The following is a 224,462-nucleotide window of genomic DNA, read 5'->3' as shown; positions in this document are numbered from 1 at the left end:
GGACCGCCAGGGCGCTCAACAACTTCAGGCTGCTCTACGTCAGCCGCCTGAAAGACGAGTTCGACTGGTCGCCCAACCTGCCCGTCGACCCGCGATATCCGGAGACCTACGCGCCGCTGGCGTGGCCGGGCATCAACGTCATGATGCTCGCCCTGGTGAACTCCGCCTACCTGACGGTCGGCGTCACCGGGCTGAGCAAGGCCGAGCCCAACCTGCCGCTGCTGCTGCTCAGCATCCTGCTGGTGGCGCTCGTGCACTACTCGGTCTACTACGTGCGCTGCAATGTGACCAGGCGGCGGCGCCTTCCCCACAATCCGTACAACTTCCCGAACGTGGAGACCTGATGGCACAGCCCACGAGGTGGGCGTCTTGTGGGGAGGCGTGGATATGGCTCATGCGGCACGTGCAGGCGTCCGGCGCGCCCGCGGACGACGACCGCGGCCCGGTGATCGAGGGCGAGGCGGCCCTGTTCGAGATCACCGACGTGCGGTGGGACGACGACCCGATACTCCTGCGGTACGGCGACGCCGCCAAGCACGCCCTCTACACGCGTAAGTTCACCGAGGCCGACATCATCCCGCCCTTCAAGTACAGCTACGGGCAGCGCCTGACGCCGCAGCTCGAGTGGGCGACCACGCTGCTGCGGGCCAAGCCGTACAGCAAGAGCGCGTGGGTGTCGCTGACCAGGCCGGGCGAGCCGTACGACGCGGTGCCGTGCCTGGCCGCGGTGGCGGTCAGGATCAGGGAGGGCGCGCTGATGATGACGGCCTCCTTCCGCTCGCAGAACGCCTATACCTGCTACCTGAACTACGTGCCGCTCAGGGACGTCCAGGCCGGGATCGCGCGGGATCTCGGCCTGGACTGCGGCCCGCTGCGGGTGTTCGTGGACGTGCCGCACCTCTACCTGGCCGACCTCACACAGGTCGAGCGGATCGCACGGCACTGAGCGGCGTCGCGACGAGGTTGGCGAAGATCAGCGGTCCCGCGATGCCACCGGCCGCGGTGCCGACGGCGAAGAAGAACGCGATGGCCATGGCCCTGGTCTCCATCGGGAAGATCTCGCTCACCGTCAGGTAGGCCGACGACGCGCCGGCCGAGGCGACGAACAGCACCGCGCACCGGCAGGCGGTCAGCGTGACCGCGGTCAGCGCCCCCGCGCGAACAGCCACGCGGTGACGAACAGCAGCCCGCCGGAGCCGATGCAGGTGGCCGAGATCATCGGCACCCTGCCCACGGTGTCGAACAGCGGGCCGAGCAGCAGCGGGCCGAAGAAGTTGCCGAGAGCGATCACCGCGAAGTAGTAGCCGGTGTGGGTGTCACGAGATGCCTGTTTCGACGTGGCTCGTACCCGTCCCTGCCCCGACAACTGTTCTGCAAGCTCGGGTGGCTAGCGTGCTCTGGGTGAAGGCGCGCATCGTGGACATAGCGACGTATCTCCCCGGCCTGATACGGACCAGTGGTGACGTCGAGGAGCGGATCGAGGGGTTCAGGGCACCCAAAGGGCTCATCGAACGTCTGACGGGCATCAGGCGCAGGCATGTGGCGGCCGACGGCCAGCAGGCCTCCGACCTGGCGGTCGAGGCTGCCAGGCAGCTCGACCACGACGTGGACCTGCTCATCTTCGCCTCGGCGTCGCAGGACATGGTCGAGCCGGCGACCGCGCACATCGTGGCGGCCAAGCTGGGCCTGTCGTGCCCCGTCTTCGACGTGAAGAACGCCTGCAACAGCCTGCTCAACGGGATCCAGGTCGCCGAGGCGCTGATCCTGTCCGGCGCCCACCGCAGGGTGCTGGTGTGCACCGGCGAGACACCGAGCAGGGCGATCAGGTGGCAGGTGAAGGACCGCGAGCAGTTCGTCGACTCCTTCGCCGGCTACACGCTGTCCGACGCGGGGGCCGCGGTGCTGCTCGCGGCCGACCCGCGGCGCGGCATCTTCTACCGCGATTTCTCCGCCGACAGCACCGCCTGGGACATCGGCACGCTGCCCGGGGGCGGCTCCGCTCACCCGCGCGACCACGAGTACTCCTACTTCAGGGGCGACGGCCGCCGCCTGAAGGAGGCGTTCGAGAAGGCAGGGCCCGACATCTTCGTCACCGCGCTGAAGCGGACGGGCCTGTCCTGGGACGACTTCGCCATCGTGGCCGTGCACCAGGTGGCGCTGCCGTACCTGCGCTTCCTGGCCGACACGCTTGGCATCCCCGAGGACAGGCTGGTCGTCAGCCTGCCCGAGCACGGCAACTGCGCGTCGGCGACGCTGCCGCTGCAACTCCAGCTCGGCGGCTGGGCGCCGGGTGACAGGGTGGCGTTGCTCGGCCTCGGCGGAGGCATCAGCATGGGCGTGATGCTGGCGGAGATGTGATGAGGCTCTGGGTCGTCGTGCCCGCCTACAACGAGGCGGCGAGTATCGGGGCGACGCTGCGCGCCCTGCGGGAGCAGCGCGACCGCGACTTCACGGTGCTGGTCGTGGACAACGCCAGCACCGACGGCACCGCCGAGGTGGCCCGCGCGTTCGGCGCCGAGGTCGTGCACGAGGCCCGCAAGGGCACGGGCGCCGCCTCCGACACCGGCATGCGCCACGCGATCGCCAACGGCGCCACCCACCTGGCCAGGACCGACGCCGACTGCCTTCCGCGCGCCGACTGGACCGCGAACATCCGCCGCGCCTTCGACGACGGCCTGGAACTCGTCGGCGGCAAGCTCAGGGCGCGCACCGACGAGTTCCCGCTGAAGCTCTGGGAGCGCCGTCTCATCCCCGCCGTGGTCGAGACCGCCGCCTTCTTCGGCAAGGTACGGCCGAGCAACCGCTCCCCCGACTACCGCGGGCCGTACGTCATGATGCCCGGCGCCACCATCGCGATCACCGCGGACCTCTACGAGCGCTCCGGCGGCTTCCCCCGCACGGCGATCGAGGAGCAGCACGAGGACCGCGAGCTGGTCAACCGCGTACGCAGGCTCACCGGCGCGTACGGCTCCCGCCGCGACGTCGTGGTGTTCGGCTCGGTCCGCCGCCTGCGCGCCTACGGCCTGATCCGCACCCTCGCCTGGTACATCGACCACCACTACAAGCCAGAGACGATCGACATCAGATGAGCCACGAGACCAGGCTCTACCTGGCCGCGCACCCCTTCGCCTATCCCCTGGTCCGCCTGCTGGCGCGCATGGGTCCTGTGGTGCGCGTCCCCGGGCTGGGCGTGGTGGTCAACGACGCCGCCACGGCCCGCCGCGTGCTCATGGACCCGCGTTTCCGCAAGGACGGCCCCGGCTCGCCGGGCGAGCTGTGGACGCCGGTGCTCGGCCCTTCGGTGCTGCTCAACATGGAGGGCGCCGCGCACGCGGCGTTGCGCGCCAAGCTGGCCCCGCTCTTCACCCCCTCCCAGGTCTCGGCGCTGGTCGCCGACGTGCTCGACCGGCCGTTGAGGGAGCTCTCCGCCCGGCTGGACGGCGGCGAGCGCGTGGACCTGGTCGACGCGATGCGGCTGATGGCGGGCTCGGTGATCTGCCGGGTGATCGGACTCGGCGAGGTGCCCGCCGAGCGGGCGCGGGCACTGTTCGCCGAAGGGGAGCGCGTGGCGGCCATGGTGTCGCTGCGGACGCGCCGGCTGTCGGCCCGCCAGGTGGTGGCCGCCCGCGAGGTCCTCGACCGGATCGGCGACATCGCCTCCGCCGCCTACCTCGCCGAGGACCCCTCCACGGTCATGGGCAGGATGCGCTCGCTCGGGCTCTCGGAGGCCGAGGCCAGGGGCGCGGCGGGGGCGTTCTTCCTCACCGGCACGGAGACCGTGGCCACGTTCGTCCCGCGCCTCGTCGCGCTGCTGCACGACCACGGGCACCTCGGCAGGGACCGTCCCGTCGCCGGCGGCGACCTCGACCGCGCCATCGAGGAGGCCATGCGGGTGACCACCCCCACCCCCGTGATGCTGCGCTCGGTCGCCGAGCCCGCCACGGTCGGCAGGGTCGCGGTACGGCCGGGCGACCGCGTGCTCGTCGCCACCCACAACTGCGCCCGCGCCCACGGCCCCTTCGACCCTTCCCGCCCGCATCCGCCCGAGCTGCGCAGGCTGTGGTTCGGCGCCGGGCCGCACTTCTGCATCGGCTACCCCCTCGCGCTGGCCGAGATCCGCGCCGTCGCCGCCACCCTGCTCCAGCACGACCTGCGGGTCGTCGGCAGGAGGGCGGCCCGCGGCGTGCTGATCCCGACCTACGCCCACCTCTGGGTCAGGAAGGCATGATCGACATCATCTCCGGCGTGCTCGCCACCGCGGGCGGCGCCCCGGACAGGACCGCCCTGATCGCGCCCGACGGGACCCCCGTCTCCTACGGTGAGCTCAAGGCGCGCCTGCTCACGATCGCGCACGCCCTGCGCGGCGACGACGACTTCGGCGTGCTGTTCGCCGTCCGGCCAGGTCCCGACGCCGTCGCGCTGGCGCTCGGCGCGGTCGCGGCAGGAGGGACGCTGGTGCTGGCCGACCCCGGGCTCGCGCCCGAGGTGTTCGCCGGGCGGATGACGCTCGCCCGGCCCAGGTGGGTGATCGCAGAGTCGGCGCTCTACCTGCTCAGCGGCCCGTTGAAGCGGGTGGCCAGGCGCCGGGGGCTGCTCCTGCCGAACCTGCGCGAGCCGTTTCCCGGAGCGCGCCACCTCTACACGGGACCGTGGCTGCCGGGCGTCCCGCCGGGGGCGCTGCGGGCCGGGCGGCTGCCTGCCGTACAGGCGGCGCCGGTCACGCGGGACCACGCGGCCGTCGTCGCCTTCACCTCGGGGACGACCGAGCAGCCCAAGGGGGTCGTCCACACCAGGCGGTCGCTGGCCGAGGGTCTGCGCATGTTCGTCGAAGCGGTGCCGATGGAGCCGGGCGACGTGGTCCACACCGACCAGTTCATCCTGGGGCTTCCTGCGCTCATCGCCGGTGCCACCTGGTCGATGCCGGGGCGCGGTGACCAGGCCGAGGAGCTGGCCCGGCGCGGTGCCACCCACGCCTTCTCCGTTCCTGTGAAGCTGCACGGGCTGCTGGAGCGCACCCCCCGGCTGCCGGGCGGCCTGCGCTGTCTCCTGCTCGGGGCCGCTCCCGCGCCGCCTGCCGTCCTCAGAAGGGCGAGGGAGGCGGCGCCCAAGGCGGACATCCTGTCGGTGTACGCGCTGACCGAGGCGTTGCCGATCGCGATCGCCTCCGCCGAGGACAAGCTCGCCGCCACGGGCGGCGACCTGCTCGGCGCCCCGCTGCCGGGCGTGCGCGTCCGCGTCGCGGACGACGGCGAGTTGTTCGTGGGCGGGCCGCATCTCGCCCGCGGCTACCTCGGCGACGCGCCGCTCACCGAACTGGCCACCGGCGACCTCGTCAGGCTCGACGCCGAGGGCAGGCTGGTGCTGCTCGGCAGGAAGAAGGACATGATCCTGAGGGACGGCGTGAACATCTATCCCGGCGTCTACGAACCCGCCATCGCCGCGCTGCCCGGCGTCGGCGAGGCGGCCGTCGTCGGCCTGCCCGACCCTGACACGGGCGACGAGGAGGTCGTCCTCGCCCTGACCACGACGGCAGGCTACGACGAGAGGCTGCTGCGGAAGGCGCTGCCCGATCTCATGGACGCGTCCGCGTTCCCCGACCGGATCGTCACGCTCGCCGCGCTACCCCGCAAGGGCCGCAGCGACAAGCTCGACAGGGACGCGATCAGGCGGCTGGTCGGCTCATGAGGGTCGCGGTCACCGGCGCGTCGGGCTTCGTGGGCGGCGCCGTGTGCAGGGCCGCCGCCGCGCGGGGGTGGGAGGTGCTGGCGTACGGTCGGCGCCCGCACGCCGATCTGGGCGCCCTGCCGTACACCTCGTGGGACCTGGTCCACGGCGAGCCGCCGGCCGAGCGGGTCGACGCGGTGATCCACTGCGCGGGCAGCGTCACCGACTGGGGCCCGCCGCGGGAGATCTGGCGGGCCAACGTCACCGGCACCCGCAACGCCATGGCCGCCTTCCCCGGCGCCAGGTTCGTCCACGTCAGCACGGCCAGCGTCTACGACCCCTTCCGCCCGACCGTCATGGCGACCGAGGACGAGGCCCCCGTCAGGCGCTACGTCAACGCCTACGGCGCGTCCAAGGCCGCCGCGGAGAACGCCGTCATGGGCGCGGCCGTCGTCCTGCGCCCGCACGCGATCTACGGCAAGGGCGACACCACGCTGCTGCCCCGCCTGCTCCGCTCGATCAGGGCGGGCAGGCTGCTCGCCGTCGGCAGCGGCGCGACCAGGCTCAGCCTCACCTCGGTGGACAACCTCGCGCAGGCCTGCCTGCTCGGCGTCACGGCCCCGCCCGGCGCCTACAACGTGACCGACAGCCATCCCGTCACGCTGGACGCCGCGCTGCGTGAGCTCCTGCGCGAGCGCCGCCTCGCCGTACGGCCGCTCTACATCGGCGAGAGCGCCGCCATGCGGATGGCCGCGCTCGCCGAGATCATCTCCGCCTTCACCCGCCGCCCGCCTCGGCTGACCAGGTACGCCGTGGGCCACCTCGCCGTCGAACGCACGCTCGATATCACGAAGGCGGGTGAGCTGCTGGGCTACGTTCCCGCGCCCACCTCGTTCGCCGGAGCGGCCCTTTGGTGAAAGCTTGGACCGACGCGGTCCTCAGCATCGCCTATTCAACCGCAAACCGTTACTAACCTGTGATGGATCTGCTGATAACGAGGTTGGGGCGGGATGACTGGCAAAGGTCGCGAATTCGGCCCGGGCTTGGCCGTGTGTCTGACGATCGGCTCGGCACTGCTGTGGGGAGTGGCCCACGTGGCCACCGGACGGTACCGCACCGGCTTCGGCCTCATGACGGTCTACCTGGTGCTCGTCGGGCTGATCGTCACGATGGCCACCGCCTTCAGAGGCGCGCTGCTGTCGCTCGCCGTCCAGCCCTCGTGGCTCGAGGCGCTCACCGTCTCCATCGCGACGGTCGCCCTCATCTGGTCCATCGTGATCCTCTGGTCCTTCTGGCTCGTACGGCCCAGCGGCGCCGGCCACAACCTGAACCTCGCCGTCGCCGGCGCCCTCTGCGTCCTGGTCATCGCGCCGAGCGCCTACGCCGCCCGCGTCGCCTACCTCTCCCACGACGTCGTGACCAGCGTGTTCTCCGCCACGAGCACCACACCCGTGATCGCCCAGGACCCGTGGAAAGGCGCGAGCCGCGTCAACATCCTGCTCGCCGGAGCCGACGCCGCCCCCAACAGGGTCGGCGTCCGCACCGACAGCGTGACCGTCGCCAGCATCGACACCGCCACCGGCGCGACCACGCTCTTCGGCCTGCCGCGCAACCTGCAGCGGATCATGCTGCCCGAAGGGCCGGCCCGCGACCGCTTCCCCTACGGCTTCACCGGCGAGCCGCCCGCGACGCCCGGCCTCCTCAACGAGATCTACCAGTACGCCGAGGACTATCCCGAGATGGTGCCGGGCGTGAAGGCAGGCGAGCGCGGCGCCACCCTGCTCAAGCAGACGATCAGTGACATCCTCGGCATCCGCGTCAGCTACTACGCCATGGTCGACATGGCGGGCTTCGCCGAGATCATCGACGCCATGGGCGGCGTCAGGATCACCATCAAGGAGCCGATCACCTACGGCAGGTACGGCGAGGGCCTCCTGCCCGCCGGCACGCGCAAGCTGTCCGGCGAGGACGCTTTGTGGTTCGGGCGTTCCCGCACCAACAGCGACGACTACGTGCGCATGAGCCGCCAGAAGTGCCTGCTCAACGCCGTCGCCCAGCAGGCCGACCCGGTGACGCTGCTGAACAGCTTCGAGAACCTCGCCACCGCCACCAAGCGCGCCATCTCCACCGACATCCCCGCCGACCTGCTGCCCGCGCTGGTCGACCTCGGGCAGAAGGTGAAGGGCACCCACATCAAGAGCCTGCAGTTCGTGCCGCCGCTGATCAACACGGCCTATCCCGACTGGCACCTGATCAAGAGGAAGGTATCGGAAGCGCTCGAGGCCAAGCCCGCCGTCACCAGGCGCACGGCCAGCCGTCCGCTGACGACCCCCTCCCCTTCGCCCTCGGACAACGCGATCTCCCTGGACGAGGTCTGCTAGCACCCGGTGCCTTCGGACGATCCCATGGCCGCCACGCGGGCCTCCCCACGGTGAGGCCGAGTCGGCGACAAGGGCGACGTCGAGCGGAGTGAAGGGCGGTCGCGTGCCCGCGCGCTGCGGCGGGCGGCGGACACGCGACCTCGGAGACGCCGCGAGAGCGGCATGCTCCGCCACACCTCACACGCTGCGCGTGCGGATGCCGGTCCGCGCGGCTTACAGATCACGCTGACAGACGGTCTTGCAATTCCGACTTGACGAGAAGGAAATAAGGGGATTTCATGTACACATAGCCGACTGATTAAGTAGGAAATAGGGAGTTGCGATGAAGAGGCTCGCCGCCGCCGTCGCCGTACTGGCCATGACCTCGCTCGCGGCCGCCTGTGGGTCCTCCTCGCCGAGCGCTCCCGCGGCCGCGGCCAAGGAGGTGCGCCTCGGCTACTTCCCGAACATCACGCACTCCACCGCCCTCTACGGCATCGAGAAGGGCATCTACGCCAAGTCGCTGGGCGTCCCGCTGAAGACCAGCACGTTCAACGCGGGACCCGCCGCCATCGAGGCCGTCTTCTCCGGCGCCATCGACGCGACCTACATCGGCCCGAACCCGGCCATCAACGCCTGGGAGAAGTCCAAGGGCAAGGCCATCAACATCGTCGCCGGCGCGGCCTCGGGCGGCGTCTACCTCGTCGTCAAGCCCGAGATCAACTCGGTCGAGGACCTCAAGGGCAAGAAGATCGCCACCCCGCAGCTCGGCAACACGCAGGACGTCGCCCTGCGCTACTGGCTGCAGGAGAAGGGCCTCAAGACCGACACCAAGGGCGGTGGCGACGTCAGCATCGTGCCGCAGGAGAACTCGCAGACCCTGCAGACGTTCGCCACGGGCGACATCGACGGCGCGTGGGTGCCCGAGCCGTTCGCCAGCAGGCTCGTCATCGAGAGCAAGGGCAAGATCCTTCAGGACGAGCGCGAGCTCTGGCCGAACAAGCAGTTCGTGATCACCCACCTGATCGTCAGGCAGGAGTGGGCCAAGGCCAACCCCGACCTGCTCAAGAAGCTGATCGAGGCGCACGTCCAGTCGACGGAGGGGATCAACGCCGACCCTGACGCCGCGGCGCAGGTGGTCAACGCCTCGGTCGAGAAGCTGACGGGCAAGCCGCTCAAGCCCGAGGTGCTGGCCAGCGCGTTCAAGAACATCACGTTCACGAACGACCCGATCGCGGCGTCGCTGACGGGCAGCGCCGACCACGCCGTCAAGGTCGGCCTGCTCAAGCCGGTGGACCTCAACGGCATCTACGACCTGAAGATCCTCAACGAGGTCCTCGCAGCCAAGGGCCAGCAGTCGATCAAGGACAAGTGACATGACCGTCCAGGTGGACCGCCAGGAATCGGTCCGGCTCGAAGGGGTCTCCAAGCTCTACGGCGACCTGCTGGCGCTCGACAAGGTCTCGCTCAGCGTGGCACCGGGCGAGTTCGTCTGCCTCCTCGGCGCCTCGGGATGCGGGAAGAGCACGCTGCTGTCGCTGGTGGCGGGGCTCGACCAGCCCTCCGGCGGAGCGATCTCCACGGCCGGGCGCAGGGTCGCGATGATGTTCCAGGAGCCTGCGCTGTTCCCCTGGCTCACCGTCCGCGCCAACGTCGAGATGGCCATGCGCGCGCTGCCCAGGCGGGAACGGCGCGCGAAGGCCGAGGAGTTCCTCGAGATGGTCCACCTGGGCGGCTTCGGCCCCAAGCGGCCGCACCAGCTGTCGGGCGGCATGCGTCAGCGTGTGGCGCTGGCCCGCTCACTGGCCCAGGACGCCGACGTCCTGCTCATGGACGAGCCGTTCGGCGCGCTCGACGCCATGACCCGCGACCTGCTCCACGACGAGCTGGAGCGGATCTGGCGGGAGCGGAAGCTGTCGGTCCTGTTCGTCACCCACAACGTCCGCGAAGCCGTACGGCTCGGCGACCGGGTCGTGCTGCTGAGCAGCAGGCCCGGCAAGGTCGTCGAGGAGTTCCCCGTGGAGCTGGCGCGGCCGCGCCGTACGGACTCCGCCGAGGTGGCGACGCTGGCGGCGCGCATCACCGACCAGCTCAAGCGTGAGGTCGCCCGCCACGGGGACGTCGCGCACAAGACCGCTGCCGCACAGGAGGTGCGCTCGTGAGCACCGACACCCACGCCGCGCAGATCGCCGGCCTCGACGCCCTCGAGATCGCCGAGAAGCGGCGCGGCGCGCTGGCCGGCCGCCTCTGGGCCCGCGTCTGGCCGATCACGCTGGCCGTCGGCATCGTGCTGGCCATCTGGCAGGGCGTGGTCTGGGCGGGATTCTGGGAGCCGTGGGTCTTCGCCGGCCCTTCCGAGGTGTTCCCCGTCCTGTTCGAGCGGCTGGGCACCGGCGAGTTCTGGCAGGCCGTCGGCGTGACGATGCGCCGCGCGGTGACCGGCTTCGCCGCCGCCATGCTGATCGGCCTGATCGTCGGCGCGCTCGTCTCCAGGGTCAAGGTGCTGAGGGCCGCCTTCGGCTCGCTGATCACCGGCCTGCAGACCATGCCCTCGATCGCCTGGTTCCCGCTGGCGATCCTGCTGTTCAAGCTGAGTGAGAGCGCCATCACCTTCGTGGTGATCCTCGGTGCGGCGCCGTCCATCGCCAACGGTCTGATCACCGGTGTCGACTACACGCCGCCGCTGCTGCTGCGGGCGGGGCACGTGCTCGGTTTCCGCAGGGTCCAGCTGTACTGGCACGTGATCCTGCCCGCCTCGCTCCCCTCGTTCCTCGCGGGGCTCAAGCAGGGGTGGGCCTTCGCATGGCGGTCGCTGATGGCGGGCGAGATCGTGGTCATCATCGCCAACCAGCCCTCGCTCGGCGAGCAGCTCCACTACGCCCGCGAGCTGGCCGACTCGGCGGGCCTGCTCGCCACCATGATCGTGGTCCTGATGATCGGCATCGTCATCGACCTGCTCTTCGAGGCCGGTGACAACGCCCTTCGCCGCCGCTGGGGCCTCCGTGCGGATCTCCGCTAGGACGCAGTACGCGTTGCGGGCGGTCACCGAGCTGGCCGCGGCGCCGGAGGGCCCGGTGTCGGCCGAGCGGATCGCGGCGGCGCAGGGCATTCCCCGCAGGTTCCTGGACAACATCCTGCTGCAGCTGCGCAGGGCCGGGCTGATCCGCAGCCAGCGCGGCCCCGACGGCGGCTACTGGCTGGCCCGTGACGCGTCGGCGATCACGCTCGCCGACGTGATCGCGGTCGTGGAGGGCTGGCCCTCGCCCGACGAGTATCCGGGGGTGGCCCAGCCGCTGGCCGACGTGTGGGCCACCATCCGCAGGCACGAGGAGAGGTTGCTCACCGAGATCACCTTCGCCCAGATCGTGTCGGCTTAGCCGCGGCTCTCCAGGGTTTCGGCGAAATCCCGCTCTCCGGCGTCCCGCTGTGTCATGCTGAATCGGAAACGGTTTTCATACTCAGATGGGGTCGTCAGCGTGAGAGTGGCGTTCGTTGGCAAGGGCGGCAGCGGCAAGACCACCGTGTCCGCACTGTTCTCGAGATTCGTGGCGAGTCAGGGCGACCCTGTGGTGGCCGTCGACGCGGACATCAACCAGCACCTGGCGCTGGTCCTCGGCCTGGAGGAGACGCCCGAGCCGCTCGGCGCGCGCCTCACCGAGATCAAGGAGCTCCTGCGCGGCTCCAACCCCCTCATCCCCTCCGCCGCGGCGATGGTCAAGACCACCCCGCCGGGGCGCGGCTCGCGGATCCTGCGCTTCGACGACCTGCCGTACACGATGCGGACGCCCGAAGGGCCGCGGCTCATGGTCACGGGGCCCTTCAGCGAGGACGACCTCGGCGTCGCCTGCTACCACTCCAAGGTCGGCGCGGTCGAGCTGCTGCTCAACCACCTGGTCGACCGCCACGGCGAGTACGTCGTGGTGGACATGACGGCGGGCGCCGACTCCTTCGCCTCGGGCCTGTTCACCAGGTTCGACATGACGTTCCTGGTGGCCGAGCCGACCCGGCAGGGCGTGAGCGTCTACAAGCAGTACAAGGACTACGCCGCCGACTACGACGTATCCGTCGCGGTGGTGGGCAACAAGGTCCACGGCCCCGGCGACGTGGAGTTCCTGCGCGAGCACGTCGGCGACGACCTGCTGACCTGGCTGGAGCACTCCGCCGCGGTCCGCGCCATGGAGCAGGGCCGCCCCTTCACCCTCGACGACCTGGAACCGGCCAACGCCGAGGCCCTGTCGGTGCTGGTCAAGCACGCCGACGCGCAGGAGAAGGACTGGGCGAGGTTCGGCCGTCAGGCGGTGGAGTTCCACCTGCGCAACGCCCGCGCGTGGGCCAACGAGCGCACCGGGCTCGACCTCGCCGATCAGATCGATCCCGGCTTCGTGTACGGCCCCGCGTCACTCGACTGTCGCCTTCAGGCCATCTAGAGCACGTCCACGACCCCACCTAGCGTCAAGTAGTTCCCTTGGAGAGGAGACAGCATGTCGCTGACCGTTCCGAATGATCTTCTCGAGCGGGCCAGACAGGGAGAGATCGACGACGCGGCGTTCGTCGCCTGCGTCCGCGACTCCCTGCCCTACGCCTGGTCGATGATCAGCGAGCTGGTCAAGCAGCGTGAGCACTCAGGAGCCGAGTTCGCCGACAACCAGACCCCGCCGCCCGACGAGGAGGCCCGCGGACAGCTCCTGCGCTGCCTGGCGAGCGACTCGATGCGCGGCGCCCTCGAGCGTCACTTCGGGGTGCGGCTGGCCTTCCAGAACTGCCACAGGGTCGCGGTGTTCGACCCGGCCGCGACCGACGCGCTGCGCGACTTCGTGACCCCGCGGGCGCAGATCCTCAACCAGAAGCCCGAGCTCGTCGACTGCTGAGCCTGGGCAGCACTTCGGCGCCGAGGCGCCTGATGTTCTCGAGGGTGCGGGAGCTTTCGCCCGCGCCCTCGACCATCAGGATCAGGTGCTCGATCCCCGTCGCCGCCCGCGTGCGCTCGATGGTCGCCACACAGTGGTCGGCGTCGCCCACCGGGTGCGTGCCGGTCAGGAAGTCCACGTAGCGCCCGATGTCGCGCGAGGGGCGAGCCCGCCCGTCCACGGGCACGTAGCCCGCCAGACCTGGCTCCAGCCAGCGCGGCATGGCCTTCGTGAGCGTCTGGACGGCCTCGCCTGTCGTGTCGGCCACCTGGCCGACCGCGGCCGCCACGTGCCGCGCCCTCGGGCCTCCCGCCGCCTCGTAGGCCGCGACGGCAGCCGCCTTCTCCTCGTCTCCGACGTGCATCCCCAGCAGCATCGGCAGGCCCCTGTCCGCCGCCAGGCGCGTGGTCTCCGCCGAGGTGCAGGCGACGACGGGCGTCATCCGCGCCGGCGGCACCATCGCCACCTCGCGGAAGGAGAAGAACTCTCCCTCGGCGCCGATCCTGTCGCGCGACAGCGCCGAGCACAGCACGTCGAGCGACTCGGCGAACCCCCTCTCGAACCGGGGCAGGCCCGTCCCGAACACCTCCAGGTCCACCCAAGGCCCTCCCCTGCCCACCCCCAGCGTGAAGCGCCCGCCCGACAGGTGGTGGAGCATCGCCGCCTCCTCGGCAAGCGCCACGGGGTGGCGCGTGGACAGCACGCTCACCGCGGTGCCGACGCCGATCCGCCTGGTCCTGCCCAGTGCCATCGCCGCGAACGCGACGGCGGAGGGGCACACGCCGTACGACATGAAATGGTGCTCGGCGATCCACACGTCGTCGAAGCCCGCCTCCTCCGCGGCCTCGACGGCCTGAAGCGCCTCGCCCAGCACCCGGGCGGGCTCCTGCCCCTCGAAGGCCGCCGCGATGAGGAACACACCCATCCGCATCCCCCGATTGTGGGCCGATGGGGCTCAGCCGAACAGGGAGATCTGTCCCTCGCCTGCCGCCGCGTCCCTGTGCTTCCTGAGGTGCCGCCATCGTGGCAGGTCGTCCAGATAGGACCAGGACAGGCGGTGGTGCGGGGTGGGGCCGAGCTCGGCCAGCGCCGCCTGGTGGACGGGTGAGGGATAGCCCGCGTTCTCCGCGAAGCCGTACTCGTCGCAGCCGAGGGTGGCCATGTGGGCGTCGCGCCTGACCTTGGCCAGCACGGACGCGGCCGCCACCGAGATGCTCGCCTGGTCGCCCTTGACCTCCAGGCGGACGGGCCATGGCGAGCCGATGTAGTCGTGGGAGCCGTCGAGGATCACCACGTCGGGCCGCCGCGGAAGGGCGTCGAGGGCCTGCCGTGCCGCCCTGCGCAGCGCCTCCGTCATGCCGAGCGCGTCGATCTCCTCGTGGGAGGCCTCGCCGTAGGCGATCCCCTTCGCCCACCGCTCCAGCTCGGGCACGAGCGCGGTCCTGCGGGCGGCGGACAGCTGTTTGGAGTCGGTCAGCCCGCCGGGCGGCTCGGACAGGTCGGTGACGACCGCGCACACCAGGACGGGGCCGGCCCACGCGCCGCGGCCGACCTCGTCGATGCCCGCGACGATCTTTCCGCGCGCGCCCGCGAGCAGGGTCTCGATCTCGTACGTCGGAGCCACGGCACCGAAGGCTACCGGTGCGCCAGCCTGACGGGTTCCAGATCCGCCGCGAGATAGCGGGAGGCGACGTGGATCGCCCGCAGCGTCACCGACACCGAGGGCCGGTGGACGCTGGAGCCCCTGGCGACGGCGAGCACGTCCCTGCCCACGGGAGAGCCGGGGAACTCGCGCACCGCGATGCCCCGCACCCCCGCGGCCAGCGCGAGCGCCGGCACGGCGGCGATGCCGATGCCCTTGGCCACGAGGGAGAGGATCGTGCCGAGGCCCTCGAACTCCCACGGCGTGCGCCGCGCGCCCCCGACGTCGGCGAAGAGCCGGTCCACCGCCAGGCGGGACGGCTCGCCGTCCGGCGTGGCCATCCACGGCTCGTCGCGCAGTTCCCGCAGGTCGATCGGCACGTCGGTGTCGGCCAGGCGGTGCTTGCGCGGCACGACGAGCACCAGCGGGTCCTGGAGCAGGGGGAAGACCCGCAGGGACTCGCTGTCGCGCGCTCTGCCGTACCAGTCGTCGATGAGCGCGATGTCGACCTCGCCGGACTGCACCTCGCGCATGCCCCGGCCCGAGCGTGACTGCCCGAGCCTGATGGTCAGCCCGGTGTGGCGCCGCAGCGTCCGCGCCAGCACGGGCGCGAAGGCGACCGCGGCCGTGGGGAAGGCCGTGAGCACCACGCGGCCCGCCGGCGTGCCCGCCTGGGCGGACAGGTCGGACTCCGCCTCCTCGACCATCGTCAGGATGCGCTCGGCGTGCGCCACCAGCCGGCGGCCCGCGTCGGTCAGCTCGGCGCTGCGCGCGGTGCGGTCGAGGAGCGCGGTGCCCGCCTCACGTTCCAGCGCGGCCAGTTGCTGCGACACCGCCGAAGGGCTGTAACCGAGCGACTCGGCCGTCGCGGCGATGCTGCCCCTGCGCGCGAACTCGCAGATCAAAGTAAGACGTCGCAAATCGAGCATCGGACTTCCTTACGCCTACCCATGAAAAGCCTCGCTTGTGCTGATGCCTTCATACAACCAGGCTGGGAACGTGACAAACATGAACGTGACACTGTCCGCCACCCTGGCGGCCAACGAAGACATCGAGCGAAGACGGCGCGCCGGGGAACGCGTGCTGCACCTGGCCTTCGGTGAGGCAGGTCTGCCCGTGCACCCGGCGCTGCGGCACAAGCTGGTCGCCGCCTCGGACCGCAACGGCTACGGGCCGGTCGCGGGGGCTGCGGAGCTACGCGAAGCGGCGGCGGGTTACTGGACTCGACGGGGGCTCATCACCGAACCCGACCGCGTCGTCTGCGGTCCCGGCAGCAAGCCCCTGCTGTACGGCCTGCTGCTCGCCATCGGCGGCGACATCGTGCTGCCGATGCCGAGCTGGGTCAGCTACGCCGCGCAGGCCGACCTTGTCGGCTCGCGGCCGATCCTGGTCCCGTCGCCCCCCGGCGAGGGAGGGGCGCCCGACCCCGATCGCGTCGTCTCCGCCGTTCTGCACGCCAGGGCGCAGGGCAGGACGGTCCGCTCCGTGCTTGTCACGCTTCCCGACAACCCCACGGGAAGGCTCGCCTCGCCGCGGACCATCGGCCGCCTGGTAGAGGTCGCGCGCGAACTCGACCTCGTGATCATCTCCGACGAGATCTACCGCGACCTCGTCCACGACGTCACGACCCCGTTCCTGTCGCCGGCCGACCTGGCGCCCGAACGCACCGTCATCACCACCGGGCTGAGCAAGAGCCTGGCGCTCGGCGGCTGGCGCATCGGCGTCGCGAGGCTCCCCGAGGGCGCACGCGGCCTGCTCGACAAGGTGCTCGCGATCGCCAGCGAGATCTGGTCGGCGCCCGCCGCCCCCGTTCAGCAGGCGGCCACCTACGCCTTCAGCGAGCCGGCCGAACTGGTCGAGCGCGTGGCGCAGAGCAGGCGGCTGCACGGCGTGGTCGTGAACGCGGTCCACGCCGTGTTCGTCGAGGCCGGAGCCAGCGTCCCCGCCCCGCAGGGCGGTTTTTACCTCTACCCCGACTTCGGCTATCTGGGGGTCGGCGGCTCGGCAGAAGTCGCCAAGCTGCTGATCGAGGATCACGGCATCGGCGTCCTGCCGGGGCACGCCTTCGGCGACGATCTGTCGGCCGCCAGGGTGCGCGTGGCCACCAGCCTCATGTACGGCGAGAGCCAGGAGGAGCGCATGGCCGCGCTGACCTCCCCCGACCCTCTTTCACTGCCGTGGATCGCGGCCAACATGGAGCATCTTTCGAGGGGTTTGCACGACCTGTCGGCCCAGCGCAAAACGGCAGGGAGAACCCCACGCCGCGCCCTGGTCGCAACGCCCGCGCACAGCTAGGCATCGGTTTGGCAAACTTTGCCCCTCAGGGCCCGCACAGAGCCCCACGATCACCCCTCTGAGCTGGGAAAACGCGGTCATTGCAGAAACCTGCAAAAGATAGCGCGTGAGTCCTGGTATCTCCGGCGGCGCGCAAGCCCCATCATGTGCTCATGCCCGCTTTTGTCACCCTGTCCGGGCGCGTCGTGCGCCTGGAACCTCTCAGCCTCGCGGCGGTCGATGACCTCGTCGCCGCGGCGAGTGAAGACCGCTCCACGTATGCCTTCACTCGTGTTCCCGATGGGCGGGAAGAGATGGTCTCCTATGTGGAGGCCGCTATGGCTGAGCAGGCGGAAGGCCGGACGATGCCTTTCGCCATCCGGTGGCTTCACACCGACCGCGTGGTCGGTGCCACCCGTCTCATGCACCTGGAGTATTGGCAGGGCCCCATGCCCTGGCCTCCGGGCACGCGTGGCGCGGTGGGCGAGATCCCTTCCGTGGCCGACATCGGCTACACCTGGCTCTCCGCTTCGGCGCAGGGCACAGGTGTGAACAGGGAGAGCAAGTTCCTGATGCTCTCCCTGGCCTTCGACACCTGGGGCGTCCACCGCATCACCCTCAAAGCAGACGTACGTAATACGCGATCCCGGGCCGCCATCGAGGCTCTCGGCGCGCACCTGGACGGTGTGCGACGGGCAGACAGCCGAGGCGCCGACGATACGGTCCGAGATACCGCGTACTACTCGATCCTGGGCTCGGAATGGCCGATGGTTCGAGAACGGATGGCTCAGAGACTCGGTCTCGTCGAAGCCGCCTAAGCACGTTCCTACGAAAAATCCGGACACGAAGGCCCTGCCCGCAATGTCGGGCAGGGCCTGGTGTTCTTATCGACCGGAAAGGCATGGCCGCCCCCGTTGAACTGGGCCATGCCCTTGTGAGGTTCAGCATCCCGCGACACGCTTAACGCCGGATCAAAGCGCAATCAATGAAACAGCCACCTCTGGGCAACTAGTATTTGGTAGCAAAATGTCCCATTGCGTTGGAGACTGAGAGCATGGCTGGTGAGGGGCTGCGGTTCGCCGTGCTCGGTCCCGTCCGCGCGTGGCGCGATGGTGACGAACTCGATCTGGGAACACCGCTTCAGCGTTCGATCCTCGCGATGCTCCTCCTCAGGGAAGGCCGCGCGATCACGCCCACCGAGATGATCGACGCGGTGTGGGGCGAGGAGGCCCCGCCGAGAGCGCTCGGCGCGCTGCGCACCTACGTCTCCCGCCTGCGCACGGTGCTGGAGCCCGACCGCTCGCCCCGCTCGCGCCCCGAACTGCTCACCTCGGTCGGCAAGGGCTACGCCCTTCGCACCGCCTCCCTCGACCTGAGCCTCTTCGAGCGAGGCGCGCAGGAGGCCGAGACGCTGCGCAAGAAGGGCGACATCGGCCAGGCCGCCGAGAGTCTGCGCGCCGCGCTGGCGCTGTGGGAGGGCGAGCCCCTGGCCGGAGCCGTCGGCCCCTACGCCGAGCACCAGCGCGACCGGCTGGTCGAGCGGCGCATCACCGCCCTCGAACTGCTCATGGATCTCGACCTGGAGCTCGGCAGGCACGCCACGATCGTCTCCGAGCTGATCGCGCTCACCGCCGACCACCCGCTGCGCGAACGGCTACGCGCCCAGCTCATGCTGGCCTACTACCGATGCGGACGGCAGGGCGACGCGCTGGCCGTCTTCACCGACACCCGCGAGGCGCTCATCGAGGAGCTCGGCATCGAGCCGGGGCCCGAGCTGTCCGCGCTGCACCACAAGATCCTCGCCGCCGACCCCAGCCTGATGGCGCCGCCCAGCCCGGCCCCCGACCCCGTAGCCGACGGATCGCCGAGCGCGGCCGACGCGGCCGACGGCGCCGACGAGCACGAACTCCCCCGCCCCGCGCAGCTGCCCGCCGCCGTCAACGACTTCACCGGCCGCCGCCCGCTCGTCGCCAGGCTGCGCACGCTGCTGTCCGCGCAGACCGCGGCCGAGGGCGTGCCCGTCGCCGCCATCTGCGGCATAGGCGGTGTCGGCAAGACCGCGCTCGCCGTCCACGTCGCGCACACCTGCGACGACCTGTTCCCCGACGGGCAGCTCTACGCCGACCTGCGCGGCTTCACCGACGAGGCCATCGCTCCCGAGTCCGCGTTAGGAGCGTTCCTACGCGCGCTCGGCATCCCCCCTGACGTCATTCCCGAGGGGCTGCCCGAGCGGGCCGCGCTCTACCGGTCGTTGCTGGCCGAGCGGCGCATCCTGGTGCTGCTGGACAACGCGCGCGACACCCGCCAGGTCAGCGAGCTGCTGCCGGGCGCGCCCGGCTGCGCCGCGATCGTCACCAGCAGGGTGAAGCTGGCCGACCTGCCGTCGGCCAAGCTCATCGACCTCGACGTGATGGAGCCCGACGAGGCCCTGTCGCTGTTCACCGCCGTCGCGGGGGTCGAGCGGGTGGCCGCCGAGCGCGGCGCGGCGATGGACGTGGTGGCGGCGTGCGGGTTCCTGCCGCTGGCCGTACGGATCGTGGCGGCACGGCTGGCGGCGCGGCCCTCGTGGACCGTCGCCTCACTGGTGCCGCGGCTCGCCGACGAGCAGCGCCGGCTCGACGAGCTGCGGGTCGGGGACCTGGCCGTGGAGGCCACCTTCGCCCTCGGGTACGGCCAGCTCGACGCCGCCCAGGCGAGGGCGTTCAGGCTGCTGAGCCTGCCGAACGGCCCCGACATCTCCGTCGGGGCGGCGGCCGCCGTCCTGTCGTCGCCGACGCTGGAGACGGAGGACCTGCTGGAGTCGCTCGTGGACGCCAGCCTCCTGGAGGCGCCCGCGCCCGGGCGCTACCGCTTCCACGACCTGCTCAAGCTCTTCGCGCGGCGCATCCTCGACAAGACCGAGCGCCCGCAGGCCAGGACGCTGGCGCTGCGCAGGCTCCTCGGCTTCTACCTGGCCTCCGCGCAGTCGGCGCACCGGCTCGCCTACGAGGGCAGCATGATCCCCGACAACCTCGTCGTGGTGGGCAGCGGGCGCACGTTCGCCTCGGCCGACGACGCCGTCGCCTGGCTCATCTCCGAGGGGGACTCGCTGTTCGCGGTGATCGGCCAGGCGGCCGAATCGTGCCGCACGGCCGAGCAGCTGCTGCCCGCGGGTGACCTCCTCGTCGCCATGGAGCCGCTGCTGGAGTCGGGGACGCACGCCCGCGAGTTCGACCTGGCGACCAGGGCCGTGCTGGCCACCGCGCTGAAGATCGACGACGCGGCGAGCGAGCTGCGCGCCCGCTACGTCCTCGGCCGGGTGCTGTTCGGCGCCAACCGGCTGCCCGAGTCGGAGGAGCAGTTCAGGATCGTTCTCGAGCTGTCGACCGGCCGCAACGAGCGCGTCGTCATGGGCGAGGTGCTCAACGCCCTCGCCGTCGTCTCAGGACGCCTGCGCCGCCACCACGAGGCGCTCGGCTGGTTCGACTCGGCCACCACGTTCTACAGGGAGAACGGCGTGCCTGCCGGGGAGGCGCTGGTGCTCAGCTACTCCGCCCGCGATCATCTCGGCCTCGGCAACCCCGACGACGCCATCGTCGCGGCCGAGAAGGGTCTGGCCATCTTCACCGAGATCGGCAGCGGCGCGGGCACCGCCCGCGCGCGCTACCACCTCGGCATCGTGCTGTCCCGCGTCGGACGCCTCAACGAGGCCGTCCATCACCACGCCGAGTGCCTGGCCTACTTCAGGGCGAGCAAGCAGCGGGTGTGGGAACAGCGGGTGTGCGCCAGGCTGGCGGAGACGTTCATCGCCGCAGGGCGCTTCTCCGACGCGGTGCGTCACGCGGAGCAGGCCCTGGCGGTCAGCCGCGAGATCGGCCACCCGTACGGTGAGGGGCTCTCGCTCGCGGTCCTGGGCAAGGCGCTGCACGGCTTGGGCAACGTCCCCAGGAGCCTGGACTGTCTACGCGAGGCCTTCGACATCTTCACCAGGCTCGGTGCCCCCGAGGCCGGTGACCTCAAGACCATCCTCGCCGGTGCCGGCGTCGCCTCCGCCTCCGTCTCCGTCTCCGTCGTCGAGTCCTAAGTACAGCTCGTCGTCCAGACGTGTCATCCACACATGGTTGATCAAGGCTGGTCTCTTTTCGGGTGCGGTGTGTGTGGGCCCGACCGGCCGTCTGACCGTCACGCTTCGCTAGGGGGCCCGGTTATCCGGATGCTCCACGTGACAGCTAGCCGCCTCACGATGACGGCCGGTCGGGCGACACGCCCCGTTTCTTTCGAACCCCCCGGGGCGTGTCCACGCTCCGAGGGTGCGGGGTCACGCATGCAAACCAATCAACGCCGGATCAACCGGCCTGCCACCAGCGGCGAGCCTCGCCCCCTGCGGGATCCGCTCCAGGGGCATCGCGCGGGGCCCCTGCGGGGGCACGTGATCGGCTGTGGCCTGCCGGATGCCGGGCTCGCCCGGCCTCGTGCTGCGCTCGGTGAGCATGGCGGGCCTTCTCAGCGACCGCGGGCGGCTGGACAGGCTCGGCCTCGGGTGACCTGCGGCTGACCCTGCCGCCTACAGGTGGAAGTAGCCCTCGGCGATCAGGGGGCGGAGGGCGTCGGCGAGCAGCTGCTCGCCGTCGCCCACCAGCTCGGCGATCACGTTGAGCAGCGGGCCGAGAGCCAGCTCGCCGTCGCACACGCCGGCCAGCGCCGCCTCCACCGTGCCGACGTCGGTGCTGCGGAGCAGGCCGCGGGTCTGGCGCAGCACGATCCGCGAAGGATCCTCGGCGCCCGGAGCGCCGATGCGCTCGTCGAGGAGGCCCTCGGCCACCCGCAGCCTCGCCGTGTCCAGGTCGTGGGTCCTGTGGGCGGCGGCGATCGAGTCGAGGACCTCCTCGACGTAGTCGCCGACGGGCAGGGAGACCTGGTGGGTCAGCCGCTCCACTCTGACGACGGGGTCGAGGGCGCCCGAGTTGCGCAGGGTGATCCAGCCGAAGCCGACTCCCTCCACCTTGTTGGCCTCGAACCACGACAGCCACTCGTCGTAGCGGCCGGCGTAGGCGGGGCTGCCCTGCACGGCCGCGTCGCGCAGCCACAGCTCGACGTACTCGGCCGGATCCTGCACGTCGCGTTCGACCACCCAGCCGTCGCAGCCGGTCTCGCCGACCCACCCGCCGACGCGGTCGCGCCAGTCCTCCCCCTCGACGTGCAACCAGTTGGCCAGGAACTGGGCGTGGCCGTCATGGGCGAGATGGCGGGGTGCCCGCATGACGAGGTCGCGGCAGAAGTCGTCGCCCTCGGCGCCGGTCTCCCTGTAGGTCAGCCTGCCGCCAGGAGAGATGACGAAGGGCGGGTTGGAGACCACGAGGTCGAACAGCTCGCCCTCCACGGGCTCGAACATCGAGCCGACGCGGGCGTCGACGTCGCCGACGCCGGACAGCCGCCAGCTCAGGCGGGCCAGCTCGACCGCGCGTGGGTTGAGGTCCGTGGCGACGATCTGGGAGGCGCGCTCGGCCAGATGCAGCACCTGGACGCCGCAGCCGGTGCCGAGGTCGAGCGCCCGCTCGACGGGCCTGCGGGTGACGAGCTGGGCGAGGTTGGCCGACGCGCCTCCGGCGCCGACGACGTGGTCTGGACGCAACGCGGGATCGCCAGGGCGCACCTTGCGGTCGGAGACGACGTAACCGTGCTCGTGCCACGGCTGAAGGTGGACGGTGGCGCGGGCGCTGTCGCCGTCGAACTCGACCAGGCCCGACTCCATCACCTCGAAGGGCAGCGCGGCCGCCTCGACGGGAACGCCGAGCCACCACAGGCGGATCATCGTGTCCAGCGGGTCGCCGCTCCTGGTCGCCCGCAGGGCCGGGACCAGCTCCTCCCTGGCGAGCGCCGAGGCCGCCATGTCGCCGAGCCGCTCGCGAACGCCGTCGATCGTGTAGCCGGTCTTCAGGAGATGGTCGCGCAGTCGTTCCACTCGCCCATCCTAGATCCGAAACTCACGGTAATCGTACAGTTACGTCTGCCATACTCCTTCTGCCCACCACTGCGCCAAGAGGAACGGAACCGATGCTGCTTCCCTGCCTCGCCTGTGAGTCCCGGTTCAAGCCAGAGGAGTACTTCAGCGCCTGCTCCGACTACGACCGCGGTCTCGACCGCGTCACTTGGACATGTCCGATCTGCGGGAACCGCGATGACCTGCGCGTCTTCACGGGGGAGCTCTGTTTCGGCGCGGCAGGGAAGGGCCGCTTCGACGTCCACGACCGGGTCCGCGTGCCAGGGTTACGTCGTCACCGGCACGAGGTGGCGCTCGACATCTCCCTCGACAGGCGCCACTGGCACGTTCCTATGCGATGATCCGCGCCCCGGCCGGCGTGCGGGCATGCGCGGGCTGCTCCCCGCGCACGAGCCTGACGATGTCCTCCACGATCGACTCCGCGCGTTCCTCGGCCGTCTCCCCCGTGGCCTGGCCGAGACGCGGCGTGAGCACCACGTTGGGCAGCCTGGTCAGCGGGTGCGAGCGGTCGATCCACTCGCCCTCGAAATGGTCTAGCCCCGCCCCGCCGAGCCGCCCCCAGCGCAACGCCTCGACCAGGGAGGTCAGGTCGTGGAGGGCGCCGCGCGAGGTGTTGAGGTAGATCGCGTCCTCCTTCATGCATCCCAGCTCGGCGTCGCCGATGAACCCCCGCGTCTCGGAGGTCAGCGGCACGTGCAGCGAGACCACGTCCGCCTCGGCGAGAAGGAGGGGCAGGGTGTGGGTGGCCTCGGGGACGTAGGGGTCGCAGGCGATCACCCGCATGCCGAGCCCCTGCGCCCGCCACTGCACGGCCTTGCCCACCCGGCCCAGCCCGACGATGCCGAACGTGCGGCCCGACAGCCTCGAGCCCCTGTACCGCTCGGCGGCGGGCACGCGCTTGCGGCTGCCCCGCCGTACCTCGCGGTCGGCGGCGACGATGTTCCTGCTGACCGCGAACAGCAGCGCCAGCGTGAGCTCGGCGACCGCGTCGGCGTCCTGGGCGCCGTCGTGGAGCACGGTGACCCCGCGCTCGGCGGCCAGGTCCAGGTCGATGGTGGTGAGGGCGCCGGTGCAGGCGACGACGTCCAGGGGAAGGTCGAGGACCGACGTGCGGACCTGGTCGTGGTCGGTGACGAGCACGCCGGCACCCGTCTCGATGAGCAGGTCGGCCAGCTGATCGTCGGAGAACCCGAGAGGCGGCCGGTCGGCCACCTCGACGACGTCGGCCACCTCACGGAGCCGCGCGAGGGCGTGCTCCGGCAAGCCGGTCAGTAGGAGCGCGCGCGGTCGTCTCACATTCGCGACAATAACACCACAGAGGGTGCCTGGATCATCGCTCCCCGTCGCTCTGCCGCAGGCTCTGCCAGGCGGCCTGCCCCAGCCCCTTGATCTCGTCGTCGGTGGGGGTGTGGGCGCCGGCGAACCACAGGCGGCACATCTCCTGGGCCGGCCCGAGCCACAGCACGTAGCACATGGTCGGAGCGACCGGCTGGAGCAGGCCGTTCTTCATGTGGGGCCGCCACCACTCGGCGACCTGGCGGAAGAAGGCGCGGCGCGACTCGGCGGCCTCGGGGCCGCCGGGCTCGTTCTTGCGTGGCGGGCGCTCGCTGACGAGGATCCTGGCCCGCTCGGGGTGCTCACCCGCCCAGCGCATGTGGAAGGCGACGACCGCCTCGATGCCCGCGCGGGCGTCGTCGTGGCTGACGAGTTCGGCGACGAACGCCTGCTGGTAGGCGTTGAGGATCTCCGCGTAGAGCACGCCGAAGACGTGTTCCTTGCTGGCGAAGTGGTGGTAGAAACTGCCGACGCTGACGCCGCTCTCCTCGCGCAGGCTGGCCAGCGTGGTGGCTGAGACCCCGTCCTGACTGAAGCGGCGAAGGGCGCCTTCGATGATGCGGGTACGGCCGTCGCGTCCGTTCTTGGCACCACTCGCGTGCGTCTTCATGACGTCAATGGTGGTCCAACAGAACCTTGTTCCGCAAATACCCCTGCCGACTGGATCATAGCGGTCACTTCGACGGAGCCGGAAGAGACCTTCATCGTGGCGTCCGGCCACATCCTCCTGATGATGCGCAGAACCCGCCTGTTGTCGCCCAGAACGTCCATGCCGACCGTGGTGGCGCCCCTGCTGAGCGCCCTGGCGAGCAACGCGCCGATCAGCCTCCTGCCCAGGCCGCGGCCCTGCCAAGCGTCGGTGACCACGATCGCGATCTCCACGTCGGCGACGCCGCCCCTGTAGCTCATCGCGTGGCCGATGATCTCGCCTTCGTGCTCGGCGACGATCGCGTCGCGCCGGCCGTCGACCGCCAGGAGCGTCCTGATCAGACCGGCCTTGGGCGAAGGGATCCCGCTGAAGAACCGCAGGGTCTGCGTGTGGAGCGACAGACCTGCCAGGAAACGCCTGATCCGCTCTTCGTCGTACGGCCCTGCGGGGCGGATCTGAGTTCCAATCATAGACTCAGCATTCCGTTCCCCGCTGAGTCTGTCAATTGGACTCAGGCATCTCTGGAAGTACTCTTCAGCTATGAACGTGCCTTTCCGGGTGGAGAACTGCTCGATCGAGCGGACCCTGGACGTCGTCGGGGAGAAGTGGACCTTCCTGGTGCTACGCGAGGCGTTCAGCGGTGTGCGGCGCTTCGCCGACATGCAGGCGATCACCGGCGCGCCGCGACAGGTGCTGAGCGCGCGACTGAACCGGCTGGTGGACGAGGGCCTGATGCGCAAGGAGCCCTACCGCGAGCCAGGTCAGCGCCAGCGCGACGAGTACCGCCTCACACAGAAGGGCCTGGACCTCTATCCGATCCTCGTCGCGCTGATGCACTGGGGCGACAGGTACATGGCCGACGAGGAGGGCCCGCCCGTCATGCTCACCCACCGCGGCTGCGGAGCCGCGCTCGAACAGCACTTCAGGTGCGCGGACGGGCACGAGGTGGCCGGTCCCCGCGAGGTCACGGCCGTGGAGGGGTCAGGCGCGAAGCTGAAGAGCGCCTAGGGTCCTGCGGAAGTCGAGCACCGAGGCGAGCGCCGTGCCGCCCAGCAGGACGGCGACCCCCGCGGTGCGGACCACCAGGAAGGTCGCCAGCGCCTCGTGGAGGAGCATCCACAGGGTGAAGGCGCCGTTGGCCAGCTGCGCGCACCCCCAGGCGAGCGACTGCCGGACGAAGAACCGCCGCATCAGCGGATGCAGCTCCACCTGCTCCGGCATCGGGACCAGGTCGACGGTCACCCGCTGCGCCATGGGCCTGCGCGCCCCGACGGTGCACAGGAAGGCCGCGCTCGCGCAGAAGACGCCCATCGTGGGGATGAGGAAGAACCACCTCGGATCGTCGAACGCCACCGCGAGCACGACCCGCACAGTGATCATCACCGCGGCCAGGAGCACCGACCCCGGCACCTCTGTCCGCCGCCACAACCGCCACGCGGCGCCGCCGTAGACCCACGCGACCGCCGCCGTGAGCCCTCCAGGGATCCCTGCGACGATCATGCCCAGGTAGAAGGTGGCCACCGGCATGATCATGGCTTCGAGGACGCGTGGAGCTGCGTGGCGGAGGATCGCCGACATGCGCGGCATGACGACCGCGGGGGGCACGGCGAGGAGGGTCATGGAGAGGTGCAGCTCCTGGAGGGGGAAAGGCGACAAATCACGACCGTAGACGATGACCAGGCGACCTGTCCCGGGTTCGGTGCGGGACCGGTGCGGGCAGTGCCTAACCTAAAGACGTGTACCGGTTCCTCCTCACGCCCAGGTGGCTGGCGCTCCACGTCGTGGTGCTGCTGGTCATTCCCGCCTTCGTCTTCCTGGGCCAATGGCAGTTCGGACGGTACGAGGAGCGCTCCTCCAACAGCGACGTCGTCACCAGGAACCTGGAGGCCAGGCCCGTCCCCATCGCCGAGCTCGTGCGCCCTGGCGAGTCCGTCGACGAGAGCACCCGCTACAGGACCGTCACCGTTCAGGGCTCCTACGACCCCGCCCACGCGCTCCTGGTCCGCAGGCGGACGCAGAACAGCAGCCTCGGCTTCTACGTCCTGACCCCGCTCGTCACGGGTCAGGGACAGGCGGTCCTCGTCAACAGGGGCTGGGTCAAGGCCGGCGCGACCGCCGACGCGCTGCCCGAGGTGCCGCCCGCCCCTTCGGGTCAGGTAACTGTCACCGGGAGGCTACGTCCCAGCGAGACCGAGGAGTCGAGCGGCATCAGGAACCGCGGCGCCCTCCCCTCCGGGCAGGTGCTGCTCATCGACAGCGACGCCATCGGGAAGGGCGTGCCGTACCGGCTGGTGGGCGGGTACGTGTCGCTGACCGAGCAGCGGCCGCAGACCTCGCCCGCGCCCGAGCCGGTGCCGCCGCCCGACGTCGGCGCGGGCGGCGGCCTCAACTTCGCGTACGGCGTGCAGTGGTGGCTGTTCATCGGCGTGGCCGTCGGCGGGTGGCTCCTGATGATCAGGCGCGAGGTGAAGGACAGGTCAGCCGAACAGCGCCATGACACCGAAGACGGCGAGGCCGCTGACGATGGCCAGCGCGATGGACGCCAGACATCCGCTGAGGCCGTCGAGCCGTGAGTCCAGGGGCGCCAACGGCTCGTCCAGCGCCATCCAGATCGGCTGCGGCTCCATGAGCAGGTACAGCGGCGCGCCGACGCCGCCGACGGCGAACAGCCAGAACCAGCCGAGGCGGGAGGCGTAGCGCGGCCTGGACCTCCCCAGCATCGCCAGAAGGGTGATGAACCAGGCAGCGGGCACCAGCAGGCCGTAGCGGGAGGGAACCTCCTCGAACCAGTGGGGCGGCCAGCGGTCCCCGTCCTCGCGGACGACCGTGACCCCGCGCACCTCGGCCGCGTCGAGCTCGGCGGCCCATTCGTCTGGATCCGCCGTGGCCAGCCGCCGCCATCCGGTGGGCGCCCGCGACCAGCTCAGCTCGTCCGAGTCCTTGACCAGCACCACGGTGTCACTCCGGCGCAGCGCGGCCCTCAACTCCTCCTCCGTGCCGTCGGTGGCGCGGCCGCTCAGCGCCACCAGGATGCCGCCCCACAGCAGCGTGACCAGGAGCAGCACCCTGGCGACGAGGGCGGCGACCCGCCATGGCGTCCTGACCTCTAAGTGGTCCCCCATGTCTCCCAACGTAAGGTAAGGGCGTGACGCGTCACCTGGACTTCCTGCGGCTCCACAACTTTCGCGACATCGGTGGATATGTCGCTCGTGATGGACAGGTCGTGCGATGGAAACGCTTCTACCGCGCGGACTCGCTCGGTTGGCTAACGGGTGACGATCTCGACCGGTTCCACGCGCTCGCCGTACGCACGGTGATCGACCTGCGCCACCCCGACGAGGTCGAGCGCTCGGGCCGCGTCCCCGACTCCGACGGGCTCGTCTACCACAACCTGCCCATCGAGGGCCGGCGGTGGGACGTCACCGCCTTCGACCCGGCCACGGGCGTCGGCAGGTTCCTCGCCGACCGCTACCTCGAGGTCAGCGAGGACGGCGTCGACCGGCTCAAGCTCGCCGTCGAGACCATCGCCGACGCCGGCAACTCCCCCGTCGTCGTGCACTGCGCGGCGGGCAAGGACCGCACCGGCGTCCTCACCGCGCTCGTCCTTTCCCTGGTCGGCGTCGCTCAGGACGACATCGTCGCCGACTACGCGCTGACCGGCCTGGCCACCGAGCGCTTCGTCGCCGACTGGAGGACCAGGCACCCCGACGCCCCGATGTGGCCCGGTTTCGGCCAGGCACCCGCCGAGGCCATGCGGCTGTTCCTCCACGACCTCGCCGCGCGGCACGGCTCCGTCGAGGACTACTGCGCCGACGTGCTCGATGTCGATCAATCCATGATCGGACGACTGCGTGCCGTCCTGCTGGGTAGTGCGGCGGAGGGTTCGCCCACGGCACCCTCATCGGGTGAGCCCGCGCCCGGGATCACCGGCCCCTCCCAGTGATCCCGGGTGAGGGCCCGATACCAACCGGTGACCGGCCAGCTTGTTCGACGTGATGCGCACGTCGTACCGTTGCCTGCGTGACTACGCCGCTCCTTCCCGACCCCGAGCCGAGGCGGCGCGACTATGTGGTCATCTCCGCCGATGATCACCTGATCGAGCCTCCAGACCTGTTCGAGGACCGAGTCGCGGCGAAATATGCCGACTTGGCGCCCAAGGTGGTCGAAACCGAGGCTGGTCACCAGGTCTGGCGGTACGGCGGGGCCACCTACCCGTGCGCCGGGCTCGACGTCGGCGCCGGCCTGCCCCGCGAGCAGTGGACGCTCGACCCCGTCAGGTTCGAGGACATGCGGCCCGGCTGCTACGACATCGAGGCCCGCATCCAGGACATGGACGTCGCCGGCATCTGGGCGGCCCTCTGCTTCCCCGGCATGCTCGCCGGGCAGTCCGGCATGCCGTTCGCCAGGACCCGCGACCAGGAGCTCGGCCTCGCCCTGGTCAAGGCGTGGAACGACTGGCACATCGACGTCTGGGCGGGCACCTACCCCGAACGCGTCATCGGCCTGCAGCTGCCGTGGCTGCCCGACCCCGAGACGGCCGCCAAGGAGATCCGCGCCAACGCCGCCCGCGGCTTCAAGGCCGTCGTCTTCCCCGAGTTCCCGACCAGGCTGCGGCTGCCCTCGATCCACACCCGCCACTGGGACCCGTTCTTCGCCGCCTGCGAGGAGACCGGCACCGTCGTGTGCCTGCACACCGGCGCCTCCTCCTGGTCGCCCGTGCCCTCACCCGACACGCCCATCGAGGCGATCACCACGCTCATGCCCGCCAGCGCCATGTTCGCCTGCGCCGACTGGCTGTGGTCGGGCATCCCGCTGCGCTTCCCCAACCTGCGCATCCTCATCGTCGAAGGCGCCGTCGGCTGGCTGCCCATGCTCGCCGAACGCGCCGACTACGCCCTCGACCACCCGGTCGGCACCGAGGCGCTGTGGGAAGGCGGGCTGAAGCCCAGCGAGGTCCTGCGGCGCAACTTCTACTTCGGCACGCTCGACGACCACGCCCTCTCGGGAGTACGGCTGGCCGTCGGCCTCGACCACGTCCTGCTGGAGAGCGGGTACCCGCACTCCGACTCGACCTGGCCCGACACACAGAAGGCGGTCGCCCGCAACCTGGGCACGCTGCCGCCGGCCGACATCGCCAGAGTCGCCTACGGCAACGCCGCCCGCCTCTTCGGCCACCCTCTGCCCTCGCGTGCCTGGCTGAGAATGGAACAGCTCTGACGGCAGGCGCTCCCACGCGCGAGCCGGCGCGGCCGCCCGTCGGGGACATCGCACTTGCGGGTCATCTCACTTGCGGGTCATCGCCTCGCGGGTCGGGGTCACGGCCCTGGGCGACAGGGGGTCAGCCCTACCCCGCAGGGGGTGCTCGCATGACTGTGCCGCGGCGATGATCGCGAGAGGGTTCTCGCATGAAGAAGATCTCCCTCGCCACGAGGTTGCTCGCCGCGGCCACCGCTGCCGCCGTCATCGCGGGCACGCTCGCGCTGCCCGCGGCGGCGGCCACCGCCAAGCCCTCCGTTCAAGCGAGCCTCGACCGGCTGACCAGGGCGGACGGGTTCGTCGGCGCGGTGCTGCAGGTGCGGGACGCGAGGGGAAGGTCGCGGACGTACACCTCGGGCGCGGCGGCGCGGGGGACGGGCAGGCCGATGGTGGGCGGCGACGCCCGGATGCGCGCGGCCAGCATGACCAAGCCGGTGGTCGCCGCGGCGGTGCTCGACCAGGTGGCGCGGGGAAGGCTCGACCTCGACGAGAAGGTGGAGACCTACCTGCCGGGCCTGCTCGGCGGGCGCGAGGTGACCGTACGGCAGCTTCTGCAGCACACCAGCGGCCTGCCCGAGTACCTCGACACGATCGACTGGGCGAAGCCCGGCACGCCGCGCGAGCAGTTGCGGCCGGTCCTCGCCAAGGAGCCGCTCGGGAAGCCAGGCGAGAAGTGGGCCTACTCCAACACCAACTACCTCGTCGCGGGGATGCTCCTCGGCGACGATTTCAGGAAGGTCGTCGAGTCGCGGATCCTCCGCCCGTACGGCATGCGGCGGACCTACTGGCCGGCCGAGGGTGAGATGACGATCCGCGGCGAGCACGCCCGCAACTACGGCGTGAGCCCCGTCGACCCCGAGGGCGGCGTCGCCGACGTCACCGACCTGCCGGGCCACGCCTTCGGAGCCGCGGGCGGCCTGGTCTCGACTCCCGCGGATCTCAACACGTTCTGGCAGCGGCTGCCGGCCTCGACGTTGAAGACGATGGCCGGCGGGACGGTTCCCGCCGGCGCGCCGTACGGACGGTACGGCCTGGGGGTCGCGAGGGTGAGCACGAGCTGCGGCGGGACGGTCTGGATGCACGATGGCGGGCTGACAGGGGTGAGCGTGCTCAGCGGGCGTGACGGCGCAGGACGGGCGGCCACCGTCTACGTCACGGGGGCCGCCGACACCCCTGCCGAGAACGCTCACCTGCTCGCGGCGTTCGACAGCGCGTTCTGCCGGCACTCCGGGGGCTGATGGAGCCGGCGGGCCCTGGGCGCTCGACGGCCGGCGTTTCCCGCTGACCGGCGAGATCCCACGCTCCGGACCTGAACACCGCCGAAGGAGTCCCGCAGGCCCGGAGCCTCATCCGTGGGAGTGGGACATCGGCAGCACGCCGGGCCTTTGGCCGGGGCCGAGCACGACGAACTGACCCATCATGCCGTGGTCCTCGTGCCAGAGAACGTGGCAGTGATACATGTACGGCATGTCTGGATCGGTGTAGTCGGCGAAGCGCAGCGCGATCCGCGCCCTCGTTCCCGGCTTCACGTAGAAGGTGTCCTTCCAGCCGGTCGACTCCGGCCGTGGCGGACCGCCGTCGATCGACAGGATCAGGAACTGGACGTCGTGCACGTGGAAGTTGTGCGGCATCTGGTCGAGATTGGCGACCTCCCAGATCTCGGTGGTGTCCTTGGCGACCCCGACGTCGATGCGACCAGGATTCATGGCCAAGCCGTTGATCTTGAAGTCGGCCAGCTCGAACGTCCGCCGCGCGGCAGGCGAGGACACGTCGAGCCGCGGGCGTTCGGCCAGCGTGGCGGGCAGCGGCGGCGAGGGGTCGAGCTCCGAGGCGGCGCGCAGCTCAAGGATGTCCAGAATGTCGCCGCCACCGGCGAAGCGCTGGTCCCCGATGTTGATCCCCAGGTCGCTGCGGTAGCTGCGGAGCACCACCCGCTCGCCTGGACGCAGGCACACCACGATCTCGGCGCGCTCCCCCGGCGACAGCTGGACGCGGTGCGTGTCGATCGGCGCGGCCAGCAGCCCGCCGTCCGTGCCCACGAGCGCGAACGACCGGTCGTCGGCCATCCCGAAGTTGTAGAACCGGGAGTTGGAGGCGTTGAGCAGGCGCAGCCGTACCCGTTTGGACCGCACGTCGAGGTAGGGCGCGACCGTTCCGTTGACAGTGATGAGGTCGCCCAGGACGCCGATCCCGCCGATCGTGGGGATCTCCTCGTTGAGCTGGTTGTCGTCGTTGAGTCGCTTGTCCTGGACGATGACGGGGATGTCGTCGACGCCGTAGCGGCGCGGCAGGGCGAGCGCTTCGAGTTCGTCGATGATGAACATCCCGGCGAGCCCATGGTGGACGTGGCGGGAGGTCCTGCCGTGCGGGTGCGGGTGGTACCAGAGCGTGGCGGCCTGCTGCCTGATCGTCCAGGTCGGCGACCACGTCGTCCCTGGGGCGATGATCTGGTGCGGGCCGCCGTCCATCACTGCGGGCACGTGCATGCCGTGCCAGTGAAGGGTCGTCTCCTCTGGCAGGTCGTTGCGCACGTTGACGAGCACGGTCTCGTCCCGCCGCGCGCGCAGCGTCGGCCCGAGGTAGGGGCCGTTGATCCCCCACGTCTCGGTCGGCGCCCCGGGCCTGAACTGCATGGTGCCCGCCGCCGCGCGCAGGTCGAAGACGCGGCGGCCCTGCCTGTCCCGGCGCGAGCGGGCGAGCGGCGGGATGGCCAGCCTGTTGGTGAACGCCGCCTGTTCCGCCGTGTGGCGCGTGGCCCACATGCCGCCCACAGCTCCGGCTGCAGCGATCGCAGGCACCCCGGCGAATCCGTACATGAGCACTGATCTGCGTGAAACCATGGCCACCACTCTGGGCCCGACCTGGCGTTATGCCGGAGAATCACCCCCAATGACCCGGCCATGAGATGTTCATGATGCGATCACGAACGCCACACTGGTCGACTGCGCAGGCAGATGAGGAGGGCCCCGCTCTCCGTCCGGTCGGCGACCTCGTGTGAACCGGCGGGGGCGGGCACGCGCGCCCCCGCCCTTGGCCGATCAGCTCCCTGCCGGAGGCCGGGCTTCGGGGCCGCCGAGGTCGTTCCATGCCGGGTCGTCGACGATGACGCACGGCTTGACCGCGCCGGTGACGACTACTCCCTTGAACTGCCACAGCGGCCGGGGATTCTCGGGCCCTGAGGTCTGGTCCTCGTTCTCGGTGAACTCCATCACCAGGGTGGTGCCCTTGGCGACGTACCTGGGGTCGATGTCCACGCCTGCCTCACGTGGGCGGACGGCCTTGCCCGAGACCGACTTCGCGAAGTCCTTGAACGTGGGCCACTCGTCACCTCCGACGATCTCGCCCCTGCCCTCGGCGCACCGCTTGCCGGGCTTGACGTAGTCGACCTCGGCGTCGACGCCCATCGCCTGGAGATCCTTCTCCAGCTTGTCGGCCTCCCTGAACTCGTTGATCTTGACCCTGATCGTGCCGTCGGCGTTCCTCGTCACCGCGTACGCCCGGGTCTCCGATCCCGTCAGCAGGGGCAGGGCGATCGCCGCCGCCGCCGCGAGCCCGGCCACCGCCGCCCCCGCGACCAGGCGGCGCCCGTTCCTGCGACGTCGTTCCCCACGCGCGACGATCTCGGCTTTCAGTTCCATCAGCAGGTGCTCCTCGAACGTCATCCCGGTGTTCCTTCCATGACGAAGGGCGTCCCCCGCAGCGTTCGGCGAGCTCGGTGCAAGCGCACCTTGGCGGTCCCCGGGCGGATGCCGAGCGCGGCGGCCGCCTCCGTGACCGTCAGCTGGTCGATGACGACCAGTTCGAGTACGGCTCGCTCGCCTTCTGGCAGCACGGCCATGGCGGCGAAGGCCCGTCTGGCCGGGCCTTCCGCGTCGATCCGCTCTTCGAGCCTGGCGACGTCGTCGGTGTCCAGCGGCCTGCGCCCGCTCACGCGCTCCGTGAGCCGCGACTGCCTGAACAGCCGCCGCCGCTCCGCGGAGAGCGTGTTGCGCGCCACGCCGTACAGCCACGCGATCTCGCTGCCCAGCCCTGGCCGGTAGGTGTGGGCGGAGTCGAGAACCCCCATGAACACCTCGGCCACCAGGTCGGCGACCGTGTGCGGGTCGTCGACGCGGCGGGCGAGGAAGCGGGTGACCGCATCGACGTGCCGCCGGTAGAAGGCTTCGAAGGCCACGGGATCCGTGGCGATCTCCGCCTGTTTGCGACGCACCGGCCATGCTCCCTTCGTCGATCTACACCCCTGCTTGGTCAGATCCATCCAAAGGGTTACAAGGCGGCGTGACCTGCCGTCGCGGGTCAGGGCCTGCGCAGGGACAGCAGGCGGTCGACCAGGGCCTTGGCCTGCTCCGGTCCCAAGGGCGCGTTGAACACCAGCGCGTGGAAGTAGATCGGCGCCTGGACGATCTCCATCAACTCGATCAGCGTGGGCGCGTTCTCGTGGCGGTCGAGCATCCCCTGGATCTGGACCCCGCGCTCCAGCAGGTAGATCTGGTCGTCCGCGTTCTCCGAACCCACGAGCGCGGCCCGCAGGAACAGCTTCCCGAACGGCCCCGCGAGGTCTCGCGCCATCTGGACCGCGTAGGCGTCGAGGTCACCGCGCAGCGTGCCGGTGTCGGGCACAGGCGACTGCTGCAGCACCTCGATGACCACGTCGTTGACCAGCCCGGCGATCGTGCCCCATCGGCGGTAGATCGTCGCCTGGTGGACGCCCGAGCGCTCGGCGACCTCCGCGACGCTCACGTCGACGCCTTCCCGCAACAGCTCGACCACCGCCTGGTGGACGGCTGAGCGGACCCGTGCGGAACGACCTCCTGGACGCTGCATGCGTTCCATCCTAACGCGAAGACTCTTGCGTTAAGGGCGAACCCAGGCCTATCTTAATCGCGAGAGATTTCGCGTTAAGGGGGCAGCATGGAACCGTTCGTCTTCGAGAACGACGCGGCGTTCTGGTACGAGACGCTGCGGGCGTTCGGCCACATCGCCTACGGAGGCGCCGACTTCGGCGAGGTGCTCGCGACCGCGCGGCGCATCACCGAGGGCGACTACGACAGCTGGCACGACGAGTGGCGGGCCACCGCCGACCGGGTGGCCGCGGAGGCCGAGCGCAGCACGCGGCCCATCAGCAGGAGAGACGGCTTCCTGCGCGCGTCGAACTACTACAGGACCGCCGAGTTCTTCCTGCACGGCACCCCCTCCGACCCGCGCGTCGCCGGTGCCCGCCGCCTGGCCGTGGAGTGCTTCAGAAGGGCACTGCCGCACGTCGAGCCGGTGGAGATCCCCTACGAGGGCACCACGCTCCCCGGCTACTTCTACGACGCGGGCGCCGACCGTACCGTCGTGATGCACAACGGGTTCGACGGCAGCGCGGAGGAGATGCACTTCTTCGGCGCGGCGGCCATGCACGAGCGCGGCTTCAACGTCCTGACCTTCGACGGGCCCGGGCAGCCAGGGCCGATGCACCGCGAAGGGCTGGTGTTCAGACCCGACTGGGAGAACGTCGTCGGCCCCGTGCTCGACTTCCTGGCCACGCGCGTCGACTCGGACCGGGTGGCGCTGCTCGGCACCAGCATGGGCGGCGTGCTCGCGCCCAGAGCGGCCGCCTTCGAGCCGAGGATCAAGGCCCTGGTGGCGTTCGACGGCGTCTACGACATGGGCGAGAAGAGCGTCGCGGGCTTCGACGGCGACAGGGAGCAGGCCGTCAAGCTGCTCAACGCGCCCGAATCACCCGAGGTCGACCTGGTCTTCAAGCACCTCATGGCCACCGACCCGATCATGCGCTGGGCCTGCACCCACGGCATGTGGGTGACGGGCACCGCAAGCCCCCGCGAGTACGCCGCCGCACTCCTCGACTACACCGTGCGCGACGGGATCGCCGAACGGATCACCTGCCCCACGCTCGTCTGCTCCGCCCAGGGCGACTTCGCCCTCCAGGGTCAGCCCGAGCAGCTCTACGACCACCTGACCTGCGAGAAGACCTTCCTCGAATTCACCGAGGAGGAAGGCGGCGACGCGCACTGCCAGTCCGGAGCGCAGCGCCTGGCGATGGCCCGCATCGGTGACTGGCTGGAGGAGACGCTCTGATGAAGGACCTGCTGCTCTGGGACGTGCTGCCGTCCGTCGCCACCTACTACCTCTGCAGGGCGTTCGGCGTGCCCGAGTACGCCGCGCTCATCGCCGCCGTCAGCGTCGGCTTCCTGCGGGTCGTGTACGTCGCGGTCAAGAAGCGCACCTTCGATGGCTTCGCCGCGTTCACCGCGTTCGTGTTCGCGATGGGCCTGCTGCTCTCGCTGCTGTCGGGCGACGAGAAGTTCCTCCTGGCCATCAAGTCCCTGACCACCGCCGCCGCCGGGCTGATCCTGCTCGGCACGTGCGTGACGGGCCGTCCCGCCGCCTTCGCCATGGCCAAGCGGTTCGGCGCCGAGGACGAGGCGACCGTCCAGCGGTGGGACGCCCTCTACACCGCCGAGCCCGCCTTCCGCAGGATCTACGTGGTCATGACCATCGTGTGGGGCATGGCGCTCCTGCTGGAGTCCGCCGTGCGCCTGCCACTGGTCTACCTGCTGCCCACCGACGTCATGGCGGGCCTGTCGTGGGTACTGCTCATCGGCACCATCGCGCTGCTCGGGGCGTGGAGCGCCTGGTACGGCAAGCGGGGCGAGGCTAGGGCTGCTCGACTCGCCCGATAAGGCGCTTGCGCTCCCACTCGACGTAACGCCCGCTCTCGCCGAGCATCGAGGCCATCAGCCAGAGGAACACGCCGAAGTCGTCGGCGACACCGATGAGCACCAGGAAGTCGGGGACGATGTCGACCGGCGAGACGATGTAGACCAGGCCGAGCGCCATCATGGCGAGCTTGCCCTTGCCCATGCCTGCGTACTCGCCGCGCATCACGCCGCCGATAAGGCGGGGAATCGCCCTGACCCTGGTCATCAGGCCAGGGGTGCCGGGCTTGCTGACCTCGCGATACGTCTTCCAGGCCGCTGCGGCCCTCGATGCCTTCGCCATACGAGCACCTCCTCTTCGCGATATAACGCAATACCCGCCGCCGTGGTTCCCTAACGTAGCGCCGAGTGCACGAACGGGTGCGCCCGCTCGACCTGGGCGGCCAGCCGTACCAGGAGATCCTCCCTGCCGGCGGCGGCCACCAGTTGGACGCCGACGGGCAGCCCCTCGGCCGTCCTGTACAGCGGCAGCGAGATGGCAGGCTGCCCCGTCGCGTTGAACGGCGAGGTGAAGGCGACGGCGGGCCCCGTCCGCCCGAACGAGGTGCTCAGGTCGTCAGGAGGGAACCAGCCGAGCGGGTACGGCGGGATGCCGAGCGTGGGGGCCAGCAGCACGTCGTGGCCGCTCCACCAGGAGGCCATCCTGCGGCGGTAGCCGTCGATCCACTGCAGCGCGAGGATGTGGTCGACCGCGGTGCGCCTGCGCCCTGCCTCGGCCATCGCCTGGTTGCGCGGCTCCAGCTCCGACAGCTCCACCGGCTTGCCGCGCCACCTGCCGATGCTCTCCAGCTCGGCGGCCACGTTGGCGGACACGATCGCACCGAAGAACGTCGCGAAGTCCGATTCGCCGAGCGCCGCCGGCCAGCTCTCCTCGACCTCGTGCCCCAGCCTTTCGAGCAGCGCCGCCGCGCCCGTGACGGCGGCGGCGGGCTCCGGCTCGAAGGGCACGTCCTCTCGGGGATGCTCGCGCACGAACCCGATCCGCAGCCTGCCCGGCTCGGCCCGCACCTCGCGCGCGAGCGGCCCCGGCAACGCGGGCGCGGCGTAGGGGTCGCCGTGCACGTAGCCCGTGATCAGGTCGAGCACCGCGGCGGTGTCCCTGACGGTACGGCTGACCAGGCCGAGCGTGGACATGCCGCTCCACCCCTCACCTTGGGCGGGACCGTGGCTGGAACGGCCCCTCGTCGGCTTGAGGCCCACGAGCCCGCACGCGCCGGCGGGGATCCTGATCGAGCCGCCGCCGTCGCTGGCCGTCGCCACCGCCACCATGCCCGCCGCGACGGCCGCCGCCGACCCGCCGCTGGAGCCGCCCGCCGAGTAGGCGAGATCGTACGGGTTGCGGGTGGGCCCGTGCACCGCCGGCTCGGTCGTGATCGTGGTGCCGAACTCGGGCGTGTTCGTCCGGCCCAGGATCACGAAACCCGCCTCCCGCAGCCGGGTCACCGCGTGCGCGTCATCGGACACCTCCACGCCGTCGAGCGTGCTCGATCCCGCGCCGTACGGCTCGCCCGCCTGCGCCCAGCCGAGGTCCTTCACCAGGATCGGCACCCCGCGGAACGGCGTGCCGTCCTGAAGGTCGTCCAGCTCGGCAAGCGCCCGCTCGAACCTCGGGTGCACGACCGTGTTGAGCTCGACGTCGTGCGCCCTGATCTTCGCGATGGCGGCCTCGACCAGCTCCCGGGGACTGACCCGGCCCTCCCGCACGGCCTGCGCCTGCCCGACCGCGTCCAGCCTCAGGACCTCGTCCACACGCGTCTCCTTCCTGCCGCGAACCTCGCCGACCCCACCCTCTCCCGGCCGCCGCCCGCGCGGAACCCCGCGTTCCCGTGGAGATCGCGACCGGTGCGCGGGTCAGGGCGCACTCAGCCGCCCGCCTGGGACGGCCCTCCCCCGGCTGTGACGAACTCATGCCCGCACCGGCCCACCCCGCCGTCCCGGGCAGACCCTCCGCCGCGACCCGCCCGACCGGGCTCTTGGAAGACCCTCTGATGCGACCCGCACGCGCGGCCCGTGGAAGACCTTCCTGCGCGGCCCGCACCCGCGGTCCGTGGAAGACCTTCCTGCGTGCCCCATACCCGCGGCCCGTGGAAGACCTTCCGGCGTGCCCCACACCCACGGCCCGTGGAAGACCTACCTGCGCGGCCCACACCCACGGCCCGTGGAAGACGCCCCTGTGTGGAACGGCCGGCAGGCCCGGCCTGCGCGTGTGGCGGACCTTCCGGCGTGCCGGATCAAGGTGCCAGGGCGCGAACGGCCTCGGGGACGGGCAGCTCGCCGGGGATGGGGGCCAGGATCGGCGTGTCGAGCCCCTTGTCCACGTACTCCCGCACGCGCGCCTTGCACGTCGCCGCGTCACCGTGGACGATCAGCGCGTCCACGACCTCATCGGGGATGGCCTTCAACGCCGCCTGCCGATCTCCGGCCGCCCACGCCTCGTGCATCGGCCGCAGCACCTCCGCCCTGCCCAGCCAGTCGTGGAAGGCCGCATACGCGGGGACGGTCAGGTAGCTGGCCAGCATCCACCTGCCCATCTCGCGAACCTTGTCGGCGTCCTCGCTCACGCACACGAAGATCCGGGCGATCAGCTCGGTCGAGGAGCCGATCTCGGCCCGCACCCGCCGTACGTCCTCGGGGGACAGCCAGTTGGTGATCGCGCCGTCCGCCTCGGCGGCGGCCAGGTGGAGCATCCTCGGCCGCAGCGCCGCCAGCACGATCTTCGGCGCCTCCTTGGGCGCCCGCTCCAGTTTGAAGCCCTTCACCTCGAAGGTCTCGTACCGTTCCGACACCTTCTCGCCCGCCAGAGCCTTCCTCAGGAAGCGCAGGGTGTCGCGTGTCCTCGCGTACGGCTTGCCGAACTCGACGGCGTTCCACCGCTCCACGATCGCCGGAGACGAGGACCCGATGCCGAGCACGAACCGGCCGGGCGCCAGGTCGGCCAGCGTCGCCGCCGACTGGGCCAGCAGACCCGGCCCGCGGGTGAACACCGGCACGATGGCGGTGCCCAGCCTGGCCCCCCGCGCCCACTCGGCCGCGAGCGCCAGCGGCACGAACGCGTCGGTGCCGTTGACCTCGGCCGACCAGATGTCGGTGTATCCGAGATCCGGCAGGCCGGCGATCACATCCTTGGACTCGGCGAGGGAGCGGTCGAAGAAGGGGATCGTCATGCCCCAGTTCTGGGTCATCGCTGGTCTCCCTGCGGGGATCGGGGTCACTACACAGGACCATACCAACCAGACGGTATGCCGCCACGCGGATCTTCAGGTTCCCGACATTGAGGCTTTGACGTGCTAGAACAGGCACGGTGAGACGACGAGGGCTTTTGGCTTTCGCAGTGGTGGCGGGGCTCAGCATGCCCCTGGTCACCGTGGGCACGTGGGCCGCCGCGGCCCCTCCGCCGCTTCCTGAGCGGGTGTGCCCCACTGCCGCCATCTTGATCGGCATGGGCGCGCACGAATGTGACGCCGACATCTCCATCGACCTGACGCAGCTCGGCATCTCGCTGCCCAGGATCGAGACGAGCGCATGGCCGTACTCCTGCGAGGACGGCGAGTGCACCATCGCGGGCGGGGTCGTCTGCGACGTCCTGTCCACGCTCGGCCTGGCCACGTGCGAGACGCCGCCACCGGCACGGCCGGCGGTGAACACCAGAGCCAGGCCGCCGTTCCCTCCCGGGCTCACCTCCGTACCGCCGCCCAGGCCCGCGTTCGCCCGCCCGGCCGAGCAGGTCCCGGCTCTCGCTCCCGTCGCGGCTCCTGTTCCGGCTTCCTTCGCGGCTCTCGCACCAGCGGCCCTGGTCTCTGCCGTCGCGCCCCCACCGGCCCAGGCTCCCGCCCCGGCGGTCCAGTCGGCGACCCAGGCTCCCACCCCGGCCGCCCCACCGGCAGCCCCGGCTTCCGATCCGGCGGCCCCAGCTCCCGCTCCGGCCGTTCGACCCGTAGCCCCGGCTCCCGCCCCGGCCGTTCGACCAGCGGATCCGGCACCCGCTCCAGCGGTCCAACCGGCGGCCCAGGCACCCGCCGCACCGGTCCAACCCGCTCCCGCCCCGGCCGTCCAGCCAGCGCCCCCGGCACCCGCCCCGGCCGCCCAACCAGCGGCCCCGGCACCCGCCCCGGCGGTCCAACCGGCGGCCCAGGCGCCCGCTCCTGCTCCGGCTCCTGCCGCGGCGCTCCCACCGGCTGTTCCCACACCCTCCGGGATGCTCCAGCCGACGGCCCCGAACCGGCCCACCGTCGCGCTCCAGCCGGCGATCCCGCCGCGTCCTGTCGGCACCAACCCGCTGACGCTCTTCCCACCGTTCGCTCCGCCTCGCCCAATGGTCGTGATGCCCCTCGCCGTCCATCCGAGCACACCGGCCTCCATGCCCGCGGGAGCGGAGGCCCCGGCACCTGACCAGCCCCGCGCCACCGGACCCGTCACAGCCCTCGTCACCGCATTCGTCACCGGCGGCCCGAACACGCCGGCCACGACAACATCGACGGGCACGGCACCCATGGGCACGACGTCCACCGACACGACAGCCACCGGCACGGGTGTGGCAGCCACCGGCACGAGCACGACAACCACCGGCACGGGCGCGGCATCCACAGGCACGGCCCCCTCCGCAGGCGCGGTCGCCTCCACGGGGACAGTCCCATCCACAGGCACGGCCCCATCCACAGGGACAGCACCTTCCACGGGGACGACTCTTTCCATGGGGACAGCACCTTCCACGGGGACGACTCTTTCCATGGGGACAGCCCCATCCATAGGCACGGCCGCGGCCGCGGGAACGGTCATACCCGCCCAAGCCTCGGCCCTGGCGCCGACCGGTGCGACCGCACCCGCCGCCGCGCCGATGTCCCCACCCGCCCCGACGCGGGCGGCCGACCCGGTATGGCTCCAGCAAGCGGCACCTCAGCAGGCGGCACCTCAACAAGCAGCATGGCCACAGCAGGCGGCACCTCAACAAGCAGCATGGCCACAGCAGGCGGCACCTCAACAAGCAGCATGGCCACAGCAGGCGCTACCTCAGCAAGCAGCGTGGCCACAGCAGCCGGCCCCGGAGGCGCGGTCAGCCATCGTCCAGCCGCCCGTGCAGGACGTCGACAGCCAAGCGCCGGTTCCACAAGCCAGGCCACAGCAGTCCCCAGAACCGGCCCCAGCCGTCCGGACCGTGGTGCAAGCCGATGCCTCGACACCGGACGAGCCGGCGGAGGGCAGGAGAGAGCATTCCTCGGTCACCGGTTGGTTCGCGGCCCGGAGTGAGGGCCTCGACCAGACCCCGATGGTCGTGGTGGTCCTCGTCGGAGCGGCGGTGGTGGGCGTGGTCTCGTTCCTGAGCGGCCGCCGCAGCGTGGGCGCCCGCGGCCGCGCACGCAGGCGCGACGCACGTCAGACCAACCTGTGACCTCTCCGCAAGCAGACGCCACGCAGGTCACGCTCACCCTGGGAAGCGCTTCGCAGGCTGACACCACGCACGTGAGGTCGGCCTCCGAGGCGTTCCACAGGCACGCTCGACGCGGATCAGGTCATTCTCTGACCCGCTCCGCAGGCAGACACCACGCGGGTCAGCCCAGCCTCTGACCCGCTCGGTGGACCGGCGCGACGCCAATCAGCTCGACATGTGACGCGCTCAGCACGCAGAGGCGACGGCATGCGACACGCTTCAGCACGCAGAGGCGACGGCATGCGACACGCTCAGCGCTCAGGGGCGCGACGCGCGTCACGCTGGCATATCGCGCGCTCAGCAGGCAAGGGCGACGCGCGTCAGGCTGGCATATGGCGCGCGCTCAGCAGGCAGAGGCGACGCGCGTCAGATCGGCATGTGACGCGCTCCATGGACAGGCGCGACACGGATCGAGTCGGCATGCGGGGCGCTTCGTTGAACCCTGCCCGGGGGTCAGTCGGCCCCTGGGCTCCGGGTGGCCTCAGCACCCCTCCGTCATGCCGTCGGCGCGCAGCCGACGTCCGCACCAGGCATGGCGCGTGACAGAGACGACCGCCGCCATCCTGTGGTCCCCTTCCGCTTGGACGACCCGCGAACGGACCGGCCGCCAACCCATGGCTCCTCAGACGCCCTCCAGAACCGGACCCAGCCGCCGCATGGCCTCGTGAACGACCCAAGCCGGCCAGTGGCTCCTCAGACGCCCCCAGACAGGACCAGCCACAGCCGATACGTCGCTTCTCAGACGACCCCAAAACGGCCCCAGCCGCCGCGCGGCCTCGTGAACGACCCAGACCGGCCCCAGCCGCCGTGCGGCCTCGTGGACGGCCCCAAGACCGGCTGCCATCGACCCGCGGCTCCTCAGACGGCCTCAGGGGGCCGGCTACGCCATCTGCGGCTCCTCAAGACGCCTCAGGACCGGCTCCGCCACCCCGTGCCACGGGCGGGGCCGCTTCACCGACGTGGCGACACCTGACGGGCATCTCGGCCGGGGTACCGGTCGGCAGGTGCGAGGCACGGCCCGCTGCTCCAACGACGTGTCCTGGGCACCGCGGCACGACCGGCACGAGGCCGCCACCAGCGCCATCCACTCCGCGCTCGCCACAGCCCCAGCGGCTACGTGGAGTAGTCCGTCCGATCAGGCCCTGAGCTCGTGGACCGCCGCGATGAAGTCCTTGGTGATGCCGCGCAGGCCGGGCAGGTGGGACAGGCCGACGAGCCGGTCGACGAGCGGCACGCTCACCTCGATGAGCCGGTAGGTGCGCTCGCACCCGGGAGAGGTGTCGTGCACCCAGTACAGGACGATCCCCATGGACATCAGCCACAGCAGCTCGGGCAGTTCCTCGCGCAGTTCGGCGTCCATGCGGTCACGCGAGCCTTCGACCACCTGCCGGTAGATGGCGATGGACGCCTCGCGGGCGGGCGTCGACTGGGCGCTGAACGGGCTGAGCGGGTTGGTGGGCTCGGCGGCGTGCTTGAAGAACTTCACCGCGAACTCGTGGTACGGCTCCGACACCCGTACCCACTCCCTGAGCACGCCCGTCAGCCTGGCCGCGAACGAGCGCTCGGTGGCCAGCAGCTCGCGGCAGGCCTCCTCGTGCGCGATCTGGGCACGGTCGTAGTACGCCTGCACCAGCTCGTCCTTGGAGGCGAAGTAGTAGTAGGCGTTACCTACGGAGACCCCCGCCTCCGTCGCGATGGCCCGCATCGTGGTGGCATCGAAGCCGCGTTCCCTGAACAGGCGCAGGGCCGTCTCGACGATGAGCTCTCGGGTGCTCTCCGATCCTCGGGTTCGGGGTTCGGACACGCTCGTCACTTTACGTTAGTCAGCGGCGTGAGGTCATGGAGCCGCACGGTGATCACCGCCACACGGTAAAGATCGCTTCGGAGGAGGGATCATCCGGGCTGAAGTGTGGCATTGATGATTCGGGCGGAAGGGCAACTCCGCGAAAAAGGCCATCACATGTGGATACGTTGGTTGGTGCGGCTCTCAATCGCCGCGCTCATCGCCATACAGACCTGCATCATCGCGCTGTCGGCTGCGGCTTCGGCGGCTCCAGTGCGGCCTGCCTCGACCGTTGAGGAGGACGTCGTCGAGGCGCGACCGCCGATCGTCAGAACATATGAGCTACAAGGCGTCATCCGGGTCGCCCGCTGGTACACAGGGGCGGCCGAGCAACCGAAGGTCGACCTGTCGCGCGCCATGCCACGTGGGGCGGCGCGCGTCTCGCACACGTTCGCCATGGACAGACTGTCCTCGGCGGGCCTGCGCTGGAAGTCCAGCGGCGGCTGCATCGACAAGGGCAACCGCGTGTGCACATCGCTGCAGGCGGTCAGATCCTCCACGGTCACGGGGGCGATCGACCTGAAGCTGAACAGCGGCTGCAAGATCACGGTCACTGGGGGCACGGAGGCGGGGCACGCGCCCGGCCGCTACAGCCACGGGGCGGGCTACAAGCTGGACATCCGCCACAACCGGTGCATCGACGACTACATCACCAGCACCTATGACCGGGCGGGCGTGCGCTCCGACGGGTCGGCGCTGTACCGCTCGGACACGGGCACCGTCTTCGCCAGTGAGTCCGATCACTGGGACATCCTGTTCCGCTGACGTGCCGCTCTGACCAGCGGCGCTCTCCGCGCGGCCCTCTCATCCGGCAGGCCCTCTCATTCGAGGAGCCTCTCCGCCGGTCCTCTCAGCCGAGGGTCCACACGTCCGGACCTCCCTGCGGGCCGTCTCGTCGGGCGAGCCTCTGTCCGGCAGACCTCCATTACGGCAAGCCGGTCTCGCGCCTCCGCAGGCGCGTGGTCCCGTCCGTCGAAGGCGCGCCGCCCAGCAGGACTCCGGTTCCCGCCGCGACGGCGCCCGTCACCAGGAATCCCGCAACAGGGGTCCCTGGGCAGAGGGCCCTGGGCAGAGATCCTCGGCGAGGCCCCTCGGCAGCGACCCACGACGGGGTCCCTCAACGGGGTCCGTCGCGGCGGGTGGGGCGGCGCACGGGAAGCGTCCCCTGGACGGGCACCGGCCGGTGACCACGTAGGCGCGTGGCACGGCTTGCCGTACAGGAGAGAAAGCCCCGGGCCGCCGTATAGGAGAGAAAGCCGCGGGCCGGAGAGGCACGGGCGCGGCGGGCTGCGGGAGGGGACGCGCCCGTGAGCCCGGCAGGACGCCCAGGAACCGCAGGACATATACGAACCGGAAGGACGTGGAGGAAAGTGAAGGACCCCCGGCCGGGCGGCCGGGGGTCCTTCAGAGAGCCGATCGTGCGCCGGACGGGGTCAGAGCTCCGTGGCCACCAGTTCGGCGATCTCCGCCGCGTTCAGGGCCGCGCCCTTGCGCAGGTTGTCGCCGCACACGAACATGTCGAGCGTGTTCGGGAAGTCGACCGCCTGGCGGATCCGCCCGATGTAGGTCGGGTCGGTACCCACCACGTCCACCGGCGTGGGCCACACGCCGTTGGCCGGGTCGTCCATGAGGACCACGGTCGGCGCCGCCTCCAGGATGCGGTGCGCGTCGGCCACGGTGATCTCGCGCTCGAACCTGGCGTGGACGGCCAGCGAGTGCGTGGTGATGACGGGCACCCGCACGCAGGTCGCCGACACCTTCAGGTCGGGGATGCCGAGGATCTTGCGCGACTCGTTGCGCAGCTTCAGCTCTTCGGAGGCCCAGCCGCCGTCCTTGTAGGAACCCGCCCACGGCACCACGTTGAACGCGATCGGCGCGGGGAACGGCGAGTCGGCGTCGAGCTTGTTGGCCAGCGCCTTGCGCACGTCACCGGCCGCCTGGCCGACGGAGCGGTCGCCCGCCAGCGCCTCGATCTCGTCGTACAGGCGCGCGGGACCGGCCACGCCTGCGCCTGACACCGCCTGGTAGGAGGCGACGACGAGCTCCTTGAGCGTGTACTCGGCGTGCAGGGCGCCGATGGCGGCCATCATCGACAGCGTGGTGCAGTTGGGCGTCGAGATGATGTTGCGCGGCCTGTCGCGGGCGTCGAGCGGGTTCACCTCGGGGACGACCAGCGGGACGTCGGGCTCCATCCGGAACGTGCCGGACTTGTCGATGGCGATCGCGCCCCGCTCGGCGGCGATCGGCACCCACTCGGCCGACACCTCGTCGGGGACGTCGAAGATGGCGATGTCGACGCCGTCGAACACCTCGGGCGCGAGCGCCTGGACGACGACGTCCTCGCCGCGGACCTGGAGGACCTTGCCCGCGCTGCGGGCGGAGGCGACGAGGCGGATCTCGCCCCAGATGTCCTCCCTGGTCGACACCAGCTCTCGCATCACGGTGCCCACGGCACCTGTCGCCCCGATCAGGGCAAGGGTGGGCCTGCTCATCGTCCGCTACCTCCGTACACCACTGCTTCAACCTGGTCCGAGTCGAGGTCGAAGGCGCGGTGCGCCGCGGCGACCGCCGCGTCGACGCCGTCCTGACCCACGATCACCGAGATGCGGATCTCCGAGGTGGAGATCATCTCGATGTTGACCCCCGCGTCCGCGATGGCGGCGAAGAAGGTCGCGGTGACACCCGGGTGCGAGCGCATGCCCGCGCCGACCAGCGACACCTTGCCGATCTGGTCGTCGTACTGCAGCGATTCGAAACCGACCTGGTCCTGGATGCGCTTGAGCGAGGCCAGCGCCGTCTGGCTGTCCGTCGCGGGAAGCGTGAAGGAGATGTCGGTACGGCCGGTCGCGGCAGCCGAGACGTTCTGCACGATCATGTCGATGTTGATCTCGGCTTCGGACAGCGTTTTGAAGATGGCGGCAGCCTCTCCGACCTTGTCGGGGACACCGACAACGGTGATCTTGGCCTCGCTCCGGTCGTGCGCGACGCCGGAGATGATCGGCTGCTCCATCTCGGTTCCTTCGGTGTAAGGGTCGGCCACGACCCACGTGCCTTCCTTGGTGCTGAAAGAGCTGCGCACGTGGATCGGCAGGTTGAACCTGCGAGCGTACTCGACACAGCGCAGGTGCAGGATTTTCGCCCCGCAGGCCGCCATCTCCATCATCTCCTCGTAGGAGATCCTGGGGATCTGCTGCGCCTGCGGCACGATGCGCGGGTCGGCGGTGTAGATGCCGTCGACGTCGGTGTAGATCTCGCAGACGTCGGCCGACAGGGCCGCCGCCAGCGCCACCGCGGTGGTGTCGGAACCACCGCGGCCGAGCGTCGTGATGTCCTTGGTGTCCTGCGAGACGCCCTGGAATCCGGCCACGATCGCGATCTGGCCTTCGTCGAGCGCCTCACGGATACGGCTCGGCGTCACGTCGATGATGCGCGCCTTGCCGTGCGTGGAGTCGGTGATCACGCCCGCCTGGGAGCCGGTGAACGAGCGCGCTTCGTGGCCCAGGTTGGCGATCGCCATCGCCAGCAGGGCCATCGAGATGCGCTCTCCCGCGGTCAGCAGCATGTCGAGTTCGCGGCCCGGAGGCAGCGGCGACACCTGCTCTGCCAGATCGAGCAGTTCGTCCGTCGTGTCACCCATCGCGGAGACGATGACGACGACCTCGTTGCCGGCTTTTTTCGTCGCGACGATCCGCTGCGCGACCCGCTTGATGCAGGACGCGTCGGCGACGGATGAACCACCGTACTTTTGCACAACGAGCGCCACGAGAGTCTCCCAGTCTGGACTGTGAGCTGCCAGTCTACTGGCGGCCTCTCATGGACCCGGAGGTTCAGCCCACTATGTGGACATTCAGGTGGAGAGCGCCTCTTCCGCCACATCCAGGCGGGTGTGCGCGGCGAGCGCCTGAAGTGCGCGCATGGCGGCGCCCGCGTGATTGCCCCACGTGTTGAAGTAGGAGTACTGCCACCACCACAACGCCTCGTGCGGCCGTCCCGCGTGATAGTGACGCAGACCGTGGATGAGGTCGGCGGCCACGGCCGTCAGGTCGTCGGACAGCCGGTACGGCGTGACCGCGGTGTCCTTGTAAGGGTCGAAGACCTCGGCGTAGTCGTCCACCGCCTCCAGGCGTTCGGCCAGTGCCGTACGGACCCCGTCGACGTCGGGATCCTCGCTCAGCGGCGGCTCCCAGTTGCCGGAGAGGATGACGTCCTGGCTGGCACCGAGCTGGGCGCCGGCCAGGCTCACCTGCGCGACCTCGACAAGCAGCAACGACCAGATGGCGTCGCCGCCCTCACCGCCCGCCACCCTGCTCAGGCCGTCAAGATAGTTCTGCGCGTGCCCTGCGATCTCGTCGGCGAGAACGCTCCACTGATCAGACATCCAGCAGCCTCCGTCCTTCGAACGCGCGGCCAAGGGTGACCTCGTCGGCGTATTCGAGATCACCACCAACAGGCAGGCCGCTGGCCAGTCGTGTCACTTTCACGCCCATCGGCTTCACCAGGCGGGCGAGATAGGTCGCCGTCGCCTCCCCCTCGAGATTGGGGTCGGTGGCGAGGATGAGCTCGGTCACCCGGCCGTCGGCCAGCCGGGTCATCAGCTCACGAATACGCAGGTCGTCGGGGCCGACGCCGTCGATCGGGCTGATCGCCCCGCCGAGCACGTGGTAGGTGCCGCGGAACTCGCGCGTCTTCTCGATCGCGACGACGTCCTTCGACTCCTCCACCACGCAGATCACGTGGGGGTCGCGCCGCGCGTCGCGGCAGATCCGGCACTCCTCCTCCGAGGCGACGTTGCCGCAGACGCGGCAGAACCGGACCTTCTCCTTGACCTCGAGCAGAGCGTGGGCCAGCCGCTTGACGTCGACGGGATCGGCCGCGAGCAGGTGGAAGGCGATCCGCTGCGCGCTCTTGGGACCGACGCCCGGCAGCATGCCCAGCTCGTCGATCAGGTTCTGTACGACCCCTTCGTACATGGCCTAGAACCCTGGAAGCTGGCCGAGACCGCCGCCGCCGAGCCCCTGGGCCAGCGGGCCGAGCTTCTCCTGCTGCAGGTCGGCCGCCGCGCGCACGGCGTCGCGAACGGCCGCGATGACCAGGTCGGCGATCGTGTCGGCGGTGTCCTGCGGGTCGTCGGCGTCGACGACACTCGGATTGATCTTCAGCTCGAGCAGCTCGCCGGATCCGTTGACGACGGCCGTGACAAGGCCGCCCCCGGCCGAGCCCTCGATCTGCGCGTCGTTGAGCTCCTGCTGGGCGCTCACGAGCTGCTGCTGCATGAGCTGAGCCTGCTCCAGCAGCTGCTGCAGGTTGACATCCCCTGGGTTCACCTTCGTGCGCTCCTCGTCGGCTCCGCGTCCGTAACTGTCACGAGCCTACGGTGTCTGAGCGCCGACATGTACTGGCAGGCACATGCGTTTCGACTTTGTGGACGGACGAGGCGTCATGGCCGGGTCCCAGCCCCCCTCCAGCGTCCGGGACCCGGCCATCACACCGACAGGAGCGGCCGCACCACGCCGGCGTGATGGGGGAACGCTAGTGAGAGCAACGTTGCACACACGTTGCGAGCGATCAATCACCCTGAGCAATCCCCCGAACGGCTTGCGGAGAGAGGTGATAACACGGATGCTTCGCCGTACAGCATGACTACCTGGAGTGGCCAATGAGTTACGGTCGGCGGCTTCGCCGGATCCTGGAGACAGGGGTCGGAACGCCGCGCCAGCTGATCAACGCCTCCTGGCAGCGGTCGATGGAGGCTGGCGTCGATCCGGAGCGTCAGACGGCACCGCTGGTCTATGACAGCGCTCTCATCAAGGACGTCCGCCGGGCGCACCCCCTGCAGCCTCTGCTTCCCATGCTCGCCCACACCCTGAAGCAGATGGCGGACGAGTCCGAGCACATCATGATCGTGACGGACGCCGAAGGCAGCGTCCTGTGGCGCGACGGCGACCACGGCACCATGCGCCGCGCCGACCTCGTGGGCCTCGCCGACGGACACCACTGGTCGGAGAACTCGGTCGGCACGAACGGCATCGGCACGGCGCTCGCCACCCGCAAACCCGTCCACGTCTACTCGGAGGAGCACCTGCTGCGCGTGCTCCACTGCTGGTCGTGCAGTTCGGCGCCGATCATCGACCCGGACACCGACACCGTCCTCGGCTGCGTCGACGTCAGCGGCACCACCCGGAGCCTCCACCCCGCCACCGTCGCGCTGGTCGCCACCACGGCCAGGCTCGCCGAAGCCCAGCTCGCGCTCAGGATGCACGAACGCGACGAACGCCTGCGCCGGCGGTTCGAGTCCCTGCTCCACCGGTCGGGCGTCCTGGTCACCTCCACAGGGCGGGTCCTGTCCGGCGATCCCGCGGGCCTGCTCGGTGCGCGTATCCAGCTGCCCGAGCCCAGCTCCGCCATCTGTCCCGCGGGGATCCTCGAACCGTTCTTCGACGGGTTCCTGCTGCGTCCCGCCGAGCCGTCGGAGGCGCTGCCGCTGCGGCTCACGTTCCTCGGCGAAGGCCAGCCCACGGTCCGGTACGGCGACCGCCTCCTGGCCCTCTCGCTGCGTCACGCCGAGATCCTGACCCTGCTCGCCCTGCACCCTCGCGGCCTCACCGCGGAGCAACTGTCCTATTACCTCTACGGCGACGACGGGAACCCGGCGACCATCCGCGCCGAGATCTACCGCCTGCGCACCCAGCTCGGCGGGGCCGTTGCGGCCAAGCCGTACCGGCTGGTGGCGCCCGTCGCCGCCGACTTCCTCGAACTGAGACGGCTCCTCGCGGGCAACGACGCCACCGCCGTCGCCCGCGCCTACACAGGGCCGCTGCTGCCCCGCTCGGAGTCTCCCGAGATCAGGTGCGCGCGGGACGAGCTCGAGGTGCAGGTCCGCACCAGCCTGCTCACCTGCGGCTCCGCCGACGACCTCTGGGCGTACGCGCAGACCGTCAACGGCCGCGACGACTTCCAGGTCCTCGAACGCGTGGCCGCCACCCTGCCCTTCACCGACCACCGCGCCGCCGCCGCCCGCGCCCGCCTCTCCCCCTGACCATCACGGGACCCCTGCTCAACCCACCACGGAAACCCCTGCGCGAACCGCCACACGGGCTCCACCGCACGGCCCCTCACCGCGCGAATCCTCCGTCGGCCGTCCGCGCCGCCCTATTGCAGGCCATCCCGCGCCACCACGCGACAGAGCGGGGCCACACACCCCGGCGCCGTTTCCCACCAGATCTTCTTCGCTCCAACGGCCGGCGAGGCCCTGCGAGCCGCCGCCCCCAGTGGAAGCCCCGGAACCGCACGTCCCACCAGATCCATGGGGCCCGCAGCCGCGACGCGGGCCCGTCGAACCCCGTGGTACCGGTCCAGGGCGCTCGATGCGACGCCGAGGTTCCGGCCGGACGAGAACGGCCCTTCCGGGTGGCCGGTCAGGTGTGGTCGATCTCGCCGATCATCTGGGCACCGAGCTCGCGCTGGAGCAGAGCCATGCCGCTGAGCTCGTCCACGTCCGCGTTGGCGTCGTTGAGCGGGTCGACCTCATCGGACTCGGGCCCGCGGTTGCGTCCTGGGATCGCGTCGGGCCACGCGCCCGCGTTGCCGCCGCCACCCTGCCGGGCGGTGGGCGTGCGAGGGCCGGCCTGCGCGGCCGCCTTGGCCGCCGACCTCGCCGCGGCCAGCCCTGGACTGGGTGTACGGCTCGTCGCCTGCGCGGGGCTCGGCATCGGCGGCGTGCCGAAGTCATGGTCGTCGGGCGCCTGGGGCCACGACTCGTCGGTCGTCAGCCGTTCCCGGTCCTGACCGTCCGCACCGTCTCCGGCCGCCGGCGCCGCGCCGCCCGGTCCGGTGTTCCCCGCTCCGGTCGCCGCGGTGTGCGCGGATCCGGCCGACTGGGCCGCCGCGGCCGGCGAGCCGTTCGCCTGTCCCGAAGCCCACGACGCGTCACCCTGCCCGCTCTGCGCGGCAGAGCCGTCCTGCGATGTCACGCCGGCCGGAGAACCCGGGCCGCCCTGTCCTGCGCCGAGCCCACCCGCGGAGGCAGGACCACCGGGAACGCCCGAGGTGCCGGGTCCGCCAGGGGAAGGGTCGTCAGAAGCGGCGGGCCCGTCGGAAGAGGACGGCCCGCCGGCGGAGCGGCCCTGCTGGGACTGCCCGCCCTGGTGGGAGGGGCCGGCCGGCGAGGAGGTGCCGCTGCTCTGAGGAGGCGGGGCGCCCTGGGCCGAAGGGCCGGTCTGGGCGCGGGCCGGCTGGGGACCGCGTCCTGCCTGAGGAAGGGGAGAGCCGCCGACGACGGCCTCGACCCGCCAGTTTCCGCCCATCACGTCGCCGAGCGCACCGGCCACGACCGCGTCCTTGCCGCCGCCGGTGAAGTTCTTCATCGCGCCGACCTGGCTGAACCCGAGGGTGACCACGTTGCCCTCGACGCCGACGACCTGGGCGTTGGTGTTGACGTTCGCCCAGACGACGATGCTGCGCTGCTTCAGCGCGGCCAGGACGGCGGGCCACTGCTGCTGGAGTGGGCCCGCACCGCCCATCGCCGCAGGAGCCTGGGCCTGGGCCTGGGCCGGAGCGTGGTGGACCGGCTCCGGTTGCGGCGCGGGAGCACCCGGCCGGACGGGCTCGGGCCAGTCGACATCCGGACCAGCGACCGAACCAGGCGAAACGCCGCCCGCTGGGGCGCCGCCTGCGGGGACGCCGGACGGGGAAGCACTGGACGCGGGGGCACCGGACACGGGCTCGCCGTGCGCGTCGGCACCGCGAGCGCCACCGCCGTGGCCGCCCGGAGCCGTTCCGTCGAAAGAGGGGCCGGACGCGGCCGTCCCGGCCCGCGTGCCGGAGCTGTCGCCTGCGACGCCACCGGCCGGCATGCTCACCGAGCCGCCTGCCGTACCCGACGAGGGGACCGAACGGGCGGCCATCTGGGCGACGACCCCGCCGCGCTCGAGCCGTTCGAGACGGGTGAGAAGGGCCGCCTCGCCCTGCGCGGCCCCCGGGAGCAGGACCCGCGAGCACATCAGCTCCAGCAGCAGCCGCGGCGACGTGGCGCCGCGCATCTCGGTGAGGCCCGCGTTGAAGACCTCGGCGGCGCGCGTCAGCTCGGCGGGCCCCATGGAGGCCGCCTGGGCGACCAGCCGGTCGAGCTCGTCGGCGGGACGGTCGAGCAGGCCGCTGGTGGCCGCCTCGGGGACGTTGGCGAGGATGACGAGGTCGCGGAAACGTTCGAGGAGGTCGGCGGCGAACCTCCTGGGGTCGTGGCCGCCCTCGATCACCCTGTTGACCGTCTGGAAGACCGCCGCGCCGTCGCGCCTGGCGAAGGCGTCGACCACCTCGTCGAGCAGGTCGCCGTCGGTGTAGCCGAGCAGCGAGACGGCCTTGGCGTAGGTGATGCCGTCGTCCTCTGCGCCCGCGAGGAGCTGGTCGAGGATGGACAGCGAGTCACGCGCGGAGCCCGCGCCCGCGCGCACGACCATCGGCAGCGCCGCAGGCTCGAAAGGGACGCTCTCGGCGGTGAGGATCTCCTCCATCAGCGCCTTGAGCGTCGCGGGCGGCATCAGCCTGAACGGGTAGTGGTGGGTCCGCGACTTGATCGTGCCGATGACCTTTTCCGGCTCGGTCGTCGCGAAGATGAACTTCAGGTGCGGTGGGGGCTCCTCGACGAGCTTGAGCAGCGCGTTGAAACCCTCGCGGGTCACCATGTGCGCCTCGTCGATGATGTAGATCTTGAAGCGGGCGGAGACCGGGGCGAAGAACGCCCGCTCACGCAGGTCGCGCGCGTCGTCGACGCCGCCGTGGGAGGCCGCGTCGATCTCGATGACGTCGAGGTGACCAGGGCCCGTGGGGGCGAGCGCCACGCAGGACTCGCACTCGCCACAGGGGTCGGGCGTGGGGCCTTTCTCGCAGTTGAGTGAGCGGGCCAGGATGCGCGCGCTGGAGGTCTTGCCACACCCTCGGGGGCCGCTGAAGAGGTACGCGTGGTTGATCCGGCCGGTGCGAAGCGCCTGCCGCAAGGGATCGGTGACGTGCTCCTGACCCTTGACCTCAGCGAAGGTTCCGGGCCGGTACTTGCGGTAAAGCGCAAGACTCATGCGACCATCCCGCCTGCGAGGGGGCTTTCAATGAAGAGACCCCTCGCACACCCGCCAGAGCCCGCTTATCCTTGCTGCCTTCCGGCCCTGGGGAGGTTCACAGGATGACGCCGCGCGAGGGGTCCCTGGACAGTCTAGCCCCGTACGGCAGTGCTCGCTCCCGCTAAATCGTGGTCTCTTCACCATGAAGAGTCCGGTAAGCTTCTCGACGGAGGATTCGCCTAGTGGCCGAGGGCGCACGCTTGGAAAGCGTGTATAGGGCAACCTATCGGGGGTTCAAATCCCCCATCCTCCGCCAGCTCAGAGGGGTTGTGCCGTGATCAGCGGCACAACCCCTCTTGCTTTGGGTCTCGGTTGGCGCACCGGCAGGAAGCGCCGTCGAGGGGGAAGCGACCTCGTTCGCGCCTCTGCCTGCTTCTGTCGACTCCCCAAGCCGGACGCTCCGCTGAGCCGGCGTCCACCTTTCTCCCCTGATGCGTCGCGCTTCTGAGAGATCGAGCTGATCGCTCGTACCGCGGACCGCGACCGCGATGCCGTCCAGAAGCATCTTCAGCCCGAACTCGAATTCCTCATCGCTTCCCACCCCGGCGATGTCGGTGGCATGCTGCACCATCCGGGGATGGCTCTGCGGCCCCCAGGCCTCAACGGTCGCAAGGCCAGGTGGACACGCTCACGGAGTAGTCGCCTCCCGCGTCCGGCGGGAACCAGACCGACATCTGGACTTGAGAGCCCTCGACGCCCTTCACCACACATTCCTCACCGTCAGGCGAGCCTTCGCCGGAGACGACCTGCCAGCCATGTCGAAGGGCGATGGCGCGGTAGTAGGACACCACGTCTTCCTGCGAGGTCTGCTGCCGTGCCGGTCGATAGGACCGGTCCACGGATGCGAAATAGTCGTCGGTGTCACAGCCGGAACCGCGCTCCCCATGCGGGACGGCACCGGGCGGACGTGCGTCCAGAATGTCGAACGGCACCAGGGCCTCGTCTATGCGGTCGTACTCCTGACCGCACCTGCCCTCCGTAACAAAGGTCAACACGGGGCTCGCGACGATGCCGATCACGGCGAGGAACGCGACGACCACCATCAGCACAGCCGCGCGCGCCTTTTTCATGATCCGACCATAGAGGGCCCTGACCGCACAGACGGGTCACCAGCGGCCCCGAACGGCACGGGATCGGTGGCTGTGGGCCGTCGCGGGTGCTGGACCACGTCATACGCACCGTCACAGGCTCTCGCGCGGCGCCGTATGGGCGCATCAACTACTCTTGATCACCCCCAGTCAAGATATTTCAGGAGGCATCCCCCCATGGGCGGTATCAGGCGAAGTGCGATCGTCGCGCTCGGCACGGCGGCCGCGCTGGCGGTCTCGGTCGTTGCGAGCAGTCCTGCCATGGCGGCGTCGTCGCCGATCGAGGCCTGCGGCGGCGGGAGCTACCACGTCATCGACAGCAAGGCGTTCGGTACGTCCGCCACCGTCTATCTGCTCTACAACGGGTCGACCAACTGCGTGGTCACCTGGAAGCAGGGTTCCGCCGTGGGCAACAGCGTCTGGGTGCGCGCGGTGGTGCAGGCGTACGGCTCGCCGGGTGTGGTGGACGCGAACTACTACCGCTATTACGCCGGCCCGGTCAAGGTCAAGGCGCCGGGCAAGTGCATCATGTGGGGCGGCTCGTACGGCGACCAGTGGTACGAGAGCCCCTTCGAGCACTGCGGCTGACACCCTCCGCGGAAGGACCAGAAGGGGCATCTCGTGCGTACGGGGTGCCCCTTCCCGCGGGCCCCTGGACCTAGGAAGCCGGCGGCGGTGCGACCGAGGACCGGACGATGAGGCGGGAGCGCAGCGTGTGCATCTCGCCGCGCGGTGCGGCGCCCGCGATCGTGTCGAGCAGTACCTCGGCCGCCTTCGCCCCCAGCTCGTGCACCGGCTGCTCGATCATCGTCAGCGGCGGCTCCATCACCGCCGCCCACGAGCTGTCGTCGAACCCGATCAGCGCCACGTCCCGCGGGTAGGCCAGGCCGGCCGCCCGCAACGCCCGCAGCGCTCCCGTCACCGCGTCCGTCTCGGTGCAGAACACCGCGGTGATCCGGTCGGGAAGGGCGAGCATGCGGGCGACGTCCTGCGTCACCCTCTCCTCCGTCTTCCGTCCGACCATCACCAGCTCGGGGTCGAAGGGGATGCGCGCGTCGTCGAGCGCGTCGAGGTAGCCGCGCAGCCGTTCCCCGTCCGTCCACAGGTTGCGGGACGCCTCCGCGAGCAGTTCGCGCCTGGTCGCCGGCGCCTCGGGCGCGGGTGGCCCCCACACGAACCCGATGCGCCGGTGTCCTGCCTCGATGAGCGTCTCGACCGCCTGTCTGGCGGCTTCGCGGTTGTCGATGACGACGGCGTCGAGGTCGAGGGAGGCGACGGCGCGGTCGACGAGCACGACGGGGATGCCGCGCTCCGTCGCCGCCTTGATGTGGGCGATCTCGCCCTTGTCGACCGCGGCGGAGGCGACGATGAAGCCGTCGACCCGCTTGTCGATGAGCACGTTCGTGGCCGCGACCTCCTCGTCGAGGTCCTCGTAGGTGCTCAGCACGATCGTGTCGAAGCCCCTGGCCCTGGAGGTGTCGGAGATCCCGCGCACCACCCCGGCGAAGAACGGGTTGCCGATGTCGGCGACGATCACGCCGAGGGTGTGGCTCACGCCGGTCGACATGCTGCGCGCCAGCGCGTTGGCGCGGTAGCCGAGCTTCTCCGCAGCGGCGAGCACGCGCTCCCTCAGCTCGGGGCTGACGTATCCGTACCCGCCGAGGGTCCGGGCCGCGGTGGCGCGGCCGACACCGGCCTCTCGGGCGACCTCGGAGATCGTCGGAGGTCCCGCCGCTCGGCCCCGGTCAGCTGGCATGGATGGCGTCCCTCATTTCTCGCGTTCGGAGCCTGGGCACATGCTAGCCACGGCGGGCCGGTCGGCGGGCCTGCCGTGTCCGAAGGCGCCTTCGACGAAGCACTGCTCGTAGGCGCTGTCGGCGCCGTCGTGGAGGGCCCGCTCGATCTGGCCCTGGGACGGCCGCACGCCCGCCTTCCACCCGCCGCGCAGCAGGGAGACGGCGAACCCGGACAGGAAGGCGTCGCCGCAGCCCATCGTGTCGACGACCTTCTCCTGCTCGACGGGGCGCGCGGGGGCCGCGACGGTGACCCGGCCGTCGTGGGCCATCGCGCCTTCCACTCCACGGGTGGCGAGAGCCAGTCCCGCGCCCCGCCGTACGGCGTGGGCGAGCAGGGCGCGGGTGGCGGCCTCGTCGAGGTGGGAGCAGGAGAGCAGCACCAGGTCGGCGTGCGGGCAGACCCGGTCGAGGTAGGAGGGGCGGCGGTACTCCTCCTCGCTCGACAGGTCGAAGCTCACGAGCGTGCGGAGCTTCGGCAGCTCGCTCTCGCTGCGGGAGTACACGCTCGAATGGACCAGGTCGAAGGAGGAGGCGTAGTCGAGCAGCTCGCCGTCGAGAACGAGCGGCTCCCTGACGGTGACGCCGCCGCCGTTCCAGCCGAGGAAGACCCTGTCGCCGTCGTCGACGCGCAGGGTGGACACGCCCGTCTCGCCCCGCCGTACGGCGCAGCGGTCGACGGAGACGCCGCGCGCGGCGATCGACGCGCGGAGGAAGGCGCCGAGGTCGTCGTCGCCGAACACCCCGAGGTAGGCGGCTTCGACGCCCAGACGGCCGGCGTAGACGGCGACGTTCACGCTGTTGCCGCCCGGGTAGTCGATGCCGCGGTCGACGAACCGGTCGACGATGTTGTCGCCGAAGCCGAGGACTCTCATGGAGCCTCAGTAGTCCATGACGCGGTAGTAGCGGCGCAGGTCGAGTGAGTGGTCCCGCACACGCTCCAGGTGCTTGCTGACCCTGCCCATCACGGTGTCGAGGACGAGCGGCGCGAGCAGGCCGCGGAACTCGGGGCTGATGCCGTCGAGCGCGTGGTCGCGGGTGTCGAAGACGGTCACGTCCTTCGAGACGCGCCTGGCAAAGGACGCGGCCCTGTCGGTGAGGGCGCGGGTCTCGTCCTCGCCCTGGAAGACGATCACGCTCGTGTCCTCTTCGAGCAGTTCGAGCGAGCCGTGGAAGAACTCGGCGCTGTGCACCCGGGTGGTGCGCAGCCACTGCATCTCCTCGAGGATGCACATGGAGTAGAGGTAGGTGAAGCCCCAGAGGTTCCCGCCGCCGACGAGGAAGTGGTAGTCGGTGTCCTGGTGGGCCTCGGCGAAGTCCGAGGCCGCGGGCTCGGCCTGCCTGGCCACCTCGACCAGGATGCCGGGGATGCCGGCGAGCTCGTCGGCGAACTTCTCGTAGCCGTCGAACTCACCCCTGCGCGACAGCAGGCGGCCCATGAACAGCAGGAGCTGAGGGTCGAAGGGCCAGGTCTTCGGTTCGGTGACGAGCGCGGCGTCGACCTTGGTGGCGACGGGCGACTCGGGGTAGCCGGTGAATCCGATCGTGTAGGCGCCCTGGGCCTTGCAGTACTCGATGGCGCGGACGCTGTCGTCGGTCGTGCCCGACACCGAGGTGAAGATCGCCACGGTGCGCTCGCCGAGCGTCGCGTCGCCCGAGACGATCAGCTCGGCCGCGATCACGGCGCGTACGGGAAGGCCCGACGAGCGCCTGGCCAGGTGCTCGTACGGCCACATCTGGGCGTAGGTGCCGCCGGCGCCGACGAGGAGGAGGTTGTCGAAGCCCTCGTCGACGAGGCGGTCGACGAGTTCCTCGATCCGGGGGCGCAGTGCCACGGCGCTCGCCAGCTGCGAGCGGAATTCGGGCTCGTTGAATCCGAGCATGTTCGCGTCCTTTCGGGAAATCGCACGACCGGCGGTGCCTCGCGACCTGATACCGGTATCACGCGGCATCACGCTGGCACAGCGAAACCGTCATCGTCAACTCATCCACCTAGCTTGTGCCGTTGCGCAAAGAAAATAAGATCTTGGCCAGCCCTCTGGTACCGGTATCAGAACCGCTGTACAGTCGGCGCTCACTCCTCTCCCCGAAAGACCGAGAGATTCGAGAGATCCGAGAGAAAGGAAGCCCATGCGTCCTCGCGCCCTGACGACGTTGGCCGCACTGGCCGGAACCTCGGTGCTCGCCCTCACCGGCTGCTCAGGCGGTACGGCGGCGGCCCCCACGGTGGACGTCACCGCGAAACCGGAGTTCTCCGGCACGCTCAGCGTCCTGACCAAGTTCGCCGGCGACCCGCTGAGCCCGTACTTCGAGCAACTCGCCGCCGCCTACGAGAAGCGGCACCCGGGCGTGAAGGTCGAGCTCATCCAGGAGACCGACCAGAGCGTCAAGGACAAGACCAAGACCCTGACCGCCTCGGACGCGCTGCCCGACATCTACTTCACGTGGAGCGGCAACTGGGCGGAGAACTTCGTACGCGGAGGCAGGGCGGCCGACCTCACCACGGTGATCGGCCCCGACACCGCGTGGGGGCGGACCTTCAGCAAGGCCTCGCTGTCCGCCTTCGCCTACGACGGCAAGTACTACGGGATCCCGCTCTACAACAACGGCAAGTTCATGGGCTACAACAAGGCGGCCTTCGCCAAGGCGGGCGTCGCCGTGCCCAGGACGTTCGAGGAGCTCGTCGGCAGCTGCCAGGCGCTGCGCAAGGCCGGGTACGAGCCGATCGCGTTCGGCAACAAGGACGGCTGGCCCGCGCTGCACTACCTGCAGCAGCTCTTCGCCTACAACGTGCCGGACGCCCAGCTCAAGGCCGATGTGCGCCCTGCGACGGCCACGCTCGACCACGCCGGCTACCTCGCCGCGCTCAAGCAGTTCAAGACCCTGGTCACCGACTGCACCGACTCCGGCAGCGGCACCAACGGCGTGCTCTACACCTCGGCGCAGGAGGCGTTCGCCAACCGCAAGGCCGCCATGTACTACCAGGAGATCCTGGAGTTCGACAGCACGACCGCCGGGCGCGGGCTCGCCGCAGAGGACTTCGGCATCTTCCCCCTGCCCGTCCCCTCGGGCGCGGCGGGCAACCCCAAGGTCATCGAGGGGGCGCCCGAGGGATACCTCGTCAACGCCAGGTCGCCGCGCGCCGCGCTCGCCGTCGACTTCATGAAGTTCGTGACGGCCCTCGACAACGCCAAGACCCTCTCCTCTCCCCCGTACGGCCAGCCGAGCACGGTCATCGGCGCCGTCACGCCCGAGACGTCGAGCAAGGCCGTGCACGAGGGCATCGAGCTCGTCAACGGCGCTCCGCAGCTGGCCGGCTGGCTCGACATGGTCACGGTGCCCGAGGTCGCCGACGCGTGGCTGGCCGGCGGCGAGGCACTCATCAGCGGCGGCAAAGGTCCCGAGCAGGTGCTCCAGAGCGTGCGCCAGGCCTCGGAGTCGGCCAAGTAGGCCGCGGGGCCGAAGGGAAGCATGCCGTGCGCACCATCGCTCAACGGGCATTCGGGCTCGCGTGGGTCGTCCCCGCCCTCGTGCTGGTCGGCGTGTTCGTCTACCTGCCGCTCGTGCAGAACGTCGGGTTCAGCACGCTCAAGTGGGACATCTACAGCGGGAGTCAGGAGTACGTCGGCCTCGACAACTACCGCAAGCTGCTCGACGATCCCGTCTTCTGGTCGTCGTTCGGCAACAACCTCCTGTACGCGGTGATCTCGATCGTCTTCCAGGTGTTCGGAGCGCTCCTGCTGGCCGCGCTCATCGAGAGCATCCCTGCCGACCGGTGGCGGCGTCTCCTGCGAGCGGTCTACTTCATCCCCTCCGCCATCTCGCTGACCGTCGCCGGGCTGCTGTTCTACTTCCTCTACGAGCCGAACCTCGGCCCGCTCAACCACGCCCTCGAGGCGGTGGGACTGGGCGCGTTCGATCACTCGTGGCTCGGCCAGGAGAGCACCGCGATGATGGCGATCATCGCGATGAGCCAGTGGCAGGGCTTCGGCTACTCCACGCTGCTGTTCGCCGTCGCGATCCAGCGCATCCCCTCCGAGCTGTACGGCGCGGCCGCCATCGACGGCACGGGACCGGTCCGCCGCTTCACGCACGTGACGGTCCCCCTGGTCCGCGAGATGACGGGGCTCATGACGATGGTCACGATCTCCGGGGCGTTCCAGGTGTTCAACGAGGTCATGGTGATGACCGGCGGAGGTCCGAACAACTCGACCCAGGTCATGGGCACGTGGCTGTATCGCAACGGCTTCGTGCGCAACAACTTCGGCTACGCCGCCGCGATCGCCACGCTGATCTTCGTGATCACGCTCGGCATCGCCATGGCGCAGCTGTGGGTCACGCGGAAGAGAAGGGTGGAGTGGTGAGGCGTCTGAGTCTTCTCGGCGTGATCGCGCGCGTGTTCATGTGGGCCTTCCTGCTCGGCCTCGCGGTGGTCGTGCTGTATCCCCTGCTGTGGATGGTGCTCAACGGGTTCAAGACCAACGCCGAGTTGTTCGGGGACCCGTTCGCCCTGCCCGTCGACTGGAGCTTCTCCAACTACCAGAAGGCGTGGAACAGAGGGGTGGACGGCTACCTCGCCACCAGCGTGCTGGTCACGGTCACCTCGACGGTCGCCACCGTGTTCGTCAGCGCGTGGGCCGCGTACGGTCTCACGCGCGTCAGCATCCCCTTCGACAGGGCGATCACCGGGGTGATCCTCGGCGGGCTCATGCTCGCTCCGACGGTGGCGCTCGTGCCGCTGGTGAAGATGTTCCAGGCGATGGGGCTCTACAACAGCTTCTGGGCGCTGCTCATCCTGTACACCGCCTTCCGGGTACCGTTCACCACCTTCCTCATCCGGGCGTACATGATCGACCTTCCGCGCGAGGTGGACGAGGCGGCGAAGATGGACGGCGCGGGACGCTGGACCGCCTTCTGGCGGGTCATCCTTCCGATGAGCAAGCCGATCATCACGTCGACGGTCATGCTGCATGTGCTGTTCGCATGGAACGAGTACCTCTTCGCGATGGTGTTCACCAGCGGCAGCGGGGTGCAGACCCTGCCGGTCGGGCTGACCAGCCTGATGAGCAAGCACGGCACCGACTACCCGGTCGTGTTCGCGGGCATGGTGATCGCGGCCGTCCCCGTGGTGCTGCTGTTCTTCCTCGGCCAGCGGTACATCGTGAAGGGCCTCGCCGACGGCATCGGCAAGTGACCCGGGATTGGACAGCCGATCGGGCGGGCCTCGATGCTGAGGCCATGGAACAGCGGATATTCGGCAGGACAGGTCAGCGGGCGTCCGTCGTCGGGCTGGGGACGTGGCAGCTCGGCGCGGACTGGGGCGAGGTCGAGGAGAAGGACGCGCTGGCCGTGCTCGACGCGGCCGTGGAGGAGGGCGTGACCTTCTTCGACACCGCCGACGTGTACGGCGACGGCCGCAGCGAGCAGCTGATCGGCTCCTACCTGCGTGACCGGCCCGACGCGGACATCCTGGTGGCGACCAAGATGGGCCGCAGGGTCGCGCTTGACCCCTCGCTCTACACCCTCGGCAACTTCCGCGCCTGGACCGACAGGTCCCGTGCCAACCTCGGCGTGGACCGGCTCGACCTGGTGCAGCTGCACTGCCCGCCGACGCCCGTGTACTCGTCGGAGGCCGTCTTCGACGCCCTGGACACGCTGGTCGAGGAGGGCAGGATCGCCGCCTACGGGGTGAGCGTCGAGACCTGCGACGAGGCTCTCACCGCGATCGCGAGGCCCGGCACCGCCAGTGTGCAGATCATCTTCAACGCGTTCAGGCTCAAGCCGCTGGAGCGCGTCCTGCCCGCCGCCGCCGAGGCGGGGGTGGGGATCATCGCCAGGGTGCCGCTGGCCTCGGGGCTCCTGTCGGGCAAGTACACCAGGGACACCGTCTTCGCCGCCGACGACCACAGGACCTACAACAGGCACGGCGAGTCGTTCGACCAGGGCGAGACGTTCTCCGGGGTCGATTTCGCCACCGGCGTCGAGGCGGCGCTGGAGTTCGCCGCGCTGGCGCCCGACGACGCGACGCCTGCGCAGGCGGCGCTGCGCTGGATCGTCCAGCAGCCGGGCGTGACGACGGTCATCCCCGGCGCTCGCTCGCCCGAGCAGGCGCGGGCCAACGCGGACGCCGCCGCGCTGCCGCCGCTGCCCGAGGCGACGTTGCTGGCCGTACGGGACCTCTACGACAGGAGGATCCGCGCCCAGGTGCACGACCGCTGGTGACCTTCGCGGGGTACGGCCGGTCGTACCCATGCGAAGGGTTCTCAGGAGGCCACGAGCGCGCGGGAGCGGTCGGTGGCCAGGTGGATCGCCATGCCGCCGAGCACGGTGCCCATGAAGTACCGCTGGATCCGCACCCACAGCGGCCGGGTGGCCAGGAATGCGGCCAGGGTGCCCGCCGAGATCGCGATCAGCCCGTTGACGGTGGTCGCGATGACGATCTGGACCGAGCCGAGCGCGAGGCTCTGCATCAACACGCTGCCCGCGTGAGGGTCGATGAACTGCGGCAGCAGCGACATGTAGAGAATCGCGATCTTCGGGTTGAGCAGGCACGTCAGCAGACCCATCGAGAACAGCCTGCGCGGCGAGGCATGCTCCAGCTCGCGGGTCTCGAACACCGACCCGCCACCGGGCTTGAGCGCCTTCCACGCCAGCCAGCCGAGATAGGCGGCGCCGGCCAGCTTCAGCGCGGTGTACGCGGCCGGCACCAACGCGAAGATCGCGGTGAGGCCGAGGCACGTGGCGGTCAGGTAGACCGTGAAGCCGAGCACCACACCCGTCAGCGAGACGAGCCCCGCGCCCCGGCCCTGGGTGATCGAGCGAGAGATCAGATAGATCATGTTCGGTCCCGGCGTGAGCACCATGCCGAGAGAAACCAGCCCAATCCCGATTAGTCCACCCATCATGTGCCCCATTTTGCATGATTACGGAGCGTATTTGACCAATGACCAGGGAAGGGCATCTTCATGCAGTTCGACGACGACGCCCGACTCGACCCCTCGCAGATCGAGGACGTGCGAGCTTCGGGCCCCGGCCCACGTCGGGGCGGCGGGGGCGGCGGCCTGCCCGGGGGCTGCGCCCTGCCCATCGGCGGCAAGGGGGGCGGCTGCCTGCTCCTGCTGATAGGCGTCGCCGCGCTGTTCCTCTTCCAGATCATCCCCACCAACCTCTCCGGCGACGAACCCCAGCGCACCCCCCAGCAGTCGCTGCCCGCCCCCCAGGGCGCGCCGACCGGCAACCTGGCCGCCCGCTGCCAGACCGGCGCGGACGCCGACCAGTCGGAGGACTGCCGCATCGTCGGCACCGTCAACAGCATCCAGGCCTACTGGAAGCAGGCCTTCGCCGAGCGGGGACGCACCTACACCCCCGCCAAGACCGTGCTGTTCTCCTACGCCGTCAACACCGCCTGTGGCATGGCCAACCAGGCGGTGGGGCCGTTCTACTGCCCCGGCGACAAGAAGGTGTACCTCGACCTGTCGTTCTTCGACACCCTCCAGCGCGACTTCGGCGCGAAGGGCGGGCCCTTCGCCCAGGCGTACGTGATCGCCCACGAGTACGGTCACCACGTCCAGGACCTGCTGGGCACCATGAACAGGGTCGGCGACGACAGGCAGGGCGCCACCAGCGGCGCCGTACGCCTGGAACTGCAGGCCGACTGCTACGCGGGCGTGTGGGCCAACAACGCGGTGCGCACCGGCTTCTACACCCAGCCCTTCAGCCAGAGTGAGATCGACGAGGCGCTCAGCGCCGCCGCGGCCGTCGGCGACGACAGCATCCAGCGCCGCACCACCGGCATGGTCCGCCCCGACGCCTTCACCCACGGCACCTCCGAGCAGCGCGAGAAGTGGTTCAGCATCGGATACGAGAGCGGCAACCCCGGTCGCTGCGACACCTTCACTCGCGGGATCTGACTGATCCCGCTCCTCCAGGGCAGTTGCGGTGCATGGATTTCCGTGACCAGGCCGACCTCGACGCCTCACAGGTCGAGGAGCGCAGTGGCGGTGGCCGCTTCCCCGGCGGCGGGCTCGCCGTGGGAGGCGGGATCACCGGCATCATCGCGCTGATCGCGGCCCTCATCTTCGGGGTGAACCCCGGCAACATCACCGGCAGTGATCCTGAAGGATTACAGCCCACCACGAACCTGTCCGAGCAGTGCAGGACGGGCGCCGACGCCGACCAGTCGGACAAGTGCAGAGTCGTCGGCGTCGTCAACAGCATCCAGGAGTACTGGGGCGGGATCGACGGCTACCGGCCCGCCAAGACGGTTCTCTACACCCAGGCGACGAACACCGGCTGCGGAGCGGCCGACTCCTCCGTCGGCCCGTTCTACTGCCCACGCGACCAGCGCGTCTATCTCGACCTGAGCTTCTTCGACCTGCTGCAGTCGAGGTTCGGCACGGAAGGCGGGCCGTTCGCGCAGGCTTACGTGATCGCCCACGAGTACGGTCACCACGTGCAGAACCTGACAGGCCAGATGGAGCGCGTCGGCCAGGACCGGCAGGGCGCCGACAGCGGCTCGGTGAAGCTGGAACTGCAGGCCGACTGCTACGCGGGCGTCTGGGCCAAGCACGCCGTGGACACCGGGTTCTACGAGAAGCCGTTCACGGCGTCCGACATCAGGCAGGCTCTGGACGCGGCCGCCGCGGTCGGCGACGACAGGATCCAGGAGCGGACCCAGGGCAGGGTCGACCCCGAGGCGTTCACGCACGGCACGTCGCAGCAGCGTGTCACCTGGTTCACCACCGGCTACGAGACGGGCTCGCCGGACCAGTGCGATACCTTCCAAAAGGGCATCTGACCTGCGAAGAAGGCGAACTCCGCGAATCTCTTCTAAAATCGATGGGGTGATCTTTAAGTTGGTCGGGGACGGACGCCCCTATCCCGAACATGGTCTGAGCAACCGCGAGTGGGCTCAGATTCCGCCCAGGCAGGTCCGGCTCGACTCGCTGGTCACCACCAAGGCCATGCTCGATCTGCACTCGCTGCTCGCCGCTGACTCGACCTTCTACGGCGACCTGTTCCCGCACGTGGTGCAGTGGCAGGGCGAGCTCTACCTCGAGGACGGCCTGCACCGTGCCCTCCGCGCGGCGCTCCACCAGCGGTCGATCCTCCACGCCCGCGTCCTCGAACTGCCCTCCTGAGTCTTCGGGACGGCAGCGGCCTCGGGGCGGAACGGCAACGAAAAAGGGCCGCCGATCGATCACGATCGGCGGCCCTTTCACGAGCGGTGGTGGTGGGATTTGAACCCACGGATGAGTTGCCCCATCACACGCTTTCGAGGCGTGCGCCCTCGGCCACTAGGCGACACCACCGCGCACGAGCTTACCGGATCCGCCGAGTGCCGAAGAACTCCTTAAGCGCCGACGAACATTCGTCCTCCAGCACTCCCATGATCACTTCGGGCCGGTGGTTGAGGCGGCGATCGCGCACCACGTCCCACAGCGACCCGACGGCCCCGCCCTTGGCGTCGACCGCGCCGTAGACGATCCTTTCCACTCTGGCCAGCACCGCCGCGCCCGCGCACATCGTGCAGGGCTCCAGCGTGACCACGAGCGTGCACCCGCCGAGCCGCCACGTGCCCAGCGAGGCGGCGGCGGCGCGCAGCGCCAGCACCTCGGCGTGCGCGGTCGGGTCGGCACCCGCCTCCCGGTCGTTGCCCGCCCGCGAAAGCACCTCGCCGGAAGGAGCCAGGACCACGGCCCCGACCGGGACCTCACCCCTGGCCGCGGCCGCCGACGCCTCGGCGAGCGCCAGCCGCATGGCCCCTTCCCAAGGGCTCACCGCAACCTGTCGAGCTCGTCGGCGAAGGCCAGCCGCTCGGCGATGACGGAGAGGATGTCGGCGGGCAGCACGCCCTCCTCCATGCTCAGCTCGAGCAGCTCCTCCTTGGTCACCCCGAAGTCGCTCAGCAGCTCGAAGTCGCCCGCGGGCCGCACACCGAGATCGGCGCTGTCCTTGTCGGGCGCGACGCCGGCGAACTCGGCGAACAGCTCGCCCAGCGTGTCGGACAGGCCGGCCTGCGCGTCGGACAGGAACACCCGCGGCTCCTCGTCGCCCCTGTAGCGGGCGATGGCGAACCACTCGTCCTCGACCTCGACGCACAGCAGCGCCAGCTCGTCACCGCTCAGCCCCAGTGTCTCCTGTACGGCGTCGCCGAGATCATCCACGATCTCCGCGTCGCTCAGATCGATCTCGGCTCCGCTCCACCCTTCGGGTGTCCTGACGAACGCGGCCGAGAAGATGGCGCTGGAGGGCATGCCATTGCTCCCGAGATTCAGCCGAAGACCGAGTCGATGGCCCGCTCGAACGGTTCGGAGAAGCCGAGCCGCGCGGCGATGCTGGACAGCACGTCCTCGGGGTGAAGGTCGATGTCACCGGAGAGGATGCCCAGCTCCATCTCGTCCAACCCGAGGTCCACGAAGATCGACAGATCGCCGGCGGGCAGCACGGTGTCCTCGTCCTGGAGGATCTCGTCGAGCTCGTCCTCGTCCGGGACGGGGACGTCGAGGTATTCGAGGACCTGCTGCGCCAGCGGGTAGTCCCACGAGGCCGCGATGTCGGACAGGAAGACGTCGACCCTGTCACGCAGCACCCGCAACGCCACGAAGAACTCGTCGGCCACGGCCACGAGACCGATGGTGCCGCTCTCGCTCGGCTGCTGCTTCAGCGCGTGGATCAGCCCGTGGAGATCGGAGGTCAGCGCGACAGGAAGCAGCTCGGCATCCCAGCACTCGTCCTCGCGATAGACCACGATGGCGAAGTCGAGCGCATCTTCGTCTGTCATCGTCGTGCTCCCCACCCGACCTGCCAGCACAACCTCTACGAGCCTCAATGGTTTCAGAACCGTCCACCGAGCGTAGGGCCGTCCGACCAAATTGTGATCAAATCCAAGTACGCGACGTGCCGGTACCTTCCACACAAGATAGCGTTGTCCGTTATGGAGACCCTCGTCGTCGATCACCCCCTCGTCGCGCACAAGCTCACGACGCTGCGAGACGTCCGTACCGACTCGCCCACCTTCCGGCGGCTCGCGGACGAGCTGGTGACTCTCCTGGCCTACGAGGCCACGCGCGACGTCCGGGTCACGGACGTGACCGTCCAGACCCCCGTGGCGGCCGCCAACGGGGTACGGCTGGCCAAGCCGTACCCGCTGGTCGTGCCCATCCTCAGGGCGGGGCTCGGCATGCTCGACGGCATGACGAGGCTGCTGCCCACCGCGGAGGTCGGCTTCCTCGGCATGATCCGCAACGAGTCGACCCTGCAGGCCGAGACGTACGCCACCCGCCTGCCCGACGACCTGTCGGGCCGCCAGTGCTACGTGGTGGACCCGATGCTGGCCACGGGCGGCACGCTGGCGGCGGCGATCCAGTTCCTGTTCGACAGGGGCGCGGAGGACGTGACCGCGCTGTGCCTGCTGGCCGCCCCGGAGGGCCTGGCCTACATGGACAAGGTCTTCGCCGACTCGGGCCGGCCAATCAGGGTCGTGACCGCCGCGCTCGACGAGCGGCTGAACGAGCACGGCTACATCGTTCCAGGTCTCGGCGACGCGGGCGACCGCCTCTACGGCGTGGTCTGATCCACTCTTTCCCGCTTCAACGCTCCCCTCTTCGTTACATACTGTGGTTGTGTGGGTACGAAGAGTAATGAAGGCATCTCTTAAGCGCCTCCTTCCGAGAGGCGCACGTCGGGGAGCACCATGAGCGAGCCAACCACGAGTCCCTACGCGGAGGTCGAATCAGCCCTCCGCGACGAGTTCGCGGGGGTCCACTCCGCGAGCACGGTCACGCGCTGCGTCGAGGCGGCACACTACGGCGCACTCGAGGTCACCGGCTATGCCCACCCGGGCCTGGTCGAGCGGATCGCTCGCAAGCACCTTCACGTCCTGGCGCTCGTGGCGAGCGAGCGGGGCTAGTCAAGATCGATAATCCCGCGACGCGTAAGACTTGTCGTGGTCTGTTGCGCTTTACCCAGCCACCCGGCTGGGTAATGTATACGGCGGGTGTAGTGGGAACGTGGTAGTGGAGGCGACAGTGCAGGTCAAAAAGGTCCTCACCTATGGTGGTATCGCATTCGTTGCGTACTACCTCTTCGCGCGACCAGCCGACGCAGCGGACGCGGTGCGGGGCGCGTTCGACACAGTGTTCAACGCGGCCGACTCGCTAGCTCAATTCTTCAACAGCCTCGCATGAGACTTGTGACCCACGGGGACTCTGCTCCGTCGTCGGTCAACCGCTACCTACTCCCCCACGAACACCAGGTCATCATGGTGCGGCGTCACCCGGCCGTGCTGCTCCGTCCGGTCGCCGAGGTCTTCGGCGGCCTGATCATCGCTGGACTGCTCAGCAAGTTCTTCGGCGACCAGGGCGGCGGCACGGCCTTGGTCGTCGTGTGGTGGCTGTGGCTCCTGTTGCTCATCCGTTTCGTATGGAAAGTCGCGGAGTGGTCGGTCGACTACTTCGTGGTGACCTCGAAACGGATGCTGCTCACCACGGGCCTCATCACGCGCAAAGTCGCGATGATGCCACTACAGAAGGTCACCGACATGAGCTTCCAGCGCTCCTTGCTCGGACGCATGCTCGGTTATGGGGAGTTCATCCTCGAGTCGGCAGGTCAGGACCAGGCCCTGTCCACCGTCGAGTACATCCCGTATCCGGAGACCCTTTATCTCGAGGTCTGCCAGATGCTATTCCCGAGCAAGGACGAAGGGGACGATTAACCCTCTGTGAAGAGATTTCTCGGGTGGGGATACCCGATTCGGTCGCTTCATGCAATCATTGCGACACATTGACCCTTCCCCGCCCTGAGAGATGAGATGCCGAGTCAGGGAACCATCGGTGACCGCGTCCGAGGACTGCGGCTAAACAGGCGGATGTCTCAGGCCCAGCTGGCCGGGCCCGACCTGTCGGACAGTTATGTCTCACTCATCGAGTCGGGCAAGCGAACGCCGACTCCAGTAGTGGCCAGACTCCTGGCCGAGCGACTGGGATGCACCACCGAGTTCCTCCTGCACGGGATCGAACCTCGACAGCGCATCGACACGGAGCTCGGCCTTCGTCACGCCGAGCTCGAGCTGCGGCACGGTGACCCGAACGTGGCCGCCGAGCGCTTCACCGAGATCGTCAAGGCAGCCGGCGAGGAGAACGCGATGCTCGCCGCGCACGCCAGGCTCGGCAGAGCGCGCGCGCTCGAGGCGCAAGGCAGGATCGGACCGGCTGTCGAGGCTTATGAGCGGCTGCGTAGGGAGGCAGCCGCTCATCCCGAACGCCTTGCCGACCTGCCGCTGACCGTCGCGCTCGCGCGCTGCTACCACCTCGCCGGTGACCGCCTGAGGGCCCGTGACCTGGGCACCACGGCGTTCGAGCAGGCCTCGCGGCTCGCCGTCACCCAGGGCGAGCTGGCGGTGGAGCTGGCCGCGGCGCTCGTGGAGACGCGCTCCGAGCCTTCTCCTGAGCTCACCTACGTGCGCCAGGTGCTCGTCACGACAGGGACGCCTGAGGTTGTGGACCGTTCCGCTGAGATCCACGCGCTGTGGAAGGCGAGCATCGTGGCCGCGGCCGGCGAGGACTCCGCGCTGGCCGTACGGCTGGCCGACGACGCCATCGCCGCAGGTCGTTCCGCTCGCCTGGCGGTGCGGCTCGGGCAGGTGTCCATGGCGTGGGCCCGGCTCGGGCTCGCCTCGGCCGTGGAGGCGGAGGAGTTCGCCACGAGCGCGAGCAGGATCCTGTCCGCCTTCGCCGACACCGTCGCCGACCATGCCGAGAGCATGATCGTGCACGGCCGGGTCAAGCTCGGCACCGGTGACGTCACCGGCGCGAGCGAGTTGGGCGCCAGCGCGCTCGGCCTGCTTCGTAACGTTCCGGGAACGGTCCCAGCGGTGGCCCATCTGCTGCTGGCCGACGCCGCCCTCGCGGGTGGCGGCGACCCGACCGAGCACCTCCGCTCGGCGAGGCTGCTCCTGGACGCGCTCCACGCGCCGCCGTACGGCATCGACCGGAGGGCGGCCAGGTGCTGGCGCGAGCTGGGTGACCTGTACGGCAGGGCCGGACTCAGGGAGGAACAGACCGCGGCGTATCGTAGAGCCCTCGAAGCCGCCGGAGTTCGCTCCGCCATGGCAGGAGTGCGGGTCGACGCGCCACTTTCCCGCTGAAAAGAACTCCGGGAGCTCCAGATTTGTGTTTTCACGTCTGGAATAATTAGGGTCGACCAGTCATTGACTCATAGGATGATTGGTTTCCCCGGAGGAGGCGGACTGTGAGTCTGCGTACGGCGCAGCGGGCCTCGCTCGTCGACCAGGTGATCGACCAGCTCAAAGAGCAGATCACCTCAGGGTCGTGGCAGATGAACGGCAAGATCCCGACGGAGACCGTGCTCGCAGAGCAGCTCGGGGTGGGCCGCAACACGGTGCGTGAGGCCGTGCGCGCGCTCACCCACGCCGGGCTGCTCGAATGCAGGCAAGGCGACGGCACCTACGTCAGGGCGACGAGCGAACTGTCAGGAGCGATGCTGCGCAGGCTGAGGCAGGCCGAGCAGCTCGAGATCCTCGAGGTCAGGCGCGCGCTCGAAGTCGAATCGGCCCGCCTGGCGGCCACCAGGCGCAACGACGACGACATCAAGCTCATCGAGGCGCGCCTGGCCGACCGCGACAGGGCGTGGGAAGCCGGCGACCCCGAAGGGTTCGTCGAGGCCGACCTGTCCTTTCACATGGCCGTCGTCCACGCCACCCACAACCTGGTGCTGATCGACCTGTACGAGGACTTCTCGGCGGCGCTGCGAGCGAGCATCACGGCCGCGGGCACATCGATGGACGCGCTCAACAGCAGCTACATCCCGCACGACGCCATCGCCCGCGCCATCGCGGCCGGCGACGCGGCGGCAGCCGAGCGCGCGGGCCACGCGTGCATGGAACACATCCTCATCGCCCTCACCGACGTCTGACCCGGTCCGGGACGCGGCCTGGACGAACCTCCGGCCGCCGTCGAGGGGGGTTGGGAGCCGCCCCCGACCGATCCGTACGGCAAGCCGCACCACGGCCACCGGGGTCACTCGGTGGCCGTCCGATCAGCCGGTCAGCCGGCGCGGCGGGAACGGGTCAGAACCAGCCCGCCGAGGACCATCGCGATCAGCCCCGCCGCCAGGGCCACGAAGCCCCCGACGATGCCGTAGCCGGTTCCTGGACCACCCTTGGCGGCGGCCACGACCAGCCCGCCGATGACCGCGCCCGCCGGCCCCGCCACCAGGGCCACGATGGCCCCCCTTCTCCCGGTGCCGGTGCCGATGCGACCGGTGGAGCGGGCCAGGGCCAGCCCGCCGATGACCACGCCGATCAGCCCCAGCAGTATGGCCACCAAGGACCAGGCTCGCCCGGTGGTCAAGGCGTAGGAACTGACGGGATCCGGCTGGACCAAGACGTGCGCGGCCGCCGGTGTGTCAGGCCCGAAATCTCCGAGCAGGGCGGCGGCAAGCGCGAATCGGACTGGCATGAGGTGCTCCTTCTCCTCCTACGATGGGGCGTCGTTTGAGCATGTCCGCAGGACCCGCCGCCGGTCGTCCAGCGGACGTGGGCAATTCGCGTTGCCGCCGATGCCGCAGCCGGGTACCGCGGACGCCGCAGGAGCCGCGAAAGTACCGCGGGTGCGGTAGCCGGCCGATCGTCCGCGCGCAGGAGTCGGCCGCGCGGACATCGGGCTAAGGTGCGCGCATGAGTACAGGTCGGTCAGGTGTCCGGGACGGTGTCAGAGACTGGGCGATCGCCGTCTGCGTGACGGCGACGCTGCTGGTCACCGGGCTGTCCGGGCAGAGCTCCGCCACGAACCTCGACCTCTTCGGTTACGCGCTGCTGGCGGCCGGCGGCCTGGTGCTGGCCGCGCGCCGCCGCGCTCCGATTCCCGTCCTGGCCGTGACCGGACTGTGCGCGGTGGGTTACCAGGCGGCCGGTTTCGACGTGCCTGCCGTCGCGTACCTGTTCGCTGTCTACACCGCCGTACGGGCCGGACACCGCACCCTCACGGTGGCGGCGAGCGTGACCCTGCTGGCCGCTCTCCCCGTCGCGGCCTTCGTCTCGGGCCTGCACGACGTGAGCGAGGCTCTCGCGCAGGCCCGAGGCGCCCTCGAGCTGGCCTGGCTGATCGCGGCCGGCGCCGCCGGTGAAGCACTGCGGCAGGCCGAGCGGCGGGCGGACGAAGCCGAGCGCACCCGGGAGGAGACCGCGCGGCGCCGCGCCGACGAGGAGCGGCTGCACATCGCGCGGGAGCTGCACGACTCGCTCACCCACCAGATCTCGATCATCAAGGTGCAGGCGGAAGTCGCCGTCCACGTGGCGCGCAGGCGGGGCGAACAGGTACCGGAGGCCCTGCTGGCGATCCAGGAGGCCGGACGTGAGGCGACCCGGGAACTGCGCGCGACCCTGCAGGCGCTGCGCGACGACGACACGACCCCGCCGCGTGGGCTCGAGCATGTCCCGGAACTGGTGGAACGGGCCCGAACCATCGGCTTGGACGCGACGTTGACGATCGAAGGGCAACGGCACGACGTACCGGCCGCGGTGAGCCGGACCGTCTACCGGATCGTTCAGGAGTCGCTCACCAACATCTCCCGGCATGCCGCCGCCGCTACCGCGTCGGTCCGGATCGACTGCCGTCCTGACGCCCTCGCGGTACGCATCGATGACGACGGCAAGGCCACGCCGGACAACGCCCCGGTGCCCGGCGTCGGGCTGCTCGGGATGCGCGAACGCGTCATCGCCCTCGGCGGTCGCCTGCGCGCGGAGCCGCGCGGCGAGGGTGGCTTCACCGTCCAGGCCGAACTCCCTGTAGACCAGACGTCGTGATCCGTGTCCTGCTGGTCGACGACCAGCCGCTCCTGCGCAGCGGATTCCGCGCGCTTCTCGACCTCGAAGACGACATCGAGGTGGTGGCCGAGGCCGGCGACGGGCTGGAGGGCCTGGCCCTGGCCAAGGAACATCTGCCCGACGTCGCTCTCATCGACATCCGGATGCCGGTCGTCGACGGCATCGAGGCGACCCGGCGCATCGCCGCTGATCCGGCCCTGGCCGGGGTGCACGTCGTCATCCTGACCAACTACGGCTTCGACGAATACGTCTTCAACGCGCTGCGCGCCGGCGCGGCCGGATTCCTCGTCAAGGACATCCTGCCCGAAGACCTCCTTCACGCCGTACGCGTCGCCGCGCGCGGCGACGCGCTGCTCGCCCCGTCGATCACCCGCAAACTCATCGACAGGTACGTCACCCAGCCGCTCAACGCCGGAAGTGACGCGAGGCTGAAGGAATTGACCAACCGCGAGTGCGAGGCCGTCGTCCTGGTCGCGCAGGGCCTGTCCAACGACCAGATCGCGGACCGCATGGTGATCAGCCCGCTGACCGCGAAAACCCACATCAACCGAGCTATGGCCAAGCTCCACGCCCGCGACCGCGCTCAGCTCGTCGTCCTCGCCTACGAATCCGGCCTGGTAGCCCCGCGCGGCTCCTGACCCGCGCGGCGGGCGGTCAGGCCAGTCGCAGGGACATGACGAGGTAGCGGAAGGCCGGGTCGGCGTCACCGGGAACATCGGTGATCATCGCGGGCCTGGTCGGCGACTCCATGTTGATGCGCGCCAGCTCCGTCTCGATCCCCGTCAGCCCGTCGAGCAGGAACTGCGACTGGAAGGCGATCTGGATGTCCTCGCCTCGCAGGTCGCACTCGACCACCTCGGCCCCGCGCCCGACGTCGCCGCCGCCCGCCTGGATGAGCACCTGCCCCTGCGTGAACGTCAGCTTGACGCGGGTGTTGCGTTCGGCGACGAGCGCCACCCGCTTGATCGCCTCCACGAACGGGACCACGCGCACGTCGGCCCGCAGCGGCCAGTCGGCCGTCAGGCGGGTGCGGTAGTCGATGAACTGTTCGTCGAGCAGACGCACGGTGGTGCTGCGGCCGACGCTTTCGAAGCCCGCCACCCCGTCGCCCATCGCGATCGACACCTCGCCGCCGCGCAACGACTTGGCCACCTCGACCAGCACCCTGGCCGGGACCATGGCCGAGATGTTGACGTCGGGCTCGACGGGACGCCAGGTGAAGTCGCGGGCGCCGATGCGGTAGCGGTCGGTGGCCGCCATGGCCACGGTGTCGCCGGCGATGTCGACCCGGATGCCGGTCAGCATGGGCAGCGTGTCGTCGCGGCTGGCCGCGGGCGCCACCTGGCCGACCGCGGCGGCGAACACGCCTCCGCCGACCGCGCCGATGGCAGGGGGCATCTGGGGCAGTGTGGGGAAGTCCTCGACCGGCATGGTCACCAGCCCGAACTCGGCGCTGCCACAGGTCAGCACGGCCTCCGCGCCGTCGGTGACGATCTGGACCGGCTCGTGCGGCAGGCTGCGGCTGAGCTCGGCGAGCAGCCTGCCGGGGATCAGCACCTGGCCAGGCTCGTCGATCTCGGCCTCGATGCGGGCCTGCGCGGAGACGTCGTAGTCGAAGGCGGACAGGCTCAGCTCGTCGCCCGCTTCGAGCAGAAGACCGGACAGCACGGGGGCGGAGGGGCGGGTGGGGAGGACTCGGGCCGCCCACGCCACCGCGTCAGCCAGCACATCGCGGTTAACCCGGAACTTCACCTGAGCCATCCCTTCGTCGCCGGTTTCTCCCCAAACGTTAGCCGGTGGCACTGACAAACCTGACCGCCCCAGATGATCCCGCCGCAGCTCGAACGCGGGACACCCCGCACGACGACGGCCGGTGAGGACGGAGCCGGCCGACGAAGACACCACACCGCGAGCGCCTCCGCGCACGCGGCTAGCGCCTGGCCGCGTTGAGGTAGGCCAGGACGGCCAGCACCCTCCTGTTGTCGTCATCGGAGGGGGCCAGGTCGAGTTTGGCGAAGATGGACGCCGTGTGTTTGCCCACGGCGCTCTCGCTCAGGTAGAGCCGCTGGGCGATGGCCGCGTTCGACCTGCCTTCGGCCATCGCCCCCAGCACCTCCCGCTCGCGCGGGGTGAGCCTGGCGAGCGGCTCGTGCCTGGCGGTGCTCGCCAGCAGTTTGGCGATCACTTCGGGGTCCATCGCGGTGCCGCCCTCGGCGACCCTGCGCACGGCGTCGACGAACTGCTCGGCGTTGAACACCCTGTCCTTCAGCAGGTAGCCGATGCCGCCCGACCCGTCGGCCAGCAGTTCTCTCGCGTAGAGCTGCTCCACGTGCTGCGACAGCACCAGGACGGGCAGACCGGGGATCCGCGTGCGGGCCTCGAGCGCGGCCTGCAGGCCTTCGTCGGTGAAGGTGGGCGGCAGCCGTACGTCGACCACGGAGACGTCGGGCCGCAGCTCGACCAGCGCCCGCTGCAGCGAGGGGCCGTCGTCGACGGCCGCGACGACCGTGAAGCCGTGAGCCTGGAGCAGGTGGACCAGGCCGTCCCTGAGCAGATAGAGGTCCTCGGCGACCAGCACGCGGTTCAGCATGTGCCGAACCAGGGGCGGCGCGGGGAGGCCTCGGCCATCCAGCGTTCTCTGTTGTGGCGCATCGGCAGGTAGAGGGCAAGGCCGTACATGAGCGAGCCCAGCGCGATCATGCCGACGATCACCGGCCACTGCCACGGCTCGTCCAGATACAGCGCCAGGAACCACGACCGCACGTCGATGTCGAAGATCTTGAAGATGGCGGTGACGATGCCCTGGGGGAACAGCGGGCACCAGGCCAGGCTCCAGCAGACCACCACGATCGCGGTCTGCCATTTCGGCATCCGCGTCTTCGGCCTGCCGTACTCCTCGGGAAGGGCCAGCGGCACCGACATCGCCACGGTGGTGGGCCCGCCGAGCGGGCTGGACAGCGCGAGCACGCCGTCGAAGGCCGCCAGGCGGCGTTCGATGCCGTTCAGGCCGCTGCCGCGCGAGGGATCGGCGCCGCCGCCACCGTCGTCCCACACCATGACGGTCACGTCGCGTTCGGAGTGGGCGATCTCGACGGTGACGCGTTCGGCGTCGGAGTGCCTGGCCGCGTTCGACAGCAGCTCGCTGATCGCGAAGTACAGGGCGGTCTCGACCGGGGTCTCGAGCCGCACGGGAAGGTCCACCTGCACGTCCACCCGCAGGGGACTGTCCAGGGCCAGCGCCTTCACCGCGTCGCCGAGCCCGCGTTCCGCCAGGACGGGCGGGTGGATGCCGCGCACCACCCCGCGCAGCTCGGCCAGCGCCTCAGCGGAGGCGTCGCGCGCCTTGGCCAGCAACGCCACGGCCGCCGTGGGGTCGGTCCTGACCAGCTCCTCGACCGCGCCGAGCGTCATGCCGAGCGCGACGAGCCTGGCCTGGGCTCCGTCGTGCAGGTCGCGCTCGATCCTGCGCATCTCGGCGGCCTGCGAGTCGACCGTCGTCGAGCGGGACTCCGACAGCCGCCGCACCTGGCCCACCAGCCTGCTCTTGGCCGTCGGCGCGAGCAACAGCACCGCCCACTGCCCGTAGACCCGCTGCGCCGCCGCGGGGACCACCAGCAGCGGTACGGCGAGCACCATCTTCACCAGCGGGTCGATGAGCAGCCACAGGAAGTCCCGCCACGTGGCGGGGTCGCCGAACACCCACTTCCACCGGTCGTTCCACCTCGGCACCCGCGGCGTCTTGTAGAGCGTGCGGTCCGAGCGGTACCAGCCGTCGGCCTGCGGCACGGGCGGCGGCGGCTCGGGGTGGTACGGCACGTCGATGCCCGTCATCCGCCTGGTGAGCTGCGTCACGCGCCTGACCATCATCACCGTGGGCGGAAAGAACGGGACGAGCCCCAGGGCGAAGGCGCCGAGCATCATGAGAAGCGACAACAGCACCAGTGGCACCTCGACGACCACCAGCGCGAGCAACCCCAGGTTTCTGCGCAGCATGCCTTCCAGTGTGCGCGAATCCAGCGAGATGCACATTGCACCTAGCCACACCCTTACCGTGCGTCCAGCCGTCTTACCGGCTGATCCCCGGATTTCTAGCGTTGTGGCCATGAAGGTCATCGAGGTCACGAACCTCCACAAACGCTACCGAGAGCACGTGGCGGTGGACGACGTGTCGTTCGCCGTCGACGAGGGTGAGATCTTCGGCGTGCTCGGCCCCAACGGCGCGGGCAAGACCACCACCGTCGAATGCGTCGCCGGCCTGCGCGTACCCTCCAGCGGCACGATCAGGGTGGGCGGGCACGACCCCGTGCACGAGCGTGACGCGGTCCGCCGCCTGCTCGGCGCCCAGCTGCAGAGCGCCGCCCTGCCCGAGAAGATCAAGGTGTGGGAGGCGCTCGACCTCTTCGCCTCCTTCTACCCCGATCCGGCCGACTGGCAGGCGCTGCTCGACACGGTGGGCCTGTCCGACAAGCGGAACACGACCTTCGCCAAGCTCTCCGGCGGCCAGCGGCAGCGGCTCTCCGTCGCCCTCGCCCTGGTCGGCAGGCCGAGGGTGGCCGTGCTCGACGAGCTGACCACAGGACTCGACCCGCAGGCCCGCAGGGACACCTGGAACCTGATCGAGCAGGTCAGGGCCGACGGCGTCACGATCGTGCTGGTCACCCACTTCATGGAGGAGGCGGAGCGGCTGTGCGACAGGGTCGCGCTCATCTCCGCCGGACGGGTCGCCGCGCTCGACTCACCGAGCGCGCTCATCGGCCAGGTCGAGGCCGCGCAGCGCGTCAGGTTCAGGCCGTCGGCTCCGGTGGACGACGGGCTGCTGCTCGCCGTACCCGAGGTCGTGGAGGTGCTGAGGAACGGCGAGCAGGTCACCGTCACGGGCTCGGGCGACCTGGCGCCCGCGGTCACGCTGGCGCTGGCCGAGAAGCACATCATCCCCACCGACCTGCGCATCGAGCAGGCCACGCTCGAGGACGTCTTCCTCGCACTCACGGGAAGGAGCCTCACGTGAGCAAGATCCTGCTCGTCGAGACGAAGCTGCACCTGCGGGACGGCTGGTCGTTGCTGTTCACGATCGCGCTGCCGCTGTTGCTGCTGCTGTTCCTCGGCGGGGTCGCGGGTCCCGCGTTCCCCGCGATGATGGTCATGCTGTCGATGCTGACGCTGTCGTTCAGCGTGCTGCCCGCCGTGCTGGCCACCTACAGGGAGCAGGGTGTGCTGCGCAGGATGTCGACGACGCCCGTCTCGCCCCTGCGGATGCTGGCCGTCCAGCTGCTGATCAACCTGGTGGTCGCCGTGGTGTCCACCACGCTGCTGATCGTGGCCGGGCCCGGCCTGCCGCGCAACCCTGCGGGCTTCGTGCTGGTGTTCCTGCTCGGCGGGGCGGCGCTGATGGCGATGGGCCTGGTGATCGCGGCCCTGGCGCCCAACGGGAAGATCGCGCCGATCATCGGGTCGGCGGTGATGTTCCCTCTGATGTTCGTGGCGGGCCTGTGGGTGCCGCGCGAGTACCTGCCCGAGGTCGCGCGAGTGGTCGGCGACTACTCGGTGGCCGGGCCGTTCGCCAGGGCGCTGGCCGCCACGTGGGCGGGACAGGCGCCCCACCTGCCCCACCTGCTCGTCCTGGCGGCGGGGCTGGTGGTGTTCGGGACGCTCGCCGTCAGGCTGTTCCGCTGGGAATGAGGCCCCGCACGTTGGTCATCAGCGCGTAGAGCGAGGTGGAGGCGGTGATGAACAGCCAGTTGCGCTTCAGCCCTCCGAAGGTCAGGTTGGAGACCTTCTCGGGGATCGCCAGCCTGCCGATCAGCGTGCCGTCCGGGTCGAAGCAGAGCACGCCGCCGTCTCCGGCCGCCCAGATCCTGCCCGCGTCGTCCAGCCTGATGCCGTCGGAGGTGCCCTCGGCCAGCACCTTGCCGCCCGACAGCGTGCCGTCGCCGTGGACGTCGAAGACGCGCAGGTGCCTGCGCCTGGTGTCGACGACGTACAGCAGGCTCTCGTCGGCGTTGAACGCCAGCCCGTTCGGCCGCTCGAACCCCTCGGCCACGCGGGTCACCTCGCCGCTGCCGGGGTCGACACGGTAGACGTGGCAGCCGTCGATCTCCTGCTCGGCCCGATGACCCTCGTAGTCGCTGGTGATGCCGTACGGCGGGTCGGTGAACCAGATCGACCCGTCCGACTTCTCCACCACGTCGTTCGGGCTGTTGAGCCGCTTGCCCTCCCACCGGTCGGCGATGACGGTGATCGAACCGTCGTGCTCGGTGCGGGTGACCCTGCGGTTGCCCTGCTCGCAGGACAGGAGCCGGCCGCCGGCGTCACGGGTGTTGCCGTTGACGTAGCCGGAGGGCAGGCGGAAGGGGCCGACGTGGCCCGACTGCTCGTCCCACCGCAGCATCCTGTCGTTGGGGATGTCGCTCCAGACGAGATAGCGGCCTGCGGGGAAGTAGCAGGGGCCCTCCGCCCACCGCGTACCCGTATGGAGGATCTCTATCCGCTCGTCGCCACCGACGCCGGCGAACCGCTCGTCGAAAACCTCGAACTCAGCCTGAATCGTGTTCACTGTCCAGATGGTAGACGCCTGTCCGTTTAGTCTTGAGCAATGCAGGTATTCGCGCATATCAGCGACATCCACATCGGCGGATCCGAACAGAGCGTCGACCGTGCCGCACTCGTCATGCGGCGCCTTCTGTCCTTCCCTGGGCGGCTCGACGCGATCCTGGTCACCGGCGACATCGCCGACCACGCTCTGGTCGAGGAGTACGAGACGGCACGCGACCTGCTGCGCTCGCCGGTCCCCCTGATCGTCTGCCCCGGCAACCACGACACCGTCCCCGAGTTCGAGAAGGTCATCGGCCCGGCCAACCAGGTGCTGCGGCTCGACGGCGTCACGATCGCGCTGGCCGACTCCAGCATTCCCGGCAGGGACGACGGCCGGCTGGCCGACGAGACCATCGCGTGGCTGGACGAGGTCCTGTCGGAGCGGCCCGACGTTCCCGCCTTCGTCGGCATGCACCATCCGGCCGTGGCGCTGGGCGTGCCGTACGTGGACGAGATCCGCCTCCAGGAGCCCGAACGGCTCGCCGCGCTCCTCGACCGGCACCCGCACGTCGTCGCCGTGCTCGCGGGACACGCCCACACAGGGGTCGCGACCACCTTCGCGGGCCGTCCGCTGATCGTGGCGCCCGGCGTGGTCTCCACGCTGCTGACGCCCACGGAGAGCGAGGCCCTCGTCGACCACGACCTGCCGCCCGCCTTCGCCCTGCACGTCTTCGACCAGGGGCGGCTGGTGACACACTTCCGGCCGGTGACGCGATGACCGCGCCGTGGAACGCGAAGGAGCTGTCCGTCGGCCAGCTGTCCGAGCGCAGCGGCGTGGCCGTCTCCGCCCTTCACTTCTACGAGGCCAAAGGCCTGATCTCCAGCCGCCGCACCACGGGCAACCAGCGCCGCTACTCCCGCGACACCCTCCGCAGGGTCGCCTTCGTACGGCTGGCCCAGCGCATCGGCATCCCCCTGAAGACCATCAAGGACGCGCTGGCCGAGCTGCCCGAGGGCCGCACGCCGAACCGTGACGACTGGGCCCGCCTGTCGGCCATCTGGCGGACGGAGCTGGACGACCGCATCGAGCAGCTGCTGAGGCTGCGCGACGACCTCACCGACTGCATCGGCTGCGGGTGTCTGTCCCTCGACAGGTGCGTGCTGGCCAACCCGCGCGACCTGCTCGGCGAGGAGGGGCCTGGGGCCAGGCGCATCGACACCCACCTGCGGCCCCCCGCATGCGCCAAGGTCAGCGAGTCTCCGGGGCCGGAGGCACGATCAGCGTCGGTCGCCGCGCGTGGTGCAGCACGTGGTTGCTGACGCTGCCGAGCAGCACCGACCGCACGCCGCTGAGGCCGCGCGATCCCGTGACGACGAGGGAGGCGTCGATCTCGTCGGCGAGGTCGACGATCGCCTGCCAGATGGCGGTCCTGTCGGCCACCGCGCGGTAGGTGACGTCGGACAGACCGGAGGCGATGGCCAGCTCGGCGCCCTCCTTGGCGTGCGCCTCGGCCTGGATCCGCAGCTCCTCGGGGTCCTCGCCTGGAACGATGGCGGCCGCGGCCGCGCCGTGCCTGGCGAGCTGGACGAGCAGCGGCTCCCATACCGTGACGATCACGGTGCGCTCGGCGCTGAGATGCTTGGCGGCGAACTCGATCGCGTGCCGCGAGTCGGCCGAGCCGTCGTAGGCGATGAGGTAGGCCATGATTCCACTTCCCTTTCGCTTTGCCTATCTCGTGTAGCGCTGGGATGATCAGGCCGGATTCCGAGGCCCGATGTCTCATACGTCACATTCATCGGGATATCTGATGATTTTTCGGGATGTGACGGCCCTCGCTTGACGGCCGGGCCGCCGGGCCCGGCAGCTCCCTCGACCGCGCCGAACCGCGCGTCCGCAGGCCACGCACCTCACCTTCCGCCTGCGATAGATTCGACCAACGGTCAGCGAGTGTTCGGGAGGGCCCATGGCGCAGGAACGCGCCGACCGGATCCTCGACGCGGCCGCCGAGCTCCTGATCCAGCACGGCTACCGCAAGGTGACGATCGACGACATCGCCCGGCGGGCCGCCATCGGCAAAGGCACCGTCTACCTCCACTGGCGCACCAAGCGGCAGCTGTTCGAGGCCCTCCTCCTGCGCGAAGCCGTCGCCTACCTCGAAACGCTCCTCGAGGAGCTGCGCCGCGACCCGGCCACCGTGCTCCCCCACCGGCTGCTGCCGTTCTCGTTCATCGACATCCAGAACAGGCCCGTCCTGCAGGTGCTCATCACCGGCGACACCAGGCCGCTGCAGGGCATGCTGGCCGACCGGCCGCTGCAGAGCCAGGAACTGCTGGCCGCCACCCGCATGTTCGACCTGATGGTCGGCCACGGCCTGCTCCGCGCCGACGTGCCCAACCTGAGCTACGCGATGAGCGCGCTCAACGGCGGCTTCTACCTCATCGACGAGCTCGACCCGCAAGTCGCCGAGCTCGACCGCCAGGCCAAGGCCGAGACGATGGCTTTCGTCGTCCGCCACGCGCTCGAACCCGCCACACCGCCGCCGGCCGAGGAACTCGCCGAGGCGGCCGCCGAGTTCATCGCCGTCTTCGAGAATCTCATCCAGCCCTACCGTGACCTGATCTACGCCGGCTGACCGCGTCCAGTTCCGCCACCAGCTCCTCCAGCGAGCCGATGACCGTCACCCCCTCGTCCACCGGCGCGCCCGCTCCCTGCCCGGCGGCGCCGCCCGACCTGTCCAGCCAGAACGGGCGCAGCCCCGCGTCACGCGCCCCGAGGGCGTCGACGTCGTACTTGTCGCCCACGAACGCGACCTGCTCAGGAGGCAGGCCGAGCCGCGCGCAACCCTCCAGGAAGATCCCCGGGTACGGCTTCGCCTGGCCGTACTCGCTGGAACACACGATCGCCGCCTCGCCGAAGTGCGCGAGCAGTCCCAGCGCGGTCAGCTTGTCCAGCTGATGCGCCAGCGTCGAGTTGGACACCACGCCCAGCCGGTAACGCGGCGCGAGCGCCTCCAGCACGGGAGCCGCGTCAGGGAAGGCCGACCACGCGGCGTTGACGAGCGCCGAGTAGCCCGCGAACCAGGCCGTCGCCTCCTCCTCGCCGACCGTCCTTCCGAGGAACCTGCTGACCCGCACGAGCCTTTGCTCCTCGAAGGTCAGCTCACCGACGAGGAACCTGGCGTACTCCTCCTCCATGATCCCCCGCCAGAGCGCCACCGCCTCCTCAGGCGAAGGGAACACCGCCACCAGCCCCTCGGCCGCCAGGGTCCCGAGCAGACCGGCCCGTTCGGCGCTGGTGTAGTCGAAGAGGGTGTCGTCGATGTCGAACAACACACCACGGATAACGTCAGACACTTCCCCGCCTCGTCGCCGCAACGAAATCGCACCCAGCCCGCACGCTACCCCGGCGGCTCCCCCACGCCGCCCCCGGGTCCCCCGAGCTCGGCGGCAGGGAACGGTACCCGCTTGCCGCCCGTCAGCAGGCGGCGGTGGAAGTCGTCCAGGACGAGGGACGCCCGCGCGTGCCGATCGATGATCGCGGCGATCTCCGCGGGGATCCCGGCCGGCCGTTCGCGATCGAGCCACTCCCGCAGGAAAGCCCCGTGCTCGGTGCCGCCGCGCAGGCCGGCGAGCAGATGATGGCGGAGCAGATGGGCCGCCGTGTAGTGGCGGTCGTACGCCAGATGGTCGGAGAGGAAAGCGGCCTCCCCCGCCGAGAGGTCGAAACCCGCGCTCAGGGCCAGCCCGAAATCGGCGAAGTAGAGCCGCCGCCCGTCCGTCAGCACGTTGTGGAAATGAGCGTCGAAGTGCACGAGCTCACGAGAGCTCATGTACGCGGCCCCTCGTGCCAGAGCCTCCTCCGCCCACAGGAACGTCGCGGCGGTCGGGTGGTCGGCCAGCCAGGCGCCCAGAGTCCACGGCACGTGTTCCAGGAAGAGCACCAGACTGAACGTGGACCGCCCGATCGCTTCCAGACGTCCCCGCACGGCCGCCGAGCCGTCCCAGTGCGCCACCGCCCCTTCGAGGCCCCCGAACTCGTCGGCGAACCCGCGAGGAGGCGAGTCAGGCAGGATCCGCCAGTGGTACATCAGCGGGAACCCCTCATACTCGTCGCCCAGGACCCAGTTGGTCGTCATGGTGTGGACGGCCAGTTCACGCCACGCACCGAACCCGGCCGAGCCGATGCCGTACTGGTAGAACATCGGCAGCCCGAACACGTTCGCCGTCGAGCGCGCGTGCTCCGGCCGCAGCTCGACGTCCGTCAGGGGCACCCGCTTGACGAACACCCGAGTCCCGTCGAGCTCCACCTCCGCCGACCTGCCGCCGATTCCGGCCCCGCGCTCGCCGGCCGCCGCGACGACCTCGCCCAACCGCCGGTCGCTCATCAACGACAACCGGGTGGAGACGGCCCCGTACGCCGCCAGGCGGGCCGCGTACCGCGCATCAGAACGGTCCTCCGACGGCTCTCCCGCGATCTCCTCCATCGATCAACCCTATCCAGCCTGGGCCGGCCCAGCCGACGAGACCCCGCCGCGGCCCGTCGTGGGCCAGCTAGTGCTGGGCCATGTCCACGAACCGGCTGTAGTGACCCTGGAAGGCGACGGTGACGGTCGCGGTGGGGCCGTTACGGTGCTTGGCCACGATCAGGTCAGCCTCACCCGCCCTGGGCGACTCCCGCTCATACGCGTCCTCACGATGCAGCAGGATCACCATGTCCGCATCCTGCTCGATCGAGTTGTGGACGCTGATCCCGTTGGCCACGAAGTTGTGCGTGCCGAGCACCGTGGCGTCGTACACAGGCTGTTCGCCCAGGCTCTCGATCGAGGCGATCTCGTCCCAGAAGACGTCGTTGGTGGCCAGCATGTCCATCTGGGCATCGTCGAGAATGGCGGCCACCCGTCCCAGCCGCTCACGACTCGGCGCGGGCTTCGACAGCGCACTGCCACAGAACTGCGTGCCCAGGTCGTCGGCGAACCGCCGGTGGGTCATTCCCTTCTCCGTCAGGACCTCGCGCACTCGCCCCCACACCTCAGCGGGCACGGTGTCGAGGTTGGTGTCGCTCTTGACGTGGCTCAGCCCGGCGAGGCAACGCTCCGCCTGCGCTGCACGCTCTCCGTGGACCCCGATGTCGTCCAGGAAACGGCGCTGGTTCTCGGCACCGTAGATGACGAGTTGGTAGCCGGGACGGTGGTCGCCCTTCCTGGTCGTCTTCACCCTCGTCATCACGTTGAAGCGCAGAAGCAGTTGCGCCACGTCGTCGATCAGCCGCCTGCTCGTGGAGGAGTAGGAGATGCGGGCCTGGCCCTGCTTGTCATCCCACCACACGCATCCGTCCGTCGCCCACAGGTGCCGCAGGAAGTCGGCGATCTGCCGCTTGGGCAGCGCGAAGACCCCTTCGGGGACGAACTTCTCGTTGCTCCTGAGACCGAACAACCCCAGGGAGTCGAGCCACGCCGCAACAGGGTTCCGCTTGCCGTGCGTCAGCCGATACGGCGCGGGCAGCCGCACGGTGGTCACCCTGGCCGCCTCATCGTCGTCACGCACCGCGGTGACACCGAAGTGGCGAGCCGCCTCGGTCACCGCGACCGTGCATGGCTCGTCCGTACTCGCGTAGCGGATCGGCTGGCGCCCGACGAACGAGCCGTCGCCGATCATGTGGGCCAGCAGCGCGACCTCACTGTCCGACCACGACTGCAACTGCCGCGGGGCAGGCACATGGCGGGGGACGGCCAGCCGGACGCCTGGGCCGAGATCCCCGAGAGCCTGCCAGCCGCCGTAGGTCAGGAACGGGTGGTTGGCGGTCGCGGTGATCTCTCTTCCGGAGGTCAGCCGCAGGCGGAAGACCTCTTTGGTGCCGCTGGGGAACACATGGGTCATCGTCCGGGGAACGAGCCGGAGGTTGTCGTCCATCGACCAGACAGGAACGTCGCGCGCGCCCGACTCCAGCAGAGCGCCGAGAGTCGTCTCAGCGCCGGTGTCGGCTCTGAGGATGCGGGTGTCGGCCGTGAGACATCCCGATTCGCGAAGGTCGCTGACGGCGGGGCGCTTGTCGGTGCGCTGCTCGGGGCCTCGGTTGAGCTGGGAGATCGCGATGACGGGCACCTCGAGCTCCTTGGCCAGCAGCTTGATCGATCGGGAGATCTCCGAGACCTCGTTCTGCCTGGACTCGGTCTTCTTCGGCGAGCTCATCAGCTGGAGATAGTCGATGACGACGAACCGCAGGTCGTTGCGTTGTTTCAGGCGGCGGCACTTGGCCCTGATCTCCATCATCGACATGTTGGGCGAGTCGTCGATGAACAGCGGCGCCTCGGCCACCTCGCTCATCCTGCGGGCGAGCCTGGTCCAGTCGTCGTCGTTCATCATGCCCGAGCGCATCGAGTGGAGCGCCACGCGAGCCTCGGCCGACAGCAGGCGCATGGTGATCTCGTTGCGCGACATCTCCAGGGAGAAGATGACGGTGGTCATGCCGTGCTTGATCGCCGCCGATCGGGCGAAGTCCAGGCCGAGCGTGCTGTTGTGCGTCGGGACGCAGGCTCTGCCCGCGAGGTACATGTGATCGTCGTTGTCGACTTCCACGCACCGGACGGGCACCGACGCGATGGGTCTGACGTCGACGATGTGCCGGACGCGGGTCGCCGGGTGGACGGCGCCGACGAGCCTTGCCGCCTTGCTGGACAGCCGGAAGACCCGGTCGGCCGTCGTGAAGCCGATCGTGTGGCAGGTGGCGGAGCCCGGGGTTCGCCCCTCGGCGGGCTCCGTCCCCGCGGTGGCCTGGTATCCGAGGCTGAGGACGAGCTCCAACACGTCCTCGGCCAGCCGCCGGCTCGTGTGGGCGAACTGGATCAGTCCCCGCTCGTCGACCGTGCCGCCGGAGTCGAGCAGACCCGCGAGGAGGTCGCGGCGTTGGCGCTCCGAGGCCCTGAGATAGCGCGCGGGGACGTGCGCGCCGTCCAGGAGGCCCAGTGACCGCAGGACGTCCCGCATGCTCCCGCGCTCGTCGTGGAGGAGGTCCTGCCCTTGGCCGATGCGCAGCCCCTCGCTCGCGAGGTGGGCCGCGATCTCGTGGTCCGCCGTGGCGAGCCGGCTCGCGCCGCCGTGGCCGTCGCCCAGCCAGATGCCCAGCGCGTACGGCGGCAGCGGCAGGTCCTGCTCGTCGAGCTGGAAGGCGCTCGCGACCTCGACCGCGTGGCGGGGCCGCCGGCCTGCGGGGGCGGAGCGGAGGGAGGCGGCGATCTCCTCCGTGGTGCGCACGCGTCGGTGCGCCTCGGTCGTGGCGTCGTGCTCCGGCCTGGTCACAGGGGCAGGTCTGGTCAGCGCGGACCTGGTGACCGAGGCGAGCCTGGTCACAGCGAACCCGTTCGCAGCGGACCTGGTAACTGGGGCGAGCCTGGCGAACCCGTTCGCAGCGGACCTGGTAACCGAGGCGGGCCTGGCCGGCCGGGCGTGCTGAAGCGCGCCGGGCACCGGGGGGGACAGGTGGGCGGGGACGAGCCCTGCGGCCCCCCGCGTCCATACCGGTGTCCGCTCGTGCGCGGTGAGCCGTCCGGGTCGCTCCGCGGTGGCGGCGTAGGCGCCGCGCACCCGCCGCGCCGTGTCCTCGTGCCGGGAGAAGGCTCGCTCGGGCGCGGCACGGCGGCCTGTCGAGGTGCTGGTTCGCCACTGGTGCCGGCCGTCGGCGACGATGACGGTGCCGTCGCTGAACTCGACCTCGTAGCAGGGCCTGCCGGTCATGACGCCGGTGGCGGCGACGACCCTGGTGGGCCTGCCGTCCGCGCCGATGAGGTGGTCGCCCACGCGGACTTCCCCCATGGTGGTCCAGCCGGTGGGCGTGGGCAGCGGGGTGTCGAGCGCCAGCGCCTTGCCGATCGCGGGGCGGGCGGCGACGACGATCATCTGGCCGGGGTGGAGACCGTTGGTGAGGCTGTCGAGGTCCTGGAAGCCGGTGGGGACGCCGACCATCTGGCCGCCTCGGGAGCCGATCGCCTCCAGCTCGTCGAGGGCGCCGGGCATGATGTCGGACAGCGGCGCGTAGTCTTCGGACGTGCGGCGCTCGGTGACCTTGTAGATCTCGGCCTGGGCGCGGTCGACCAGGTCGTCGACCTCTTCGTTCTGCCCGCCGTAGCCGAAGGAGACGATGCGGGTGCCGGCCTCGATGAGGCGGCGGAGGATGGCCTGCTCTCGGACGATCTTGGCGTAGTAGCCGGCGTTGGCGGCGGTGGGGACGACCGCGGTCAGGGTGTGGAGGTAGGCCGCGCCGCCCACCCTGGCCATCTCGCCGCGCTTCTGGAGCTCGTCGAAGACGGTGACGGCGTCGGCGGGCTCGCCCCTGCCGTACAGGTCGGTGACGACCTCGTAGATCATCTGGTGTGCGGGGCGGTAGAAGTCGTCGGACCTGATGATCTCGACGACGTCGGCGATGGCGTCCTTGGACAGCAGCATGCCGCCGAGAACGGACTGCTCCGCCTCGATGTTGCTCGGTGGGGTGCGCTCGAATCCTGGGCCGCCGCCGCTCGGCTCTTCGTCTTCCATGGTCTCCGCGCCCCCTTGAACACACCTAGCAGGCGGTCGCACCACCCCCACTTGTAGTCGACCGGGCTGACAGTTTCGCCCGTCGTTAGACGGTACGGCAACGCAGCCTGTGGACAACCCTGTGGTCAAGCTGTGCAGGAACCGGTGGAAGGTGTGGGAGCGCTGTGGACGAGCCTGGGGATAACTCTGAGCCGCCCTGCGGAAAACCACTCTGACCTGGGAAAACACTATCCACTAGCTGTGGAGGAAAGAAAGTTGACTCGACACGCCAAAGGATCATTACGTAAGGGGCATAATGGCTAAATGCCCATTACTACCCAGGACAGGGAGATTCTGCGCCTGGCGCTCCCCGCGTTCGGAGCGCTGGTCGCCGAGCCGCTGTTCCTGATCGCCGACTACGCGATCGTGGGCCACGGGCTCGGCACCACCGCGGTCGGCGCGCTCAGCGTGGCGGGAACGGTGCTGTCGACGCTCGTCTACCTCTGCGTGTTCCTCGCCTACGGCACCACCGCCTCCGTCGCCAGACAGATCGGCGCGGGTAACCACACGCGCGCGATGCGCAGCGGGGTGGACGGGATGTGGCTGGCCTTCGCCATCGGCGTGGCGCTGATCGTGATCTGCTGGCCGCTGGCGCCCGCCATGGTCGCCCTGTTCGGCGCCGCCGCGGAGCAGTCCGCCGAAGCCGTCACCTACCTGCGGATCAGCCTGCTCGGCACCCCCGGCATGCTCGTCGTGCTCGCGGGCACCGGCGTCCTCCGCGGGATGCAGGACACCAGGACGCCGCTCGCCGTTGCGATCGGCTCCTTCGCGCTGAACGCCGTGCTCAACGCCTGGTTCGTGCTCGGCCTGCACTGGGGCATCGCGGGCTCGGCATGGGGCACCGTACTGGCGCAGACCATCGGCGCGGCCGTCTACCTGCGGGTCGTCGTCAGGGGCGCGCGCCGCGCCGGGGTGTCGCTCGCGCCCGGCCTCTCGGGCATCATGCAGGCGGGTACGGCCGGCCTCGCCCTCCTCATCAGGACCGTCTGCCTGCGCATCGTGCTGCTGGTGGCCACGGCCATGGCGACCAGGCTGGGCACCGCGGAGCTGGCCGCGCACGCCATCGCCACCCAGCTGTGGACACTGCTCGCCCTCGCCCTCGACGCCATCGCGATCGCGGGGCAGGCCATCACGGGGCGTTCCCTCGGCGCGGGCGACACCGAGGGCACCAGGGCGGCCACCAGGCGCATGGTGTGGTGGGGCCTGTGGTCGGGCGTCGTGCTCGCGTTGGTCGTCGTCGCGGGCCGGCCGTTCTTCCCCGGCATCTTCGACGCCGATCCACAGGTGACCGCCGAACTGCTCGACGTGCTGTGGGTGGTGGCGCTGTTCCAGCCGGTCTCGGGCATCGTCTTCGTGCTCGACGGCGTCCTCATCGGCGCAGGCGACCAGCGTTACCTGGCGTGGGCCGGGGTGTGGACGACGCTGGCCTACCTGCCGGTGGCCCTCGTGGCGGGCGACCTCGTCGTGCTGTGGCTGGCGCTCGGCGTGTGGATGATCGCACGGCTGATCACGCTGGGTGGCAGGGCGTACGGCACGCGGTGGCTAGTTACCGGAGGTTGACCACTCGTCAACCGGACCGTGCTTGCCTGGCACGGTCCAAGGCTTGCAAGGTGGGAGCCTTCACCTAGGCGATTGGTACAAAGACGTGCGCCGCCTCCCCCTCTCCGAAGCCCTCGGCCTGCGCACCGGTGCCCGGCACAGCCTGCACCGGCTCTACCGGCCTGCCGACCTGGTGGTGCTCGGCCTGGGTGTGATGATCGGCGCGGGCATCTTCAGCGTCGCCGGCCGCCAGGCGGCCACCACGGCGGGCCCCGGCGTGATCCTCTCCTTCATGATCGCCGGGATCGCCTCGCTGCTGGCCGCGCTCTGCTACGCCGAGCTGGCCTCCGCGATCCCCGCGTCGGGCAGCGCCTACACCTTCACCTACGTCCTGTTCGGCGAGGTGTGGGCCTGGGTCGTCGGCTGGGCGCTGCTCCTGGAGATGCAGCTCGCGGCGGCCGTGGTGGCGCGCGTGTGGGCGCTGTACGCGGCCCAGACGCTCGCCGACCTCGGGCTGAGCCTCTCGCTCCCTCCTGGCGTGCTGACCGCGTTCATCCTTGGCGTGCTGACGCTCACCGCCGCGGTGAGCGCCAGGATCGGGCTGCGCGCGCTGTGGGTGATCGTGGTGGCGAAGCTGCTGGCCATCGGCGCGGTGATCGTCGTGGGGGCGCTCCACTTCGACGCGGCCAACCTGGGCGGGTTCATCGCGCCGCACCAGCCGGCGTCGAACCCTCCCGACACGCTGCTCGGACTGGTCGTGGGGCCGACGGGCACCTTCGGATGGTTCGGGGTGTTCGCGGCGGCGCCCGCGATCGCGTTCGCCTACATCGGGTTCGACATCGTGGCCACGGCGTCCGAGGAGACGCTGGACGCGCCGCGTGCCGTACCGAAGGGGATGATCCGGAGCCTGGTGATCGCCACTGTCCTCTACATCGCGGTGGCGATCGTCATGGTCGGCATGGTGCCCTACACCCGGATCTCCGAGTCCGCGCCGCTGGCGGCGGCCTTCGCGGCGGTGGGCGAGAACGCGATGGTGCACGTGATCAACATCGGCGCCGTCCTGGGGCTGACGACCGTGATCCTGGTGCTGATCGCGGGGCAGACGCGGATCATGTTCGCGATGGCCCGTGACGGGCTGCTGCCGCGCGGGCTCGGGACGCTCAGCCGCCGCTACCACAGCCCCTCCAGGGTGACGCTGGTGATCGGCGTGACCGCGATCCTGCTGGCCGAGCTGGCGCCGGTGCTGATGCTGGAGCAGCTGGTCGTGATCGGCACGCTGTTCGCGTTCCTCGCGGTGTCGGCCGGGGTGGTGGTGCTGCGCCGACGGATGCCGGGCGCTCCCCGCGAGTTCAGCGTGCCGCTGTCACCGCTCCTGCCCGCGGTGTCGGTGCTGGCGACGCTGTGGCTGATGGTCAACCTGAGCGTGCAGACGTGGCTGTCGTTCGCGGCGTGGATGGCGCTCGGCGTCCTGGTCTACCTGGCGTACGGCAGGCGGCGCAGCCTCCTGGCCGCCCCCGTCGCCTCCGGCCGCGGACGCCACCGCCGCTGAGACGTCAGAAGCGCCCCGACTCGATCACGCTGCGCAGGAAGTCGCGCGTGCGAGGGTGCTGCGGGTCGCCGAAGATCTGCTCGGGGCTGCCCTTCTCAAGCAGCACCCCGTCGTCCAGGAAGCAGATGGTGTCGGCGATGTCCCTGCAGAAGCTCATCTCATGGGTGGTCATGACCATCGTCATCCCCGCGCCCTTGAGCTCCCTGATGATGCCGAGCACCTCGGTGACCAGCTCGGGGTCGAGCGCGGAGGTGACCTCGTCGAGGAGCATCAGTCTGGGTTGCGTGGCCAGCGCGCGGATGATGGCCACCCGCTGCTGCTGCCCGCCTGACAGCTGATCGGGGTAGGCGTCCGCCTTCTGCGCCAGGCCGAATCTGGCCAGCAGCTCACGAGCCTGCTCCTCCGCCTGCTTCCTGGCCACCCTGTGGACCTGGCGCGGAGCGAGCGTGATGTTGTCGAGCACGCTCATGTGGGGGAACAGGTTGAACGCCTGGAAGACGATGCCCACGCGCTTGCGCACGTCGTCGACGTCCACGCGGGGATCGGTGATCTCCTGGCCGTCGAGCGTGATGACCCCGTCGTCGACGGTCTCGAGCAGGTTGACCGTACGCAGCAGGGTCGACTTGCCCGACCCCGAGGCGCCGATGAGGCAGACCACCTCGTGCGGGGCCACCTCCAGGTCGATCCCACGCAGGACGGGGTGGTCGCCGTAGCTCTTCCACACCCCTTCGAGGGCGAGCACGGTCATCGGCCCCTCCGCCTCTGCGACCGGGCGGCCAGGTAGTCGGTGAACCGGGCCATCGGGATGGTGAGCAGGACGAACAGCAACGCGGCCACCAGGTAGGGCGTGTAGTTGAAGGTGGTGGAGGCGTGGATCTGCGCCTGCCGCAGCGCCTCGATCGCGCCGATGGTCGCCACCAGCGCCGTGTCCTTCTGCAACGACACGAAGTCGTTCAGCAGCGGCGGGATGACCCTGCGCACCGCCTGGGGCAGCACCACGAACCGCATCGTCTTGGCGTGGGTGAGGCCGAGCGAGCGGGCCGCGGACACCTGGCTCGGATGGACCGAGTCGATGCCCGAGCGGAACACCTCGGCCACGTAGGCGCCGTAGGAGAGCGTCAGCGCGATGACGCCGAGCGTCGCCTCGTCCGAGGGAATGCCCTGCAGACGAAGCGCCGGCAGGCCGAACCCGACGAGGTAGACCAGCAGGATCGTCGGGACACCACGGAAGATGTCGGTGTAGGCGACGGCCAGGCAGCGCAGCGGAAAGAACACCGGGGCGGTCAGCCCGCGCGCCAGCGCCACCAGCAGGCCGACGACGAGGATCAACGGCTCGGCGATCAGGAAGATCTTGACGTTGAGCAGGAACCCGTCGAGCACGTCGGGCAGCGCCGTGACGAACTGGCCGGGGTTGAAGAAGGTGTCCTGGACCCGGTTCCAGCCCGGCGCGTTCGTGACCGCCCAGACGACGAGCACCAGGAAGACGACCGTCGACACGGTGGCGGTGGAGGCCGAACGGCGCGCACGGCCGGCGCGCATCCGCTCGCGTTCGCGCTGCCTGTCACTCTTGACCCAGGTGGTGGCCATCACTTCAGCTCGGGAGCGCCCGCCGCCTCGCCGAGCCACTGCTGCTCGATCTTGGCCAGCTCACCCTTGGACCTCAGCGCGTCGACCGCCTTGTCGACGCAGGGCTTCAGCGCGCTTCCCTTCCCCATGACCAGGCCGAACTCCTCGGGCTTTTCGCCGCCCGTGGCGCTGAACTGGCCGAGGATCTGCGAGTTCGGCACCTGGACGGCGGTCACGTAGAAAGCCGTCGGCAGGTCGACCACGAGGGCGTCGACCTGGCCGTTCTTGAGCGCGTTAACCGCGTCGATCTGCTCGTTGTAGACCTTGGGCAGCGAGGAGGGCCGGATGACACGCTGGACGGCGCTGAACGCGGTCGTGCCGACCTGCACGCCGATCCTGGTCTCCCTGAGGCCCACGAGGGTCGTGGCGGTGGCGGCGGGAGAGCCCTTCAGGGTGACGACGGCCTGCTTGACCGTGTAGTACCCCTTGCTGAAGTCGACCGCCTCGGCCCGCTGCGGAGTGATCGAAACCTGGTTGACGTCGAAGTCGAACTTCTTCTCACCGGGGGCGAAGGCGGTGTCGAACTTGACCGTCGACCACTGCACCTCGTCACGGTCGAAGCCCATCTCGCCGGCGACCGCGTAGGCGACCGCGCTCTCGAAGCCCTGGCCGTTGGCGGGGTCGTCGTCCTTGAACCACGGCTCGTAGGCGGGCTTGTCGGTACCGATCGTGAGCTTGCCCGCGGAGACGAGCGTGAGCTGATCCTTCGTGCAGGCGGTGGACGCTGCGGCGCTCGGTGCCGCCGTGGTCGCGGTGTTGTCGGCGGGCGCGCACGCCACAGCCGCCGTCGCGAGCGCACCGAGCGCGAGCAGCATCGAAGGGCGGACCATGGGCAAGCCTCCACGTTACCTAGATGAACGTGCAAATTGTACGCGGCACTAATGGAGGATCAGTTCGGGCCCATATGCACCTTTGACGGCTTATGCTCAGCGCACCGGCGACGCCTCCCGAGCCCAGGCCGCCGGCAGCCGCAGCGCGGTGTGCGAAGGCGACCCTTTCTCTACGGTGTGGACGACCAGCGCCTGGTCAGGATCGTCGGGCAGCCGCGGCGTCTCGAACGACAGATCCAGTTCGCCGGCCACGGGGTGCAGGTAGAAGTAGCGGCCATGCGTCTTGTCCCTGAGCCGGTGCTCCTTCCCTGAAGTCGTCGCCGGTGGCGGCCAGCCCATGACCGTCCGCAATGGTCGATCGACCACGATCGAGTTGATAGGTAGGAGATTTCCTACCTATTATGAGCCGCATGACCATCACGCACGCCAAACTCGTCACGCTGCCCGTCACCGACCAGGACGCGGCCAAGGACTTCTACGTCGGCGCCCTCGGCTTCGAGGTGCTCACCGACAGGCGGATGGGGCCGGTGCGCTGGCTCCAGGTCGCGCCCGAAGGCGCGCAGACCAGCTTCACGCTGGCCGCCGCCGAGCAGGGCTTCACCCCCGGCTCCGCGAAGGGGATCATGCTGGAGACGTCCGACCTCGACGCCGACTGCGCCCGCCTCGCCCGGGCAGGAGCGGCGGTCGACGGCCCCATGGACCTGCCATGGGGGCGTCAGGCCACCTTCACCGACCCGGACGGCAACTCCTTCGTCCTGTCCGCCTCCTGAACCGCGATGCCCGCCGTAGAAGCAGTCGAGGACCGGATCTTCGCGGCCCTGGCCAGCCCGGTGCGAAGGGAGGTGCTGCGACTCCTCCGGGAGGAGGGACCGCAGCCCGTCCAGCGGCTGGCGGGCCACTTCGACATGGCCCGCCCCAGCCTCTCCGAACACCTGCGAGTGTTGCGTGAGGCCGAGCTGGTCAGCGAGCAGAAGGTGGGCCGGCAGCGGATCTACCGGCTGGAGGCCGTTCCGCTCCACGAGGTGCAGGAGTGGCTCCACCCGTTCGAGCGGTTCTGGCGCGAGAAGCTCACCGGCCTGCGCGACCTGCTCGACCGCATGACCGAGGAAGAATCATGACCGATGACGATCTGACCACCGTCCACGTCGACCAGTTCCTGCGGCATCCGCCGGCCAAGGTGTGGCGGGCACTGACCGAGCCGGACCTGCTCGCCCAATGGCTGATGCCGGGCGACTTCCGGCTCGAGGTCGGGCACCGCTACACCATGCAGGCGGTCGCGATTCCCGCCACCGGATTCTCCGGCACCGTCCAGGCTGAGGTCCTGGCCTTCGAGACCGAGAAGATGCTCAGCATCCGCTGGCAGGACGCCGCCCCGTCGGAGGCCCATGGCGCGGACTGGACGATCACCTGGACCCTGCACAGGGAAGGCGCCGGTACCCGCCTGTTCCTGGTGCACGAAGGGTTCGACCCGGACAACCCGCTCCAGCAGCGCGCCCGCGCGATCATGGGCGGCGGCTGGCGATCCGGCGTCATGCGCGCGTTGGAAGAACTCCTCGACCGCCTCTGACACCGGCGCAGAAGCAGCAGGACCGGACCGGCGATCGCTTCGAGCGGGCGCGGACGTGCACGGGGAACGACGAAGCCCCCGCGGGAGACCCACGGGGGCTTCGCTCATGAAGAAACCGCTAGCCGGCGACGACCTCGACGTCGACGGAGGCGGAGACCTCGGGGTGCAGCTTGACGCTGACCTTGTGGGAGCCGACGCTCTTGATCGCGTTGACGATCTCGATGCGACGACGGTCGAGGACCGGGCCACCGGCCTTCTTGACCGCGTCGGCGATGTCACCGGTGGTGATCGAGCCGAACAGGCGGCCGGACTCGCCGGCGCGGGTGGTCAGCTTGACCTTGAGGGCGCCGAGCTGGCCGGCGATCTCCTTGGCGGTGCCCAGGTCGCGGATCTCGCGGGCGTCGCGCGCCTTCTTGATCGAAGCGATCTGCTTCTCGCCGCCGCGCGTCCACAGGATCGCGTAGCCGCGGGGAACGAGGTAGTTGCGGCCGTAGCCGTCCTTGACCTCGACGATGTCGCCGGGGGCGCCGAGGCCGGAGACCTCGGTGGTGAGGATGAGCTTCATGTCGCAAGTCCTCCTTAGCGCGCGGTGCTCGTGTAGGGCAGCAGAGCCACCTCACGGGCGTTCTTGATCGCGGTCGCCACGTCACGCTGGTGCTGGGTGCAGTTGCCCGTCACCCGACGCGCACGGATCTTGCCGCGGTCGGAGATGAACTTCCGAAGCAGCGCCGTGTCCTTGTAGTCGACGTAGGAGATCTTGTCGTGGCAGAACAGGCAAACCTTCTTCTTGGGCTTGCGCAGTGCCGGCTTAGCCATCGTGGTGCTCCTTTCAGAGCCCCGCCGTGAAGCGGGAATGGACTCGGGCTTGTTGACAGGTGGTCAGGCCTCGCGGCCTGGCCGTGAGGTGCCCGCGAACGGGCACCTCGGACTAGAAAGGAGGCTCGTCGCTGAAGTCGCCGCCGCCGCCGCCGAAGCCGCCGCCACCCTGGTTGCCGCCGAAGCCGCCACCCTGGTTGCCGCCGCCGAAGCCGCCGCCACCGCCACCGCCACCGCCGTAACCGCCGCCGCCCTGAGGCGGGGCGGGCGTGGCCGAGGCCCACGGGTCGTCGGCGGGACCGCCGCCGAAGCCGCCACCGCCGCCACCCTGACGGGTGGTGCGGTTGACCTTGGCGGTGGCGTTACGGAGAGACGGGCCGATCTCGTCGACCTCGACCTCGTAGACCGTGCGCTTCTCGCCTTCCTTGGTCTCGTAAGACCGCTGCTTGAGCCGCCCCTGGACGATGACCCGCATGCCGCGCTGCAGCGACTCGGCGACGTTCTCGGCCGCCTGACGCCACACGTTGCAGGTCAGGAAGAGGCTTTCGCCGTCCTTCCACTCGTTGGTCTGGCGGTCCATGAACCGCGGAGTGGACGCGACGCGGAACTGGGCCACGGCTTGCCCCGTAGGGGTGAAGCGCAGCTCAGGATCGTTGACAAGATTGCCGACGATGGTGATGACGGTGTCGCCTGCTGCCATGGCTGGAGCCCTTCCTCAACTCTTGGGTTACGGCTCAGACTACGGCTCGCCCCCGACAGAAAATCGGGAGAACGAGCTGCTTAGTGCACGTCCGGGCGGAGAACCTTGGTCCGCATGATGCCCTCGTTGAGGTTCATCTGGCGGTCGAGCTCCTTGACCGTGGCCGGCTCGGCGGACAGGTCGATGACGGCGTAGATGCCTTCCGACTTCTTGTCGATGTCGTAGGCGAGACGGCGGCGGCCCCACACGTCGACCTTCTCCACGGTGCCACCGTCGTTGCGGACGACAGCGAGGAACTGGTCGAGGGACGGCGCCACAGTGCGCTCATCGAGCGAAGGGTCCAGGATCACCATTACTTCGTAACGACGCATGTTGGACTCCAACCTCCTCTGGACTCTTGCGGTCACGACACTCTGCCGTGACAGGAGGACGCTGACGTTTTCACCGGATTCGCCCCTTTCGGCGACCCGGCGGCGGTTGACCCAGCACAACGCAGCCTGCTCAGGTTACCAGCCGCTCACGGATGGGAACTCCTTTACTGATGAGGGGGTGGTAGCCATGCCACACGTGCTTCGTCCCGGCGAGAACGAGAAGTTCAAAATGACGCTCAACAGCGACGGCCGCTCACATCCTGTCGAGAACCTGTTGTCCATCGGCACGCTGGTGTGCGGCCTGATCGCGTTCGGAGCGACCTTCTTTCCCGGTGGTCACGTGGTCTCGTCGTGGGTGGGGGCGCTCGGCTTCGGAGGCGGGCTCTACTCGCAGTACATCTCGGCGACGACGCCCGAGCGGGCGCTGAACATCGTGGGGATCGTGGCGTCGTTCGTAGGCGTGGCGCTGGGCATCGCCCGTGGCGGATTCCTCCCGTAGGCGCGGACCCCTCCCGTCCTTCCGTGGCCGGAGGCCCTTCCCTGCGGAAGCGGCACGCTCGCGCGTGACACGTTCCTTCCGCGGCGAACGCGAGAGCGGCCGTCCGCGTGGTCGCGTTCCGCCCGCTACCGCGGGCCGGGCGGCGCGCTCCTCACGCGTCACCCGGACGGGGCGAACCACGCGTCCCCTGACGGCACGAACCATGCGTCCCGAACGGCACGGACCATGCGTCCCCGTACGCCGCGAACCATGCGTCCCCTGACGGTGCGAACCGGCGGGCAGCGCTCGTGGGGCCGAGCGGAGGGAAGACGAAGACGACGCCGGACATCGGACCAGTCCGATGTCCGGCCGGTGGTGCTATGCGTTGACGCCGGGCGACGACGGTCTCAGCCCAGGTGAAGGTCTCCGCCGAGAAGGAGGACGAACCACAGGAACGTGGCCAGCAGTGCCTCTGCGACGTCCTTCAGGAGAGCGGGGGTGATGTAGTCGTAGATCCAGGCCACGTAGAGCCCGACGAGGATGTAGATCAGAAAGACGAAACTGCCTAAGCGATAGCGGGTCATCTGGCGCTCCTTGCGTACGGGGGGCTGCGCCTCGACTGCCCTGATGCGTCCTCGCCAAACAGATAGCCTGGAGGGCATGGTGCGCATCGGAGCTCATGTCGACCAGGACGATCCCGCCGCCCACGCGGCCGAACGCGACGCGGAGATCGTGCAGTTCTTCCTCGGTGACCCGCAGGGCTACAAGGCCCCGGTGCTGCCCGACAAGCCGGTCGAGGGCGTCGACATCTACATCCACGCGCCCTACCTGATCAACGTGGCGACCACCAACAACCGGATCAGGATCCCCAGCCGCAAGCTGCTGGAGCAGCACCTCAAGGCGGCCGCGAGCCTGGGCGCCAAGGGCCTGATCGTCCACGGCGGCCATCTCAACAAGGACGAGGACCCGCAGATCGGGTTCGACAACTGGCGCAAGGTGTTCGAGCGGATGGAGTGCCCCATCCCCGTGCTCATCGAGAACACCGCGGGCGGCGGCAACGCCATCGCCCGCAGGCTCGACAGTATCGCCAGGCTGTGGGAAGCGCTCGACGGGTTCGACGTGGGCTTCTGTCTCGACACCTGCCACGCGCACGCGGGCGGCGAGGAGCTGGTCGACGTGGTCGACAGGGTCAAGGCCATCACCGGCCGCATCGACCTGGTCCACTGCAACGACTCGCGCGACTCGTTCGACTCGGGCGCCGACCGGCACGCCAACCTCGGGCAGGGTCAGATCGACTCTGAGCTGATTCTCGAGGTGTGCCGCAAGGCGGCGGCGCCGATCATCGTGGAGACGCCATTCGCAGGTCAAGCGGAGGACATCGCCTTCCTCCGCAAGAATCTGTGAGGGAAGCCCACAGGCTGTGGATAACTTCCATGGATTACTTTTCGAAGGAAGCGGGTAAGAGTTTCAGCCGGCCCACGCGCCGGTGAGGAAACGCAGGGTGTTCAGCACCATCAGCGGGCCGAACAGCAGGCCGTACGCGATGATCCACCGCGTGGACAGCCGCGCCAGCAGTACCCACAGCGGGAACCACAGCAGCAGCGAGCGCGGCACCGACAGGTAGTAGGCCGACAGCAGCAGCGCGCCGGCCTGCAACCCGCAGTAGACGAACTCGCTCCACCGGCGCCGCACGAGCAGCCACCCCAGCGTCACCACGGCGACCACGGCGCCGGCGATCTCCATGCGGAAGGCGACGGCGAAGTCGTCGGTGCCCATCGCGGAGTTCCACGTGGTCCGCCACGCCTCCCACGGCCACACCATCTCCCTGCCCCAGCCCGCCTCCTGGGCGTGCTTCCACGCGAGCCAGTCGCCGGTACGGCCGTGCAGGTACCAGGAGTAGGCGATCAGCGGCACGAACGGGACCGCCAGCCACGGCAGGTCCCGCCACCGCGGCCTGCTGAGCGCGAACTCGACGATCAGCGCGATCGCCAGGAACAGCCCCGTGATGCGTACCGCGGACGCCCCCGCGGCCAGCAGGGCGGCCGCGGCCCACTGTCTCCTGCGCGCCGCCAGCCACGCGGGGATGGCCAGCGCGAGGAAGAGCGCCTCGCTGTAGCCCGCGGCCAGGAAGACGGCCGTCGGGAAGAGGATCATCGCCAGCACCGCCGCGGTGCCGGAGCCGCCCTCGAACTCCGCCAGCCGCGCCAGCGCCATGGCCGCCACACCGCCCGCGACCAGCGAGATCAGCAGCCCGCACAGGGCCCAGTCGGACACCACCAGGTGGACGAGCCGGAGAATGGCGGGCATTCCGGGGAAGAACGCGGGCAGCCCGGGGTCGTGCGCGGCGGCGGGGTCGCCCGCGTAGCCGTACGTGGCGATGGTGACGAACAGGCTGGCGTCCCACTGCTTCCACCTGGCGAGGTAGTCGCCCGTGCCGACCAGCCACGACACACCCATCAGGGTGACGAGCAGGAGTCCGAGACGGGAGGCGACCCAGATTCCCAGCGCCTTCATCAGGCGAGCGAGAACCTGTCAGGGGCCCGGTCGAAGACGCCGCCGACCGGGTCGTCGACGCCTGCCTGCCGTACCAGGTCCTTGTCCGGGCGGAGGATGTCGCGCACCACGAACGCCATCAGGATGAGGATCGTGATGATGCGGCCCCAGACGGCGGTGAAGTAGACGTTGTCGCCGATGCCCAGGTGCTTGGTGTCCTCGTCCTGGTAGAGCAGGTAGAGCCAGATCGCGAAGAAGTACCAGACCTCGGCGACCTGCCACAGCGCGATCGGCTTCCAGTTGGGCCTGGCCAGCACCGCGAACGGCACCAGCCACAGCACGAACTGCGGCGACCACACCTTGTTCGTCATCATGAACGCCGCAAGCGCCAGGAAGCAGATCTGCGCGAGCCGCGGTCGCTGCGGCGCCAGCACCGTCAGCACGGCGATGCCGAGACACAGCAGCGCGAGCGAGATCATGCCGAGCAGGCTCGGGTCCATGCTGCCGAGGATGGGCCAGCCCTTGCGTTCGAAGAACAGCCAGGGCGAGCCCCAGTCGATGCCGCGCTCCTGGGAGAAGACGTAGAAGCGCCGCCAGCCTTCCCACGCCAGCACCATGAAGGGCACGTTGACGACGAGCCACGCGGCCGCCGCCGACCCCATCGTGATCAGGAACGGACGCCACTTCCACGTGCGCACCGTCAGCAGGAACAGCGCGCCGACGAACATCAGCGGGTAGAACTTGGTCGCGATCGCCAGGCCGAGCAGGACGCCCGCGAGCACCTGCCGCCCGCGCGCCCACGCCAGCAGGAAGCCCATGGACAGGGCGCCCGCGATGAGGTCCCAGTTGATGTAGGCGGCGAGGATCACGGCGGGAGCGAGCGCGTACCAGGCCGCGTCCCACCGGCGCGTGGGCCCCGCCGCGGCCGCCATCAGCAGCACGCCCACCACCAGGGAGATCCCCAGCAGGATCACCGTGATGTCGTAGAAGCGCACCGCCTGCGTCGCCTCGTCCGGCGTCATCCAGCGCACCAGCCAGGCGATCACCTGCATGACCTCGCCGAGCACGACGGGGTACTCCACCTGCTTGTCGAACGGCACGTCCGCGAAGTACGGGTTCTGCGTGTGCAGCTGCCGGTCGAAGAAGAGCGGGTAGATGTCGGTGTAGCAGGCATTCGCGTACGTCTGGACGGAGTTGTTCCAGCCGCCGGTCCTGCAGGGCAGCTTCCAGACGTAGGCGAGGATCGCCCCCAGGGCCGCGAACAGCCCCAGGGGCAGGTACGGCACGGCCGCCCGTGCCGTCGACGACAGCCGTGTCATTCGTCGTCGCGCCTGGTGGACCCGGTCATGGGGTCGGGCACGACGGCGCCGCCGCCCATCGGGTCCTCGCCCGTGCCGACGTCGCCGAGACGGTCGGCCTCGGTGGTGCCGTCCTCGGGCAGCCCGCTGTTGTCGCTGTTGTCATCGCAGCCGAGCAGGCCGCAGTCGTTGCCGTTGTCGTCGCCCCACGGGTCCTCCGGCGTGCCGAACGGGTTGTCGGGGGTCGGCGTCGGCGTGGGCTTCGGCTTCTCGACGATGTTCTCCGGCTGGCCGATGTTGGCCCGGGTGGGGAACTGCTCGACGGGCAGTTTCAGCGTCTCGTGGGCGGCGAGCATGTACGCGCGCCACACCTCGGTGGGCGGGCCGGCGCCCTCGAAGCCCAGCGACACCTCGTAGGGCTTGGTGTAGACCTTGGTCATTCCGTCGTACTTGCTGTTCTTCTTGCCGTCGGTCCCAGGGCAGTTGGAGTGCTGCGGGGGAACGACCTTTCCGGAGGAGGTCCTGCACTCCTCGCGGTAGAAGCCGACCGCCGTGGAGATCTGCGGAGTGTAGCCGACGAACCAGGCTTCCTTCTCGTCGTTGTTGGTGCCCGTCTTGCCCGCGGCGGGGCGGGACCCGAGGCCCTTGCCCGCAGCGGTGCCGCCGGCCCGCAGCACCGCCTGCATCGCGACGGTGGCGTCGGCGGCGGCCTCGGCCGAGATCACCTGACGCGGCGACTTCTTCTCGGGGTCGTAGACGACCAGGCCCGAGGGGTCGGTGACCTTCTGCACCACGTGGTAGTCGATGTGCTTGCCGCCGTTGGCGAAGATCGAGTAGCCCGCCGCCTGCTCGACGGGCGACACCAGGGCCGAGCCGATCGAGAAGCCGTAGTTGTGGGCCTTGATGTCCTCTTCCATCCGCTGCTTGCCGAGGCCCGCCTCCTCGACGATCCGCTGCACGTCCTCCAGCTGGTTGGGCAGCTTGTAGGCCATGGAGACATACGCGGTGTTGACCGAGGCCGCGGTGGCCTTGACGATGTCGACGGCCTGGCCGACGTTGTGGCTGTTGCGGAAGCCTCCGGGCTGCTGGCCGGGGAGCACCTTGGGCACGGTTTCGTTGCCCGGCACGTAGCTGCTGAGGCTGTAGCCGGCGTCGAGCCAGGCGGCCAGCACGTACGGCTTGAAGGCCGAGGCCGCCTGCTTGTAGGACCTGAACGGCTCGTTCCACGGGTCGGTGATGTAGTTCCTGCCGCCGTAGAAGGCCAGCACCCTGCCCGTCTTGTTCTCCACGGAGGCGAGGCCGACGTGGTACTCCTTGTCCATGCGGGACGTGACGCTCTCCGCGGCCTTCTTCGCGTCCAGCATCAGCTTCCTGTCGAACGTGGAGACGATCTTGAAACCGCCGCGCTCGACCTCGTCGCCGGAGATGTTGTTCCGCTTCAGCTCGGCGAGGACCTCCTGGACCATGTAGCCCTTGAGACCGGCCAGCTCGCTCTTCTCGGAGGTCTTCACGGTCTTGGGGAACTTGGCCGTGGTGGGCAGGTTGGCGTACTTCTGCGGGAACTGCTCCGCCATGTACTGGACGACCGTGCTCCATCGGGTGCGGAGCCTGGGGTCGTCGCTGTCCCAGTTCGGCTGCTGGATCCGGGCGGCCAGGTACGCCGCCTGCGCCGGGGTGAGGTCCTTGGCCTTCTTGCCCTTGCCGAAGTACGCCTCGGCCGCCGCCTGGATCCCGAAGGCGCGCCCGTAGTTGATCGTGTTGAGGTAGTCCTGAAGGATCTTGTCCTTCGAGTACTCCTTGTTGATCTTTACGGCGACGAAGATCTCCTTGATCTTCCGCTGGATCGACTGCTCCTGGCTGAGGCCCTCGTAGTAGTTGCGGGCCATCTGCTGGGTGATGGTGGAGGCGCCCTGGACCTGCTGGCCCGTCGCGGTCATCCACACCGAACGGATCATGCCGGGGATCGAGATGCCCGAGTCCTCATAGAAGGTCTTGTTCTCGATGGCGATCGTCGCGTCCTTGACCGCGTCGTTGACGTCGCTGATGTCGATGATCTTGCGCGGGATGCCCCAGCGGGCGATCTCCGTCTTCTTGTCGTTGTAGTAGATGATGCTTTCCTGGGCGGTCGCGCCCTGCTGGGCCACCTTGGGCAGCGGGGTGCCCGAGTAGGCGACCCAGATCATGCCGAACACGCCGGCCGCCATCACGACCATCGCGGCCATGACGATCTTCCAGTTCGGGATGAACCGCTTCCACCCGCGGCGGCCCTTGCCGGAGTCGCCGCCGCCACCGCCGCCACCGCGGCCGGGACCCTCGGGGCCGCCAGGGCCGCGTCCACCTCTGGCACGGCGGGCCTCGGGCCCGCTCACCATCGTCTCCTCGGCGCCGCGCCTGCGTGTCGACGTCGGCGGGCCGCCCGTCGGGTACTGCGCGGTCTGCTGCGGCGGCATCTGCTGCGGCCCCGACGACCTGGCGGGGGCGGGAGGCTGGGCATCCATGGCGCCCGTCTGCTCGAATGCCGCCTCGGGACGGCGTTCCGAGGCCCAGCCGGTTTGCGGCGGCTGCGAAGCGGGCACGGAACTCGAGCGACGGCGCCTTCCCTGGCGAGCCGTTCCATCAGAGCGCTGTCCGCGTCCGGTCGGCTCGGGGCCATAGCTGCTGTTACTCAACACGTCCTCGCATCGTCGTCGTCTTGCACGGCGGGCGCCGTCCTCGGTTCAGGTGGTGCCGACGCCGTCGGGTGGCCCGTTGCCGAGGACATAGGAGACGGTCAGGTGGTTCCAGGAACAACCTTGACAGACCTCGACCACGTAGACCCGGAACTCCTCGTAATCATGGGCCATCTCGAGGATCTCTGACGTGGCCTTTGCACGACCGGCATGTCGCCCCAGCGAATCCCCGTAGACATAGGTCACGTTGGTGACGTTCTCTCTCTCGCACACCGGGCAGGGGCGTTCGGTCAGTTCGCCGAAGTGTCGTGCCGCGCGAAGGAGATACGGCTGTGCGTCACAGATCTCACGGGTGGAGGCACGCCCGGAACGAAGCGAGCGCACCGCCGCCCGCTTCGCAAGTCCGTAGTCCACCACCCCTCGCTGTGACCACATGCGCGCCAGACTACGGCTTTTTACCGATTGCTCCCAACCTCTTGGGGAATCCGTTAATTGCAGTGATATAGCGAGACGACGTATCCTGAAGATGTATCGACTCGATACATCGACGCGAGAGGAGGCGGTTCCCTTGGCCAGCGGACAGGGCAGAGTCCTGGAACTCGCCGTGCTCGGGTCGCTGCACGAGACCCCGCTCCACGGCTACGAGCTGCGCAAACGGCTCAACGCGCTGCTGGGAATGTTCAGGGCCTTCTCCTACGGCTCGCTGTATCCGTGCCTGAAGTCATTGCTCGAACAGGGGCTCATCGCGGAGGAACGCCCGACGGAGGCTGTGGGAGGACGGTCGAAGATCGTCTACAAACTCACAGCCGACGGCAAGGAGCGGCTGCAGGATCTGCTCACCCAAGCGGGCCCGTCCGCGTGGGAGGACGAGAGCTTCGGTGTCCACTTCGCCTTCTTCAGGCACACGGAGGCCGAGGTACGGCTGCGCATCCTCGAAGGACGCCGCAGCCGGCTGGAGGAACGACTCGACAGCGTCCGCACCGCGCTGGCCCGCACGAGGGAGCGCCTGGACAGCTACACGCTGGAGCTTCAACGGCACGGCCTGGAAGGGGTCGAACGCGAGGTGCGCTGGCTGAATGAGCTGATCGCAACAGAACGCAGGGCCTCACAGGAGCCCGCGAAAGATACGTCATCAGATGAGTAAGGGAGCGAGTGCGATGGGTTCGGTACGCGTAGCCGTTGTCGGTGTCGGCAACTGCGCGGCGTCGCTGATTCAAGGCGTCCACTACTACAAGGACGCCGACCCGGACACACGAGTGCCGGGTCTGATGCACGTCAAGTTCGGTGAGTACCACGTCGGCGACGTCGAGTTCGTCGCCGCTTTCGACGTGGACGCCAAGAAGGTCGGCCGCGACCTGTCCGAGGCGATCGTCGCCAGCGAGAACAACACCATCAAGATCACGGATGTGCCGCCGACGGGTGTCATCGTCCAGCGCGGCCACACCTTCGACGGTCTCGGTGAGTACTACCGCGAGATCATCGAGGAGTCGGACGAAGAGCCCGTCGACGTCGTGCAGGTGCTGAAGGACGCCCAGGTCGACGTCCTGGTGTCCTACCTGCCGGTGGGCTCGGAGGAGGCCGACCGCTTCTACGCCCAGTGCGCGATCGACGCCAAGGTCGGTTTCGTGAACGCGCTGCCGGTCTTCATCGCCTCGGACCCCGAGTGGGCGGAGAAGTTCACCGAGGCGGGCGTGCCGATCGTCGGCGACGACATCAAGTCGCAGGTCGGCGCCACCATCACGCACCGCGTGATGGCCAAGCTGTTCGAGGACCGCGGTGTCGAGCTGCTGCGCACGTATCAGCTCAACTTCGGCGGCAACATGGACTTCATGAACATGCTGGAGCGCAAGCGCCTCCAGTCGAAGAAGATCTCCAAGACGCAGTCGGTCACCTCGCAGATCCCGCACGAGATGGCCAGGGCCGACGTGCACATCGGTCCTTCCGACCACGTGCCGTGGCTCGACGACCGCAAGTGGGCCTACGTCCGTCTGGAGGGCCGCTCGTTCGGCGACACCCCGCTGAACCTCGAGTACAAGCTCGAGGTGTGGGACTCGCCCAACTCGGCGGGCATCATCATCGACGCGGTCCGCGCGGCGAAGATCGCCCTCGACAGGGGCATCGCCGGGCCGATCCTGTCGGCCAGCTCCTACTTCATGAAGTCGCCGCCCGAGCAGTACTCCGACGACGAGGCGCGCGACTACGTGGAGAAGTTCATCCGCGGCGAAGTCGAGCGCTGACCATCCCGTACGGCCGGCCACCCCTACGGCCGGCCATCCCGTACGGCAAGCCGACGTAGCGCCGGCGTCTCGTCGTGGCAGGGGTCGGTCTTCGCGCGCTGCTCCAGCGCGCGGGCTCCCCTCACCGACGACACGTCGGCGTTCTTCGTGCGCGCCCTACCCGCGGTGCCGTTTCCTTCGGCCCGTTGCCCGCGGCCCCGTTTCCGTTGGCGCCGTTTCCGTTGGCGCCGTTCTCCTGTGCGCCGTGGCGGGCCCGGGCACGCGAGCGGGAACGTTCACCGGCGGGCCGCGGGAGGCAGGTCGGCGGCCGTCGCGGGGGTCCAGGCCAGCGGGTCCGCGCCGAGGTCGTCGAGCTGGGGCACCTGGTCGCGGCACCATGGCGAGATCGCCAGCAGGCCCGACATCACGCCCGCCGTGAACTCCTTCCACGGCATCCACAGCACCTCCCCCACCTCCTCGGGGTTCGGCCGCACGGGCGCGGTCGTCAGGACGCGGTAGACGGGGCAGAGCTCGTGCTCGACGATGCCGTTACCCATGATCGCTCGATAGGAGAAGCGGGGCAGCATCAGGTCGACGTGGTCGACGACCAGGCCCAGCTCGTAGGAGAGCCTGCGCACCACCGCGTCGTCGAGGGACTCGCCCGGCAGCGGGTGGCCGCAGCAGCTGTTGGTCCACACGTCCGGCCAGGTGACCTTGTGGGAGGCCCGCCTGGACAGCAGCACTCTGCCGCCCTCGTCGAAGACGTAGCTGGAGAAGGCCAGGTGAAGTGGTGTGTCAGGACCGTGCACCGACGTCTTGGGTGCGGTGCCGATCGCGTTGCCGTCGCCGTCGACCAACACCACGAGTTCGTCAGGAGTCACAGTCTGTAGCGTACGTGATCATGACGGTTAGCTGGAACACTTTTCAACATCTGTCACGCCACCGCTCTCAGGGTTGACCCCGATGTCGGGACGTGGGGTGACGGCTAGGCTGGCGTCGTGTCTTATGCCGCCGATCTCCGTGTGGTCCTGAAGGGCCGCGACTTCAGACGGTTGTTCTCCACCCGGCTGGTCTCGCAGTTCTCCGACGGGATCTTCCAGTTCGGCGTCGCGGGCTTCGCCTTCTTCAGCCCGGAGAAGCAGACGACAGCGCTCCAGGTGGCCATCGGCCTCGCCGTGCTGCTGCTGCCGTACAGCGTGCTCGGCCCGTTCGTGGGCGTGTTCATCGACCGGTGGTCGCGGCGGCAGATCCTGGTCGTCGCGCCGGTCGTGCGCGGAGGGCTGCTGCTGGTCGCGGCGGCGTTCGTCGCGGTGGGCCTGCCCGACGAGTACTTCTACGCGGCGGCGCTCGGCGTGCTCGGCGTCAACAGGTTCTTCCTGGCCGCGCTCGGCGCCTCACTGCCCCACGTGGTCCCGCGCGACCAGCTGATGATGGCCAACGCGGTCACACCGACCTCCGGCACGGTCGTCACCTTCGTCGGCGCGGGCTTCGGCATCGTGCTGCGCTGGGTGTTCGGCGCGGGCCACGGCGGCACCGCGCTGCTGCTCATCACCTCGGGCGTGGTGTTCGGGCTGAGCGCGCTGATCGCCCGCACCATGCACCGCGACCTGCTCGGCCCCTCCTACGATCCCGACCGCCCGCAGGCGCGCGAGGCCCTGCGCAACGTGGTCAGCGGGCTCGTCGACGGCGCCAGGCACCTCGTCCACCACCGCTCGGCCGCCGCCGCGATGGGCGCGATGGCCACCCACCGCTTCATGTACGGCATGGCGACCGCGATGGGCATCATCCTCTACCGCTACTACTTCACCGACGGCGACGCCGACGCCGCGCTGTCGGGCATCAGCATCGTGCTGGTGACCTCGGGCTTCGGCTACTTCCTCGCGGTGATCATCACCCCGTGGGCGACCGAGCGGTTCCCCATCGAGCGCTGGGTGCCGATCATGCTGGTCACCGCGGGTGTCCTGGGCGCGGTGCTCATCATCCCGTTCCAGCCGTGGGGGTTGTGGATCGGCGGCTTCGTGCTGGGGGTGACCGGGCAGAGCGTCAAGATCTGCGCGGACACCAGCGTGCAGCGCGACATCGAGGACGCCTACCTGGGCAGGGCCTTCTCGATCTACGACATGCTGTTCAACGGGATGTACGTGCTGGCGGCGGCACTGTCGGCGGCGATCCTGCCGGCGAACGGCAAGTCCTTCGTCGCCGTCGCGATCATCGCGATCGGCTACGTGCTCGGTGCGATGATCTACCGGATCGTCACGCCGACGCGCGCCCCCTCGGCTCTCTAGGGCCTGCTCTCGCCCACCCACTCCAGCAGCGCCTCCGTGGCGGCCTCCTTGCCGATGACGCCCTTGTCGAGGCGTAGCTCCAGCAGGAACTTGTAGGCCTTGCCGACCATCGGGCCAGGGCCGACGCCGAGGATCCGCTGGATCTCGTTGCCGTCGAGCTCGGGCCTGATCTTGGCCAGTTCCTCCTCCTCCGCGAGCCGCTCGATGCGCTCCTCGAGCTGGTCGTAGGTGCGGGAGAGGGCCTGCGCCTTGCGCTTGTTGCGCGTGGTGCAGTCGGCCCTGGTCAGCTTGTGGAGGCGGTCGAGCAGGGGACCCGCGTCGCGCACGTAGCGGCGCACCGCGCTGTCGGTCCACTCGCCCGTGCCGTAGCCGTGGAAGCGCAGGTGCAGCTCCACCAGGCGGGAGACGTCGGAGACGACGTCCTTGGGGAACTTCAGCTCCGCCATCCGCTTCTTGGTCAACTGCGCGCCGACCACCTCGTGGTGGTGGAAGGAGACCCTGCCGCCCGGCTCGTGACGGCGTGTCTTGGGCTTGCCCACGTCGTGCATGAGCGCCGCCCAGCGCAGGATGCGGTCGGGCTTGCCGTCCTCCTCCTGGGCGATGGCCTGCTCCAGCACGATCAGTGTGTGCTCGTAGACGTCCTTGTGGCGGTGGTGCTCGTCGATCTCCAGGCGCAGCCTGGGCAACTCGGGCAGCACGTGCGCGGCCAGGCCTGTCTCGACGAGCAGGCGCAGCCCCTCGCGCGGGTTGGCGCCGCAGACCAGCTTGTCGAGCTCGTCGCGGATCCGCTCGGCCGAGACGATCTCGATGCGCTCGCTCATCGCGGTCATCGCCGCCACGGCCTCGGGCGCGACCGCGAAGCCGAGCTGGGAGGCGAAGCGGGCGGCGCGCAGCATGCGCAGCGGGTCGTCGTCGAAGGACTGCTCGGGCGTGCCCGGCGTGCGCAGCATCCTGGCCGCCAGGTCGCGCCTGCCTCCGTACGGGTCGACGAACTCGTGTCCCGGCAGCCGTACCGCCATCGCGTTGATGGCGAAGTCGCGGCGCTCCAGGTCGGCCTCGAGCGTGTCGCCGTACATGACCTCGGGCTTGCGCGACTTGGGGTCGTAGGACTCGCTGCGGTAGGTGGTGATCTCCAGCAGCCAGCCGCCCTTGCGCACGCCGACCGTGCCGAAGTCGATGCCGATCGTCCAGACCGAGTCGGCCCAGTCTCTGACGATCTCCAGGACCCGCTCGGGGCGGGCGTCGGTCGTCAGGTCGAGGTCGTTTCCGGCACGGCCCAGCAGGATGTCGCGCACTGACCCGCCCACCAGGGCAAGCTCGTGCCCGCGGGCGGCGAAGAGTTCGCCGAGTTCGTTGGCGACCGGAGCGATTTTGCGGGAGATCTCTATTGAGTCGGACAAGCTGGGTAGGTCCTTCTATTGCGGAACATATCCCCCGAGCCACACCGGGTCCGGGTTACCGTCGGTCAGAGACCGTCGGGGGCCCATGGAACGAGGCAAGGAGCGTACATATGAAGGACGCCCTCGCGATCCACCGCTGGCTCCTCGCACACCAGGTCCATCATGAGATCGTACGCCTTCCGCGCCCCATGACGTGCGCCGAAGAGCTGCCCGCGACGATCTCCGCCGCTCCGGAGCGGTGCGTGGCCGTGACGGTGTTCGAGCGCCACTCCCGGCTGGGCCGCGAGGCCGTCGCCGTGGTCTCCACGGTCGCCGACCTCCCCACTCCTCGCACGGTCGGCCTGCTGCTCGACTCGAGGAACATCAGTCCCGCCCCCGCCTTCGCGATCAACGCGTCCACCGACTACGCGGCAGGGTTGATCTGTCCGCTTCTGCTGCCTCACGACCTGTTCGTCCTCATCGACGAACGGATGCCCGCCGACGGCGGCTTCGTCTTCACCCCGACGGGCGAGCGACACACGGCCCTCCGGCTACACGCCCTCGACCTGCTACGCCTGGTTCGCGGCAAGGCCGTGGATCTTGGCCTGATCCGTCCGAGGGGAACTCGTGAGGCGGTCGCGCTCCGGCACTGAGCCCGTACCATGGCGGCGTGCGTCGAACTCCTCCATGGGCAGACGCGTGATCCGAAAGGCCACGCTGCTCTCCGTCCTCATCGCCGTGTTGCTCACCGCCATGGTCGTGACGCCGGCGAGCACGGCTGCCACCACGATCACGGCGCAGCAGGTCAGGCTGACGATCGAGTCGATCACGCCGGACGTGCCGCGCAAGCCGACCGACGTGATCAAGGTGACCGGCAAGCTGACCAACTCCGGCACGACGCCCCTCACCAACGTGCTGGTGCGGCTGCGCCCGTCCAGGCAGCAGTTCACCGGCAGGGCGGCCATGGAGGAGTACCTGGCGGGCGGCTTCGTCTCCGACTACGCCTCCAGGAGTTCCACGCTCGTCCTCCCCTCGGTGCCCGCGGGAGGCTCCACCCCGTTCGAGCTGACCACGACGCCCATGGCGCTCACCCTGTCGAGGTTCGGCGTCTACCCGCTCGGCGTCGAGGTCCTGGCGAACGGCTGGCAGCCGGCCGCCAACGTCCGCACCTTCCTGACCTACGCGCCGCCGGACGCCAAGCTGCGGAAGAACAAGATCGCGTTCGCGCTGCCGATCATCGACCAGCCGCGCCGCAGCGACAACGGCCTCTTCATCGACGAGAACCTGCGCACCTCCCTGCTGGGCGACGGCCGCCTGGCCGACCTCCTGCGCATCGCCAAGTCCCAGCCGAAGAACGTCACCTGGTTCGTCGAGCCCGCGCTGCTCGACGACGTCATGGCGATGACCGCGCCGTACAAGGTGCGTCCCAAGTCGGGGACGGAGGTCAGCAGGCCCGGCGACACCAGCGCCGCCGGATGGCTCGCCGCGATCCGTACGGCGCTCGCCGGCCAGGAGGTGGTGGCCACGCCGTACGCCGATCCCGACATCACGGCCCTGGCCCACCAGGGGCTCGACGAGGAGACCGCCAAGGCGATCAAGATCGGCGGCGACAAGGCCAGGGAGCTGCTCAAGCGCGACGTGCCGGCCACGACCGCCTGGCCCGTCGCCGGCAAGATCGACGAGGACGCGCTCGACCTGCTGACGGTCAGCGGCGTCACCACGGTGCTGCTCAACGCCGACAACCTGTCCACGCATGCGGCCCAGGACACCGCCGTGAACACCTCGGCGAACACGTCGGCGAACACGGGCGCGAACACGCTCCCCGCCGTCACGCCCGACGCCGCCACCACCATCGACAGCGTCTCCGGCCCGGTCAAGGCGCTCGTCGCCGACCCGGTGCTGAGCCGTACGCTGGAGCTCGAGAAGGGCGTGCCGGGCTCGTCCACCCTGCAGAAGCAGCGCTTCGTCGCGGAGACGGCGATGATCGCCGGCGAGCAGGGCGGCACCCTGCCCAGGTCTCTCGTCGTGGCGCCCGCGCGCCGCTGGAACCCCAACCCGGCGCACGTGACCAACCTGCTGAAGACGGCAGCGAGCCTGCCGTGGCTCACCAGCGTGCCGCTCGGCTCGATCAAGCCGACCAAGGCGTCCGCGCCGCACGCGGGGCTGACCTACACCGACACCGACCGCAAGGCCGAGCTGAGCAAGAAGTACCTCGCGTCCGTCAAGCGGGTCGCCGCCAAGGCCGCGCTCACCTCCGGCATCACCTCCGAGCGCCTGCCGTCCGTCTTCGACACGGCGGTGCTGCGGCTGACCTCTTCGGCGTGGCGCACCAAGACGGGCACGGGCTCCGCCGAGGTCAAGCGCGTCAACGAGGTGGTGGACGAGAGCATCGGAAGGGTCTTCATCACCGGTTCGGACTCGAGGACGCGCTCGCTGGCCGGTGAGGAGGGCCAGATCCCCGTCAGCGTCAAGAACGCGCGTGACGAGCCCGTCTCGCTGACCGTGCAGGTCACCTCCGACTCCCCCGACCTGCTGGAGATCGTCGGCGACGGCAAGCCGCAGCGGCTCGACATCGGCGCGAAGCAGAGCGGCACGATCCAGGTGAAGATGCGGGTCAAGGTGAGCGGCGACTCGCTGCTCACCATCAGACTGCGCACCCTGGACAACAAGGCGTACCAGAAGCCGGCCAAGCTGACGATCAAGGCGACCGGCTACACCGGCATCGCGCTGGTGATCGTCGGCGCGGCGCTGTCGGTGATGCTGGCGGCCGTGGTGATGCGCGTACTGCGGCGCAGGTCGCAGCGGCGCGCGGCGAAGTCGGCGAAGCCTAGGGAGAACGAGCACGTATGAGCCGCATGCTGCGAGCCAGCGCGATCATGGCCGCTGGCACGATGGTGTCCAGGGTCACGGGTTTCGTCCGCACGATCATCCTGTCCGCCGCGATCGGCCTCGGCCTGATGGGCGACGCCTACCAGGCCGCCTACACCATCCCCTACAGCATCCTCGACCTGCTCATCCTCGGCGTGCTGAGCAGCGTGGTCGTGCCGATGATCGTGCGGGCCCAGCAGCAGGACCCCGACGGCGGCAGGGCATACGAGCAGCGGCTGCTCACGCTGTCGACACTCGCGCTCACGGTCGTGGCGGTGCTGGCCGTGCTGATCGCCCCGCAGCTGATCGACCTGTACACCGACTGGCGGGCCGGTTCCAGGGAGTTCGAGGTCGCGGTCTCCCTGGCCAGGTTCATCCTGCCGCAGCTCGCCTTCTTCGGCGTCGGCGCCATCGCGGGCGCCATCCTGAACACCAGGGACAGGTTCGCCGCCCCCATGTGGGCGCCCGTCCTGAACAACGTGGTGGTCATCATCGTGCTGCTGGCCTACATGGGGGTCAGCGTCGGCCGCGACGACATCTCGAAGGTCACCGACAGCGACCTGGCCCTGCTCGGCCTCGGCACCACGGCGGGCATCGTGGCCCAGGCCGTCGTCCTGATCATCTCGCTCAAGCGGGCCGGGTTCTCCTTCCGCCTGCGGTTCGACGTGCGCAACGCCAGGCTCGGCGAGATGGGCAGGGCCGGCGTCTGGACGATCGGCTACGTGGTGGTCACCCAGCTCGGCCTGGTCCTCACGACCAACCTGGCCACCGCGGCCGGGGCGGCGGTCAAGGACCACGGCCTCACGCCGTACAACTTCGCGTTCCAGCTCTTCCAGCTGCCCTACGGCATCATCGGCGTCTCCGTCATCACCGCCATACTGCCGAGGATGAGCAGGTCGGCGGGCGAGGGCAGGCTCGACGAGGTGCGCGCCGAGTTCGGCTCGGGGGTACGGCTCGTCGCCTCGGTCATGGTGCCGATCTCGCTCATGCTCATGGTGCTCGGCCCCGCGGTCACCGTGCTGATCTTCGGCCACGGCGCCTCCTCTCCGGAGAACGCCATCTACATCGGCAACGTGCTGCAGGTCTTCGGTCTGGCGCTGGTGCCGTTCTCGGTCTTCCAACTGCTGCTCCGGGTGTTCTACAGCTTCGGCGACACCAGGACGCCGGTGTTCGTGGGCGCGGGCACGACGGCGGTCAACGCGGCGCTCATGCTCGTGGCCTACTTCACGCTTCCTGCGGCGTACGTCGTCATGGGGCTGGCCTTCGCCTACGCCGTGGCGTACACGATCGGCGCGACCGTGGCGTGGACGATGGCCAGCCGGCGCGTGCAGGGTCTCGGCGGCTGGTCGGTGGGCTCGGCGCTGACCAGGATGTACATCGCGGCGCTCCCGACGGCCGTGCTCGCGCTCGGGGCCGTCTGGGGGGTTCAGCAGGTTTTCGGCACCCTCGGCATGGTGAATTCACTGATCATTCTGGCCGTCGGCGGAGGCCTCGGAGGCGCCCTGTATCTGGTGGTCGCGCACAAGATGCGTATCCCGGAGGTCCACTCGATCGTTGGAATGGTCGCGGGGCGGGTAGGCCGTTAAGGAGCGCGGGAGGAACTGGCGCGGCACTACCATGGTGCCCGACACGCGGCAAAACGGAAGCAGGAGGGGCGTGGGCGGATCCACCCGGCATAGCGTGCCTGCGTGGTGTGACATCACGCAGGTGATCGAGTCATGAGCGCCTCAGCGGTAGAACCAGGCACCCGTCTGGCGGAGCGTTTCCGCCTGGAGGACCGTGTCAGCGAGTCCGAGGGCGCGACCCTCTGGAAGGCCATCGACGAGATCCTCGCTCGCCCTGTCGCGGTGCACACCTTCGACTCCGACTTTCCCCGCGTGACCGAGGTGGTGACGGCCGCCCGCGCGGCGAGCAGGCTCACCGACCCCCGGCTCACCCAGGTGTTCGACGCCGCCGAGGACGACGAGCTCGCCTACGTGGTGAGCGAGTGGGTCACCGGCGACTCGCTGTCCGACCTGCTGGCAGGCGGCCCAATGGAGCCCGAGAGGGCCGCAGCGCTGGTCGCCGAGGCGGCCGAGGCGCTGGCCCACGCGCACGAGCACGACCTTCACCATCTGTGCCTGCGCCCCGGCAACCTCGTCTGGACCACCGGCAACACGGTCAAGGTGCTCGGTGTCGGCGTCGACGCCGCACTCGCCGGGCTCACCACCGACGACCCCGCGCTCGACGACGCCGAAGGTCTCGGGCGGCTGCTCTACGCGGGCCTGACCGGCCACTGGCCTGGCGACGAGGAAGAGGGCGGCCTTCCCGCCGCCCCGATGAGCGACGGTCACTTCTGCACCCCTCGCCAGGTCACCGCCGGCGTGCCCGGCTACCTCGACACCATCACCTGCAGGGCCGTGCTGCCCGAGTCCCGCAGGGGGCAGAGCGCGCTGGCCAGTCCCGCCCAGGTGGCCGAGGCGCTCGCCGACGTCGCCAGGCCCCTGCCGATCCCGTTCACGCCGGCGCCCCCGCCGCCGCCCCCCACGCCCACCACGGCCTCCCGCTCCGAGGGGCTCGAAACCCGGCAGCACCTGTACGTGCCGTCGCCGCCGAAGCCGCCGAGCACGCTCAACAGGGCGCTGATGACGTTCGTCGTGCTCCTGGTGATCGCCGCGGTCGGCGTCGGCGCGTGGACGCTCGGCCGCAAGCTGGGCAACCCCGGCCCGCCGCCGGTCGCCGAGAGCTCGCCGCCGCCGTCGGCGACCGCGGAGCCGCAGATCGTCAAGCCGTCGAACGCCACAGGCTTCGACCCGCTCGGCGACGACCGTGCGGAGCACCCCGAGCTCGCCAAGGACGCCATCGACGGCAAGCCCGGCACCTTCTGGAAGACCACCAACTACGTCAGTGCGACGCTGGGCAACCTCAAGCCGGGCGTGGGGCTGCTGCTCGACATGGGCAAGTCCACGAAGATCGCCGACGTGATCGCGACGCTTCCCGACACCCCTGGCGCCAGTATCGAGCTGAAGGTCGGCGACTCCCCTGACCTGGACGCACTCAAGACCGTGGCCAAGCAGAAGGACGCCTCTGGCAAGGTCACGCTGACGCCCGACAAACCCGCAACCGGTCAGTACGTTTTGATCTGGTTTACGCGTCTTCCCGCGGAGGACGGGATGTTTCATGGCACCATCTATGACGTAGTGGTGTATTCCCCCGGAACGGCATAAACCTTGTGAATTCCCCACCCGAGCCACCCTCTGACGCCGAGCTGCTCACCCGGCACCTCGACGGGGATCAGCATGCGTTCAGCGAAATAGTCAAAAGGCACCGAGACCGTATGTGGGCGGTCGCCCTGCGGACGCTCGGCGACCCCGACGAGGCGGCTGACGCCGTACAGGACGCATTCGTCTCCGCCTACAGGAAGGCGCACAGCTTCCGCGGTGAGGCGGCCGTCACCACCTGGCTGCACCGCATCGTGGTCAACGCGTGCCTCGACAGGATGCGCCGCAAATCGGTCCGGCCCGTCGCCGACGACGAGCTGATCGAAGCGGCCGAACGCGACACCCCGATGCCCGACCAGACCGGCGAGCGCGAAGTCTCCATGGAGGTTTCGGCCGCCCTCAAACTCCTTCCAGCCGACCAGCGAGCCGCGCTCGTCCTCGTCGACATGATGGGCTACTCCGTCGAAGACGCAGCTCAGGTGCTGTCCGTGCCCAGCGGCACGGTGAAGAGCCGCTGCGCGCGGGGTCGCGCGAAACTTGCCCCAATTCTTTCGCATCTGCGGAACCGAACCGACCTGACTCGCGTCTCATCCGCGAAGGGAGCAGAACTTCGTGACGGGTGATACGCACTACGATCTTGAGATCTTGGCCGAGCTGGCCGAGGGTCTCTTGGACGCTGCCACAGCCGGACAGGTACGCGAGCATCTCGCGGTTTGCGACCCCTGCGGGGAGCTCCTGGCCGACCTGGCGGCGGTTCGCGAGGTGCTCGCGGCGACCCCCACCCCGGCCATGCCGATGGGTGTCGCGATGCGAATCGACCAGGCCCTTGCTCGTGAGGCTTCCGGGGGGCGCATCGGCCTCGCGGAAAGTCCCGACTGGGATGAGCTGACCCGGGAAGCGTCGCCCGAGCCGGTACGGCTCGGCGTCGTCGCCGACGACGGCAGCATCGTCCCAGCACGACAGCGGCGCTCCGCCCGACGGCGCAGATGGGCCCTGCCCGCTGTTGCCGCGGCCGCGGCGGCCGTCGTGGTCGGCACGGCGGCGGTCGGGACGAGCATCCTGGCGGGTGGCGGCGCCTCTCCGGTGGAGAAGCACGACATGGCCCTGCCGCAGCCGTCCAAGACCAGCCTCGGCTACGTCGTGACCGACACCGACTACAACTGGAGCGCGCAGGACCTGAAGCAGCCGCTGCGAGTCTTCTTCGGTCCCGCCCCGGCCTCCGAAGGCGGCGGCGTCGACACCAAGGTGACCGCCTGCGTCACCAAGGTCTCCAACCGCACCAAGCTGAAGCCTTTCATGGTCGACCAGAGCGAGTTCAACGGCCAGGAGGCCCTGATCATCGCCTCCTGGAAGGACAAGGTCGCACAACGCGTCCGGGTCGACGTGGTCGACCCGTTCAAGTGCAAGAACATCGTCAAGCCCACACTGGGTAGCTGGAACTAGCTCCAGCGGAAGGGCCCGCCACGGCGGGCCCTTCCGCTTTGTGGTTGAGCGGGAATCACAGACGCCTAGTATCTGTTGACGCCACTGGCAAACAGAGAAGGAAGGCGTGGAGCGTTGAGCGACGTCCGGAATGTCATCATCATCGGTTCGGGGCCCGCAGGGTATACCGCGGCCGTCTACTCCGCGCGCGCCGAACTCAAGCCGCTGGTGTTCGAAGGCTCCGTCACCGCGGGTGGCGCGCTCATGAACACCACCGACGTGGAGAATTTCCCAGGGTTCCCCGATGGCATCATGGGTCCCGACCTGATGGACAACCTGCGCAAGCAGGCCGAGCGCTTCGGCGCCGAACTGACGGCCGACGACGTGGTCGAAGTCGACCTGGAGGCCAACCCCAAGGTCGTCAAGACCCACACCGACACCTACTACGCCAAGTCGATCATCCTGGCGATGGGTTCCGGCTACCGCGAGCTCGGCCTGACGAACGAGAAGCGACTGTCCGGCCACGGCGTCTCCTGGTGCGCCACCTGTGACGGGTTCTTCTTCCGCAACAAGGACATCGTGGTCGTGGGCGGCGGCGACACCGCCATGGAGGAGGCCATCTTCCTCACCCGCTTCGCGCGCATGGTGACGGTCGTCCACCGCCGGGACGAGCTGCGCGCCAGCAAGATCATGCAGGAGCGCGCCTTCGCCAACGAGAAGATCCGCTTCGTCTGGGACTCCGAGGTCGTCGACGTGCTCGGCGAGGACAAGGTCACCTCGGTCAAGCTGCGCAACCTCAAGTCCGGCGAAGAGTGCGACCTGGCAGTCGACGGGCTGTTCATCGCGATCGGCCACGACCCCCGCACCGACCTGGTCAAGGGCCAGATCGACCTCGATGACGAGGGATACATCAAGGTCGCCTCGCCGACCACCGAGACCAACATCGCCGGCGTGTTCGCCGCCGGCGACGTGGTCGACCACACCTACCGGCAGGCCATCACGGCGGCGGGTACCGGATGCGCGGCGTCGCTCGACTCCGAGCGCTGGCTCGCAAGCAACGAGAACTAACGAAGGAGCAGACTGTGAAGGCAGTCACCGACGCCTCGTTCGAGGCGGACGTCCTCAAGAGCGACAAGCCCGTCCTTGTTGACTTCTGGGCCGAGTGGTGCGGGCCGTGCCGCCAGGTCGCGCCGATCCTCGAGGAGATCTCGAAGGAGTACGGGGACAAGCTCGAGATCGTCAAGCTGAACATCGACGAGAACCCGAACGTTCCGCGCGACTACGGCGTGCTCCAGATCCCGACGATGAACGTCTACAAGGGTGGAGAGGTCGTCAAGCAGATCATCGGCGCCAAGCCGAAGGCCATGCTGCTGCGCGAGCTCGACGGCATCATCTAGCCGCCTCTCTGCACCGGAGCCCCGAGGGTTACCTGACCCTCGGGGCTCCGTCGTTCTCCTGCGGCCCGGGTCGCCACGACGTGCCCCACGCCCGGAACCCCGGTCCCACGCTCCGTGGGACGGCCCGCTTCGTAGGGCGGCCCGCCTCGTGGGACGGCCCGCTTCGTAGGGCGGCGCGCTTCGTAGGGCGGCCCGCCTCGTGGGACGGCCCGCTTCGTAGGCCGGCGCGCTTCGTAGGACGGCCCGCCTCGTGGGACGGCCCGCTTCGTAAGGCCGCACGCCTCGTGGGACGGCACGCCTCGTGGGACGGCACGTGGCGGCTGCAGAGGACCGGTCCGTTCCGGTAGCGCGGGTGCCGGCCTGCCGGAGGCTCACGGCCTGGGCGACCAGCGAGGGATTACGCGCGGCCGGCTGTGGCGCTGCGTCGACCAGTGAGGCGTATGCGCGACCGTGGCGCCCGATGCCACGGTGCGGGCTGTGGACCCGAAGCCGTCGCTCGACGTTCCGCCGTAACGCACCCCAGCCCCGCTCCCACGGTGACGCGTATCCCTGGACAGGCCCCGGCCCCGCTCCCACGGTGGCGCCCTCCTTGGCCGTGCCGTAAGAGACGGCCGGGGTCAGAACGCAACAGACGACCGGGGTCGGGACGCAACAGACGACCGGGGTCAGAACGCAACAGATGGCCGGGGTCGGGACGCAACAGGTGGCCGGGGTCAGGGCGCGCGCCTCGGGCGGGGTGACGCGGGACGGTCAGGAGCGCCTCAAGGGGGCTCAGACGGGGCGGAGGGCGCGTTCCGGGCTCATGGAGCCGAGGAGCCGTTCCAGGGCCACCTCGACGTCCTCACGCCACGAGATGGCCGTCTTCAGCTCCAGCCTCAGCCGCGGATACCGCAGATGCGGCCGAACCGTCTTGAACCCCACGGACAACAGGTACTCGGCGGGCACCACGCAGCTCGGCTCCTCCCACTTCAGGTCGCCGAAGGCCTCGATCGCCCGCACCCCGCGCCGCGTCAGGTCCTTCGCCACTCCCTGGATGAGCATCCGCCCCAGCCCGCCGCCCGAGAACTCGGGGATGATGTGGGCGGTCATCAGCAGGACGGCGTCCGCGCTGACCGGCGAGGTCGGGAACGCGACCGAGCGCGGGCTGTAGAGCGGCGGGCTGTAGAGAACGAACCCTGCGGGCGCCCCGTCGACATAGACGATCTTTCCGCAGCTGCCCCACTCCAGCAGCGTCGCCGAGATCCAGGCCTCTTTCTCCAGCCCTGGGTCACCCGTCTTCACGGCCCGCTCCCCGCTGACCGGGTCGAGCTCCCAGAAGACGCACTGCCGGCACCGGCGCGGCAGATCATCCAGGTTGTCCAGAGTGATGTTGGCCAGCCGACGCGACAACTCTGCCCCAATCGTTGCTCGGCGGAAAAGCGCGCGAATACCGCGTCCCCAGCTGGCATCGTAGCTCAGTGGTGCATTCTCCAGAGGGCTCTCCCGGTCGCGGGCGGGTCATGCCTTTGACGTACTCTGGTCTCTCAGCCCCCATTTGACACCGAGGAGGTGGACCGTGACGGAAGAAGAGACGGATCACGGTCGGACGCCCGTGACCCAAGGGTCGCGCATCGATGCCTATGTCGATCGGTACGCAGCACGAGCTACCGGGATGGTCGCCTCCGAGATCCGAGCTCTTTTCGCCGTCGCGTCGAGGCCCGAGGTGGTCTCGCTCGCCGGCGGCATGCCGTACGTCACGGCCCTTCCCCTCGACGTCGTGGGCGAGCTGGTCTCCGATCTGGTCGCCCGCCGCGGGCCCGTCGCCCTCCAGTACGGCTCGGCGCAGGGCGACCCGCACCTGCGTGAGCAGATCTGCGAGGTCATGCGGCTCGAGGGCATCGAGGCCAGCCCCGACGACGTCGTGGCCACCGTCGGCTCGCAGCAGGCGCTCGACCTGATCACCCGCATCTTCATCGACCCGGGCGACGTCGTGCTCGCCGAGGGTCCTTCTTACGTCGGCGCCCTAGGGACATTTGCCGCATATCAGGCGAAAGTTGTCCATATCGCTATGGATGACCAGGGGCTTATCCCTGAATCGCTCGCGCAGACCATCTACGCGTTGCGCGCCGCGGGAAGCCGCATCAAATTCCTTTACACGATCCCGACCTTCCATAACCCCGGCGGCGTCACGCTCAACGCCGCCCGCCGCCAGCAGGTGCTCGACATCTGCCAGCGCGCCGGCATCCTGATCGTCGAGGACAACCCGTACGGCCTGCTCGGCTTCGACGGCGAACCCATGCGCACCCTCCGCGCCGACAACTCCGACGGAGTCGTGTACCTGGGCTCGTTCTCCAAGACGCTCGCCCCCGGCTTCCGCGTCGGCTGGGCCCTCGCCCCGCACGCCATCCGCGACAAGCTCGTCCTCGCCATGGAGTCCGCGGTCCTGTCCCACTCCGCGTTCACCCAACTCGCCGTCGGCCAGTACCTCGCGACGCAGCCGTGGCGGGAGCAGATCAAGTCGTTCCGCGAGCTCTACAGAGAGCGCCGCGACGCCATGCTCACGTCGCTGGAATCGCTGATGCCGCCCGGCGTCACATGGACCCGCCCGGGAGGCGGGTTCTTCGTGTGGGCGACCCTCCCCGACGGGCTCGACTCCAAGGCGATCCTGCCGCGCGCGGTCGCCGAGCGAGTGGCGTTCGTGCCCGGCACCGGGTTCTTCTCCGACGGGAGCGGAGCCAGACACATGCGCCTGTCGTTCTGCTACCCCAAGCCGAACCGGATCAGGGAAGGGGTGCGACGGCTCGCCGGAGTGATCGAACAGGAGATCCAGCTCCGCGACACGTTCGGCACCGGCACCGCCCCCGCCCCGTACGGCCTCGACACCCCAGGCCCAGACCTGGCCTGAGACTCCTGCCCTCAGTTCTCTCAGGTTCCTTTCGACACGGCCCGGGCCACGCTCTCTCAGGCTCCTTTCGACCCGGCCCGGGCCAGGCTCTCTCAGGTTGCTTCGATACGGCCTGGGCGACGCGCGAGCTGACGAACGGCCGGCACCTCACAACAGAGGTTCCGGCCGTTCCGCACTCCTCCAGAGCTGTTCCACATTCTTCCAGGAGAGCCATTCTCCCGAGAGCGGCCCGACGGCTCCGAACCGGCCGATCCCGCTGACGACTCCTCATGGAGACGCATTTTCGCCTCCCGACCACGCGATCGACGAACCCCACGCCGACCGATGGTGAATCCCCACGAGCCCGCCGCACCCACCCACCCATCCATCAGCTCCCCGCCGTCTCTCGCTTGCTCTCTCTCGCTTGCCTCAACTCCCGCTTGCTTCGTCTCGCGTTTGCTTCCCGCTGGCGCCGTCTCCCGCTTGCGCCGTCTCCCCCCTCGTTCTGTCTCCCCCTTGCGCCGCCTCTCGCTTGCTCCGTGTCTCGCTGGCGCCGACTCCCGCCTGCATCGCCTCTCACGCTCCGTGTCTCGCTGGCGCCGACTCCCGCCTGCATCGCCTCTCGTGCTCTATCTCTCGCTTGTTCACCTCTCTCTTGCGCCGCCTCCCCTTGTCTCACCTCTCCCATGCCTCCGACTCCCGTCTTCTCCCCGTCCTCCCGCCGCCCTCGCATCTCCCTCCCTGCCGTCTTCTCTCTTCGCATCCCCCTCCCTGCCGTCACCCCTGGCGCGCCCGCCAGTTCCTCCAGCGCCCATGCCGTCGTCCTATCACGCCTCTCTCCGGCTCGCCGCTTCCCTCGCTCTAACCTTCGCCTCGTGCAGCTCTGACGCCTTCTTCTGTCCCTTTCCGTCTCCTTCTGCACGCCGCCTCCCCTCGCGTCTCGCTCCGCCCCCTCCCCGAACCGCCGCCCCCTCTCGCTCCTCGCTCCGCTCCCCCAAAGATCTCCCGCTCTTCCTCTCGGTCCAGGTGCTCATGCCCCCTCCTCGCCTCGGTCCGGGTGCTCATGGCCCTCTCTTCGCCTCGATCCAAGTGCTCATGGCCCTCTCCTCGCCGGATGCGATGGCACTCTTCGCCCGGTTACTCGCCAGGCGACTCTTGCCCGGTGAGCGGCCAAGGGCGGTATCCGTGTTTTCGTTCGCCGTTGCGGCGGCCGGCCACGTGCGCACGAGGAGCGTCCCTTGGACGGACGGTCACCGGTGACCGCGGAGGCGCTTGGGACGGCGTGCCGTACGGGATGGTGGACCTCCGCAGGTACGTGCCGTACGGGATGGTGGACCTCCGCAGGGACGTGCCGTACGGGATGGTGGACCTTCGCCTACCCGGGCAGGGAAAGTGGGAGGCGAACTGGGTCGGTGATGGGCAGGTCGGGCGGGTACGGTGGAACATCGTGCGACGCCGGCGATCTGCGGAGGGGTTTTGATGAGCGACCTGAGTCACGTGCTCGTGCTTGCCGGCGGACTGTCCTACGAGCGGGAGGTCTCCCTGCGCTCCGGGCGGCGGGTGAGCGAGGTCCTGCGGGCGACGGGCATCGACGTCGAGACCCGCGACACCGACGCCTCGCTGGTTCCGGCGGTGCTGGCTGACCGTCCCGACGCGGTGTTCGTCACGCTGCACGGCGGCGCGGGCGAGGACGGCGCGATCCGTTCGGTGCTCGAGCTCCTTGGTGTCCCCTACGTCGGCGCGGACCCCGACGCCTGCAGGGTCGCCTTCGACAAGCCGACGGCGAAGGCGGTCGTCCGTTCGGTGGGGCTGCGAACGCCCGACTCGGTGACGCTTCCTAAGGAGACGTTCCACGATCTCGGGGCCTCGGCCGTCCTGACACGCATCGTCGACCACCTCGGCCTTCCCTTGTTCGTCAAGCCTGCACGTGGCGGCTCGGCGTTGGGCGCCTCGTTCGTGCGGACGGCCGAGGAACTCCCCGCCGCGATGGTCGGCTGCTTCGCGTACGGCGACACGGCACTGATCGAACGCTACGTCGACGGTGTCGAAGTGTCGGTGTCCGTGGTCGACCTCGGTGAAGGACCCGTGGCGCTGCCGCCGGTCGAGATCGTCCCGGACGAAGGCGTGTACGACTACGCCGCCCGCTACACCGCCGGACACACCGAGTTCTTCGCTCCCGCCCGCCTCTCCCCCAAGGCGTCGGCCGCCTGCGCCGAGATGGCGGTCACCGCGCATACGGCGCTGGGCCTGCGCGACGTCTCGCGTACGGACCTCATCGTCGACGCCGACGGGCTCCCCCACTTCCTCGAAGTGAACGTCGCCCCCGGCATGACGGAGACATCGCTCCTTCCGATGGCCGTGGAGGCCGCGGGACAGGACCTCGGCGTCCTCTGCCGCACCCTCCTCGAACGCGCCGCCCACCGCTCCGCCATCCCCAACCCCTCAACCCCCCGACCCTGACCCTTCACCCACCTATTTCTGGTCACCCGCCATGTGGTCGCCGGCCCTCCCGGCATTGTGGTCACCGGCTCACTTCGCGCCACCGCTGCCCTCACCGCTTCGTCCTCACCCCGCCCCGCGAGGCGACATCCCGCCACGTTCTGTCGGACACGACGAAAATGGCGGGCTTCTACGGAGGAAGGAAGTCAGTGCGGCCGGTGCCTGGGGCAGGGCTCGATTCATCACAGCGACACCGGCTCATTAGCCTGGCGATGTGCTCAACGACTCCCTGTATCCCAAGAGCTTCGCCAGCGACAACCATGCGGGCGTGCACCCGGCGATCCTCGAAGCCATCTCCGCGGCCAACGAAGGCGGCGCCCCCGCGTACGGCGGCGACACGGCGACCGCTGTCTTCGAGCGTCAGGTCAAGGACGAGTTCGGTGACGCCGCCGAAGGGTTCGCCGTGCTCAACGGGGCCGGTGCCAACATGGTCGGGCTGGCGCTCATGCTCGGCCGGTACGACGGCATCGTCTGCGCCGACTCCGCCCACATCGCCACGCATGAAGCGGGCGCCGCGGAACGGCTGCTCGGCGTCAAGCTGATCACCGTGCCGACCGCCGAAGGGAAGCTCACCCCGGGAGACATCACCGCGCGGCTGGGCGGGCTCGGCAACCCGCACGAGTCGCAGCCGAAGGTCGTCTCCATCTCGCAGGTGACTGAGCTCGGCACCTGCTACTCCCCCGACGAGATCGCCGCCCTCGCCGAGACCGCGCACGCAGCCGGGCTCTACCTCCACGTGGACGGCGCCCGCCTGGCCAACGCGGCGGCGCACCTCGATCGCCCTCTCCGAGCCATCACCACGGACGCGGGCGTCGACGTGTTCAGCCTCGGCGGCACGAAGAACGGCGCGCTCGCCGCCGAGGCCGTCGTGGTGTTGGAGCCGTCGTTGAGCCGCGGGGTGCCGTTCCTCAGGCGACAGTCGCTTCAGCTGGCTTCGAAGATGCGCTTCGTTTCAGCTCAACTTTCGGCGCTACTCACGAACGGCCTCTGGCGTGCGAACGCAGCCCACGCCAACGCGATGGCCACTCGGCTGGCGGAGGGCGTGGCGGGGCTGCCCGGCGTCTCACTCGCTTACCCGGTCGAGTCGAACGCGGTCTTCGCGGTCCTGCCTGAGAAGGTGACCAAGGCGCTGCAGGAGCGGTACCTGTTCCACGGCTGGGACGAGCAGACGGGCGTCGTCCGATGGATGACCGCTTTCGACACCACGCCCGAGCAGGTCGACGATTTCATCCACGACATCAAGAGCGCCCTGACCGCCTAGCCACTCCCTTCTTCCTGGCTCACAGCTGCGATCAGTCGATACGGAACACACTGAGCGCCGAACCGGGTGGGCCGACTCGGGTGTTGGCGCCGACCCGCCCACTCACCCGCAGCCCGAGCGTTTCACGTGAAACCGGCAGCACCTCCGTGCACTGGCGCGCCGATTGCTGGTTTCACGTGAAACGATGCTCCCGTTCACCTGCCCTCCCCTGGCCGAGCCGTTTCACGTGAAACAGCGTCCGGCCGAAGGGAGCGCGCGACCACAGCGTGGAGAAGGCCGCACCGCACTCTGGCCGCTGGCCCACGTTCCACGGTCCGCTCCGGCATCTGACGTCTGTCGGTCTCGCACCTCGCGTCCCACACCTCGCCTCTCGCGCCTCACGCCTCCACCTCTCGCGTCTCGCAGGTGCCAGATCTTCCCTCTCACATCGTCCGCACCACGCTCCCGCGCTCCCTCCATCCCCACGCCTCGCGCCCCGCGCCCCACGCCCCGCGTCTCGCGTCTCGCGTCTCGCGTCTCGCGTCTCGCGTCCCACTTCCGGCGCCTGGCGCCTGGCGCCTGGCGCCTGGCGCCTGGCGGCTGGCGTCTGGCGTCTGGCGGTGCGAGCCTGTGGTCCAGCGCCCCGGGCTCCGGGGTCCGAGGTAGGGTCCCGGCGGTCTGGTGTCTTGCGTCTCACCCACCCCACGCTCCACACCACGAGTCTCGTGCGCCCGCGTCTCGCGTCTCGCGTCTCGCGTCTCGCGTCTCGCTTCTGGCATCTGGCATCTGGCATCTGGCATCTGGTGGTGAGCCTGCGGTCCAGCGTCCTGGGGTTCAGGGTCCGAGGGCCCGGTGTCTCGCGTCTGGCGGTGCGAGATTGGCGTCTGAGTGTGCGGTCTTACAGTCGGAGGGGCGGCCGGCTCGAGGGCTGGCGGTGTCGAGGCGGGCCGCGTGCACGCTGACGCCTTCACGTGGGCCCGGCGCATGCGCCCGTAGTTGGCCGGCGCCTGTGCAGTGCTGCTGACCACCGCGCTCAACCCTAAAGCCGCGCTGTTCTTCGTGGCGCTGGTGCCCCAGTTCGGCGGCCAAGGGCGGCTCGCTCCTGCTCGATGTGTCCGACCCCGGCAGGCGGAGCGCGTGGGCGGCCTTCAGCGAAGGGTGCAACAACATGGAGCCGCCCGGTTGACCGGCGCCGGATGCGGCAACAGCGCGGTGCCGGCGCCAGGCGTCCGAGGCCGGCGGCCAAGACGATCGACCGATGCTGAGAGTGCATCCACAGCACGGATGGAGCTGGATGGCGTTTCACGTGAAACAGGCGACCGAGGCAGCGATGGAGAGGCCAGCCGTGAGGGTTGCCCCCGAGGGGGATCTACCACGGGCGAACAAACCAATCTCCGGCGGCGGACTACAGGGCTATAGGACTGCAGGGGCGCGAGAACACGGTAGCCGGGCATCTCGGAGGATGCCCAGCGACATGAGTGGACGCAAACGACGAGAGGGTCTCGGCGATGACTCTGTTCGAGCGGCTGGCTGTCGGGCTGGATTGGCGTTTCACGTGAAACCGCCGCCCGGGTTGAGGCAGCCGCGCAATGCCTCATGCTGCAGGGAGGGTTGGGTCGAGAGGTCAGACCGTTACCGTCAGACCGGAGAACCGATTCCGGCAGACCGGAGCTAGGGTAGGCCATTTCGGTAGGCCGTGGAGAAGCTCAGGCCGACTCGGGCGGGCCGAGAAGCTCAGGCTAACTCCGGCGGGCCGTGGAGAAGGTCGGGCCGACTCCGGCGGGCCGTGGAGAAGCGCAGGCTTACTCCGGCGGGACGGAGAGGCAGCCCCGCTTTCGCCGGACTGAATGATGTCGGGACCGCGTCGGCGGATCGCGGAGAGACCGGCAGTTCCTGGGCGGTGTTTCACGTGAAACGGGAGGCCCGATCTACGGACCTCCCGTTGTTTCACGTGAAACGAGTGAAGCTAGGCTTCCGCGTCTCCCTCTCGCATGGCGTGGGCCGCCTCGGGGGCCATCGCGCTGATGATGCGTTCGAGGTCGTCGATCGTGGCGAACTCCACGATGATCCGGCCTTTCCTTCTCCCTTGGTCGACCTTGACCTTGGTCTCGAAGTGATCGGACAGCCGGTCCGCCAGCCGGACGAGGCCGGGCATCGAGGGTCGCTTGGCCGTACGCGCACGAGGTTCGGAGCCGGCGGCCTTCGCGCCACCAGTGGCCACGATCTCCTCCACCGTTCGGACGGAGAGTCCTTCGGCGACGATGCGCTTGGCGAGGTACTCCATGGCTCGCGGGTCGTCCAGGGTGAGGAGGGCGCGGGCGTGTCCGGCGCTGATGAGTCCGGCGGCGACCCGCACCTGGACGTCGGGCGGGAGGTTGAGCAGGCGAAGGGTGTTCGAGATGTGCGGGCGGGAACGGCCGACGCGCTGGGCGAGTTGCTCGTGGGTGGCGCCGAAGTCGTCGAGGAGTTGCTGGTAGGCGGCCGCCTCCTCCAGAGGGTTGAGCTGCTCACGCTGGAGGTTCTCGATCAGGGCGTCACGGAGGAGATCGTCGTCCTGGGTGTTCCTGACGATGGCGGGGACGGGGTCGAGGCCGGCGAGGTGGCAGGCACGCCATCTGCGCTCCCCCATGATGAGCTCGTAGGCGCCACCTCCTACGGACCGGACGACGATCGGCTGGAGGAGGCCGACCTCCTTGATCGACGCAGCGAGCTCGTCCAGGCGCTCCTCGTCGAAGACATCTCGTGGCTGGCGGGGGTTCGGGGTGATCGCGCTGAGAGCGATCTCCTTGAAGTACGCCCCGGCGACCGGCTGTAGAGCCGATTCTGGTGGTGAACCCGCGGCCGGTGGTGACACCGCCCCAGTGCCGTCAACGATCGGGCCGGTCGGGATGAGCGCCCCGAGTCCCTTGCCCAGTCCCCGCCGCTGCTGACTCACTGCGTCTCCTCATCCACCCGGCCGCTCCCTGTCACTTCTGGAGAGGTTACCGTCGTGAGCGCATCGGGGTGCCCGCTCGCCACACGCAGATCGGTCGGGTTTGCCACATCCCGCCCGAACCGGAACCCGAAAGCCATCCAGGTGTGGCGTCGGTGAAGAGTTGGCCGGGCTGCGGGCGCGATTGGGGCGATCAGGCGCAAGGGGGCCATCGTCCCGTCTTTGCATGAGTCGGGCGAGCTGGGAGGGCGGCCCAGGCAGGACAGGGACTGGCGGGCACGCGGACGGTAAATGGTGGACGCGGCGCACGCAGGATAAGTGGCGGGGCGCGCAGGGGGCAAATGGTGGACGCGGCGGGGCACGCACGCGGTAGATGGTCGACGCGGCGGGGCACGCAGGCGGTAGATGGTCGACGCGGCGGGGCAGTGGGCACGCGAGGGATCGACGATGGCCGCGTGACTGTGATCCGCGTCACTGTCAGGCGACGCCTCCCAGCACCAGGGCGGCGATCACCGGGCCCATGTACAGCAGGGGGAAGACGACGGTCGAATACGAGCGCGCCCGGAGCACGGTGACGACGGCTCCGGCGAAGTACAGCACCAGGCCGATCCCGGCCAGGACGCCGACGACCGGCACGAACAGGCCGACCAGCAGGCCCACGGACCCTGCGGCCTTGGCTGCGCCCAGCCAGGCCCACCATGAGCGGGGGACGCCGTAGTCCATCAGCGGCTTCACGACCCACTCGGCGCGGCGGAGGAGGGAGAAGGCAGAGAAGCCCACCCAGAGGGCGGCCAGGACGGTGACGACTGTGGCGGTGGTGAACATGAGGACAACTCCCTAGCTGGACTTTCTTTGTGACACCCATCCTGCTGGCCATGGTTGATAGCTCCGCTATGTGTTCACGATGTGCGGCTTCGCGACCGACATATGACCACAGCTGGGGATCATTTCGCTCGAAGACTTCGGCTCGCCTGGTTCCCAGGCTTGTGCCTGGAGCGAGGCACGATCGGTCGCGGCCATACATGAATCAACTAACGAAGATATGTTCGAATATTGGGTCAAGGCCGCAGCAGGTTGCTTGTAGGCATTCGAGGGCTGGTGCGGTGCTCAGTACCTGATGTGGCACGTGGTGTGGAGTGCGAGGCGAAGGGCGCAGGGCGGCACGGCAGGACTCGGCGTGGGCACGACATCAGCGATGCAGGGCACTGCCAAGACTCCGCGACTCGGCAGATGGGCGCAGTTGAGAGGTCACGGTGAGCGGATGCGGGACACGCGGCGCAAGAGAGGGCGAGTGTCACGAGCGGGTGGACGCGTGAGGCGTACGAGCGAGCAAATGCGAGATGGGCGGGCACGAATGCGAGATGGGCGGGCGTGTGAGGCGCACGAGGCGAGCGGGCGCTAGATGAGCGGGGGCATGGGGCGCATGAGGCGAGCGGGCGCTAGATGAGCGGGTGAGGAATCGCAGGCGCGAGGGCAGGGCGCGAGCGTGGAGGTGCGGTCGTCCCAAGGGTGGCGTCTGCGTGTGTGGGCCAGCGGGTGTGGAGAGGGAGGCCGGCGCTCAAGGGCACGCTGTACCGCAGGCCTCGCCGGCTTGGCGGGCGCGGAGGCCGTCGAACGATCAGGAGGTGGTCGCGAGCGAGGAGAGCCCTGACGGTGAAGGACTCCCCCGTCGGCTTGCCACGTCAGACGGTTACCGCACGGAAGGCGATCTCCCGCGCCGCGTCCATGTAGGCCATCGCCCCGCTCGAGCCCGGGTCGTACGTCATCACGGACTGCCCGTAGCTGGGCGCCTCCGACAGCCGTACACTCCGCGGGATCACCGTGTTCAGCACCGTCTCCCCGAAGTGCGCCCGGACCTCCTCAGCCACCTGGGATGCCAGCCGCGTCCGCCCGTCGTACATCGTGAGGACGATCGTCGACAGGTTCAGCGTCGGGTTCAGGTGCGCCTTGATCAGGTCGACGTTCCTGAGCAGCTGCCCCAGTCCTTCGAGCGCGTAGTACTCACACTGGATCGGAATCAGCACCTCGTCCGCGGCGACGAGCGCGTTGACCGTCAGCAGTCCCAGCGAGGGCGGGCAGTCGATGATGATGTAGTCGAGCTCCACCGCGTCAAAGGCCATCAGCGCCCGCCGTAGTCGCGCCTCACGGGCCACCAGCGAGACCAGCTCGATCTCCGCCCCCGCCAGGTCGATGGTCGCTGGAGCGCAGTACAGGCCCGGCATGTCGGGGACCTCTTTGACGATGTCCGCCATCGGAAGGTCATCGACGAGCACCTGGTACACATCGGGAACATCACCGCGGTGCTCGGTGGCAAGGGCGGTGGACGCGTTGCCCTGGGGGTCGAGGTCGACGACGAGGACGCGTTCGCCGTTCATCGACAGGGCGGCAGCGAGGTTCACCGACGTCGTGGTCTTGCCGACACCGCCCTTCTGGTTGGCAACGGCGATGACGCGACACTTGGACGGGCGCGGCCAGGAGCCGTCGCCTGACGTGGGGGCGTCCGCCGTCTGGGTCGCAGATGTTTCACGTGAAACCACGGAGCTGAGTGCCTCTCGTACCAGCGGCGAATCGCCGGGGTTAAGGGGGGTCTGGGTCACGATGGCCATCCTTTCAACCAGCGGCCGGGTGCTGCCCGTCATCCGGTGCCGCGACACGCCCAATTCCGGCCAGCCGACACCCGCTGGGCTCTCGGGACCGGGTTCACCCGGCCAACCGAGTCCACTGGACGTGCCCGGCACAACCGTCACCTCTTTCGTCGGCGCCGACCTGGCTCTGGCGCGCGACCCGCGACCACGCGGACCAAAGTTGCAGGCGGCTCGACCTTACCGTGCCCGACCGAGATCAGCTCTGCCGTCTGTGCCCCGCTGGCACGCAATTGGGCTTCGGCCTCGGCGAGCTCCTCCGCGGCGCGCTCGCCCTTCATCGCGATCAGCTCGCCGCCCTCGCGCAGAAGCGGCATCGACCACTTGAGCAGCCGCTCGAGCGGCGCCACCGCGCGGGCGCTCGCGACGTCGAACACACGCTTGCCCGCCAGTTCCTCGGCGCGTCCGCGCAGCACCTCGACATTGTCGAGTTTGAGTGCCGCGACGCACTCCTCGAGGAAGACGGTACGGCGGAGCAGCGGCTCCAGGAGCGTGACGGTGAGGTCCTGCCGGACGATCGCCAGGACCAGGCCGGGCAGCCCGGCGCCCGAGCCGATGTCGATCAGGCGGACGTTCTCGGGGACGGCCTCGGCGACCACCGCGCAGTTGAGCAGGTGACGGTCCCAGATCCTGGGCACCTCGCGCGGGCCGAGCAGCCCGCGCACGACTCCTGGACCGGCGAGCAGCTCCGCGAACTGCCGCGCCCTGTCCCAGGCGTCGCCGGCGAACACCTCGCGCGCTATCTGCGGTGGAGCCGTCAGCTCGTCGCTCACTGATCCGGTGGCCTTTCCTGAATGTGCGTGTTCTTGGTGGTACGGCGGATGGCCGACATGGACGAAGACTAGCCGTCCCGGCGGTTTCTCCGGCCTAGGCGCGGAAGGCGTGATCTCAAACGAAAGGCCGCCAGCCCCGAAGGAGCCGACGGCCTGGCGTTCGTGCCTGCCGTACCCGAGGAGGGTCAGGCGGGCAGAACCACGACGAAACGGTTGGGCTCCTCGCCCTCGGACTCGCTGCGGAGTCCGGCGGCCGCCACCGCGTCGTGCACGATCTTGCGCTCGAAGGGCGTCATCGGGTGGAGCGACTTCGGCTCGCCGTTGCGCTTGACGGTCTCGGCGACCTCGGTGCCGAGCTTGCTCAGCTCGGCCCTGCGCTTCTCCCTGTAGCCGGCCACGTCCAGCATGAGCCGCGACCGCTCCCCCGTCTGCCGGTGGACGGCCAGCCTGGTGAGTTCCTGCAGCGCTTCGAGGATCTCACCGCCGGGACCGACGAGGTCGGTGCCCTTCACGCCGACGACGGAGACCATCGCGCGGTCGCCTTCGACGTCCATGTCGATGTCGCCGTCGATGTCGGCGATGTCGAGCAGACCTTCGACGTAGTCGGCCGCGATCTCGCCTTCCTGCTCAAGCGCCGCAAGATCCGGAGCCTTCTCCTGCTCGGCCTCGGTCACGTCGGCCTCTCTTTCGTGCTCGTGGGTAAGGATCAAGACTTCTTGCTGCCCGTGCGCTTGCTGCGGGTCTGCTTGGTCGGCTGCCGTCGAATGATCTTAGGCTCCGGCGGCGCGGGCGGGGCCTCTTCCTCGGCGACGGCCGAGCTCTTGCGCACCTTGGACAGCAGTCCAGGCTTGGGCGTGACGGGGATCACGTTGCCCTTGGCGTCGTACTCGGGCATGGGGTGCCGGGCGTAGAACCAGTGCTGCTGGCCGAGGGTCCACAGGTTGGTGGTGACCCAGTAGAAGATCAGGCCCAGCGGGAAGTTGAGGCTGAAGAAGGCGAACAGCGGCGAGATGTACATCAGGATCTTCTGCTGCGACGCCATGGGGTTGTCGGGCATCTGCTGCATGGAGCGGGTGACGCTCTGCCTGACGGTGAGGAACGTGGTGAGGGAGCTGATCGCCACGAAGATCGCCAGCACGATCTTGGTCTGGACCACGCCGGCGCCGAAGGACTCGATCTGGGCGGAGCCCATCCAGAAGTTGGCGGGCAGCGGCGCGCCGAAGATGTGCGCGGCGCGGGCGCTGTCGACGAACGCCTGGGTCATCCCGAACTTGATCTCGCCGAGCGCCATGGCGTTCAGCACGGTGAACATCGAGATGAAGATGGGGAACTGCGCGACGACGGGCAGGCAGCCGCCGAGGGGGTTGGCCCCCTGGCCGCGGTAGAGGTTCATGACCTCTTCGTTCATGCGCTGCTTGTCGTTCTTGTAGCGCTTGCGGATCTCCTGCACCTTCGGTGCGAGTTCCTGCATCTTCCGCGAGGAACGCATCTGCTTCAAGAAGAGCGGGAAGATCAGCAGTCGCATGAGGACTGTGATAGTGATGAGGGTCAGCGCCCAGGTCAGCCCGCTGTCCGGGTCGAGCACGGTGCTGTAGGCCTGGTGAATCCAGGTGAGGACTTGGGCGATGGCTGTGTAGAGCCAGTTAAGCCAGGACAGCTCCACCGAGCTAGCTCCCTTGCGTTTCGTCGGACGGAACCGGGCGTGGGGGCACCGGGTCAAAACCTCCGGGATGGAATGGGTGGCAACGCCCGATACGCCGGACAGTCAGCCATATGCCGCGCAAAGCACCATGTACGGCTATCGCCTCAAGCCCATAAGCACTGCATGAGGGGTAGAAACGGCAACGCGGACCCAGTACCGGGCTGATGAATGCCCGATAGAACCGGATCGGGGCGATGAGAATCCGAGCCGGAAGGCTCGGCGCCCCTTGCGTCTGCTCCGTCATCGTTCTTGTTCTCGCCTCGACAAACGATCCAGCGCGGCATCGAGTTCGGCGGCAAGGCGCTCGTGTCGCGCGGACGCGGCAGGTGGATTAGCGCGTACCACAAGCAGGCTACCTCGCGGGAGCCGTGCTACACGGTCCCGCATCAGGTGTCGAAGCCGCCGCTTGACCTTGTTGCGCACGACAGCGCCGCCCACGGCCTTGCTGACCACGAAGCCGACCCGCGGTGGCCCGTCCTCCGCGACCTTCAGATGCAGGACGAGGGTGGGACGGCCGGCACGGGCCCCTCGCTTGACCGCGGCCGAGAAATCCTCACCCCGCCGCATACGGGACTCTCGCGACAACACGTCAGACGCCTATCGCCCGCCGACGAGTAGCGCCGGCGGGCGACCAAGCATGGGACAGGACGACCGTCAGGCCGACAGCTTCTCGCGGCCCTTGCGGCGACGAGCAGCGAGGATCGCGCGGCCGGCCCGGGTGCGCATACGCAGCCGGAAGCCGTGGGTCTTCGCGCGGCGACGGTTGTTCGGCTGGAAAGTACGCTTGCTCACGAGTGGGCTCCAGGCTTGAAAGTGCGCCCCCGCCTGGAAGCGAGAGCGCGTGACACACATGGCTGGCCTGCCGAGCTCGCGAGGGCATGCAAAAGAGCCGTCACGTGACAAGCCGACCGTCGTACGTTACGGGCCAGGCGTGCCCGAGGTCAAACCGGCGGAGTTTTCCACGTATCCACAGGCAACTTTTCCACCGGGGTTCGCGCGTCCACAGTCTGTGCACTCAGGTGCCACTAGGCTGTGGACAACGACTTGAACACAGGTGTGCACAACTCCCAGAGCCCAGCCGTAATGGCGGGATCACTCTGTGCACAACTTGTGGATCTCCTGTGGATCTCCTGGGGAGATCGCACCAACCACGCCCTGTGGATAGAACGAGCAATCCGCGACCGTAGCGGTTGCTGCCTGTGGATGAACGACGGAGGGGAAGCCACACCATGAACGGGGACGACCTCGGGACGGTATGGGCCCACGCGCTGGCCAACTTCCTCAACGACAACCTGCCCATCCAGCAGCGCACGTGGCTGGCGATGGTCAGGCCGATCGCCATGGCGGGCGACACGATCGTGCTCGGCGTCCCCAACGAGTTCCTCAAGGACCTGATCGAGGGCAAGCTGCGCACCCCGGTGAGCCACGCGCTCTCCCACGAGCTCGGCAGGCCGGTGCGCGTGGCCGTGATGATCGACACGACCACGCCCGAGCCGCCGATGGCCGAGCCTCATCCCCAGCCTGTGGCTCCGAGTTTTCCCCAGGCTCCCGAGCCTGTGCAGAGTTATGCACAGCCCGCCTACCAGGCCCCTGAGCCGTCGCTCTTCTTCGCCGCGCCGCCCGAGGCTTCGCAGATATCCACCGAATATCCACAGGCGCAGCCCGAGCCTCCACAGAACCGGTGGGAGGCCAAGAGCAACAAGCCGAGCGAGCCGGCGAGGCTCAACCAGAAGTACACGTTCGAGACGTTCGTCATCGGCGCCAGCAACCGGTTCGCGCACGCGGCGGCCGTCGCCGTGGCCGAGGCGCCCGCCAAGGCGTACAACCCGCTGTTCATCTACGGCGACTCGGGCCTGGGGAAAACCCACCTGCTGCACGCGATCGGCCACTACGCGCAGTCGCTCTACGACGGCGCCCGGGTGAGGTACGTGAGCTCGGAAGAGTTCACCAACGACTTCATCAACAGCATCCGCGACCACAAGGCCGACGGGTTCCGCAGCCGCTACCGCGCGATCGACATCCTGCTTGTGGACGACATCCAGTTCCTGGAGGGCAAGGAGCAGACGCAGGAGGAGTTCTTCCACACCTTCAACACCCTCCACAACGCCAACAAGCAGATCGTCATCTCCAGCGACCGGGCGCCCAAGCAGCTGATCACGCTGGAGGACCGGCTGCGCAACAGGTTCGAGTGGGGCCTGATCACCGACGTCCAGCCGCCCGAGCTCGAGACGCGCATCGCGATCCTCAGGAAGAAGGCCATCCAGGAGGGACTGGCCGCGCCGCCCGAGGTGCTGGAGTACATCGCCAGCCGGATCTCCACCAACATCCGCGAGCTCGAGGGCGCGCTGATCAGGGTCACCGCGTTCGCCAGCCTCAACAGGCAGGGTGTGGATCTCCAACTGGCCGAGGTGGTCCTCAAGGACCTCATCACCACGGACGCGAGCTCGGAGATCACCATCGCCACGATCATGGCGAAGACGGCCGAGTACTTCGGCATCTCGATCGACGACCTGTGTGGAAGCTCGCGCAGCAGGGCGCTGGTGAACGCCCGCCAGATCGCGATGTACCTGGCCAGGGAGCTGACCGACCTGTCGCTGCCCAAGATCGGGCAGCAGTTCGGCGGCCGCGACCACACCACGGTGATGCACGCCGAGCGGAAGATACGTTCACTCATCGCCGAGCGCCGGTCGATGTACAACCAGGTCAACGAGCTGACGATGCGTATCAAGCAGACGTCCAAGGCCTGACTGTGCACAGCCTGTGGATAACTCTGTGGACCAGCTCAGACGGCCTCTCAGCGGCCAAATGAAGATCAAAAAGCGTGAACGCCGCCCACAGAGCCTGGGGATAAGGCTGGGGACATGTTGGGGACAACCTGGGGACAGCTCGTGGACAACTTGTGGACGCCCTGTGAACATCGGAAACAGGGGTTCCAGATGACCCCTTCTACCCCGTGGATAACCTGTTGAAACCCAGTGGATAACCGGTGGATGACGACCCCCCGATCTGGGGACAGCCTGTGGGCAACGGATCGTCATCCCCAGGCGGCGAAGTTCTCCCCAGGCTTCACCCACACGGGCAGTGGATAGAAATTCCTGCGATGAGCTGCGGAAACGCCGGTCATCCACAACATCCACAGCCCCTATGAAGATGACTTCCTCTAGTTCTAACTAAGAGATTCAAAGACCCATAGAGGGGTTCTCCCGGAGCTCAGGTGCGGGAGAGTGAAGACTTAACAAGCAGCAGCGACGACAAGCAGGAGGCTGATCTCCGTGATGTTCCGGATCGAGCGCGATGTGCTCGCTGAGGCGGTCGCATGGACGGCACGCAGCCTCCCTGCGCGCCCGTCCGTGCCCGTCCTGGCAGGCATGCGCATGGAAGTCACCGACACGGGCCAGTTGAAGCTCTCGGGCTTCGACTACGAGGTCTCGGCGGAGGTGACGCTGGAGCCGCAGACGGGTGAGGCGGGAGTGGTGCTCGTCTCGGGCAAGCTGCTCGCCGAGATCACCCGCGCGCTTCCCGCACAGCCTGTGGACTTCGTGGTGGACGGCGCCAAGGCCGTCGTCACGTGCGGCAGTGCTCGATTCACACTGTTGACCATGCCTGTGGAGGACTACCCGTCACTTCCCGCGATGCCGCCCGCGGCCGGCAGGGTGGGCAGCGACGTGTTCGCCTCCGCCGTCGGCCAGGTCGCCGTCGCCGCGGGCAGGGACGACACGCTGCCGATGCTCACAGGCGTGCGGATGGAGATCGAGGGCGACACCGTGACCCTCGCGGCCACCGACAGGTACCGCCTCGCCGTACGGGAGCTGAAGTGGCAGCCGGGCCAGCCCGACTTCTCGGCGATCGCGATGATCCCCGGCAAGACGCTCGCCGACACCGCCAAGGCGCTGGGATCCACAGGCGCCGAGGTCGAGATCGCGCTCAGCTCGGCGGGCGGCACCGGTGAGGGCATGATCGGTTTCTCCAGCGCGGGCCGGCGCACCACCACGCGGCTGCTCGACCCCGAGTTCCCCAAGTACCGCTCGCTGCTGCCGACGGAGTTCTCCGCCAGGGCGGACCTGTCCACAGGCCCGTTCGTCGAGGCCGTCAAGCGCGTGGCGCTGGTCGCCGAGCGCAACACGCCCGTCCGGCTGGCCTTCCGCGGCGGAGAGGTCGTCCTGGAGGCGGGCAGCGGCGACGAGGCGCAGGCCGTCGAGGTGCTGCCTGTGGATTACGAGGGCGAGGAGATGAACATCGCCTTCAACCACCAGTTCCTGCTGGAGGGCCTCGGGGCGATCGACTCTGACGTGGCCAGGCTGCAGATGACCACCTCGACGAAGCCCGCTATCCTCACTGGCGGCAAGCCTGTGGACGACGGTGGCACGCCTGACTACCGTTACCTGATCATGCCCATCCGCTTGTCCAGCTGACGCGGCCATCGGAGATGATGGAAGCCTGACAAGGGGGTTATCAACATGCAGATCGGCATGGTCGGGCTCGGGAAGATGGGCGGCAACATGGCCGAGCGCCTGCGCCGCGGCGGCCACGAGGTGGTGGGCTACGACCGCGATCCCGAGGTGAGCGACGTCGCGAGCCTCAAGGAGCTCGTCGACCGCCTCGAGGCTCCCCGCGCGGTGTGGGTCATGGTGCCCGCGGGCGGCCCCACCCAGCAGACCGTCAACGTGCTCGGTGAGCTGCTCGACCCAGGCGACATCGTGGTCGACGGCGGTAATTCACACTATGTGGACGACCAGCGCCACGCCGAGGAGCTCAAGGCGCACGGCATCGGCTTCGTCGACTGCGGCGTCAGCGGCGGTGTGTGGGGCCTGGAGAACGGCTACGCGCTCATGTGCGGCGGCGACAAGGCCAACGTCGACCGGCTGATGCCGGTCTTCCAGACGCTCAAGCCCGAGGGTGAGGACGGCTTCGTCCACGCGGGCGACGTCGGCGCCGGCCACTTCGCGAAGATGGTCCACAACGGCATCGAGTACGGCATGATGCAGGCCTACGCGGAGGGCTGGGAGCTGCTCGAGGCCTCCGACATCGTCAAGGACGTCCGCGGATCCTTCGCCAGCTGGCGCACCGGCACGGTGATCAGGTCGTGGCTGCTCGACCTGCTGGTGCGGGCGCTCGACGACGACGAGCACCTCGACGCGCTCAAGGGTTATGCACAGGACTCGGGCGAGGGCCGGTGGACCGTGCAGGCGGCGGTGGACCACGCGGTCCCGCTCCCGGTGATCACGGCCGCGCTGTACGCCAGGTTCTCCTCGCGGCAGGAGGACTCCCCCGCGATGAAGATGGTCGCGGCGCTGCGCAACCAGTTCGGCGGCCACGCGGTCACCTCGGTGGACGGCTCGCACGAGAAGGGCGCGGACTCCCCCGGCGCCGACGTCGTCCCGCCGAAGGAAGCCGAGTAGCCGGGCGGTTGTCCACAGGGTGGGGACGCCGATGCGCCTCGGCGCGAGCGATCTCCGCGAGGGTCGGAGGGGCCATACCGGTTTTCCACAGGGGTGCACGGCGGTGACCCCAGTGGTCGGTGTGGCCCACTAACCTTCGAGGGTGCACGTCGCCCACCTGTCGCTGACCGACTTCAGGTCCTACGCCTCCGTTGAGCTCGGCCTGGAGCCGGGCGTCACGGCGTTCGTGGGGCCCAACGGCCAGGGCAAGACCAACCTCGTCGAGGCCATGGGCTACGTGGCGACGCACTCCAGCCACCGGGTCGCCAACGACGCCCCCCTCGTACGGCAGGGCGCCAGCAGGGCGATCATCCGCTGCGCCGTCCACAGGGAGGACAGGCGCGCGCTGGTCGAGCTGGAGATCAACCCGGGCAGGGCCAACAGGGCGAGGCTCAACCGCTCCCCCGTGTCCCGCCCGCGAGACGTCATCGGCCTGCTCCGCACCGTGCTCTTCGCTCCCGAGGACCTCGCCCTCGTCAAGGGCGACCCCGCCGAGCGCAGGCGTTTCCTCGACGACCTGCTCGTGGCCAGAGCGCCGCGTTTCGCGGGCGTCAGAGCCGACTACGACCGGGTGCTGAAGCAGCGGGGCGCCCTGCTGCGTACGGCCGCCCAGGCGCGCCGTGGGCGCGGTGGAGCGCGCAGGGCGGAGAGCGAGGCCGCCTTCGCCGCCGCGGGCGCGGGAGACGTGCTGAGCACGCTGGAGGTGTGGGACGCGCACCTCGCGCGGCACGGCGCCGAGCTGTTGCGAGCCAGACTCGATCTGATCGAAGCGCTGCGGCCGCTGGTCGCCTCCGCCTATGCTTCGCTGGCGCCCACGAGCGCTCCCGCGGGGCTCACTTATCGGAGCACGTTGTCCACAGGTGGGGATGGCGTGGATGACGAAGAGGCCGGTGAGAGCGGATCTTCCGATGCACACACGTTATCCACAGACCTGGGGAAAACCCTTGAGTCGCGGTTGAGAGAGCGGCTGCTCGAGGTCCGCCAGTCCGAGCTCGAGCGCGGTGTCACCCTGGTCGGCCCGCACCGCGACGACCTCGTGCTCGGCCTCGGCGATCTGCCCGCGCGCGGCTACGCCAGCCACGGCGAGTCGTGGTCGTTCGCGCTGGCGCTGCGGCTGGCCGCCTACGACCTGCTGCGGTCCGACGGCGGCGATCCGGTGCTCATCCTCGACGACGTCTTCGCCGAGCTCGACAGCCAGCGCAGGCGCAGGCTCGCCGAGATCGTCGCGCCGGCGGAGCAGGTGCTGATCACCGCCGCGGTGGCCGACGACGTGCCGAAGGAATTGATCGGTTCCAGATTCGATGTCGCAGGGGGGAGCGTGACCCGTGTCAGATGACGACAACGCGACCGCCGCCCGTGGCGCGGCGCTGGCCAGGGAGAAACTCGCCCAGGCCAAGGCCGACGCGGCCAGGAGGGGGCAGCTGCCCCGCCGTGAGCCGCGTCGCAGGGCGGCGGCGAGGGACGCGGCCGACCCGCAGCTCTTCGGCAAGGCGATCACGGATCTGCTGGCCGCACGCGGGTGGGAGCGGTCGGCCGCCGTGGGCGGCGTCTTCGGCAGGTGGCCGGAAATCGTGGGCGCCGACCTGGCCGCGCACACCAAACCGGAGCACTTCGAGGACGGCGAGGTGGTCATCGCCGCCGACTCGACGGCGTGGGCGACCCAGGTCAGATTGCTGGCCCGCACGCTCATCCGGAGGCTGAACGAGGAGCTCGGCGAGGGAACCGTCAAGAAGGTCAAGGTCAGAGGGCCGCAGAACGCGCCGAGGCCGTCCGGGGGGCTGAGGGTCACCGGCAGCCGCGGGCCCGGCGACACGTACGGGTAAAACCCGCATCGAGCGATCAGACGGCCGCTGAAGCGAGTGGCCCTCCTCCCAAAGGGGGGATGCTTGCGAGGGGGGAAAACGAGCTACAGGGCATCACAGGCGCGTTCAATGCCACCTTCAGCGCTCAGAGCCGGTAGAATGAAAGCGGATTCCGGACACGTCCGCTTGCGTGTCACCCGCGGCATGCGAGCCGACTCCCCTGGGTGACCGCGCATCGGGGCACTCACGACGGTGACGGGCACGGTAGGGGCAGCTGGCGGTTGTCGCTTTCCCGGCCGCGTGTCCGCGGCAGGAGGATTTCGCACTTGTCCTACGACGCTAGCTCAATCACCGTACTCGAAGGGCTTGAGGCGGTCCGCAAGCGCCCGGGTATGTATATCGGATCGACCGGTGAGCGCGGTCTGCACCATCTTGTCTACGAGATCGTGGACAACTCCGTCGACGAGGCCCTGGCGGGCCACGCCGACCGCATCGAGGTGACCCTCCTCGCCGACAACGGCGTGCGGGTCGTCGACAACGGCCGAGGCATCCCCACGGGCATCCACCCTGTGGAGAAGGTCTCCGCGGTCGAGCTCGTGCTGACCACGCTGCACGCGGGCGGCAAGTTCGACGGCAAGTCCTACGCGGTCTCAGGCGGCCTGCACGGCGTCGGCTCCGCGGTGGTCAACGCGCTGTCGACCGCCATGGACGTGGAGGTCAAGCAGAACGGCCACGTCTGGCGCCAGCGCTTCGAGATGTCCAAGCCTGTGGCGCCGCTGGCCAAGGGCGAGACCACCGACGAGACCGGCACGTCGATCACGTTCTGGGCCGACCCGACGATCTTCGAGACCACGGCGTGGAACTTCGAGACGCTCTCGCGGCGCTTCCAGGAGATGGCCTTCCTCAACAAGGGCCTGACGATCACGCTGACCGACGAGCGGCCCGACCACATCAACGGTGAGGTCCACAAGGTCCACTACCACTACGAGGGCGGCCTGTCCGACTTCGTCACGCACCTCAACTCGAAGAAGGAGCCCGCGCACGCGTCGGTCATCGACTTCGAGGCCCATGGTGAGGGCATCTCCGTCGAGATCGCCATGCAGTGGAACAACTCCTACTCCGAGTCGGTCTACACCTTCGCCAACACCATCAACACGGCGGAGGGCGGCACCCACGAGGAGGGGTTCCGCGCGGCCCTGACGTCCATCGTCAACCGCTACGCGCGTGAGCAGAAGTTCCTCAAGGAGGGCAAGGACGACAACCTCTCGGGCGAGGACGTCCGCGAGGGCCTGACGGCGATCGTCTCGGTGAAGCTGGCCGACCCGCAGTTCGAGGGTCAGACCAAGACCAAGCTGGGCAACACCGAGGCCAAGTCTTTCGTCCAGAAGGCCTGCAACGACCACGTGCGCGACTGGTTCGAGCGCAACCCCGGCGAGGCCAAGGACATCATCAACAAGTCGCTGCAGGCCGCCCGGGCGCGCATAGCCGCTCGCCAGGCCCGCGACCTGACCAGGCGCAAGTCGCTGCTGGAGTCAGGCAGCGGACTGCCGGGCAAGCTGGCCGACTGCCAGTGGAACGAGCCCGACAAGTGCGAGCTGTACATCGTCGAGGGTGACTCGGCCGGCGGCTCGGCCAAGGGCGGCCGCGACTCGCGCTTCCAGGCGATCCTGCCCATCCGCGGCAAGATCCTCAACGTGGAGAAGGCCAGGATCGACAAGGTCCTGAAGAACAACGAGGTCCAGGCGCTGATCACCGCGCTCGGCACCGGCGTGCACGACGAGTTCGACATCGCCAAGCTGCGCTACCACAAGGTGATCCTGATGGCCGACGCCGACGTCGACGGCCAGCACATCAACACGCTGCTGCTGACCCTGCTGTTCCGCTTCATGCGGCCGCTGATCGAGGCTGGACACGTCTACCTGTCGTGCCCGCCGCTGTACAAGATCAAGTGGGACCGCAAGGGCGACGACGCCTCCTACGCCTACTCCGACACCGAGCGTGACGCGGTCATCGCCGAGGGCATCGCGGCGGGCAAGCCCGACCCCCGGCCGCGCGACAACGTCCAGCGCTTCAAGGGTCTGGGCGAGATGAACGCCGGGCAGCTGTGGGAGACCACGATGAATCCGGCGACCCGGCTGCTGCGCCTGGTCACGCTCGACGACGCCGCCCAGGCAGACGACCTGTTCAGCGTGCTCATGGGCGAGGACGTCGAGGCGAGGCGCGACTTCATCATCCGCAACGCGCGTGACGTCCGCTTCCTCGACGTATAGCGGTAGCCGTACCAGAAAAAAGGATCATCACCTGTGACGGAAGTGAACACCACTCCCCCGGCTGACCGCATCGAGCCTGTGGACATCCAGTCCGAGATGCAGCGCAGCTACATGGACTACGCGATGTCCGTCATCGTGTCCCGTGCGCTGCCCGACGTCCGCGACGGCCTCAAGCCCGTGCACCGCCGGGTGCTCTACGCCATGTACGACGGTGGCTACCGTCCCGACCGCGGCTACTTCAAGTGCGCCCGCGTCGTCGGTGACGTCATGGGCACCTACCACCCGCACGGCGACACCTCCATCTACGACGCGCTCGTACGGCTGGCGCAGCCCTGGTCGCTGCGCTACCCGCTGGTCGACGGGCAGGGCAACTTCGGCTCGCCCGGCAACGACCCCGCGGCGGCGATGCGGTACACCGAGTGCAAGCTCGCGCCCATCGCCATGGAGATGCTGCGCGACATCGACAAGGACACCGTCGACTTCCGGCCCAACTACGACGGCAAGTCGCAGGAGCCCGACGTCCTGCCCGCGCGCATCCCGCAGCTGCTCGTCAACGGCTCCGGCGGCATCGCGGTCGGCATGGCCACCAACATCCCGCCGCACAACCTGCGCGAGGTCGCCTCGGCGGTCAAGTGGTGCCTGGAGAACCCGGAGGCCACCGACGAGGAGCTGCTCGAGGCGGCCATCGGCCTGGTCAAGGGCCCCGACTTCCCGACCCGCGGGCTGATCGTCGGCCGTCGCGGGATCGAGGACGCCTACCGCACCGGCCGCGGCTCCATCACCATGCGGGCCGTCGTCGAGGTGGAGGAGGACGGCAAGGGCCGCCAGTCGCTGGTGGTCACCGAGCTGCCCTACCAGGTCAACCCGGACAACCTGGCGCTCAAGATCGCCGAACTGGTCCGCGAGGGCAAGCTGACCGGCATCGCCGACGTCCGCGACGAGTCGTCCTCGCGCGTCGGCCAGCGACTCGTGATCGTGCTCAAGCGCGACGCGGTCGCCAAGGTCGTGCTGAACAACCTCTACAAGCACACCCAGCTGCAGGACACCTTCGGCGCCAACATGCTGGCGCTGGTCGACGGCGTGCCGCGCACGCTCCGCCTCGACCAGTTCGTCCGCCATTACGTGGCGCACCAGATCGAGGTCATCGTCCGCAGGACCCGCTACCTCCTGCGCAAGGCGGAGGAGCGGGCCCACATCCTGCGAGGGCTGCTCAAGGCCCTCGACCGGATGGACGAGGTCATCGCGCTGATCAGGCAGTCGCCCTCGGCCGCCGAGGCGCAGGGCGGCCTGATGACGCTGCTCGACATCGACGAGGTCCAGGCCCAGGCCATCCTCGACATGCAGCTGCGCAAGCTCGCCGCCCTGGAGCGCCAGGCGATCCAGGACGAGTACGACAACCTGATGACCCAGATCGCCGAGTACAACGCGATCCTGGCCAGCCAGGCCCGCCAGCGCGAGATCATCAACGAGGAGCTGTCGGAGATCGTCGCCAAGTTCGGCGACGACCGGCGCACCGAGATCATCGCCTACGACGGCGACATGTCGATCGAGGACCTCATCGCCGAGGACGAGATCGTCGTGACGATCACCCGCGGCGGCTACGCCAAGCGCACCAAGACCGACCTTTACCGGGCGCAGAAGCGCGGCGGCAAGGGCGTGCGAGGGGCGCAGTTGCGCCAGGACGACATCGTCGACCACTTCTTCGTCACCACGACCCACCACTGGCTGCTGTTCTTCACCAACAAGGGCCGCGTCTACCGGGTCAAGGCCTACGAGCTGCCCGAGTCGGGGCGCGACGCGCGCGGCCTGCACCTGGCCAACCTGCTGGCGATGCAGCCGGACGAGACGGTCATGGAGGTCCTCGACCTGCGCGACTACGACGTCGCGCCGTACCTGGTGCTGGCCACCCGCTCCGGCCTGGTCAAGAAGACCAGGCTGTCGGAGTACGACTCCCCCAGGACCGGCGGCCTCATCGCGATCAACCTGCGCGAGGACGACGAGGTGATCGCGGCCCGGCTGGTCTCCGAGGAGGACGACCTGCTGCTCGTCTCCAAGGGCGCGCAGTCCATCCGCTTCACCGCGACCGACGACGCGCTGCGCCCCATGGGCAGGGCCACCAGCGGTGTCATCGGCATGAGATTCCTAGAAGGTGACGAACTTCTCGCCATGAATCGCATGGCGGATGGTGAGGACGTGCTTATCGCCACCGAGGGCGGGTACGCGAAACGGACACCTGTCGAGCAATATCCGGTACAGGGACGTGGCGGCAAGGGTGTGCTGACTGCGAAGATTGTTACCTCTCGTGGAAAGCTGGTCGGAGCCGTCATGGTCAACCCGGAGGACGAGGTCTACGCGATCACGTCCAATGGGGGAGTGATCCGGACGCGTGCAGTGGAGATCAAGCAGTCCGGCCGTCAGACCATGGGAGTTCGCCTGATGAATCTCGCCGAAGGCGACAGCGTCGTGGCCCTCGCTCGGAACGCCGAGTCGATGGAGACTTCGGTGGAAGCTGAGGAAGACGGGGGAGGAGAGTAGTCCATGAACGCCCAGGGCGGTCCCGCGAAGACCACGTCGTCTCGGGAGAACGGGCAGAAGCCCGCGAAGCCTAACGAGCCAGAAATTCTTGGCCTCACCAAGGACGAGACCCAGGCCGAGGAGGAGCAGCCGCAGAACGAGACGGTCCGTATCCGTCCGTCGCTGACCTCCGAGGCCCCGCCGCCGGCGGTCGAACTGCCGAAGAAGAAGGCGGCCGCGGCCTCACGCCTGCCGCGCAAGGCGCACCTGGTGCTGCGGCGCGTGGAGCCGTGGTCGGCGATGAAGTTCAGCTTCGTCGTCTCTCTGGTCTGCTTCGTGGTCCTGTTCGTCGCGGTCGCCGTCCTGTACGGCGTGCTGTCGGCCATCGGAGTCTTCGACTCGATCGTCCAGACGGTCAACCAGCTCACCCAGGCCGACGGGCAGACCTCGGGGAGCTTCGACATCTCCTCGTGGTTCGAGCCGGTCAGGATCCTCGGGTACACCGCGCTGATCGGCGCGGTGAACGTGGTGCTGATCACGGCGCTGTCGACGTTGGGGGCCGTCATCTACAACATCGCCGCTGATCTGGTGGGCGGCGTCGAAGTGACGTTCAGCGAGGCCGAGTAGTTTCCTTGCCGTGTCCTGGACGCGGCGCGAGCAGCGCCTGGGACACGGTAAGCTTTCCCCGTACGAACAACCGGTTCGCCTCCACCTGGTGGATGCGATAACGTTCTTTGTGCGCGGGGCTATAGCTCAGACGGTTAGAGCGCTTCCCTGATAAGGAAGAGGTCCCAGGTTCAAGTCCTGGTAGCCCCACCTGCGAAAATGCCTCGAAGCAATCAAGCTTCGGGGCTTCTTTACTGCAACGACTTCGCTCGTACCGCCCTCTTGATCGCGTCCTCACGGCTATCGCCGTCGCCACGGATGTAGATCTCCGTTGTCACCGAGATGCGGCAATGGCCGACGATCTCCATTGCATGACACCCAGCTTCTTGAGAAGTGAAGCCGCCGTGGGCCTCAGGTCGTGTAGGCGGATAGGCCGCGACTCTGCCGCCTTGGCGATCCGGGCGAAAGGTCGCGCGAGGGTGTGCGGTTCGACAGGCCGTCCCGATTTCGTGGTGAAGGCGAGTCCCAGGCCTGTCCAGCTCTCCCCTGCCTCCTCGCGCAGGATCTCTTGCCCCCTTCGCTGGCTCTCTGGAGCTTCTCTGATGATGCCTAGGAGAGGCAACGAGCGGTTTCCGTCCTGGCCTTATCCACATCCATCCGGCTCCAGGATGATCGAGATTCGGATGCTCGGACCGTAGGTGGCTCAGGCGGGCGAGGTGCACGCAGGTGCGTACCAAACGCGGGGGTTCAGACTCGTCTGCGATCTCGGCCGCAACCTGCTCGTTCATGCCCTCATCCGCATCCAAGGTCGTGCCATTGAGGGCGGTGACGAGGGGTCAACCAAGGTCACTCACGGCGGGCCTCAGCCGCAGGTCAACGACTCTACAAGCCAAAATCCCTGCAATTGCCAAGCTGACAGCGCGGGACTGGCACGGCAGTACGAATCGGTCGTCTTCTTCAAGCTTCACCAGCACGGGATGCGAAAACAAGACTGTTTCCAGCTGCTCGATCTTGCGAGACTGCCGGACATGACCAGCCTGAACCAACATGACTCTGCTGATCTCATCCGTCGGCTTGCGCATGTCCGCTGGATCGCCGGAGGTACCGGCGCAGGCAAGAGCACTCTTAGCCGGGTCTTGGCCGAACGCTATGACGTGTTCGTGTATGACGGCGATCTGGCCGAGCATCGCTACATCCAGCGGTGTACCCCACAACGACATCCGTACATGTGCACACTGCTGCAAACCCCCCTGGAACACAGATGGACGGGCCGCACGCCGAAAGAGATCTTCGAGAGCATGCCCAGTCTGCACGGCGAGACATTCGGACTCGTCATCGAAGACCTGCTGACTCTGCCAACCGACCGACCCGTGCTGGTCGACGATTTCCGTACGCTGCCTGCGGACGTTGCGCCATTGCTGACATGGCGTGAGCAGGCCGTGTTTCTGCTGCCAACGCCCGAATTTCGTCGCCATGCTTTGGGGGCCCGATTCGCTGACCCAGCCCGAGCGCGATCCAACTGGGGAATCAGCGACCACACCGAGGCGATGGTGAATCGGCTGGGCCGCGACGAGCTCTGGGACGAAGAGGTACGACGCCAAGCCCTCAGGCAGGACTTGCCGGTCCTGGATGTCGATGGCTCTCAAGACGTCGAGGAGTCGGCTAGCGACCTGGCTGCGATGTTTCTCCTGGCCGGGAACTGACCGTGCATGCTCAGCTGGACTTTGGAGCCGCCCAGAAAGCCGCTGGAACGGAAACTGGGCCGTGCGGATCTGAACGGCCAGAGCCTCGAGAAACAGCAAGGCGGACGGCTCTGAACGAGAGGCCTAGGGATCAGAAGGTCAGACCGTGCCCATTGCGTGCCATTCAGGAAGGTCAGCAACGGGGAAGGTCCCAGGTTCAAGTCCTGGTAGCCCCACCATCGCAGTTCAGAGGCCGATCCCAAGATCTTGGGATCGGCCTTTTGTCGTTTGGCCGTTCTTCGGGCGGCTCGAACACGGCGGGCGTCAGTCCCAGAGCGCGATCGCCGCGAGGAGGGCCGCTGGGATCAGGAGCCATGGCTCGGCCAGGACCAGGACGGCGGTGCCGAGCAGGGCGAACCAGAGCAGGCTCTTGGCCGCGCGCTTCTTCGCCTTGCTCTTCTTCTTGGCAGGCGTTTCGGTGGTGATCTCTTCGGTGATGTCTTTGATCGTCATGGCTCATACGTTCGCGTCAGAGCCACGTCGGTCGCGTCGGCGAAAGCTACCTATCCCCGGATGTCGGGCAGGTCGCGCAATTGCTTACGCGACGTGAGCCCGAGCTTGCGGAAGATGTTCCGCAGGTGGGCGTCGACGGTTCTCGGGCTGAGGAACAACGTGGCCGCGACCTCCTTGGAGGTGGCCCCGTCGGCGACCAGCCGTGCGATGTGCACCTCCTGCATGGTGAGCCGCTCGGCGGTCTGCGAGGAGCGGCTGCGGGCGTGTTCGCCGGTGGCGCGCAACTCGCCCGCGGCACGCTCGGCGAAGGCCTCGGCCCCGATGTCCGTCAACGCCTCGTGCGCGACACGCAACCGCTCGCGGGCCTCACGCCGTCGTCCCTGCCGGCGCAGCCACTCCCCGTACAGCAGGTGCGCGCGGGCCCGGTAGATCGCCACCCGGCTACCGTCGAGGTGATCGATGGCCTCGCGGTAGGCCTCCTCGTCGCCGGTGACCAGCGCCCGCGCGTACGCTGCCACGCCCAGCCCCCAGGCGTCCCCGCCCGCCTGCGTACGTTCGCGGAGGTCGGCCATGGCGCTCTCGGCGACGTCCGGTTTGCCGCAGCGCACGGCGGCCTCCGCCAGCTCCGGCAGGGCCAGCCCGGACATGCCGAGGTGTTCGTGCGCGACGGCGGTCCGCGCGGCCTCCAGAGCGGCCTGATAGTTGCCCAGGCCGTTGTGGAGGACGGCCGCCGCCCACTGGACGCTGAGCGTCATCCGCGAATCCACGTTGGCGAACAGCTCGAAGGCCTCCGCGCGGCGTCCACGCAGCGCGGCCAGGTGGATGCGCGGGTAGACCAGCGGAGCCGCGCCCGTCGCCTCGGCGATGGCCTCCTCCTCGGAGATCATCTCCATGGCGGCGCCGAACTCGCCCGCGTGGGCGGCGGCTGTGGCCTGCATGGCCAGTCCGATGGGGAGCATGTGGAAGGAGCCTGACTCGCGGCCGGCCGCGGTGACGCGCTCGGCGATGCCGCGCAGGGCGCCGTAGGTCCACAGCTCGGCCGCCAGCATGAAGCCGAGCGAGGGGCGACTGCTCCACCCGGCTTCGTCCGCGAGGATGGGTCGCAGCAGGTCGGCCGCTGCCCGATGGCCCTGTGTGGTCAACCTGATCATGCACTCCAGCACCGGGTCCTTGGAGCCGGCGGTTCTGGCCGCCTGCACCACGGGGTCGAGGTCGCCGATGAGGACGCCGATCTCCATCGCGTCCAGGTAGCACTCCCTGGACCAGGCCGGGTCGGTGTCCGCCAGCCGGTCGGCGGCCCGCAGCAGGTAGGCGGTCGGCCGCTCGTCGCCGCGGTGGCGGACGAAGGAGAGCCTGCCCCGCAGCAGGTCGATCCTGGCCTGCTGGGCACGGTCGGGTGAGGCCGTCCCCGCGGTGGTGAGCAGCTCAGCCGCGATGTCGAACACGCCCGCCGAGAGCTTGGCCTCAGCGGCGGCGAGCACCCGCTCGATCCGCGGGCCCGAGCCGGGGGTGAGCGCCGCGGCCCGTTCCAAGAAGGCGGCGGCGGCCGCCACCCCGCCTCGGGCCTGCGCCCTGGCCGCCGACCGCTCCAGCGCTGCGGCCACCTCCTCGTCGGGGCCGACGGCGGCATGGGCACGGTGCCAGGCCTGCCGATCGGGGTCGGCCACCGCGTCGGTCGCCTCGGCGAGCGCCGCGTGGGCTCGCCTGCGCTCCTCAGGAGGGGCGGCCGTGTAGGCGGCCGATCGGGCGAGTGGGTGGCTGAAGCGGATCCTGGCGCCGAAGTCCACCAGCTCTGCCGCCTCTGCGGCCGATGCGTGCTCGATGCCCAGCAGCTCGGCCGCCCGCCACAGGAGTCCTGGGTCACCGACCGGATCGGCTGCGGCGACCGTCAGCAGCAGCCTGGCCTGCGGCGGCAGCTGCGCCAGCCGTACCCGGAAACTCTGCTCGACCACGCTGGGAGCGGGCAGGTCGAATCCGCCCGCCATCCCTGCCAGGCCCGCGCTCCTGGGCAGCTCCAGCAACGCGAGAGGGTTCCCCCTCGACTCGGCCAGGATGCGGTCGCGGACCCGCTCGTCCAGCGGCGCCCGGACAGCCCCGGCCAACAGCGCCCTGGCCTCGCTCTCGCGCAGACCACCGAGGTTCAGGCCCGGCAAGGTGCCGAATCCCGGCTCCCTGGTGGCGAACACCACGGCCACCGGCTCATCGGCGATCCTGCGCGACACGAAGGCCAGCGCCTTGGCCGATGCGTCGTCCAGCCAATGCGCGTCGTCGATCAAGCAGAGCAGAGGGCGTTTCCGCGCGGCCTCGGCCAGCAGGCCCAGGGTCCCGACCCCGACCATGAAGGGATCGAGGGCGCCGGTGGCCAGGCCGAAAGCGATCTCCAGGGCCCTGCGGTGCGGCGGCGGCAGCTCGTCCAGGTGCTCGAGTAGCGACACGCAGAGTTGGTGCAGTGCGGCGAAGGGCAGCTCGGTCTCGAACTCCGCGCCCGACGCTTGGATGACCAGGAAGCCGGACGCGCTCTCGGCGAGCCGGCGCAGCAGCGCGCTCTTGCCTATGCCGGGCTCCCCGCACAGTGCCAGCGCACCGCCGCGGCCCTGCCTGGCGGCCTCTACGAGGGCGTCCATCCGTTCTGTCTCGGCCTCCCGGCCGACCAACGTCTCCATAGGTGCCCCGATCATTCCGCATAGGCAGTCATATAGGCGAAAACTACCGACGCGAACGTCCGGCCACCGCTGCCAGTGTCGAGCCATGAGCAGCGCACACGTCACTCGGACCAGCTGGACGCCACTGGGCGTCCTGGCCACGGCCCAGTTCCTCGTCGTGCTGAGCACCTCGATCGTGAACGTCGCCCTCCCCGAGATCCGCAGCGGTCTCGGCCTGTCGGCCGCCGGTCTGGCCTGGGTGATCAACGCCTACGTGCTGGTCTTCGGCGCGCTGCTGCTCCTCGGCGGGCGGTCCGGCGACGTGTACGGCCTGCGCCGCGTCTTCCTGATCGGCACCGGCCTGTTCGCGCTGTCATCGCTGGGCGCCGCGATCGCGCCGGACGCCGTGACACTGATCGCGGCCAGGGCGGCGCAGGGCGTGGGCGCCGCACTGCTGGCGCCCACCGCGCTGGCGCTGGTGCTGACCCTGTACCAGGGCGCTGACCGGGGCACCGCACTCGGCGTGTGGGGCGCGGTCTCCGGCGCGGGAGGCGCGGCGGGCGTTCTGCTCGGCGGACTGCTCACGGGCCTGTACGGCTGGCGTTCGGTCTTCTTCGTGATGGTTCCCGTCGCGCTGGCCGTGCTGGCGGCCACCCGGCTCATGGTCCAGCCCTCCCCGCCACGGGGCGGCCGGCTGGACCTGCCCGGCGCGGTGACGGTCACCGGCGGGCTGGTGGCCCTGACCTACGGCCTGTCCGGACGCTGGCCGTTCGTCATCGCGGGCCTGGTCCTGCTGGGCGTGTTCGTGCTGCTGCAGCGGCGCTCGCAGGACCCGCTGCTGCCCTCGCGCATGCGGATCGTGGCCCGGGCGAACGTGCTCATGGCGCTGCTCGGCGCGGTCTGGCTCGGCCTGTTCTACTACCTGCCCCTCTACCAGCAGCGCGAACTCGGCTACACGCCGCTCGAAGCGGGAGTCGCCCAGCTGCCGCTCGCCCTCATGATCACGCTGGCGTCCTGGGCGACACCTCGGCTGCACGGTCGTGCCGTACTGCCCAGCGGCCTGGCGCTGCTGGCGGCCGGGCTGGCCTGGCTGGCCCGCACCCCCGCGGACGGCACCTTCCTCGTGGACCTGCTCGGCCCTTCGCTGCTGATCGGCGCCGGGCTCGGAGTGGCCTTCGTCCGGCTCACCTCGCTCGCCTCGGCGGGCGTGCCCGCCGCCGACAGCGGCCTGGCCGGCGGGCTGCTCAACGCCACCCGCCAGATCGGTGGTGCCGTCGGCCTGGCCTTCCTGACCCTTCTTCCCTCGTCCGGCGCGGCCTTCCTGGCCTGCGCCGTCATCACCCTCCTCCTTCTCGGAAAGGCGACACGGTCATGAAAGACCTGCCCAAGCCGTACCTGACCGGCCACTTCACCCCGGTCACCGACGAGATCACCGCCCGCGAGCTGACCGTGCACGGCACCCTGCCGCCCGAGCTCAACGGCCGCTACTTCCGCAACGGCCACAACCCCAAGCCCGGCGTCACCCCCAGCCACTGGTTCCGCGGCGAGGGCATGCTGCACGGCGTACGGCTGGCCGACGGGCGGGCCGAGTGGTACCGCAACCGGTGGGTGAAGACCCCGTTCCTGGACGGCGTGCCGTTCACCGGCACCGAGCTGGAGGTCTCCGCCGCCGCCACCAACATCATCTTCCACGGCGGTCGCTACCTGGCGCTGCAGGAGGCCAACCTGCCCTGGGAGGTGACCGCCGAGCTCGACACCGTCGGCGTCTACGACTTCGGCGGCAAGCTCACCAGCTCGATGACCGCTCACCCCAAGGAGGACCCGGTCACGGGCGAGCTGCACTTCTTCTCCTACAGCCCCTTCCCGCCCTACCTGACCTACCACGTCGCCGACGCCTCAGGCCAGATCGTCCGCACCACCGTGATCGACGGCTCCGGGCCCTCGCTCATGCACGACTTCGCCATCACCCGCGACCACGCGGTCTTCATCAACTCGCCGGTCGTCTTCGACCACTCCGAGCACTCAGGCATCCCGTACAAGTGGCACGACGACGTGCCGCTGCGCATCGGCGTCATGCCCCGCACGGGCGCCGCCACGATCACGTGGTTCGAAGTCGAGCAGGGAGCCATCCTGCACGTCACCAACTCCTACGTCGACACGCAGGGCCGCGTGGTGCTCGAAGGGCCCCGCTTCGACCGCTCCTCCTGGGAGACCTCCTGGAAGTGGTGGATCGGCGCCCCAGGCTACGGCGTCAGCCCCGACGCCGGATCCACCTTCCACCGCTGGATCCTGGACCCGGCCACCGGGAAGGCGACCGAGGAGTCGCTCGACGACCTGCCCACCGAGTTCCCCTCCATCAACGACGCCCACACCGGCGCCTTCAACCGCTACAGCTACGCCATCGCCTTCCCCGGCGCGGGCCTGGACGGCTACTCCACCGTCAAGTTCGACACCGTCACCGGCCGGCAGCAGCTGCTCAGCCACGGACCAGGCCGTATGCCGGGCGAGGCCGTCTTCGTCCCCGCGGAGGGCGGGACCAACGAGGACGACGGCTACCTGCTCACCGTCGTCAGCGACCTCAAGGCGGAGGCCTCCCAGCTCCTCGTCCTGGACGCGGGAGACCTCGCCACCGTCGCCACCGTCGAACTCCCCCGCAGGGTGCCCGCCGGCATCCACGGCCACTGGATCGAGGACCAGAAGTGATCATCACCATCGACACCGCAGCCGCCGTCGTCGTCCGACTCGAAACCGTCATCGACGCGCCCCTGTCACGGGTCTGGGACCTGCACACCGACGTGCCCGCCTGGCCGTCGTGGCAGACCGACATCACCACCGCCTCCGCCGACGGCCCGCTCGCCGAGGGCTCGGTGTTCCACTGGAGCACCTTCGGCCTGGACATCGACTCCACCGTCTACACGATCGAGCCGGGGCGCCGCATCCTGTGGGGCGGGCCCGCACACGGCATCACGGGTATCCACGAGTGGACCTTCACGGAACGGGACGGGCGCACCTACGTCCAGACCGCTGAATCGTGGGACGGCGAGCCGGTCCACGCTGACCGGGACGGCATGCGGGCGGCCCTCGAGGCGTCGCTCACCGCCTGGCTCGCACACCTCAAGCAGACAGCCGAGAACGGAGCCCGCTGAGCCCTCTGTCCGGGCGCCGCTCCTCGCGCGGACGGGGCTCGGTGTCAGCCGCGGCGGCCAGGCCGGCGGGAACTCGACTCGTCGTCCATATCGCGCTTCCTGGGCGCCGGGCTCGAGGAACGAACTCTGCACCAGATCCTCACATCAGCTGCGCGGCATTCGCATACGCGTCTGCTTTGATGACGCCGTGACCGAGCGGAATCCGCCTTCGCAAGGAGCTGAACGTCATGCGTCATCCGACTGAAGGTGTGCTGCGCCGGCTGTTCGACGAGCCGGCCGGCGTGGCCGACGCCGACCGCCGGCACGTCGCCGGCTGCCCGCAGTGCCTCGGCGGGGTGGCCGCCATGCGCGAGAACCTCGCCCCTGTCGACGCGGTGCCGGCAACCGGAGACGGCGCGGACCGCGACGCCGCCGCGCGGCGGCGCCTGCCGACGGCTGGGCCCGCCACGGGACCGGGGCGGGCGACCCGCCGTGCCGGTCGACTCCGTGGAGCCCTGCGCAGTCCCGTCACCGCGGCCGTCGCCGTCGCCCTCGCCCTGAGCGGAGCCGGCACCGCCGCCGCCAACGACTGGCTGCAGATCTTCCAGACCGAGCAGGTCGCTCCGGTCGGCCTCAGCGCCGCCGATCTCATCGCCCTGCCCGACCTGAGCGCATACGGCGACGTCGTGGTGGCCGGCGACGGCGAGGTGCACCAGGTCCCTGACACGGCGGCCGCGGCAGGGGAGACCGGTCTCGCCGTGCCGAAGGTGGCCGCCCTGCCCCGCGGCGTCACCGGCGAGCCGGTTTACCAGGTGGGCGGCAAGGTGAACGCCACGTTCACCTTCTCGGCGGATCGCGCCGCTCGCGCCGCCGCAGAGGCGGGGAAGACGCTGCCGCCTGCCCCACAGGGTCTGGACGGGAGTCAGGTACGGCTCGTCGCCGGCCCTGGCGTGGCCCAGGTCTGGTCCTCCTCGGCCGGGGCTCCTGCCCTCGTCGTCGGTCGCGCCGTCGCGCCGTCGGCGTACTCCTCCGGAGTCCCGTTCGAGACCGTGCGGGACTACCTGCTGTCGATCTCCGGCCTGCCCGAGGACGTCGCGGCCCGGCTGCGCACGTTCGGCGGCGACGGCTCGACCCTGCCGCTGCCCGTGCCCGCCGACCAGGTCACCACGTCGTCGGCCCAGGTGGACGGAGTGCCTGCCACGGTGCTGGCTACGCGTGACCGGGCGATGGCGGCCGTCGTGTGGGTGGACGACGGCGTGGTGACCGCCGTGGCCGGCACACTGGACGCGGACGAGGTCCTGTCGATCGCCCGGGACCTGGGGTGACCATGGCCGCCGACCCCGCCGACCCCGCCGACCCCGCCGACCCCGCCGATCCCGCCGATCCCGCCGATCCCGCCGACGCCGACGCGCTGCTCGCGGCGGCGCGCCTGATCGCCGGCCTGCCGCCGGCACCCGCCGTGTGGTGCTCGGGGCTGCGCAAGCGGTACGGCCGGCGCCCGGCGGTCGCCGATGTGTCCCTGGAGGTGGGCCGCGGCGAGGTGGTCGGGCTGCTCGGCCCGAACGGGGCCGGCAAGACCACGGTGATCAAGATGCTCCTCGGCCTGGTCCGCCCCGACGCGGGAGAGGTGCTGCTCCTCGGGAGGCCCGCAGCCGATCCGGCCGCGCGTGCCCGCGTCGGCTACCTGCCGGAGCTCTTCCGGTATCAGCCGTGGCTCAGCGCGGCCGAGGTCCTGGCCCTTCACGTCCGTCTGGCAGGGGTCGGCGTGCCCGCGCAGGAGCAGCGCGACTGCCTGTCCCTCGTGGGCTTGGCCGACCGCGCAGGCGATCGCGTGGGCGGCTTCTCGAAGGGCATGCAGCAGCGGCTCGGTCTGGCGGTGGCCCTGGTGGCCCGGCCGGAGTTCGTGGTCCTGGACGAACCGACCAGCGCGCTGGATCCGCTGGGCCGCGTCGACGTGCGCGACATCGTCCTGGCACTGCGGTCGCGGGGCGTCGCGGTGCTGCTCAACTCGCACCTGATCGGCGAGGTCGAGCGAGTCTGCGACCGGGTGGTCATCCTCGACAGGGGACGGGTCGCCGCATCGGGGACCCTTGCCGAGCTGCTCGGCCGGCGCGAGCTCCGGCTGCGGCTGACCGACCTGTCCCCTGCGGCGCAGGCGCGGCTGGCGGCGACAGGGGACGTCGAGAAGGCCGACGACTGGTTCACCGTGGCGCTGCCGGCCGACGACGACGGAACGGCCGTTCCCGACCTGGTGCGCGACCTGGTCACCCTGGGTGCTCGGGTGCACGCGGTCGAACCCGGACGCATCAGCCTGGAGGAGCGCCTGCTCGGCATCCTGCGGGCAGGCCACGGAGGCGAACGATGACCATACGGACGGTCGTGTCGATGGCCGTGCTCACCCTGCGCGAGGCGTCGCGCCGGCGCGTGCTGCTGGCCCTCGCCGTACTCACCGTCGCGCTGCTCCTGCTGAGCGGCTGGGGGTTCTCCCGCCTGGCGGCCGAGTCCAGCTACGGCACGCTCACCAGCGGCGAGGCCCGGATGGCGGCCTCCCAGCTGCTCAACCTCGTGATGTTCGGCTTCAGCCTGATCGCGGCGTTGGGTACCGCCTTCCTTGCCGGCCCCACGCTGTCCGGCGAGACGGAGTCGGGCATCGCGCTGGCAGTGCTGGCCCGGCCGGTCCGTCGATCGGCGGTCCTGCTGGGCAAGTGGCTGGGGCTGGTGGTGTTCGGCAGCGGCTTCGTCGTTCTCGCCGGGCTGGCTCAGTGCCTCATCGTCTGGTGGACGGTGGGCTACTGGCCACCGCAGCCGGCGGTCGCCCTCGCGCTGCTCGCGGCGCAGACGACCGTGCTGCTCACCCTCGGCCTGCTGCTGTCGACCGTCATCTCGCCGATGGCGTCGGGCGTGGTCGCGGTGGGCCTCTTCGGCGCCACCTGGGTCGCCGGTGTGGTGGGCGGCATCGGCGAGGCTCTCGGCAACGATGGTGTCGCGCGCGTCGGCACCGTCTCGCGGATGCTCCTGCCCACCGACGGCCTGTGGCGTGGGGCCATGCACGCATTCCAGGATCCGGTCGCGCTGGCGCGGCTCGGCGCGGCGTTCGACGGCTCTCCTTTCCTGAGCAGGGCGCCGCTGACGGTCGCCTACCTCGTGTGGGCCGCTGCGTGGGTGGTGATGGTCTGGGGGCTGGCGGCGCTGTCCTTCCAGCGTAAGGACCTGTGACCGCTTCGACCCCGCCGCGTTCGGCAGGCTGACGTCGCGGGCGGGATGACCGTGCCGGTGCCCCTCCCGCCTGCCCCGGGAAGTAGCGCGGACAGGCCGCTCGACAACGGGGGCAGGCGTCAGATCCGGCGGATGATACGGCGCGCGGGAAGGTCGAGGGCGAGCCAGACGACCATGGTGACGGCGAGCACGACGGCGGGGGCGAGCCAGAGCGGACCCGCGGGCCACGGCCGGGAGAGGAAGCCGATGCTGAGCATCGTCAGGGGGACGGCGGCCAGGAGGAGACCGGATCCGGCGGCCGCGGCGGCCACGACCACGGCTTCCCAGCGGATCATGGACCGGAGCTGCCGTGGGGTGGCGCCCAGGTGACGCAGGGCGGTCAGCTCGGCGGTTCGCCCGGTGGTGGTGGCCACCAGGCGGTTGGTGACCGCGACCATGACGTAGCCGAGGAGTACGGCGATGACCGCCGCGTTCACCCAGAGCTCCCCTGAGGGCCTGCCCAGCTGGAGGCCGGGATCGGGGGACAGGACGGTACCCGGCCACCGCTTCAGGAGCGCGGGCAGGGGGGACGCGCCGGGAGCGAGCCGTACCAGGATGGTGGAGTCCAGGCCGGTCGTGGTGTGCCCGGCGGCCAGGTCGCGGGAGAGCACCATCGGACCGAAGCCGAGGGCGCGGGTGTAGGTGGCCACCACGCGGGCCCGTACCCGCGTGCCGTCGCCCATGATGAGCTCCCGGTGTTCGCCGAGCCTTCCCGCGCGTTCGTCGAGGGCGATCGTGTCGCCCTTGAGGGCGGCCAGGCCGCCTCGCGTGATGCCCAGGTCAACCAGGCCCTCGGCGTCGGGGCCGAGCACCATGGCGGGGCGGGGGACGAGCCGGCGGGCGTCGTCGCCGACGGCCAGGGAGCGGGCCAGCACGGTGGTCGTGGTGAACGCGGTGGCCGCGGTGACACCCTTGGCGGCGCGTACGTCGGAGAGCAGGTCGTGCGGGATGCCGCCGAGGGCGGGGGCGGTGATCGTGGCGTCGGCACGGATGCCCTGGGCGGCCTCGTCCTCCGTGGCCTTCGCGATCGTGGTCTGGGTCAGTACGACGCTGAGCGCGAGCGTGACGGCCATGCCGAGCGCGGCGACGGCTCCCGCGGTCCTGAGCGCGTAGCCGTGGGTGTTGCTCACCGCGAGCCAGGCGGGCGCGGACAGGCCGGGGGGAAGCCGCCTGGCCAGGATGCCCGTCGCCCGCTGGATCAGCGAGGGGCCGGCCAGCGCGAGGCCGATCACGGCCAGGAGCGCGGCCGTTCCTGGGCCGATCGCGGCGAATTCGGTGCGGATCACCAGCGGGATCGCGGAGAGCCCGACCGCGGCGAGCATGAGGAGCAGCCCGCTGGTCGTGCGGATGCGGGAGGGGGCGCGCGGCTCGCTGCGTGACTCGGCGACGGCGGACACCGCCGACATCTGGGAGGCGCGGTAGGACGCGCCCCAGGCCGACGTCCTGACCACGGCGAGCAGCAGCAGCGCGGCCGCCAGGGCGGGCAGCGGGCTGTAGGACAGCGGGAGGTCGCCGGGCAGCATGCCGATCGACACCAGCAGGTCGCCGAACCTGGCGGCCAGGAAGTATCCGAGCGCCGCCCCCGGGATGAGCGCGGCCAGCGCGGCCGTGGTGCCCTGGACGGAGACCAGCCTGCGCACCTGGCGCGGGGTGGCGCCGGCCGCGCGCAGGAGTGCGAGGTCGCGGCGCTGCTTGTCGATCGACAGGGACAGGCCTCCCGCGACCACGAACCCCACGACCATCAGGCTGATCCCGCCGATGGAGGCGGGCAGCGCGATGAGCATGGCGCGGGCGGCGGCCGTGCCGGGGGACTCGGCGTCGCCTCTGGTCCGGCCGGTGGAGATCTCGTACCGCTCGCCGAACAGCCTGCCGAGGTCGGCGGCGAGCGCGGCGGCGGACACGCCGGGTGCCGCGCGGAGCGCGACGAGGTCCACGGTCTTCGCGCGCGGCCCGGTGTCCCTGGCGGCGAGCCTGGTGGCGGTCTCGTCGCTGAAGTAGAGGCCGGGGGAGTCCACGAGCGCGGTGACCCGGTAGTCGCCCGTCGTGCCGGCGGCGACGACGCGCACCTTCTGGCCAAGGCGCGCGCCCGGGGTGGCGGACGGCAGCGCGATCTCGCTCGCGGCTCTCGGGGCGGTGCCGGTGATCGTGGGGGCGGGCGTCCTGGTGAGCGTGGCCGAGGACCATCCGTGACCGGTGGCCGTGATGGGAGTGCCTGCCGTACCGGAAACGCCGGGGATGACGGTGGCGGGGAAGCTCAGGTCGCCGACGGCGGAGGCCACGCCCGGTACGGCGGCCAGCCGGGCCACGAGGGACGCGGGCACGACGGCGCGTTCGGGCAGGGCGACCGGCAGGTCCTCAGGCTGGGGGATGGACTGCCTGGCCGAGACGATCACGTCGGCCCCGGCCAGGCGCTGGGTGGAGACGCTGGAGCGCACGCCCGACTCGATGATCACACCGGATCCGGTGAGCAGGGCCATTCCGCCGAACACGGCCAGGAAGGCCACGACGAGGCCGCTGAACCCCGCCATGGCGAGGGCTGTCCTGATCACCTGGCATCCTCCAGTACGGCGGTGAGCTGGGTCAGTCGCCTGGCCAGGTCCGCGGCCGTGGGGCCGGACAGCAGGTCGACCACCTTCCCGTCGGCCATGACGAGCGTGTCATGGGCCCTTGCCGCGGCCGCGGGATCGTGGGTGACCATGACCACGGTCTGGCCGAGGTCGTCGACCAGTTCCCGCAGCAGGTCGAGCACGTCGGAGGCGCTGCGCAGATCGAGTGCCCCTGTGGGCTCGTCGGCGAAGACCACATCGGGGCGGGCCGCGAGCGCGCGGACGATCGCGGCGCGCTGCTGCTGGCCGCCCGACAGCTCGGCGGGCCTGTGGTGCAGCCGCCCGCCGAGCCCGACCCGGTCGACCAGTTCGCGCAGCCAGGCGGGGTCGGGCCGGATTCCGGCCAGGCGGAGCGGCAGGGTGATGTTGTGCTCGACGCTGAGGGCGGGCAGCAGGTTGTAGGACTGGAACACGAACCCGATGTGCTTCCTTCGCAGTTCGGTACGCCTGGTCTCGTTGAGCCTGGTGGCGTCCACGCCGCCGATGGTGACCGAGCCCGACGTGGGCGTGTCGAGCCCGGCCGCGCAGTTCAGCAGCGTGCTCTTGCCGGAGCCCGAAGGTCCCATGACGGCGACGAACCGGCCGCGCGGGAAGGCGAGCGAGACCCGGTCGAGCGCGACGACGTCACCGTGCTCCTTGACGACGTCGGTGAGGGTGACGACGCTCATGCGCGGCGGCGTGCGACGACGTGATGGCTGATGAGCCCCGCGATGCAGCCCACGGCGATGATCCCGGCGCCCAGGCCCACCGGCGTGCTTGTGCGGTCGAAGAGGTTGCCGGCGATGTTCACGGCGGCGCTCACGATGAGGACGAGCCATAGGAGAGCGCGCACCGCGATGCCACGGCCATCCCGCCTGGAGGCGGGTGCGGGCGGTCGTCCGGAGGGGGCGAAGCGGTGGGAATCGTTCATGACGATCACCCTAGAATCCCGCTTCACCTGCGGAAATCCCGCCAGCAACCCAAGGGAGGGTGGAGCGGGCTGTAGTGATCCGGCCGAGGTGCACCCAGGCTTCGGTCCATCTTGGGCCGATGAGCTCCGGTTCCAGTCCTTGACGTTGCGCCGCTCCATGGGCTGACCCGGGGGAGAGGGGCCGGCCGCGGAACGGCTTCCGGGCCAGGCCGGGTCGACGATCAGAGGCGGAGCCGGCGCTCGGCGGGGCCGCACCACTCGGCGAGCAGGACCGTGGCGTCGTCGTCGAGCCGACCGTCCCGGTAGGTCAGGATGCTCTTGATCAGGCGCCGGAGGGTCTCGGGCACGGGGAGCTCGGCGGTGTTGTGCCGGATGATGAAGTCGACGAACCTGGGCAGGCCGAACTCCTTCCCCTCCCGGCTGCCCGCCTCGATGATCCCGTCGGTGTAGAGCAGCAGCCTGTCGCCGGGCTCCAGCTGTTCGCGGCACAGGACGACGGGAAGGCCGAGGTCCAGGCCCATGGGGTGGGCGGGCGGGCACTCCAGCGTGACGGTCCAGCGGCCGCCGCGGATGATGATCGGTGGGTGGTGTCCGCGGTTGACCCAGGTGAGGACGCCGGTGGTGACATCCAGGTCGGCGACGACCGCCGTCACGTAGCGCGTGCTGCGCCCGAACTCCTCGATCAGGACCCGCTCGATCGCCTCCGTGTTGGGCGCCGGCGGCATGTCATGGCGGCGGTGGTTACGGCAGGCCGCCATGGCCAGGGTGGCGGTCAACCCGGCCGAGACGTCGTGGCCCATGGCGTCGAAGACCGCGAGGTGCAGAGTGTCGCCGTCGAGGGCGTAGTCGAAGGCGTCGCCGCCCACCTCGTAGGCGGGCTCCATCACGGCGCTCACGGTCACCCGGCTGGTGGCGAAGGTCAGTGGCGGCATGAGCCGCCACTGCAGCTCGGCGGCCACGTTCATCGGCTGCGAGCGCACCAGGCGCGGGAAGGTGTCGCTGTGGGCGCGCTGGCTGCTCACGATGAGTGCCACCAGTGACGCCAGGGGCCGCATGGCGTGCTCGGCCCCTTCGCGTCCCCGGGGAACGGTGGCCCGCAGGATGCCCAGCCGTTCGGTGCCGTCCAGGATCGGCACCCACCAGTCGGTCGTGGCGTCGCCGGGAGCGGCTCTGGCCAGGACGCGGACCTCCTGGAAGGCCCTTCCTGCCAGGGTGGTGTCCATGCCGAGCTCCGCCGGACGCAGACAGGCGTCCTGTCCGGCGCCGTCGCCGTGCCCCGCAAGCAGGCGCAGCACGTTCTGCTGCAGATCGGCCAGGTAGATCAGCACCGGGTCCATGCCCACGCGGGCCGCGTGCAGGCTCACCAGTGCCGGCAGCTGCTCCAGCGTCGCCTGGTGGCTGGCCTCGAGCAGCCCGGTGATCATGTCCTCGATTCCGGTGGAATCGTTCATGGCGGCACCTTCGTTCGCACTCACCTGCCACATACCCATTGTCGCGTCGCCACCATGGGGGGCGACGGCCGCCGAGTTCCTCGAATTCCACTGACACGAGATGGCAGTGGACCCGCCCTACGGTCCGTCACATGAACGACTTCGACTTCTACACCGGCACATGGGACGTCACCAACAGGCGAAGGACCGACTTCCTCGAGGAGTCGTGCTTCCTGCGAGAGGCGACCGAGTGGGAGGAGTTCCCCGCCGTCAGCCACGCCTCCCGGCACTTCGGCGGCGGAGCGAACTTCGACGAGATCGAGTTCCCGACGAAGGGGTTCCGCGGGCTCACCCTGCGGCTGTACGACCCCGCGAGCGAGGAGTGGTCCCTGAACTGGGTCAACAGCCGCACGGGCACGCTGACCCCGCCGGTCGTCGGCAGGTTCACCGGCGGCAGGGGCGAGTTCTACGGGGACGACACCGTCCGGGGCAGGGACGTCAGGGTGCGCTTCATCTGGTCGGACATCACCGAGCGGTCCGCCCACTGGGAGCAGGCGTTCTCCGTCGACGGCGAGCGGACCTGGATCACCAACTGGCACATGGATTCCACGCGGCGCTGATGCCCAACCTTTGACAAAGCAATCCCTACTGGAAGATTGGCCCCAAATCCTCAGTGGAATGATGCGGGTTGCCGTGTCCTCTCCCCCGCAAGGCCGTCACGGCACAACGGGAATCGGGGGATTCCATGAGTGATCATCAGGATGTCTCGGCCCCTGACCGCCATGGCTCGCAGGCGGACGGGACCCCACGATGAGCACTGAGACCAGGATCGAGGCCGCACGCAAGCTGCCGCTGCCGACGCTGACCGCGATGGTGGTCGGCTCGATGGTCGGCGCGGGCGTGTTCTCGCTGCCGCGCAACTTCGCCCAGGCCACGGGGGTCCTGGGAGCGATCGTGGCCTGGACGATCGCAGGCGTCGGCATGCTCATGCTCGCCTTCGTCTTCCAGACGCTCGCCGTACGCAAGCCCGATCTCAACGCGGGCGTCTACGCCTACGCCAAGGCGGGGTTCGGCGAGTTCCCCGGGTTCTTCTCCGCTTTCGGCTACTGGGCCAGCGCCTGCGTCGGCAACGTCTCCTACTGGGTGCTGATCAAGTCGACGCTCGGCACGGTCGTCCCCGGCTTCGGCGAGGGCAACACGATCCTGGCCGTGGCCGTCTCGGCAGTGGGCGTCTGGGCGTTCCACGCCATGATCATGCGCGGGGTGAAGGAGGCCGCCTCGATCAACAGGATCGTGACGGTCGCGAAGCTGGTCCCGATCGTGGTGTTCATCGTGATCGTCGCGGTGGCGCTGCGCGGCGAGGTGTTCTCCGCCAACCTGTGGGGCGGCGGCGAGCGGTCACTCGGCGCGCTGTTCACCCAGGTCAAGGCAACGATGCTGGTCACCGTCTTCGTCTTTCTCGGAGTCGAGGGCGCCAGCGTGTACTCCCGCTACGCGCGCAGGCGGGAGGATGTCGGAAAGGCGACCGTGCTGGGCTTCCTCAGCGTGCTCGCCCTGTTCGCCTCCGTCTCGATCCTGTCGTACGGCGTGCTCCCCAAGGCGGAGCTGGCCACGATCCGCCAGCCGTCCATGATGGGCGTGCTGGAATCGGTGGTCGGCCCGTGGGGTTCGGTCTTCATCGGCCTCGGGCTCATCGTCTCGGTCCTCGGCGCCTACCTCGCGTGGACTCTCATGGCGGCCGAGGTGCTGTTCGTCGCGGCGAAGGACGACGACATGCCGGCCTTCCTCAAGCGCGAGAACCGCAAGGGGGTGCCGGTGGCCGCGCTGCTGATGACCAGCGGCCTCATCACCGCGGTGCTGGCGATCACGCTGTTCTCCGACGACGCCTTCGCCTTCACGCTCAAGCTGTGCAGCTCGCTGTCGCTGGTGCCGTACCTGCTGGCCGCGGGCTACGCGCTCAAGCTCGCCGGCGGGTGGGGCGAGGGGGAGGACGACAGGCGTGGGCCGGCCAAGGATCTGCTGGTGGCCGGGCTCGCCGTCGTCTACACGGCGTTTCTGATCTTCGCGGCGGGGCTGAAGTTCCTGCTGCTGTCGTGCATCATCTACGCGCCTGGAATGATCTTGTTCATCATCACCCGGCGCGAGCACGGCAGGCGGATCTTCTCTCCCGCCGAACTGGTGCTGTTCGTCGTGGTCCTCGTGGGCGCGGTCGTCGGGGTCGTCGGCCTGGCCACCGGCCTGATCACGATCTGACCGGCCGACGTGGCCAAGGGCCGCGTGACCTGCCCCGTCCCGCGCGATCCACCCGAGTTCTCCACACCCTGTGGACGAAGCCGAATCTGGGGCCCTAGGCGGGTATCTACAAAAGAGGTACGTTCCGAGGGCGTCGGGGGGATCTTGCACACCCGTGGTCCCTTGGAGGAGCCTCATGCACTTACCCTTCCGCAAGGCCATCGCCGTAGCCGCGGCACTCGCCCTACCGTTCTCGCTGTCCCCTCCCGCCAGCGCGGGACCCGTCGACGACGTGTTCGCCAAGCTGCTGGTCAAGCAGGTCAAGGGCGCCAACGTCAAGAAGCACCTGGACGCGTTCCAGTCCATCGCCACCGCCAACGGCGGCACCCGCGCCGCGGGCACCTCCGGCTACGACGCCTCCCGCGACTACGTGGCGGGCAAGCTGCGCAAGGCCGGCTACAAGGTCACGCTCCAGCCGATCAACTACGTCGAGACCTGGACCGAGAACACCCCGCCGGTGCTGGGCTCCTACGTGCCGAACGAGGACTTCTTCACCTTCCAGCCCTCACCGGCGGGTGACGTCACCGCGCAGGTCCAGGGCGTGGACCTGACGCTGCCGCCCACCCCGACGCCGACCTCGACGAGTGGCTGCGAGATGTCCGACTTCTCGGGCTTCGTCGCCGGACGGATCGCGCTCATCCAGCGCGGCACCTGCCCGTTCGCCACCAAGGTACGCAACGCGGGCACCGCCGGCGCCTCCGGGATCATCGTCTTCAACGAAGGCCAGCCGGGCAGGACCGAAGCCTTCCCCCTGGACCTCGGCGAATGGCGGGCGGGAGTCCCGATGGTCTTCGCCGACTTCGCCGTCGGCCAAGCGCTGGCGGGCACGCCGGGCGCCACCGTCCGCCTCAAGGTCGACTCCACCCTCGTGCTCGGCACCGACGAGAACGTGATCGCCGAGACCAGGGTCGGCGACCCGAGCAACGTCGTCATGGTCGGCGCGCACCTCGACAGCGTTCCCGAGGGCCCCGGCATCAACGACAACGGCTCAGGGTCCGCCGCCATCCTGGAAGCCGCCCTGCAGATGAAGCACTTCCCTGTACGCAACAAGGTGCGCTTCGCCTTCTGGGCGGCGGAGGAGATCGGCCTGCTCGGCTCCGACCAGTACGTCGAGAAGCTGCCGCAGGCGCAGCGCGACCAGGTCAAGCTGTACCTGAACTTCGACATGGTCGCCTCGCCCAACTACGCCTACAAGCTGTACGACGGCGACGACTCCGACGGCACCGGCTCCCCTGCGGGCCCGCCGGGATCGGCCGAGATCGAGCGGCAGCTGAAGGCCTTCTTCACCAGCCGCAGCCTGCCCACCGTCGGCACCGACTTCGACGGCCGCTCCGACTACGGGCCGTTCATCGCGATCGGCATCCCGTCAGGCGGCATCTTCACCGGCGCGGAGCAGCTCAAGACCGCCGAGGAGGCGGCCATGTTCGGCGGTACGGCGGGCGTCGCCTACGACGTCTGCTACCACCAGGCCTGCGACGGCATCGCCAACGCGAACGCGACCGCGCTCGACGTCAACGCCGACGCGATCGCCGACTCCGTCGCGCGCTACGCCTTCAACATCCGCGACATCCCCGGCAGGCAGACCGCCTCGGCGGCCCGCTCCGCCGTACGGGCAGCCGACGGCGGCGCCGCGAGCTGACCCCACCCGTGACCGTATGGGCAGCCGACGGCGGCGCCGCGAGCTGACCCCACCCGTGAGGGAGGGCGGTGTCCCATCGGAACCGCTCTCCCTCCATCGCACCCTCTGTCCATCCCCACGGAGGAACCGATGAAGTCCCGCATCCTCGTCGTGGCCGCCGCGCTCGCGCTGGCCGCCGCCCCCCTCACCCCGGCCGCCTCGGCGGCCGCCCGCCTGGCGCCGCCCAACATCTCGCTGGCCAACGTGAAGGCCCACCTCGGCCAGCTGCAGTCCATCGCCTCCGCCAACGGCGGCAACCGCGCCCACGGCAGGCCCGGCTACCTGGCGTCGGCCAACTACGTCAAAGCCCAGCTTGACGCGGCCGGGTTCCAGACCGTCCTGCAGTCGTTCACCTACAACGGAGCGACGGGCTACAACGTCATCGCCGACTGGCCGGGCGGCAACCCCGACGACATCCTCATGGTCGGCGCGCACCTTGACAGCGTGACGGCCGGGCCCGGCATCAACGACAACGGCTCGGGCAGTGCCTCGATCCTGGAGACCGCGCTGGAGGTGTCGCGTCAGGCGTTACAGCCGACCAAGCACCTGCGGTTCGCCTGGTGGGGCGCGGAGGAGCTCGGGCTGCGCGGCTCCCAGTTCTACGTCAACAACCTGTCGACCGCCGACCGCGCGAAGATCAAGGCGTACCTGAACTTCGACATGGTCGGCTCGCCGAACGCGGGCTACTTCATCTACGACGGCGACAACTCCGACGGCGTCGGATCCGGTCCCGGCCCGACGGGCTCGGCCGAGCTGGAGCGGACGCTGCAGGACTACTTCACCTCGATCGGCGTGCCGACCAGGGGCACCGACTTCGACGGCCGCTCGGACTACGGGCCGTTCATCTCCCGCGGCATCCCCGCGGGCGGTACCTTCACCGGCGCCGAGGGCGTCAAGTCCAGCGCCCAGGCCCAGCTCTGGGGCGGTACGGCTGGACAGGCCTTCGACCCCTGCTACCACCGGTCGTGCGACACCACGGCCAACATCAACGACACGGCGCTGGACCGCAACGCCGACGCGGTCGCCCACGCCGTGTGGACGATCGCCACGGCCGTGCCTCCGGTGACCGTCTGGTCCGACGACTTCGAGACCGCCACGGGCTGGACCGCCAACCCGGGCGGCACCGACACCGCCACCACGGGGCTCTGGGAGCGCGGCGACCCGGAGGCCACCAGTTCCAGCGGCACCAAGCAGGTGGGCACCACGGTGAGCGGCGTCAACGACCTGGTGACGGGACGGCTGGCGGGCGCGAGCGCGGGCGACCACGACGTCGACGGCGGGCTCACCTCGATCCAGTCGCCTCCGATCACGCTTCCGGCGAGCGGCGTGCTGCGCGTGTCGTTCTCGTGGTACCTGGCGCACGGCAGCAACGCCTCCAACGCCGACTTCTTCAGGGTCAAGGTCGTGGGCGCCACGACCGGCACGGTGTTCCAGCAGCTGGGCGCCGCGTCGGACCGCGACGGCGGATGGGTGGCCTCCACCGCGGACATCTCGGCGTTCGCGGGGCAGACCGTCCGCATCGTGTTCGAGGCCGCCGACGCTCTGGGGGCGAGCCTCGTGGAGGCGGGTGTCGACGACGTCAAGGTAACCCGCCAGTAGCCCGTTCTTCCGGCGCCGCCCCTTTGACGTGGGGCGGCGCCCTTCCACACCCGCGACGGGTTCGCGCTCGACCCGGCGTATCACCTTTCTGACCGGGTAGTTCCTGCTCCAGTGCTGCGGCTTTCCGCTCTCTTTGTCGCTTGTTACAACGGCCGCGGTGTGATGGAAAGTCCGGTCGGCGGTTGAGTGGAGGTTGACCAGGAGGTCAGGAGGCGCGCGATGGTGGGACCAGGGGAAGGTGCCGCGGGAAACCGCACGGCACACCTGATCATGACCGCGCTGCCGTACGTCATGATGGGGATCGTGACGGTGGTCGACCTGCTGTCAGGGCCCGAGTTCGACTTCCTGTCCCTGCTGGCGCTCGGCCCGGCCTTCGCCAGCCTCGTGGGAAGCGTCAGGCGCACGGTCCTCATCGGGGTGATCGGGCTGGTGCTGTCCCTGCTGCTGGCCGTCTTCGACGGCCTGCTCGGGTCGCGGCAGAGCTACCAGAGCCTGCTGGTCATCGCGGGCGTCACCGCGGCGAGCCTGGTCGCCACGGTGGGCAGGCAGCGGCGCGAACGCGAGCTGGCCAACGTGCGCTCGGTGGCCGAGGTGGCCCAGCGCGTGCTCCTGCGTCCCGTGCCGCGGCGGGTGGGAAACCTGCGGGTCGCGGTCTCCTACACCTCGGCCGCCGCCGACGCGCACATCGGCGGGGACCTGTACGAGGTCGTGACGGGGCCGACGGGCGTCCGAGTGATCGTCGGCGACGTGCAGGGCAAGGGCCTGGAGGCGGTGGAGACCGCGGCGATCGTCCTGGCCGCCTTCCGCGAGGCCGCGCATGACGAGCCCGACCTGCTGGGGGTCAGCACCCGACTGGAGAAGGCGCTCAACCGGCGGCTCGAAGGCGAGGACTTCGTCACCGCCGTCCTGCTGGAGGCGAGTTCCGAGGGCATGATGACGCTGCTGAACTACGGGCACCCCGCTCCCTTGCTCCTGCACGCCGACGGCCGTGTCAGCTTCGCCGAGCCCGAGGAGACGGCGCCGCCCCTCGGCATGGGCGTGCTCGACGTCGAGGGGCCCCTGCCGTACCGCGTCAGGTTCCGCCCTGGCGACCAGTTGCTGCTCTACACCGACGGGGTCATCGAGGCGCGCGACCCGGAGGGCAGGTTCTATCCGCTGGCCGAACGGGCCTTCCTGCTGAAGAACGACACCCCCGAGGCGGCGCTGGAAGCCCTCCGCGTCGATCTGGTCGCCCATGTCGACGCTCCGCTGCACGACGACGCGGCCATGCTGCTGCTCCGTCAGTATGGAAGAGACCTCAAGAGCTGGGGACGAGCGGCGGCTCCGCTCATGGGATGACCTCAGGGAGACGACCCTCAGGGAGACGACATGGTCAAGCATGCCGGCGGAGCGGGCACGATCGACCACCCGCGCGCCTACGAGCTGTTCTCGTCCCTCGCCTTCCTGGGACGGCGCAGGGAGGTCTTCGCGCGGATCGGGGCGCTGTCGGGCGCCCGTCCGGGCGACAGGGTCCTGGACGTCGGGTGCGGGACCGGTTACCTGACCCGGGTCCTGTCCCCGCTCATCGGCCCGGGCGAGCGGGTGACGGGCGTCGACCCGTCGCCGCAGATGATCGGGTACGCCAGGGAGCGGGCCCCGGCCAACTGCGTCTACCTGGTGGGCGAGGGCCAGGCGCTGGACCTGCCCGACGCCTCCTTCGACGTCGTCGTCTCCACACTCGCCATGCACCACATGCCGGCCGCCGCGCGGGGCGCCGCCGTACGGGAGATGGCCCGCGTGCTGCGGCCCGGCGGCAGGCTGCTGATCGTCGAACTCCGCCCGCCGACCGGCGGGCCGGCCAGGCTGATCGCCGGGCTGGTCGCGGCCCACGCCATGCGGCACGGTCCCGAGGAGCTGATCGACGAGCTGATCCCGCAGGCCGGGTTCGACATCGAGAGCAGGGGCACGCTGCCGCCCATGCTGTACTACGTCAGGGCCGTGGTAAAATGAAATGACCAGTGAGGCCGCTTCCCGCGTGACGGGGGCGGCCATTCTGCTTTCTACGTGACGACGAAGGAAGTGGAATGACCATCACATCACTGCCCCGCCAGCTCGCCCGCACCAGGCGCTTCACGCTCGGCGTCCCGGCGGCTCTCACCGTCTCGCCCGACGGCGCCACCGTCTTCTTCCTGCGCAGCAGGGCGGGCGACGATCCCGTCTCCTGCCTGTGGGCGCTGGACGTGGCCACGGGGGAGGAGCGGCTGCTCGCCGACCCGCTGGTCCTCCTGGAAGGTGAGGAGGAGCGGCTGTCGCAGGAGGAGCGGGCCCGCCGCGAGCGCGCTCGCGTACTGTCGTCGGGCATCGTCGCCTACACGGCCGACGCCGCCTGCGACCTTCTCGTCTTCGCGCTTTCGGGACGGTTGTGGACGGTCAGGACCCGTGACGGCGAGGTCAGGCGCCTCGCCGCCGCCGAGCCGGTCGCCGACCCGCGCCCCGACCCTGCGGGCCGCCGGATCGCCTACGTCAGCGGCGGCGCGCTGCGGGTGGTCGAGGCCGACGGAACGGGCGATCGCGCGGTCGCGGTGCCCGAGGGGGCCGAGGTCGTCTACGGGCTCGCCGAGCACGTCGCGGCCGAGTCCATGGGCAGGCGCCGCGGCCACTGGTGGGCGCCCGACGGCCGTTCGATCCTGGTGGCCAGGGTGGACACCGCTCCCGTCCAGCGCTGGTACGTGTCCGATCCCGCCGATCCCGCCAAGCCGCCGGTGGCGATCCGGTACCCGTCCGTGGGCACCGCCAACGCCGAGGTGAGCCTGTGGATCGTGGGAACGGACGGCGGGCGCGTCGCCGTACGGTGGGACAGGGAGGGGTTCGAGTACCTGACGGCCGCGGGCTGGGACGCCGCAGGGCCGTTCGCCGCCGTGCAGAGCCGTGACCAGCGGCACGTCCAGGTGCTCGGCGTCGACGCCGAGACGGGCGCCGTCGAGGTGCTCTCGGAGCGGCGCGACGCGGCATGGGTGACGCTCGTCGAAGGGCTGCCCACGCGTACGCCGTCGGGCGCGCTGCTGACCTGCGCCGACCTCGATGACACGCGCAGGCTGCTGCGGGAGGGGCGGCCCGTCACGCCCGTCGGGCTCCAGCTCCACGCGGTCCTCGCGGTGGACGGTGAGACCGTCCTGTTCACCGCGTCGGACGAGCCGACCGAGACGCACCTGTGGGCGCACGACCCCGAGCGCGGCCTCCGGCGGCTCAGCGGTGGGCCAGGCGTCCACGGCGGCACCCTCCGGGGTGGCTCCACAGTCCTCGTCTCCCGCACGACGCAGGGCGAGCGCGTCACGGTCCTGCGCGAAGGGAGCGAGGTCGAGGTCCTTTCGCGTGCCGAGCGCCCGGTGCTCGACCCCCGGATGGAGCTGCTCAGCCTCGGTCCCCGCGCCCTGCGCGCCGCCCTGTTCCTGCCGTCGTGGCACCGCGCGGCCGACGGCCCGCTGCCGGTGCTGATGGACCCGTACGGCGGGCCCGCCATGCGCAAGGTGACCGCGTCGCTGTCGTGGCCTGTCTACGTCTCACAGTGGTTCGCCGAGCAGGGCTTCGCCGTCCTGGCGGTGGACGGCAGGGGCACGCCGGGCCGCGGGCCCGCGTGGGAGAGGGAGATCCACCTCGACCTCGCGGGGCCCGTGCTCGACGACCAGGTGGAGGGGCTGCACGAGGCGGCGAGGCGGCGCACCTGCCTCGACCTCACCAAGGTGGGCGTCCGCGGCTGGTCGTTCGGCGGGTTCCTGGCGGCCATGGCCGTCCTGCGCCGCCCCGACGTCTTCCACGCGGCGGTGGCCGGTGCCCCTGTTACCGACCAGCGCCTGTACGACACCCACTTCCGCGAGCGCCACCTCGGCCACCCCGACGAGCACCCCGAGGCCTACGACCGCAGCTCGCCGATCAAGGAGGCGGCGTCGCTGAGCCGCCCGCTGTTGCTGGTGCACGGCCTGGCCGACGACAACGTGGTCGCGGCGCACACGCTCCGGATGTCGGCCGCGCTGCTGGAGGCGGGCAGGCCGCACGAGGTGCTGCCGCTGCCCAGTGCCACGCACCTGGCGACGGCGGAGAACCTCCTGGTCCACCAGCTGGAGTTCCTGCGGCGCGCGCTGGGGCTGGAGCGGCCCGCGCGCGGCGCCGATCAGGACCTGGTCAGCTCGGCGACCGCGGCGGCCACCCTGTCGACCTCCTCTTCGGTGTTGTAGTAGTGGGGCGACAGGCGTAGCGCCCACTCGACGTCCTTGTCCGCGAAGTCGTACTGGGCGAACTCGCGGAAGCTGAGCGCCGAGTTGATGCCGCGCTCGTCCATCGCCTGCTTGAACGGCTGCGGCCGCCATCGCTCGACCTCGAAGGTGACCAGCGCGGCCGGGCTCGGCCCCCTGTCGAGGGTGCGGACGCCGGGGATGGCGGCCAGCCGGTCGCGCAGCCGCGCGGCGAGGGCGGGCGTGCGCAGGGAGATGGGTTCGAGGCCCACCGCCAGCGCGTACCGCGCGGCGGCCGCGCAGCCGAGCAGGGTGGAGTAGGGGAACTCCCACTCCTCGAAGCGGGCGGCGGTGTCGACCGGCTGGTAGCGGTCGGCCTCGACCCAGCGCGCGCCGTACATGTCGATGAACAGCGGCTCGTATCCCTCGCGCAGGACCCGGTCGGACACGTAGAGGAAGCCCGAGCCCCTGGGGCCGCGCAGGAATTTGCGGCAGGTGGCGGTGAGCAGGTCGCAGCCGATCTCCTCGACGTCGATCGGGTACTGGCCGACCGACTGGCAGGCGTCGACCAGGTAGAGCAGATCGAGCTCGCGGCAGTGCCGGCCGACCTCGGCGATCGGCTGGACGAGCCCCGAGTTGGTGGGCACGTGGGTGACGGCCACCAGCCTGGGACGCAGCTCGCGCATGAGCGCGGCCATGGCGTCGACGTCGACGCCGCTGCCGTCGGGGTGGTCGGGGGCGTGCACGACCCTGACGCCGAAGCGCTTGCGCAGCGCCATGAAGGCGATCTGGTTGGAGATGAAGTCGTTGCGCGTGGTGAGGATGACGTCGTCCGCGTCGAAGGTGATCGCCGACAGCGCCTTGGTGTAGGCGTGGGTGGCGCTGCCCGCGAAGGCGATGTTCTCCGGGCGGCAGCTGATGAGGTCGGCGATGGCGGCGTAGAAGTCGCGGACCTGCTCGGCCATCGCGGCCGAGGCCTCGTAGCCGCCGATCGCCGCCTCCAGGTCGAGGTGGTCGACCATGGCCCGCAGGACCGGGCGGGCGAGCAGGCCGCAGCCTGCGTTGTTGAAGTGGACGACCTTCTCGCAGCCCGGCGTGTCGGCCCTGAGTGCCGCGATGTCGAGAAGCGATTCCTTCGTGCGCACAGAAGCGCTTTCCTGATCTCTCATGTCCTAGAGTAGCATTACTGACCTCATCGCATGATCGAGAAGCGTGTCCGGACGTATCGGGAATGGGGTAAGTTCTCGGATCACTGATCGCCCACAAGCCGACAAGGCCGGAGGTCGAGGACGTGAACGCGGACAGTCCCGCGTGGGAAATACGCAGTGCCGTACGGGTGATCTCGCCCGTGCAACCCCGCAAACTCGCCAAGGTGCCCTTCGTCGAACTGGCGGACGGGCGGCTGCAGGGCGTCGTGTCGAGCGGGTCTGACATCGCGAGGGTGTACGTCTCGTCGATCGCCGCGACGACCCATGACTTCAACTGCAGCACGAACAACAACCGCCCGTGCGGCGGCCTGTACGGAGGGCCGTGCAAGCACCTGGTGGCGCTCGTCGACGAGGCGATCGTGCAGTACGGCCTCGACCGGGTCGCCAGGTACCTGCGCGTCGAGGTCGGCGAGGGCGAGCGCCTGATCCGCAAGCTGGAGGGCGGCCACGAGCCGGCTCCCGCGGCCATGGTGTTCAGCCGCTTTCTGCGCCACCTGGCCTACCTGGAAGTGCCGGAGTCCACCATGCCCGTCCCCGAGATGCATTGGTTCCGTTGATGCGACTGGACGCTCCCCCGCAGGGAGTCGAAGAGGCCCTCGAGGTCGTGACCGGGATCGACGAGGCCCTGACGCACGGGCTCGCGCGATCCGGAGGAGAGCGGCTGAAAGCGCTGGCGGGTGCGCTCGCCACGACGCCGATCGGGCCGCGCGTGGCCGAGGCGACCGAGAAGATCGCCACGGGCTCCGTCGCCGAGGAGCACCTGATGGCGCTGGCAGGCGGCAGGTCCGCGCTGCTCGGCGCCGTCCATGACGCGCTGCTCGACCAGCTCGACACCTCTCTGGGCCGCAAACGCGCGTCCTTCGTCCCCGGCGAGGGCGCGTCGAAGGCGAACGAGAGCTGCAGGTCCTGGCTGAGCGAGCTGGCCATCACCGGCTGGCGCGGCGTCGACCACGACCTGGTGTCGGCCTCCTCGCAGGTGGTCGAGGGGCTGCTGGCCGAGCCCGCCACGCGCCGCCTGGCCGTCCTGCTCGACGGGCTCGCCGCCGAGCTGAGCGCCTCCTCTCCCGTCGCGGCGATGGAGCGGCTGCCCGCGCGGAGGTGGGCCGACCTGTGGTCGAGGGCCCTGCTGCTGTCGCAGGGCGGCTGGCCCGACGCCGCGGGCGAGGAGGTGTCGGGCCGGCTGCTGATCCTCGGCGTCGAGGTGCAGGAGCACGGCACCGCCGTACAGGTGCAGGTCCACGGGGTGCTGGAGGCGGACGGGCAGAACCTGCTGGTCCGCACCAGCGTCGCCGTCGCCAAGGTCGACACGATCGTCGGGCTCGCGCTGTGGCCGCTGCTCAGCGGCTACCCGCTGCTGCTGAGGGCGCTGGCCGAGCAGCGCGCGGTGGAGGTCAAGGGGCTGACGCTGCTCAGCGGCGGCGACCTGCTGTGGCAGGAGGACAAGGTCACGCTGAAGGACCCCGCCGACCCGTTCGTGACGGCCAGGGTGCTGCTGCCCGAGGCGGTCGCGCCCGGCGTGGCGCCGCTGGAGCGGCACCCCGTGCGCATCGCGGAGCCCGTGCTGGTCGAAGGCAAGCTCAGCGACCACACCATCGAGGGGCTGACCACCGCGGGGCCCGTCACCGCGGACCTGGCCGCGGGCGCGACGGCCTGCGTCGGGCTCATGCGATGGGACGGCGGGCGCTGGATCCTTCAGCCGCTGGCGGTGCAGAAGGGCAAGAAGTCGCCGCACAACGCCGAGCTGGCACTGAGCCCGAAGGCCACCAAGGCGGGCGAGGCCGTGACCGTGCTCAGGGAACGAGCGGGACGGTTGCTGCGCAAATGAGCGACGAGAACAGAAGGCAGGTGCTCTACTGGCGCCTCCTCGCGCGGGTGTTCGAGCCCGACGAGCAGCCCTCGCTCGAGTCGGCCAGCGTCGCCATCGTGGACGACCTCGGGCTTCCGCCCGCGCTGCTCGACCCGTCGATCTCGATCGACAACCTCGTGCAGCGTTTCCCCGACCTGCGCGACCAGCTCGACAACCTCCACGACCTGGACAGCGTCCGCAAGGCGGCCCTGGTCAGCAAGCTGATGCTCAACGTCTTCAACACCGGCTCCGGTACGGTCACCGCCACCCAGCTGGCCACGTGGAAGAAGGACGCGGCCTGCTACCAGGAGCTGATCGGCGACGAGGCGGGCCAGCTCGCCCAGATCGAGGGTGACCTGGTCAAGCGCATGCACCTCAGGGAGGTGCTGAACGACCCCAACCTGGCCAAGCAGCTGACGCCGAGCATGTCGCTCATCGAGCAGCTGCTGCGCGACAAGGCCAACCTGTCGGGCGTCGCGCTGGCCAACGCCAAGGCGCTGATCCGCAGGTTCGTCGACGAGGTGGCCCAGGTGCTGCGCACCCAGGTCGAGAAGACCAGCACAGGCACGATCGACAGGTCGGTGCCGCCCAAGCGCGTCTTCCGCAACCTCGACATCGAGCGGACGATCTGGAAGAACCTCACCAACTGGAGCCCGGAGGATGAGCGGCTGTACGTCGACCGCCTGTTCTACCGGCACACGGCCAAGAGAACGACGCCCGCGAAGATGATCGTGGTCGTCGACCAGTCGGGCTCGATGGTCGACGCGATGGTCAACTGCACCATCCTCGCCTCGATCTTCGCCGGGCTGCCGAAGGTGGACGTGCACCTGGTCGCCTACGACACCCGCGCGCTCGACCTGACGCCGTGGGTGAACGACCCCTTCGAGGTGCTGCTGCGCACGACGCTGGGCGGCGGCACGGACGGGACGGTCGCGATGGCCCTGGCCAGGCCGAAGATCAGTGATCTTCGTAACACCGTCATGGTGTGGATCTCCGACTTCTACGACAACCGGTCGCTGATCACCGACTTCGAGTCGATCCATCGCTCGGGGGTGAAGTTCATCCCCGTCGGCTCGGTGAACAGCTCGGGTCAAGCGAGCGTGGACCCATGGTTCCGCCAGAAGCTCAAGGACCTGGGCACTCCGGTAATTTCCGGACATATTCGCAAACTTGTGTTCGAGCTCAAGAGCTTTCTCTCCTAGGAGACCCTGTTGCTGCGCGCCCCCGCTGAAACCAAGTACGCCGAAGAGCTCGACTACCTGGAGTCGATCGACAAAGGCCCCAAGCCGTTCTCGTGGCGGCTCAGCCCCCGCATGGTGCGGATCTTCGTGCTGGGCTCCGAGCGCTCCGACGGCATCGACCGCGAGATCCCGCAGAAGTGGTTCGGCGACCGCAGCTTCGTCGAACGCGCCATCGTCACGCTGGCCTCCGACCGCGGCCTGCTGCTGATCGGCGACCCCGGCACGGGCAAGAGCTGGCTGGCCGAGCTGCTCGCCGCCGCCATCTGCCGGAACTCCACCCTGGTCGTGCAGGGTACGGCCGGCACCACCGAGGACCACATCAAGTACTCGTGGAACGTCTCCATGGTCATCGCCAAGGGCCAGTCCCGTGAATCGATGATCCCCTCGCCGATCATGACGGCGATGGAGCAGGGCGTGATCGGCCGCTTCGAGGAGCTGACCAGGTCCACCAGCGACGTGCAGGACGCGCTCATCTCGATCCTGTCGGAGAAGTACGTCTCCATCCCCGAACTCGACGACGACAACATCGTCTTCGCCCAGCCCGGCTTCTCCATCATCGCCACGGCCAACAGCCGCGACAGGGGCGTCAACGACCTGTCCTCCGCGCTGAAGCGCCGCTTCAACTTCGTCCGCATCCCCGTCGTGACCAACAAGAAGAGCGAGGCGGAGATCGTCCGCTTCCGCACGACGGAGCTGCTGCGCAGGCACCAGATCGAGCTGGACGTGCCGCCCACGCTGCTGGACATCCTGCTCCAGAGCTTCTCCGACCTGCGCGCCGCGGCCGCCTCGGCCACCGGCGACGACCAGAAGCTTGAGTCGGCGCTGTCCACGGCCGAGCAGATCGGCGTGCTCGAGGACGCCATCCTGCACAGCAACTTCTTCGGTGACAGCACGCTGCGGGCCGGCACGCTCGCGAGCTCGCTGGTCACCTCGCTGGCCAGGCGCAGCCCCGAGGACCTCGCCATCCTCAACAAGTACCTGCACGGGGTCGTCGAGCCGCGCAGCAAGAAGGACGGCGGCGAGTGGCCCGAGTTCCTCGACGGCGGTCGTCAGGCGATCGCCACCCTCTCATGAGCGGACCCTTCGACCCGCTGCGCGAGCAGCTCGCCACGGCGGCCGAGGCCTTCGCGGGCGACGGCATCCTCCCCGGGATGGTCGACGACGTCGAGCGGGCACTGGCCGAGGAGCTGGAGATCTTCCCCGTCTGCCACCACTCGCCCGCCTCGGCGCTGGCGATGGTGCGCAGGCTGAGGGAGAAGCAGCCCAAGGTCATCTACCTGGAGCTGTGCGAGGACCTGCGGCCCGTCCTCGACGAGCTGGTCAACTGCCGCCTGCCGGTGGCGCTGCAGGCCTTCGCCACCGAGATCGAGGGGTTTCCTCCCGAGTGGGCGCCGCTGAGCGTGATCGCGCCCATCACCGAGGCGTCGGCCGAGTACCAGGCCATCGCCTACGCGCTCGAAACCCCCGGCGTCGAGATCGTGCTGGTGGACCGCTCGGTCGACCACGTCTTCCAGTGGGAGCCGCGCGAGCGGGGTGACGACAAGGTCGTCGACACCGTCGGCGTCGAGATCGGCGACCTGCGCCCCCGCTTCGCCGAGCTGGAGGAGCACCTGCTGCATCACGGCAAGGTGCGGCACTGGTCGGAATGGTGGGACCAGTACGTCGAGCAGCCGCTCTCCGGCGCAGACTACGACACCTACCGGCAGGTCATGGTGCTGATCGGCAGCCTGTTCCGCCGCCTGCGCCCCCACGGCAACGAGGTCGACGAGGACCGCGAGCGCTACATGTGGACCCGCATGCGCGAGCACCTCGCCGCCACCGGCGCCGATCCCTCGACCTGCCTGTACGTGTGCGGCGCCTTCCACGCCGCCAGCCCGGTGATGGGCGAGCACCTCGACATCACCCCGCGCTCGGAGACCCGCTGGCTCTACGGCCTCATCCCCTCCAGCCACTCGCAGATCGAGTCGCAGTTCGGTCTCGCGCCCGGCTCGGTGTCGATCGCCTCGGCGACGTGGGACAAGTCGGTCCAGCGCACCGGCGTCACGCCGTTCCAGCTCGGGAGCAAGCGCAAGGGCCGCGCCAAGCCGCCCGCCGCGCCCCAGCCGGTGACCGACCGGCTGTCCGGCTTCCTGCGGCAGCCGCCCTCGCTCGACTCCTTCGACGAGGCCGAGCTGCTCGGCTGGTGCGTCGACATCGTACGGCTGGCCCGCCGCAACGGTTACCAGTCCAGCACCGCCGACGCCATCGCCGTGTACGAGACGTCGATCCTGCTGGCGGGCATGCGCAACAGGAAGCGGCCCACGCCGTACGACTTCCAGGACGCCGCCGTCACCTGCATCGAGAAGGACGTCGTGCCAGGCAGGCGCGACGTGCGCCGCCTGTGCGAGATCATGCTCGGCGGCGACAGGATCGGCCAGGTCGGCTACGATTCGCTGCCGCCCCTGGCCCGCGACATCCTCGACCGCCTCGCGCCGCTCGGGCTGGACCTGCAGAAGCGCACGCTGTCGAGGGCGCTGATGAACCTCGACGCCAACCCCGAGCTGGTGCCGTGCTCGGACCTGCTGTGGATGCTGCGCTACCTGCTGCCCGAGGGCGCGGTGAAGCCCATCATGGGCTCACGCGTGCTGGGCGAGCGGTCCATCCAGGAGAGCTGGGACCTGTGGCTGGGCAAGCACCAGCGGGACCTGATCGAGCTCGGCTACGAGGGCGTGACCGTCGAGCAGGTGCTGGAGCAGCGGCTCCGCACGGCCGCGTGGGACCAGAAGGCGACCGCCGCCAAGGTGCTCGCCGCGGTGGAGGACTCCATCCTGTTCCTGGGCAGCCGCAGGTTCACCGACGAGCTCGGAGCTCGCGCGGTGGAGCTGTTGTCGGCCGAGCGGACCGTCGACGACGCGCCGGAGGTGCTGCGCAGGATCAGGAGGCTGCTGGCCTACTACAGGTCGGCGGGCAACGGGCTGCCCGGCTGGTGCCAGGCGTTCGTCACCACGGGCTACGCCCACTACTGCACGCTGCTGCCCACCGCCTTCATCGACGAGGAGTCAGGCGTCAGGCAGGTCGGCGCGATGCTCGGGTTCCTGTTCTCCATGGAGAGCCTCGCGCTGTCCCTGGGCTGTGACAGGGCGCAGCTGGAGCTCGCCGTGCAGCAGTCGCATCCCGAGGTGCCGGCGAAGGTGGCGCTGCTGTGGACGGCGAAGTTCCAGCTCGGCCTGCTGTCCATGGCGGGGCTGCGGGCGCTCGCCGACGACCTGCTGGACAACCCGCTCGTCGTGCCGTCGGTGCCGCTCTACGTCTCCGGCTTCGTGCAGGCGCTGGAGTCCGCTCCCGTGCTGACGTCCTTCGTCGTCGAGGTGCTGTCGAACGCGTTCGGGCGGCTGCCCGACGACGTGCTGATCCCGTGGCTGCCACAGCTGATCACCGCCCTGCGCAACGAGGCTCCCGAGCTGGTGCCCTCGCTGGTGCGCGAGGCCGGCCGTACCTTCCCTGGCACGCTGGCCGCCGTCGACGCGTGGGTGCCGCCGTGGTCGGCGCAGGCCGCGCCGCCGTCGGCCACGCCTGTCGTGGCGGGCCCGGTCAGTGATCTGCTGGCCGCCCACCCCGCGGCCACGGACGCCGTCGCCGCGGTGCTCGGGTGCACGGGCGAGTGGCGGCAGGGCGGGGACGACGACGGAGCAGCCGCCGGGCACCCCGAGGTCGCGAGCCTGCTGGCCGCCCACCCCGAGACCGCCGGCGCCGTCGCGGCACTCCTCTAGTCATCGAGCGGTGAGGCCGCGCACGCCGGGGGACAGCAGCGCGGCCAGACCGCACAGGACGACGATGGCCGCGCAGCCCAGCAGCGCGGGGGCGGGCCCGATCACGATGGCGACCGGGCCCGCCACCAGCAGCCCGATCGGGCCGAACATCAGCGAGCCGAGCGCGTCGTAGGAGCTGACCCTCGACAGCGACTCCGTGGGGATCTCCCGCTGCATCGTGGTCTGCCACAGCACCCCGAAGCAGTCCATGCAGACGCCCATCACCGCCGCACCCGCCACCACCGTCCAGAGCGGCGCCCCCACCCCCAGCAGCAGGTACGGCAGCGCCGTGGGGAGCGTCAGCAGGGTCCCGAGCAGGATCGGCCGCCTGGGACGCAGCCGCATCGCGAGCACCACCCCGCCGATCATCCCGACGGCCTCGCCCGCGAGCACGGCCGACCACGCGGGCGCGCCGCCGAGGCTCTGCTTGGCCATCAGCGGGCCGAGCACGCCATGCGCCGCCTGCATGGCCATGACCAGCACGGAGAACTGGGCGACGACCACCCACAGCCACTGGCGGGACCTGAACTCGAGCCACCCGTCCCGCAGATCGGCCGGCACCGAGTGGCCGGGCCCCGCCGACCTTCCGTGCGGCCTGAGCCTGAGCCCTGCGACGCAGGCGGCGCCCACCGCGAACATCGCGCCGCTGATCACCAGCGCCCACCCGCTGCCGACCAGCGCGACCACGGCTCCGCTCAGCACCAGCCCGACCACCCGCCCCGCGTTCGCGCCGAGGCCGAGCAGCGCGTTGGCCGTCTGCAGCCGCTCGGAGGGAACGACGTCGGGGATGATCCCCGTCAGCGCGGGAAACATGATCGCCACCGCGATGCCGCTGAGCGCGGCGGCGATCACCAGGGCGGGCAGCGGTGTCCAGTGGACCAGCAGCATGACGGCCAGGCTCGTGAACGCCGCCGCGCTCAGCAGGTCGGCGGCCAGCATCACCCTGTTCCTCGGCAGCCGGTCCGCGATCACGCCGCCGATCAGCATGAACACGACCATCGGCACCGCCTCCGCGACCAGCACGACCGACAGCGTGGTGGCGTCGGCGCCCGGCAGGCTGAGCACGCCGAAGGCCAGGGCGACGGGTGCGAAGGAACTCCCGATGACGGATACGGTCCTGGCCGCCAGCAACAACGCGAAGCCGCGCTCGCGAAGCAGGCCGAGATCGTTCACCGGCGCCCCCTGTTCCCCTTCGCGAAGAGCCTGCGCAGTCCTTCGTCGATGTGTTCGAGTGAGATGCCACCGTAGCCCAGAACCACACCGGGCTCGGGGACGCCCGCGTAATAGGTCGCCAGGTCCTCGACCGCGACCTCGGGCGCCCCTGCGAGGTCGACCTCGCCCCTCGCGCACAGGTGGAGCCCGGCCGCCGAGGGCACCAGTTCGAGCCGGTCGGCCAGGAAGGCGGCGATGCGCGCGTGCCTGGCCGCGTACACCCTCGTCGCCTTGCGCACGTGCCTGGCCAGCAGCCCCTCGTCGATGAACCTGGCCAGCGCGGCCTGCGAGGTCGCCTCGCCGTGCCAGTCGGTCAGCTGCTTGGCGGTGCGCAACGCGGGCTGGAGGGAGGCGGGGGCGACGAGGAAGCCGATCCGCAGCATCGGGGCCAGCGTCTTGGAGAACGAGCCCACGTAGACGACCCTCCCGCTGCGGTCCAGGCTCTGCAGCGGTTCGAGCGGGCGGTCCTCGAAGCGGAACTCGCTGTCGTAGTCGTCCTCGATCACCACCGCGTCGCGCCGCTCCGCCCACGCCAGCAGCGCCGTACGGCGGGCCAGCGACATCGGCGTCCCGAGCGGGAACTGGTGCGAGGGGGTGACGTAGACCAGCCGGGCGGCGCGGGGGATGGCCGTCACGTCCAGCCCCTCCGCGTCCACGGGCACGCCCGCGACGCGCGCCCCGAGCGAGTGGAACAGGCGCCTGACCGGCGCGTAGCCCGGCTCCTCCACCGCCACGCAGTCGCCCGGCTCGATCAGCACGCGGCCGATGAGATCGAGCGCCTGCTGGGCGCCCTGCGTGACGATCACGTCGTCGGGCGCCGCTCTGACCGACCGCGCGATCCCGAAATAGCGGGCTATGGCGTCGCGCAGGCCCGCGTGACCCTCCGGCGCCAGGTAGCCGGCCGCCGAGACCCGCAGCTCCCTGGCGACCAGGCGCCGCCACGTCTCCATCGGGAACAGCCGCAGGTCGGGAGTGCCGACCCTGAAGTCGAAAGCGGGAGGCGTGCGCGTGGTGGTCTTGGACGGGATCGAGCGCCACACCGCCCGCGGCTGCACGCCGCTCCCCTGAGGCGCCCTGCGCCCCAGGGCCGCGCGTGCCGGCGCGCACACGAACGTGCCCGCGCCCGCCCTGCCGACCAGGAATCCGTCGGCCATCAGCCGGTCGTAGGCGACGGCCACGGTGTTGCGGGCGACGTCGAGGCTGCTCGCGAGCTCCCGTGTGGGCGGCAGCCTCTCGCCTTCTCTGAGCCGGCCGTCGAGAATGGCGTCACGCAGTTGACGGTAGATCTGAGCGGCCAGCTCACCCCTGCCACTGAGGCTGACGTGGAATTCCATCTTGGCCCAATCGATCGATTAGAAATTGGAGCTTACAGGCGGCCAAGGCGCCACCCTAGTCTGGCCGTATGACGCAGAGAATGGACCTCGGGAAGCTCGCCCCCGAGGCATACAGGGCAATGGCGGGACTGGAGAAGTACATCGCGGCCAGCGGCCTGCCCAAGCCCCTCCTCGAGCTGGTACGGCTGCGCGCCAGCCAGATCAACGGATGCGCCTACTGTGTCGACATGCACAGCAGGGACGCCAAGGAGGGCGGCGAGAGCGACGCGCGGATCAACGCCGTGGCCGTGTGGCAGGAGGCGCCCTGCTTCACCGAGGCGGAGCGGGCCGCGCTCGCGCTCACCGAGGCGGGCACCAGGCTGAGTACGGGCTCGGTCTCCGACGAGGTGTGGGCGCGGGCGGCCAAGGTGTTCTCCGAGGCCGACCTGGCCGCGCTGGTGGTGCAGATCACCACCATCAACGCATGGAACCGCATCGGCGTGATCACCCACATGACGCCGGAATCGTTCAAGTAGATGAACCCGCGCCGCGTCCTCACCCTGGCCCAGCTGTCGAACGCGATAGGCGACGGCGCCTACGTCGTCACCTCCACGCTGTACTTCAGCAGGATCGTGGGCCTGTCACCGGTCGAGATCGGCCTCGGCCTGACCATCGGCTGGGCCGTCGGCACGGTGGCCGGCGTCCCGCTCGGCAACCTGGCCGACCGGCGGGGGCCGCGCGGCGTGGCGGTGCTCCTGGCGGTGGCGACGGCCGCGGGAGTCGGCTCGTTCCTCGTGGTGCGCTCGTTCCCGCTGTTCGTGCTGGCCGTGTGCCTCTACGCGAGCGCGCAGACGGGCCTGTCGGCCGCCCAGCAGGCGCTGCTCGCGGGCCTGGTGCCGCCCGCCGAGCGCACCCACGTGCGGGCGGTGCTGCAGTCGACGCTGAACGGCGGGCTCGCCGCTGGGGCCGGCCTCGGCGGCCTGGCGCTGCACTTCGACACCTCGACGGCCTACCTGGCCGTCTTCGCCGTGGACGCGGCGAGCTATCTGGTGGCGGCGGCGGTGCTCACCAGGGTGCCCGCCGTACCGGCGGTGGCCAGGGTGAAGGGGGAGCCGCGCCTCGCGGTGCTGCACGACCGGCCGTACGCGGTGATCACGTTGCTCAACACGGTCATGCTGCTCTACCGGCCGCTGATCAGCCTGGTGCTGCCCCTCTGGATCGTCCAGCGGACCGACGCGCCCGCGTGGACCGTCTCCGCCGTGCTCGTGCTCAACACCGTGTGCGTCGTGCTGTTCCAGGTGCGCGTCGCGCGCAGGGTGGTCGACCTGGCCTCGGCCTCCCGAGCGGTACGGCTGGCCGGGCTGGTGCTGTTCGTCTCCTGTGTGGTGTTCTCGCAGGGCGACACGGTCATGCTCCTGCTGGCCGCGGCGCTGCTGCAGGTGCTCGGCGAGATGATGCTCGCGTCGGGCGCATGGGAGATCAGCTTCGGTCTCGCGCCCGCCGACAAGCAGGGCCAGTACCAGGGCTTCTTCGGCATCAGCACCGCCATCGCCAGGATGGCGGGCCCCGTCCTGCTCACCGGTCTCGTCATCGGCTGGGGCACGCCCGGCTGGCTGGTGCTGGGCGGCATGTTCGCGGCGGCCGGCGCCGCGATGGCGCCGGCCGTCCGCTGGGGACTACTTGAAGCCGCGAAGACGCAGGCTGTTGGTGACGACGAAGACGCTGGAGAAGGCCATCGCGGCACCGGCGATCATCGGGTTGAGCAGGCCGAGCGCGGCTAGCGGGAGCGCGGCCACGTTGTAGGCGAAGGCCCAGAACAGGTTGCCCTTGATCGTGGCCAGCGTCCTGCGCGAGAGCCTGATCGCGTCGGCGGCCACCCGCAGGTCGCCGCGGACCAGCGTGAGGTCGGAGGCCTCGATCGCCGCGTCCGTGCCCGTGCCCATCGCCAGGCCCAGGTCGGCCTGGGCGAGCGCGGCGGCGTCGTTGACGCCGTCGCCCACCATGGCGACCGTCCTGCCGTCGTCCTGCAGCCGCTTGACCACGTCGACCTTGTCGGCGGGCAGGACGTCGGCGATGACCTCGTCGATCCCCACCTCCGCCGCGACCGTCCTCGCGACCTTCTCGTTGTCGCCGGTGAGCAGCACGGGAGTCAGGCCCAGCGCCCGCAGCCGCTGGATCGCCTCCTTGGAGGTCGGCTTGACGACGTCGGCCACCACGAGAACCGCGCGCGCCCTGCCGTCCCAACCGACCGCCACGGCGGTACGGCCCGCCTCCTGCTCCCGCTCCAGGGCCTGCGCCAGATCCTCGGGCAGGTGCTGCGACCATTCGGCCAGCAGCCTCGGGCGGCCCACGAGCACGGCGTGCCCGTCGACGATGCCCTGCACGCCCAGCCCCTCGACGTTGGCGAAGTCCTCCACCGTCGCGTCCGACTCGGCGGCCCTGGCGACCGCCTGCGCGATCGGGTGCTCGGAGGCGTGCTCCAGCGCTCCCGCCAGACGCAGCACCTCCTCGCGGTTCTCGCCCTCGGTCAGGTGGACGGCCGTCAGCGTCATCCTGCCCTCGGTGACCGTGCCGGTCTTGTCCAGGACGACCGTGTCGATCTTCCTGGTCGACTCGAGCACCTCGGGGCCCTTGATCAGGATGCCCAGCTGCGCGCCCCTGCCCGTGCCCACCAGCAGCGCCGTGGGCGTGGCCAGGCCCAGCGCGCAGGGGCAGGCGATGATCAGCACGGCGACCGCCGCGGTGAACGCCGCGCCCGCGCCGCCGCCGGTGCCCAGCCAGAAGCCGAGCGTGCCGACCGCCAGGGCGATCACGATGGGGACGAAGATGCCGGAGATCCTGTCGGCCAGCCGCTGGACCTCGGCCTTGCCGGTCTGCGCGTCCTCCACCAGCTTGGCCATCTGGGCCAGCTGGGTGTCCGCACCCACCTTCTCCGCCCTGACGACCAGGCGGCCGCCCGCGTTGACCGTCGCGCCGACCACGCGGTCGCCGGGCCGCACCTCGACGGGCACGGACTCGCCGGTCAGCATCGAGGCGTCGACCGCGCTCGAACCCTCCTCGATCACACCGTCCGTGGCGATCTTCTCGCCTGGCCGCACGACGAAGCGGTCGCCGACCTTGAGCCGCTCGGCAGGGACGCGCCGCCCGTCCACCAGCTCGACGTCCTTGGCGCCCAGCTCGAGCAGCGCGCGCAGCGCGGCGCCCGCCTTGCGCTTCGACCTGGCCTCGAAGTAGCGCCCGGCCAGGATGAACGCCGTCACGCCCGCCGCGGCCTCGAGGTAGATGTTGCCCGAGCCGTCGGTCCTGGCGATCGTGAACTCGAACGGGTGCGTCATGCCGGGGGTGCCCGCCGTACCGAGGAACAGCGCCCACACCGACCACGCGAAGGCGGCCAGGGTGCCGATGGACACCAGCGTGTCCATGGTCGCGGCGCCGTGGCGCAGGTTCGTCCACGCGGCCTTGTGGAACGGCCAGCCCGCGTAGACCACGACCGGCGCGGCCAGCGTCAGCGACAACCACTGCCAGTTGGTGAACTGCAGCGGCGGGATCATCGCCATCGCGATCACCGGCACGGCCAGCACCACGGAGGTGATCAGCCGGTTGCGCAGCGGCCTGAGCTCGTCCTCCTCCTCGGCCTCGCGCTGCCCCTCGGCCTGCTGCCTGGGGAGCTCGGCGGTGTACCCGGCCTTCTCCACCTCGGCGACCAGCAACTGCGGGTCGAGCCCGTCGGGGAAGGTGACCTTCGCCTTCTCCGTGGCGTAGTTGACGGTGGCGGTCACGCCCTCCATCTTGTTGAGCTTGCGCTCGATCCTGTTGGCGCAGGAAGCGCAGGTCATCCCGCCGATCGAGAGTTCGACGGCTGTCTCGGTGGCCATCAGCTTCTCCTTCCGGCGGCGTCTAGTGGCTGTGGCCGTGGCCGTCAGGCTCGGCGGGCTCAGCGGTGGGCGGTGTTGTGGGCGCGGTGGTCGATGTCGCGGTCGCGTCGCCGACCTTCACCGTGAAGGCGGCCGTGCGGACCTTGTCCTGGTGCTTGAAGTCGAGGAACAGCCGGTAGTCGCCCCTGCTGGGCACCTCGGCGTAGAAGGTGAGGCTGTCCTTCTCGGGGTGGACGTGCAGGTAGGCGAGGTCGCCCGCGCGCAGCGCGACCAGGTGGCCGAGCGCGCCGAGGTAGGGCTGCACGTCGGTGACGGGCTTGCCGTCCTTGGCGACCGTCAGCGTCAGCTTGCCGGCCTGCCCTGGCACCAGGTCGCCGTCGAGCGTCACGGTGTATCCGTCGACCTCGGCGGTACGGCTGACCGCGGGCAGCGGCTTCGGCGCGTAGTCGCCGGCGGCGAACAGGTCGGTGCCGAGCGTCATGGCGCTCGCGCCCGTGGGCAGGATGTCGGCGTAGGCGCGGTAGACGCCCGCCTCGGGGAGAGTCAGCTTGACCGTCCAGACGCCGTTGGCGCCTTCCTCGGGGTGGAGGTGCTGGAAGGTGTTCAGGTCGCGGGAGACGACGATGAAGTGGACCTTCTTCTCGTGCTGGACCTCGTAGCCGGTGACGGGACGCCCGTCAGGGCCCGTGACGGTGAAGCTGAAGTCGGTCGGCTGCCCTGCCTTCAGCGCGTTGGTGGCCGGTGTGAACGTGTAGCCGTTCTCGGACACCTGGAGCCCCCCGGGGGTATCCGGGGACGCCGTGGCCGTCTTGGTCGCCTCGGCGCTGTCGGTGTGGCCTGCGGATTCCCCGTGGCCGGCGGTCTCGGGCCGGGCGGTGGGGTCGGCTGCGCCGACGGCGTGAGTGGTGGACCCGGTGTCAGTGGTGGACTCGGTGTGTGCGCCGGTCCCGGTGTGGGTGCTCGCCTTGGGCGGCGTGCCGACCTCACCGACCGCGCTGCCCACACCCAGCGCCGCGCCGAAGACGACGGCGAGGCTGGAGACGTAGACGACGAGCTTGGCTGGTGTGTTCACGACTGATGCGCCACTTCGTATCCGGCCGCCTCGACGGCGGCGACGATCCGGTCCTTGTCGACGGGGGAGGCGCTCTCGACGGTCAGCAGACCGGAGGCCAGGTCCACCTCGACGCCCGTCACGCCCGCGACCTCGCCGACCTCTTCCTTCACCGAGCTCACGCAGTGGCCGCAGGTCATGCCGTTGACGGTGTAGGTGGCGGTGCTCATGTCCATATCTCCCTGTCGCTGTGCTGTCGCTGGGTATGCGGGTTACGAACGGACCAGTCGCGCGATCGCGTCGGTGGCTTCCTTGACCTTCGCCTCGGCCTCGGGGCCGCCCTTCATGGTGGCCTCCGCGACGCAGTGGGCGAGATGCTCTTCCAGAAGAGAGATGGCGAAGGACTGGAGCGCGCTCGTGGCGGCCGACACCTGGGTGAGGATGTCGATGCAGTACTTGTCGTCCTCGACCATCCGTTGCAGGCCCCTGGCCTGGCCCTCGATCCGGCGCAGGCGCCGGAGGTGGTCTTGCTTGTTGCCGGTGTATCCAGCCATGGCTCTCGCCTCCCTCTTCCTCAAGCATAACACCGTACCCCCCTAGGGTATTCCATCTGCCTGGATTTCTTGACCTTCCGTTGGGAATCCGGGCCTCGCGCGGGTCCGGATGTCGGCCTTCGGGACCGGGGCCACGTGCGGGGTGTCGGCCTTCCGTTGGGGCCCGGGCCCCGTGCGCTCGGTGAGGCGTATCCCTGGACGGAGGCCGGCCCCGTGCCGGGGGTGGCGCGTGGGCCGGCCTGCCGTACGGACGGCTACACATGCGCGGCGGGCTCCTGCGGGACCCGCGCGGGGCGCCGCATGAGCGCCAGCGTGAGCAGCGCGCCCACCGCGGCCACCACCCCGGCGCCGACGAAGGCGGCGTCGAAGCCGTCCTCCCGCGACGTGGCGATCGCGGTCATGACCGCCAGCCCCAGCGCCGACCCCACGTTGTAGGTGGTGTTGACGATGCCCGACGCCAGCCCGCTCTCCTCCGGGGCCACCCCTGACAGCGCCGACATCATCGCCGGGATGTACGCCAAGGACATGCCGACCGCCGACACCAGGCTCGCGGGCAGGAACGTCGACCCGCTGAAGGCCAGAGCGCCCACGCCGACCGCCAGCACGGCGAGCCCGAGCACGATGAGCGGCTTGGCGCCGAACCGGCCGAGCAGCCGCGCGGTGATCCCGATCATGAAGATCATCACCGCGACCGTCATCGGCAGCAGCGCGGCCCCGCTGGCGAAGGCGCCATAGCCGAGGCCCTGCTGCAGGAACAGGTTCAGGAAGTACCACATCGGGATCCACGCGGCGCCCAGCAGCGCCATGGCCAGGTTCGCGGGGGCCAGACCCGGCGTGCGCCAGATCTTCAGGGGCATGAGCGGCTCACGGGCGCTGCGCTGCCTGATCAGGAACACCACCAGCAGGGCGATGGCGGCGGCCGCCTCGATCAGCGGCGCGCGCTCCGCGGCCTGGACGATCGCGTAGACGGCCAGCGCGATGCCGCCGGTGACGGTGACGGCGCCGAGCACGTCCACCGAGCCCCGCCTGGCCTGCGTGGCCGGCAGCAGCGCGGGAATGGCCGCCAGCGTGATCAGGCCGATCGGGACGTACACGATGAACACCCACGGCCAGCTGAGCCACTCGGTGATCACGCCGCCGAGGAACACGCCCGCCGTGCCGCCCGCGGGGGCCGCCGCGCCGTACAGGGCCATGGCCTTGCCCAGCTCGCGCTGGTCGCTCCCGAACAGCATCATCAGCAACGTCATCGCGGCGGGCGCGATCAACGCCCCTCCGACGCCCTGGACGGCGCGGCCGAGGATCTCCACCCACGCGGTGCCCGCGGCGGCGGCGACGACCGAGCCCGCCGTCAGGATCACCCAGCCCGTGGAGAAGATCCTGCGGGCCCCGAACAGGTCGGCCAGACGGCCGCCGAGCAGGAGCAGCCCGCCGAACGCGACGACGTAGGCGTTGAACACCCACTGCAGACCGCCCTGGCTGAACCCGAGGTCGCGCTGCATCTCGGGAAGTGCGACGCCGATGATCGACGTATCCATGATCACCATGAACTGCGCGGCGGCGAGCACGACGAGCGCCCACCACCTCCGTGACTGCGGCATGGCCACTCCCTTCCTTGTACCCCCAGGGGGTATAAGTGAACGCCGAGGAACGTAACATACCCCCCTGGGGTTTGCAAAGGACCTGTCCAAGATGGGACGCGGACCCGATCCGCCTCGCCGATGGCGCCGTCGTATCGGAAGATTGGGTAGAACTGGATAGGTCCGCACCCGGGGGAGCATCGCCAAGCCTTGCTAGGCTGCTGTGCAACCGTTGCAACCGGGCGTTGTCTCACCCCGGCAGGTGAGACCGTCGAAGAAGTGGGGTCACACCGTGAAGAAGCTGCTCGTTCTGGCGCTGCTCGCCCTCGGGGGGCTGCTGATCTGGCGTAAGGTGCAGGCCGACCGCGCCGAGCTCGATCTTTGGACCGAGGCGACCGGCAGCGAGAACTAACGATCGTGGCGACGAGGGTATGACCGAGTCCGGCCCCATCAAGCTGGTCTGTCTCGACCTCGCCGGCACCACGATCGGCGACATCGCCACGGTCGAACGAGCGTTCTCCGAGGCGATCGCCACCCAGGGCATCGTCCCGGGGACCGGTGCGTACGCGCGGGCCATGGTCCACGTGCACCGGTCCCGTGGGTGCCCCAAGATCGATGTCTTCCGTGGGATCTTCCCGGGAAATGAGGCCCAGGCGCAGGCCGCCAACCTGACGTTCGAGCGCTCCTACGAAGGCGCCATCGAGCGGGCGGGTCTCGTCACCGTGCCCGGAGTCACTGAAGCTCTCGACAAGCTCAGGGGCTCAGGGATCCACATCGCACTGATCACCGGCTTCAGCCGTACGACGCTGAGCAGGGTGCTGGGCGTGCTCGGCTGGCACGACAAGATCGACCTCGCCATCGCCCCCGAGGACGCGGGCCGCGGCAGGCCATGGCCTGACATGGTGCTCCACGCGGTGCTCCGGCTGGGTGTCGAGGACGTACGGCAGGTCGCCGTCGTCGGCGACTCCGAGAACGACATGCTGGCCGGACGGCGGGCCGGCGCCTCGCTGATCGCCGGACTCATGACGGGTGTCCACAGCCGAGACCGCCTCCTGAAGGGCGGGGCCACGCACATCCTCGACTCGCTGGCGGAGTTCCCCGAACTGGTCCTCGGCGGCAAATACGACCCGCCCGCCGTGGCCGTCGCTCAGGGCTGACGGTTAGTCACTCTCTGTAATCGGGTATGTCGCGTTGCGTGATCACTCATGATCGCAACGGACTCATCCCGTGAGAGGTACTTCATGCGTCTTCCGCACGCCCTTTCCATATTGGCCGCCGCCGCCGTCGGCACCAGCGGCCTGCTCGCCACCCCCGTCCACGCCGCCCCCATCCCGGTCCCCGTCCCCGTCTACGGGTGCTATGACATCCAGCGGGACGAAGCGGCCGCCGTCGTCACAGGCGTGTGGTGCGAGTCCTACGGCGGAGCGCCCGTCACCGGAGAGATCGTGACGGAGTTCAGGATCGTTCCCAACGACCCCGAAGGCAGTGCCAGCTACACCTGCAGGCTGCCCGCGGGCAAGACGGCCGCCGGATACGCGGGCGGCTACCCCGCCGCGGTCCTCGGCTTCTCCTGCTGGGAGGAAACCGCTGAGCCCGCGGTCCAGGCGCCCGCACCCGCCACCCAGACCCGCGACAGCCTCAGGCCCCACCTCCTCCTCGACCCGATCAGGCTGTCCATCAGATAGCCGCCCGGCCGCCGCTCGCACAGGAACCCCCTGACCAGCGACACCCCGCCCCGGCCCGTCCGCACGCCGGCGCACACCCGGGGCGGGGAGGGCACATCGGGTGGCGAGAGCCCGTATGCTGTTGCTACGGTGTACAGCCGAAGCTGTCCGAGTGCGCTGGCGTTTCGCAGGTCAGACGGCGTTTCAGGGGCCTTAGCTCAGTTGGCAGAGCGCCTGCTTTGCAAGCAGGATGTCAGGAGTTCGAATCTCCTAGGCTCCACCCATACAAAAGCCCAGGTCATCCGCCTGGGCTTTTGATCTTTATCGGGGCCGTTCCGGGGGGTCGTGCCCGATGGCGCGGCCGTGCGCCGGTGTCGACTGGGGCGGACGCTGATCGTGCGGTTGGTCAGGCTGAGAGGGCGTCTGACTAGTCCATCCAGTGGAACCATGCGTCGAACACGCGGTAGGGCGGATCGCCGAGAACGGTCTCTATCCGAAGATGGGCGTCAAGCGGTTGCCCCAGGACCTCCGAACGGAGCAACGTGATGTCGTGCCGGGCCAGGACCTGGTTGATCTGCCGGCATTCTGACTCCCACCCCGGGATGTCGGCATCTGCGACCTGCGATAGTTCTGGCAGGTCGTAGGAGCCGGCACCGTCGGGTCCGGACGATCGGGTGCCGGGCTTCAGGAGCACCGCCAACGGAGCCAGACGGCACAAGGCCAGTAGCAGCCCCTCGACGTGCGTCCAGCCCTTCTCCGAGCGCTGCGCCGAGCCGTCGCGTCTGGTCAAGAAGACTGCGACGTAGGACGCATATCCGGAGCCGTAGTGCCGGAATTCGGCATGGTGGACGGTCAGTTGCGGGAGCCGGTCGAGGTCGGCTGTGACCCGCCGCAGGAAACCTTCCACAGCAGCCGAACCGCCGGCCCAAGGACCCATGGAGTTGGCCAGGTCATCGTTCGCGGCTCGTTGGAGAGCCGCCCGATCGGTTGCCGGCTCCCTGTCCACCTCTTCCGTCCTCCTCGCTACGTATGGCAACTTCGAGCACGATAGCGGGATTGTCAGGTACCGGATTGCTTGTCTTTGAGCGCTCCTCGCGCCAGGTCGTCGAGCTTGCGTGCCACCTCGCGTTGGCGTTCGTCGGTGGAGTGCTGGTAGATCATGGCGGCGCGTGTGCTGGAGTGGCCTATGCGGGTCGTCAGCTCGCGGATCGAGGCTCCGGCGTTGGCGGCGAGAGGTGTGCCGGAGGTCGTGAAAATAGATCTTCGGTAGGTGCGCGTCTTCCAGTGCCTTGGGCCAGACGCTTCGGGACCCGGCGCGGCCAAGGTGGGTAAAGCAGGTCGCCCGGCTCCGACCTCGACTGCTTCGTCCCCAAGCCACATCACCGAAGCGTCGACCTGACTCAGCAGGAGGTGGTCGTCTCGGCTAGGCAGGAATCGGTGCCCGGCCCGCCGTTAGCGGTGTCGGTGCCCGGCCCGCCCAGGATCCGGTCGTTGCCGGCTTCGCCGTCGAGGGTGTCGTTGCCGGCGTCGCCACTGATGTCGTCGGCGCCGTCGCCGCCGAAGACGGTGTCGTTGCCTGCACCGGCGGCGACCCGGTCGTTGCCCGCGAAGGAGAGGATGACGTCGTCGCCGCCCAGCGCGGTGATGAGGTCGGCGAACGGTGACCCGCAGATGACATCGGCGCCCGAGGTGCCGATGATGGCCTGCCCCGAGGTGGCGGTGCGCCGGTCGATGGTGCAGCCCGGTCCGTCCTGGAGCGTCCCGTCGACACTGTTGATGTTGAAGAAGCCGCTGCCGGTCTCTGCGGGGTTGTTGGTGAGGACTAGGCCCGTTTCCCCGTTCAGCGCGCGGGTTGCGCCCTGCGCCGACGCCACGTTGTCCTGAAGCAAGATCCGGTCGGAGAAGAGATACGCGTCGTCGTGTGGCCCCGAGATCTGCGAGCGAACCGACTGAGCCGGGACGGGAGCACCGCGGAAGTCATAGCTTGCGCTCTGCGTCGCACTCATCCCTGCTTGGTCCATGAGCGCGTAGCCCTGGTAGGAGAACTCGACGGTGGAAAGCGAGGTCCCCGGCGGCGTATGCACGTTCAGCGAGAGCGTGCATACCCTATCCGAGGCATCATCACCAGGTGCGATGAGCGTCTCGTATGAGCTGAATGTCACGGTGAACGCCTTCCCGTCGGGGCTGATCGCCGCCTCCCATGTCCCGGGCGGGCACCCGTTTCCGTTCGCACTGACGCTCGAGATATATGCCTCGGCCGGGTTGGGGGCAGAGGATGCCGCGACCGCGGGCGTCATGACTGCTGCGGTGAGGACGGCGGCGGCGAGTGTACCTGCGGCCAGCTTAGGGAGTGTGTTGCGCATGATGAATGGCATAGGGGCATTCCTTTCCGTGGTGAGCGTTCCCAGCGAGAACGTCAGGTAATTTCCCGAGGCTCGTTGACCTGTGTCAGATCGAGCTCGTGAATGGTGTCGCGGTAGCACGGATGCCGGAGCTGTTCTTTTTTCGTATCCGCCCGCACCGCTGCGATAGCGCGATAAGGGAGATACCCCAACGTCAAGCATGAAAGACGCACACACGTTTATAAGCGGGCAAATAATCAGCAAGGAGCGAAAAGAGGAAGTGTCCTTGATGTCCGAATATCCGCCATTAAAATGGATATTATCCTGACGTGTAGCTTCCGAAAATTCCGATTCGCGCAGATATGTCATGATTCCGAGAATCTGGCCCCTGGCGCGGCGGTGGGCCGGGGGCAGCAACCACAGCAGCAACCGCGCCATATCCGGGCGACCTTGAGCGGCCGTTAATGACCCTGCGAGCAGCTATACGGCATGTCCATCAGCGCCGATGGCAAGACAGCGGTGGCAGTTCGAGGCAATGGGGCGGGTTGGCTCGTCTGGGATATGACGGATCCGGCCCACCCTGTCGAGCTCTATGCCGATAATCAAGGAGAGGAATCCATCGCGCTCAGTCCTGACGGTCGCAGAGCCGTGTTCGGCACTGGAGACGGAGACGGAGACTTCCGGCCTTGCGACGGTGTGCTCACTAGATAGCGCCTCGCAGGCCTGGTTCGAATAGGCACAACGAAGGTCCACCTCAGGTCAAAGCCACTTCCCATGATTGGGAAGTGGCCTTTTCGATCTTGTATAGCGGCAAATACGGCAACTGCTACGAATCCAGCCGGTCACCCAGCTTCTTGACCGCCTTGCACGTCTTCTCCGAGGACACCTGGGCTTCACAAGGTCATGGACCGACCTCCGTGCAACCCCTGCGCCCATTGCCCGATTATTCGGGGAGACGGAACCCCGTCAAGGACGGTCGTGCACATAGGGCAACCGATGATCGTGGAAGGTCACCGGCTGACGGAACCCGCCTGACAGTCCCGGAGATGGCAGCTATCGAGCGCAGGGGAAGTCTGGCGCTGTTCCTGACTTGGCTGGCACATGGATCGCGAGGAGATCGAGGCATTACGGGCTCGGCGGCCAAAGCCGCGGTTCCCCATGTGGCAGACGTGATCCCATCCCCGATGGTTCCTGCGGTTGATCTTTGCCCTTCTCAGGATGGGGGCTGCCGGTTCTCTACAGTCCTGTCGAACCATGCCATGGTCAGCTCGATCGGGTTGCGGTGAATACGGCGATGTCACGGTCGAAGCAGACGATGATGTGGCCTTGTGGGGTGGCAGCGACGGCATTGACTAAGTCGGGGAATTCGATGTCAGGGATGATCTTGTCGAAGGTGCTGAGGCTCCATGCCGCTACCGTTCTGTGGCTGGCGGCAACTGCGATGGGGTGGCCGTCGACCGTGGTGGCGGCGAGTGCGCCCACGGTTCCCGTGGAAAGTTGGCCGATCTGCTGAGCGGTGGCGACGTCCCATACCTTCATCGGTGGGTCGCGCCAGTCATCGTTCGTGGTGATGGCGATGGGTCGTCCGTCCACGATGGTGGCGGCCACGAGGCGTACCGGTTTGCCGTTGCTTCCGGTGGTCTGGAGTCCGGTGTCGCGGTTGATGGTGAGGTCACGGACCCGGAAGCCGCCGCCCCACCGTCCGAGTAGGGCGACGGGCTGGTCGTCGAGCGTGGTGGTGGCGAGGTCGTGTACCCATCGATGGTCGCTCTTGCGGGGGTCGCCGGTCTCTTCGCCGGTGCGGAGATCCCATACCCGGATGGTCTTGTCGTCGCTGGCAGTGATGGCCCGGGGTGGGTCGCCCGTGTTGTCGGCCGCGACGGCGGTTATCGGGCGGCGGTGGGTGGTCAACGGTGCTCCGGCCGCTTTCCCCAGTGTGAGGTCCCAGAGTCGGACATTGCCGTCCTTGGCTCCGGTGATCGCCACCGCGCGACCGTCCACCTGGGTCGCGGCCACAGCAGTGACGGCGCCGGTGTTGTCCGTGAGTGGCTGGCACACCTGATCGCCGGTGTCCAGATCCCATACTCGTACGGATTCGTCATCGCCGCCGGTGACCGCCACCGGTCGGCCGGCCACTGAAGTGGTGGCCACCGCCGTGATCGCGGCGTCGTGGCGAACTGGTTTGTCGGCCGGTTCGCCGACGACCAGATCAGACACCCGGACCGACCCGCCGTCGCAACTCGACACCACCACCTGCCGGCCATCCACCACTGCCGTCGCCACCGCATGCACCGTGCGGGGATGCTGAGGGAACAGTTCACCGACCAGTTCGGCCGTTTTCAGGTCCCACACCTGGATGGTCGGCTCGTTGGAGTTGCAGGTGATCGCCACCGGTCGGCCGTGCAGAACCGTGGTCGTCACTGCCTCTAGGTCCGCAGATCGGGGGAGGTCACCGACCGGAAGTCCGGTGGCTAGGTCCGACACGCGTGTGGTCGTCTGGTAGCCACCAGAGACGACCACCAGCTGGCCGGCAGCCGGCTCCGTGACCGCAACCGCGCCCACGTGTCCACTGTGGCCAGTGAACGGGCTACCCACCGGATCCCCGGTATCCAGGTCCCATACCCGGACCGTTCGGTCGCCGCCTGTGACAGCCACCCAGCGGCCGTCCAGCACCGCGGTCGCCACCGCGTACACGGGGCCCGTGTGGCCGCGGATCGGTGCCATCACCTCCTGCCGCGTTTCCAGGTCCCAGACCCGTACCGTCGTGTCGTAGCAACCGGCGACCGCCACCCGGCGGCCATGGCGTTCCGCGATCGCGAGGGCCTCCACACTGTCAGCCTGAAGGTGGAACGGCTCACCCACCGGCCTACCGGACGCGAGTTCCCACACCCGTACGGTGTCGTCGTCACCACCGCTGACCACAACGGGGCGACCGTCCAGAACTGACATCGCCAGCGCCCGCACCGCGTTCGTGTGACCAGCCCATGAGGCGCCGACCCGCTCGCCGGTCGACAGATCCCAGACCCCTACGGTGTCGTCGCCGCCTCCGGTGACCGCCACGGCACGGCCGTCGAAGACCGCGGTCGTCACCGCCGCCACCCAATTGGTGTGACCGTCGGTGGTGCCTAACGGCGGGCATGACGTCACGCCCTTCGGCAGCAGACTGGTCCACGTCTGCTGCACACGCCAGGCAGTAGGACGAACAACCGGGTCCTCATGGCGGGACAGTGACGACATGCCGCGCATGGTAATTGCCGGCACCGGGACGCGTCTCCAAGAAACCGGGGTGGTCGTCTTCTCGGGTGGCGGTGCGTGGCCGGAGCTGGCGAGGCCCCGTTGCGTGTCCGATGGCTTCTTGAGTGCTCCTCCGGCGAGGTGATCGCGCTTGTCGTTCGATCTCCGGATCATCGACGGCGATCTCGGTTCGCTGCTCCTCCGCGACGTGAACGCGATGCCCGCGGATCCGCCGCGCATGCTCGTCCGGAGCGGAGAGACGACGGAGGGCCCGGATCGTCTTGATCCGGGCCCTCCGTCGTTCGGTGTCGCGTGTCAGCCAGTGACAGGGATGTCGGTCTTCACCGGCGTCGGGGTGGGCGCGGGCTTGGGCTCGTCCCGCGTCCGTGTGATGTTCTCGTCCCACTCGAGCCAGTCGCTGGTCGCCGTCTCGCGATCTCCCTTACCGGGGTGGGTGGGGGTCGGCGTGTTGCTCGGCGCCGGCGTCGAGGTGGGCGTCCGCGTGGGAGTGGGGGTCACTGTGGACGTCGCAGTGGGTGTGGAAGTCGGATTCGGAGTGCCCGTCGGCGTAGGCGTCTGAGAGGGCGTCCCCGTCGGGGTAGGCGTCTGGGACGGCGTGGGTGTCTGCGACGGGGTAGGCGTCTGGGAGGGCGTCCCCGTCGGGGTGGGCGTGGGCTCACACTCGACCCAGAACACCTTGTGCTTGGGCGCGCCGTGCTTCCCCGCGAAGGTCCAGAACAGCTTGTAGTGCCCGTTCGGCAGGGTCATGTCGACGGTACGGCCATGCCCGTCGTTGTCGAGCACGAGGGTGCCGCTCTTCACTGTGGTCTGGTCACCCGTGGGCGGCCAGGACTTGATCTCCCAGCTCACCTGTTCGGCCGCGTCGAAGTTGAACCCGACCAGATAGAACACACAGACATGCGGCTCGTCGCGCTGGTCGTCCTCCGGCGTCGTCCACTTGTGGATCTTGACGTCGCCGTTGTCGCCGGGCGGCTTTCCCTGGAGCGCTCCCGCTGAGGCCGTATTGGAGATGGCGAGCACCGCGAGCGCCGCCACTGCGAGCATGAGCGCCGCTGCGATCCAGCGACGTACTGAAGAGAGTCTGGGGGGTGTCACGATCGCACCTCGGGATGTATGAGAGAGCTTGAGCCTCATAGGGCTCATCTGTGTAAAAATGTCACACTCGCTGGCCCCGCGTATTCAAACGGTCCAAAGCGTTATCTAGCAGGCCAGATGGTTACGCGTTCGTGTCGTATGTGTCATAGCACCTCAGGAGCCGATCGTGCCGCTCGATGCCCCCCGCCGACTCATCGGCGTCACGCTCGTGACCATGAGCCTCGTCGCCTCGCCCCACACCGGCGTTGCCGCGTCGCCCGTCGCCGCCAGCGCCTCGGTCACGGCGACCGCGCTCCCCACGGCCACCACGTTCACGGAGTTGAGCGGCCTCCCGCAGGACACCGACGTGTACGGCAAGCTGAGCGGCATCGTGGTCCATCCCGCACGCACGGTGGGCGTCTACGCCCAGCCCGGCGGCAAGCCCACGGCCACCCTCCCGGCAAAGCAACTCGGCAGCCAGACCTGGGTCCCCGTGGTGGAGGCGCGCCAGGGCTGGTACCGCGTGCTCCTGCCCAGCAAGCCCAACCACGTGACCGGCTGGATCAAGGCTACGGGCCTGAAGAAGGCGCGCAGCCGCTACCGCGCCGTCGTGAAGCTGGGCACCAGGCAGCTGACCGTGATGAACGCGAACAAGAAACTCGGCACCTGGACCGTGGCCGTCGGCGGCCCAGAGACGCCCACGCCGGTGGGCAGGACCTTCCTGCTGGCCCTGATGTCGCCGAAGAAGAAGACCTACAGCCCGCTGATCCTGCCGCTCGGCACGCACTCGGCGACGCTCGACACCTTCGGCGGCGGTCCCGGCACGGTCGCCTTCCACGGCTGGCCGGACCGGAAGGTGTTCGGCAAGGCGGTCACGCACGGCTGCGTCCGCGTGCCTGCTCGCGCGCTCAAGGTGCTGGCAGGGCTGCCTCTGGGAACTCCGGTTCTGATCGCTCCCTGAGGATGGGGGCGACGGCCACGGTGGTACCCGCGGTCAATCACGGCCACACCGACGCTGCCGTACAGGTCGAGGTCACTACACCTGAAGATCGTGCCGATTTGCACGCAGGATGTCGGGAGCTCGAATCTCCTAGGCTCCCCCACAGAAAAGCCCAGGTCATCCCCCTGGGCTTTGATCTTTATCGGGGCTGTTCCGGGGGTCGTGCCCGTTGCGTGCCCGATGCCTTGTCGAGTGCTCCTGCGCCGCCCCGACGCGCGGCCTGGACGCCGGTCTCGGACGGTAGCGGCCCGAGGCCTTACAACTCGCCGGGATCCGACGCCCAGCAAGGCCTGAGTAGCCTGCCCAGATGGACGCGACCGCCATGCTGGAGTGGCTGCTGGAGCGCAACGTGAGCGCTCTCTTTCGAGTAGACCCCGGACGGGAAGGCATCCGTCCCTGGACCTTCCATGCGAGCAGTGAACCGAGGCACGGGGACGGCTGGTCGGTTCGCGCCGACGCGGATTCCCCAGAGGAGTGCCTCCGCCGCGCCCGCAAGGCGCTCAAGCAACACGGACTCGATCTTCCCGAGTAAGTGACCTGCCGTCAGCATGGCTCTGGCGGAGGCGCTCCGGCTTCGGGGTGATCGCCAACGATGTGCTCATCTCTGAGAGGTGCACGCGTCGCGCGGAGGTGACCAAGTGGCAGGCGTGACTCTGATCCGTGCACGTGCTTGCTCGCCCGGCTCGTCTTCCCGCGATCGGGGTCAGTCCAGTCCCCTGAGATCATCTGAGCTTCGATGGGCGCGATTCGGCCAGAGGCCGATGCCCGTACTCTGTCCACCCCAGAACGGTCACACAGTAAAGAGAGGCCATCAGTGCTGCACACCTGGGTCCGTACAGCAGGAGGGCCACTCATCGTCATCCCCAAGTCCGAGCTGAACAACTGGACAGGCGCGGAGGACGATGACGGCCCTGTCGAGACCTGGGGCGACTATGGCCGTGCCTGTGCGGTTGAGGGCTACATCGGCACCGTCACCGTTGGTGCGCAGCAGGCGCTTGTTCTCGGCGACGAACCCGCGATGACGACCTATCTGCCGACCGAACGTCTTTTCCTGCGATGGGCCGCCGCATACTCCGAAGCCGAACTGGTCACGGCGGCCAGGCAAGCCCTCGTGGCAGAGCCGGATTGGGACGACGACGAAGACCTGAAATGGGAGGTAAGGGAGGCAGTCGTACTCTTCGACTCCGCCATTCCCGGCGCTGAGCTACAGCCTGACGACCGAACCATTATCGATCTCGAGCCAGGCGAGTACAGGGTTCGAGGCACCTACATAAAAGACGAGGACAATTGGATGATCCTCGTTCAACTCCAACCGACAACCTGAGCCCTGGGCGTACTCCACGCCTGTGCCCTTCCACGGATCATGTGGTCAGGAGTCGTAGAGGTCTCAGCGTGGCATCGCCCGAGCGTGCTGTGTCGAAAGGGTCGCCCATCGCTCGACATCACGTACCTGACCGGCCGCCGGCCATGGGGAATGCTCACTCACCTGCACATCTCTCCAACGTCCGTCGTTGGCGTCGAACTCGGGGAGTTCGGCTCCGCCGCGCTCCAGGAGCACCAGAGCCGTTGCTATGAAGCCCTCCGTAAGTGAGTGCAGGATTGGATGATTCGAACGCTCGTAGCGCTCGATGAGTGCACTCACGAAGGCTGTGAAGGCGGCCAGGTCGATCTCGCATTCGTCGCTCTCCATAGGGCCGAGTCCGGTCGGCAATCCCGTCTCGGGAGAAAGCGCCTCCGCTGATCGCATGAACAGGCCGGCCACTCCGCTCGAGGCGTTCCAGAGGACTTGATCGCCGACCTGGAAATACTGGCTCATGCATTCCCTGCGCTTCCTTGGCGCCGGACACCGCTCAGCCAAACCTGACGTCTCCGGCCATTGGACGAGGCCCCAGCTGACAGTGCGGCCCCGCCACCCGTTCGTGCCGTTGGCCTTCGTCCTGCTTCCTACGCTGCTTCTTCGTTTCTTCTACCAGGCATTCACAGAGCCGACTGGTCGCTGTCGTGTCTCATCCACGCTGTGAGGCTCGTGCCGTAGATCACGGAGTGAAGCGTCCAAGGTCCATCGCCTTCAACGCCGTCGCCCTCTTGGCCTCGCGTAGGGCGTTGTCGGCCCGTGGAAGGCGCGATGCTTGCCGAGGGAGCGTCGGACAGACTTGGGTCTGCGTCGGCTTCGTGCGGGACCTGGCCCCTCAGGAAGCCCTGCATCGGATCGGCGCCACGCCAGGCGTCGCCGCCTACGCGGCCGACGGCGGAACGGTCCTGACCGAGTACGGCTGGCCTCCGCCCGCACGTCGGCGATGCCCTGATCCGGTGACGCCGGCCATGAGGATCTGGAACACGGATCTCCGCGACGCGGAAGGATCGGCGGCGGGCCAGGATGCCAGGAGCTCGGATCTTTCCAACCCCGATCCTCCCGGAGGCGCAGGTGTCGGTAGCCCGTTCCGCTTCGCGCGCTTCCTCATCGCCTTCTTCGGGTCGGCGAGCGCTGTAGTGCCTCATCCGCCAGCGCCGAAAACCGTACACTCCCACCCTCCAGTGCACTAACCGGTCGAAGAATCCTGTCAGAACCGGCGAAGCGGGGCTTTCGACTCATCTTGCGTATGGCTACTATCGGGCCACTAATCGCCTACTGAGGCGATTTTCGTCAAGGACGCACCGACCGACGAGGAGAGTGTCCTGCACGTGGCTGGATGGGGCAGGGTCGGGCGACGACGAGCAGAGACCGTGGCCGACGGGAACGGATTATCAGGCTCAACCGGTGGCGGGCCGAGGCGGCCGGCCGGTTCTCGCCGCCTGCGTCTGCGTACCGTGCTGATCATTGTCGTGATCGTGCCGGGCATGACGTTCGCCCCTCTGCTGGCTTCGGGCATGTCCCAGCTGTCCAGTCAGTGGCGGGCGGAGAAGGCCCAGATGGATCTGGCCACCACCACTGTCGGCAGACCTGCGGCCGACCTGTTCTTCAGCCTTGACCAGGAGCGACGGCTCACCGCGGAGGTGCAGGCCGCCCCCCGCGGCACCGCCCGCGACAAGCTCGTCAAGCAGCGCGCGGTGACCGATCAGGCCGTGGGCGCCTTCCGCCCGCTGGCAGCCCTGGAGATCACCAACGGGCAGGAGGGACTCACCGACGCCATCGCCCGGACCGACCGTGGCCTCGGCCTCCTCGACCAGCAGCGCCGGGCGGTGGACGCGGGCTGGTCCAGCCAGCAGAAGGCGTTCGACTACTACAGCGGCGTCCTCGAGTCGGACATCGACGTCCTCACCGCCCTCAGCCACACCGATCACGGCGAGGTGAACAGCAAGGCGGAGACCCTCATCGACCTGTTCTGGGTCGTCGACATGGTCGGCCGCGAAGACGCCGTTCTGGCGCGTGGCTGGGAGACGGGGCGCCTGACGAGGGAGGAGTACGGCCTTGTCGCCGACGCCATCGGCACCAAGAGGCACCTCCTGCGGTCCCGGGTGATCCCTGGTCTCCTCGCCAACGAGAGGCAGTACGGCACGCTGACGACCAGCAAGGCGTGGGAGACCATGACCGCCCTGGAGGGGCGGCTGCTCACCTCTGGTGTCGGCGCCGAGAGCGACCAGGTGACGCTCCGCGAGATCGGCCCCGCGTGGCGCTCCTCGGTGGACACGTTCACCGCGCAACTGCTGCAACTCCTCAGCCTTCGGCTCGAGAACGTCAGCACGATCGGCTACAGCCACGCCAACCGCCTTTTCGTGATCTTCATCAGTATCACCAGTGTGGGCCTGCTCGCCCTGGGCTTGGTGATCTTCACCAGCTGGCGTCTCACCTCCGTTCTTCGCCGGCGCATCCGCCACCTGCGCGAGGAAGCCCTGGAACTGCAGGAGCGGCTGCCCGACGTGGTCGCCCGGCTGGAGCGCGGCGAGGACGTCGACGTGGACGCGGAAGTGCACATGGTCGAGCCCACCCCTGACGAACTCGGCGAGCTCGGGCAGGCCCTCAACCTGGCCAGCCGTAGCGCCGTCTTCACCGCCGTACGGCAGGCCGAACAGCACCGTGGCTTCCAGCGCATGCTCCAGCGCATCGCCCGCCGTACGCAGATCCTCATCGGTCTTCAGCTGAAGAAGCTGGACGAACTGGAACGCAAGCACGAGGACCCCGAGGTGCTTGAGGGCCTGTTCGACCTGGACCATCTCACCGCTCGGCTGCGCCGCTACGAGGAGAACCTGGTGATTCTCGGCGGCGGCCAGCCGCAGCGCCGCTGGCGCAAGCCGGTTCACCTGCTCGATGTACTGCGCGCCGCGCAGGGCGAGGTCCAGGACTACCGGCGGATCACGATCGACGTCGAGGGCGAACCCTGGATCGCCGAACGCGCGGTGGGACCGCTGGTCCACGTCCTGGCGGAACTCATGGAGAACGCCACCACCTTCTCCAAGCCGCTGACCCCGGTCGAGGTGCGGGCCTCGCCGGTCAGCCGGGGCATCGCCGTGGAGATCGAGGATCGCGGCCTGGGGATGGAGCCCGAGCAGTACGCCGCCGCCAACGCCCTGATGAAGTCGCCGCCGCAGCTCGACGTGATGACCCACGCCGACGACGTGCGTCTCGGCCTGTACGTGGTCGCCAGGCTCTCCGCGGGCCTGGGCCTCCGGGTGGAACTGCGGCCGTCGGCGTTCGGCGGTACCCGTGTCATCGTGTTGCTCCCGGAACCGCTGGTGGTGGACCGCCCCCGTGCCGTACCCGAGCCGGCCGTCCCCCGGGAGGTTCCCCAGAACCCCGCAGGTTCGCAGCCCCACCCACAGGAAGGCGGTACGGCCGGCCCGCGCGTGGCCCACGAGGACGCGCAGTTGCCGACCCGCTCCAGGGGACGCGCGATGGCATACGTCACGGCACCCGGCGCCGGATCGCCGCATCGGGACGACGCACCCCCGCCGTCCGACCGCCGGCCGCTGCCCCAGCGGGTGCGCCAGGCCAGCCTGGTCAACGAGCTCAAGGCCCCGGCGGACGGGGATGGACAGACCGGCCAGGACACGTGGGCCGTACGCGACCAGCCCACCCGATCCGGTGCCACGATCGGCGCCTTCCAGCGGCAGTCCCGCATGCGCCGGACCGGTGAGGACGCCTTCCAGCCCCGGCCGAGCGGTCCCCCCGAGCCCAGTCCCCCTACGACGGAAGATCGATGATGACGCAGCGAACCACCGCCACCGACACCGACCTGGACTGGCTCCTGGACGGCCTGGTCGATCGGGTCGCGGGCACCCGGCACGCCATCGTGCTGTCCGACGACGGCCTGGTGATCAGCCGGTCCCGCACCATCGAACGCTCGGACGCCGAACGCCTCGCCGCCATCGCCACCGGCCAGCAGAGCCTGGCTCGCGGCGTCGGTCAGCTCTTCAGCGGCGGACCGGTTCACCAGGTCATCATCGAGATGGCCGACCTGTGGCTGTTCGTCACAGCCGCGGGCCGCGGCACCCATCTGGCCGTCGTCGCGTCCCAGGAGGTCGACGCCGAACTGATGACCGTCGCGATGCACACCCTGATCCAGCAGGTCGGTCAGAAGCTGGGCACCGGCGCGCGTACCCCGCGGCCTGAAGACACGGGGAGACGCGGATGAAGCACTGGACGGAGGGCTTCGACGACGACGATGACGCCGACGAGCCCCTTGTCCGTCCCTATACGATCACCGGCGGGCGAACCACCCCTGAACGGGACGACCTGACACTGATCACGGTGGTGACGGCGTTTTCCGAGGTCTCTTCGGAGGCCGGACGCGGCCCGAGGAGACTGCAGCCGGAGCACCGCACCATCCTCGCCCTGTGCAGGCGGCCCCTGGCGGTGGCCGAGGTCGCCTCCGCGCTGAACCTCCCGGTGTCAGTGACCAAGATCCTCATCGGCGATCTGATCGAGGCCCGTCAGCTGCGGGCGCGGCCACCGCTCGCCTTCGCGCAGGCAAGCGGCCTCCCCGGTATGAAAATCCTTGAGGCGGTGAGGGATGGACTACGCAAGCTCTGACCACGGGAACGCCGCTCCCCTGGCAGTGAAGATCCTTATCGCCGGAGGTTTCGGCGTCGGGAAGACGACCCTCGTCGGCGCGGTGAGCGAAGTCGCCCCCCTCCGAACGGAGGAGTACCTGACCCATGCCAGCGTCGGCGTCGACGATCTGGAAGGGGTGAGCGGCAAGTCCACCACGACCGTCGCGCTGGACTTCGGCCGCATCACGATCAGCGGCGAACTCGTGCTCTACCTGTTCGGCACCCCAGGCCAGGAACGCTTCTGGTTCATGTGGAACGACCTGGTCAACGGGGCGATGGGCGCGGTCGTCCTGGTCGACACCCGCCGGCTGGACGTGAGCTTCGCGTCGATCGACTTCTTCGAGAGCCGCGGCATCCCCTTCGTCGTCGGCGTCAACTGCTTCCACGGCGTCAAGGACCGGACCCAGGAGGAGATCCGCAGGGCACTCGATCTCGATCCGCAGGTGCCACTGGTGCTCTGCGACGCCCGCGACCGTACGGCGGGCCGAGACGTACTGCTGGCGCTCATCGACCACCTGATGGCCGCCCAGTCCCGTACGGCACCGCAACCCGTGGTTCAGTGAACCTCAGTCTTGGGTGCCCGCGGTCGATAATCGTCGCCGACCTCGCCCCACAGCGACTCTGAGCCCGCCGGTGGCCAGTCGTCCTCGTCCTGCTCCAAACGGAAGACGACCTTCACGTGATCGTCGAGGGGCATCATGGTTCCTTCGCCGTCGTCCGGTGCGGCGGAGTGTAGATGATCTCACGGGCCATTCGCGGGCAGGGTCAGGGCTCCGCGGCGACCGTGCCCGGTATGCTCCGCCAGCCACCCGCTGGGCGGAGGATGAGGGCTTAGGCTACGTTTCGCTTGCCGGTCGGCCGAGGGGTGCTGATGAGACAACACGTGCGCGTTCCGCTGCCGGACGGCGGTTCGCTGGCGGCGACGGTCGCCCTGCCGGAGGGGGCCGCACCCGCGACCGGATGGCCGGGAATGGTGGTCGTGCACGAGATCTACGGCGTCGAACCGGACATGCTGGATGTCGTGGACCGGTGCGCCGAGCATGGATACGCGGCGGTCTTACCCGATCTGTACAGCCACGGCACCAGGGTCGGGTGCCTGGCGCGGGCCATGCACCAACTCGCGACCGGTAAGCCGGGCCGGCCGACCGCCGACATCGACGCCACCCGGCGGTGGCTGGCAGGCCGCGAGGACGTCGACGGCGCCCGGCTCGGTGTGATCGGATTCTGCATGGGCGGCGGGTTCGCCCTGGCGTACGCGGCGAGCGCGCCGCCCGGCGTGCGGGCGGCGTCGGTGAACTATGGCGTGGTTCCCCGGGACCAGGAGGAGTTGCGGTCGGTGTGTCCGGTCGTGGGCTCCTACGGCGGCCGCGACCAAGGCTTCCGCTCGCACGGCGCGCGGCTGCAGGAGCACATGCGAGCGCTCGGCATCGAGCACGACGTGGAGATCTATCCGGCCGCCGGGCATTCGTTCATGACGGACGGGCATCACCCCGTCGCGAAACTCGCGCTGTTCCCGCTGCGCCACGGCCTCGTCCGTCCGGCGGCGGACGAGGCGTGGCGGCGTACCTTCGCCTTCTTCGACGAGCACGTCGCCGACCACGAGTAGCGAACAGGGCGCGCGGGACACCGGCGGGGTCAGGCGCGGCGGAGCGTCCGTCCGGCGGCGGCGATCACCGTGGTGGTCAGCACCCAGCCGCTCATGACGAGCACCATCGTGACCAGTTTCGACACCCCGAGCGGGTCCCACGCCTTCTCGTGGCCGAGGTCGACCAGTGGTATCAGCAGGTCGAGGGAGTACAGCCACGGATCCCAGGTGGGATGTTCGTCGGCTTTGACGGGGCACAGCCCAGGGCCTGCGGGGGGACATCCGGGCGTCCCCAGGGAGAACCAGAGGCTCGCTCCCACCAGCACCAGCCCGAAGATCGCGAGCGCCCGGCCCGGCGCGTAGCCGTACCCGATCACCGCGTCCTGCAGGCCGCCCCACAGCCGGATCATCAGGTTCTTCGACTGGTGCGACCGCCGGATCGAGGCCAGGCGCACCGCGCGGGCGTCGCCGTCCTGGCCTGCCAGGTCGAGACAGGCGGCGAGCTTCTCGTACGGCCCGGCCGCGTAGGTGGGGGTGGCGCGTTCGAGCCACAGCAGCCGCTCGGCCACGGGAAGGTCGGAGTCGAGGCGTTCGTAGTGGAAACCGGAGATGTTGATGCCCGCGGCCACGGGCCATGAGGTGGCACCGTCGGCCAGTTCCTGGACGTTCGCCGACGCCAGCGAGATGGCGTGGACGGGCCGGGCGGCGGGTTTGAGCACGAGCGTCTCGGCGGTGAGCCCGTCGGCCCGCAGCGCGGACGGCCCTTCGGCGGCGAGATGGGTGCCTTCGAGCCGGACGGTGCGACCGACGGCCGCGCTGTCCAGCACCAGCTCCCGCTTCAGCTGGGCGCCGCGCAGGTCGACGTCGCCGACGATCCGTGCTCCTGTGCACCGTACGGCCAGGCCGCGCCATTCCCCCTTGGCGTCGACCGCCGAGCCGCGGGACGACTCGTCGGCGCTGAGGCCCGTCAGGGTGGCATCGACCAGACGCAGGTCTCCGTCGAGCAGGCATCCCGCGAGGTCGACCAGGCCTTCCACGGTGCACCGGTCGGCTATGAGGTCGCCGGTGACGTGCAGTCCCGAGGCGGCCAGGGCTCTGCCACGCGGATTCTTCAGCGTGGCGTCCGTCAGCCTCAGGTCGACCCCGACCGCGGCGTTGGTGAGTTTGACCGATCCGGTGGCGGTGAAGGAGCCGGTGGCTTCCAGAGATCCTTTGAGGACGGCGCGGCGCAGGTCGAGGGCGGTGCCCGAGCCGTTGGCGATGGTGGCGTCGATGAAGTTGGTGTTGCCGTCGACCTGGATGGCGGTCAGGACGACCGCGCCGTCGGAGGCGCAGTTCCTGGCCACCAGATGGTTGCCGATGCGCGCTCTGTCGGCGTTCAGCGCGGCCGCCGTACCGGCGGAGGACAGTTTGGCGCCCGCGACGGAGAGATTGCAGTCGATCCTGGCGCCGTGCAGGTAGAGGGGGGCGGCCAGGTCGAGGTCGGCGAAGAGCGCCGATCCCTCGACTTCGAGGTGGTCGGCGCGGACGGCGTCCTCGTCCTTCTTGACGTCGCCGACCTTGGCGCGCTGCAGGCTGATCTGGCAGCCGACCACCATGTGATGGAGCCGGACCGTGCCGCGGAAGCGGGCGTCCTCGCACTGGAAGGCGAGCGCGACACGGCAGTGGTCGAGGGCGAGGGCGATGTCTAAGGGCCGCGACACCTCCAGGCGGTTCAGCATCACGTTGCCCTCGAACACGGAGCCTTCCAGGAACACGCCGCCCGTCACCTGCACGCCTGTGTGCCCGACGACGGAGGCCCCGACGGCGAGCTTGGGCGCGTAGAGCGCCCACTGGCCTGGTGCGGCCAGCTTGGCGTTGTTCAGCCGCAGGTCGCCGTCGATCCGTACGGTCTCCATGCTGAACACGCCGGTGACCTGGACGGCGCACATGTCAAGGTCGCCCGCGACATGCGTCCCGTCGAGCCCGACGGCCCGCTCGGCCTGCCCCCCGTCGATCGTCGAGCCCGTGAGGAGAAGGTCGCCGCCTATCTCGCCGTCCTGGACGTGGACGGGGCCGAGGAAGCGGTTGCCGCTCAGCCACGCGGGACCCGAGCATCTGACCCGCTGCGCGTCCAGCCCCGGCAGCAGGCAGCTGGTGAAGCCGATGAACCGCGCGGTCGCGTCGTTCAGGAAGGGGGCCCGGTCGAAGACGCACTCGTCGAAGGAGAACGACGCCAGCTCGGCGCACCCGACGTCGAGCCAGCCGGACACCCGCGCCCCCTTGAGCATGAGCCTGGCGGGCTTGCCGGGGGACTGCTCGGGGCCGTGCATGAGCAGATGGCTGATGACCTCGGCGCGAATGATCCGTTCCGGCCCCCAGTACTCGCTGCCGGGCGAGCCGGTGACGGGGCTCGGCCCCTCCAGGTCGAGCTGGGCGCCCTCGCGGAACGCGGCCCACAGCCGTTGCTCCGAAGGGCTCCAGTCGTCCGGGGGTGACAGGTCCGACGGTCGGGTCATCCGCATCTCCACAGCGAGCCGTGACGGTTACCGGTGAGTCCCCGAAGATACATCGGGCCGAGGCCGGGAGTGATCTTTCCGCCCCCCGCCGACCCACGACGGACCGGCAGCCCCCAGTACCGCGGCCGGCTCGGACCTGGTGGCGGCGCCGGGCCGGCGTCTAGGGTGCCGGAATGATCGAGCTGCCGGAGGCGTTCGCGCGGAGCACCGTCGAGCGTGAAGGAGAGCCCGGAGGGGCGTGGCTCGCCGTACTGCCCGGCATCGTGGACGAGTTGATGGCGCGCTGGGAGTGCGTGCAGGACGGCGAGGTCGTGCACGGAGGTGTCGGGGTCGTCGTCCCGGTGCGACGACGGTCCGAGGGGATCGCCGTGCTGAAGGTGTCGTTTCCACACCCCGGAAACGTCCACGAGCCGCACGCGTTCGCGGCGTGGGGTGGGTGCGGAGCCGTTCTGCTGCACGAGCGGGACGACGGGCGTTTCGCCATGCTGCTCGAACGAGCCCAGATGTCGACGCTGGCGGAGGTCGACGATGGCGATGAGGTCGCGAGTGTCGCGGGGCGGATCGGTCGCCGGCTCGCCATCCCCGCGCCGCCTGGCCTTCCCCGGTTGCGGGAACGGGCCGGTGCCTGGGAGGAGCAGCTGCGTAGGGATGCCGAGGAGCTGACACACACTCTGTCGCCTTACGTGGTGGACGCCGCCGTGGCGACGGTCCGTGAACTGGGCCGCGTCCAGCCGGACATCCTCGTCCACGGCGACCTGCACGCCGGAAACATCCTGCGCGCCGGCCGGGAGCCGTGGCTGGCCGTCGACCCCAAGGGGTACGCGGGAGACCCCGCCTACGACGGCGGCACGCTGCTCAAGTCGCGGGTGCTGACGCTCCTCGAAGCGGACGACCTGCGGAAGGCTCTCCTCCGTACGCTGGACGTCTTCGCCGAGGCCGCGGAGCTCGATCGTGAACGCGCCCGGCGCTGGGCCCAGCTCCACGCCCTCCAGGCCGCGTTCGGGGGCCGCCGCCACGGGTTCCGTATCGCCCGCAGCGGATCACGGCTGGACAGGTTCATCGAGATCGCGGACCACCTGACGGAGCTGCTGACGGACCGCCCGTAGACCATAGGTCGTGGGTCAGTGATGTAGTAGGTGGACGATGGCGGCGGTGCCCACCGCCACGATGAGCATGCGCAGTACGGCGGGGCTGAGGCGGCGGCCCACCTTGGCCCCGATCTGCCCGCCGAGCGCGGAACCGGCCGCGATGAGGGCGACGGCCGTCCAGTCGAACCTCGCGGAGAACAGGAAGAAGAGCGCGGCGACGCCGTTGACGATGGCGACAAGGACGTTCTTGACGGCGTTGAGGCGTTGCAGGGTCTCGTCGAGGAGCGCGCCCATCAGGGACATGTAGATGATTCCCTGGGCGGCGGGGAAGTAGCCGCCGTAGACGCCGGCGAGCGTCAGGCCGGTGAAGAGCAGCGGCCCGCTGTCGGGGCGGGCGGGGCCGCCGGCGCGTTCGCGGCGTCGCCGTACGCGCCTGGTGATCTGGGGTTGGAGGACGACCAGGACGAGGGCCAGCCCCACCAGGGCCGGGACGATCTTCTCGAACGCCGTAGGGGGCAGCGCGAGCAGGAGCGTGGCGCCCGCGAGCCCGCCGAGCAGGGCACCGATGCTCATCTTCAGGATGCGCCGGCTCTGGCCGGTGAGCTCCTTGCGATAGCCGACGGCCCCGCTGATGGAGCCCGGGATCACACCGAGCGTGTTGGAGACCGCGGCGGTGACGGGCGGCATGCCGGTGGCGAGCAGAACGGGAAAGGTGATCAGTGATCCGGAACCGACGACGGTGTTGATGGCGCCCGCGCTGACGCCTGCCGCGAAGACGGCGAGCATTTCCCATGGCGTCACGCTGTCTCTTCCTTCGCGGAGTCGGCGGCTGTGCCCGGCGGGACTCTCATCCAGCCGACGCTAGGCGGGAATCACTTCGGCGCTCACCGAAGTGTCCCGGCTCCACGCCGCCGTCTTCCCCCTCAGCCCGAGGATCGCCGCACTGGCGGAGGGCCCTGGGCGAACACACGGCTCGTCGCCCGACCGGGGCCCCTCAGGGGGGCGGCAGGGGAAACCCTGATGCCGGGGCGGACCGGTGGCGACAGCATCGACCCATGCAGATCGCCAGATCAGCGGCAGTGGCCGCACCGCTTCTCATGCTCGCGTACGGGGTCATCAGACTGGTCGGCCGGATGGACGGCGTGTACGGACCTGGCCTGGACTGGCAGGCCGCCCACGTGGCGAACCTGGCCGGACTGGTGCTGTTCGTGTTCCTGGTGCTGGGCATCCGCCGACTCCTCACCCGCAGCGTGGGCAGGGAGGCCGTCGTGGCCATCACGCTGGTCGGGGCCGGCACGTCGATCGTGCAGTTCGTGGCGGACATCGCCTGGGGGCTGCTCGCGGCCGACAAGGCGGGGATGCGCGAGCTCAGCGGCCAGTTCCGCGCGCTGCCCGGCGTGGATCTCGCCTTCTACCAGGTGGGGCCGCAGTTGCTGTACGTCGGTGTGGTGGTGCTCACCGGGATGCTGGCGTACCGAGGCCTGCTGCCCTGGTGGAGCGTGGGGTTGGTGCTGGTGAGCAGCCTGCTGCCGGTGGTGACGCTGGACCTGCTCCCGCTCGCCGCCGCGGGCTACCTGGTGGCGCTCCTGCCGCTGCGGCGGCTGCTCGGCACGCAGGCGCAACCCCTGACGCGGTGACCGGAGGACCGCCCGACGGGATTCCACCGTGCGGTTCGCGCCGTCGTCGGATCCGCTGATGACGTCCCCGAGCCGAACCTCCTCGAAGCGGTCCGTGAGCCCCTCCTTGTGAAATATCGGGCAAAATTCCGGCTTCGTGAAATCTGGGCCATTGACCGCGACCGGTGATCCTCCAACGATCGAGCTACAGCCTTTCGTCGGTCGGGGAGTGGCGATGAGAGCCGTACGGGTTCACGAGTACAACAAGCGCCCGATGGTCGAGGACGTCCCTGACCCCAAGGTCAGCGGGCCGCTGGACGTGCTGGTCGAGATCGGCGGGGCCGGACTGTGCCGTACGGACCTGCACATCGTCGAAGGCCAGTGGGCGGAGAAGTCCGGCGTGGCCCTGCCGTACACGATCGGGCACGAGAACGCCGGCTGGGTGCGGGACGTCGGCTCGGCCGTGATGGGCGTGCGGCCCGGCGACGCGGTCATCCTGCATCCGCTCGTCACCTGCGGGCTGTGCCGGGCGTGCCGGGCGGGTGACGACGTGCACTGCGCCAACGCGAGGTTCCCCGGCATCGACACCGATGGCGGCATGGCCGAGTTCCTTCTCACCAACGCCCGTTCGGTGGTCAAGCTGGATCCCTCGCTGGAGCCCGCGGACGTCGCCGCGCTGGCCGACGCGGGACTGACCGCCTATCACGCGGTGCGCAAGGCGCTGCCGCTGCTCCACCCGGGCACGCAGGTCGTGGTGATCGGCGCCGGCGGGCTGGGCCACATCGGCGTGCAGTGCCTGGCCGCCATGACGGCGGCCGAGATCATCGTCGTCGACCGGTCACCGGCGGCACTCGAGCTGGCGAAAGGGTGGGGCGCCACGCACACCGTGCCGGTCGACGGCGGCCAGGTCGGCGCGGTCGCCGACCTCACCGGCGGGCGCGGCGCGCACGTGGTGCTCGACTTCGTCGGCGAGGGAGGTACCGAAGCCGAGGGTGTGGCGATGCTGCGCCGCGCGGGCTCGTACTTCGTGATCGGCTACGGGGGACGTGTCGAGATCCCCACCATCGACATCATCTCCAACGAGATCAACGTGATCGGCAATCTCGTCGGTTCGTACAACGATCTGGACGAGCTGATGGCCCTGACCGCGCAGGGGAAGGTGCATCTGCACACCAGGAAATATCCCCTCGAAGCCGTTGACGAGGCCATGGACGACCTGGACGGCGGGCGCCTGCAGGGCCGGGGAATTCTCGTACCCACGAGGAGCTGAGATGTACGAAAAGGATGGCCAGAAGTACTTCGTCGTCGACGGGCACATCCATTTCTGGGACGCCAGGCCGGCGAATCAGGCGAACCGCTACGGCGAGGGCTTCATCAACTGCTTCTACGACTACCACCGCAATCTCTCTCCGGCGCCGGAGGTGTGGTCGCTGGAGGAATTCTGGCAGCAGAGCGAGGAACGGATCCTGCACGACGTCTTCGAGGTCGGCTACGTGGACAAGGCCATCTTCCAGCCGACCTACCTCAACGACTTCTTCGTGAACGGATTCAACACCACCGAGCAGGACGGGGTGCTCGCGGAGAAGCACCCGGACAAGTTCATCGTGAACGGGTCGTGGGATCCGCGCGACGGCGAGGCGGGACTTCAAAGGCTCGAGGCGCTGGCGAAGCGCTGGAACCTCAAAGGGGTCAAGCTCTACACCGCCGAATGGAAGGGCGCTTCGAAGGGCTGGAAACTGACCGACCCGTGGTCCTACCGGTACCTGGAGAAGAGCCAGGAACTCGGGATCCGCAACATTCACGTCCACAAGGGGCCGACGATCTACCCGCTCAACCGGGACGCGTTCGACGTGGCCGACGTGGACGAGGTCGCGAGCGAGTTCCCCGAGCTCACGTTCGTCGTCGAGCACTGCGGGCTGCCCAGACTGGAGGATTTCTGCTGGATCGCCACGCAGGAGCCCAACGTCTACGGCGGGCTCGCCGTCGTGATGCCGTTCATTCACACCAGGCCGCGCTACTTCGCGCAGGTGATCGGCGAGCTGCTGTACTGGCTCGACGAGAACCGGATCACCTTCGCCAGCGACTACGCGATCTGGACGCCCAAGTGGCTCATCGAGCGTTTCGTGGACTTCCAGATCCCCGAAGACATGCGCGGGGAGTACGGCGAGCTCACCCCTGAGGTGAAGAAGAAGATCCTGGGCCTCAACGCCGCCCGGCTCTACGACATCCCGGTACCGCCCGAGCTGGACGTCGTGGAAGCCCACGCGGGTAGCGGCGAGCCCGTCGCGTCAGGGCCGAAGGTGCCGGCGTGAGCGTCCCGCCTCCCGGCGGCGGCGTCTGGGCCGCGCTGGCGACCGTGCGGGATCCGGAGCTGGACGAGCCGATCACCGAGCTCGGGTTCGTCAGCGAGGCCGAGGTCCACGAGGGGCGCGTTTCGGTACGGCTCCGCCTGCCGACGTACTTCTGCGCCCCGAACTTCGCCTACCTGATGGTCGCCGACGCCCGCGACGCGGTACGAGCGGTACCCGGCGTGGTCGCGGTGGACGTGCGGTTGGAGGACCACTTCGCGGCCCACGAGATCAACGCGGCCGTCGCGGAGGGCGCGGGGTTCACCGGGTCCTTCCCCGGCGAGGCCTGCGGAGAACCTGACGAGCTGCGCCTGACGTTCCGGCGCAAGGCCTACCTGGCGAGCCTCGACCGGATGTGCGCCCGGTTGACCGCCGAGGGCCTGCGGCCCGGGCGGCTGCGGCTGGGCGAGGTCCCTGAGTCCCCGGAGCTGGCCCGGCTGCTTCACCGCAGGGCCGAGCTCGGGCTGGACTGCTCGCCGCAGTCGCCGCTGCTTCTCGACGAGCACGGCGAGCCGATCCCCGCCGAGGAGGCCGCGCCGCGGCTGCGGTTCGCCCGTGCCGTACGGGTCAGCATCGAGGGCAACGCCGACTTCTGCCGAGGACTGCTCCATACGCGGTACCCCGAAGCGGCGGAGCGGGACCCGTCACCTCCGGCAGGCGAACCGACCTGACCCGTCGGAATGGGAACGCGTGTGGACAGCCCCGCCGAGAAGATCTTGACTGGAGGAACAGCGCGGGCGTCGTCGTCTCCCATCCCCGAAGGGGCCGGAAAATGATCGAAATAACCGGCTTGACCAAACGCTATGGCGACAAGACGGCGGTGGACGGGTTGACGTTCAGCGTGTTCCGCTCACGCGACACCTGAGCCCGCCCGTCGCTATCGCCGACGGTCTCGGACGGCGCCGTTCCTGCTCCAGATCAGCGGCCGGAGTTCCGCGGGTTCGCCGGGCGCGTGTTCCCCCAGCACCTCCCTGCGGGAGACCTTGGCGACGGACACCCGCTGGTGGTAGTCGCGGAAGGTCTGCACCTCGCCGTCACTCCGGCAGAGTTCCCACTTCGGGCCGTCCAGTTCGGTGTAGGACATCCCCTCGTACACATCGTCACCCATCGTGGCGACGCTGACGGCCCAGCGGCGGAGCAGGGAAGCCGAGGCCCGCACGCTGAGCACCCCGTCGAGCCGCGCCACCTCGGCGACCCGGACGTCATCCTCCGGACGCCACCGCCGCCACCAGGTGCCGTCGGCCCGGCCCTGCCCCCGCGCCACCATCCCCCGCCGTGCCCGCGGAAAACCGATTCCCCGCTCGCACCGCTCTCACTACACTCGCCACGAACGGCGCGCTGCCACGACACCGCAGCGCGCACTGACGAGGGAGAGGAGCCGGCCGTGCGCTACAGCACCGCTGCGGTGGTTCCCCCGTCACGACACGAGGTGATCCTGGTGTCTTCGCCGGCCCGGCATCGGCTGCGCGGCCGACGCCGGATGTCCCCCTGACGAACACCTGATCCCTGCCGGCCCGGCACTCGACTGATCGACCGGGCCGCCCCTTCGCGGTCGCGCCGCACCAGGGTTTCGCCATGGCCTGACTCCAGGCCGTCTCGTCGGGGAATCGCGCTGTCCTGTTCGGATCCTCTCGAAGGGCCAGAGGCCATGCGTGCCAACCTGCACCGTCATCTCGTCGACCAGCCGGACGGCGTCCGCAACCTGGGCATCCTCGCCCATGTCGACGCCGGCAAGACCACCGTCACCGAACGGATCCTGTACATCACCGGCGCCACCTACAAGCGTGGCGAGGTGCATGACGGGACGACCGTCACCGACTTCGACTCCCAGGAGCGCGATCGTGGGATCACCATCTTCGCCGCGGCGGTGAGCTGTTCCTGGGACGGTCACCGGATCAACCTGATCGACACCCCTGGCCACGTCGACTTCTCGGACGAGGTGGAGCGCGCGTTACGGGTGCTCGACGGCGCGGTCGCGGTCTTCGACGGCGTCGCGGGAGTCGAACCGCAGAGCGAGTCGGTGTGGAGGCGGGCCGACCGGTACGGCGTGCCGCGCATCGCCTTCGTCAACAAGCTGGACCGAGCCGGCGCCGACCTCGACGCGGCTGTCGGCTCGATCCGCGAGCGGTTGCACAGCGTTCCGCTGGTGGTCCAGCTGCCGATCGGCCGGGAGGACGGGTTCGTCGGAGTGGTGGATCTGCTGCGCATGCGGTCGCTGGTCTGGGCCGACGGCCAGGACACGGTCACGGAGGGCCCGGTGCCCGACGACCTGTACGAGGAGGCGCGACGGCGACGCCGCTCGCTGGAGGAGGCGGTCGCCGAACTGCACCCGATCGCGTTGGAGGAGTTCTGCGCGGAGCAGGAGATCTCCGCAGGCACTCTCGCCACAGCGCTGCGCGACCTGACCAGGACCGGTGAGGGCGTGGTGGTGCTGTGCGGATCGGCCTACCGCAACAGGGGGATCGAGCCGCTGCTGGACGCCGTCGTGTCCTACCTGCCCTCGCCGGTGGACGTTCCACCGGTACCGGGCACCTGGGACGGCGAGGCGCAGGAGCGTGCCGCCGATCCGGCGACGCCGCTGGCCGCGCTGGTGTTCAAGGTGAGCGCGACCGCCACAGGGCGGCTGTCCTACGTGCGGGTGTACTCGGGCACGATGCGGAAGGGAGACACGGTGATGGACGCGGGCGCTGGACGCACCGAACGCGTCGGCCGGATCCTGCGCGTCCAGGCCGACCGGCACACCGAGGTGGACCAGGCCGTGGCCGGGGACATCGTCGCCGTGGTCGGGCTGAAGGCGGCCCGTACAGGGGCCACGCTGTGCGCGCCCGCCGCGCCGCTGGTCCTCGAGCCGCCGTCCGCCGCCGATCCGGTGGTCTCCGTGGCGGTCGAGGCCCGCACGAGCGCCGGTACCGGCCGGTTGGCCGCGGCGTTTGGCGCGGCTGGTCGAGGAGGACCCTTCGCTGGCCGTACGGACCGACGCCGAAACAGGGCAGACGGTGCTGTCGGGGATGGGCGAGCTGCACCTGGAGGTGGCGGTGGAGAAGATCCGTCGCTCCCATGGCCTGGATGTCGGCGTCGGCCGTCCGCAGGTGGCGCACAGGGAGACGGTCGCCCGCGGTGTGTCCGGCCTGCTGTACCGGCACGTCAAGCAGGACGGGGGCGCCGGGCAGTTCGCCCACGTCGTCCTGGACGTGGATCCGCCGGACCCCGCCGGTGACGACGCCACGGGCTTCGTGTTCCGTTCGACCGTCGTCGGCGGGCGGGTCCCGCGGGAGTACGTCCGTGCGGTGGAAGCCGGCTGCCGGGACGCCCTGGCCGCCGGTCCCCTCGGCGGTCACCCGGTGACCGGCCTGCGGGTCACGCTGACCGACGGCGCCACCCATCCCAAGGACTCGTCGGAACTGGCCTTCCGTACGGCAGGCCGGCTCGCGCTGCGGGAGGCTCTGCGCGCCTGCCGCATGGTGCTGCTGGAGCCGGTGGTCGAGGTCACGGTGACCGTGCCGGACGACGCCGCCGGCGGGGTGTTGGGTGACCTGGCGGCACGGCGCGGCCGCGTCTCGGGCACGACCGCCAGGGCGGGCACGGTGGTGATCACCGCGACCGTGCCGCTGGCCGAGGTGTTCGGCTACGCGACCAGGCTGCGGAGCCGTACCCAGGGCAGGGGGACGTTCACCACCCGGCCCGCGGGTTACGCTCCGGTGCCGAGCGCGGCGTCCACGGAGAAGCTGTCCAGGTAGGACCCGGCGACGGCCCCGCCATCAGGGGCGGGGCCGTCCCAGGCCTCGCCCCTCCGGTCGGCTCAATCGCCGAAACGGGTCTCCAGCTCCTCGTAGTCGGCGCTGATCTGCCGCAGGAGCTCTCGCAGGGTGTCGCCGTAGACGGCGACCGCGGCGAACACGTCGAAGGCGTCCGCGTGCTCCCCTGTCGCCGCCGGCTCGGCCGGGGTGAGATCACCGGTCAAGGTCTCGACGACGCTCACCACCCCGTCGAGGACGGTGAACCCGTGCGGCGGGAGGCCGGGCGCCGTCACGGTCCCCGGCACGATCCCGAGGCTGACGTTCGACAGCGTGGAGGCCCGCGCGAGCCGTTCGAGCTGCGCCCGCATCAGGGCGGCCGATCCCAGCCAGGTCCGTACGGCCCCCTCGGTGAGGACGAACGAGAACTGCCGTCCGAACTCGAACAGCAGGCTCTGCGCCTCCATGCGGACGGCCGCGGCCTCCGCGACGTCGTCCTGTCCGGTCTCCGCCGCGAGAGCGAGTGCCGTGCGCGCGTAGTCGGCGGTCTGGAGCAGCGAGGGGATCATCACCGACTGGAACACCTGGATCCGGTGCGCCGAACGGAGCCGGGCCGCGTTCGCCGCCTCCCTGCCGGCCATACCGCCCGGCTCATCCAACGCCCGCAGGCGATCCCGACGATCCTCCACCCCAGCGTTCTACCACCCAGGCCGCCCTACCTGGGCGCTGATTCGGATCTCTCCAGAATTGTCCTCATCGCATGCGACATGCGCCCGTTCCGGTGCTCCGCTGAGTGCGGCCCACGGCTCTACTGGTAGGACCAGCCGCTCCACCTGTCCACCGTGATGACGACCACCGGGCCCTCGGGTGGGCGGGAGCGGTACGGCTCGTAGCGCTCGGCCAGGCGTGCGATCCACGTCGCCCGCTCGGACGGATCCTCGGCGATCACCGCCCTCCCGTCCGCCCGCGCCCACCACAGCCGTGACCAGTCCTCGTCGTAATGGTCCACGAGCAGGCAGACCCGGTCGTTGGCGGCGATGTTCCTCAGCCTGCGAAGGTCCGGAGTCGTCTTCGGCTTGTGGTCGACGGCGAACGCGATCAGGTCGTCCCGCACGGCGAACACGATGGGCACGAGATGCGGTGTTCCACGGGCGTCGGCCGTGGCGAGCGTGGCGGTCCGCGCTGCCGCGAATCTCTCCCTGGCGGCGAGCTCGTTCATGACGGCATTCAACCGCGCCGCGGCCGTCCCGCGCTGCCGCCGGCCGGCTCCGCGGCGTACTACCGGCTCCGCGGCGTATCAGGAGCCGCCGGCAGAGAGGCTGCTCGCGGCCGGCCAGATCGAGAAGGCGTCCACATACGGTCGCAGCAGCGCGGTGAGTTCCGCGTCGCCCCTGTCGTTGAGCGCGTTCTCGCCGATCTGGCGCGCGGCCCCGGCCAGGAGGTCGGCGACCTGGACCCTGGGATCCGTCCGCGAGTCGACGAGCCGCAGGCCGGCCAGCCAGCCGCCGCGTGCCGTATGAAGCCGGGCGATCCGATCCTCCGTCAGCAAGGTTTGCCGATCGTGGACGATCGAGACGGGCCGTTCGCCTTCGCCCCAGTAGGCGACGGCCCGGATGATGGCCGGGATCAGCGGGTCCAGCACCGGCATCGGCTGAGGGTCGTCGAGCAGCTCCGCTCTGAAGGCCTCCATACGAGGCCTGGCGCGCGAGATCAGCCCCATGATGTCGCCGATCCGCCCCCGGGCGCCCAGGCCGCCGACCATGCGGAACACCTCGTCGACGCGGACTCCAGGCCCGCGTCCGTTCTTGGTGCGCAGCAGGTCGTTGAAGGACTCCAGGAAGAGGTTCCATCGCTCGGGCCCGAGGCTGTCAGGGCCGTCGCGGTAGAGGTCGGCCGCCATGTGGCCGTCGGCGTCCTCCTCCGGCGCGATCAGGTCGACGACCCTGCTGACGACGAAGAACGCCTTGTCGATGAGGTACACGTGCGTGTGGCCGAGGAGCGGCCCCGACGGGCCGAGCATCCACTTCAGGGCTTCCCGATGCTTTGTGCGCCGGATGACGTCCGACTTGTACTCCAGCGTGGGAGAAGGCGCTCTGTCGCGTACCTCCTGGATGCAGGCCGCCGCCGAGGCGACGTCCAGCCGTACGCCGGCGTGGGCGAAGACCTTGGTGTTCCCGCCGACGAGCTTCTCTCCTTCCGAGCCGGACTCGTCGCAGGCGATCTCCAGCACCGATTCCATGGACGCCAATCTCGCAAAGTGCCACGAATCACTCAAGTGGATTACCAGGCGGCGGAGGAGGCCGGCGCGGGTGAAGGGGGCGGCGGCGGCACGCCAGGCGCGCACCCTGAGGGCGCCGATGGCGGGCGCGTCGGCCAGCTGGCGGTTCCGCGAGCCCGCTCCACGGAGGACCCCGGCCGCGGGGAACACAGCCCCCAAGTGGGGGTGACAGCCAAGGCAGTCGGCTGGTGGTGGCAAAGGTCGAGGAAGCGCCGTGTGTCTCCGTTGACCCATAGGAGCGGGCTGAATAAATTCCGACCCGTTCTGCGGCCGAGTGAAGCGGTGGAATCGGATGCGTTCGATCATTCGTGCAGTTCAGCGGGATCATGGCTGTCGTCGCCCCGACGCGGCGCAGCGCACAGGGCCGCCCGGATCCGGCGAGGAAGACCCGGCATCGGGGGTGGTGCGCTGCTTCGGCGAGCGGCCCGTGCCCTACGACGAGCCGGTCGAGGAGAGCGGGGCGCTCGTCGAGCCGTCTCCTGGTGAGCTGCTCGCCGCCGCCCGCGGTGCCGTGGCCGAAGGGAGCCCGTTGATCGTCGCCGCGCGGAGCGACGCCTACGCGGGGTTCCTCCGTTCGCTGTGGCTGGAGCATCCGGAGCTGGCGGTCGGTCTGGTGATGACCACCGGCGACGTCGTGACGCCCGTCGGACCCGGGCCCGGCTACCACGAGCTGTCCGTCGACGAGCGGGGCGGTGTGTGGCGCAGGGAGAGCGTGCCGCTGGAGCTGCCCGAGGGGGAGATTCCGCTCGGACCCGATGATGTGGTGCTGGTCAGCGGTGGCGGCAAGGGGTTCGGGCACGCGTGCGCGAAGGCGCTCGGTGAGGCGACGGGAGCCAGGCTCGCGCTCTTCGGCCGTTCCGAGCCCGACGACGATCCGGCCCTGGCCGCCGATCTAGGCGCTCTCACGACGGACTACGCCTACGAGCCGGCCGACCTCGGTGACTCCCTGGCGGTGGCGCATGCCGTACGGGCGCTGGAGGAGCGGCTCGGGCAGGTGACGGCGATCGTGCACGCGGGCGGGGTGAACCGGCCCGCCCGGTTCTCGGAGCTGAAGGACGGGGAGATCGCGCTGCACGTCGCGCCCAAGGTGGGCGGGCTGGAGGCGCTGCTCGCCGTGGTGGAGCGGCCGCGGCTGGTGGTGACGTTCGGTTCGGCGGCCGGCAGGTACGGCAGGGCCTGCGGCTCGCACGTGGCCCTCGCCAACGGGCTGATGCGCGACAGGGCGCGGAAGGCGGGGAGCCTGGTACGGCGGGTGCTCACCATCGAGTGGGGGAGCGAGGGCAGGTGCGACCTGTTCCTTCGCCTGCTGGCGGTGTCCGATCTCTCCGGAACGGTCTCCGTCCGTACCGGCGAGGACCCGCATCCGCAAAAATGAGGGCATGAACGAGCAGTGGCAGGAGATCGGCGATCGGGTGTTCGTCCGCCGGCACGAGTCCTATGACCTGAACGTGGGGCTCGTCGTCGGTGACGGTCAGTGCCTGGTCCTTGACACGCGGGAGTCCCATCCGAAGGCCGCCGACCTCGTCGACGCCATCAGGAAGATCACCCCGGACCCCTGGGTCGTCGTCAACAGCCATGCCCACTTCGACCACTACTTCGGCAACGCGTTGTTCGTCCCCGCCGAGTTCTGGGCGCATGCGCGGGCCGCCGAGGAGATCAAGAGGGACGGCGAGGGGACCAGGGACAGGGTGGCGGCCTCCAGGGAGCCCGAGGCGGCGGACGTCGAGATCGTGGTGCCCGACCACACGTTCACCGAACGGGCGACGCTGGACATCGGCGGCAGGCCGGTGCATCTGCGCTACTTCGGCAGGGGGCACACCGACAACGACATCATCGTGCACGTGCCCGACGCTGGTGTGATCTTCGCGGGGGACCTGGTGGAGGAGGGGGCGCCCCCGGCGTTCGACGACGGGTACCCGCTCGACTGGCCGGGCACGCTGTCGGCGATGCTGGCCGCGCTGGGGGAGCCGGTGATCGTGCCGGGGCACGGCGCGGTGGTGGACCGCGCGTTCGTCACCGCCCAGATGAACGACCTGGCCGTCACCGCTGACCTGGCCCGTCGCGCGCACGTGGAGGGGCTGCGCGACCTGATCTCGCAGATCCCCTATCCGCAGGCGATCGAGCGGGCGTTCCTGCAGCTCGACGCAGGGTGAGCCGCGAGCCGGCGCCGCCGGCCCGCGGGATCGGGTGAGTCGACTACTACCTGGAGGCCATATCTATGCGGTCGGCTATAGTGCATTCTGCAATATAGGAGGAGGCATCATGGCGCGACGCCACGATCTGGTCGGACTGACCGTGCTGGCCATGCTCTCGGTGCGCGCAAGTCACCCCTACGAGCTCCACCGCTTCATCGTCGACACGCACAAGGACTACGTGACGGGGCTGCCCCGCAGCCTCTACCACGCGGTCGAACGGCTGGCGAAGGAGGAGCTGATCGTGCCGGTCGAGACCACGCGGGAGGGCCGCAGGCCGGAACGCACGGTCTACGAGATCACCGAGGAGGGCCGTGCGGAGCTGTCGGTACGGCTGCGCAGGCTGCTCGAGCAGCCGGAGGCGGATCGGCGGGCCTTCACGGCCGCGATCTCGCTGATCGGCTGTCTGTCGTCGGCCCAGGCCAAGATGGCGCTGCGCACCCGCGCGGCCAGTCTCGAAGGGGGCATCGCCGGGCTCGTGAGCCATCGGCAGGCGCTGGCCGACGGCGGGCTGCCCGAGGTGCTCGCGCTGGAGCTGGAGTGCGCGCAGGCGCTCCAGGAGGCGGAGCTCGCCTGGGTGCGGGGGCTGATCGGCAGGATCGACGAGGGGCGGCTCGACTGGCCTGGCTCGGTCAGAAGCGCGCTCCTCGAGCAGGTGCTCGACTGACAGAGGAGGCCGTCGAGGCAGGCCATCGAGGCGACCCACAGGGAGGTGTTCAAGCTCCCCATCAAGATCGACATGGGGGGTGGGGAGCCGCAGGTCAAGGAGCTGGGCCCCGGCGTGCGGCAGGCGATCGTCCAGGGCGGCTCCAACGGCCGCGCCTCGGTCGTCACGTTCGTCGCCGTGGAGACCGGCGGCGGCCGGCGTTTCGCGTTCTTCCAGAACACGAGGGTGACCAAGCCGTGAAGAAGCTCATCACCGAGGTGTCGGGCGTGGTCGAGGCGCCGGTCGCGCACGTCGAACGCGAGCTCAGGAAGGCGCTCGGCGGCGAGCTCCACCACCAGGGCGGCTGGTGGTACAGAGGCGAGTGGTCCGTGGAGCCCCACCCCAGGGGTTCGCTGGTCGTCCATCGCGTCTACAACGTCGCCGAGTGGTTGCGCTGGGCCGTGCCCCTGGCCAACAGGTTCTTCATCGGCTTCGACGAGGCCACCAGGGAGGGCTTCCGCCAGATGACGGCGAAACTCTCCTGACAGTCGTGGGGGGGGGGGCGGCCCG

213 protein-coding genes, 5 tRNA genes, 1 other RNA gene and 1 pseudogene (1 of these 220 only partly in view) are annotated in these 224,462 nt (G+C 69.6%); 125 read left to right on the top strand and 95 right to left on the bottom strand.

Annotated elements, in window-relative coordinates; translation table 11 throughout:
- Nucleotides 1-344 carry the 3' portion of a hypothetical protein gene (locus ACFSKW_RS15630; protein ID WP_379572946.1) on the top strand. Its footprint begins 310 nt before the window's first position, so only the last 344 of its 654 coding nucleotides appear in the window; its start codon lies beyond the left edge, outside the window; its stop codon occupies nucleotides 342-344.
- Nucleotides 345-394: 50 nt separating this feature from the next.
- Nucleotides 395-946: a thymidylate synthase family protein gene (locus ACFSKW_RS15625; protein WP_379572945.1), complete on the top strand. Its 552-nt coding sequence runs from the start codon at nucleotides 395-397 to the stop codon at nucleotides 944-946.
- Here ACFSKW_RS15625 and ACFSKW_RS15620 read toward each other — a convergent pair.
- Together ACFSKW_RS15620 and ACFSKW_RS15615 are read right to left on the bottom strand one after the other, a co-directional pair.
- Nucleotides 915-1,169, bottom strand: a complete 255-nt coding sequence (locus tag ACFSKW_RS15620; RefSeq protein WP_379572944.1) for an MFS transporter — start codon at nucleotides 1,167-1,169, stop codon at nucleotides 915-917. The genes ACFSKW_RS15625 and ACFSKW_RS15620 overlap by 32 nt on opposite strands.
- A complete protein-coding gene (locus ACFSKW_RS15615; RefSeq protein ID WP_379572943.1) occupies nucleotides 1,145-1,366 on the bottom strand; it encodes a hypothetical protein in 222 nt (73 codons plus the stop codon). Before ACFSKW_RS15615 ends, ACFSKW_RS15620 begins: the two co-directional genes overlap by 25 nt.
- A 35-nt stretch (nucleotides 1,367-1,401) precedes the next feature.
- Between ACFSKW_RS15615 and ACFSKW_RS15610 the strand changes: the two genes are divergently transcribed.
- From ACFSKW_RS15610 to ACFSKW_RS15555, 12 genes are all read left to right on the top strand, one after another.
- Nucleotides 1,402-2,358 (top strand): 3-oxoacyl-ACP synthase III family protein, encoded by a 957-nt coding sequence (locus tag ACFSKW_RS15610; RefSeq protein WP_379572942.1) that lies wholly within the window; start codon nucleotides 1,402-1,404, stop codon nucleotides 2,356-2,358.
- Complete coding sequence (locus tag ACFSKW_RS15605) at nucleotides 2,358-3,089, top strand: glycosyltransferase (RefSeq protein ID WP_379572941.1); 732 nt, start codon at nucleotides 2,358-2,360, stop codon at nucleotides 3,087-3,089. The genes ACFSKW_RS15610 and ACFSKW_RS15605 overlap by 1 nt, the downstream gene beginning before the upstream one ends.
- Complete coding sequence (locus ACFSKW_RS15600) at nucleotides 3,086-4,228, top strand: cytochrome P450 (protein ID WP_379572940.1); 1,143 nt, start codon at nucleotides 3,086-3,088, stop codon at nucleotides 4,226-4,228. The genes ACFSKW_RS15605 and ACFSKW_RS15600 overlap by 4 nt, the downstream gene beginning before the upstream one ends.
- On the top strand, nucleotides 4,225-5,685 hold the full coding sequence (locus ACFSKW_RS15595) for a class I adenylate-forming enzyme family protein (protein ID WP_379572939.1): 1,461 nt from the start codon (nucleotides 4,225-4,227) through the stop codon (nucleotides 5,683-5,685). Before ACFSKW_RS15600 ends, ACFSKW_RS15595 begins: the two co-directional genes overlap by 4 nt.
- The gene (locus ACFSKW_RS15590) at nucleotides 5,682-6,581 is read left to right on the top strand and encodes an NAD-dependent epimerase/dehydratase family protein (protein ID WP_379572938.1); all 900 of its coding nucleotides are present in this window, start codon (nucleotides 5,682-5,684) and stop codon (nucleotides 6,579-6,581) included. Before ACFSKW_RS15595 ends, ACFSKW_RS15590 begins: the two co-directional genes overlap by 4 nt.
- Before the next feature lie 177 nt (nucleotides 6,582-6,758).
- Complete coding sequence (locus ACFSKW_RS15585; RefSeq protein ID WP_379572937.1) at nucleotides 6,759-8,045, top strand: LCP family protein; 1,287 nt, start codon at nucleotides 6,759-6,761, stop codon at nucleotides 8,043-8,045.
- A gap of 322 nt (nucleotides 8,046-8,367) precedes the next feature.
- Complete coding sequence (locus tag ACFSKW_RS15580; protein ID WP_379572936.1) at nucleotides 8,368-9,399, top strand: ABC transporter substrate-binding protein; 1,032 nt, start codon at nucleotides 8,368-8,370, stop codon at nucleotides 9,397-9,399.
- 1 nt (nucleotide 9,400) lies between these two features.
- Entirely contained in the window at nucleotides 9,401-10,186 is a 786-nt protein-coding gene (locus tag ACFSKW_RS15575; protein ID WP_379572935.1) for an ABC transporter ATP-binding protein, read from the top strand.
- Complete coding sequence (locus ACFSKW_RS15570) at nucleotides 10,183-11,043, top strand: ABC transporter permease (protein WP_379572934.1); 861 nt, start codon at nucleotides 10,183-10,185, stop codon at nucleotides 11,041-11,043. The genes ACFSKW_RS15575 and ACFSKW_RS15570 overlap by 4 nt, the downstream gene beginning before the upstream one ends.
- Nucleotides 11,027-11,401 (top strand): RrF2 family transcriptional regulator, encoded by a 375-nt coding sequence (locus tag ACFSKW_RS15565; RefSeq protein ID WP_379572933.1) that lies wholly within the window; start codon nucleotides 11,027-11,029, stop codon nucleotides 11,399-11,401. Before ACFSKW_RS15570 ends, ACFSKW_RS15565 begins: the two co-directional genes overlap by 17 nt.
- 99 nt (nucleotides 11,402-11,500) lie before the next feature.
- Nucleotides 11,501-12,451 carry an ATP-binding protein gene (locus ACFSKW_RS15560; protein WP_379572932.1) on the top strand — a complete coding sequence of 317 codons (951 nt, stop codon included), beginning with the start codon at nucleotides 11,501-11,503 and terminating at the stop codon, nucleotides 12,449-12,451.
- Nucleotides 12,452-12,505: 54 nt separating this feature from the next.
- A complete protein-coding gene (locus ACFSKW_RS15555; RefSeq protein ID WP_379572931.1) occupies nucleotides 12,506-12,892 on the top strand; it encodes an SCO5389 family protein in 387 nt (128 codons plus the stop codon).
- On the opposite strand, the gene ACFSKW_RS15550 is transcribed toward ACFSKW_RS15555, so the two are convergent.
- Genes ACFSKW_RS15550 through ACFSKW_RS15540 form a run of 3 tightly spaced genes read right to left on the bottom strand, consistent with a single transcriptional unit; the run spans nucleotide 12,861 to nucleotide 15,502 of the window.
- Complete coding sequence (locus ACFSKW_RS15550) at nucleotides 12,861-13,862, bottom strand: LLM class flavin-dependent oxidoreductase (protein WP_379572930.1); 1,002 nt, start codon at nucleotides 13,860-13,862, stop codon at nucleotides 12,861-12,863. The two genes, ACFSKW_RS15555 and ACFSKW_RS15550, sit on opposite strands and share 32 nt — an antisense overlap.
- A gap of 24 nt (nucleotides 13,863-13,886) precedes the next feature.
- The gene (locus ACFSKW_RS15545) at nucleotides 13,887-14,555 is read right to left on the bottom strand and encodes a ribonuclease HII (protein WP_379572929.1); all 669 of its coding nucleotides are present in this window, start codon (nucleotides 14,553-14,555) and stop codon (nucleotides 13,887-13,889) included.
- 11 nt (nucleotides 14,556-14,566) lie between these two features.
- On the bottom strand, nucleotides 14,567-15,502 hold the full coding sequence (locus ACFSKW_RS15540) for a LysR family transcriptional regulator (RefSeq protein WP_379572928.1): 936 nt from the start codon (nucleotides 15,500-15,502) through the stop codon (nucleotides 14,567-14,569).
- Nucleotides 15,503-15,581: 79 nt separating this feature from the next.
- Between ACFSKW_RS15540 and ACFSKW_RS15535 the strand changes: the two genes are divergently transcribed.
- From ACFSKW_RS15535 to ACFSKW_RS15525, 3 genes are all read left to right on the top strand, one after another.
- A complete protein-coding gene (locus ACFSKW_RS15535; protein WP_379572927.1) occupies nucleotides 15,582-16,868 on the top strand; it encodes a pyridoxal phosphate-dependent aminotransferase in 1,287 nt (428 codons plus the stop codon).
- 152 nt (nucleotides 16,869-17,020) lie between these two features.
- Nucleotides 17,021-17,665 carry a GNAT family N-acetyltransferase gene (locus ACFSKW_RS15530; RefSeq protein WP_379572926.1) on the top strand — a complete coding sequence of 215 codons (645 nt, stop codon included), beginning with the start codon at nucleotides 17,021-17,023 and terminating at the stop codon, nucleotides 17,663-17,665.
- A gap of 236 nt (nucleotides 17,666-17,901) precedes the next feature.
- Nucleotides 17,902-20,910 carry an AfsR/SARP family transcriptional regulator gene (locus ACFSKW_RS15525; RefSeq protein WP_379572925.1) on the top strand — a complete coding sequence of 1,003 codons (3,009 nt, stop codon included), beginning with the start codon at nucleotides 17,902-17,904 and terminating at the stop codon, nucleotides 20,908-20,910.
- Between the two features lie 480 nt (nucleotides 20,911-21,390).
- On the opposite strand, the gene ACFSKW_RS15520 is transcribed toward ACFSKW_RS15525, so the two are convergent.
- Nucleotides 21,391-22,788 (bottom strand): DUF7059 domain-containing protein, encoded by a 1,398-nt coding sequence (locus ACFSKW_RS15520; protein ID WP_379572924.1) that lies wholly within the window; start codon nucleotides 22,786-22,788, stop codon nucleotides 21,391-21,393.
- 92 nt (nucleotides 22,789-22,880) lie between these two features.
- On the opposite strand from ACFSKW_RS15520, the gene ACFSKW_RS15515 reads away from it, so the two are divergent.
- On the top strand, nucleotides 22,881-23,168 hold the full coding sequence (locus ACFSKW_RS15515; RefSeq protein ID WP_379572923.1) for a hypothetical protein: 288 nt from the start codon (nucleotides 22,881-22,883) through the stop codon (nucleotides 23,166-23,168).
- Here the strand turns inward: ACFSKW_RS15515 and ACFSKW_RS15510 are convergent.
- Genes ACFSKW_RS15510 through ACFSKW_RS15500 form a run of 3 tightly spaced genes read right to left on the bottom strand, consistent with a single transcriptional unit; the run spans nucleotide 23,158 to nucleotide 25,281 of the window.
- Nucleotides 23,158-24,123: an NAD(P)-dependent oxidoreductase gene (locus ACFSKW_RS15510; RefSeq protein ID WP_379572922.1), complete on the bottom strand. Its 966-nt coding sequence runs from the start codon at nucleotides 24,121-24,123 to the stop codon at nucleotides 23,158-23,160. The two genes, ACFSKW_RS15515 and ACFSKW_RS15510, sit on opposite strands and share 11 nt — an antisense overlap.
- Nucleotides 24,124-24,157: 34 nt before the next feature.
- On the bottom strand, nucleotides 24,158-24,772 hold the full coding sequence (locus ACFSKW_RS15505; protein WP_379572921.1) for a TetR/AcrR family transcriptional regulator: 615 nt from the start codon (nucleotides 24,770-24,772) through the stop codon (nucleotides 24,158-24,160).
- A complete protein-coding gene (locus tag ACFSKW_RS15500; protein ID WP_379572920.1) occupies nucleotides 24,769-25,281 on the bottom strand; it encodes a GNAT family N-acetyltransferase in 513 nt (170 codons plus the stop codon). Before ACFSKW_RS15500 ends, ACFSKW_RS15505 begins: the two co-directional genes overlap by 4 nt.
- 70 nt (nucleotides 25,282-25,351) lie before the next feature.
- Between ACFSKW_RS15500 and ACFSKW_RS15495 the strand changes: the two genes are divergently transcribed.
- Nucleotides 25,352-25,819 carry a winged helix-turn-helix transcriptional regulator gene (locus ACFSKW_RS15495; RefSeq protein ID WP_379572919.1) on the top strand — a complete coding sequence of 156 codons (468 nt, stop codon included), beginning with the start codon at nucleotides 25,352-25,354 and terminating at the stop codon, nucleotides 25,817-25,819.
- Here ACFSKW_RS15495 and ACFSKW_RS15490 read toward each other — a convergent pair.
- A complete protein-coding gene (locus ACFSKW_RS15490; RefSeq protein ID WP_379572918.1) occupies nucleotides 25,793-26,467 on the bottom strand; it encodes a VC0807 family protein in 675 nt (224 codons plus the stop codon). The genes ACFSKW_RS15495 and ACFSKW_RS15490 overlap by 27 nt on opposite strands.
- Nucleotides 26,468-26,547: 80 nt before the next feature.
- Here ACFSKW_RS15490 and ACFSKW_RS15485 point away from each other — a divergent pair, with 80 nt between their 5' ends.
- Nucleotides 26,548-27,384, top strand: coding sequence for an SURF1 family cytochrome oxidase biogenesis protein (locus tag ACFSKW_RS15485; RefSeq protein ID WP_379572917.1), 837 nt, complete (start codon nucleotides 26,548-26,550; stop codon nucleotides 27,382-27,384).
- On the opposite strand, the gene ACFSKW_RS15480 is transcribed toward ACFSKW_RS15485, so the two are convergent.
- On the bottom strand, nucleotides 27,289-27,933 hold the full coding sequence (locus ACFSKW_RS15480) for a hypothetical protein (protein WP_379572916.1): 645 nt from the start codon (nucleotides 27,931-27,933) through the stop codon (nucleotides 27,289-27,291). The two genes, ACFSKW_RS15485 and ACFSKW_RS15480, sit on opposite strands and share 96 nt — an antisense overlap.
- A gap of 23 nt (nucleotides 27,934-27,956) precedes the next feature.
- On the opposite strand from ACFSKW_RS15480, the gene ACFSKW_RS15475 reads away from it, so the two are divergent.
- The 3 genes from ACFSKW_RS15475 to ACFSKW_RS15465 all read left to right on the top strand — a co-directional run bounded on the left by ACFSKW_RS15475 (nucleotide 27,957) and on the right by ACFSKW_RS15465 (nucleotide 31,305).
- The gene (locus tag ACFSKW_RS15475) at nucleotides 27,957-28,754 is read left to right on the top strand and encodes a tyrosine-protein phosphatase (RefSeq protein WP_379572915.1); all 798 of its coding nucleotides are present in this window, start codon (nucleotides 27,957-27,959) and stop codon (nucleotides 28,752-28,754) included.
- 77 nt (nucleotides 28,755-28,831) lie between these two features.
- Nucleotides 28,832-30,028, top strand: coding sequence for an amidohydrolase family protein (locus tag ACFSKW_RS15470; RefSeq protein WP_379572914.1), 1,197 nt, complete (start codon nucleotides 28,832-28,834; stop codon nucleotides 30,026-30,028).
- Nucleotides 30,029-30,216: 188 nt separating this feature from the next.
- Complete coding sequence (locus tag ACFSKW_RS15465; protein WP_379572913.1) at nucleotides 30,217-31,305, top strand: serine hydrolase domain-containing protein; 1,089 nt, start codon at nucleotides 30,217-30,219, stop codon at nucleotides 31,303-31,305.
- Nucleotides 31,306-31,413: 108 nt separating this feature from the next.
- Here ACFSKW_RS15465 and ACFSKW_RS15460 read toward each other — a convergent pair whose 3' ends face one another.
- From ACFSKW_RS15460 to ACFSKW_RS15445, 4 genes are all read right to left on the bottom strand, one after another.
- Complete coding sequence (locus tag ACFSKW_RS15460; RefSeq protein WP_379572912.1) at nucleotides 31,414-32,907, bottom strand: multicopper oxidase family protein; 1,494 nt, start codon at nucleotides 32,905-32,907, stop codon at nucleotides 31,414-31,416.
- A 198-nt stretch (nucleotides 32,908-33,105) separates the two neighbouring features.
- Entirely contained in the window at nucleotides 33,106-33,729 is a 624-nt protein-coding gene (locus ACFSKW_RS15455) for a hypothetical protein (RefSeq protein ID WP_379572911.1), read from the bottom strand.
- On the bottom strand, nucleotides 33,726-34,277 hold the full coding sequence (locus ACFSKW_RS15450) for an RNA polymerase sigma factor (protein WP_379572910.1): 552 nt from the start codon (nucleotides 34,275-34,277) through the stop codon (nucleotides 33,726-33,728). Before ACFSKW_RS15450 ends, ACFSKW_RS15455 begins: the two co-directional genes overlap by 4 nt.
- 86 nt (nucleotides 34,278-34,363) lie before the next feature.
- The gene (locus ACFSKW_RS15445; protein WP_379572909.1) at nucleotides 34,364-34,891 is read right to left on the bottom strand and encodes a TetR/AcrR family transcriptional regulator; all 528 of its coding nucleotides are present in this window, start codon (nucleotides 34,889-34,891) and stop codon (nucleotides 34,364-34,366) included.
- A gap of 87 nt (nucleotides 34,892-34,978) precedes the next feature.
- On the opposite strand from ACFSKW_RS15445, the gene ACFSKW_RS15440 reads away from it, so the two are divergent.
- Together ACFSKW_RS15440 and ACFSKW_RS15435 are read left to right on the top strand one after the other, a co-directional pair.
- Complete coding sequence (locus tag ACFSKW_RS15440) at nucleotides 34,979-36,148, top strand: alpha/beta hydrolase family protein (RefSeq protein WP_379572908.1); 1,170 nt, start codon at nucleotides 34,979-34,981, stop codon at nucleotides 36,146-36,148.
- A complete protein-coding gene (locus ACFSKW_RS15435) occupies nucleotides 36,148-36,753 on the top strand; it encodes a VC0807 family protein (RefSeq protein WP_379572907.1) in 606 nt (201 codons plus the stop codon). Before ACFSKW_RS15440 ends, ACFSKW_RS15435 begins: the two co-directional genes overlap by 1 nt.
- Here ACFSKW_RS15435 and ACFSKW_RS15430 read toward each other — a convergent pair.
- The 3 genes from ACFSKW_RS15430 to ACFSKW_RS15420 all read right to left on the bottom strand — a co-directional run bounded on the left by ACFSKW_RS15430 (nucleotide 36,728) and on the right by ACFSKW_RS15420 (nucleotide 39,971).
- Complete coding sequence (locus ACFSKW_RS15430; RefSeq protein WP_379572906.1) at nucleotides 36,728-37,072, bottom strand: YkvA family protein; 345 nt, start codon at nucleotides 37,070-37,072, stop codon at nucleotides 36,728-36,730. The two genes, ACFSKW_RS15435 and ACFSKW_RS15430, sit on opposite strands and share 26 nt — an antisense overlap.
- Before the next feature lie 50 nt (nucleotides 37,073-37,122).
- Complete coding sequence (locus tag ACFSKW_RS15425; protein ID WP_379572905.1) at nucleotides 37,123-38,538, bottom strand: amidase; 1,416 nt, start codon at nucleotides 38,536-38,538, stop codon at nucleotides 37,123-37,125.
- A gap of 482 nt (nucleotides 38,539-39,020) precedes the next feature.
- On the bottom strand, nucleotides 39,021-39,971 hold the full coding sequence (locus ACFSKW_RS15420) for an LLM class F420-dependent oxidoreductase (protein ID WP_379572904.1): 951 nt from the start codon (nucleotides 39,969-39,971) through the stop codon (nucleotides 39,021-39,023).
- Between the two features lie 1,970 nt (nucleotides 39,972-41,941).
- On the opposite strand from ACFSKW_RS15420, the gene ACFSKW_RS15415 reads away from it, so the two are divergent.
- Nucleotides 41,942-42,175, top strand: a complete 234-nt coding sequence (locus ACFSKW_RS15415) for a hypothetical protein (RefSeq protein ID WP_379572903.1) — start codon at nucleotides 41,942-41,944, stop codon at nucleotides 42,173-42,175.
- 1,174 nt (nucleotides 42,176-43,349) lie between these two features.
- Here ACFSKW_RS15415 and ACFSKW_RS15410 read toward each other — a convergent pair.
- On the bottom strand, nucleotides 43,350-44,018 hold the full coding sequence (locus tag ACFSKW_RS15410) for a TetR/AcrR family transcriptional regulator (RefSeq protein ID WP_358132998.1): 669 nt from the start codon (nucleotides 44,016-44,018) through the stop codon (nucleotides 43,350-43,352).
- A 114-nt stretch (nucleotides 44,019-44,132) separates the two neighbouring features.
- Between ACFSKW_RS15410 and ACFSKW_RS15405 the strand changes: the two genes are divergently transcribed.
- Nucleotides 44,133-44,822, top strand: coding sequence for a hypothetical protein (locus ACFSKW_RS15405; RefSeq protein WP_379572902.1), 690 nt, complete (start codon nucleotides 44,133-44,135; stop codon nucleotides 44,820-44,822).
- Nucleotides 44,823-45,490: 668 nt separating this feature from the next.
- Here the strand turns inward: ACFSKW_RS15405 and ACFSKW_RS15400 are convergent.
- The 5 genes from ACFSKW_RS15400 to ACFSKW_RS15380 all read right to left on the bottom strand — a co-directional run bounded on the left by ACFSKW_RS15400 (nucleotide 45,491) and on the right by ACFSKW_RS15380 (nucleotide 49,381).
- Nucleotides 45,491-46,549 (bottom strand): aspartate-semialdehyde dehydrogenase, encoded by a 1,059-nt coding sequence (locus ACFSKW_RS15400; RefSeq protein WP_379572901.1) that lies wholly within the window; start codon nucleotides 46,547-46,549, stop codon nucleotides 45,491-45,493.
- Nucleotides 46,546-47,820, bottom strand: a complete 1,275-nt coding sequence (locus tag ACFSKW_RS15395) for an aspartate kinase (protein ID WP_379572900.1) — start codon at nucleotides 47,818-47,820, stop codon at nucleotides 46,546-46,548. The genes ACFSKW_RS15400 and ACFSKW_RS15395 overlap by 4 nt, the downstream gene beginning before the upstream one ends.
- 84 nt (nucleotides 47,821-47,904) lie before the next feature.
- A complete protein-coding gene (locus tag ACFSKW_RS15390; RefSeq protein ID WP_358132987.1) occupies nucleotides 47,905-48,435 on the bottom strand; it encodes a DUF5063 domain-containing protein in 531 nt (176 codons plus the stop codon).
- On the bottom strand, nucleotides 48,428-49,027 hold the full coding sequence (gene recR / locus ACFSKW_RS15385) for a recombination mediator RecR (protein ID WP_379572899.1): 600 nt from the start codon (nucleotides 49,025-49,027) through the stop codon (nucleotides 48,428-48,430). The genes ACFSKW_RS15390 and recR overlap by 8 nt, the downstream gene beginning before the upstream one ends.
- A 3-nt stretch (nucleotides 49,028-49,030) precedes the next feature.
- Nucleotides 49,031-49,381 (bottom strand): YbaB/EbfC family nucleoid-associated protein, encoded by a 351-nt coding sequence (locus ACFSKW_RS15380; RefSeq protein WP_379572898.1) that lies wholly within the window; start codon nucleotides 49,379-49,381, stop codon nucleotides 49,031-49,033.
- 332 nt (nucleotides 49,382-49,713) lie between these two features.
- On the opposite strand from ACFSKW_RS15380, the gene ACFSKW_RS15375 reads away from it, so the two are divergent.
- Nucleotides 49,714-51,093 (top strand): helix-turn-helix domain-containing protein, encoded by a 1,380-nt coding sequence (locus ACFSKW_RS15375; RefSeq protein ID WP_379572897.1) that lies wholly within the window; start codon nucleotides 49,714-49,716, stop codon nucleotides 51,091-51,093.
- A 379-nt stretch (nucleotides 51,094-51,472) separates the two neighbouring features.
- Here ACFSKW_RS15375 and ACFSKW_RS15370 read toward each other — a convergent pair whose 3' ends face one another.
- Together ACFSKW_RS15370 and ffs are read right to left on the bottom strand one after the other, a co-directional pair.
- On the bottom strand, nucleotides 51,473-54,127 hold the full coding sequence (locus tag ACFSKW_RS15370) for a DNA polymerase III subunit gamma and tau (protein WP_379572896.1): 2,655 nt from the start codon (nucleotides 54,125-54,127) through the stop codon (nucleotides 51,473-51,475).
- 31 nt (nucleotides 54,128-54,158) lie between these two features.
- Nucleotides 54,159-54,254, bottom strand: an RNA gene (gene ffs / locus ACFSKW_RS15365) — signal recognition particle sRNA small type.
- A gap of 83 nt (nucleotides 54,255-54,337) precedes the next feature.
- On the opposite strand from ffs, the gene ACFSKW_RS15360 reads away from it, so the two are divergent.
- Nucleotides 54,338-54,425, top strand: a tRNA-Ser gene (locus ACFSKW_RS15360).
- A 343-nt stretch (nucleotides 54,426-54,768) separates the two neighbouring features.
- On the opposite strand, the gene ACFSKW_RS15355 is transcribed toward ACFSKW_RS15360, so the two are convergent.
- Nucleotides 54,769-55,239 carry a hypothetical protein gene (locus ACFSKW_RS15355; RefSeq protein ID WP_379572895.1) on the bottom strand — a complete coding sequence of 157 codons (471 nt, stop codon included), beginning with the start codon at nucleotides 55,237-55,239 and terminating at the stop codon, nucleotides 54,769-54,771.
- 195 nt (nucleotides 55,240-55,434) lie between these two features.
- Here ACFSKW_RS15355 and ACFSKW_RS15350 point away from each other — a divergent pair, with 195 nt between their 5' ends.
- Complete coding sequence (locus tag ACFSKW_RS15350; RefSeq protein WP_379572894.1) at nucleotides 55,435-55,845, top strand: hypothetical protein; 411 nt, start codon at nucleotides 55,435-55,437, stop codon at nucleotides 55,843-55,845.
- A 70-nt stretch (nucleotides 55,846-55,915) separates the two neighbouring features.
- On the opposite strand, the gene ACFSKW_RS15345 is transcribed toward ACFSKW_RS15350, so the two are convergent.
- Genes ACFSKW_RS15345 through ACFSKW_RS15335 form a run of 3 tightly spaced genes read right to left on the bottom strand, consistent with a single transcriptional unit; the run spans nucleotide 55,916 to nucleotide 58,933 of the window.
- Nucleotides 55,916-57,013: a LacI family DNA-binding transcriptional regulator gene (locus ACFSKW_RS15345; RefSeq protein ID WP_379572893.1), complete on the bottom strand. Its 1,098-nt coding sequence runs from the start codon at nucleotides 57,011-57,013 to the stop codon at nucleotides 55,916-55,918.
- A gap of 12 nt (nucleotides 57,014-57,025) precedes the next feature.
- Entirely contained in the window at nucleotides 57,026-57,925 is a 900-nt protein-coding gene (locus ACFSKW_RS15340; protein ID WP_379572892.1) for a PfkB family carbohydrate kinase, read from the bottom strand.
- Nucleotides 57,926-57,931: 6 nt separating this feature from the next.
- Nucleotides 57,932-58,933: an SIS domain-containing protein gene (locus tag ACFSKW_RS15335; RefSeq protein ID WP_379572891.1), complete on the bottom strand. Its 1,002-nt coding sequence runs from the start codon at nucleotides 58,931-58,933 to the stop codon at nucleotides 57,932-57,934.
- 247 nt (nucleotides 58,934-59,180) lie between these two features.
- On the opposite strand from ACFSKW_RS15335, the gene ACFSKW_RS15330 reads away from it, so the two are divergent.
- Genes ACFSKW_RS15330 through ACFSKW_RS15315 form a run of 4 tightly spaced genes read left to right on the top strand, consistent with a single transcriptional unit; the run spans nucleotide 59,181 to nucleotide 63,272 of the window.
- Nucleotides 59,181-60,500: an ABC transporter substrate-binding protein gene (locus ACFSKW_RS15330; protein ID WP_379572890.1), complete on the top strand. Its 1,320-nt coding sequence runs from the start codon at nucleotides 59,181-59,183 to the stop codon at nucleotides 60,498-60,500.
- Nucleotides 60,501-60,526: 26 nt separating this feature from the next.
- Nucleotides 60,527-61,414: a carbohydrate ABC transporter permease gene (locus tag ACFSKW_RS15325; protein ID WP_379572889.1), complete on the top strand. Its 888-nt coding sequence runs from the start codon at nucleotides 60,527-60,529 to the stop codon at nucleotides 61,412-61,414.
- A complete protein-coding gene (locus tag ACFSKW_RS15320) occupies nucleotides 61,411-62,244 on the top strand; it encodes a carbohydrate ABC transporter permease (protein ID WP_379572888.1) in 834 nt (277 codons plus the stop codon). Before ACFSKW_RS15325 ends, ACFSKW_RS15320 begins: the two co-directional genes overlap by 4 nt.
- Before the next feature lie 44 nt (nucleotides 62,245-62,288).
- Nucleotides 62,289-63,272 carry an aldo/keto reductase gene (locus ACFSKW_RS15315; protein WP_379572887.1) on the top strand — a complete coding sequence of 328 codons (984 nt, stop codon included), beginning with the start codon at nucleotides 62,289-62,291 and terminating at the stop codon, nucleotides 63,270-63,272.
- Between the two features lie 41 nt (nucleotides 63,273-63,313).
- Here ACFSKW_RS15315 and ACFSKW_RS15310 read toward each other — a convergent pair whose 3' ends face one another.
- Nucleotides 63,314-63,913, bottom strand: coding sequence for a LysE family translocator (locus tag ACFSKW_RS15310; RefSeq protein ID WP_379573040.1), 600 nt, complete (start codon nucleotides 63,911-63,913; stop codon nucleotides 63,314-63,316).
- A gap of 102 nt (nucleotides 63,914-64,015) precedes the next feature.
- On the opposite strand from ACFSKW_RS15310, the gene ypfJ (ACFSKW_RS15305) reads away from it, so the two are divergent.
- The 3 genes from ypfJ (ACFSKW_RS15305) to ACFSKW_RS15295 are packed head-to-tail and all read left to right on the top strand — an operon-like array spanning nucleotide 64,016 to nucleotide 66,190.
- A complete protein-coding gene (gene ypfJ / locus ACFSKW_RS15305; protein ID WP_379572886.1) occupies nucleotides 64,016-64,960 on the top strand; it encodes a KPN_02809 family neutral zinc metallopeptidase in 945 nt (314 codons plus the stop codon).
- Nucleotides 64,961-64,992: 32 nt separating this feature from the next.
- A complete protein-coding gene (gene ypfJ / locus ACFSKW_RS15300; protein ID WP_379572885.1) occupies nucleotides 64,993-65,847 on the top strand; it encodes a KPN_02809 family neutral zinc metallopeptidase in 855 nt (284 codons plus the stop codon).
- 46 nt (nucleotides 65,848-65,893) lie between these two features.
- Nucleotides 65,894-66,190: a type II toxin-antitoxin system VapB family antitoxin gene (locus tag ACFSKW_RS15295; RefSeq protein ID WP_354919110.1), complete on the top strand. Its 297-nt coding sequence runs from the start codon at nucleotides 65,894-65,896 to the stop codon at nucleotides 66,188-66,190.
- A gap of 84 nt (nucleotides 66,191-66,274) precedes the next feature.
- Here the strand turns inward: ACFSKW_RS15295 and ACFSKW_RS15290 are convergent.
- From ACFSKW_RS15290 to ACFSKW_RS15275, 4 genes are all read right to left on the bottom strand, one after another.
- Nucleotides 66,275-66,361: transfer RNA gene (locus tag ACFSKW_RS15290), tRNA-Ser, on the bottom strand.
- 10 nt (nucleotides 66,362-66,371) lie between these two features.
- Entirely contained in the window at nucleotides 66,372-66,809 is a 438-nt protein-coding gene (gene tadA, locus ACFSKW_RS15285; RefSeq protein WP_379572884.1) for a tRNA adenosine(34) deaminase TadA, read from the bottom strand.
- A gap of 17 nt (nucleotides 66,810-66,826) precedes the next feature.
- Nucleotides 66,827-67,306 (bottom strand): tRNA adenosine deaminase-associated protein, encoded by a 480-nt coding sequence (locus ACFSKW_RS15280; RefSeq protein ID WP_379572883.1) that lies wholly within the window; start codon nucleotides 67,304-67,306, stop codon nucleotides 66,827-66,829.
- Between the two features lie 17 nt (nucleotides 67,307-67,323).
- The gene (locus ACFSKW_RS15275) at nucleotides 67,324-67,833 is read right to left on the bottom strand and encodes a tRNA adenosine deaminase-associated protein (RefSeq protein ID WP_358132932.1); all 510 of its coding nucleotides are present in this window, start codon (nucleotides 67,831-67,833) and stop codon (nucleotides 67,324-67,326) included.
- A 153-nt stretch (nucleotides 67,834-67,986) separates the two neighbouring features.
- Here ACFSKW_RS15275 and upp point away from each other — a divergent pair, with 153 nt between their 5' ends.
- From upp to ACFSKW_RS15245, 6 genes are all read left to right on the top strand, one after another.
- Nucleotides 67,987-68,625, top strand: a complete 639-nt coding sequence (gene upp / locus ACFSKW_RS15270) for a uracil phosphoribosyltransferase (RefSeq protein WP_379572882.1) — start codon at nucleotides 67,987-67,989, stop codon at nucleotides 68,623-68,625.
- Between the two features lie 120 nt (nucleotides 68,626-68,745).
- Nucleotides 68,746-68,961 carry a hypothetical protein gene (locus ACFSKW_RS15265; RefSeq protein ID WP_379572881.1) on the top strand — a complete coding sequence of 72 codons (216 nt, stop codon included), beginning with the start codon at nucleotides 68,746-68,748 and terminating at the stop codon, nucleotides 68,959-68,961.
- 118 nt (nucleotides 68,962-69,079) lie between these two features.
- Nucleotides 69,080-69,238, top strand: coding sequence for a hypothetical protein (locus ACFSKW_RS15260; RefSeq protein ID WP_379572880.1), 159 nt, complete (start codon nucleotides 69,080-69,082; stop codon nucleotides 69,236-69,238).
- The gene (locus tag ACFSKW_RS15255; RefSeq protein WP_192778731.1) at nucleotides 69,235-69,765 is read left to right on the top strand and encodes a PH domain-containing protein; all 531 of its coding nucleotides are present in this window, start codon (nucleotides 69,235-69,237) and stop codon (nucleotides 69,763-69,765) included. The genes ACFSKW_RS15260 and ACFSKW_RS15255 overlap by 4 nt, the downstream gene beginning before the upstream one ends.
- A 96-nt stretch (nucleotides 69,766-69,861) precedes the next feature.
- Nucleotides 69,862-71,196, top strand: coding sequence for a helix-turn-helix domain-containing protein (locus ACFSKW_RS15250; RefSeq protein WP_379572879.1), 1,335 nt, complete (start codon nucleotides 69,862-69,864; stop codon nucleotides 71,194-71,196).
- Nucleotides 71,197-71,300: 104 nt separating this feature from the next.
- The gene (locus ACFSKW_RS15245) at nucleotides 71,301-71,984 is read left to right on the top strand and encodes a FadR/GntR family transcriptional regulator (RefSeq protein ID WP_379572878.1); all 684 of its coding nucleotides are present in this window, start codon (nucleotides 71,301-71,303) and stop codon (nucleotides 71,982-71,984) included.
- A gap of 131 nt (nucleotides 71,985-72,115) precedes the next feature.
- Here ACFSKW_RS15245 and ACFSKW_RS15240 read toward each other — a convergent pair whose 3' ends face one another.
- The gene (locus tag ACFSKW_RS15240) at nucleotides 72,116-72,529 is read right to left on the bottom strand and encodes a DUF6223 family protein (RefSeq protein ID WP_379572877.1); all 414 of its coding nucleotides are present in this window, start codon (nucleotides 72,527-72,529) and stop codon (nucleotides 72,116-72,118) included.
- A 218-nt stretch (nucleotides 72,530-72,747) separates the two neighbouring features.
- Here ACFSKW_RS15240 and ACFSKW_RS15235 point away from each other — a divergent pair, with 218 nt between their 5' ends.
- Together ACFSKW_RS15235 and ACFSKW_RS15230 are read left to right on the top strand one after the other, a co-directional pair.
- Nucleotides 72,748-73,875 (top strand): sensor histidine kinase, encoded by a 1,128-nt coding sequence (locus ACFSKW_RS15235; protein WP_379572876.1) that lies wholly within the window; start codon nucleotides 72,748-72,750, stop codon nucleotides 73,873-73,875.
- Entirely contained in the window at nucleotides 73,872-74,534 is a 663-nt protein-coding gene (locus tag ACFSKW_RS15230; protein WP_379572875.1) for a response regulator, read from the top strand. Before ACFSKW_RS15235 ends, ACFSKW_RS15230 begins: the two co-directional genes overlap by 4 nt.
- Nucleotides 74,535-74,550: 16 nt before the next feature.
- On the opposite strand, the gene dnaN (ACFSKW_RS15225) is transcribed toward ACFSKW_RS15230, so the two are convergent.
- The 3 genes from dnaN (ACFSKW_RS15225) to ACFSKW_RS15215 all read right to left on the bottom strand — a co-directional run bounded on the left by dnaN (ACFSKW_RS15225) (nucleotide 74,551) and on the right by ACFSKW_RS15215 (nucleotide 77,889).
- Nucleotides 74,551-75,648 carry a DNA polymerase III subunit beta gene (gene dnaN / locus ACFSKW_RS15225; protein WP_379572874.1) on the bottom strand — a complete coding sequence of 366 codons (1,098 nt, stop codon included), beginning with the start codon at nucleotides 75,646-75,648 and terminating at the stop codon, nucleotides 74,551-74,553.
- A 178-nt stretch (nucleotides 75,649-75,826) separates the two neighbouring features.
- Complete coding sequence (locus ACFSKW_RS15220; RefSeq protein WP_379572873.1) at nucleotides 75,827-76,486, bottom strand: response regulator; 660 nt, start codon at nucleotides 76,484-76,486, stop codon at nucleotides 75,827-75,829.
- On the bottom strand, nucleotides 76,480-77,889 hold the full coding sequence (locus ACFSKW_RS15215; RefSeq protein ID WP_379572872.1) for a sensor histidine kinase: 1,410 nt from the start codon (nucleotides 77,887-77,889) through the stop codon (nucleotides 76,480-76,482). Before ACFSKW_RS15215 ends, ACFSKW_RS15220 begins: the two co-directional genes overlap by 7 nt.
- Nucleotides 77,890-77,998: 109 nt before the next feature.
- On the opposite strand from ACFSKW_RS15215, the gene ACFSKW_RS15210 reads away from it, so the two are divergent.
- Together ACFSKW_RS15210 and ACFSKW_RS15205 are read left to right on the top strand one after the other, a co-directional pair.
- The gene (locus tag ACFSKW_RS15210) at nucleotides 77,999-78,904 is read left to right on the top strand and encodes an ABC transporter ATP-binding protein (RefSeq protein ID WP_379572871.1); all 906 of its coding nucleotides are present in this window, start codon (nucleotides 77,999-78,001) and stop codon (nucleotides 78,902-78,904) included.
- Nucleotides 78,901-79,575: an ABC transporter permease gene (locus ACFSKW_RS15205; protein ID WP_379572870.1), complete on the top strand. Its 675-nt coding sequence runs from the start codon at nucleotides 78,901-78,903 to the stop codon at nucleotides 79,573-79,575. Before ACFSKW_RS15210 ends, ACFSKW_RS15205 begins: the two co-directional genes overlap by 4 nt.
- Here ACFSKW_RS15205 and ACFSKW_RS15200 read toward each other — a convergent pair.
- On the bottom strand, nucleotides 79,553-80,449 hold the full coding sequence (locus ACFSKW_RS15200) for an SMP-30/gluconolactonase/LRE family protein (RefSeq protein ID WP_379572869.1): 897 nt from the start codon (nucleotides 80,447-80,449) through the stop codon (nucleotides 79,553-79,555). The two genes, ACFSKW_RS15205 and ACFSKW_RS15200, sit on opposite strands and share 23 nt — an antisense overlap.
- A gap of 39 nt (nucleotides 80,450-80,488) precedes the next feature.
- On the opposite strand from ACFSKW_RS15200, the gene ACFSKW_RS15195 reads away from it, so the two are divergent.
- On the top strand, nucleotides 80,489-81,205 hold the full coding sequence (locus ACFSKW_RS15195) for a metallophosphoesterase (RefSeq protein WP_379572868.1): 717 nt from the start codon (nucleotides 80,489-80,491) through the stop codon (nucleotides 81,203-81,205).
- Nucleotides 81,202-81,747, top strand: a complete 546-nt coding sequence (gene soxR / locus ACFSKW_RS15190) for a redox-sensitive transcriptional activator SoxR (protein ID WP_379572867.1) — start codon at nucleotides 81,202-81,204, stop codon at nucleotides 81,745-81,747. The genes ACFSKW_RS15195 and soxR overlap by 4 nt, the downstream gene beginning before the upstream one ends.
- On the opposite strand, the gene ACFSKW_RS15185 is transcribed toward soxR, so the two are convergent.
- On the bottom strand, nucleotides 81,677-82,132 hold the full coding sequence (locus ACFSKW_RS15185) for a universal stress protein (RefSeq protein ID WP_379572866.1): 456 nt from the start codon (nucleotides 82,130-82,132) through the stop codon (nucleotides 81,677-81,679). The two genes, soxR and ACFSKW_RS15185, sit on opposite strands and share 71 nt — an antisense overlap.
- Nucleotides 82,133-82,391: 259 nt before the next feature.
- Between ACFSKW_RS15185 and ACFSKW_RS15180 the strand changes: the two genes are divergently transcribed.
- Complete coding sequence (locus ACFSKW_RS15180) at nucleotides 82,392-83,060, top strand: TetR/AcrR family transcriptional regulator (protein WP_379572865.1); 669 nt, start codon at nucleotides 82,392-82,394, stop codon at nucleotides 83,058-83,060.
- On the opposite strand, the gene ACFSKW_RS15175 is transcribed toward ACFSKW_RS15180, so the two are convergent.
- The 3 genes from ACFSKW_RS15175 to ACFSKW_RS15165 all read right to left on the bottom strand — a co-directional run bounded on the left by ACFSKW_RS15175 (nucleotide 83,023) and on the right by ACFSKW_RS15165 (nucleotide 88,956).
- A complete protein-coding gene (locus ACFSKW_RS15175; protein WP_379572864.1) occupies nucleotides 83,023-83,781 on the bottom strand; it encodes an HAD family hydrolase in 759 nt (252 codons plus the stop codon). The genes ACFSKW_RS15180 and ACFSKW_RS15175 overlap by 38 nt on opposite strands.
- 44 nt (nucleotides 83,782-83,825) lie before the next feature.
- The gene (locus ACFSKW_RS15170) at nucleotides 83,826-84,911 is read right to left on the bottom strand and encodes a protein kinase family protein (RefSeq protein ID WP_379572863.1); all 1,086 of its coding nucleotides are present in this window, start codon (nucleotides 84,909-84,911) and stop codon (nucleotides 83,826-83,828) included.
- Nucleotides 84,912-84,978: 67 nt separating this feature from the next.
- Nucleotides 84,979-88,956, bottom strand: coding sequence for a replicative DNA helicase (locus ACFSKW_RS15165; RefSeq protein WP_379572862.1), 3,978 nt, complete (start codon nucleotides 88,954-88,956; stop codon nucleotides 84,979-84,981).
- A 303-nt stretch (nucleotides 88,957-89,259) separates the two neighbouring features.
- Here ACFSKW_RS15165 and ACFSKW_RS15160 point away from each other — a divergent pair, with 303 nt between their 5' ends.
- On the top strand, nucleotides 89,260-90,555 hold the full coding sequence (locus ACFSKW_RS15160) for an MATE family efflux transporter (RefSeq protein ID WP_379572861.1): 1,296 nt from the start codon (nucleotides 89,260-89,262) through the stop codon (nucleotides 90,553-90,555).
- A gap of 85 nt (nucleotides 90,556-90,640) precedes the next feature.
- A complete protein-coding gene (locus tag ACFSKW_RS15155) occupies nucleotides 90,641-92,083 on the top strand; it encodes an amino acid permease (RefSeq protein WP_379572860.1) in 1,443 nt (480 codons plus the stop codon).
- A 4-nt stretch (nucleotides 92,084-92,087) separates the two neighbouring features.
- On the opposite strand, the gene ACFSKW_RS15150 is transcribed toward ACFSKW_RS15155, so the two are convergent.
- From ACFSKW_RS15150 to ACFSKW_RS15135, 4 genes are all read right to left on the bottom strand, one after another.
- A complete protein-coding gene (locus ACFSKW_RS15150) occupies nucleotides 92,088-92,831 on the bottom strand; it encodes an amino acid ABC transporter ATP-binding protein (protein WP_379572859.1) in 744 nt (247 codons plus the stop codon).
- Entirely contained in the window at nucleotides 92,828-93,670 is an 843-nt protein-coding gene (locus ACFSKW_RS15145; protein ID WP_379572858.1) for an amino acid ABC transporter permease, read from the bottom strand. The genes ACFSKW_RS15150 and ACFSKW_RS15145 overlap by 4 nt, the downstream gene beginning before the upstream one ends.
- Complete coding sequence (locus tag ACFSKW_RS15140; RefSeq protein WP_379572857.1) at nucleotides 93,670-94,539, bottom strand: ABC transporter substrate-binding protein; 870 nt, start codon at nucleotides 94,537-94,539, stop codon at nucleotides 93,670-93,672. The genes ACFSKW_RS15145 and ACFSKW_RS15140 overlap by 1 nt, the downstream gene beginning before the upstream one ends.
- Nucleotides 94,540-94,635: 96 nt before the next feature.
- A complete protein-coding gene (locus ACFSKW_RS15135) occupies nucleotides 94,636-94,905 on the bottom strand; it encodes an MmyB family transcriptional regulator (RefSeq protein ID WP_379572856.1) in 270 nt (89 codons plus the stop codon).
- Nucleotides 94,906-94,949: 44 nt separating this feature from the next.
- Here ACFSKW_RS15135 and ACFSKW_RS15130 point away from each other — a divergent pair, with 44 nt between their 5' ends.
- From ACFSKW_RS15130 to ACFSKW_RS15120, 3 genes are read left to right on the top strand one after another with little or no spacing between them, the layout of a single operon-like run.
- Nucleotides 94,950-95,309: a VOC family protein gene (locus tag ACFSKW_RS15130; RefSeq protein WP_379572855.1), complete on the top strand. Its 360-nt coding sequence runs from the start codon at nucleotides 94,950-94,952 to the stop codon at nucleotides 95,307-95,309.
- A gap of 6 nt (nucleotides 95,310-95,315) precedes the next feature.
- On the top strand, nucleotides 95,316-95,657 hold the full coding sequence (locus ACFSKW_RS15125) for an ArsR/SmtB family transcription factor (RefSeq protein WP_379572854.1): 342 nt from the start codon (nucleotides 95,316-95,318) through the stop codon (nucleotides 95,655-95,657).
- The gene (locus ACFSKW_RS15120) at nucleotides 95,654-96,106 is read left to right on the top strand and encodes an SRPBCC family protein (protein WP_379572853.1); all 453 of its coding nucleotides are present in this window, start codon (nucleotides 95,654-95,656) and stop codon (nucleotides 96,104-96,106) included. Before ACFSKW_RS15125 ends, ACFSKW_RS15120 begins: the two co-directional genes overlap by 4 nt.
- Nucleotides 96,107-96,224: 118 nt before the next feature.
- Here the strand turns inward: ACFSKW_RS15120 and rplI are convergent, their stop codons facing one another.
- The 4 genes from rplI to rpsF form a co-directional block, all read right to left on the bottom strand.
- Entirely contained in the window at nucleotides 96,225-96,671 is a 447-nt protein-coding gene (gene rplI / locus ACFSKW_RS15115; RefSeq protein WP_379572852.1) for a 50S ribosomal protein L9, read from the bottom strand.
- A 14-nt stretch (nucleotides 96,672-96,685) separates the two neighbouring features.
- Nucleotides 96,686-96,922, bottom strand: a complete 237-nt coding sequence (rpsR, locus tag ACFSKW_RS15110) for a 30S ribosomal protein S18 (RefSeq protein WP_020543048.1) — start codon at nucleotides 96,920-96,922, stop codon at nucleotides 96,686-96,688.
- A gap of 112 nt (nucleotides 96,923-97,034) precedes the next feature.
- Nucleotides 97,035-97,622: a single-stranded DNA-binding protein gene (locus tag ACFSKW_RS15105; RefSeq protein ID WP_379572851.1), complete on the bottom strand. Its 588-nt coding sequence runs from the start codon at nucleotides 97,620-97,622 to the stop codon at nucleotides 97,035-97,037.
- An 80-nt stretch (nucleotides 97,623-97,702) separates the two neighbouring features.
- Nucleotides 97,703-97,993: a 30S ribosomal protein S6 gene (gene rpsF / locus ACFSKW_RS15100; protein ID WP_379572850.1), complete on the bottom strand. Its 291-nt coding sequence runs from the start codon at nucleotides 97,991-97,993 to the stop codon at nucleotides 97,703-97,705.
- Nucleotides 97,994-98,180: 187 nt separating this feature from the next.
- Here rpsF and ACFSKW_RS15095 point away from each other — a divergent pair, with 187 nt between their 5' ends.
- Nucleotides 98,181-98,492 (top strand): hypothetical protein, encoded by a 312-nt coding sequence (locus ACFSKW_RS15095; RefSeq protein WP_379572849.1) that lies wholly within the window; start codon nucleotides 98,181-98,183, stop codon nucleotides 98,490-98,492.
- A gap of 386 nt (nucleotides 98,493-98,878) precedes the next feature.
- On the opposite strand, the gene ACFSKW_RS15090 is transcribed toward ACFSKW_RS15095, so the two are convergent.
- Nucleotides 98,879-99,055 (bottom strand): hypothetical protein, encoded by a 177-nt coding sequence (locus ACFSKW_RS15090; RefSeq protein WP_379572848.1) that lies wholly within the window; start codon nucleotides 99,053-99,055, stop codon nucleotides 98,879-98,881.
- 76 nt (nucleotides 99,056-99,131) lie between these two features.
- Here ACFSKW_RS15090 and ACFSKW_RS15085 point away from each other — a divergent pair, with 76 nt between their 5' ends.
- Nucleotides 99,132-99,875: a deoxyribonuclease IV gene (locus ACFSKW_RS15085; RefSeq protein ID WP_379572847.1), complete on the top strand. Its 744-nt coding sequence runs from the start codon at nucleotides 99,132-99,134 to the stop codon at nucleotides 99,873-99,875.
- Between the two features lie 63 nt (nucleotides 99,876-99,938).
- Here ACFSKW_RS15085 and ACFSKW_RS15080 read toward each other — a convergent pair whose 3' ends face one another.
- The 4 genes from ACFSKW_RS15080 to ACFSKW_RS15065 all read right to left on the bottom strand — a co-directional run bounded on the left by ACFSKW_RS15080 (nucleotide 99,939) and on the right by ACFSKW_RS15065 (nucleotide 105,366).
- Entirely contained in the window at nucleotides 99,939-100,985 is a 1,047-nt protein-coding gene (locus ACFSKW_RS15080) for a mannosyltransferase family protein (protein WP_379572846.1), read from the bottom strand.
- On the bottom strand, nucleotides 100,985-102,283 hold the full coding sequence (locus tag ACFSKW_RS15075) for a glycosyltransferase family 87 protein (RefSeq protein ID WP_379572845.1): 1,299 nt from the start codon (nucleotides 102,281-102,283) through the stop codon (nucleotides 100,985-100,987). Before ACFSKW_RS15075 ends, ACFSKW_RS15080 begins: the two co-directional genes overlap by 1 nt.
- Nucleotides 102,280-104,760, bottom strand: coding sequence for a transglycosylase domain-containing protein (locus tag ACFSKW_RS15070; RefSeq protein ID WP_379572844.1), 2,481 nt, complete (start codon nucleotides 104,758-104,760; stop codon nucleotides 102,280-102,282). The genes ACFSKW_RS15075 and ACFSKW_RS15070 overlap by 4 nt, the downstream gene beginning before the upstream one ends.
- A gap of 219 nt (nucleotides 104,761-104,979) precedes the next feature.
- Nucleotides 104,980-105,366, bottom strand: a complete 387-nt coding sequence (locus ACFSKW_RS15065) for a DUF5318 family protein (protein ID WP_379572843.1) — start codon at nucleotides 105,364-105,366, stop codon at nucleotides 104,980-104,982.
- Between the two features lie 133 nt (nucleotides 105,367-105,499).
- On the opposite strand from ACFSKW_RS15065, the gene ACFSKW_RS15060 reads away from it, so the two are divergent.
- Both ACFSKW_RS15060 and ACFSKW_RS15055 read left to right on the top strand, forming a co-directional pair.
- The gene (locus tag ACFSKW_RS15060; protein WP_379572842.1) at nucleotides 105,500-106,075 is read left to right on the top strand and encodes a PadR family transcriptional regulator; all 576 of its coding nucleotides are present in this window, start codon (nucleotides 105,500-105,502) and stop codon (nucleotides 106,073-106,075) included.
- A 13-nt stretch (nucleotides 106,076-106,088) separates the two neighbouring features.
- The gene (locus ACFSKW_RS15055) at nucleotides 106,089-107,168 is read left to right on the top strand and encodes an inositol-3-phosphate synthase (RefSeq protein WP_379572841.1); all 1,080 of its coding nucleotides are present in this window, start codon (nucleotides 106,089-106,091) and stop codon (nucleotides 107,166-107,168) included.
- 275 nt (nucleotides 107,169-107,443) lie between these two features.
- Here ACFSKW_RS15055 and idi read toward each other — a convergent pair whose 3' ends face one another.
- On the bottom strand, nucleotides 107,444-108,028 hold the full coding sequence (idi, locus tag ACFSKW_RS15050; RefSeq protein ID WP_379572840.1) for an isopentenyl-diphosphate Delta-isomerase: 585 nt from the start codon (nucleotides 108,026-108,028) through the stop codon (nucleotides 107,444-107,446).
- 117 nt (nucleotides 108,029-108,145) lie between these two features.
- Between idi and ACFSKW_RS15045 the strand changes: the two genes are divergently transcribed.
- Nucleotides 108,146-109,432 carry an MFS transporter gene (locus ACFSKW_RS15045; protein WP_379572839.1) on the top strand — a complete coding sequence of 429 codons (1,287 nt, stop codon included), beginning with the start codon at nucleotides 108,146-108,148 and terminating at the stop codon, nucleotides 109,430-109,432.
- Here ACFSKW_RS15045 and ACFSKW_RS15040 read toward each other — a convergent pair.
- Nucleotides 109,429-110,832 (bottom strand): CCA tRNA nucleotidyltransferase, encoded by a 1,404-nt coding sequence (locus ACFSKW_RS15040; RefSeq protein ID WP_379572838.1) that lies wholly within the window; start codon nucleotides 110,830-110,832, stop codon nucleotides 109,429-109,431. The two genes, ACFSKW_RS15045 and ACFSKW_RS15040, sit on opposite strands and share 4 nt — an antisense overlap.
- Nucleotides 110,833-110,942: 110 nt before the next feature.
- Here ACFSKW_RS15040 and ACFSKW_RS15035 point away from each other — a divergent pair, with 110 nt between their 5' ends.
- From ACFSKW_RS15035 to trxA, 8 genes are all read left to right on the top strand, one after another.
- Nucleotides 110,943-111,464, top strand: coding sequence for an aminoacyl-tRNA deacylase (locus tag ACFSKW_RS15035; RefSeq protein WP_379572837.1), 522 nt, complete (start codon nucleotides 110,943-110,945; stop codon nucleotides 111,462-111,464).
- A gap of 46 nt (nucleotides 111,465-111,510) precedes the next feature.
- On the top strand, nucleotides 111,511-113,661 hold the full coding sequence (locus ACFSKW_RS15030) for a DUF6049 family protein (RefSeq protein WP_379572836.1): 2,151 nt from the start codon (nucleotides 111,511-111,513) through the stop codon (nucleotides 113,659-113,661).
- The gene (gene murJ, locus ACFSKW_RS15025) at nucleotides 113,658-115,265 is read left to right on the top strand and encodes a murein biosynthesis integral membrane protein MurJ (RefSeq protein WP_379572835.1); all 1,608 of its coding nucleotides are present in this window, start codon (nucleotides 113,658-113,660) and stop codon (nucleotides 115,263-115,265) included. Before ACFSKW_RS15030 ends, murJ begins: the two co-directional genes overlap by 4 nt.
- 132 nt (nucleotides 115,266-115,397) lie before the next feature.
- Entirely contained in the window at nucleotides 115,398-116,885 is a 1,488-nt protein-coding gene (locus tag ACFSKW_RS15020) for a protein kinase family protein (protein WP_379572834.1), read from the top strand.
- A 5-nt stretch (nucleotides 116,886-116,890) separates the two neighbouring features.
- On the top strand, nucleotides 116,891-117,502 hold the full coding sequence (gene sigM / locus ACFSKW_RS15015; RefSeq protein ID WP_354919254.1) for an RNA polymerase sigma factor SigM: 612 nt from the start codon (nucleotides 116,891-116,893) through the stop codon (nucleotides 117,500-117,502).
- Complete coding sequence (locus tag ACFSKW_RS15010; protein ID WP_379572833.1) at nucleotides 117,492-118,322, top strand: anti-sigma factor family protein; 831 nt, start codon at nucleotides 117,492-117,494, stop codon at nucleotides 118,320-118,322. The genes sigM and ACFSKW_RS15010 overlap by 11 nt, the downstream gene beginning before the upstream one ends.
- Before the next feature lie 114 nt (nucleotides 118,323-118,436).
- Nucleotides 118,437-119,369 (top strand): thioredoxin-disulfide reductase, encoded by a 933-nt coding sequence (gene trxB / locus ACFSKW_RS15005; protein ID WP_379572832.1) that lies wholly within the window; start codon nucleotides 118,437-118,439, stop codon nucleotides 119,367-119,369.
- 14 nt (nucleotides 119,370-119,383) lie between these two features.
- The gene (trxA, locus tag ACFSKW_RS15000; RefSeq protein ID WP_358132853.1) at nucleotides 119,384-119,698 is read left to right on the top strand and encodes a thioredoxin; all 315 of its coding nucleotides are present in this window, start codon (nucleotides 119,384-119,386) and stop codon (nucleotides 119,696-119,698) included.
- A gap of 771 nt (nucleotides 119,699-120,469) precedes the next feature.
- On the opposite strand, the gene ACFSKW_RS14995 is transcribed toward trxA, so the two are convergent.
- Nucleotides 120,470-121,087 carry a GNAT family N-acetyltransferase gene (locus ACFSKW_RS14995; RefSeq protein ID WP_379572831.1) on the bottom strand — a complete coding sequence of 206 codons (618 nt, stop codon included), beginning with the start codon at nucleotides 121,085-121,087 and terminating at the stop codon, nucleotides 120,470-120,472.
- A 262-nt stretch (nucleotides 121,088-121,349) separates the two neighbouring features.
- Here ACFSKW_RS14995 and ACFSKW_RS14990 point away from each other — a divergent pair, with 262 nt between their 5' ends.
- The 3 genes from ACFSKW_RS14990 (at nucleotide 121,350) to ACFSKW_RS14980 (ending at nucleotide 126,321) form a co-directional block, all read left to right on the top strand.
- Nucleotides 121,350-122,582, top strand: coding sequence for an aminotransferase-like domain-containing protein (locus tag ACFSKW_RS14990; RefSeq protein ID WP_379572830.1), 1,233 nt, complete (start codon nucleotides 121,350-121,352; stop codon nucleotides 122,580-122,582).
- Between the two features lie 1,458 nt (nucleotides 122,583-124,040).
- Nucleotides 124,041-125,021 carry a D-alanine--D-alanine ligase family protein gene (locus tag ACFSKW_RS14985; protein ID WP_379572829.1) on the top strand — a complete coding sequence of 327 codons (981 nt, stop codon included), beginning with the start codon at nucleotides 124,041-124,043 and terminating at the stop codon, nucleotides 125,019-125,021.
- A 253-nt stretch (nucleotides 125,022-125,274) separates the two neighbouring features.
- The gene (locus ACFSKW_RS14980; RefSeq protein ID WP_379572828.1) at nucleotides 125,275-126,321 is read left to right on the top strand and encodes a threonine aldolase family protein; all 1,047 of its coding nucleotides are present in this window, start codon (nucleotides 125,275-125,277) and stop codon (nucleotides 126,319-126,321) included.
- A gap of 1,945 nt (nucleotides 126,322-128,266) precedes the next feature.
- Here the strand turns inward: ACFSKW_RS14980 and ACFSKW_RS14975 are convergent.
- From ACFSKW_RS14975 to rpmH, 9 genes are all read right to left on the bottom strand, one after another.
- Nucleotides 128,267-129,235: a ParB/RepB/Spo0J family partition protein gene (locus ACFSKW_RS14975; RefSeq protein WP_379572827.1), complete on the bottom strand. Its 969-nt coding sequence runs from the start codon at nucleotides 129,233-129,235 to the stop codon at nucleotides 128,267-128,269.
- Between the two features lie 474 nt (nucleotides 129,236-129,709).
- A complete protein-coding gene (locus ACFSKW_RS14970; RefSeq protein WP_379572826.1) occupies nucleotides 129,710-130,057 on the bottom strand; it encodes a DoxX family protein in 348 nt (115 codons plus the stop codon).
- 857 nt (nucleotides 130,058-130,914) lie between these two features.
- Nucleotides 130,915-131,838, bottom strand: coding sequence for a ParA family protein (locus ACFSKW_RS14965; protein ID WP_379572825.1), 924 nt, complete (start codon nucleotides 131,836-131,838; stop codon nucleotides 130,915-130,917).
- A gap of 137 nt (nucleotides 131,839-131,975) precedes the next feature.
- A complete protein-coding gene (rsmG, locus tag ACFSKW_RS14960) occupies nucleotides 131,976-132,647 on the bottom strand; it encodes a 16S rRNA (guanine(527)-N(7))-methyltransferase RsmG (RefSeq protein ID WP_379572824.1) in 672 nt (223 codons plus the stop codon).
- Between the two features lie 185 nt (nucleotides 132,648-132,832).
- Nucleotides 132,833-133,321 (bottom strand): Jag family protein, encoded by a 489-nt coding sequence (locus tag ACFSKW_RS14955; protein ID WP_379573039.1) that lies wholly within the window; start codon nucleotides 133,319-133,321, stop codon nucleotides 132,833-132,835.
- 32 nt (nucleotides 133,322-133,353) lie between these two features.
- A complete protein-coding gene (gene yidC / locus ACFSKW_RS14950) occupies nucleotides 133,354-134,310 on the bottom strand; it encodes a membrane protein insertase YidC (RefSeq protein ID WP_379572823.1) in 957 nt (318 codons plus the stop codon).
- 4 nt (nucleotides 134,311-134,314) lie between these two features.
- Nucleotides 134,315-134,593 (bottom strand): membrane protein insertion efficiency factor YidD, encoded by a 279-nt coding sequence (gene yidD, locus ACFSKW_RS14945; protein WP_379572822.1) that lies wholly within the window; start codon nucleotides 134,591-134,593, stop codon nucleotides 134,315-134,317.
- A complete protein-coding gene (gene rnpA / locus ACFSKW_RS14940; RefSeq protein ID WP_379572821.1) occupies nucleotides 134,590-134,937 on the bottom strand; it encodes a ribonuclease P protein component in 348 nt (115 codons plus the stop codon). The genes yidD and rnpA overlap by 4 nt, the downstream gene beginning before the upstream one ends.
- Before the next feature lie 66 nt (nucleotides 134,938-135,003).
- Nucleotides 135,004-135,141, bottom strand: a complete 138-nt coding sequence (gene rpmH, locus ACFSKW_RS14935; RefSeq protein WP_043614899.1) for a 50S ribosomal protein L34 — start codon at nucleotides 135,139-135,141, stop codon at nucleotides 135,004-135,006.
- 437 nt (nucleotides 135,142-135,578) lie between these two features.
- Here rpmH and dnaA point away from each other — a divergent pair, with 437 nt between their 5' ends.
- The 11 genes from dnaA to ACFSKW_RS14880 all read left to right on the top strand — a co-directional run bounded on the left by dnaA (nucleotide 135,579) and on the right by ACFSKW_RS14880 (nucleotide 148,900).
- Complete coding sequence (gene dnaA, locus ACFSKW_RS14930) at nucleotides 135,579-137,096, top strand: chromosomal replication initiator protein DnaA (protein ID WP_379572820.1); 1,518 nt, start codon at nucleotides 135,579-135,581, stop codon at nucleotides 137,094-137,096.
- Nucleotides 137,097-137,621: 525 nt separating this feature from the next.
- Entirely contained in the window at nucleotides 137,622-138,761 is a 1,140-nt protein-coding gene (dnaN, locus tag ACFSKW_RS14925; RefSeq protein ID WP_379572819.1) for a DNA polymerase III subunit beta, read from the top strand.
- Between the two features lie 45 nt (nucleotides 138,762-138,806).
- The gene (gene gnd, locus ACFSKW_RS14920; RefSeq protein ID WP_379572818.1) at nucleotides 138,807-139,748 is read left to right on the top strand and encodes a phosphogluconate dehydrogenase (NAD(+)-dependent, decarboxylating); all 942 of its coding nucleotides are present in this window, start codon (nucleotides 138,807-138,809) and stop codon (nucleotides 139,746-139,748) included.
- A gap of 142 nt (nucleotides 139,749-139,890) precedes the next feature.
- On the top strand, nucleotides 139,891-141,123 hold the full coding sequence (gene recF / locus ACFSKW_RS14915) for a DNA replication/repair protein RecF (protein WP_379572817.1): 1,233 nt from the start codon (nucleotides 139,891-139,893) through the stop codon (nucleotides 141,121-141,123).
- On the top strand, nucleotides 141,113-141,610 hold the full coding sequence (locus tag ACFSKW_RS14910; RefSeq protein ID WP_379572816.1) for a DciA family protein: 498 nt from the start codon (nucleotides 141,113-141,115) through the stop codon (nucleotides 141,608-141,610). The genes recF and ACFSKW_RS14910 overlap by 11 nt, the downstream gene beginning before the upstream one ends.
- A 305-nt stretch (nucleotides 141,611-141,915) precedes the next feature.
- Complete coding sequence (gene gyrB / locus ACFSKW_RS14905; protein ID WP_417629458.1) at nucleotides 141,916-143,859, top strand: DNA topoisomerase (ATP-hydrolyzing) subunit B; 1,944 nt, start codon at nucleotides 141,916-141,918, stop codon at nucleotides 143,857-143,859.
- Nucleotides 143,860-143,892: 33 nt separating this feature from the next.
- On the top strand, nucleotides 143,893-146,394 hold the full coding sequence (gyrA, locus tag ACFSKW_RS14900) for a DNA gyrase subunit A (protein ID WP_379572815.1): 2,502 nt from the start codon (nucleotides 143,893-143,895) through the stop codon (nucleotides 146,392-146,394).
- 3 nt (nucleotides 146,395-146,397) lie between these two features.
- Nucleotides 146,398-147,000 carry a DUF3566 domain-containing protein gene (locus ACFSKW_RS14895; RefSeq protein WP_379572814.1) on the top strand — a complete coding sequence of 201 codons (603 nt, stop codon included), beginning with the start codon at nucleotides 146,398-146,400 and terminating at the stop codon, nucleotides 146,998-147,000.
- Between the two features lie 115 nt (nucleotides 147,001-147,115).
- Nucleotides 147,116-147,189 (top strand) — tRNA-Ile (locus tag ACFSKW_RS14890).
- A gap of 488 nt (nucleotides 147,190-147,677) precedes the next feature.
- Nucleotides 147,678-148,682 carry a nucleoside/nucleotide kinase family protein gene (locus ACFSKW_RS14885; protein WP_379572813.1) on the top strand — a complete coding sequence of 335 codons (1,005 nt, stop codon included), beginning with the start codon at nucleotides 147,678-147,680 and terminating at the stop codon, nucleotides 148,680-148,682.
- Nucleotides 148,683-148,800: 118 nt separating this feature from the next.
- A tRNA-OTHER gene (locus ACFSKW_RS14880) sits at nucleotides 148,801-148,900 on the top strand.
- Nucleotides 148,901-148,985: 85 nt separating this feature from the next.
- On the opposite strand, the gene ACFSKW_RS14875 is transcribed toward ACFSKW_RS14880, so the two are convergent.
- Together ACFSKW_RS14875 and ACFSKW_RS14870 are read right to left on the bottom strand one after the other, a co-directional pair.
- Nucleotides 148,986-149,174 carry a hypothetical protein gene (locus ACFSKW_RS14875; RefSeq protein WP_379572812.1) on the bottom strand — a complete coding sequence of 63 codons (189 nt, stop codon included), beginning with the start codon at nucleotides 149,172-149,174 and terminating at the stop codon, nucleotides 148,986-148,988.
- Nucleotides 149,175-149,224: 50 nt separating this feature from the next.
- On the bottom strand, nucleotides 149,225-151,837 hold the full coding sequence (locus ACFSKW_RS14870; RefSeq protein ID WP_379572811.1) for a helix-turn-helix transcriptional regulator: 2,613 nt from the start codon (nucleotides 151,835-151,837) through the stop codon (nucleotides 149,225-149,227).
- Nucleotides 151,838-151,922: 85 nt separating this feature from the next.
- Between ACFSKW_RS14870 and ACFSKW_RS14865 the strand changes: the two genes are divergently transcribed.
- The 6 genes from ACFSKW_RS14865 (at nucleotide 151,923) to ACFSKW_RS14840 (ending at nucleotide 158,157) form a co-directional block, all read left to right on the top strand.
- Nucleotides 151,923-153,191: an MFS transporter gene (locus ACFSKW_RS14865; RefSeq protein WP_379572810.1), complete on the top strand. Its 1,269-nt coding sequence runs from the start codon at nucleotides 151,923-151,925 to the stop codon at nucleotides 153,189-153,191.
- Complete coding sequence (locus ACFSKW_RS14860; RefSeq protein ID WP_379572809.1) at nucleotides 153,188-154,519, top strand: carotenoid oxygenase family protein; 1,332 nt, start codon at nucleotides 153,188-153,190, stop codon at nucleotides 154,517-154,519. Before ACFSKW_RS14865 ends, ACFSKW_RS14860 begins: the two co-directional genes overlap by 4 nt.
- A complete protein-coding gene (locus tag ACFSKW_RS14855; protein WP_379572808.1) occupies nucleotides 154,516-154,962 on the top strand; it encodes an SRPBCC family protein in 447 nt (148 codons plus the stop codon). Before ACFSKW_RS14860 ends, ACFSKW_RS14855 begins: the two co-directional genes overlap by 4 nt.
- 227 nt (nucleotides 154,963-155,189) lie before the next feature.
- Nucleotides 155,190-156,266, top strand: a complete 1,077-nt coding sequence (locus tag ACFSKW_RS14850) for a hypothetical protein (RefSeq protein ID WP_379572807.1) — start codon at nucleotides 155,190-155,192, stop codon at nucleotides 156,264-156,266.
- A 2-nt stretch (nucleotides 156,267-156,268) separates the two neighbouring features.
- Entirely contained in the window at nucleotides 156,269-157,306 is a 1,038-nt protein-coding gene (locus ACFSKW_RS14845) for an ABC transporter ATP-binding protein (protein WP_379573037.1), read from the top strand.
- The gene (locus ACFSKW_RS14840) at nucleotides 157,303-158,157 is read left to right on the top strand and encodes an ABC transporter permease subunit (protein ID WP_379572806.1); all 855 of its coding nucleotides are present in this window, start codon (nucleotides 157,303-157,305) and stop codon (nucleotides 158,155-158,157) included. The genes ACFSKW_RS14845 and ACFSKW_RS14840 overlap by 4 nt, the downstream gene beginning before the upstream one ends.
- A 119-nt stretch (nucleotides 158,158-158,276) precedes the next feature.
- Here the strand turns inward: ACFSKW_RS14840 and ACFSKW_RS14835 are convergent, their stop codons facing one another.
- The 4 genes from ACFSKW_RS14835 to ACFSKW_RS14820 form a co-directional block, all read right to left on the bottom strand.
- Entirely contained in the window at nucleotides 158,277-160,745 is a 2,469-nt protein-coding gene (locus ACFSKW_RS14835) for an FtsX-like permease family protein (RefSeq protein ID WP_379572805.1), read from the bottom strand.
- Nucleotides 160,742-161,470 (bottom strand): ABC transporter ATP-binding protein, encoded by a 729-nt coding sequence (locus tag ACFSKW_RS14830; protein ID WP_379572804.1) that lies wholly within the window; start codon nucleotides 161,468-161,470, stop codon nucleotides 160,742-160,744. Before ACFSKW_RS14830 ends, ACFSKW_RS14835 begins: the two co-directional genes overlap by 4 nt.
- Nucleotides 161,467-161,712, bottom strand: a complete 246-nt coding sequence (locus ACFSKW_RS14825; RefSeq protein ID WP_379572803.1) for a hypothetical protein — start codon at nucleotides 161,710-161,712, stop codon at nucleotides 161,467-161,469. Before ACFSKW_RS14825 ends, ACFSKW_RS14830 begins: the two co-directional genes overlap by 4 nt.
- A 221-nt stretch (nucleotides 161,713-161,933) precedes the next feature.
- The gene (locus tag ACFSKW_RS14820) at nucleotides 161,934-163,163 is read right to left on the bottom strand and encodes a PP2C family protein-serine/threonine phosphatase (RefSeq protein ID WP_379572802.1); all 1,230 of its coding nucleotides are present in this window, start codon (nucleotides 163,161-163,163) and stop codon (nucleotides 161,934-161,936) included.
- A 131-nt stretch (nucleotides 163,164-163,294) separates the two neighbouring features.
- On the opposite strand from ACFSKW_RS14820, the gene ACFSKW_RS14815 reads away from it, so the two are divergent.
- The 7 genes from ACFSKW_RS14815 (at nucleotide 163,295) to ACFSKW_RS14785 (ending at nucleotide 172,922) form a co-directional block, all read left to right on the top strand.
- Nucleotides 163,295-163,762, top strand: coding sequence for a hypothetical protein (locus ACFSKW_RS14815; protein WP_379572801.1), 468 nt, complete (start codon nucleotides 163,295-163,297; stop codon nucleotides 163,760-163,762).
- A 190-nt stretch (nucleotides 163,763-163,952) separates the two neighbouring features.
- Nucleotides 163,953-165,395, top strand: a complete 1,443-nt coding sequence (locus ACFSKW_RS14810; RefSeq protein WP_379572800.1) for a basic amino acid/polyamine antiporter — start codon at nucleotides 163,953-163,955, stop codon at nucleotides 165,393-165,395.
- Between the two features lie 175 nt (nucleotides 165,396-165,570).
- Nucleotides 165,571-167,073: a M28 family metallopeptidase gene (locus ACFSKW_RS14805; protein WP_379572799.1), complete on the top strand. Its 1,503-nt coding sequence runs from the start codon at nucleotides 165,571-165,573 to the stop codon at nucleotides 167,071-167,073.
- A gap of 129 nt (nucleotides 167,074-167,202) precedes the next feature.
- Nucleotides 167,203-168,711 (top strand): M28 family peptidase, encoded by a 1,509-nt coding sequence (locus ACFSKW_RS14800; protein WP_379572798.1) that lies wholly within the window; start codon nucleotides 167,203-167,205, stop codon nucleotides 168,709-168,711.
- Nucleotides 168,712-168,930: 219 nt separating this feature from the next.
- On the top strand, nucleotides 168,931-170,049 hold the full coding sequence (locus tag ACFSKW_RS14795; protein ID WP_379572797.1) for a PP2C family protein-serine/threonine phosphatase: 1,119 nt from the start codon (nucleotides 168,931-168,933) through the stop codon (nucleotides 170,047-170,049).
- 30 nt (nucleotides 170,050-170,079) lie between these two features.
- Nucleotides 170,080-170,700: a class I SAM-dependent methyltransferase gene (locus ACFSKW_RS14790; protein ID WP_379572796.1), complete on the top strand. Its 621-nt coding sequence runs from the start codon at nucleotides 170,080-170,082 to the stop codon at nucleotides 170,698-170,700.
- A 74-nt stretch (nucleotides 170,701-170,774) separates the two neighbouring features.
- Nucleotides 170,775-172,922, top strand: a complete 2,148-nt coding sequence (locus ACFSKW_RS14785) for a S9 family peptidase (RefSeq protein WP_379572795.1) — start codon at nucleotides 170,775-170,777, stop codon at nucleotides 172,920-172,922.
- Here ACFSKW_RS14785 and ACFSKW_RS14780 read toward each other — a convergent pair.
- A complete protein-coding gene (locus ACFSKW_RS14780; protein ID WP_379572794.1) occupies nucleotides 172,859-174,064 on the bottom strand; it encodes an aminotransferase class V-fold PLP-dependent enzyme in 1,206 nt (401 codons plus the stop codon). The two genes, ACFSKW_RS14785 and ACFSKW_RS14780, sit on opposite strands and share 64 nt — an antisense overlap.
- A gap of 146 nt (nucleotides 174,065-174,210) precedes the next feature.
- On the opposite strand from ACFSKW_RS14780, the gene ACFSKW_RS14775 reads away from it, so the two are divergent.
- Genes ACFSKW_RS14775 through ACFSKW_RS14755 form a run of 5 tightly spaced genes read left to right on the top strand, consistent with a single transcriptional unit; the run spans nucleotide 174,211 to nucleotide 180,963 of the window.
- Complete coding sequence (locus ACFSKW_RS14775) at nucleotides 174,211-174,684, top strand: hypothetical protein (protein ID WP_379572793.1); 474 nt, start codon at nucleotides 174,211-174,213, stop codon at nucleotides 174,682-174,684.
- Nucleotides 174,684-175,952, top strand: a complete 1,269-nt coding sequence (locus tag ACFSKW_RS14770) for a hypothetical protein (RefSeq protein WP_379572792.1) — start codon at nucleotides 174,684-174,686, stop codon at nucleotides 175,950-175,952. Before ACFSKW_RS14775 ends, ACFSKW_RS14770 begins: the two co-directional genes overlap by 1 nt.
- Nucleotides 175,949-177,175 carry a VWA domain-containing protein gene (locus tag ACFSKW_RS14765; protein ID WP_379572791.1) on the top strand — a complete coding sequence of 409 codons (1,227 nt, stop codon included), beginning with the start codon at nucleotides 175,949-175,951 and terminating at the stop codon, nucleotides 177,173-177,175. Before ACFSKW_RS14770 ends, ACFSKW_RS14765 begins: the two co-directional genes overlap by 4 nt.
- A 9-nt stretch (nucleotides 177,176-177,184) precedes the next feature.
- Entirely contained in the window at nucleotides 177,185-178,288 is a 1,104-nt protein-coding gene (locus tag ACFSKW_RS14760) for an ATP-binding protein (RefSeq protein WP_379572790.1), read from the top strand.
- Nucleotides 178,285-180,963, top strand: coding sequence for a DUF5682 family protein (locus ACFSKW_RS14755; protein ID WP_379572789.1), 2,679 nt, complete (start codon nucleotides 178,285-178,287; stop codon nucleotides 180,961-180,963). The genes ACFSKW_RS14760 and ACFSKW_RS14755 overlap by 4 nt, the downstream gene beginning before the upstream one ends.
- Here the strand turns inward: ACFSKW_RS14755 and ACFSKW_RS14750 are convergent, their stop codons facing one another.
- Both ACFSKW_RS14750 and pdxR read right to left on the bottom strand, forming a co-directional pair.
- Nucleotides 180,964-182,175 (bottom strand): MFS transporter, encoded by a 1,212-nt coding sequence (locus ACFSKW_RS14750; protein WP_379572788.1) that lies wholly within the window; start codon nucleotides 182,173-182,175, stop codon nucleotides 180,964-180,966.
- Entirely contained in the window at nucleotides 182,172-183,548 is a 1,377-nt protein-coding gene (gene pdxR / locus ACFSKW_RS14745) for a MocR-like pyridoxine biosynthesis transcription factor PdxR (RefSeq protein WP_379572787.1), read from the bottom strand. The genes ACFSKW_RS14750 and pdxR overlap by 4 nt, the downstream gene beginning before the upstream one ends.
- Before the next feature lie 68 nt (nucleotides 183,549-183,616).
- Here pdxR and ACFSKW_RS14740 point away from each other — a divergent pair, with 68 nt between their 5' ends.
- The gene (locus ACFSKW_RS14740) at nucleotides 183,617-184,063 is read left to right on the top strand and encodes a carboxymuconolactone decarboxylase family protein (RefSeq protein WP_379572786.1); all 447 of its coding nucleotides are present in this window, start codon (nucleotides 183,617-183,619) and stop codon (nucleotides 184,061-184,063) included.
- Nucleotides 184,064-185,308, top strand: a complete 1,245-nt coding sequence (locus tag ACFSKW_RS14735) for an MFS transporter (protein ID WP_379572785.1) — start codon at nucleotides 184,064-184,066, stop codon at nucleotides 185,306-185,308.
- On the opposite strand, the gene ACFSKW_RS14730 is transcribed toward ACFSKW_RS14735, so the two are convergent.
- From ACFSKW_RS14730 to ACFSKW_RS14710, 5 genes are all read right to left on the bottom strand, one after another.
- On the bottom strand, nucleotides 185,204-187,402 hold the full coding sequence (locus ACFSKW_RS14730) for a heavy metal translocating P-type ATPase (protein ID WP_379572784.1): 2,199 nt from the start codon (nucleotides 187,400-187,402) through the stop codon (nucleotides 185,204-185,206). The two genes, ACFSKW_RS14735 and ACFSKW_RS14730, sit on opposite strands and share 105 nt — an antisense overlap.
- 22 nt (nucleotides 187,403-187,424) lie before the next feature.
- The gene (locus ACFSKW_RS14725) at nucleotides 187,425-188,474 is read right to left on the bottom strand and encodes a hypothetical protein (protein ID WP_379572783.1); all 1,050 of its coding nucleotides are present in this window, start codon (nucleotides 188,472-188,474) and stop codon (nucleotides 187,425-187,427) included.
- Nucleotides 188,471-188,683: a heavy-metal-associated domain-containing protein gene (locus tag ACFSKW_RS14720; protein WP_379572782.1), complete on the bottom strand. Its 213-nt coding sequence runs from the start codon at nucleotides 188,681-188,683 to the stop codon at nucleotides 188,471-188,473. Before ACFSKW_RS14720 ends, ACFSKW_RS14725 begins: the two co-directional genes overlap by 4 nt.
- Before the next feature lie 42 nt (nucleotides 188,684-188,725).
- Nucleotides 188,726-189,007 (bottom strand): metal-sensitive transcriptional regulator, encoded by a 282-nt coding sequence (locus ACFSKW_RS14715; protein WP_379572781.1) that lies wholly within the window; start codon nucleotides 189,005-189,007, stop codon nucleotides 188,726-188,728.
- A 254-nt stretch (nucleotides 189,008-189,261) separates the two neighbouring features.
- Nucleotides 189,262-190,605 (bottom strand): MFS transporter, encoded by a 1,344-nt coding sequence (locus ACFSKW_RS14710; RefSeq protein WP_379572780.1) that lies wholly within the window; start codon nucleotides 190,603-190,605, stop codon nucleotides 189,262-189,264.
- Nucleotides 190,606-190,876: 271 nt separating this feature from the next.
- On the opposite strand from ACFSKW_RS14710, the gene ACFSKW_RS14705 reads away from it, so the two are divergent.
- The 4 genes from ACFSKW_RS14705 to ACFSKW_RS14690 all read left to right on the top strand — a co-directional run bounded on the left by ACFSKW_RS14705 (nucleotide 190,877) and on the right by ACFSKW_RS14690 (nucleotide 192,528).
- A complete protein-coding gene (locus ACFSKW_RS14705; RefSeq protein WP_240506072.1) occupies nucleotides 190,877-190,996 on the top strand; it encodes a DLW-39 family protein in 120 nt (39 codons plus the stop codon).
- 19 nt (nucleotides 190,997-191,015) lie between these two features.
- Nucleotides 191,016-191,741 (top strand): HAD-IA family hydrolase, encoded by a 726-nt coding sequence (locus ACFSKW_RS14700; protein ID WP_379572779.1) that lies wholly within the window; start codon nucleotides 191,016-191,018, stop codon nucleotides 191,739-191,741.
- Between the two features lie 84 nt (nucleotides 191,742-191,825).
- The gene (locus tag ACFSKW_RS14695) at nucleotides 191,826-192,269 is read left to right on the top strand and encodes a hypothetical protein (RefSeq protein ID WP_379572778.1); all 444 of its coding nucleotides are present in this window, start codon (nucleotides 191,826-191,828) and stop codon (nucleotides 192,267-192,269) included.
- Nucleotides 192,270-192,455: 186 nt separating this feature from the next.
- Nucleotides 192,456-192,528: transfer RNA gene (locus tag ACFSKW_RS14690), tRNA-Ala, on the top strand.
- Nucleotides 192,529-192,675: 147 nt separating this feature from the next.
- On the opposite strand, the gene ACFSKW_RS14685 is transcribed toward ACFSKW_RS14690, so the two are convergent.
- The 5 genes from ACFSKW_RS14685 to ACFSKW_RS14665 form a co-directional block, all read right to left on the bottom strand.
- Entirely contained in the window at nucleotides 192,676-193,155 is a 480-nt protein-coding gene (locus tag ACFSKW_RS14685; RefSeq protein WP_379572777.1) for a hypothetical protein, read from the bottom strand.
- A gap of 152 nt (nucleotides 193,156-193,307) precedes the next feature.
- A complete protein-coding gene (locus ACFSKW_RS14680) occupies nucleotides 193,308-193,628 on the bottom strand; it encodes a hypothetical protein (protein WP_379572776.1) in 321 nt (106 codons plus the stop codon).
- 20 nt (nucleotides 193,629-193,648) lie between these two features.
- Nucleotides 193,649-194,623 carry a DUF4360 domain-containing protein gene (locus ACFSKW_RS14675; RefSeq protein ID WP_379572775.1) on the bottom strand — a complete coding sequence of 325 codons (975 nt, stop codon included), beginning with the start codon at nucleotides 194,621-194,623 and terminating at the stop codon, nucleotides 193,649-193,651.
- 1,230 nt (nucleotides 194,624-195,853) lie between these two features.
- Nucleotides 195,854-197,827, bottom strand: coding sequence for a WD40 repeat domain-containing protein (locus ACFSKW_RS14670; RefSeq protein WP_379572774.1), 1,974 nt, complete (start codon nucleotides 197,825-197,827; stop codon nucleotides 195,854-195,856).
- A 312-nt stretch (nucleotides 197,828-198,139) separates the two neighbouring features.
- Nucleotides 198,140-198,940, bottom strand: a complete 801-nt coding sequence (locus ACFSKW_RS14665; RefSeq protein WP_379572773.1) for a hypothetical protein — start codon at nucleotides 198,938-198,940, stop codon at nucleotides 198,140-198,142.
- Between the two features lie 166 nt (nucleotides 198,941-199,106).
- On the opposite strand from ACFSKW_RS14665, the gene ACFSKW_RS14660 reads away from it, so the two are divergent.
- The 3 genes from ACFSKW_RS14660 to ACFSKW_RS14650 all read left to right on the top strand — a co-directional run bounded on the left by ACFSKW_RS14660 (nucleotide 199,107) and on the right by ACFSKW_RS14650 (nucleotide 201,243).
- Complete coding sequence (locus tag ACFSKW_RS14660; RefSeq protein ID WP_379572772.1) at nucleotides 199,107-199,880, top strand: L,D-transpeptidase; 774 nt, start codon at nucleotides 199,107-199,109, stop codon at nucleotides 199,878-199,880.
- 346 nt (nucleotides 199,881-200,226) lie between these two features.
- Nucleotides 200,227-200,451: a hypothetical protein gene (locus ACFSKW_RS14655; RefSeq protein ID WP_379572771.1), complete on the top strand. Its 225-nt coding sequence runs from the start codon at nucleotides 200,227-200,229 to the stop codon at nucleotides 200,449-200,451.
- Nucleotides 200,452-200,733: 282 nt separating this feature from the next.
- Nucleotides 200,734-201,243: an Imm21 family immunity protein gene (locus ACFSKW_RS14650; RefSeq protein WP_379572770.1), complete on the top strand. Its 510-nt coding sequence runs from the start codon at nucleotides 200,734-200,736 to the stop codon at nucleotides 201,241-201,243.
- Between the two features lie 63 nt (nucleotides 201,244-201,306).
- Here the strand turns inward: ACFSKW_RS14650 and ACFSKW_RS14645 are convergent, their stop codons facing one another.
- Nucleotides 201,307-201,735, bottom strand: coding sequence for a DUF6086 family protein (locus ACFSKW_RS14645; RefSeq protein ID WP_379572769.1), 429 nt, complete (start codon nucleotides 201,733-201,735; stop codon nucleotides 201,307-201,309).
- Between the two features lie 992 nt (nucleotides 201,736-202,727).
- Between ACFSKW_RS14645 and ACFSKW_RS14640 the strand changes: the two genes are divergently transcribed.
- The 5 genes from ACFSKW_RS14640 to ACFSKW_RS14620 all read left to right on the top strand — a co-directional run bounded on the left by ACFSKW_RS14640 (nucleotide 202,728) and on the right by ACFSKW_RS14620 (nucleotide 207,513).
- The gene (locus ACFSKW_RS14640; RefSeq protein ID WP_379572768.1) at nucleotides 202,728-205,058 is read left to right on the top strand and encodes a sensor histidine kinase; all 2,331 of its coding nucleotides are present in this window, start codon (nucleotides 202,728-202,730) and stop codon (nucleotides 205,056-205,058) included.
- On the top strand, nucleotides 205,058-205,489 hold the full coding sequence (locus tag ACFSKW_RS14635; protein ID WP_379573036.1) for a roadblock/LC7 domain-containing protein: 432 nt from the start codon (nucleotides 205,058-205,060) through the stop codon (nucleotides 205,487-205,489). Before ACFSKW_RS14640 ends, ACFSKW_RS14635 begins: the two co-directional genes overlap by 1 nt.
- Nucleotides 205,486-205,887: a DUF742 domain-containing protein gene (locus ACFSKW_RS14630; protein ID WP_379572767.1), complete on the top strand. Its 402-nt coding sequence runs from the start codon at nucleotides 205,486-205,488 to the stop codon at nucleotides 205,885-205,887. The genes ACFSKW_RS14635 and ACFSKW_RS14630 overlap by 4 nt, the downstream gene beginning before the upstream one ends.
- Nucleotides 205,868-206,470, top strand: coding sequence for a GTP-binding protein (locus ACFSKW_RS14625; protein WP_379572766.1), 603 nt, complete (start codon nucleotides 205,868-205,870; stop codon nucleotides 206,468-206,470). Before ACFSKW_RS14630 ends, ACFSKW_RS14625 begins: the two co-directional genes overlap by 20 nt.
- Nucleotides 206,471-206,778: 308 nt before the next feature.
- The gene (locus tag ACFSKW_RS14620) at nucleotides 206,779-207,513 is read left to right on the top strand and encodes a dienelactone hydrolase family protein (RefSeq protein ID WP_379572765.1); all 735 of its coding nucleotides are present in this window, start codon (nucleotides 206,779-206,781) and stop codon (nucleotides 207,511-207,513) included.
- A 29-nt stretch (nucleotides 207,514-207,542) separates the two neighbouring features.
- Here ACFSKW_RS14620 and ACFSKW_RS14615 read toward each other — a convergent pair whose 3' ends face one another.
- A complete protein-coding gene (locus ACFSKW_RS14615; protein ID WP_379572764.1) occupies nucleotides 207,543-209,990 on the bottom strand; it encodes a translocation/assembly module TamB domain-containing protein in 2,448 nt (815 codons plus the stop codon).
- A gap of 173 nt (nucleotides 209,991-210,163) precedes the next feature.
- Here ACFSKW_RS14615 and ACFSKW_RS14610 point away from each other — a divergent pair, with 173 nt between their 5' ends.
- The gene (locus tag ACFSKW_RS14610; protein ID WP_379572763.1) at nucleotides 210,164-211,096 is read left to right on the top strand and encodes an aminoglycoside phosphotransferase family protein; all 933 of its coding nucleotides are present in this window, start codon (nucleotides 210,164-210,166) and stop codon (nucleotides 211,094-211,096) included.
- Between the two features lie 15 nt (nucleotides 211,097-211,111).
- Here ACFSKW_RS14610 and ACFSKW_RS14605 read toward each other — a convergent pair whose 3' ends face one another.
- Nucleotides 211,112-211,879, bottom strand: coding sequence for a sulfite exporter TauE/SafE family protein (locus tag ACFSKW_RS14605; protein ID WP_417629457.1), 768 nt, complete (start codon nucleotides 211,877-211,879; stop codon nucleotides 211,112-211,114).
- Between the two features lie 254 nt (nucleotides 211,880-212,133).
- Here ACFSKW_RS14605 and ACFSKW_RS14600 point away from each other — a divergent pair, with 254 nt between their 5' ends.
- The 4 genes from ACFSKW_RS14600 (at nucleotide 212,134) to ACFSKW_RS14585 (ending at nucleotide 215,713) form a co-directional block, all read left to right on the top strand.
- Nucleotides 212,134-212,715, top strand: a complete 582-nt coding sequence (locus ACFSKW_RS14600; protein WP_379572762.1) for a hypothetical protein — start codon at nucleotides 212,134-212,136, stop codon at nucleotides 212,713-212,715.
- Between the two features lie 214 nt (nucleotides 212,716-212,929).
- Nucleotides 212,930-213,964 (top strand): NAD(P)-dependent alcohol dehydrogenase, encoded by a 1,035-nt coding sequence (locus tag ACFSKW_RS14595; RefSeq protein ID WP_379572761.1) that lies wholly within the window; start codon nucleotides 212,930-212,932, stop codon nucleotides 213,962-213,964.
- A 1-nt stretch (nucleotide 213,965) separates the two neighbouring features.
- On the top strand, nucleotides 213,966-215,006 hold the full coding sequence (locus tag ACFSKW_RS14590; protein WP_379572760.1) for an amidohydrolase family protein: 1,041 nt from the start codon (nucleotides 213,966-213,968) through the stop codon (nucleotides 215,004-215,006).
- Nucleotides 215,003-215,713: an iron-sulfur cluster assembly protein gene (locus ACFSKW_RS14585; protein WP_379572759.1), complete on the top strand. Its 711-nt coding sequence runs from the start codon at nucleotides 215,003-215,005 to the stop codon at nucleotides 215,711-215,713. Before ACFSKW_RS14590 ends, ACFSKW_RS14585 begins: the two co-directional genes overlap by 4 nt.
- A 206-nt stretch (nucleotides 215,714-215,919) precedes the next feature.
- On the opposite strand, the gene ACFSKW_RS14580 is transcribed toward ACFSKW_RS14585, so the two are convergent.
- Nucleotides 215,920-216,309 (bottom strand): hypothetical protein, encoded by a 390-nt coding sequence (locus tag ACFSKW_RS14580; protein WP_379572758.1) that lies wholly within the window; start codon nucleotides 216,307-216,309, stop codon nucleotides 215,920-215,922.
- A 381-nt stretch (nucleotides 216,310-216,690) separates the two neighbouring features.
- On the opposite strand from ACFSKW_RS14580, the pseudogene fusA reads away from it, so the two are divergent.
- Nucleotides 216,691-218,779: pseudogene (fusA, locus tag ACFSKW_RS14575) on the top strand (elongation factor G).
- 62 nt (nucleotides 218,780-218,841) lie between these two features.
- Here fusA and ACFSKW_RS14570 read toward each other — a convergent pair.
- From ACFSKW_RS14570 to ACFSKW_RS14560, 3 genes are all read right to left on the bottom strand, one after another.
- On the bottom strand, nucleotides 218,842-219,465 hold the full coding sequence (locus tag ACFSKW_RS14570; RefSeq protein WP_379572757.1) for a DUF5753 domain-containing protein: 624 nt from the start codon (nucleotides 219,463-219,465) through the stop codon (nucleotides 218,842-218,844).
- A 119-nt stretch (nucleotides 219,466-219,584) separates the two neighbouring features.
- Nucleotides 219,585-219,995 (bottom strand): TIGR03668 family PPOX class F420-dependent oxidoreductase, encoded by a 411-nt coding sequence (locus ACFSKW_RS14565; protein WP_379572756.1) that lies wholly within the window; start codon nucleotides 219,993-219,995, stop codon nucleotides 219,585-219,587.
- A 78-nt stretch (nucleotides 219,996-220,073) separates the two neighbouring features.
- Entirely contained in the window at nucleotides 220,074-221,015 is a 942-nt protein-coding gene (locus tag ACFSKW_RS14560; protein ID WP_379572755.1) for a DUF3800 domain-containing protein, read from the bottom strand.
- A 331-nt stretch (nucleotides 221,016-221,346) separates the two neighbouring features.
- On the opposite strand from ACFSKW_RS14560, the gene ACFSKW_RS14555 reads away from it, so the two are divergent.
- The 5 genes from ACFSKW_RS14555 to ACFSKW_RS14535 all read left to right on the top strand — a co-directional run bounded on the left by ACFSKW_RS14555 (nucleotide 221,347) and on the right by ACFSKW_RS14535 (nucleotide 224,437).
- Nucleotides 221,347-222,429 (top strand): SDR family NAD(P)-dependent oxidoreductase, encoded by a 1,083-nt coding sequence (locus tag ACFSKW_RS14555; RefSeq protein ID WP_379572754.1) that lies wholly within the window; start codon nucleotides 221,347-221,349, stop codon nucleotides 222,427-222,429.
- A 4-nt stretch (nucleotides 222,430-222,433) separates the two neighbouring features.
- Complete coding sequence (locus ACFSKW_RS14550) at nucleotides 222,434-223,207, top strand: MBL fold metallo-hydrolase (RefSeq protein WP_379572753.1); 774 nt, start codon at nucleotides 222,434-222,436, stop codon at nucleotides 223,205-223,207.
- 109 nt (nucleotides 223,208-223,316) lie between these two features.
- Entirely contained in the window at nucleotides 223,317-223,913 is a 597-nt protein-coding gene (locus tag ACFSKW_RS14545) for a PadR family transcriptional regulator (RefSeq protein WP_379572752.1), read from the top strand.
- Nucleotides 223,914-223,958: 45 nt separating this feature from the next.
- Nucleotides 223,959-224,153 carry a hypothetical protein gene (locus ACFSKW_RS14540; protein ID WP_379572751.1) on the top strand — a complete coding sequence of 65 codons (195 nt, stop codon included), beginning with the start codon at nucleotides 223,959-223,961 and terminating at the stop codon, nucleotides 224,151-224,153.
- Nucleotides 224,150-224,437, top strand: coding sequence for a hypothetical protein (locus ACFSKW_RS14535; RefSeq protein ID WP_379572750.1), 288 nt, complete (start codon nucleotides 224,150-224,152; stop codon nucleotides 224,435-224,437). Before ACFSKW_RS14540 ends, ACFSKW_RS14535 begins: the two co-directional genes overlap by 4 nt.
- The last annotated feature ends 25 nt before the right edge of the window (nucleotides 224,438-224,462 follow it).

The organism is Nonomuraea mangrovi, from assembly GCF_042681425.1.
GTDB lineage: Bacteria > Actinomycetota > Actinomycetes > Streptosporangiales > Streptosporangiaceae > Nonomuraea > Nonomuraea mangrovi.
The sequence above is the reverse complement of the archived record's forward strand: the minus strand, read 5'-3'. Positions and strand labels throughout refer to the sequence as shown.

Coding starts and splice junctions, on each gene's coding strand:
- ACFSKW_RS15625 (WP_379572945.1), top strand. CDS start 395: ATGCGGCACGTGCAGGCGTCCGGCGCGCCCGCGGACGACGACCGCGGC.
- ACFSKW_RS15605 (WP_379572941.1), top strand. CDS start 2,358: ATGAGGCTCTGGGTCGTCGTGCCCGCCTACAACGAGGCGGCGAGTATC.
- ACFSKW_RS15600 (WP_379572940.1), top strand. CDS start 3,086: ATGAGCCACGAGACCAGGCTCTACCTGGCCGCGCACCCCTTCGCCTAT.
- ACFSKW_RS15595 (WP_379572939.1), top strand. CDS start 4,225: ATGATCGACATCATCTCCGGCGTGCTCGCCACCGCGGGCGGCGCCCCG.
- ACFSKW_RS15590 (WP_379572938.1), top strand. CDS start 5,682: ATGAGGGTCGCGGTCACCGGCGCGTCGGGCTTCGTGGGCGGCGCCGTG.
- ACFSKW_RS15580 (WP_379572936.1), top strand. CDS start 8,368: ATGAAGAGGCTCGCCGCCGCCGTCGCCGTACTGGCCATGACCTCGCTC.
- ACFSKW_RS15575 (WP_379572935.1), top strand. CDS start 9,401: ATGACCGTCCAGGTGGACCGCCAGGAATCGGTCCGGCTCGAAGGGGTC.
- ACFSKW_RS15555 (WP_379572931.1), top strand. CDS start 12,506: ATGTCGCTGACCGTTCCGAATGATCTTCTCGAGCGGGCCAGACAGGGA.
- ACFSKW_RS15550 (WP_379572930.1), bottom strand. CDS start 13,862: ATGCGGATGGGTGTGTTCCTCATCGCGGCGGCCTTCGAGGGGCAGGAG.
- ACFSKW_RS15540 (WP_379572928.1), bottom strand. CDS start 15,502: ATGCTCGATTTGCGACGTCTTACTTTGATCTGCGAGTTCGCGCGCAGG.
- ACFSKW_RS15535 (WP_379572927.1), top strand. CDS start 15,582: ATGAACGTGACACTGTCCGCCACCCTGGCGGCCAACGAAGACATCGAG.
- ACFSKW_RS15530 (WP_379572926.1), top strand. CDS start 17,021: ATGCCCGCTTTTGTCACCCTGTCCGGGCGCGTCGTGCGCCTGGAACCT.
- ACFSKW_RS15525 (WP_379572925.1), top strand. CDS start 17,902: ATGGCTGGTGAGGGGCTGCGGTTCGCCGTGCTCGGTCCCGTCCGCGCG.
- ACFSKW_RS15515 (WP_379572923.1), top strand. CDS start 22,881: ATGCTGCTTCCCTGCCTCGCCTGTGAGTCCCGGTTCAAGCCAGAGGAG.
- ACFSKW_RS15505 (WP_379572921.1), bottom strand. CDS start 24,772: ATGAAGACGCACGCGAGTGGTGCCAAGAACGGACGCGACGGCCGTACC.
- ACFSKW_RS15500 (WP_379572920.1), bottom strand. CDS start 25,281: ATGATTGGAACTCAGATCCGCCCCGCAGGGCCGTACGACGAAGAGCGG.
- ACFSKW_RS15495 (WP_379572919.1), top strand. CDS start 25,352: ATGAACGTGCCTTTCCGGGTGGAGAACTGCTCGATCGAGCGGACCCTG.
- ACFSKW_RS15480 (WP_379572916.1), bottom strand. CDS start 27,933: ATGGGGGACCACTTAGAGGTCAGGACGCCATGGCGGGTCGCCGCCCTC.
- ACFSKW_RS15465 (WP_379572913.1), top strand. CDS start 30,217: ATGAAGAAGATCTCCCTCGCCACGAGGTTGCTCGCCGCGGCCACCGCT.
- ACFSKW_RS15460 (WP_379572912.1), bottom strand. CDS start 32,907: ATGGTTTCACGCAGATCAGTGCTCATGTACGGATTCGCCGGGGTGCCT.
- ACFSKW_RS15455 (WP_379572911.1), bottom strand. CDS start 33,729: ATGACGTTCGAGGAGCACCTGCTGATGGAACTGAAAGCCGAGATCGTC.
- ACFSKW_RS15445 (WP_379572909.1), bottom strand. CDS start 34,891: ATGCAGCGTCCAGGAGGTCGTTCCGCACGGGTCCGCTCAGCCGTCCAC.
- ACFSKW_RS15440 (WP_379572908.1), top strand. CDS start 34,979: ATGGAACCGTTCGTCTTCGAGAACGACGCGGCGTTCTGGTACGAGACG.
- ACFSKW_RS15435 (WP_379572907.1), top strand. CDS start 36,148: ATGAAGGACCTGCTGCTCTGGGACGTGCTGCCGTCCGTCGCCACCTAC.
- ACFSKW_RS15430 (WP_379572906.1), bottom strand. CDS start 37,072: ATGGCGAAGGCATCGAGGGCCGCAGCGGCCTGGAAGACGTATCGCGAG.
- ACFSKW_RS15420 (WP_379572904.1), bottom strand. CDS start 39,971: ATGACCCAGAACTGGGGCATGACGATCCCCTTCTTCGACCGCTCCCTC.
- ACFSKW_RS15405 (WP_379572902.1), top strand. CDS start 44,133: ATGATTCGGGCGGAAGGGCAACTCCGCGAAAAAGGCCATCACATGTGG.
- ACFSKW_RS15400 (WP_379572901.1), bottom strand. CDS start 46,549: ATGAGCAGGCCCACCCTTGCCCTGATCGGGGCGACAGGTGCCGTGGGC.
- ACFSKW_RS15390 (WP_358132987.1), bottom strand. CDS start 48,435: ATGTCTGATCAGTGGAGCGTTCTCGCCGACGAGATCGCAGGGCACGCG.
- recR (WP_379572899.1), bottom strand. CDS start 49,027: ATGTACGAAGGGGTCGTACAGAACCTGATCGACGAGCTGGGCATGCTG.
- ACFSKW_RS15375 (WP_379572897.1), top strand. CDS start 49,714: ATGAGTTACGGTCGGCGGCTTCGCCGGATCCTGGAGACAGGGGTCGGA.
- ACFSKW_RS15370 (WP_379572896.1), bottom strand. CDS start 54,127: ATGAGTCTTGCGCTTTACCGCAAGTACCGGCCCGGAACCTTCGCTGAG.
- ACFSKW_RS15355 (WP_379572895.1), bottom strand. CDS start 55,239: ATGAAAAAGGCGCGCGCGGCTGTGCTGATGGTGGTCGTCGCGTTCCTC.
- ACFSKW_RS15350 (WP_379572894.1), top strand. CDS start 55,435: ATGGGCGGTATCAGGCGAAGTGCGATCGTCGCGCTCGGCACGGCGGCC.
- ACFSKW_RS15345 (WP_379572893.1), bottom strand. CDS start 57,013: ATGCCAGCTGACCGGGGCCGAGCGGCGGGACCTCCGACGATCTCCGAG.
- ACFSKW_RS15340 (WP_379572892.1), bottom strand. CDS start 57,925: ATGAGAGTCCTCGGCTTCGGCGACAACATCGTCGACCGGTTCGTCGAC.
- ACFSKW_RS15335 (WP_379572891.1), bottom strand. CDS start 58,933: ATGCTCGGATTCAACGAGCCCGAATTCCGCTCGCAGCTGGCGAGCGCC.
- ACFSKW_RS15330 (WP_379572890.1), top strand. CDS start 59,181: ATGCGTCCTCGCGCCCTGACGACGTTGGCCGCACTGGCCGGAACCTCG.
- ACFSKW_RS15315 (WP_379572887.1), top strand. CDS start 62,289: ATGGAACAGCGGATATTCGGCAGGACAGGTCAGCGGGCGTCCGTCGTC.
- ACFSKW_RS15310 (WP_379573040.1), bottom strand. CDS start 63,913: ATGGTGCTCACGCCGGGACCGAACATGATCTATCTGATCTCTCGCTCG.
- ypfJ (WP_379572886.1), top strand. CDS start 64,016: ATGCAGTTCGACGACGACGCCCGACTCGACCCCTCGCAGATCGAGGAC.
- ypfJ (WP_379572885.1), top strand. CDS start 64,993: ATGGATTTCCGTGACCAGGCCGACCTCGACGCCTCACAGGTCGAGGAG.
- tadA (WP_379572884.1), bottom strand. CDS start 66,809: ATGCGGCTGGCGCTCGCCGAGGCGTCGGCGGCCGCGGCCAGGGGTGAG.
- ACFSKW_RS15280 (WP_379572883.1), bottom strand. CDS start 67,306: ATGCCCTCCAGCGCCATCTTCTCGGCCGCGTTCGTCAGGACACCCGAA.
- ACFSKW_RS15275 (WP_358132932.1), bottom strand. CDS start 67,833: ATGACAGACGAAGATGCGCTCGACTTCGCCATCGTGGTCTATCGCGAG.
- upp (WP_379572882.1), top strand. CDS start 67,987: ATGGAGACCCTCGTCGTCGATCACCCCCTCGTCGCGCACAAGCTCACG.
- ACFSKW_RS15265 (WP_379572881.1), top strand. CDS start 68,746: ATGAGCGAGCCAACCACGAGTCCCTACGCGGAGGTCGAATCAGCCCTC.
- ACFSKW_RS15255 (WP_192778731.1), top strand. CDS start 69,235: ATGAGACTTGTGACCCACGGGGACTCTGCTCCGTCGTCGGTCAACCGC.
- ACFSKW_RS15250 (WP_379572879.1), top strand. CDS start 69,862: ATGCCGAGTCAGGGAACCATCGGTGACCGCGTCCGAGGACTGCGGCTA.
- ACFSKW_RS15240 (WP_379572877.1), bottom strand. CDS start 72,529: ATGCCAGTCCGATTCGCGCTTGCCGCCGCCCTGCTCGGAGATTTCGGG.
- ACFSKW_RS15235 (WP_379572876.1), top strand. CDS start 72,748: ATGAGTACAGGTCGGTCAGGTGTCCGGGACGGTGTCAGAGACTGGGCG.
- ACFSKW_RS15220 (WP_379572873.1), bottom strand. CDS start 76,486: ATGCTGAACCGCGTGCTGGTCGCCGAGGACCTCTATCTGCTCAGGGAC.
- ACFSKW_RS15215 (WP_379572872.1), bottom strand. CDS start 77,889: ATGCTGCGCAGAAACCTGGGGTTGCTCGCGCTGGTGGTCGTCGAGGTG.
- ACFSKW_RS15210 (WP_379572871.1), top strand. CDS start 77,999: ATGAAGGTCATCGAGGTCACGAACCTCCACAAACGCTACCGAGAGCAC.
- ACFSKW_RS15195 (WP_379572868.1), top strand. CDS start 80,489: ATGCAGGTATTCGCGCATATCAGCGACATCCACATCGGCGGATCCGAA.
- soxR (WP_379572867.1), top strand. CDS start 81,202: ATGACCGCGCCGTGGAACGCGAAGGAGCTGTCCGTCGGCCAGCTGTCC.
- ACFSKW_RS15185 (WP_379572866.1), bottom strand. CDS start 82,132: ATGGCCTACCTCATCGCCTACGACGGCTCGGCCGACTCGCGGCACGCG.
- ACFSKW_RS15180 (WP_379572865.1), top strand. CDS start 82,392: ATGGCGCAGGAACGCGCCGACCGGATCCTCGACGCGGCCGCCGAGCTC.
- ACFSKW_RS15170 (WP_379572863.1), bottom strand. CDS start 84,911: ATGGAGGAGATCGCGGGAGAGCCGTCGGAGGACCGTTCTGATGCGCGG.
- ACFSKW_RS15165 (WP_379572862.1), bottom strand. CDS start 88,956: ATGGAAGACGAAGAGCCGAGCGGCGGCGGCCCAGGATTCGAGCGCACC.
- ACFSKW_RS15160 (WP_379572861.1), top strand. CDS start 89,260: ATGCCCATTACTACCCAGGACAGGGAGATTCTGCGCCTGGCGCTCCCC.
- ACFSKW_RS15150 (WP_379572859.1), bottom strand. CDS start 92,831: ATGACCGTGCTCGCCCTCGAAGGGGTGTGGAAGAGCTACGGCGACCAC.
- ACFSKW_RS15145 (WP_379572858.1), bottom strand. CDS start 93,670: ATGGCCACCACCTGGGTCAAGAGTGACAGGCAGCGCGAACGCGAGCGG.
- ACFSKW_RS15140 (WP_379572857.1), bottom strand. CDS start 94,539: ATGGTCCGCCCTTCGATGCTGCTCGCGCTCGGTGCGCTCGCGACGGCG.
- ACFSKW_RS15130 (WP_379572855.1), top strand. CDS start 94,950: ATGACCATCACGCACGCCAAACTCGTCACGCTGCCCGTCACCGACCAG.
- ACFSKW_RS15125 (WP_379572854.1), top strand. CDS start 95,316: ATGCCCGCCGTAGAAGCAGTCGAGGACCGGATCTTCGCGGCCCTGGCC.
- ACFSKW_RS15120 (WP_379572853.1), top strand. CDS start 95,654: ATGACCGATGACGATCTGACCACCGTCCACGTCGACCAGTTCCTGCGG.
- rplI (WP_379572852.1), bottom strand. CDS start 96,671: ATGAAGCTCATCCTCACCACCGAGGTCTCCGGCCTCGGCGCCCCCGGC.
- rpsR (WP_020543048.1), bottom strand. CDS start 96,922: ATGGCTAAGCCGGCACTGCGCAAGCCCAAGAAGAAGGTTTGCCTGTTC.
- ACFSKW_RS15105 (WP_379572851.1), bottom strand. CDS start 97,622: ATGGCAGCAGGCGACACCGTCATCACCATCGTCGGCAATCTTGTCAAC.
- rpsF (WP_379572850.1), bottom strand. CDS start 97,993: ATGCGTCGTTACGAAGTAATGGTGATCCTGGACCCTTCGCTCGATGAG.
- ACFSKW_RS15095 (WP_379572849.1), top strand. CDS start 98,181: ATGCCACACGTGCTTCGTCCCGGCGAGAACGAGAAGTTCAAAATGACG.
- ACFSKW_RS15090 (WP_379572848.1), bottom strand. CDS start 99,055: ATGACCCGCTATCGCTTAGGCAGTTTCGTCTTTCTGATCTACATCCTC.
- ACFSKW_RS15085 (WP_379572847.1), top strand. CDS start 99,132: ATGGTGCGCATCGGAGCTCATGTCGACCAGGACGATCCCGCCGCCCAC.
- ACFSKW_RS15080 (WP_379572846.1), bottom strand. CDS start 100,985: ATGAAGGCGCTGGGAATCTGGGTCGCCTCCCGTCTCGGACTCCTGCTC.
- ACFSKW_RS15075 (WP_379572845.1), bottom strand. CDS start 102,283: ATGACACGGCTGTCGTCGACGGCACGGGCGGCCGTGCCGTACCTGCCC.
- ACFSKW_RS15070 (WP_379572844.1), bottom strand. CDS start 104,760: ATGGATGCCCAGCCTCCCGCCCCCGCCAGGTCGTCGGGGCCGCAGCAG.
- ACFSKW_RS15065 (WP_379572843.1), bottom strand. CDS start 105,366: ATGTGGTCACAGCGAGGGGTGGTGGACTACGGACTTGCGAAGCGGGCG.
- ACFSKW_RS15055 (WP_379572841.1), top strand. CDS start 106,089: ATGGGTTCGGTACGCGTAGCCGTTGTCGGTGTCGGCAACTGCGCGGCG.
- ACFSKW_RS15035 (WP_379572837.1), top strand. CDS start 110,943: ATGAAGGACGCCCTCGCGATCCACCGCTGGCTCCTCGCACACCAGGTC.
- murJ (WP_379572835.1), top strand. CDS start 113,658: ATGAGCCGCATGCTGCGAGCCAGCGCGATCATGGCCGCTGGCACGATG.
- ACFSKW_RS15020 (WP_379572834.1), top strand. CDS start 115,398: ATGAGCGCCTCAGCGGTAGAACCAGGCACCCGTCTGGCGGAGCGTTTC.
- ACFSKW_RS14990 (WP_379572830.1), top strand. CDS start 121,350: ATGGTCGCCTCCGAGATCCGAGCTCTTTTCGCCGTCGCGTCGAGGCCC.
- ACFSKW_RS14985 (WP_379572829.1), top strand. CDS start 124,041: ATGAGCGACCTGAGTCACGTGCTCGTGCTTGCCGGCGGACTGTCCTAC.
- ACFSKW_RS14970 (WP_379572826.1), bottom strand. CDS start 130,057: ATGTTCACCACCGCCACAGTCGTCACCGTCCTGGCCGCCCTCTGGGTG.
- ACFSKW_RS14965 (WP_379572825.1), bottom strand. CDS start 131,838: ATGGCCATCGTGACCCAGACCCCCCTTAACCCCGGCGATTCGCCGCTG.
- yidD (WP_379572822.1), bottom strand. CDS start 134,593: ATGACGGAGCAGACGCAAGGGGCGCCGAGCCTTCCGGCTCGGATTCTC.
- dnaA (WP_379572820.1), top strand. CDS start 135,579: ATGAACGGGGACGACCTCGGGACGGTATGGGCCCACGCGCTGGCCAAC.
- gnd (WP_379572818.1), top strand. CDS start 138,807: ATGCAGATCGGCATGGTCGGGCTCGGGAAGATGGGCGGCAACATGGCC.
- ACFSKW_RS14895 (WP_379572814.1), top strand. CDS start 146,398: ATGAACGCCCAGGGCGGTCCCGCGAAGACCACGTCGTCTCGGGAGAAC.
- ACFSKW_RS14875 (WP_379572812.1), bottom strand. CDS start 149,174: ATGACGATCAAAGACATCACCGAAGAGATCACCACCGAAACGCCTGCC.
- ACFSKW_RS14870 (WP_379572811.1), bottom strand. CDS start 151,837: ATGGAGACGTTGGTCGGCCGGGAGGCCGAGACAGAACGGATGGACGCC.
- ACFSKW_RS14865 (WP_379572810.1), top strand. CDS start 151,923: ATGAGCAGCGCACACGTCACTCGGACCAGCTGGACGCCACTGGGCGTC.
- ACFSKW_RS14860 (WP_379572809.1), top strand. CDS start 153,188: ATGAAAGACCTGCCCAAGCCGTACCTGACCGGCCACTTCACCCCGGTC.
- ACFSKW_RS14850 (WP_379572807.1), top strand. CDS start 155,190: ATGCGTCATCCGACTGAAGGTGTGCTGCGCCGGCTGTTCGACGAGCCG.
- ACFSKW_RS14845 (WP_379573037.1), top strand. CDS start 156,269: ATGGCCGCCGACCCCGCCGACCCCGCCGACCCCGCCGACCCCGCCGAT.
- ACFSKW_RS14840 (WP_379572806.1), top strand. CDS start 157,303: ATGACCATACGGACGGTCGTGTCGATGGCCGTGCTCACCCTGCGCGAG.
- ACFSKW_RS14830 (WP_379572804.1), bottom strand. CDS start 161,470: ATGAGCGTCGTCACCCTCACCGACGTCGTCAAGGAGCACGGTGACGTC.
- ACFSKW_RS14825 (WP_379572803.1), bottom strand. CDS start 161,712: ATGAACGATTCCCACCGCTTCGCCCCCTCCGGACGACCGCCCGCACCC.
- ACFSKW_RS14820 (WP_379572802.1), bottom strand. CDS start 163,163: ATGAACGATTCCACCGGAATCGAGGACATGATCACCGGGCTGCTCGAG.
- ACFSKW_RS14815 (WP_379572801.1), top strand. CDS start 163,295: ATGAACGACTTCGACTTCTACACCGGCACATGGGACGTCACCAACAGG.
- ACFSKW_RS14810 (WP_379572800.1), top strand. CDS start 163,953: ATGAGCACTGAGACCAGGATCGAGGCCGCACGCAAGCTGCCGCTGCCG.
- ACFSKW_RS14805 (WP_379572799.1), top strand. CDS start 165,571: ATGCACTTACCCTTCCGCAAGGCCATCGCCGTAGCCGCGGCACTCGCC.
- ACFSKW_RS14800 (WP_379572798.1), top strand. CDS start 167,203: ATGAAGTCCCGCATCCTCGTCGTGGCCGCCGCGCTCGCGCTGGCCGCC.
- ACFSKW_RS14795 (WP_379572797.1), top strand. CDS start 168,931: ATGGTGGGACCAGGGGAAGGTGCCGCGGGAAACCGCACGGCACACCTG.
- ACFSKW_RS14790 (WP_379572796.1), top strand. CDS start 170,080: ATGGTCAAGCATGCCGGCGGAGCGGGCACGATCGACCACCCGCGCGCC.
- ACFSKW_RS14785 (WP_379572795.1), top strand. CDS start 170,775: ATGACCATCACATCACTGCCCCGCCAGCTCGCCCGCACCAGGCGCTTC.
- ACFSKW_RS14770 (WP_379572792.1), top strand. CDS start 174,684: ATGCGACTGGACGCTCCCCCGCAGGGAGTCGAAGAGGCCCTCGAGGTC.
- ACFSKW_RS14765 (WP_379572791.1), top strand. CDS start 175,949: ATGAGCGACGAGAACAGAAGGCAGGTGCTCTACTGGCGCCTCCTCGCG.
- ACFSKW_RS14755 (WP_379572789.1), top strand. CDS start 178,285: ATGAGCGGACCCTTCGACCCGCTGCGCGAGCAGCTCGCCACGGCGGCC.
- pdxR (WP_379572787.1), bottom strand. CDS start 183,548: ATGGAATTCCACGTCAGCCTCAGTGGCAGGGGTGAGCTGGCCGCTCAG.
- ACFSKW_RS14740 (WP_379572786.1), top strand. CDS start 183,617: ATGACGCAGAGAATGGACCTCGGGAAGCTCGCCCCCGAGGCATACAGG.
- ACFSKW_RS14735 (WP_379572785.1), top strand. CDS start 184,064: ATGAACCCGCGCCGCGTCCTCACCCTGGCCCAGCTGTCGAACGCGATA.
- ACFSKW_RS14730 (WP_379572784.1), bottom strand. CDS start 187,402: ATGGCCACCGAGACAGCCGTCGAACTCTCGATCGGCGGGATGACCTGC.
- ACFSKW_RS14720 (WP_379572782.1), bottom strand. CDS start 188,683: ATGAGCACCGCCACCTACACCGTCAACGGCATGACCTGCGGCCACTGC.
- ACFSKW_RS14715 (WP_379572781.1), bottom strand. CDS start 189,007: ATGGCTGGATACACCGGCAACAAGCAAGACCACCTCCGGCGCCTGCGC.
- ACFSKW_RS14710 (WP_379572780.1), bottom strand. CDS start 190,605: ATGCCGCAGTCACGGAGGTGGTGGGCGCTCGTCGTGCTCGCCGCCGCG.
- ACFSKW_RS14700 (WP_379572779.1), top strand. CDS start 191,016: ATGACCGAGTCCGGCCCCATCAAGCTGGTCTGTCTCGACCTCGCCGGC.
- ACFSKW_RS14695 (WP_379572778.1), top strand. CDS start 191,826: ATGCGTCTTCCGCACGCCCTTTCCATATTGGCCGCCGCCGCCGTCGGC.
- ACFSKW_RS14680 (WP_379572776.1), bottom strand. CDS start 193,628: ATGTGGCTTGGGGACGAAGCAGTCGAGGTCGGAGCCGGGCGACCTGCT.
- ACFSKW_RS14675 (WP_379572775.1), bottom strand. CDS start 194,623: ATGCCATTCATCATGCGCAACACACTCCCTAAGCTGGCCGCAGGTACA.
- ACFSKW_RS14670 (WP_379572774.1), bottom strand. CDS start 197,827: ATGTCGTCACTGTCCCGCCATGAGGACCCGGTTGTTCGTCCTACTGCC.
- ACFSKW_RS14655 (WP_379572771.1), top strand. CDS start 200,227: ATGGACGCGACCGCCATGCTGGAGTGGCTGCTGGAGCGCAACGTGAGC.
- ACFSKW_RS14645 (WP_379572769.1), bottom strand. CDS start 201,735: ATGAGCCAGTATTTCCAGGTCGGCGATCAAGTCCTCTGGAACGCCTCG.
- ACFSKW_RS14635 (WP_379573036.1), top strand. CDS start 205,058: ATGACGCAGCGAACCACCGCCACCGACACCGACCTGGACTGGCTCCTG.
- ACFSKW_RS14630 (WP_379572767.1), top strand. CDS start 205,486: ATGAAGCACTGGACGGAGGGCTTCGACGACGACGATGACGCCGACGAG.
- ACFSKW_RS14625 (WP_379572766.1), top strand. CDS start 205,868: ATGGACTACGCAAGCTCTGACCACGGGAACGCCGCTCCCCTGGCAGTG.
- ACFSKW_RS14620 (WP_379572765.1), top strand. CDS start 206,779: ATGAGACAACACGTGCGCGTTCCGCTGCCGGACGGCGGTTCGCTGGCG.
- ACFSKW_RS14615 (WP_379572764.1), bottom strand. CDS start 209,990: ATGACCCGACCGTCGGACCTGTCACCCCCGGACGACTGGAGCCCTTCG.
- ACFSKW_RS14610 (WP_379572763.1), top strand. CDS start 210,164: ATGATCGAGCTGCCGGAGGCGTTCGCGCGGAGCACCGTCGAGCGTGAA.
- ACFSKW_RS14600 (WP_379572762.1), top strand. CDS start 212,134: ATGCAGATCGCCAGATCAGCGGCAGTGGCCGCACCGCTTCTCATGCTC.
- ACFSKW_RS14595 (WP_379572761.1), top strand. CDS start 212,930: ATGAGAGCCGTACGGGTTCACGAGTACAACAAGCGCCCGATGGTCGAG.
- ACFSKW_RS14590 (WP_379572760.1), top strand. CDS start 213,966: ATGTACGAAAAGGATGGCCAGAAGTACTTCGTCGTCGACGGGCACATC.
- ACFSKW_RS14580 (WP_379572758.1), bottom strand. CDS start 216,309: ATGGTGGCGCGGGGGCAGGGCCGGGCCGACGGCACCTGGTGGCGGCGG.
- ACFSKW_RS14565 (WP_379572756.1), bottom strand. CDS start 219,995: ATGAACGAGCTCGCCGCCAGGGAGAGATTCGCGGCAGCGCGGACCGCC.
- ACFSKW_RS14560 (WP_379572755.1), bottom strand. CDS start 221,015: ATGGAATCGGTGCTGGAGATCGCCTGCGACGAGTCCGGCTCGGAAGGA.
- ACFSKW_RS14555 (WP_379572754.1), top strand. CDS start 221,347: ATGCGTTCGATCATTCGTGCAGTTCAGCGGGATCATGGCTGTCGTCGC.
- ACFSKW_RS14550 (WP_379572753.1), top strand. CDS start 222,434: ATGAACGAGCAGTGGCAGGAGATCGGCGATCGGGTGTTCGTCCGCCGG.
- ACFSKW_RS14545 (WP_379572752.1), top strand. CDS start 223,317: ATGGCGCGACGCCACGATCTGGTCGGACTGACCGTGCTGGCCATGCTC.